This window comes from Brevundimonas sp. NPDC090276, from assembly GCF_044772165.1.
Taxonomy (GTDB): Bacteria; Pseudomonadota; Alphaproteobacteria; order Caulobacterales; family Caulobacteraceae; genus Brevundimonas.
Map to the genome: position 1 here is coordinate 506,915 of NZ_JBIVYK010000002.1, position 222,945 is coordinate 729,859.

Annotated in this window: 209 protein-coding genes, 9 tRNA genes, 1 other RNA gene and 1 pseudogene (2 of these 220 only partly in view); 109 read left to right on the forward strand and 111 right to left on the reverse strand. The window is 66.3% G+C overall.

Annotation, left to right across the window (positions count from 1 at the left end):
- Both ACIQTU_RS08265 and ACIQTU_RS08270 read right to left on the reverse strand, forming a co-directional pair.
- Nucleotides 1-228, reverse strand: the beginning of a protein-coding gene (locus tag ACIQTU_RS08265) for a DUF924 family protein (protein ID WP_400545111.1). The gene continues 321 nt to the left of window position 1, outside the view; 228 of the gene's 549 nt are visible here — the first part of the coding sequence; its start codon is at nucleotides 226-228; its stop codon lies beyond the left edge, outside the window.
- Nucleotides 229-301: 73 nt separating this feature from the next.
- Nucleotides 302-378 (reverse strand) — tRNA-Pro (locus ACIQTU_RS08270).
- Nucleotides 379-590: 212 nt separating this feature from the next.
- Between ACIQTU_RS08270 and ACIQTU_RS08275 the strand changes: the two genes are divergently transcribed.
- A tRNA-Gln gene (locus ACIQTU_RS08275) sits at nucleotides 591-664 on the forward strand.
- A gap of 165 nt (nucleotides 665-829) precedes the next feature.
- Here the strand turns inward: ACIQTU_RS08275 and ACIQTU_RS08280 are convergent.
- A complete protein-coding gene (locus ACIQTU_RS08280) occupies nucleotides 830-2,416 on the reverse strand; it encodes a GNAT family N-acetyltransferase (RefSeq protein WP_400545114.1) in 1,587 nt (528 codons plus the stop codon).
- A gap of 127 nt (nucleotides 2,417-2,543) precedes the next feature.
- A complete protein-coding gene (locus ACIQTU_RS08285; protein WP_400545117.1) occupies nucleotides 2,544-3,581 on the reverse strand; it encodes a CapA family protein in 1,038 nt (345 codons plus the stop codon).
- A gap of 247 nt (nucleotides 3,582-3,828) precedes the next feature.
- Here ACIQTU_RS08285 and ACIQTU_RS08290 point away from each other — a divergent pair, with 247 nt between their 5' ends.
- From ACIQTU_RS08290 to ACIQTU_RS08305, 4 genes are read left to right on the forward strand one after another with little or no spacing between them, the layout of a single operon-like run.
- Nucleotides 3,829-6,711, forward strand: a complete 2,883-nt coding sequence (locus ACIQTU_RS08290) for a TonB-dependent receptor (RefSeq protein WP_400545120.1) — start codon at nucleotides 3,829-3,831, stop codon at nucleotides 6,709-6,711.
- Nucleotides 6,712-6,725: 14 nt separating this feature from the next.
- Complete coding sequence (locus tag ACIQTU_RS08295; protein WP_400545123.1) at nucleotides 6,726-8,342, forward strand: AbgT family transporter; 1,617 nt, start codon at nucleotides 6,726-6,728, stop codon at nucleotides 8,340-8,342.
- Entirely contained in the window at nucleotides 8,339-10,195 is a 1,857-nt protein-coding gene (locus tag ACIQTU_RS08300) for a CocE/NonD family hydrolase (protein ID WP_400545126.1), read from the forward strand. Before ACIQTU_RS08295 ends, ACIQTU_RS08300 begins: the two co-directional genes overlap by 4 nt.
- A 3-nt stretch (nucleotides 10,196-10,198) precedes the next feature.
- Nucleotides 10,199-11,104: a LysR substrate-binding domain-containing protein gene (locus ACIQTU_RS08305; protein ID WP_400545129.1), complete on the forward strand. Its 906-nt coding sequence runs from the start codon at nucleotides 10,199-10,201 to the stop codon at nucleotides 11,102-11,104.
- Between the two features lie 54 nt (nucleotides 11,105-11,158).
- On the opposite strand, the gene ACIQTU_RS08310 is transcribed toward ACIQTU_RS08305, so the two are convergent.
- The 8 genes from ACIQTU_RS08310 to ACIQTU_RS08345 all read right to left on the reverse strand — a co-directional run bounded on the left by ACIQTU_RS08310 (nucleotide 11,159) and on the right by ACIQTU_RS08345 (nucleotide 23,467).
- Nucleotides 11,159-14,239 carry a TonB-dependent receptor domain-containing protein gene (locus ACIQTU_RS08310; RefSeq protein WP_400545132.1) on the reverse strand — a complete coding sequence of 1,027 codons (3,081 nt, stop codon included), beginning with the start codon at nucleotides 14,237-14,239 and terminating at the stop codon, nucleotides 11,159-11,161.
- Between the two features lie 71 nt (nucleotides 14,240-14,310).
- Nucleotides 14,311-15,276, reverse strand: a complete 966-nt coding sequence (locus ACIQTU_RS08315) for a FecR family protein (RefSeq protein ID WP_400545135.1) — start codon at nucleotides 15,274-15,276, stop codon at nucleotides 14,311-14,313.
- Nucleotides 15,273-15,893, reverse strand: coding sequence for an RNA polymerase sigma factor (locus tag ACIQTU_RS08320; protein WP_400545138.1), 621 nt, complete (start codon nucleotides 15,891-15,893; stop codon nucleotides 15,273-15,275). Before ACIQTU_RS08320 ends, ACIQTU_RS08315 begins: the two co-directional genes overlap by 4 nt.
- A gap of 65 nt (nucleotides 15,894-15,958) precedes the next feature.
- On the reverse strand, nucleotides 15,959-19,348 hold the full coding sequence (locus ACIQTU_RS08325; RefSeq protein ID WP_400545141.1) for an error-prone DNA polymerase: 3,390 nt from the start codon (nucleotides 19,346-19,348) through the stop codon (nucleotides 15,959-15,961).
- Nucleotides 19,349-19,355: 7 nt separating this feature from the next.
- A complete protein-coding gene (locus ACIQTU_RS08330) occupies nucleotides 19,356-20,915 on the reverse strand; it encodes a Y-family DNA polymerase (RefSeq protein WP_400545144.1) in 1,560 nt (519 codons plus the stop codon).
- Complete coding sequence (locus ACIQTU_RS08335) at nucleotides 20,806-21,450, reverse strand: ImuA family protein (protein WP_400545146.1); 645 nt, start codon at nucleotides 21,448-21,450, stop codon at nucleotides 20,806-20,808. The genes ACIQTU_RS08330 and ACIQTU_RS08335 overlap by 110 nt, the downstream gene beginning before the upstream one ends.
- A 287-nt stretch (nucleotides 21,451-21,737) precedes the next feature.
- The gene (locus ACIQTU_RS08340; RefSeq protein ID WP_400545149.1) at nucleotides 21,738-23,195 is read right to left on the reverse strand and encodes an alpha/beta hydrolase; all 1,458 of its coding nucleotides are present in this window, start codon (nucleotides 23,193-23,195) and stop codon (nucleotides 21,738-21,740) included.
- The gene (locus tag ACIQTU_RS08345; RefSeq protein ID WP_400545151.1) at nucleotides 23,192-23,467 is read right to left on the reverse strand and encodes a hypothetical protein; all 276 of its coding nucleotides are present in this window, start codon (nucleotides 23,465-23,467) and stop codon (nucleotides 23,192-23,194) included. Before ACIQTU_RS08345 ends, ACIQTU_RS08340 begins: the two co-directional genes overlap by 4 nt.
- Before the next feature lie 147 nt (nucleotides 23,468-23,614).
- Here ACIQTU_RS08345 and ACIQTU_RS08350 point away from each other — a divergent pair, with 147 nt between their 5' ends.
- Both ACIQTU_RS08350 and ACIQTU_RS08355 read left to right on the forward strand, forming a co-directional pair.
- Complete coding sequence (locus ACIQTU_RS08350) at nucleotides 23,615-24,724, forward strand: LytR/AlgR family response regulator transcription factor (protein ID WP_400545153.1); 1,110 nt, start codon at nucleotides 23,615-23,617, stop codon at nucleotides 24,722-24,724.
- Nucleotides 24,725-24,860: 136 nt separating this feature from the next.
- Entirely contained in the window at nucleotides 24,861-25,271 is a 411-nt protein-coding gene (locus ACIQTU_RS08355) for a DUF2177 family protein (protein ID WP_400545156.1), read from the forward strand.
- Here ACIQTU_RS08355 and ACIQTU_RS08360 read toward each other — a convergent pair.
- The 3 genes from ACIQTU_RS08360 to ACIQTU_RS08370 are packed head-to-tail and all read right to left on the reverse strand — an operon-like array spanning nucleotide 25,268 to nucleotide 27,281.
- Nucleotides 25,268-26,071, reverse strand: a complete 804-nt coding sequence (locus ACIQTU_RS08360) for a DUF1295 domain-containing protein (protein WP_400545159.1) — start codon at nucleotides 26,069-26,071, stop codon at nucleotides 25,268-25,270. The two genes, ACIQTU_RS08355 and ACIQTU_RS08360, sit on opposite strands and share 4 nt — an antisense overlap.
- Nucleotides 26,068-26,706 carry a ChrR family anti-sigma-E factor gene (locus tag ACIQTU_RS08365; RefSeq protein ID WP_400545162.1) on the reverse strand — a complete coding sequence of 213 codons (639 nt, stop codon included), beginning with the start codon at nucleotides 26,704-26,706 and terminating at the stop codon, nucleotides 26,068-26,070. The genes ACIQTU_RS08360 and ACIQTU_RS08365 overlap by 4 nt, the downstream gene beginning before the upstream one ends.
- On the reverse strand, nucleotides 26,703-27,281 hold the full coding sequence (locus tag ACIQTU_RS08370) for a sigma-70 family RNA polymerase sigma factor (protein WP_400545165.1): 579 nt from the start codon (nucleotides 27,279-27,281) through the stop codon (nucleotides 26,703-26,705). Before ACIQTU_RS08370 ends, ACIQTU_RS08365 begins: the two co-directional genes overlap by 4 nt.
- Before the next feature lie 124 nt (nucleotides 27,282-27,405).
- Between ACIQTU_RS08370 and ACIQTU_RS08375 the strand changes: the two genes are divergently transcribed.
- The 8 genes from ACIQTU_RS08375 (at nucleotide 27,406) to ACIQTU_RS08410 (ending at nucleotide 36,790) form a co-directional block, all read left to right on the forward strand.
- Nucleotides 27,406-28,731, forward strand: coding sequence for an NAD(P)/FAD-dependent oxidoreductase (locus ACIQTU_RS08375; protein ID WP_400545168.1), 1,326 nt, complete (start codon nucleotides 27,406-27,408; stop codon nucleotides 28,729-28,731).
- On the forward strand, nucleotides 28,728-29,531 hold the full coding sequence (locus ACIQTU_RS08380) for a DUF1365 domain-containing protein (RefSeq protein ID WP_400545171.1): 804 nt from the start codon (nucleotides 28,728-28,730) through the stop codon (nucleotides 29,529-29,531). The genes ACIQTU_RS08375 and ACIQTU_RS08380 overlap by 4 nt, the downstream gene beginning before the upstream one ends.
- Nucleotides 29,532-29,589: 58 nt before the next feature.
- A complete protein-coding gene (locus ACIQTU_RS08385) occupies nucleotides 29,590-30,813 on the forward strand; it encodes a class I SAM-dependent methyltransferase (protein ID WP_400545174.1) in 1,224 nt (407 codons plus the stop codon).
- A 169-nt stretch (nucleotides 30,814-30,982) separates the two neighbouring features.
- Nucleotides 30,983-31,834, forward strand: coding sequence for a hypothetical protein (locus ACIQTU_RS08390; protein ID WP_400545177.1), 852 nt, complete (start codon nucleotides 30,983-30,985; stop codon nucleotides 31,832-31,834).
- 23 nt (nucleotides 31,835-31,857) lie between these two features.
- Complete coding sequence (locus ACIQTU_RS08395) at nucleotides 31,858-32,925, forward strand: linear amide C-N hydrolase (protein WP_400547076.1); 1,068 nt, start codon at nucleotides 31,858-31,860, stop codon at nucleotides 32,923-32,925.
- A gap of 247 nt (nucleotides 32,926-33,172) precedes the next feature.
- The gene (locus ACIQTU_RS08400; protein ID WP_400545180.1) at nucleotides 33,173-34,039 is read left to right on the forward strand and encodes a GAF domain-containing protein; all 867 of its coding nucleotides are present in this window, start codon (nucleotides 33,173-33,175) and stop codon (nucleotides 34,037-34,039) included.
- 132 nt (nucleotides 34,040-34,171) lie between these two features.
- Nucleotides 34,172-35,689 (forward strand): aldehyde dehydrogenase family protein, encoded by a 1,518-nt coding sequence (locus tag ACIQTU_RS08405; protein WP_400545183.1) that lies wholly within the window; start codon nucleotides 34,172-34,174, stop codon nucleotides 35,687-35,689.
- 69 nt (nucleotides 35,690-35,758) lie between these two features.
- The gene (locus tag ACIQTU_RS08410) at nucleotides 35,759-36,790 is read left to right on the forward strand and encodes a zinc-dependent alcohol dehydrogenase (RefSeq protein ID WP_400545186.1); all 1,032 of its coding nucleotides are present in this window, start codon (nucleotides 35,759-35,761) and stop codon (nucleotides 36,788-36,790) included.
- Between the two features lie 48 nt (nucleotides 36,791-36,838).
- On the opposite strand, the gene arsH is transcribed toward ACIQTU_RS08410, so the two are convergent.
- The 5 genes and pseudogenes from arsH to ACIQTU_RS08435 form a co-directional block, all read right to left on the reverse strand.
- On the reverse strand, nucleotides 36,839-37,585 hold the full coding sequence (gene arsH, locus ACIQTU_RS08415; RefSeq protein ID WP_400545189.1) for an arsenical resistance protein ArsH: 747 nt from the start codon (nucleotides 37,583-37,585) through the stop codon (nucleotides 36,839-36,841).
- A complete protein-coding gene (arsN2, locus tag ACIQTU_RS08420) occupies nucleotides 37,582-38,022 on the reverse strand; it encodes an arsenic resistance N-acetyltransferase ArsN2 (protein ID WP_400545192.1) in 441 nt (146 codons plus the stop codon). The genes arsH and arsN2 overlap by 4 nt, the downstream gene beginning before the upstream one ends.
- Nucleotides 38,022-39,108, reverse strand: a pseudogene (gene arsB / locus ACIQTU_RS08425) (ACR3 family arsenite efflux transporter). Before arsB ends, arsN2 begins: the two are co-directional and overlap by 1 nt.
- The gene (gene arsC / locus ACIQTU_RS08430; protein ID WP_400545195.1) at nucleotides 39,108-39,530 is read right to left on the reverse strand and encodes an arsenate reductase (glutaredoxin); all 423 of its coding nucleotides are present in this window, start codon (nucleotides 39,528-39,530) and stop codon (nucleotides 39,108-39,110) included. Before arsC ends, arsB begins: the two are co-directional and overlap by 1 nt.
- 7 nt (nucleotides 39,531-39,537) lie before the next feature.
- Nucleotides 39,538-39,873 carry an ArsR/SmtB family transcription factor gene (locus ACIQTU_RS08435; RefSeq protein ID WP_400545198.1) on the reverse strand — a complete coding sequence of 112 codons (336 nt, stop codon included), beginning with the start codon at nucleotides 39,871-39,873 and terminating at the stop codon, nucleotides 39,538-39,540.
- 188 nt (nucleotides 39,874-40,061) lie between these two features.
- Between ACIQTU_RS08435 and ACIQTU_RS08440 the strand changes: the two genes are divergently transcribed.
- The 4 genes from ACIQTU_RS08440 (at nucleotide 40,062) to ACIQTU_RS08455 (ending at nucleotide 46,830) form a co-directional block, all read left to right on the forward strand.
- Complete coding sequence (locus ACIQTU_RS08440; RefSeq protein WP_400545201.1) at nucleotides 40,062-41,261, forward strand: hypothetical protein; 1,200 nt, start codon at nucleotides 40,062-40,064, stop codon at nucleotides 41,259-41,261.
- 100 nt (nucleotides 41,262-41,361) lie between these two features.
- Nucleotides 41,362-44,415 (forward strand): TonB-dependent receptor, encoded by a 3,054-nt coding sequence (locus ACIQTU_RS08445; protein ID WP_400545204.1) that lies wholly within the window; start codon nucleotides 41,362-41,364, stop codon nucleotides 44,413-44,415.
- 113 nt (nucleotides 44,416-44,528) lie between these two features.
- Nucleotides 44,529-46,163 carry an alkaline phosphatase D family protein gene (locus ACIQTU_RS08450; RefSeq protein ID WP_400545206.1) on the forward strand — a complete coding sequence of 545 codons (1,635 nt, stop codon included), beginning with the start codon at nucleotides 44,529-44,531 and terminating at the stop codon, nucleotides 46,161-46,163.
- A 97-nt stretch (nucleotides 46,164-46,260) separates the two neighbouring features.
- Nucleotides 46,261-46,830: a cytochrome b gene (locus ACIQTU_RS08455; protein ID WP_400545209.1), complete on the forward strand. Its 570-nt coding sequence runs from the start codon at nucleotides 46,261-46,263 to the stop codon at nucleotides 46,828-46,830.
- 72 nt (nucleotides 46,831-46,902) lie between these two features.
- On the opposite strand, the gene ACIQTU_RS08460 is transcribed toward ACIQTU_RS08455, so the two are convergent.
- Nucleotides 46,903-47,592: a VIT family protein gene (locus tag ACIQTU_RS08460; protein WP_400545212.1), complete on the reverse strand. Its 690-nt coding sequence runs from the start codon at nucleotides 47,590-47,592 to the stop codon at nucleotides 46,903-46,905.
- 189 nt (nucleotides 47,593-47,781) lie between these two features.
- Here ACIQTU_RS08460 and ACIQTU_RS08465 point away from each other — a divergent pair, with 189 nt between their 5' ends.
- Together ACIQTU_RS08465 and ACIQTU_RS08470 are read left to right on the forward strand one after the other, a co-directional pair.
- Nucleotides 47,782-49,377: an MBL fold metallo-hydrolase RNA specificity domain-containing protein gene (locus ACIQTU_RS08465; protein ID WP_400545215.1), complete on the forward strand. Its 1,596-nt coding sequence runs from the start codon at nucleotides 47,782-47,784 to the stop codon at nucleotides 49,375-49,377.
- A 57-nt stretch (nucleotides 49,378-49,434) separates the two neighbouring features.
- Nucleotides 49,435-50,034, forward strand: a complete 600-nt coding sequence (locus ACIQTU_RS08470) for an NAD(P)H-dependent oxidoreductase (RefSeq protein WP_400545218.1) — start codon at nucleotides 49,435-49,437, stop codon at nucleotides 50,032-50,034.
- A gap of 280 nt (nucleotides 50,035-50,314) precedes the next feature.
- Here ACIQTU_RS08470 and ACIQTU_RS08475 read toward each other — a convergent pair whose 3' ends face one another.
- Nucleotides 50,315-51,256: a DMT family transporter gene (locus ACIQTU_RS08475; RefSeq protein WP_400545221.1), complete on the reverse strand. Its 942-nt coding sequence runs from the start codon at nucleotides 51,254-51,256 to the stop codon at nucleotides 50,315-50,317.
- A complete protein-coding gene (locus tag ACIQTU_RS08480) occupies nucleotides 51,253-52,395 on the reverse strand; it encodes an anhydro-N-acetylmuramic acid kinase (protein ID WP_400545224.1) in 1,143 nt (380 codons plus the stop codon). The genes ACIQTU_RS08475 and ACIQTU_RS08480 overlap by 4 nt, the downstream gene beginning before the upstream one ends.
- 183 nt (nucleotides 52,396-52,578) lie before the next feature.
- Between ACIQTU_RS08480 and tyrS the strand changes: the two genes are divergently transcribed.
- The 3 genes from tyrS to ACIQTU_RS08495 all read left to right on the forward strand — a co-directional run bounded on the left by tyrS (nucleotide 52,579) and on the right by ACIQTU_RS08495 (nucleotide 55,000).
- Nucleotides 52,579-53,835 (forward strand): tyrosine--tRNA ligase, encoded by a 1,257-nt coding sequence (gene tyrS / locus ACIQTU_RS08485; RefSeq protein ID WP_400545227.1) that lies wholly within the window; start codon nucleotides 52,579-52,581, stop codon nucleotides 53,833-53,835.
- A 14-nt stretch (nucleotides 53,836-53,849) separates the two neighbouring features.
- Nucleotides 53,850-54,317, forward strand: a complete 468-nt coding sequence (locus ACIQTU_RS08490; RefSeq protein WP_400545230.1) for a peroxiredoxin — start codon at nucleotides 53,850-53,852, stop codon at nucleotides 54,315-54,317.
- 125 nt (nucleotides 54,318-54,442) lie between these two features.
- Nucleotides 54,443-55,000, forward strand: a complete 558-nt coding sequence (locus ACIQTU_RS08495; RefSeq protein WP_400545232.1) for a polymer-forming cytoskeletal protein — start codon at nucleotides 54,443-54,445, stop codon at nucleotides 54,998-55,000.
- A gap of 47 nt (nucleotides 55,001-55,047) precedes the next feature.
- Here the strand turns inward: ACIQTU_RS08495 and prfB are convergent.
- The 4 genes from prfB to dapA form a co-directional block, all read right to left on the reverse strand.
- Nucleotides 55,048-56,164 (reverse strand): peptide chain release factor 2 gene (gene prfB / locus ACIQTU_RS08500; protein WP_400545235.1). Its coding sequence is split into 2 segments (ribosomal slippage): nucleotides 55,048-56,094 and nucleotides 56,096-56,164, totalling 1,116 coding nucleotides; the frame shifts between segments, so codons are not numbered across the junction.
- 128 nt (nucleotides 56,165-56,292) lie between these two features.
- On the reverse strand, nucleotides 56,293-58,707 hold the full coding sequence (locus ACIQTU_RS08505) for a penicillin-binding protein 1A (protein WP_400545238.1): 2,415 nt from the start codon (nucleotides 58,705-58,707) through the stop codon (nucleotides 56,293-56,295).
- A 73-nt stretch (nucleotides 58,708-58,780) separates the two neighbouring features.
- Entirely contained in the window at nucleotides 58,781-59,248 is a 468-nt protein-coding gene (smpB, locus tag ACIQTU_RS08510; protein ID WP_105563368.1) for an SsrA-binding protein SmpB, read from the reverse strand.
- Nucleotides 59,248-60,132 carry a 4-hydroxy-tetrahydrodipicolinate synthase gene (gene dapA / locus ACIQTU_RS08515; protein ID WP_400545242.1) on the reverse strand — a complete coding sequence of 295 codons (885 nt, stop codon included), beginning with the start codon at nucleotides 60,130-60,132 and terminating at the stop codon, nucleotides 59,248-59,250. The genes smpB and dapA overlap by 1 nt, the downstream gene beginning before the upstream one ends.
- A gap of 118 nt (nucleotides 60,133-60,250) precedes the next feature.
- Between dapA and ACIQTU_RS08520 the strand changes: the two genes are divergently transcribed.
- Nucleotides 60,251-62,281, forward strand: a complete 2,031-nt coding sequence (locus tag ACIQTU_RS08520) for a transglycosylase SLT domain-containing protein (RefSeq protein ID WP_400545245.1) — start codon at nucleotides 60,251-60,253, stop codon at nucleotides 62,279-62,281.
- Here ACIQTU_RS08520 and ACIQTU_RS08525 read toward each other — a convergent pair.
- The 4 genes from ACIQTU_RS08525 to ACIQTU_RS08540 form a co-directional block, all read right to left on the reverse strand.
- Entirely contained in the window at nucleotides 62,278-63,036 is a 759-nt protein-coding gene (locus ACIQTU_RS08525) for an ABC transporter ATP-binding protein (protein WP_400545248.1), read from the reverse strand. The genes ACIQTU_RS08520 and ACIQTU_RS08525 overlap by 4 nt on opposite strands.
- Complete coding sequence (locus ACIQTU_RS08530) at nucleotides 63,033-64,022, reverse strand: FecCD family ABC transporter permease (protein ID WP_400545251.1); 990 nt, start codon at nucleotides 64,020-64,022, stop codon at nucleotides 63,033-63,035. The genes ACIQTU_RS08525 and ACIQTU_RS08530 overlap by 4 nt, the downstream gene beginning before the upstream one ends.
- Nucleotides 64,019-64,639: an ABC transporter substrate-binding protein gene (locus tag ACIQTU_RS08535; protein WP_400545254.1), complete on the reverse strand. Its 621-nt coding sequence runs from the start codon at nucleotides 64,637-64,639 to the stop codon at nucleotides 64,019-64,021. The genes ACIQTU_RS08530 and ACIQTU_RS08535 overlap by 4 nt, the downstream gene beginning before the upstream one ends.
- 170 nt (nucleotides 64,640-64,809) lie before the next feature.
- On the reverse strand, nucleotides 64,810-65,442 hold the full coding sequence (locus tag ACIQTU_RS08540) for a TetR/AcrR family transcriptional regulator (protein ID WP_400545257.1): 633 nt from the start codon (nucleotides 65,440-65,442) through the stop codon (nucleotides 64,810-64,812).
- Between the two features lie 141 nt (nucleotides 65,443-65,583).
- Between ACIQTU_RS08540 and ACIQTU_RS08545 the strand changes: the two genes are divergently transcribed.
- From ACIQTU_RS08545 to ACIQTU_RS08555, 3 genes are read left to right on the forward strand one after another with little or no spacing between them, the layout of a single operon-like run.
- On the forward strand, nucleotides 65,584-67,017 hold the full coding sequence (locus ACIQTU_RS08545; protein WP_400545259.1) for a glycosyltransferase: 1,434 nt from the start codon (nucleotides 65,584-65,586) through the stop codon (nucleotides 67,015-67,017).
- A gap of 17 nt (nucleotides 67,018-67,034) precedes the next feature.
- Nucleotides 67,035-67,931 carry a class I SAM-dependent methyltransferase gene (locus ACIQTU_RS08550; protein WP_400545262.1) on the forward strand — a complete coding sequence of 299 codons (897 nt, stop codon included), beginning with the start codon at nucleotides 67,035-67,037 and terminating at the stop codon, nucleotides 67,929-67,931.
- Between the two features lies 1 nt (nucleotide 67,932).
- Nucleotides 67,933-68,745: a TrmH family RNA methyltransferase gene (locus ACIQTU_RS08555; protein WP_400545265.1), complete on the forward strand. Its 813-nt coding sequence runs from the start codon at nucleotides 67,933-67,935 to the stop codon at nucleotides 68,743-68,745.
- 3 nt (nucleotides 68,746-68,748) lie between these two features.
- Here ACIQTU_RS08555 and ACIQTU_RS08560 read toward each other — a convergent pair whose 3' ends face one another.
- Together ACIQTU_RS08560 and hrpB are read right to left on the reverse strand one after the other, a co-directional pair.
- Nucleotides 68,749-70,038, reverse strand: coding sequence for an MFS transporter (locus tag ACIQTU_RS08560; protein ID WP_400545268.1), 1,290 nt, complete (start codon nucleotides 70,036-70,038; stop codon nucleotides 68,749-68,751).
- A gap of 63 nt (nucleotides 70,039-70,101) precedes the next feature.
- The gene (hrpB, locus tag ACIQTU_RS08565; protein WP_400545271.1) at nucleotides 70,102-72,537 is read right to left on the reverse strand and encodes an ATP-dependent helicase HrpB; all 2,436 of its coding nucleotides are present in this window, start codon (nucleotides 72,535-72,537) and stop codon (nucleotides 70,102-70,104) included.
- Nucleotides 72,538-72,697: 160 nt separating this feature from the next.
- On the opposite strand from hrpB, the gene ACIQTU_RS08570 reads away from it, so the two are divergent.
- Together ACIQTU_RS08570 and ACIQTU_RS08575 are read left to right on the forward strand one after the other, a co-directional pair.
- Nucleotides 72,698-74,356: an amino acid permease gene (locus ACIQTU_RS08570; protein ID WP_400545274.1), complete on the forward strand. Its 1,659-nt coding sequence runs from the start codon at nucleotides 72,698-72,700 to the stop codon at nucleotides 74,354-74,356.
- A 125-nt stretch (nucleotides 74,357-74,481) separates the two neighbouring features.
- Nucleotides 74,482-74,566: transfer RNA gene (locus tag ACIQTU_RS08575), tRNA-Leu, on the forward strand.
- Here ACIQTU_RS08575 and ACIQTU_RS08580 read toward each other — a convergent pair.
- The 3 genes from ACIQTU_RS08580 to ACIQTU_RS08590 form a co-directional block, all read right to left on the reverse strand.
- Nucleotides 74,555-75,529, reverse strand: a complete 975-nt coding sequence (locus ACIQTU_RS08580; RefSeq protein ID WP_400547079.1) for a recombinase family protein — start codon at nucleotides 75,527-75,529, stop codon at nucleotides 74,555-74,557. The genes ACIQTU_RS08575 and ACIQTU_RS08580 overlap by 12 nt on opposite strands.
- Before the next feature lie 316 nt (nucleotides 75,530-75,845).
- Entirely contained in the window at nucleotides 75,846-76,178 is a 333-nt protein-coding gene (locus tag ACIQTU_RS08585) for a recombinase family protein (protein ID WP_400545277.1), read from the reverse strand.
- Entirely contained in the window at nucleotides 76,178-76,453 is a 276-nt protein-coding gene (locus ACIQTU_RS08590; RefSeq protein WP_400545280.1) for a hypothetical protein, read from the reverse strand. Before ACIQTU_RS08590 ends, ACIQTU_RS08585 begins: the two co-directional genes overlap by 1 nt.
- Between ACIQTU_RS08590 and ACIQTU_RS08595 the strand changes: the two genes are divergently transcribed.
- A complete protein-coding gene (locus tag ACIQTU_RS08595) occupies nucleotides 76,452-76,697 on the forward strand; it encodes a hypothetical protein (protein ID WP_400545283.1) in 246 nt (81 codons plus the stop codon). The two genes, ACIQTU_RS08590 and ACIQTU_RS08595, sit on opposite strands and share 2 nt — an antisense overlap.
- Nucleotides 76,698-76,965: 268 nt before the next feature.
- A complete protein-coding gene (locus ACIQTU_RS08600) occupies nucleotides 76,966-77,337 on the forward strand; it encodes a hypothetical protein (RefSeq protein WP_400545286.1) in 372 nt (123 codons plus the stop codon).
- A gap of 215 nt (nucleotides 77,338-77,552) precedes the next feature.
- On the opposite strand, the gene ACIQTU_RS08605 is transcribed toward ACIQTU_RS08600, so the two are convergent.
- Nucleotides 77,553-77,774, reverse strand: coding sequence for a hypothetical protein (locus ACIQTU_RS08605; RefSeq protein ID WP_400545289.1), 222 nt, complete (start codon nucleotides 77,772-77,774; stop codon nucleotides 77,553-77,555).
- An 86-nt stretch (nucleotides 77,775-77,860) separates the two neighbouring features.
- Here ACIQTU_RS08605 and ACIQTU_RS08610 point away from each other — a divergent pair, with 86 nt between their 5' ends.
- Together ACIQTU_RS08610 and ACIQTU_RS08615 are read left to right on the forward strand one after the other, a co-directional pair.
- The gene (locus ACIQTU_RS08610; RefSeq protein WP_400545292.1) at nucleotides 77,861-78,553 is read left to right on the forward strand and encodes a hypothetical protein; all 693 of its coding nucleotides are present in this window, start codon (nucleotides 77,861-77,863) and stop codon (nucleotides 78,551-78,553) included.
- Between the two features lie 136 nt (nucleotides 78,554-78,689).
- On the forward strand, nucleotides 78,690-79,382 hold the full coding sequence (locus ACIQTU_RS08615; protein WP_400545295.1) for a hypothetical protein: 693 nt from the start codon (nucleotides 78,690-78,692) through the stop codon (nucleotides 79,380-79,382).
- 189 nt (nucleotides 79,383-79,571) lie between these two features.
- Here the strand turns inward: ACIQTU_RS08615 and ACIQTU_RS08620 are convergent, their stop codons facing one another.
- Nucleotides 79,572-80,360 (reverse strand): phage minor head protein, encoded by a 789-nt coding sequence (locus ACIQTU_RS08620; RefSeq protein ID WP_400545298.1) that lies wholly within the window; start codon nucleotides 80,358-80,360, stop codon nucleotides 79,572-79,574.
- A 46-nt stretch (nucleotides 80,361-80,406) separates the two neighbouring features.
- Between ACIQTU_RS08620 and ACIQTU_RS08625 the strand changes: the two genes are divergently transcribed.
- Entirely contained in the window at nucleotides 80,407-80,997 is a 591-nt protein-coding gene (locus ACIQTU_RS08625) for a hypothetical protein (protein ID WP_400545301.1), read from the forward strand.
- A 1-nt stretch (nucleotide 80,998) separates the two neighbouring features.
- On the opposite strand, the gene ACIQTU_RS08630 is transcribed toward ACIQTU_RS08625, so the two are convergent.
- From ACIQTU_RS08630 to ACIQTU_RS08640, 3 genes are read right to left on the reverse strand one after another with little or no spacing between them, the layout of a single operon-like run.
- A complete protein-coding gene (locus tag ACIQTU_RS08630) occupies nucleotides 80,999-81,250 on the reverse strand; it encodes a hypothetical protein (protein ID WP_400545304.1) in 252 nt (83 codons plus the stop codon).
- A complete protein-coding gene (locus ACIQTU_RS08635) occupies nucleotides 81,237-81,719 on the reverse strand; it encodes a transposase (RefSeq protein ID WP_400545307.1) in 483 nt (160 codons plus the stop codon). Before ACIQTU_RS08635 ends, ACIQTU_RS08630 begins: the two co-directional genes overlap by 14 nt.
- A gap of 54 nt (nucleotides 81,720-81,773) precedes the next feature.
- Nucleotides 81,774-82,598 carry an NAD(P)H-hydrate dehydratase gene (locus tag ACIQTU_RS08640; protein ID WP_400545310.1) on the reverse strand — a complete coding sequence of 275 codons (825 nt, stop codon included), beginning with the start codon at nucleotides 82,596-82,598 and terminating at the stop codon, nucleotides 81,774-81,776.
- 119 nt (nucleotides 82,599-82,717) lie between these two features.
- Between ACIQTU_RS08640 and ACIQTU_RS08645 the strand changes: the two genes are divergently transcribed.
- The 5 genes from ACIQTU_RS08645 to ACIQTU_RS08665 all read left to right on the forward strand — a co-directional run bounded on the left by ACIQTU_RS08645 (nucleotide 82,718) and on the right by ACIQTU_RS08665 (nucleotide 85,951).
- Nucleotides 82,718-83,056, forward strand: coding sequence for a P-II family nitrogen regulator (locus ACIQTU_RS08645; protein ID WP_400545313.1), 339 nt, complete (start codon nucleotides 82,718-82,720; stop codon nucleotides 83,054-83,056).
- Between the two features lie 74 nt (nucleotides 83,057-83,130).
- A complete protein-coding gene (glnA, locus tag ACIQTU_RS08650) occupies nucleotides 83,131-84,540 on the forward strand; it encodes a type I glutamate--ammonia ligase (protein ID WP_400545316.1) in 1,410 nt (469 codons plus the stop codon).
- Nucleotides 84,541-84,672: 132 nt separating this feature from the next.
- Nucleotides 84,673-84,948 (forward strand): hypothetical protein, encoded by a 276-nt coding sequence (locus ACIQTU_RS08655; protein ID WP_400545319.1) that lies wholly within the window; start codon nucleotides 84,673-84,675, stop codon nucleotides 84,946-84,948.
- Nucleotides 84,945-85,385, forward strand: coding sequence for a Spy/CpxP family protein refolding chaperone (locus tag ACIQTU_RS08660; protein WP_400545322.1), 441 nt, complete (start codon nucleotides 84,945-84,947; stop codon nucleotides 85,383-85,385). Before ACIQTU_RS08655 ends, ACIQTU_RS08660 begins: the two co-directional genes overlap by 4 nt.
- 8 nt (nucleotides 85,386-85,393) lie before the next feature.
- Nucleotides 85,394-85,951: an RNA polymerase sigma factor gene (locus ACIQTU_RS08665; RefSeq protein WP_400545325.1), complete on the forward strand. Its 558-nt coding sequence runs from the start codon at nucleotides 85,394-85,396 to the stop codon at nucleotides 85,949-85,951.
- Nucleotides 85,952-85,960: 9 nt separating this feature from the next.
- Here the strand turns inward: ACIQTU_RS08665 and ACIQTU_RS08670 are convergent, their stop codons facing one another.
- From ACIQTU_RS08670 to tpiA, 3 genes are all read right to left on the reverse strand, one after another.
- Complete coding sequence (locus ACIQTU_RS08670; protein ID WP_400545328.1) at nucleotides 85,961-87,613, reverse strand: CTP synthase; 1,653 nt, start codon at nucleotides 87,611-87,613, stop codon at nucleotides 85,961-85,963.
- Between the two features lie 121 nt (nucleotides 87,614-87,734).
- On the reverse strand, nucleotides 87,735-88,148 hold the full coding sequence (gene secG / locus ACIQTU_RS08675; RefSeq protein ID WP_400545331.1) for a preprotein translocase subunit SecG: 414 nt from the start codon (nucleotides 88,146-88,148) through the stop codon (nucleotides 87,735-87,737).
- 107 nt (nucleotides 88,149-88,255) lie between these two features.
- Nucleotides 88,256-89,005, reverse strand: coding sequence for a triose-phosphate isomerase (gene tpiA, locus ACIQTU_RS08680; RefSeq protein WP_400545334.1), 750 nt, complete (start codon nucleotides 89,003-89,005; stop codon nucleotides 88,256-88,258).
- A gap of 132 nt (nucleotides 89,006-89,137) precedes the next feature.
- Here tpiA and ACIQTU_RS08685 point away from each other — a divergent pair, with 132 nt between their 5' ends.
- Both ACIQTU_RS08685 and trpE read left to right on the forward strand, forming a co-directional pair.
- Nucleotides 89,138-91,066 (forward strand): peptidyl-prolyl cis-trans isomerase, encoded by a 1,929-nt coding sequence (locus ACIQTU_RS08685; protein ID WP_400545337.1) that lies wholly within the window; start codon nucleotides 89,138-89,140, stop codon nucleotides 91,064-91,066.
- Nucleotides 91,063-92,604 carry an anthranilate synthase component I gene (gene trpE / locus ACIQTU_RS08690; RefSeq protein ID WP_400545340.1) on the forward strand — a complete coding sequence of 514 codons (1,542 nt, stop codon included), beginning with the start codon at nucleotides 91,063-91,065 and terminating at the stop codon, nucleotides 92,602-92,604. Before ACIQTU_RS08685 ends, trpE begins: the two co-directional genes overlap by 4 nt.
- Here trpE and ACIQTU_RS08695 read toward each other — a convergent pair.
- On the reverse strand, nucleotides 92,601-92,789 hold the full coding sequence (locus tag ACIQTU_RS08695; RefSeq protein WP_314428975.1) for a hypothetical protein: 189 nt from the start codon (nucleotides 92,787-92,789) through the stop codon (nucleotides 92,601-92,603). The two genes, trpE and ACIQTU_RS08695, sit on opposite strands and share 4 nt — an antisense overlap.
- A gap of 109 nt (nucleotides 92,790-92,898) precedes the next feature.
- Between ACIQTU_RS08695 and ACIQTU_RS08700 the strand changes: the two genes are divergently transcribed.
- The 5 genes from ACIQTU_RS08700 (at nucleotide 92,899) to lexA (ending at nucleotide 96,418) form a co-directional block, all read left to right on the forward strand.
- Complete coding sequence (locus tag ACIQTU_RS08700; protein WP_400545343.1) at nucleotides 92,899-93,489, forward strand: anthranilate synthase component II; 591 nt, start codon at nucleotides 92,899-92,901, stop codon at nucleotides 93,487-93,489.
- Nucleotides 93,490-93,493: 4 nt separating this feature from the next.
- Nucleotides 93,494-94,528 carry an anthranilate phosphoribosyltransferase gene (gene trpD, locus ACIQTU_RS08705; protein WP_400545346.1) on the forward strand — a complete coding sequence of 345 codons (1,035 nt, stop codon included), beginning with the start codon at nucleotides 93,494-93,496 and terminating at the stop codon, nucleotides 94,526-94,528.
- A complete protein-coding gene (gene trpC / locus ACIQTU_RS08710) occupies nucleotides 94,525-95,316 on the forward strand; it encodes an indole-3-glycerol phosphate synthase TrpC (RefSeq protein WP_400545349.1) in 792 nt (263 codons plus the stop codon). Before trpD ends, trpC begins: the two co-directional genes overlap by 4 nt.
- Before the next feature lie 6 nt (nucleotides 95,317-95,322).
- A complete protein-coding gene (locus ACIQTU_RS08715; protein ID WP_400545352.1) occupies nucleotides 95,323-95,640 on the forward strand; it encodes a hypothetical protein in 318 nt (105 codons plus the stop codon).
- Nucleotides 95,641-95,725: 85 nt separating this feature from the next.
- A complete protein-coding gene (gene lexA / locus ACIQTU_RS08720; protein WP_300202514.1) occupies nucleotides 95,726-96,418 on the forward strand; it encodes a transcriptional repressor LexA in 693 nt (230 codons plus the stop codon).
- On the opposite strand, the gene ACIQTU_RS08725 is transcribed toward lexA, so the two are convergent.
- A complete protein-coding gene (locus tag ACIQTU_RS08725; protein WP_400545356.1) occupies nucleotides 96,399-98,276 on the reverse strand; it encodes a ComEC/Rec2 family competence protein in 1,878 nt (625 codons plus the stop codon). The two genes, lexA and ACIQTU_RS08725, sit on opposite strands and share 20 nt — an antisense overlap.
- 79 nt (nucleotides 98,277-98,355) lie before the next feature.
- On the opposite strand from ACIQTU_RS08725, the gene gltX reads away from it, so the two are divergent.
- Both gltX and gltA read left to right on the forward strand, forming a co-directional pair.
- Nucleotides 98,356-99,771: a glutamate--tRNA ligase gene (gene gltX / locus ACIQTU_RS08730; protein ID WP_400545359.1), complete on the forward strand. Its 1,416-nt coding sequence runs from the start codon at nucleotides 98,356-98,358 to the stop codon at nucleotides 99,769-99,771.
- A 65-nt stretch (nucleotides 99,772-99,836) separates the two neighbouring features.
- Nucleotides 99,837-101,138 carry a citrate synthase gene (gene gltA, locus ACIQTU_RS08735; protein WP_400545362.1) on the forward strand — a complete coding sequence of 434 codons (1,302 nt, stop codon included), beginning with the start codon at nucleotides 99,837-99,839 and terminating at the stop codon, nucleotides 101,136-101,138.
- Nucleotides 101,139-101,310: 172 nt separating this feature from the next.
- On the opposite strand, the gene ACIQTU_RS08740 is transcribed toward gltA, so the two are convergent.
- A complete protein-coding gene (locus ACIQTU_RS08740; protein ID WP_400545365.1) occupies nucleotides 101,311-101,658 on the reverse strand; it encodes an acetamidase/formamidase family protein in 348 nt (115 codons plus the stop codon).
- Nucleotides 101,659-102,603: 945 nt separating this feature from the next.
- Complete coding sequence (locus tag ACIQTU_RS08745) at nucleotides 102,604-102,954, reverse strand: RusA family crossover junction endodeoxyribonuclease (RefSeq protein WP_400545368.1); 351 nt, start codon at nucleotides 102,952-102,954, stop codon at nucleotides 102,604-102,606.
- Nucleotides 102,955-103,057: 103 nt separating this feature from the next.
- Between ACIQTU_RS08745 and fumC the strand changes: the two genes are divergently transcribed.
- Nucleotides 103,058-104,449, forward strand: coding sequence for a class II fumarate hydratase (gene fumC / locus ACIQTU_RS08750; RefSeq protein WP_400545371.1), 1,392 nt, complete (start codon nucleotides 103,058-103,060; stop codon nucleotides 104,447-104,449).
- A 62-nt stretch (nucleotides 104,450-104,511) separates the two neighbouring features.
- On the opposite strand, the gene ACIQTU_RS08755 is transcribed toward fumC, so the two are convergent.
- Nucleotides 104,512-104,904, reverse strand: a complete 393-nt coding sequence (locus tag ACIQTU_RS08755) for a YccF domain-containing protein (RefSeq protein WP_400545374.1) — start codon at nucleotides 104,902-104,904, stop codon at nucleotides 104,512-104,514.
- Nucleotides 104,905-105,002: 98 nt separating this feature from the next.
- A complete protein-coding gene (locus ACIQTU_RS08760) occupies nucleotides 105,003-105,236 on the reverse strand; it encodes a DUF2171 domain-containing protein (RefSeq protein ID WP_400545377.1) in 234 nt (77 codons plus the stop codon).
- 97 nt (nucleotides 105,237-105,333) lie between these two features.
- On the opposite strand from ACIQTU_RS08760, the gene ACIQTU_RS08765 reads away from it, so the two are divergent.
- Together ACIQTU_RS08765 and ACIQTU_RS08770 are read left to right on the forward strand one after the other, a co-directional pair.
- Nucleotides 105,334-105,927, forward strand: a complete 594-nt coding sequence (locus ACIQTU_RS08765) for a glutathione S-transferase family protein (protein WP_400545380.1) — start codon at nucleotides 105,334-105,336, stop codon at nucleotides 105,925-105,927.
- A complete protein-coding gene (locus ACIQTU_RS08770) occupies nucleotides 105,927-106,115 on the forward strand; it encodes a DUF4169 family protein (RefSeq protein ID WP_400545383.1) in 189 nt (62 codons plus the stop codon). Before ACIQTU_RS08765 ends, ACIQTU_RS08770 begins: the two co-directional genes overlap by 1 nt.
- On the opposite strand, the gene ACIQTU_RS08775 is transcribed toward ACIQTU_RS08770, so the two are convergent.
- From ACIQTU_RS08775 to ACIQTU_RS08810, 8 genes are all read right to left on the reverse strand, one after another.
- On the reverse strand, nucleotides 106,112-106,609 hold the full coding sequence (locus tag ACIQTU_RS08775) for an isoprenylcysteine carboxyl methyltransferase family protein (protein ID WP_400545386.1): 498 nt from the start codon (nucleotides 106,607-106,609) through the stop codon (nucleotides 106,112-106,114). The genes ACIQTU_RS08770 and ACIQTU_RS08775 overlap by 4 nt on opposite strands.
- Nucleotides 106,606-107,655, reverse strand: a complete 1,050-nt coding sequence (locus tag ACIQTU_RS08780; RefSeq protein WP_400545389.1) for a type III polyketide synthase — start codon at nucleotides 107,653-107,655, stop codon at nucleotides 106,606-106,608. Before ACIQTU_RS08780 ends, ACIQTU_RS08775 begins: the two co-directional genes overlap by 4 nt.
- Nucleotides 107,655-108,050, reverse strand: a complete 396-nt coding sequence (locus ACIQTU_RS08785) for a cupredoxin domain-containing protein (protein ID WP_400545392.1) — start codon at nucleotides 108,048-108,050, stop codon at nucleotides 107,655-107,657. The genes ACIQTU_RS08780 and ACIQTU_RS08785 overlap by 1 nt, the downstream gene beginning before the upstream one ends.
- Before the next feature lie 76 nt (nucleotides 108,051-108,126).
- Entirely contained in the window at nucleotides 108,127-108,936 is an 810-nt protein-coding gene (locus ACIQTU_RS08790) for an MBL fold metallo-hydrolase (RefSeq protein WP_400545395.1), read from the reverse strand.
- Nucleotides 108,933-109,718 (reverse strand): TatD family hydrolase, encoded by a 786-nt coding sequence (locus tag ACIQTU_RS08795; RefSeq protein ID WP_400545398.1) that lies wholly within the window; start codon nucleotides 109,716-109,718, stop codon nucleotides 108,933-108,935. Before ACIQTU_RS08795 ends, ACIQTU_RS08790 begins: the two co-directional genes overlap by 4 nt.
- Nucleotides 109,715-110,695, reverse strand: coding sequence for a DNA polymerase III subunit delta' (locus tag ACIQTU_RS08800; protein ID WP_400545401.1), 981 nt, complete (start codon nucleotides 110,693-110,695; stop codon nucleotides 109,715-109,717). The genes ACIQTU_RS08795 and ACIQTU_RS08800 overlap by 4 nt, the downstream gene beginning before the upstream one ends.
- Complete coding sequence (gene tmk / locus ACIQTU_RS08805) at nucleotides 110,692-111,318, reverse strand: dTMP kinase (protein ID WP_400545404.1); 627 nt, start codon at nucleotides 111,316-111,318, stop codon at nucleotides 110,692-110,694. The genes ACIQTU_RS08800 and tmk overlap by 4 nt, the downstream gene beginning before the upstream one ends.
- Nucleotides 111,319-111,355: 37 nt before the next feature.
- Entirely contained in the window at nucleotides 111,356-112,177 is an 822-nt protein-coding gene (locus tag ACIQTU_RS08810) for a septal ring lytic transglycosylase RlpA family protein (RefSeq protein WP_400545407.1), read from the reverse strand.
- Between the two features lie 137 nt (nucleotides 112,178-112,314).
- On the opposite strand from ACIQTU_RS08810, the gene ACIQTU_RS08815 reads away from it, so the two are divergent.
- Together ACIQTU_RS08815 and ACIQTU_RS08820 are read left to right on the forward strand one after the other, a co-directional pair.
- Nucleotides 112,315-113,244: a DMT family transporter gene (locus ACIQTU_RS08815; protein ID WP_400545410.1), complete on the forward strand. Its 930-nt coding sequence runs from the start codon at nucleotides 112,315-112,317 to the stop codon at nucleotides 113,242-113,244.
- A 124-nt stretch (nucleotides 113,245-113,368) separates the two neighbouring features.
- Nucleotides 113,369-113,458 (forward strand) — tRNA-Ser (locus ACIQTU_RS08820).
- Between the two features lie 13 nt (nucleotides 113,459-113,471).
- Here ACIQTU_RS08820 and ACIQTU_RS08825 read toward each other — a convergent pair.
- Nucleotides 113,472-114,359 carry a DMT family transporter gene (locus ACIQTU_RS08825; protein WP_400545413.1) on the reverse strand — a complete coding sequence of 296 codons (888 nt, stop codon included), beginning with the start codon at nucleotides 114,357-114,359 and terminating at the stop codon, nucleotides 113,472-113,474.
- Between the two features lie 168 nt (nucleotides 114,360-114,527).
- On the opposite strand from ACIQTU_RS08825, the gene ACIQTU_RS08830 reads away from it, so the two are divergent.
- From ACIQTU_RS08830 to ACIQTU_RS08840, 3 genes are read left to right on the forward strand one after another with little or no spacing between them, the layout of a single operon-like run.
- The gene (locus tag ACIQTU_RS08830; protein ID WP_400545416.1) at nucleotides 114,528-114,938 is read left to right on the forward strand and encodes a YbaY family lipoprotein; all 411 of its coding nucleotides are present in this window, start codon (nucleotides 114,528-114,530) and stop codon (nucleotides 114,936-114,938) included.
- Nucleotides 114,939-114,941: 3 nt separating this feature from the next.
- Nucleotides 114,942-115,178, forward strand: a complete 237-nt coding sequence (locus tag ACIQTU_RS08835; RefSeq protein ID WP_400545419.1) for a ribbon-helix-helix domain-containing protein — start codon at nucleotides 114,942-114,944, stop codon at nucleotides 115,176-115,178.
- Nucleotides 115,175-115,894 carry an SIMPL domain-containing protein gene (locus tag ACIQTU_RS08840; protein WP_400545422.1) on the forward strand — a complete coding sequence of 240 codons (720 nt, stop codon included), beginning with the start codon at nucleotides 115,175-115,177 and terminating at the stop codon, nucleotides 115,892-115,894. The genes ACIQTU_RS08835 and ACIQTU_RS08840 overlap by 4 nt, the downstream gene beginning before the upstream one ends.
- Here ACIQTU_RS08840 and ACIQTU_RS08845 read toward each other — a convergent pair.
- The 3 genes from ACIQTU_RS08845 to ACIQTU_RS08855 are packed head-to-tail and all read right to left on the reverse strand — an operon-like array spanning nucleotide 115,875 to nucleotide 116,772.
- Complete coding sequence (locus ACIQTU_RS08845; RefSeq protein ID WP_400545425.1) at nucleotides 115,875-116,243, reverse strand: DUF488 domain-containing protein; 369 nt, start codon at nucleotides 116,241-116,243, stop codon at nucleotides 115,875-115,877. The genes ACIQTU_RS08840 and ACIQTU_RS08845 overlap by 20 nt on opposite strands.
- Before the next feature lie 4 nt (nucleotides 116,244-116,247).
- Nucleotides 116,248-116,574: a hypothetical protein gene (locus ACIQTU_RS08850; protein ID WP_400545428.1), complete on the reverse strand. Its 327-nt coding sequence runs from the start codon at nucleotides 116,572-116,574 to the stop codon at nucleotides 116,248-116,250.
- 12 nt (nucleotides 116,575-116,586) lie between these two features.
- Entirely contained in the window at nucleotides 116,587-116,772 is a 186-nt protein-coding gene (locus ACIQTU_RS08855) for a hypothetical protein (protein WP_400545431.1), read from the reverse strand.
- Between the two features lie 149 nt (nucleotides 116,773-116,921).
- Here ACIQTU_RS08855 and ACIQTU_RS08860 point away from each other — a divergent pair, with 149 nt between their 5' ends.
- A complete protein-coding gene (locus tag ACIQTU_RS08860; RefSeq protein WP_400545434.1) occupies nucleotides 116,922-119,273 on the forward strand; it encodes an ATP-dependent helicase in 2,352 nt (783 codons plus the stop codon).
- Here ACIQTU_RS08860 and ACIQTU_RS08865 read toward each other — a convergent pair.
- Nucleotides 119,270-120,427 (reverse strand): low temperature requirement protein A, encoded by a 1,158-nt coding sequence (locus ACIQTU_RS08865; protein ID WP_400545437.1) that lies wholly within the window; start codon nucleotides 120,425-120,427, stop codon nucleotides 119,270-119,272. The genes ACIQTU_RS08860 and ACIQTU_RS08865 overlap by 4 nt on opposite strands.
- Before the next feature lie 124 nt (nucleotides 120,428-120,551).
- On the opposite strand from ACIQTU_RS08865, the gene ACIQTU_RS08870 reads away from it, so the two are divergent.
- Both ACIQTU_RS08870 and parE read left to right on the forward strand, forming a co-directional pair.
- Nucleotides 120,552-121,814, forward strand: coding sequence for an O-antigen ligase family protein (locus tag ACIQTU_RS08870; protein ID WP_400545440.1), 1,263 nt, complete (start codon nucleotides 120,552-120,554; stop codon nucleotides 121,812-121,814).
- Nucleotides 121,780-123,873, forward strand: coding sequence for a DNA topoisomerase IV subunit B (gene parE, locus ACIQTU_RS08875; RefSeq protein ID WP_400545443.1), 2,094 nt, complete (start codon nucleotides 121,780-121,782; stop codon nucleotides 123,871-123,873). Before ACIQTU_RS08870 ends, parE begins: the two co-directional genes overlap by 35 nt.
- Before the next feature lie 15 nt (nucleotides 123,874-123,888).
- Here the strand turns inward: parE and ACIQTU_RS08880 are convergent, their stop codons facing one another.
- On the reverse strand, nucleotides 123,889-124,959 hold the full coding sequence (locus ACIQTU_RS08880) for an Mrp/NBP35 family ATP-binding protein (protein WP_400545446.1): 1,071 nt from the start codon (nucleotides 124,957-124,959) through the stop codon (nucleotides 123,889-123,891).
- 77 nt (nucleotides 124,960-125,036) lie between these two features.
- Here ACIQTU_RS08880 and miaA point away from each other — a divergent pair, with 77 nt between their 5' ends.
- From miaA to ACIQTU_RS08895, 3 genes are all read left to right on the forward strand, one after another.
- Nucleotides 125,037-125,921: a tRNA (adenosine(37)-N6)-dimethylallyltransferase MiaA gene (miaA, locus tag ACIQTU_RS08885; RefSeq protein WP_400545449.1), complete on the forward strand. Its 885-nt coding sequence runs from the start codon at nucleotides 125,037-125,039 to the stop codon at nucleotides 125,919-125,921.
- 16 nt (nucleotides 125,922-125,937) lie between these two features.
- Nucleotides 125,938-126,303, forward strand: a transfer-messenger RNA (tmRNA) gene (ssrA, locus tag ACIQTU_RS08890).
- Nucleotides 126,304-126,376: 73 nt separating this feature from the next.
- The gene (locus tag ACIQTU_RS08895; RefSeq protein ID WP_400545452.1) at nucleotides 126,377-126,877 is read left to right on the forward strand and encodes an SspB family protein; all 501 of its coding nucleotides are present in this window, start codon (nucleotides 126,377-126,379) and stop codon (nucleotides 126,875-126,877) included.
- A gap of 77 nt (nucleotides 126,878-126,954) precedes the next feature.
- Here the strand turns inward: ACIQTU_RS08895 and ACIQTU_RS08900 are convergent.
- Nucleotides 126,955-127,031 (reverse strand) — tRNA-Arg (locus ACIQTU_RS08900).
- A 127-nt stretch (nucleotides 127,032-127,158) separates the two neighbouring features.
- On the opposite strand from ACIQTU_RS08900, the gene ACIQTU_RS08905 reads away from it, so the two are divergent.
- The gene (locus ACIQTU_RS08905) at nucleotides 127,159-128,163 is read left to right on the forward strand and encodes an NADP-dependent oxidoreductase (protein ID WP_400545455.1); all 1,005 of its coding nucleotides are present in this window, start codon (nucleotides 127,159-127,161) and stop codon (nucleotides 128,161-128,163) included.
- A gap of 61 nt (nucleotides 128,164-128,224) precedes the next feature.
- Here the strand turns inward: ACIQTU_RS08905 and ACIQTU_RS08910 are convergent, their stop codons facing one another.
- The 3 genes from ACIQTU_RS08910 to ACIQTU_RS08920 all read right to left on the reverse strand — a co-directional run bounded on the left by ACIQTU_RS08910 (nucleotide 128,225) and on the right by ACIQTU_RS08920 (nucleotide 129,708).
- Nucleotides 128,225-128,530, reverse strand: a complete 306-nt coding sequence (locus ACIQTU_RS08910; RefSeq protein ID WP_400545458.1) for an ETC complex I subunit — start codon at nucleotides 128,528-128,530, stop codon at nucleotides 128,225-128,227.
- A 78-nt stretch (nucleotides 128,531-128,608) separates the two neighbouring features.
- On the reverse strand, nucleotides 128,609-128,911 hold the full coding sequence (locus ACIQTU_RS08915) for a sel1 repeat family protein (RefSeq protein WP_400545461.1): 303 nt from the start codon (nucleotides 128,909-128,911) through the stop codon (nucleotides 128,609-128,611).
- Nucleotides 128,912-128,988: 77 nt separating this feature from the next.
- The gene (locus ACIQTU_RS08920) at nucleotides 128,989-129,708 is read right to left on the reverse strand and encodes a glutathione S-transferase N-terminal domain-containing protein (RefSeq protein WP_400545464.1); all 720 of its coding nucleotides are present in this window, start codon (nucleotides 129,706-129,708) and stop codon (nucleotides 128,989-128,991) included.
- 179 nt (nucleotides 129,709-129,887) lie between these two features.
- Between ACIQTU_RS08920 and ACIQTU_RS08925 the strand changes: the two genes are divergently transcribed.
- Nucleotides 129,888-130,439, forward strand: a complete 552-nt coding sequence (locus tag ACIQTU_RS08925) for an RcnB family protein (RefSeq protein WP_400545468.1) — start codon at nucleotides 129,888-129,890, stop codon at nucleotides 130,437-130,439.
- 873 nt (nucleotides 130,440-131,312) lie between these two features.
- Nucleotides 131,313-131,567, forward strand: a complete 255-nt coding sequence (locus ACIQTU_RS08930; protein ID WP_400545471.1) for an RcnB family protein — start codon at nucleotides 131,313-131,315, stop codon at nucleotides 131,565-131,567.
- A 79-nt stretch (nucleotides 131,568-131,646) separates the two neighbouring features.
- Here the strand turns inward: ACIQTU_RS08930 and gatB are convergent, their stop codons facing one another.
- Genes gatB through ACIQTU_RS08950 form a run of 4 tightly spaced genes read right to left on the reverse strand, consistent with a single transcriptional unit; the run spans nucleotide 131,647 to nucleotide 135,014 of the window.
- Entirely contained in the window at nucleotides 131,647-133,140 is a 1,494-nt protein-coding gene (gene gatB, locus ACIQTU_RS08935) for an Asp-tRNA(Asn)/Glu-tRNA(Gln) amidotransferase subunit GatB (RefSeq protein WP_400545474.1), read from the reverse strand.
- A 2-nt stretch (nucleotides 133,141-133,142) separates the two neighbouring features.
- A complete protein-coding gene (gene gatA, locus ACIQTU_RS08940) occupies nucleotides 133,143-134,621 on the reverse strand; it encodes an Asp-tRNA(Asn)/Glu-tRNA(Gln) amidotransferase subunit GatA (RefSeq protein ID WP_400545477.1) in 1,479 nt (492 codons plus the stop codon).
- 3 nt (nucleotides 134,622-134,624) lie between these two features.
- Nucleotides 134,625-134,912 (reverse strand): Asp-tRNA(Asn)/Glu-tRNA(Gln) amidotransferase subunit GatC, encoded by a 288-nt coding sequence (gene gatC, locus ACIQTU_RS08945; RefSeq protein WP_207827071.1) that lies wholly within the window; start codon nucleotides 134,910-134,912, stop codon nucleotides 134,625-134,627.
- Between the two features lie 15 nt (nucleotides 134,913-134,927).
- Nucleotides 134,928-135,014 (reverse strand): hypothetical protein, encoded by an 87-nt coding sequence (locus tag ACIQTU_RS08950; RefSeq protein ID WP_400547082.1) that lies wholly within the window; start codon nucleotides 135,012-135,014, stop codon nucleotides 134,928-134,930.
- A 17-nt stretch (nucleotides 135,015-135,031) separates the two neighbouring features.
- On the opposite strand from ACIQTU_RS08950, the gene ruvX reads away from it, so the two are divergent.
- The 5 genes from ruvX to dprA are packed head-to-tail and all read left to right on the forward strand — an operon-like array spanning nucleotide 135,032 to nucleotide 139,549.
- Nucleotides 135,032-135,496: a Holliday junction resolvase RuvX gene (gene ruvX, locus ACIQTU_RS08955; protein ID WP_400545481.1), complete on the forward strand. Its 465-nt coding sequence runs from the start codon at nucleotides 135,032-135,034 to the stop codon at nucleotides 135,494-135,496.
- A 40-nt stretch (nucleotides 135,497-135,536) separates the two neighbouring features.
- Nucleotides 135,537-136,520 (forward strand): aspartate carbamoyltransferase catalytic subunit, encoded by a 984-nt coding sequence (locus tag ACIQTU_RS08960; RefSeq protein ID WP_400545484.1) that lies wholly within the window; start codon nucleotides 135,537-135,539, stop codon nucleotides 136,518-136,520.
- Nucleotides 136,517-137,815 carry a dihydroorotase gene (pyrC, locus tag ACIQTU_RS08965; RefSeq protein ID WP_400545487.1) on the forward strand — a complete coding sequence of 433 codons (1,299 nt, stop codon included), beginning with the start codon at nucleotides 136,517-136,519 and terminating at the stop codon, nucleotides 137,813-137,815. The genes ACIQTU_RS08960 and pyrC overlap by 4 nt, the downstream gene beginning before the upstream one ends.
- Nucleotides 137,816-137,831: 16 nt before the next feature.
- A complete protein-coding gene (gene plsY / locus ACIQTU_RS08970) occupies nucleotides 137,832-138,467 on the forward strand; it encodes a glycerol-3-phosphate 1-O-acyltransferase PlsY (RefSeq protein ID WP_400545490.1) in 636 nt (211 codons plus the stop codon).
- A complete protein-coding gene (gene dprA / locus ACIQTU_RS08975) occupies nucleotides 138,464-139,549 on the forward strand; it encodes a DNA-processing protein DprA (RefSeq protein ID WP_400545493.1) in 1,086 nt (361 codons plus the stop codon). The genes plsY and dprA overlap by 4 nt, the downstream gene beginning before the upstream one ends.
- Nucleotides 139,550-139,552: 3 nt before the next feature.
- Here dprA and ACIQTU_RS08980 read toward each other — a convergent pair whose 3' ends face one another.
- Nucleotides 139,553-139,741, reverse strand: a complete 189-nt coding sequence (locus ACIQTU_RS08980; protein WP_400545496.1) for a hypothetical protein — start codon at nucleotides 139,739-139,741, stop codon at nucleotides 139,553-139,555.
- 152 nt (nucleotides 139,742-139,893) lie between these two features.
- On the opposite strand from ACIQTU_RS08980, the gene topA reads away from it, so the two are divergent.
- Nucleotides 139,894-142,554 (forward strand): type I DNA topoisomerase, encoded by a 2,661-nt coding sequence (topA, locus tag ACIQTU_RS08985; protein ID WP_400545499.1) that lies wholly within the window; start codon nucleotides 139,894-139,896, stop codon nucleotides 142,552-142,554.
- Between the two features lie 43 nt (nucleotides 142,555-142,597).
- Here the strand turns inward: topA and ACIQTU_RS08990 are convergent, their stop codons facing one another.
- Nucleotides 142,598-142,954, reverse strand: coding sequence for a hypothetical protein (locus ACIQTU_RS08990; RefSeq protein WP_400545502.1), 357 nt, complete (start codon nucleotides 142,952-142,954; stop codon nucleotides 142,598-142,600).
- A 217-nt stretch (nucleotides 142,955-143,171) separates the two neighbouring features.
- On the opposite strand from ACIQTU_RS08990, the gene ACIQTU_RS08995 reads away from it, so the two are divergent.
- The 4 genes from ACIQTU_RS08995 to ACIQTU_RS09010 all read left to right on the forward strand — a co-directional run bounded on the left by ACIQTU_RS08995 (nucleotide 143,172) and on the right by ACIQTU_RS09010 (nucleotide 147,871).
- Complete coding sequence (locus tag ACIQTU_RS08995; protein WP_400545505.1) at nucleotides 143,172-144,749, forward strand: DEAD/DEAH box helicase; 1,578 nt, start codon at nucleotides 143,172-143,174, stop codon at nucleotides 144,747-144,749.
- Nucleotides 144,750-144,837: 88 nt separating this feature from the next.
- Nucleotides 144,838-145,896, forward strand: a complete 1,059-nt coding sequence (locus ACIQTU_RS09000; RefSeq protein WP_400545508.1) for a diguanylate cyclase — start codon at nucleotides 144,838-144,840, stop codon at nucleotides 145,894-145,896.
- A gap of 41 nt (nucleotides 145,897-145,937) precedes the next feature.
- The gene (locus ACIQTU_RS09005) at nucleotides 145,938-146,714 is read left to right on the forward strand and encodes a lysophospholipid acyltransferase family protein (RefSeq protein WP_400545511.1); all 777 of its coding nucleotides are present in this window, start codon (nucleotides 145,938-145,940) and stop codon (nucleotides 146,712-146,714) included.
- Between the two features lie 80 nt (nucleotides 146,715-146,794).
- Nucleotides 146,795-147,871, forward strand: coding sequence for a PA0069 family radical SAM protein (locus ACIQTU_RS09010; protein ID WP_400545514.1), 1,077 nt, complete (start codon nucleotides 146,795-146,797; stop codon nucleotides 147,869-147,871).
- Nucleotides 147,872-147,875: 4 nt separating this feature from the next.
- Here the strand turns inward: ACIQTU_RS09010 and ACIQTU_RS09015 are convergent, their stop codons facing one another.
- Nucleotides 147,876-149,120, reverse strand: coding sequence for a class I SAM-dependent RNA methyltransferase (locus ACIQTU_RS09015; RefSeq protein WP_400545517.1), 1,245 nt, complete (start codon nucleotides 149,118-149,120; stop codon nucleotides 147,876-147,878).
- Between the two features lie 157 nt (nucleotides 149,121-149,277).
- On the opposite strand from ACIQTU_RS09015, the gene ACIQTU_RS09020 reads away from it, so the two are divergent.
- Entirely contained in the window at nucleotides 149,278-149,901 is a 624-nt protein-coding gene (locus ACIQTU_RS09020) for a glycine zipper 2TM domain-containing protein (RefSeq protein WP_400545520.1), read from the forward strand.
- A gap of 67 nt (nucleotides 149,902-149,968) precedes the next feature.
- Here ACIQTU_RS09020 and ACIQTU_RS09025 read toward each other — a convergent pair whose 3' ends face one another.
- The 5 genes from ACIQTU_RS09025 to ACIQTU_RS09045 form a co-directional block, all read right to left on the reverse strand.
- Nucleotides 149,969-150,709, reverse strand: a complete 741-nt coding sequence (locus ACIQTU_RS09025; protein WP_400545523.1) for a TlyA family RNA methyltransferase — start codon at nucleotides 150,707-150,709, stop codon at nucleotides 149,969-149,971.
- The gene (locus ACIQTU_RS09030) at nucleotides 150,706-153,438 is read right to left on the reverse strand and encodes a valine--tRNA ligase (protein ID WP_400545526.1); all 2,733 of its coding nucleotides are present in this window, start codon (nucleotides 153,436-153,438) and stop codon (nucleotides 150,706-150,708) included. Before ACIQTU_RS09030 ends, ACIQTU_RS09025 begins: the two co-directional genes overlap by 4 nt.
- 128 nt (nucleotides 153,439-153,566) lie before the next feature.
- Nucleotides 153,567-154,121 carry a DUF2497 domain-containing protein gene (locus ACIQTU_RS09035; protein ID WP_400545529.1) on the reverse strand — a complete coding sequence of 185 codons (555 nt, stop codon included), beginning with the start codon at nucleotides 154,119-154,121 and terminating at the stop codon, nucleotides 153,567-153,569.
- Nucleotides 154,122-154,291: 170 nt separating this feature from the next.
- Nucleotides 154,292-155,773: a TolC family outer membrane protein gene (locus tag ACIQTU_RS09040; RefSeq protein ID WP_400545532.1), complete on the reverse strand. Its 1,482-nt coding sequence runs from the start codon at nucleotides 155,771-155,773 to the stop codon at nucleotides 154,292-154,294.
- Nucleotides 155,774-155,910: 137 nt separating this feature from the next.
- Nucleotides 155,911-156,540 (reverse strand): protein-L-isoaspartate O-methyltransferase, encoded by a 630-nt coding sequence (locus ACIQTU_RS09045; protein ID WP_400545535.1) that lies wholly within the window; start codon nucleotides 156,538-156,540, stop codon nucleotides 155,911-155,913.
- 133 nt (nucleotides 156,541-156,673) lie between these two features.
- Between ACIQTU_RS09045 and ACIQTU_RS09050 the strand changes: the two genes are divergently transcribed.
- Nucleotides 156,674-156,747, forward strand: a tRNA-Cys gene (locus tag ACIQTU_RS09050).
- A 56-nt stretch (nucleotides 156,748-156,803) separates the two neighbouring features.
- On the opposite strand, the gene ACIQTU_RS09055 is transcribed toward ACIQTU_RS09050, so the two are convergent.
- Entirely contained in the window at nucleotides 156,804-157,628 is an 825-nt protein-coding gene (locus ACIQTU_RS09055; protein ID WP_400547085.1) for a TrmH family RNA methyltransferase, read from the reverse strand.
- A gap of 111 nt (nucleotides 157,629-157,739) precedes the next feature.
- Between ACIQTU_RS09055 and ACIQTU_RS09060 the strand changes: the two genes are divergently transcribed.
- Nucleotides 157,740-157,814 (forward strand) — tRNA-Asn (locus tag ACIQTU_RS09060).
- Between the two features lie 168 nt (nucleotides 157,815-157,982).
- Here ACIQTU_RS09060 and fdxA read toward each other — a convergent pair.
- The 5 genes from fdxA to gcvA (ACIQTU_RS09085) all read right to left on the reverse strand — a co-directional run bounded on the left by fdxA (nucleotide 157,983) and on the right by gcvA (ACIQTU_RS09085) (nucleotide 163,110).
- The gene (gene fdxA / locus ACIQTU_RS09065) at nucleotides 157,983-158,321 is read right to left on the reverse strand and encodes a ferredoxin FdxA (protein WP_400545538.1); all 339 of its coding nucleotides are present in this window, start codon (nucleotides 158,319-158,321) and stop codon (nucleotides 157,983-157,985) included.
- A 31-nt stretch (nucleotides 158,322-158,352) separates the two neighbouring features.
- Nucleotides 158,353-160,203: an adenylyl-sulfate kinase gene (gene cysC / locus ACIQTU_RS09070; RefSeq protein WP_400545541.1), complete on the reverse strand. Its 1,851-nt coding sequence runs from the start codon at nucleotides 160,201-160,203 to the stop codon at nucleotides 158,353-158,355.
- On the reverse strand, nucleotides 160,203-161,147 hold the full coding sequence (gene cysD / locus ACIQTU_RS09075; RefSeq protein ID WP_400545544.1) for a sulfate adenylyltransferase subunit CysD: 945 nt from the start codon (nucleotides 161,145-161,147) through the stop codon (nucleotides 160,203-160,205). Before cysD ends, cysC begins: the two co-directional genes overlap by 1 nt.
- Nucleotides 161,148-161,255: 108 nt before the next feature.
- Complete coding sequence (locus tag ACIQTU_RS09080) at nucleotides 161,256-162,062, reverse strand: ferredoxin--NADP reductase (protein WP_400547088.1); 807 nt, start codon at nucleotides 162,060-162,062, stop codon at nucleotides 161,256-161,258.
- A 118-nt stretch (nucleotides 162,063-162,180) separates the two neighbouring features.
- Entirely contained in the window at nucleotides 162,181-163,110 is a 930-nt protein-coding gene (gcvA, locus tag ACIQTU_RS09085) for a transcriptional regulator GcvA (RefSeq protein WP_400545547.1), read from the reverse strand.
- A 130-nt stretch (nucleotides 163,111-163,240) separates the two neighbouring features.
- On the opposite strand from gcvA (ACIQTU_RS09085), the gene cysG reads away from it, so the two are divergent.
- The 14 genes from cysG (at nucleotide 163,241) to ACIQTU_RS09155 (ending at nucleotide 178,582) form a co-directional block, all read left to right on the forward strand.
- Complete coding sequence (cysG, locus tag ACIQTU_RS09090) at nucleotides 163,241-164,644, forward strand: siroheme synthase CysG (protein WP_400545550.1); 1,404 nt, start codon at nucleotides 163,241-163,243, stop codon at nucleotides 164,642-164,644.
- Complete coding sequence (locus ACIQTU_RS09095; protein WP_400545553.1) at nucleotides 164,641-164,925, forward strand: DUF2849 domain-containing protein; 285 nt, start codon at nucleotides 164,641-164,643, stop codon at nucleotides 164,923-164,925. Before cysG ends, ACIQTU_RS09095 begins: the two co-directional genes overlap by 4 nt.
- Nucleotides 164,925-166,592, forward strand: coding sequence for a nitrite/sulfite reductase (locus ACIQTU_RS09100; RefSeq protein ID WP_400545556.1), 1,668 nt, complete (start codon nucleotides 164,925-164,927; stop codon nucleotides 166,590-166,592). The genes ACIQTU_RS09095 and ACIQTU_RS09100 overlap by 1 nt, the downstream gene beginning before the upstream one ends.
- Nucleotides 166,579-167,655, forward strand: a complete 1,077-nt coding sequence (locus tag ACIQTU_RS09105; RefSeq protein ID WP_400545559.1) for a phosphoadenylyl-sulfate reductase — start codon at nucleotides 166,579-166,581, stop codon at nucleotides 167,653-167,655. Before ACIQTU_RS09100 ends, ACIQTU_RS09105 begins: the two co-directional genes overlap by 14 nt.
- A 58-nt stretch (nucleotides 167,656-167,713) precedes the next feature.
- Nucleotides 167,714-168,733, forward strand: coding sequence for a cysteine synthase A (locus ACIQTU_RS09110; RefSeq protein WP_400545562.1), 1,020 nt, complete (start codon nucleotides 167,714-167,716; stop codon nucleotides 168,731-168,733).
- Nucleotides 168,733-169,758, forward strand: coding sequence for a sulfate ABC transporter substrate-binding protein (locus ACIQTU_RS09115; RefSeq protein ID WP_400545565.1), 1,026 nt, complete (start codon nucleotides 168,733-168,735; stop codon nucleotides 169,756-169,758). The genes ACIQTU_RS09110 and ACIQTU_RS09115 overlap by 1 nt, the downstream gene beginning before the upstream one ends.
- On the forward strand, nucleotides 169,755-170,600 hold the full coding sequence (gene cysT / locus ACIQTU_RS09120) for a sulfate ABC transporter permease subunit CysT (RefSeq protein WP_400545568.1): 846 nt from the start codon (nucleotides 169,755-169,757) through the stop codon (nucleotides 170,598-170,600). The genes ACIQTU_RS09115 and cysT overlap by 4 nt, the downstream gene beginning before the upstream one ends.
- On the forward strand, nucleotides 170,597-171,463 hold the full coding sequence (gene cysW, locus ACIQTU_RS09125; RefSeq protein WP_400545570.1) for a sulfate ABC transporter permease subunit CysW: 867 nt from the start codon (nucleotides 170,597-170,599) through the stop codon (nucleotides 171,461-171,463). The genes cysT and cysW overlap by 4 nt, the downstream gene beginning before the upstream one ends.
- A gap of 1 nt (nucleotide 171,464) precedes the next feature.
- On the forward strand, nucleotides 171,465-172,493 hold the full coding sequence (locus tag ACIQTU_RS09130) for a sulfate/molybdate ABC transporter ATP-binding protein (protein WP_400545572.1): 1,029 nt from the start codon (nucleotides 171,465-171,467) through the stop codon (nucleotides 172,491-172,493).
- Nucleotides 172,490-173,887 carry an FAD/NAD(P)-binding protein gene (locus ACIQTU_RS09135; protein WP_400545575.1) on the forward strand — a complete coding sequence of 466 codons (1,398 nt, stop codon included), beginning with the start codon at nucleotides 172,490-172,492 and terminating at the stop codon, nucleotides 173,885-173,887. The genes ACIQTU_RS09130 and ACIQTU_RS09135 overlap by 4 nt, the downstream gene beginning before the upstream one ends.
- A 167-nt stretch (nucleotides 173,888-174,054) precedes the next feature.
- Complete coding sequence (locus ACIQTU_RS09140) at nucleotides 174,055-175,515, forward strand: efflux transporter outer membrane subunit (protein ID WP_400545578.1); 1,461 nt, start codon at nucleotides 174,055-174,057, stop codon at nucleotides 175,513-175,515.
- Nucleotides 175,516-175,590: 75 nt separating this feature from the next.
- On the forward strand, nucleotides 175,591-176,529 hold the full coding sequence (locus tag ACIQTU_RS09145; protein WP_400547091.1) for an HlyD family secretion protein: 939 nt from the start codon (nucleotides 175,591-175,593) through the stop codon (nucleotides 176,527-176,529).
- Nucleotides 176,526-177,449 carry an ABC transporter ATP-binding protein gene (locus tag ACIQTU_RS09150; protein WP_400545581.1) on the forward strand — a complete coding sequence of 308 codons (924 nt, stop codon included), beginning with the start codon at nucleotides 176,526-176,528 and terminating at the stop codon, nucleotides 177,447-177,449. Before ACIQTU_RS09145 ends, ACIQTU_RS09150 begins: the two co-directional genes overlap by 4 nt.
- The gene (locus tag ACIQTU_RS09155) at nucleotides 177,446-178,582 is read left to right on the forward strand and encodes an ABC transporter permease (protein WP_400545584.1); all 1,137 of its coding nucleotides are present in this window, start codon (nucleotides 177,446-177,448) and stop codon (nucleotides 178,580-178,582) included. Before ACIQTU_RS09150 ends, ACIQTU_RS09155 begins: the two co-directional genes overlap by 4 nt.
- A 16-nt stretch (nucleotides 178,583-178,598) precedes the next feature.
- On the opposite strand, the gene ACIQTU_RS09160 is transcribed toward ACIQTU_RS09155, so the two are convergent.
- Nucleotides 178,599-179,903, reverse strand: a complete 1,305-nt coding sequence (locus tag ACIQTU_RS09160) for a diguanylate cyclase domain-containing protein (protein WP_400545587.1) — start codon at nucleotides 179,901-179,903, stop codon at nucleotides 178,599-178,601.
- A gap of 195 nt (nucleotides 179,904-180,098) precedes the next feature.
- On the opposite strand from ACIQTU_RS09160, the gene ACIQTU_RS09165 reads away from it, so the two are divergent.
- Nucleotides 180,099-181,019 (forward strand): YihY/virulence factor BrkB family protein, encoded by a 921-nt coding sequence (locus ACIQTU_RS09165; protein WP_400545590.1) that lies wholly within the window; start codon nucleotides 180,099-180,101, stop codon nucleotides 181,017-181,019.
- On the opposite strand, the gene ACIQTU_RS09170 is transcribed toward ACIQTU_RS09165, so the two are convergent.
- Together ACIQTU_RS09170 and ACIQTU_RS09175 are read right to left on the reverse strand one after the other, a co-directional pair.
- Nucleotides 180,985-181,227: a sulfurtransferase TusA family protein gene (locus ACIQTU_RS09170; protein ID WP_400545593.1), complete on the reverse strand. Its 243-nt coding sequence runs from the start codon at nucleotides 181,225-181,227 to the stop codon at nucleotides 180,985-180,987. The genes ACIQTU_RS09165 and ACIQTU_RS09170 overlap by 35 nt on opposite strands.
- A complete protein-coding gene (locus tag ACIQTU_RS09175; RefSeq protein ID WP_400545596.1) occupies nucleotides 181,224-181,718 on the reverse strand; it encodes a CinA family protein in 495 nt (164 codons plus the stop codon). The genes ACIQTU_RS09170 and ACIQTU_RS09175 overlap by 4 nt, the downstream gene beginning before the upstream one ends.
- 83 nt (nucleotides 181,719-181,801) lie before the next feature.
- On the opposite strand from ACIQTU_RS09175, the gene ACIQTU_RS09180 reads away from it, so the two are divergent.
- A complete protein-coding gene (locus ACIQTU_RS09180; RefSeq protein WP_400545599.1) occupies nucleotides 181,802-184,078 on the forward strand; it encodes a spermidine synthase in 2,277 nt (758 codons plus the stop codon).
- Here the strand turns inward: ACIQTU_RS09180 and mfd are convergent.
- Nucleotides 184,075-187,512 carry a transcription-repair coupling factor gene (gene mfd, locus ACIQTU_RS09185; protein ID WP_400545602.1) on the reverse strand — a complete coding sequence of 1,146 codons (3,438 nt, stop codon included), beginning with the start codon at nucleotides 187,510-187,512 and terminating at the stop codon, nucleotides 184,075-184,077. The genes ACIQTU_RS09180 and mfd overlap by 4 nt on opposite strands.
- An 11-nt stretch (nucleotides 187,513-187,523) precedes the next feature.
- A complete protein-coding gene (locus tag ACIQTU_RS09190) occupies nucleotides 187,524-187,841 on the reverse strand; it encodes a succinate dehydrogenase assembly factor 2 (protein ID WP_400545605.1) in 318 nt (105 codons plus the stop codon).
- A gap of 83 nt (nucleotides 187,842-187,924) precedes the next feature.
- On the opposite strand from ACIQTU_RS09190, the gene recG reads away from it, so the two are divergent.
- Nucleotides 187,925-190,015 (forward strand): ATP-dependent DNA helicase RecG, encoded by a 2,091-nt coding sequence (gene recG / locus ACIQTU_RS09195; RefSeq protein ID WP_400545608.1) that lies wholly within the window; start codon nucleotides 187,925-187,927, stop codon nucleotides 190,013-190,015.
- Here recG and ACIQTU_RS09200 read toward each other — a convergent pair.
- From ACIQTU_RS09200 to kdsA, 4 genes are read right to left on the reverse strand one after another with little or no spacing between them, the layout of a single operon-like run.
- Nucleotides 190,012-191,121: a DUF3089 domain-containing protein gene (locus ACIQTU_RS09200; protein ID WP_400545611.1), complete on the reverse strand. Its 1,110-nt coding sequence runs from the start codon at nucleotides 191,119-191,121 to the stop codon at nucleotides 190,012-190,014. The two genes, recG and ACIQTU_RS09200, sit on opposite strands and share 4 nt — an antisense overlap.
- Nucleotides 191,118-192,119 (reverse strand): ADP-glyceromanno-heptose 6-epimerase, encoded by a 1,002-nt coding sequence (gene rfaD / locus ACIQTU_RS09205; RefSeq protein ID WP_400545614.1) that lies wholly within the window; start codon nucleotides 192,117-192,119, stop codon nucleotides 191,118-191,120. Before rfaD ends, ACIQTU_RS09200 begins: the two co-directional genes overlap by 4 nt.
- A complete protein-coding gene (gene rfaE2 / locus ACIQTU_RS09210) occupies nucleotides 192,116-193,579 on the reverse strand; it encodes a D-glycero-beta-D-manno-heptose 1-phosphate adenylyltransferase (RefSeq protein ID WP_400545617.1) in 1,464 nt (487 codons plus the stop codon). The genes rfaD and rfaE2 overlap by 4 nt, the downstream gene beginning before the upstream one ends.
- Nucleotides 193,580-193,597: 18 nt before the next feature.
- Nucleotides 193,598-194,476: a 3-deoxy-8-phosphooctulonate synthase gene (gene kdsA, locus ACIQTU_RS09215; protein WP_400545620.1), complete on the reverse strand. Its 879-nt coding sequence runs from the start codon at nucleotides 194,474-194,476 to the stop codon at nucleotides 193,598-193,600.
- A 120-nt stretch (nucleotides 194,477-194,596) separates the two neighbouring features.
- Here kdsA and sseA point away from each other — a divergent pair, with 120 nt between their 5' ends.
- Nucleotides 194,597-195,469: a 3-mercaptopyruvate sulfurtransferase gene (gene sseA, locus ACIQTU_RS09220; RefSeq protein ID WP_400545623.1), complete on the forward strand. Its 873-nt coding sequence runs from the start codon at nucleotides 194,597-194,599 to the stop codon at nucleotides 195,467-195,469.
- A 3-nt stretch (nucleotides 195,470-195,472) separates the two neighbouring features.
- On the opposite strand, the gene ACIQTU_RS09225 is transcribed toward sseA, so the two are convergent.
- Nucleotides 195,473-196,777 (reverse strand): dicarboxylate/amino acid:cation symporter, encoded by a 1,305-nt coding sequence (locus ACIQTU_RS09225; RefSeq protein ID WP_400545625.1) that lies wholly within the window; start codon nucleotides 196,775-196,777, stop codon nucleotides 195,473-195,475.
- Nucleotides 196,778-196,808: 31 nt separating this feature from the next.
- Complete coding sequence (locus tag ACIQTU_RS09230) at nucleotides 196,809-197,894, reverse strand: amino acid ABC transporter substrate-binding protein (protein ID WP_400545628.1); 1,086 nt, start codon at nucleotides 197,892-197,894, stop codon at nucleotides 196,809-196,811.
- Nucleotides 197,895-197,990: 96 nt separating this feature from the next.
- Between ACIQTU_RS09230 and metC the strand changes: the two genes are divergently transcribed.
- Entirely contained in the window at nucleotides 197,991-199,157 is a 1,167-nt protein-coding gene (gene metC / locus ACIQTU_RS09235; RefSeq protein ID WP_400545631.1) for a cystathionine beta-lyase, read from the forward strand.
- On the opposite strand, the gene tatC is transcribed toward metC, so the two are convergent.
- The 3 genes from tatC to ACIQTU_RS09250 are packed head-to-tail and all read right to left on the reverse strand — an operon-like array spanning nucleotide 199,154 to nucleotide 200,846.
- On the reverse strand, nucleotides 199,154-200,041 hold the full coding sequence (tatC, locus tag ACIQTU_RS09240) for a twin-arginine translocase subunit TatC (RefSeq protein WP_400545634.1): 888 nt from the start codon (nucleotides 200,039-200,041) through the stop codon (nucleotides 199,154-199,156). The two genes, metC and tatC, sit on opposite strands and share 4 nt — an antisense overlap.
- On the reverse strand, nucleotides 200,038-200,601 hold the full coding sequence (gene tatB / locus ACIQTU_RS09245) for a Sec-independent protein translocase protein TatB (protein ID WP_400545636.1): 564 nt from the start codon (nucleotides 200,599-200,601) through the stop codon (nucleotides 200,038-200,040). The genes tatC and tatB overlap by 4 nt, the downstream gene beginning before the upstream one ends.
- Nucleotides 200,602-200,627: 26 nt before the next feature.
- A complete protein-coding gene (locus ACIQTU_RS09250) occupies nucleotides 200,628-200,846 on the reverse strand; it encodes a twin-arginine translocase TatA/TatE family subunit (protein WP_400545638.1) in 219 nt (72 codons plus the stop codon).
- Nucleotides 200,847-200,956: 110 nt separating this feature from the next.
- On the opposite strand from ACIQTU_RS09250, the gene rnhA reads away from it, so the two are divergent.
- Nucleotides 200,957-201,409 (forward strand): ribonuclease HI, encoded by a 453-nt coding sequence (gene rnhA / locus ACIQTU_RS09255; RefSeq protein ID WP_400545641.1) that lies wholly within the window; start codon nucleotides 200,957-200,959, stop codon nucleotides 201,407-201,409.
- 4 nt (nucleotides 201,410-201,413) lie between these two features.
- Here the strand turns inward: rnhA and ACIQTU_RS09260 are convergent, their stop codons facing one another.
- Genes ACIQTU_RS09260 through ACIQTU_RS09270 form a run of 3 tightly spaced genes read right to left on the reverse strand, consistent with a single transcriptional unit; the run spans nucleotide 201,414 to nucleotide 203,400 of the window.
- Nucleotides 201,414-201,872: an NfeD family protein gene (locus ACIQTU_RS09260; RefSeq protein WP_400545644.1), complete on the reverse strand. Its 459-nt coding sequence runs from the start codon at nucleotides 201,870-201,872 to the stop codon at nucleotides 201,414-201,416.
- A 3-nt stretch (nucleotides 201,873-201,875) separates the two neighbouring features.
- Nucleotides 201,876-202,907, reverse strand: coding sequence for an SPFH domain-containing protein (locus tag ACIQTU_RS09265; RefSeq protein ID WP_400545647.1), 1,032 nt, complete (start codon nucleotides 202,905-202,907; stop codon nucleotides 201,876-201,878).
- Nucleotides 202,908-202,932: 25 nt separating this feature from the next.
- Entirely contained in the window at nucleotides 202,933-203,400 is a 468-nt protein-coding gene (locus tag ACIQTU_RS09270; RefSeq protein ID WP_400545650.1) for an NUDIX hydrolase, read from the reverse strand.
- A gap of 77 nt (nucleotides 203,401-203,477) precedes the next feature.
- Between ACIQTU_RS09270 and ACIQTU_RS09275 the strand changes: the two genes are divergently transcribed.
- The 4 genes from ACIQTU_RS09275 (at nucleotide 203,478) to ACIQTU_RS09290 (ending at nucleotide 207,673) form a co-directional block, all read left to right on the forward strand.
- Complete coding sequence (locus ACIQTU_RS09275) at nucleotides 203,478-204,881, forward strand: FAD-binding oxidoreductase (protein ID WP_400545653.1); 1,404 nt, start codon at nucleotides 203,478-203,480, stop codon at nucleotides 204,879-204,881.
- A 94-nt stretch (nucleotides 204,882-204,975) separates the two neighbouring features.
- The gene (gene yaaA, locus ACIQTU_RS09280; RefSeq protein WP_400545656.1) at nucleotides 204,976-205,749 is read left to right on the forward strand and encodes a peroxide stress protein YaaA; all 774 of its coding nucleotides are present in this window, start codon (nucleotides 204,976-204,978) and stop codon (nucleotides 205,747-205,749) included.
- A 64-nt stretch (nucleotides 205,750-205,813) separates the two neighbouring features.
- Entirely contained in the window at nucleotides 205,814-206,611 is a 798-nt protein-coding gene (locus ACIQTU_RS09285; protein WP_400545659.1) for a 3-hydroxybutyrate dehydrogenase, read from the forward strand.
- 21 nt (nucleotides 206,612-206,632) lie between these two features.
- Nucleotides 206,633-207,673 (forward strand): patatin-like phospholipase family protein, encoded by a 1,041-nt coding sequence (locus ACIQTU_RS09290; protein ID WP_400545662.1) that lies wholly within the window; start codon nucleotides 206,633-206,635, stop codon nucleotides 207,671-207,673.
- On the opposite strand, the gene ACIQTU_RS09295 is transcribed toward ACIQTU_RS09290, so the two are convergent.
- Complete coding sequence (locus tag ACIQTU_RS09295) at nucleotides 207,670-208,593, reverse strand: L-threonylcarbamoyladenylate synthase (RefSeq protein WP_400545665.1); 924 nt, start codon at nucleotides 208,591-208,593, stop codon at nucleotides 207,670-207,672. The genes ACIQTU_RS09290 and ACIQTU_RS09295 overlap by 4 nt on opposite strands.
- Complete coding sequence (locus ACIQTU_RS09300) at nucleotides 208,590-209,141, reverse strand: cytochrome b (RefSeq protein ID WP_400545668.1); 552 nt, start codon at nucleotides 209,139-209,141, stop codon at nucleotides 208,590-208,592. The genes ACIQTU_RS09295 and ACIQTU_RS09300 overlap by 4 nt, the downstream gene beginning before the upstream one ends.
- Nucleotides 209,142-209,264: 123 nt before the next feature.
- On the opposite strand from ACIQTU_RS09300, the gene ACIQTU_RS09305 reads away from it, so the two are divergent.
- Nucleotides 209,265-211,049, forward strand: coding sequence for an acyl-CoA dehydrogenase (locus ACIQTU_RS09305; RefSeq protein WP_400547094.1), 1,785 nt, complete (start codon nucleotides 209,265-209,267; stop codon nucleotides 211,047-211,049).
- A 43-nt stretch (nucleotides 211,050-211,092) separates the two neighbouring features.
- A complete protein-coding gene (locus tag ACIQTU_RS09310; protein WP_400545671.1) occupies nucleotides 211,093-211,830 on the forward strand; it encodes an energy transducer TonB in 738 nt (245 codons plus the stop codon).
- On the opposite strand, the gene ACIQTU_RS09315 is transcribed toward ACIQTU_RS09310, so the two are convergent.
- Nucleotides 211,827-212,624 carry a trypsin-like serine peptidase gene (locus ACIQTU_RS09315; RefSeq protein ID WP_400545674.1) on the reverse strand — a complete coding sequence of 266 codons (798 nt, stop codon included), beginning with the start codon at nucleotides 212,622-212,624 and terminating at the stop codon, nucleotides 211,827-211,829. The genes ACIQTU_RS09310 and ACIQTU_RS09315 overlap by 4 nt on opposite strands.
- Before the next feature lie 64 nt (nucleotides 212,625-212,688).
- On the opposite strand from ACIQTU_RS09315, the gene ACIQTU_RS09320 reads away from it, so the two are divergent.
- The 4 genes from ACIQTU_RS09320 to ACIQTU_RS09335 all read left to right on the forward strand — a co-directional run bounded on the left by ACIQTU_RS09320 (nucleotide 212,689) and on the right by ACIQTU_RS09335 (nucleotide 215,873).
- Nucleotides 212,689-214,911 (forward strand): S9 family peptidase, encoded by a 2,223-nt coding sequence (locus ACIQTU_RS09320; protein WP_400545677.1) that lies wholly within the window; start codon nucleotides 212,689-212,691, stop codon nucleotides 214,909-214,911.
- A complete protein-coding gene (locus tag ACIQTU_RS09325) occupies nucleotides 214,908-215,450 on the forward strand; it encodes a GNAT family N-acetyltransferase (RefSeq protein ID WP_400545680.1) in 543 nt (180 codons plus the stop codon). The genes ACIQTU_RS09320 and ACIQTU_RS09325 overlap by 4 nt, the downstream gene beginning before the upstream one ends.
- Before the next feature lie 99 nt (nucleotides 215,451-215,549).
- A tRNA-Asp gene (locus ACIQTU_RS09330) sits at nucleotides 215,550-215,626 on the forward strand.
- 170 nt (nucleotides 215,627-215,796) lie between these two features.
- Nucleotides 215,797-215,873: transfer RNA gene (locus tag ACIQTU_RS09335), tRNA-Asp, on the forward strand.
- 166 nt (nucleotides 215,874-216,039) lie between these two features.
- On the opposite strand, the gene ACIQTU_RS09340 is transcribed toward ACIQTU_RS09335, so the two are convergent.
- From ACIQTU_RS09340 to lpdA, 5 genes are all read right to left on the reverse strand, one after another.
- Entirely contained in the window at nucleotides 216,040-219,615 is a 3,576-nt protein-coding gene (locus ACIQTU_RS09340) for a M1 family aminopeptidase (RefSeq protein ID WP_400545683.1), read from the reverse strand.
- A 10-nt stretch (nucleotides 219,616-219,625) separates the two neighbouring features.
- Complete coding sequence (locus ACIQTU_RS09345; protein ID WP_400545686.1) at nucleotides 219,626-220,519, reverse strand: ABC transporter ATP-binding protein; 894 nt, start codon at nucleotides 220,517-220,519, stop codon at nucleotides 219,626-219,628.
- Between the two features lie 91 nt (nucleotides 220,520-220,610).
- Nucleotides 220,611-221,561, reverse strand: coding sequence for a transcriptional regulator GcvA (gene gcvA, locus ACIQTU_RS09350; protein WP_400545689.1), 951 nt, complete (start codon nucleotides 221,559-221,561; stop codon nucleotides 220,611-220,613).
- The gene (locus ACIQTU_RS09355; protein ID WP_400545692.1) at nucleotides 221,558-222,562 is read right to left on the reverse strand and encodes a cysteine synthase A; all 1,005 of its coding nucleotides are present in this window, start codon (nucleotides 222,560-222,562) and stop codon (nucleotides 221,558-221,560) included. The genes gcvA (ACIQTU_RS09350) and ACIQTU_RS09355 overlap by 4 nt, the downstream gene beginning before the upstream one ends.
- Nucleotides 222,563-222,629: 67 nt before the next feature.
- Nucleotides 222,630-222,945: the 3' end of a dihydrolipoyl dehydrogenase gene (lpdA, locus tag ACIQTU_RS09360; protein ID WP_400545695.1), read on the reverse strand. It continues 1,091 nt past the right edge of the window; the window shows 316 of its 1,407 coding nt (coding positions 1,092-1,407); its start codon lies off the right edge, out of view; it ends in the stop codon at nucleotides 222,630-222,632.

The window sequence follows — 222,945 nt, forward strand, 5'->3', positions numbered from 1 at the left end:
GTCGCGAAAGGCGTTTCGCGGCAGTTGATCCAGCACGATGATGAGGGCCAGAGCGCCTTCGGCCGTCGCGGCCCAGGCGTCCAGTTCGCGCCGCGCGGCGGCGAAATGCGTGTCGCGGCAACGTTCGGTGAAGGCCGCGTCGAAGGCGGCGTCCTTGGCGAACCATTTTTCAGGTCCGGCTTCGATCCAGAAGGCGACGATTTCGGCGGGGGTCAGCAGTTGATTCATGCTGCGTAGACTAGCGCATATCCAAACGATCGCGCGGCCCCGCCAGGGGAAACATCTAACGATGTAAAGGAAATGGTCGGAGTGAGAGGATTCGAACCTCCGACCCCTGCGTCCCGAACGCAGTGCTCTACCAGACTGAGCCACACTCCGACATTTCGTCTCGACGCGGGCCAGAGGCCGTTGCTGCGCCGAGGAGGGGGCTTATAGCCACGTGTTTCGGACCTCGCAAGCGGGGATTTGCCGGTTTTTTAAAAGTCGCCGCTCGATGAAAATTCTTTTGTTTTCAGTGTTGCATCCCCGAAAAGCTTGGCGTATCTCACCGCTCCTCGCCGCAACGAACTGCGGCGACGCACTGGTCCTGCTGGGGAATGGTGTAATGGTAACACTACGGTTTTTGGTACCGTCATTCTAGGTTCGAGTCCTAGTTCCCCAGCCACCGGTTTCATTGAAGAAATCGCCCTTTAGGGCAGTCCCGAGCAGCGTGAGTTTACAGGCCGATCCATTGGCTTTGTTTCCGTTTAGCTTTCTGTTTCTTTCGAAACATGTTGCTGAACCCTTTGGGAGGAGATGTCGGGCCGCGGCCGACGCCTTGACCCAGGTCTTATGATCTTGCGGGCTCTCCGTTGGCTTCTGTTCGACGGAATTCCCATCCCGCCGGTCCGAGGCGCATCCAGTCGGGCGTCAGACCGTCTTGGTCGTCGAGCGCTGACTGGGTGTTTGGATCCGACCACAGCTTGATTTTCGTTGAGGGCTGTTGAACCGAAAGCGTGAGCTGCAGGACCAGGCGCTTGGCGTCTTCATTCGTCGGCTGCAAGCGGATAGCCTCTCGGCAAGCCCTGAGGGCGGCGACGTTGTCTGTGAGGGCTTGGAGCGAAAGCGCCAATTTAAGCCAGGCGTTGCCGCCCCCGGGCTCGGCCGCCACCGAAAGTGAGAGCAGCCGCGCGGCTTCGGCATGGTCGCCGTTCGCCGCCATCAGGCGGCCAAGGCGGTAGAGCGTCAGCGCGTCGTTGGGCTGCATCGTCAGAATCTGCCGATGGGCGTGTTCCGCAGCGATGATCTCGTTCTTGTTTTCGAGCTCGAGCGCCTTGTCGCGCATAGCCACCAGGCCCCTTGGATCCAGTGAATGGCCAAGGTTTCGTCCGTTCCTGGTCGACACGGAGCAGGCTCTCAGTCGTCGCTCCTGCGAAGTGAAAAGATACTTGTATGGTTCGTCGCCACGCAGGAAATCGTAGGAGATAAAGCTCTGTGCGATGGCGTGACGGATGCTGAAGGCGTGCAGCAGGTAGCCGGCGGGCGCTTCGTCATAGTGCTCGTCGCGGCCTGCAAGAAAGAACAGCATCGCCTTCTTGGTGGGGTCGACCAGAATCGCCAAGGCGGCCACGGGGCGCCCCTTGTGCCGGAACACGGGCAGGAACAGGTTTCCGTTTGCGGCGCAACGGGTCAGCATGGCGCGATTGTACTGGACGATGTCGTTGGTTCTGGCGCCCTTGCGTCGCGACCATTTGCTCGCCCAGAGACGAAGTAGGGCCTCGATGTCGCTGGCGTAGGTTGAAGCGTCAGACAAGGTGATTTCGTAGTTTTCTGAAGCATCGACCTTACGCAGCCAGCGTCGGATTTTTTGCCGGTTGTTGGCGCTGAGGCCCGTCAGGTAGGTGTCCCAGTCCGAGGGCAACGCGACGAAGGGGCAAATGCTGACGTTCGTATTCGTGATCTTGTCAATGTACTCGATGTCCTTGTGAACGAACCGAGACTCGTCGAAAGCTGACAGGAATAGCCTGCGGCGTCGGTCGGACATCCAGAGGTTGGACATGGTCAGCTTGGCCCATTTGAGCTTTCGCCGCAGGTAGTCGGTGAAAGCTGAAACCGCCGCAGTCTCGACGTCGGGACGGGTCAGAACGCCTGCATGGTCTGAAAATCCGCTGCCGGCGAGATATAGTTCGTTGAAGAAGCCTCGCTCCCGGTCGAAATGGACGCGCATTCGCAATGGCAGAAAGGCGACGTAGTGGTCGTCTGCTTGAGTCCGCTTGGCCGCCAGCACCAGCCAGACCGTCTGGCGCTCTGTCAGCCAGTCGACGATCCAACGCCATGACATGAAGAGACTCGCCTCCGGGTCGAGGGCATAGGCCGCGTCCCAGTCGCCACGGACGCGCTCAAGCGCACCGAAATCTTCGATGACATCGACGTACATCGCGCAACCCCTTGCCAGCTCAGCCGTGCGTCAAACGGGGGCATGATCGCTTGGTTCCAGCGAGCGCGGCAAAGCTCTTGCGCACCGCTCGGGACCTTCGATCGACAGAAGCCGATCCATAGGATCGTCAGAGCGCCAAGGATCCGCTTTGACGATCAAGACCGACGCCGAAGGCGCGGCTGCGTTGGGCGACACGATTCAGGATGCTTGAGGCAAGCGAGGCGACGGCCAGGGCAGGGAACCCGCGCGTGGCCATGTCGTCCGTCCCGCCGAGCCCGATCTCATTCAGTGTCAGCGGAACCAGGCGCACGCCTCGGCATCGGCCCTGTTCGAACGTGCACTCGGCGATGATTCCTTCCCAGGACTCGGGCGGGTAGGCGCCAATCGGCTTTTCCGTCTGGAAGACGAAATTGCCGAGGCCGTAGAAGATCGGCGCCCCCCTGTAGAGTTCGATCCCCTGCAGCAGGGGCGCGCCGTGGCCGGCGAAGACGGCGGCGCCGGCGTCTATGCAGCGTCGGGCCAGAGCGCGCTGCCAATCTGGAACATCGGTCATGTCGGGTTCCCAGTCGTGATTGTGCTGATAGGCGATGACGAGCTGGGCCTGGCGACGGGCCGTACGGATGGCGTTCAGGATGCGCTCGACGTCTTCGGCAACGGGCTGGCCAGCGGCGTCGCGGCGCAGCTCGTTGACGCCGGGACGGTCCGGCGTCGCCGCTCCTCCGGGCCTGACCTTGCCGGTGGCGAAGGCGACCAGTCCGACCGTTCCGGCGCTCGAGGCGGCATAGGCGGGAACCGAGGCCGCTGCCAGATTCGCGCCGCTGCCGGTCGAGGGCAGGCCTGCCACGCGCAGGGCGGCGACCGTGTCGAGGATGCCGCCAGAGCCGAGATCAAAGGCGTGGTTATTGGCGGTGGCGACCAGATTGACGTGGGCGGCCTTCAACCCCTCCAGCATTTCGGGGCCGGCGGCGTGCAAGGTCAGCAGTTCGCGGGTCGGCGCTCCTGCGTTCGGTCCCTGGATGACGGTCTCGAGGTTGGTGAAGACCACATGGCTTTGCGCCAGGCGGGCGGCGACGCCGTCGCGGCCGGGCCATTCGCCGGGGCCGGGCGCGTGTTCGATCAGGGCCTGACCCAACAGGCTAAGTTTGAGAACCGGGGTACGCGCCATGGCGGATCCCGCCAGAGCTGCTGCCCCCGTGGCCAGAAAACCGCGTCGATCCATAATGCCTCTCCCCATTTCAGCGGCACCATAAGATTGGCGGCGCGTCTGGGGGTAGCTCATGCCGAGAGCGCATGGTCCGATACAAAACTGCAATATTGTTGCATTCGATCTCGCGACCCGGCTCCTTCCGGCTCAATCGCACGTCTCGATCCAAACAGGGGCGGCGCTGGGCATCGGAAATCGGGGAGTGACTATGTCGGTATCGGGGAAGGGTCAGGCGCGACGCCTGCGGAACGGCGCGGCGTTGGCAGTGTTGGCCTGGGTGGGCGCGGGCGCGGCCTGGGCGCAGGAGCAGGCCGCGCCGCCGCAGCCGGAAGAGGCCACCTCGATTGACGAGATCGTCGTCACCGGCTCGCGCATCCAGCGCAAGGACGCGGATTCGGTTGGACCGGTGCTGACCCTGACCGCCGAGGACATCAAGAACTCGGGCGCCACCTCGATTGGCGACCTGCTGCAGAAACTGCCGTCGGCGGGCGTCAGCCTGAACAGTAACGGCACTCAGGGAACGTCCTACGGGGCTTCATCGATCAATTTGCGCTACCTTGGCGGGGCCGAGGGCAGCGGCAACCGCGTCCTGGTGCTGGTCGACGGTCACCGCTGGGTGGACGGCGTGGGCCAGCGCGGCTTCCGCGACTTCGTCGACCTGAACACCATGCCGCTGGGCATGATCGAGGGCATTGAGGTGTTGAAGGACGGCGCCTCGGCCATCTATGGCGCCGACGCCATCGCCGGGGTGGTCAACATCCAGACGATCCGCGACTTCGACGGCGTGCGTCTCAGCACCCGCTACGGTTCGACCGATCGCGGCGACGGCGAGCAGTTCCAGGCCATCGCCAACTTCGGCAAGCGCTTCGACAACGGCGCCCTGGTCTTCTCGGCCAGCTATGTGAAGGACAGCCCGATCCTGACGGCGGATCGCGATCTGACCCGCACCAGCCTGGTGCCGGTGACGACGCCGGGCACCAGCCCTTATGGCCTCTTCGTCCTGCCGGGCCTGTCGAACAACGCCTACTTCGGCACCGGCGCGGGCTTCGGCTCCTCGGCCTCGCCCATCGTCGCCAACGGTCTGGGCGGCTATGGCGCAGGTGCTGCAGCGGACAACAGCTTCCACACCGCCAGCCTGCCGGGCGACTACTACAACACCCAGGCTCAGGGCATTTATACGACCGGTCCCAGCGAGCGTTACGGCTTCTATGGTCGCTATCGCGGCGATCTGTCGGACAAGCTGTCCTTCCACGCCGAGGCCCTGTTCAACCGCCGGGTCTCGGATCAGATGTTCTCGCCGGTCCTGCTGGACATCGGCGGCACGTCGGGGACGATCCGCGGCTTCAGCCTGCCATCCAACCACGCCTTCAACCCGTTCGGGACCGCCAACGGCGTGCCGACGGCCAACGCCCTGGCCTTCGGCGCCAACCAGGCCTGGCGCGTGCGCAAGGTGATGACGGACGTGGGCAACCGCGACAATGTTCAGGACGTGAAGACCTATCGCTTCGGCGCGGGCTTTGACGGCGAACTGAGCCTGTTCGGACGCGACTTCAGCTGGGACGCCTACGGCAGCTACGCCCGCAACGAGATGAAGTCCTCGGCGCTGAACGGGATCAATTACGAGAACCTGTTCCTGGGCTTGGGCAATCCGGCGACCTGCGCCGCGACCGCGGGCTGCGTCCCGGTCAACCTGTTCGCGCCGATGACGGCCGAGGCGGCGGATTTCATCCGCTACACCACGCGCGAGACGAACAGCACCGAGATCTATGATCTGGCGTTCAACATCACCGGTGACGTCTATGAACTGCCGGCTGGTCCTCTGGCCGTGGCGGCGGGCTATGAGTATCGCCAGAACAAGGCGACCGACGCGCCGGACCCCTACGTCAACGCCACGCCGAAGTACCTGTCGAGCGCCTACACCACCACCACCTCGCAGACGCGCGTGCCGACGACGGGCCAGTACAGCCTGCACGAAGCCTATCTGGAAGTGGCCGCGCCCCTGCTGCGTGACCTGCCGATGGCCCAGAGTCTGGATCTGAGCCTGGCTGCTCGCTACTCGAACTACGACACGGTCGGCGACGCCACGACGATGAAGGTCGGCATGGGCTGGCGTCCGGTTCAGGACGTGCTGGTGCGCGGCACCTGGTCGCAAGGTTTCCGCGCCCCGTCGATCCTGGAGCTGTTCCAGGGCGGCCGCGAGGTCAGCCTTCAGGTCATTGACCCGTGCAACGGCGGCGCCTCGGCCAATCCCAACTTTCCGGGCTGCGTCGGCGTTCCGACCGGCTACAATCAGGCCAACTACAACCTGAACGGCCTGATCCCGGGCACGACCTCAGGCAATGTGGACCTGAAGCCGGAAACCGCCGACACCCTGAGCTTCGGCGTAGCGGTCAAGCCGCACTGGGTTCCCGGGTTGAGCCTGACAGTCGACTGGTACGACATCAAGATCACCGACGCGATCGCCTCCCAGTCGCCGGCCCAGATCATGGGCCTGTGCGCCGTGCGGGGCGGGGTCTATTGCGACCTGATTACGCGCGACGCCTCGACGGGCGCGGTGTTGAATCTGGTGCAGGGCGCGCAGAACCTGAACGAGATCCGCACCTCGGGCGTCGACGCCACGGCCCGCTATGAGTTCAACACCTCGATCGGCCGCTTCGCTGCCGTGATCGACGCCTCCTACCTCAGTGAGTTCTCGACCGTCAGTCCCGACCCGGCGGGCGGCCCGGTCATCGTCGACGACCGCGCAGGCAAGGGCGACCGTTCACGCTCGACCTATCCGCACTGGAAGGGCCAGACCTCGCTGCGCTGGAGCGACGGCCCTGCGAACCTCATGTGGCGCGGTCGCTATATCGGCGAGAGCACCGACGTCGTGAACCCGGTCAAGGACGCCAGGACCGACGCCGTCTTCTATCAGGATCTCGAGGCCGGCTATCGCTTCGACCGTTACGACACGACGCTGACGGTGGGGATCAACAACCTGTTCGACGTGATGCCGCCGGCGTCCTACGCCAATGCGCCGATCAACTTCGATATGTACACCTATGACGTGCGGGGCCGCAGCGCCTACGTTCGCCTCGGCTTCCAGTTCTAGGATCAGGCTTTCCCATGACGGACACCGAGGCTCCGCCGGCTGAAATCGGCCGGCGGAAACGGGGCTGGCTCGACCGGATCGAGGCGATGGGCAACGCCCTGCCGGATCCGGTCTTCATCCTGCTGTTTTGTATTGGCGTGCTGGTCGCCGCCTCGGTGCTCGCCGACTGGACCCAATGGAGCGCGGTCAACCCGGTGACGGGCGAACGCCTTCAGGCCCAGAGCCTGTTGTCCGAGGCCAATGTCGCCCGCCTGCTGGTCGATATGCCCAGGACCCTGACCAGCTTCCCGCCTCTGGGTCTGGTGCTGGTGATCATGATCGGGGCGGCGGTGGCTGAGCGGTCGGGCCTGTTCGCGGCCCTGCTGGGCGGCGGGGTCAGGCGGCTGCACACGCGTTTCCTGACGCCCGCCATCTTCATCATCGGCCTGTTCTCGCACCATGCCTCGGACGCGGCCTATGTGGTGCTGATCCCTCTGGCGGCTCTGGTTTACGCCAAGGCCGGTCGGCATCCGCTGGCGGGGATCGCCATCGCCTATGCCGGGATTTCCGGGGCCTTCGCAGGCAATATCATTCCGGGCCAGTTCGACCTGCTGATGCTGGGCATCACGGCGCCGGCGGCGCAGCTTCTGGACCCGAACTTCACCGTCAATCCCCTGGGCAACTGGTGGTTCACCCTGGCCATCGGCGTGGTCTTCACCCCCATCGCCTGGTTCCTGACCGACCGCGTGGTCGAGCCGCGTCTGGGGCCGTGGACTGGTGACAACACGGCGGGAGAGGCCGAGGCCGCAGGCCTGGGCGTACTGGGCCCGGATCAGAAGCGGGGCTTGCGTCGCGCGGCCGTCGCCGCCCTGGTGGTCGTTGGCCTGTTCGCGGCCCTGACCCTGTGGCCGGGCTATAGCCCCCTGATCGATCATGAGGCCGTGGGGCCGCGTCGTCTGGCGCCCTTCTACGGCGCCCTGATCGCCGCCTTCATGTTGCTGTTCGTCTCGACCGGTTGGGCCTATGGCGCGGCGGCAGGGACCATCCGCTCGCATCGCGAGCTGGTGAAGATGATGGCCGAGGGGTTGAAGGGGATGGCCCCCTACATCGTCCTGGCCTTCTTCGCCGCCCACTTCGTCGCCATGTTCAACTGGTCCAATCTCGGCCCTGTACTGGCGGTCAAGGGCGCCGAGGGTCTGAAGGATCTGGCCCTGCCGCTGCCTCTGCTGCTGGTTGGCCTGCTGATGATGTCGTCGGTTCTGGACCTGGTCATCGGCTCGGCTTCGGCCAAGTGGAGCGCCATGGCGCCGGTCGTGGTGCCCATGCTGATGCTGCTGGGCGTCTCGCCCGAGATGACCACGGCCTCGTACCGGATGGGCGATTCCATCTTCAACATCGTCACGCCGCTGGCCAGCAACTTCCCCCTGGTGCTTATCATGTGCCAGCAGTGGAAGCCGAAGTTCGGGGTCGGGTCGATGATCGCCCTGATGCTGCCCTACAGCGCCGCCTTCGGCGCGGCGGGGATGCTGCTGATCCTGGCCTGGGTCGGGTTCCAGTTGCCGGTCGGCCCAGGCGCGCCCGCCGCTTATCACCTTCCGACATCGCCTGTCGCCGCCAGCGCGCCCCTGCCAGCCGAGCCCGCCGCCCGATGACCGATCTGCCGCTCCTGTCCGGCGTGCGCGTCCTGCGCGACGTTATGATCCCGATGCGCGACGGCGTTCGTCTGGCCGCCGACGTCTATCTGCCTGAGGACGGGGAGGGGTGTCTGCCGGTCCTGCTGGAGCGCATCCCCTATGATCGGCGCGGGACCAACCACGCCGACCGCACCGCCGCCGACCCGACGCCGCGCTCCAAGCCCGAGATCGCGGCCGAGTTCGCGCGCGGCGGCTATGCCTATGTCCTGGTTGACTGCCGGGGGCGTTACGGCTCCGAGGGCGTCTTCACCAAGTACGCCAACGAGGCCGAGGACGGCTTCGACGTCATGGCCTGGCTGGTGCAGCAGGACTGGTGCGATGGTCGCATCGGCACGCTGGGCCTGTCCTACGGCGCCCATGTTCAGGCGGCGGCCGCCTGCCTGAACCCGCCCGGCTTGAAGGCCATGTTCATGGACTCCGGGGGCTTTTTCAGCGCCTTCCATAGCGGCGTGCGCCAGGGTGGGGCGTTCGAGCTGAAGCAACTGACCTGGGCCATGAAGCACGCCCGCCTGTCGCCGCTCAGTCAGGAGGATCCGGCGCGTCTGGCCGCCCTGAACGCCGAGGACGTGCGCGACTGGATGGCGGTCAATCCGTGGCGGCCGGGCCTGACGCCGCTGGCCGCCGCGCCCGAGTATGACGCCTTCATCCAGGACATGTGGCGGCGCGAGACCTTCGACGACTTTTGGCGCGCGCCCGACTTCTGCGCCGCCGCCCACGAGACCGAATTCACCGACGCGCCCATGGTCTTCATGAGCAGTTGGTACGATCCCTACGCCCTGTCGGCGACCGACAACTACGCCCACTTCAGCCGCAGCAAGATCGGGCCGGTCAAGCTGGTCATGGGGCCGTGGACGCACGGCCAGCGCTCGATCACCTTCGCCGGGGACGTGGACTTCGGCCACGCGGCGTCGCTGGACGGCCATCTGGCCCCCGACTACCTGGCCCTACGCTGCGCCTGGTTCGACCGCTGGCTGAAGGGCCAGGCCGCGCCCGACTATCTGGAAGCGCCGGTCAGCCTGTTCGTCATGGGCGGCGGCAGCGGGCGTCGCACGGCCGAGGGACGGCTGGATCACGGCGGCCATTGGCGGGCCGAGGCGGACTGGCCTCTGCCGGGTACGGCCTTCACCGATTTCCATTTGCACGCCGACGGGGGCCTGTCGATCGAGGCGGCCTCGCCCGGCGAGCGGGTCTGGCGTCACGACCCGGCCCATCCCGTGCCGACCATCGGCGGCGCCATGGCCTCGGGCGCGCCGGTCATGGAGGCCGGCGGCTTCGATCAGCGCGAGGCGCCTGGCCTGTTCGGCGCGAGCGTCATCGGCCGGGCCCTTGCCGACCGCGACGATGTCGTGGTCTTCCAGACCGAACCCTTGGAGCAGGCGCTCGAGGTGACGGGGCCGATCACGGCACGTCTGTCGGTGTCGTCCTCGGCGCTGGACACCGACCTGATGGTCAAGCTGGTCGACGTCTATCCGCCCGGCCCGGACTATCCCGAGGGCTATGCCCTGAACTTGACCCACGGCGTGCTGCGCCTACGGTTCCGGGACTCCTTCGAGGCGCCGCGCCCGTTGGTTCCGGGTGAGATCTATGACGTCGAAATCCAGCTGTTTCCGACCAGCAACCTCTTCGCGGCCGGACATCGCATCCGCTTCGACGTGGCCAGCAGCAACTTCCCCCACTTCGACGTCAATCCCGGCACGGGCGCGCCGGCGGGCGAGCCCGGCGAGGCCGTGGTCGCGCTCAACCGTATCCATGTCGGACCGGCCAATCCGTCGCGGCTGGTCCTGCCGGTCATTCCGCCGCGCGGGGGCTGACTGATGGCGCTGGTCTCGGCCGGCGCCCGGCGTCCCATCCGGCTGCGCGCCATGCGCGCCTTCCGCGCCATCCTGCAGCAGGGCTCGGTGACCGCCGCGGCGCGCACCCTGGGCCTGACTCAGCCCGCCGCCAGCCGGCTGCTGGCCCAATTGGAACAGGACCTCGGCTTCGAGCTGTTTCATCGCGACCGAGGACGTCTGGTCCCGACCGCCGACGGTCTGATGCTGTATGAAGAGGTCGAGCGCGCGCTGGACAATGTCGACCGGGTTCAGGACATGGCCCGCGACATCTCCGACTTCCGCGTCGGGCATTTGCGCCTCGTCGCGCCGCCCAGCTTCCTTGAGGCGATCCTGCCCGACGTGATCGCGGCCTTCCTCGATCAGTATCCTCGTGTCCACCTGTCGATTGATTCCCATGGGGTCGAGACAGCCAAGGGCATGATCGCAGCCCGGGCCGTGGACGCGGGTTTCGTCAAGCTGCCGTTGAACCGCGACGACCTGGACGCGCGTACGGTGCTGGTCAGCGAAACGGCTTGCGTCCTGCCGAGCGATCACCCCCTGGCCGCCTTGCCTGAGATCACCGCTCAAGATCTGAAGAACACGCCTCTGGTCCTGCTGGGGCAGGGGAGGCGGTTCCGCTCCCAGGTTGAGGCCGCCTTCGCCGAGGCCGGCGTCGCGCCGCGCGTTCGCGTTGAAACCCACACCGTCGCCTCGTCCTGCGCGCTCGCCGCACGCGGCGTCGGCATCGCTATCGTCAACGAACGCCTGGCTCAGGCCTATGTGCGGGACAGAACTGTATTGCGCCGCTTCAGTCCGGCCATTCTGCACGAATACGCCTTCGTGGTTTCCAACAGCGTTAAGCCCTCACGCCTCGCCGAAGCGTTCCTTGGCCTGTTGCCCGCGGGCTAGGCGGAACAGGGTAGACCGGCGACGCCCGTGAGCGCCGCCGGATCCGTTCGCTGCTTAGAACTCGACCTGGACGCCCAGGGTGAAGGCGCGGCCGGTGATGCCGTAGGCCGAGCTGTAGTTGTAGGCGTTTCCGCTGTCTGTGCCGTCCGGCAGGAACGGGCCGTAGTTGTTGAAGATGTTCTTGACGGTACCAAACACCTTCAGTTGCGGGTTGCTGCGATCGGGCTTGAAGCTGACGCTCAGGTCGTGGCGCCAGTAGGCGTCGACGTTGAGGAAGAGCGGGTCCGCCCAGCCGGCGGCGATAGCCTGTTGTTTGCGCTCCAGGCTGTCGACCACCTCGCCGATGAAGCGCGACGACCAGCGCACGCTCCAGACGTCATCGTACCAGCTCAGGCCGTAGCGGGCCTCGTGCTCGGCTGCACCGACTTCGCCGACCGAGTCGACCAGCTCGACCTTGTCGATGCTGTCGTACTCGGTGCTCAGTTCCAGACGACGACTGTAGTTCACGCTGGCGCGGAACTTCCCAGGCACGTTCCATTGCTCCAGATCGAAGCGATAGGACGCGGCCAGGTCCACGCCGCGGGCGCGGGTTTCGTTGAGGTTCTGCTCCTGATTCAGGATGCGCACCAACTGCCCGTTTTCGTCGCGGGTGATGGTGTCGCAGAAGACATTGTCGGCGCCGCTTGCGTCGGAGTAGCAGCCCAACAGCAGGGCGGAATTGCTCAGCGACGAGATCACGTCGGTGATCCGGATGTCGTAGTAGTCAAGGCTGGCCTCGAAGCCGGGCAGATAGCTCGGACGATAGACCAGACCCAGGGTCCAGGTGTCCGCCGTTTCCTCGAACAGGTCCGGGTTGCCTGCGTTCGGCGCCTTGATCTGGGTGGTGAGCTGGCGGAACGTGCCGTCGGGCGCGGCGGCGATGGCGGCGGCGATGCGGCTGTCGGCGCGGCAATTCTGGGCGACGATGCCGGCCGTGGTGGCCGTGACGCCGCTGCAGACGTCGGCGACATTGTCGGCGTCATCGCGCGGCGGCGAGAACAGTTCACTGGTGTCGGGCGCGCGCTGGGCGCGGGCGTACTCGGTGCGGATGCGCAGGTCGGAGATCGGTGACCATTGCAGACCGGCGCGATAGCTGACGGTCGTGCCGACAGCCTCCAGATTGTAGTCCGCGACCCGCACCGCGCCGTTGAACGTCAGGCGATGGGCGAAGGGCAGGTCAGCCAGCAGCGGCACGGAGGCTTCGGCGAAGACTTCGTTGGCCTTGATGGTCCCTTCGTATTCCGGAAGGAAGGAGGAACTGGCCACCCCGCTCTGGATCAGGGGATCGGTCCGCGTCTGGGTGTGGTCGCGGCGGCTCTCGAAACCAAAGGCGGTTTCGATCGGTCCGGCGGGAAGCTCGAAGAGCGTGCCGGACACATAGCCCTCGATCGTGTCCTGACGGTTCGTCGGACGGTAGAAGGTGTTGGCGCGGATGTAGTTCGCCATCTCGGGCGTGATCGAGCCAACACCGAAGAGGTTCAGCGGCACGCAACCGTCGGCGCGCGCAGCGGCGTCGCGGCATTGCACCACGCCGTTTACCCGCTCGGAATCCAGGGCCCACTTGACGCGTTGCAGGTTCAGGGTGTTGCCGCGGATCTGTTCGCCCGAGAACTTGCCGTAGCCGTAGGTCAGCTTCCAGTCCCAGTCGTTGGGCAGGGAGCCTTCGATGCCGACCCAGCTGCGGATGGTCTCGCGCTCGTTGTGGATCAGGTTGGGGCCGACCTCGGTCACGCGACGGCGGAAGTCGATGCCGGAGCTGGAGGCCGCGGCCTTGATCTCAGCGGGGGCGAAGGGGTTCAGGGTGCGCGACATGCGCCCGACCGTGAACTCGTCATTGACGCCGAACGTGGTCGTGTTGCTGAAGGTCGTGGGGGCGCGCGTCGAATCCGTCACGACGTTCGAGTAGAGCAACTGGCCCCAGAGCTTGATATTGTCGCTCACGGCGTAGTCGAACTTGGCGGCGCCGTTGAGGTTGTCGCGCGGGGTGATCAGCGTGCCGTCGGGGCGGTCTTCGTAGCCGTCAACGGCGGTGACCATGTTGGTGCGCAGGCCGCTGTCATCATAGAACCAGCGTCCGCTGATGAAGCGCCCGCCAGAGATGTAGGTCGAGCGATCCGGCGTGGTGACGGTGTTGCTGGCAGGTACGTAGAGAATGGATTGCAGGGCGCGCTCGCGATCCGTCGCCTTCAACTTGAACTGACGGTCATAGGTCGCGCCAGCCATCACATAGAGGCGGTCGTCCAGAAACCGGCCGCCGGCGCCGACCGAGTACTCGATCGAGTCACCACCGCCATCGTCGGTCGTGCCGCCGACGATGCGGGCGCGCAAGCCTTCCAGGTTGCGCTCGGTGATGATGTTGACCACCCCGGCGATGGCGTCGGAGCCATAGACGGCCGAGCCGCCGCCGGTCGTCACTTCGACGCGGTCGATGAAGAACTCGGGGATGGAGCTGAGGCTGACAGCGTTGCGGTTGCCCGCGTTGGAGACGGTGCGGTGACCGTCGATCAGCGTCAGGGTGCGGTTCTCGCCCAGATTACGCAGGCTGACGGTCGACAGGCCGTTGGCTTGGGTCGCGCTCTGGTTATTGGCTAGAGAACTGCCTTCCTCAACCCCGGGAATGTCCGTCAGGGCTTCGGCCAGGTCCATGTATCCGCCCTCGAGCAGGGCCTCGCGTTCCATGCTGACGACGGGAGTGGCGGCGTCGAAGACGTTCTTCAGGCGCGAACCGGTGACGACCACTTCCTCGACCGTTGAGGTCTGATCGTCGTTCCACATGGTTTTCTGAACCGGCTGGCGCACGATGGCCAGGGCGCCCGAGCTGTCCCGCTGAACGGTCAGGCCTGTGCCTTCCAGCACGCGACGAAGGGCGGTTTCAGCGTCGACAGCGTCCTGGACGCCGCGCGTTCGAACGCCGCGCACGTCCTCTGTCTTATAGACAAGTTGGACGCCGGCCTGACGCGCATAGGCGTCCAGGGCGATTTTCAACTCGCCGGACGGAACGTCGAAATTGCGGGTCTGCGCCGCTGCTGCTCCCGCCAGGATCAAGGCGCAAGCACTGCCCGTCAGCATGTGCCGCAAGAACGAAACCTTAGTCATAGAACCCCCTTGTCGTCCGGATTGGACGGCTCTGGGATTGTGACAAGACGAAGGCGGAAACCCTCTACATCCTATTCGGAAATTTCTATGTTCTCGCCATCGTGGTCGATTTCCAGCCCGTAGGCGCTCTGCAGCAGCCGCACGAAGGCCTCTACGTTCGTGGCTTCGAAGCTCCCGCCGATGCGGATGGCGGCGGTCTGAGGGTCGAGCACTTTCAGCTGGGTCTGGTTGTAGCGATTGAACTCGGCGGCGGCGTCCGACAGGGTGATCTGGTCGAACACCAGAAGGCCGCGGCGCCAGGCCAGTTGGTCGTCCACGCGCTGGTCCGAAGTTCGGCTTTGCAGGACGGAGGCGCCCATACCTGTCGCGACATCGCCGCGAACCAGAATAACCGGCTTGGCGGCAGGGCCGGCCTTCGAGCCGCTGAGACGGACGCGTCCCTGGGCAACGAGAACCTGCACCTTGTCGCCGTCGCGTCGAACGCTGAACCGCGTGCCCAGAACCCGCACGGATCGATCACCCATGTGAACAGTGAAGGGGCGCGATGCGTCGTGGGCGACGTCGAAATAGGCTTCGCCCTCGTCCAGCCAGGCTTCACGACTGTCTGACGACAGGGCGGTCCGCAGACGCGTTTCCGTGTTCAGCTCGATACGTGATCCGTCGGACAGGGCCACGAGGCGACGCTCTCCGGTTTCCGTTACATAGTGGGCCGGTCGGGGCCAGAGGAGGGCGGTGGACGCCAAGACCGCCACCGCAAGTGTGGCTGCCAGGCCAAGGGCCCAACGGGGCAGGGCGCGACGCGGGGGGGCGGGCGGCACGACTTCGGCGATGGCTTCAGCCAGTGTGTCGGGGCCTCGCAGAGCGCCCAGGCGGCCAGCCTGTTCCCAACTGTATTCAAGGCGCCAGAAGGCGGTGCGATGCTCGGCGGCGGCGTTCAGCCAGACGTCGAGCTGGGCCTGTTCATCACTTGAAAGCCCGTCCATCTGACGCACCAGCCAGTAGGCTGCCGTCTCTTCGATCTTGTTACGGGCGCTCATGATTGAGTCTCGCGCTTGATCGTAGCCGCCTTGGGCGGAGACCGTCGAATTCGTCCCTGGCCGCCCATCATGTAGTCGGTAAGCGCCCGAAGACCGTGAACCATCTGCTGCTCGACGGTGCTGATGCTGATGTTCAGATGAGCCGCTACCTCCTTGGTGGAGAGACCTTCGATGCGACGCAAGGTCATCACCTGGCGGCAACGCGACGGAAGCCGTTCCAGGCCCGCCTGAACACGTCTCAGTTCGTCTCGCGCGGTCAACTGCCTGTCGAGATCAGCCGAAGCCGCCTCGGGGAAGGAGGCTTCAAGATCGGCCACGAGGTCAAAGGACACGATCTTGGCGCGCTTGGCGGTGTTGATGAGATGGTTCCGCGCCGTGGTGAACAGGAAGGCGCGCGCATTCAGCGGCAGCTGTCGCTGCGCCGCCGTATAGACCTTGGCGTAGATGTCCTGCCTCAAGTCGGCCACGTCGCTCTCGTTGCGCCAGTTGCGACGGATAAAGCGAGTCAGGGCGGCTTCGAGAGGAAACACCTCCCGAAAGAACCAGGCCTTCACCTCTCCGTCCTCGACCATGCACGTTCCATTCCTCTGCGCCAGGCCGCACCTGGAACGATCCATAAAGACACTTCAGCTCGATAATCCCCCTACATGACAGGGTCCGAAAAATCCGCGAGGCCTTGGCGCTAATGGAAGTCACGCGAGCCCGGCAGAATACGCACGTCGCGCGGATGTCGATTTGGCGGATGGCGTGGCGGTTGCGGGTGGGCGATGATGTCGGCGCGGGCCAGTTGAATGTCGGTCTCGTGGTCTTCTGACATACGGGACAGTTCGGCACTGCGGTCTATGACGCGGCGGGCGACGACGTGGACGACGCCTTCGGGGCTTTTCTCGACCAGGCCTTCGACCTGCATCAGGCGGGCGCCCATGATCTCGCGCCGGAACTGCTCCAGCATCCGCGCCCACAGGACCACGTTGGTGATGCCGGTTTCGTCCTCCAAGGTGACGAAGACGGCGTTCCCCTTGCCAGGTCGCTGGCGTACCAGGACCACGCCGGCGACCTGCACCAGCGAGCCGCCGCGCCGGGCCTCAGTTTCAGCGCAGGTCAGCACCCCTTCGACGGCGAAGACGGGACGCAGGATGCCCATGGGATGAGCCTTTAGCGACAGGCGCGCGGTCTGGTAGTCGGCGGCGACGTGTTCGCCCAGCGGCATCAGAGGCAGGCGGGCGTCGGGTTCAGCCCCCAGTTCGCGGGCGCCACGCTCGCGCGCTTCGGCGGCGGCGAACAGGGGCAGGGGATCGTCGTCGGGCAGACGGCGCACCGCCCACAGGGCCTCGCGCCGGTCGTGCCCCAGAGAGCGGAAGGCGTCGGCATCGGCCAGCTTGCGCATGGCGGCGGCGGGCAGTTCGGCGCGACGGGCCAGGGTTTCGATATCGTGGAAGGGCGTCTCGACTCGCGTCGCCGACAGGGCCTTGGCCCAATCCTTCCTGAAGCCCTCGATCTGGCGCAGGCCCAGACGCAGGACCGGGGCGTTCGCAGGCCCCTCCAGGCTGTTGTCCCAGTCGCTGTGCGAGACGTCGATCGGGCGCACCTCGACCCCGCCGACCTCCTGCGCCTCGCGCACGATCTGGGCGGGCGCATAGAAGCCCATCGGCTGGCTGTTCAGCAGGGCGCAGGCGAAGGCCGCCGGGTGGCGGTGTTTGATCCAGGAAGAGACATAGACCAAGCGGGCGAAACTGGCGGCGTGGCTTTCAGGGAAGCCGTAGGAGCCGAAGCCCTTGATCTGCTCGAAGCAGCGCCTCGCGAAAGCAGGATCATAGCCGCGGGCGATCATCCGACCGACCATGCGGTCTTCGTAGGTGTGCAGGGTCCCGTCGCCCCGGAACGTGCCCATGGCCTTGCGCAGACCGTTGGCCTCGGCGTCGGAGAACCGGGCGGCGACCATGGCGACCTTCATGGCCTGTTCCTGGAACAGGGGGACGCCCAGGGTCCGGTGCAACACCTGCTGCAACTCGTCAGGCGGACCATAGAGACGGCCGGGCGGAGGATACTGAACCTCCTCCACGCCGTTGCGGCGACGCAGGTAGGGATGGACCATGTCGCCCTGGATCGGGCCGGGACGCACGATGGCGACCTGGATCACCAGATCGTAGAAGGTCCGCGGCTTCAGCCGCGGCAGCATGTTGATCTGGGCTCGGCTCTCGACCTGGAAGACGCCGATGGACTGGCCCCGGCACAACATGTCGTAGACTTTGGGCTCCTCCGGCGGGACGGAGGCGAGGTCATGCTCGACGCCTGAATGAGCTTTCATCAGGTCGAACGCCTTGCGGATGCAGGTCAGCATCCCCAGGGCCAGGACATCGACCTTCATCAGGCCCAGGGCGTCGATGTCGTCCTTGTCCCATTCGATGAAAGTGCGGTCCGGCATGGCGGCGTTGCCGATGGGCACGGTCTCGTCCAATCGCCCCTGGGTCAGGACGAAGCCGCCGACGTGCTGAGACAGATGGCGTGGAAAGCCCAGCAGACGCGTCGCCATGCGCACAGCGCGCTCGATCATCGTATTGGCCGCGTCCAGGCCTGCCTGTTCGACCTGGCGGTCGCTGATCTCGGAGCCCCAGTTGCCCCACTGGGTCGAGGCCAGGCGCGCGGTGACGTCCTCGGTCAGGCCCAGGACCTTGCCGACCTCGCGGATGGCGCTGCGGAGGCGATAGCGGATGACGGTGGCGGCGATGCCTGCGCGATGACGGCCATAGCGGTCGTAGATGTACTGGATGATCTCCTCGCGCCGCTCGTGCTCGAAATCGACGTCGATGTCGGGCGGCTCGTCGCGGTTGGAGGACAGGAAGCGCTCGAACAACAGGTCGTGGCAGGCGGGGTCGACGCTGGTGATCCCAAGGACGTAGCAGACGGCCGAATTGGCGGCCGACCCGCGACCCTGGCACAGGATGCCCTTGTCCTCGGCGGTGCGGACGATGTCGTGGATGGTCAGAAAATAGGGGGCCAGACTGCGCTCGGCGATGAAGGCCAGTTCCTTTTCAAGCAGGGCCGTGACCTTGGGGGATGCGCCATTCGGATAGCGGACCAGGGTGCGGCGGCGCACCAGTTCCTCCAGCCAGCCCTGAGGCGTTTCGCCAGGCGGCACGGGTTCCTCAGGGTATTCATACTTCAGATCGCTCAGATCGAAGGTCGCGCGCGACAGGAAGGCGGTCGTCTCGGCCACCGCCTCGGGCGAGTCCCGGAACAGCCTCGCCATTTTGTCCACGGGCTTCAGCCAGCGCTCGGCGTTGGCCTCCAATCGACGGCCGGCGGTCTCGATGGTCGCGCCTTCGCGGATACAGGTCAGGACGTCCTGCAGGTCGCGGTCTTCGGGGGCGGCGTAGAGGACGTCGTTGAGCGCCAGCAGGGGAACACGGGCCCTCTCCGCCATGGCTTTGAGCCGGGCTAGTCGGCGTCGGTCGTCGCCACGCCTGTGCATGGCGGCGCCCAGCCAGACCGCGCCCGGCGCCGCCTCGGTCATGCGGGTCAGCACCTCCTCCAGCCCCGTTAGCCTCTCCGCCGGGACGAGGATCAGTAACAGGTCTTCGGGATCGGCCAGCAGGTCGCGCAGGCCGAGCTCGCACTCGCCCTTCCTCGCGCGGCGATTGCCCAAGGTTAGCAGGCGCGTCAGCCGGCCCCAGCCCGCTCGCGTTTCCGGGTAGGCGATGACGTCCGGCGCGCCGTCGTTGAAGACCAGACGTGCCCCGGTCAGAAGGCGAAAATCCGCCGCGCGGCGCTTCACCTCGTCCGAGGTCGCCGGGTCGTTCAGCGGGTCCTCGATGAAGGCGATCTCGCCGGGACTGCCGCCTTCGCGCATCCGGTCCGGCGGGACCAGACCCTCGGCCCGCAGTTCCTTCAGTGCGCTCCACGCCCGCACGACCCCGGCGACGGTGTTTCGGTCCGCCAGCCCGATGCCTGCATGGCCGCGCAGGATCGCCGACAGCACGAGGTTCTTGGGATGCGAGGCTCCGCGCAGGAAGGAGAAGTTGCTGGCCGTCGCCAACTCGGCGTAGGCGCTGCAAGGGTTCAAGGTGTTCATGGCGCGCTCATGCGAACAGGCCGTGGATGAACCAGCGGGGCTCCGGCGTCTCGCCATAGAGGCCTTGGCGGAAGAGCCAGAAGCGGCGGCCGTTCCGGTCTTCGACCCGGTAATAGTCGCGGGTGCGCTGGTCCGGCGCGCGCCACCATTCGCCGCCGATCCGCTCGGGGCCTTCGGCGCGGATCACTTCGTGCAGGACGCGCCGCCAGCGGAATTTCAGGGGATAGCCGTCGGGGACTTCGGCCAGGGTTTCGACCGGCTGGGGCGGGTCGAATATCTGCACTGGCCGTAAGGGCGGGGCGTCGGGATCGAGATCGGGCCAGGTCTCGTCGCCATGACGGGCAGAAGCCGGGACCATCCGCGCGGCGCGTTCGGGAATGTGCGAGGCGTAGGGCTCGAAGCGCAGCACCGCCTCGGGGCCCAGACGCGCGGTCAGCCGATCGACCAGACGGCTGAAGGCCTCTTCGCCTTGCGTCTCATGATCCAGTCCCTGCTGGGTCGGCGCCAGGACCTGGGTCCAGGGTACGGACATTCGCATCTGATCGAAACCGAAGCCGGGTTCCAGCGGGTTGGACAGAGCTGCCATCCGCTCGCGGAACAGCCGTAGGGTCGCCGGGGCGTCGCGGGTCGGACGGCCTGTGCGGACGACGACGCGGCGCACCTTGCCGTCCACGCGATAGAAACCAGCCTCGAAGGTGCGGCCGCCAAGGCCGGTCTGATCCAGCTGGTCCATGGTCTCGACCAGCAGGTCGGACAGAACCCGCTCGATGTCCTCTGGCGCCGAGATCGGCTCAAAGAAGACACGATCGACGAACACGGGCGCGGGCGGGCGATGCGGGGTGATGCGCATGTCCTCGTCGCCCAGAACCCGCGCCAGTCGGGTCGGGAAGTCGGCGCCAAAGCGAGCGGCCAGAGGGGCGCGGGGCCGATCGTCCAGATCGCCCAGCCGCTTCAGGCCCAGGCGGCGCAGGGCCTCATCCTCCTTGTCCGATAGCTCCAGGGCGGCGACCGGCAGGCGACGCGCGGCGGCGCGGTCCTGGCCGGGCTGGAACCGGCCGCCGGGTCCGAAGCGGGCAAGGACGCGTGCAACCTGGGGCGTGCCGGCGAGCGCGCATCGCGTCTGAAGTCCCGCGCGTTCGGATCGCGCCTGAACCGTCCGCATCAGGCCTGTTTCTCCACCGAACAGGTGAGCGCAGCCGGTCACGTCCAGCATCAGGCCGTCCGGCGGGTCGAGCGCGATCATGGGAGTGAAGCGACCGAAATCCTCCAGCACCCGCGCCAGCAAGGCGTCGTCGAGGTCCGGCCGATGGACGACGACGCGCAAGGCGGGGGTTCGCGCCCGCGCATCGGCCAGAGCCAGGCCGGGGGTCAGGCCCGCTCGCGCCGCGGCCGGATCGACCGCCGCCAGCCTCTGCGCGCCCTTGATCTTCTCCGCCAGGACGACGGGCGGCGCATCATCAGGCGGCGCGTCGTCCAGCCGCTCCTGTCGCCGCAATCGATCGCTGGGCAGCCAGGGGAACCAGACCGCCAGATAGCGGCGCGGGCGGGCGGAAGGTTCGTTGTTCACGATCCCACTCCATGATCCATGTTCCGGTCGCCCCGCCGCCGCGCCGCCGCAGCAGGGTCGCCGAAAAAGACGGCCGCCCCGGCCCCCCGCCTTCCAGAGGTTCTGAAGCAGAAGACGCCACAGACCAGCGGGTCTCGGCTGCGCTGGGGCAGGGCATGGCGCCCGCCCGAGCCAGGAACAGGGTCGCGCCGCCCGTCTCGGCGGCCAGGGCCAGTCGGCGGCTGGCCGTCAGGCTGAAGGCCTTGGCCTCGCCCCAGGCGCTTAACAGCACGGCGCCCACGGCAGGGCTATGCAGGGCCTCCTCTCCCACGGCCAGCAGGGTCTGCACGTCGCGTGTCCGCACCAGCAGCAGTTCGCGGGGCGACAGCCCCATTTCATGCAGACCCGGCCCATGTGGTCGCCCCGCTTCATGAGCCATCATCTCATGCTGACCCCAGACGATCGGCCGTCCCGTCGCCGCCCGCAGCGCCAGAGCCAGTGCAAAGGCGTTGACCGCCACAGCGTCAGTCGGAGCTGCGGCATAGAGTTCGTGCACGACACCTGAAGCCAGAGGCGCAAAAACGCCGCCGTCTCCGACAGCGGCTTTAAGATCTCGACCGCTGGGTCGGTTCAGCGCCTCCAATCGAGCTTTGAGTGTCGCCAGAGCGTCAGGCTGCGAACTAATGTTCCTCATTTGTTCTATATGCTCCTCGTGCCCTAGGGGGAGTCAAGCGTTGCGTCAAAACTGGGATGGGACGCCGAGGAAAATGTCCGTCGCGAGCCAGACCGGCATACCCCACTGAGGCAGGCCGGTCTGTCGAACATGGCGCTAACTCATCGCCCTTATGCGACCGCGAAGGTTGGGGGCGGCAGGGTCAGCTTGGAGTCGTTGACGGCGTCCTCGCGGAAGAACTTGACCAGCAGGGGCTGGACCTCCGGGTGGGCCTCGAAGACGTTGTGGCCGGCGTTCTCGACCAGGATCTGAGACTTGTTCTGGAACTGGGCGATGACCTCGGCCTGTTCCTCCAGCGGGGTGCGGCCGTCGAGCGAGCCGGCGACCAGAAGAGCCGGGGTTTCGATGCGGATCGGCGCCCGGAAGTCTTCGCCCAGATCCACGCCGGGGATGGCGCCCAGCAGGTGCGGCATGGGCAGGTTGAAGGCGTCGCCCAGAACCGCTGTCTTCGCTTCCTTCTCGATCAGCGCCAGACGAGTGGGCGAAACGCCCGACGCAAGGTCCGTCGCCTCGGGCATTCCGGCGATGCCGAAGTAGCGGTGGGGCGGGGGAATGATCGACGTCAGCCCTTCGGTCTTACCGGCGTCGAGGGCCAGGTAGATTTTCGGCAGCATGGACAGTTGCGGCGGATTGGCGACCAAGGCGGAGGCCAGGAGCTGGATGCCGAAGCCGCCTACCTTGACGTCGACGGGACCGCTTTCGCCGGCGAAGGTGACGGTTACCGGATCAGCCTCGAGCCGCTCGTGCACCCGGCGCATCAGAGTGGGCATATTGGGGATTGCTGCGCGGACAGCGGGGTCGGCGCCCATGAGATGGTCGACGCGGTCAAGGAACATGTCGATGTGCGCGGGGCGCTTGATGGTCTGGTCCTGACCTTCAAGGCTGGCCAGGGCGACACGGCCGATCGAGTTCGGATGCCGTTTCAGCACTGACAGGGCCAGGTGGGTGCCGTAGCTGATGCCCCACAGATTGATTTTTTCCACGCCCAGGTGGCGGCGCAGGTCTTCGATGTCGTCGGCGTTCTGTTCGGTGTTGTAACCGGTCATGGCCACACCGGCGCGGCTCCAGTCGATCCAGGCCTTCTGCATCTCTTCGCGGTACCAGGCGGTGACGCCCGCGTGGGTCATGGCGGGATAGGGCGTGGTGGTGGCTCGGTCAGGAATACTGGACGACAGACCGGTGCCGCGCTGGTCGAAGGCGATGACGTCGGCCACTTCCCTCAGGGCCATGAAGATCGGGAAGCGCGGACCCATCGCAGTGCGCACGCCGGAACCGCCCGGACCGCCGGCCAGATAGACGATGGGCGGGCCGGGGTTTTTCGCGGTCGAGGCGAAACGCACATAGCCCAGGCGAATGCGACGCGAGCCGGGGATGCGCCGATCCTCGGGCACCTCGAGGAAGCCGCGCTCGGCGTCGACTTCCTGGCCGTCGCCGGACTTGTAGCGGAAGGGGCCGGCCTGGGGCTGAGCCTCCTGGGCGCGGACGGCGCCGGACAGGAGCGCCATGCCAGGAACGGCGAGGCCGGCGGCGGCGAGGATGGAGCGGCGGTTCAGGAATGTGTGGGTCATGACGACGCTTGAAGCAGGGTTTTCGGCGCTGTGGAGCGCGCTTCGGCGAACGGCGCCCCTGCGTCGGTGAACGGCAGCGCTTTTCGGCGAATGGCGATAGTGTCGCCGTCATGTGGCGGATTCTCTTCATCGCGTTTCTCTTGATCTCGCTCCCGAAGGCGTCGCGCGCGCAGGACCAGAGCCATGAATGGCAGGTCTGCCGCGCTGAAGCGGGCGGGGCGGCGCCTATGCTTCACGACTGCCGCCCGGTAGGCGATGTCATTGATCCGCAAGGGCGCGAGCTTTGGCTTCGCTCTGTCGTGCAGCGTCCGACCGACGAGGGCCCTGTCGCACTCTATATTGTCGGCGCCGCTTCGTCGGAGGCCTGGCTCAATGGTCAGAAGCTGGGCGCGAACGGACGCCCGGGGGGCTCGTCCGCGATGGAAACGCCTGGCCGTTACGAGGCGGCCTTCCCGATCCCGGAACGGATGTGGCGTGCGACGGACAATGTTGTGGTGGTCCGTATGTCGGCGTTCCACGGGGTAGTGCGTCTGGACGGTCCCGTGGCCGGGATCATGGTCGCCCCCTATCCCTGGCCGTCGCGCACGATCCTGGTGGCGATCGCCTTCGTCACGGCCGGCGCCCTGTTCGCAGCCGCCTTCGGCTTTGGCGTCATTCACAGCCTGCGCCGCACAGGTTCCAGTCTGGCGCTGGCGGGCCTGGCCGGTGTCGCGGGCTTGCAGGCTGTTCTGGAGAGCCTGCGGGCTCTGGTTCCCTATGTCTATCCTGTTCATGGTCTGCGACTGGTCGGCATCTGGGTTTTGACCGCGGTCTTTGCGGTTCTGCTCCTGGCCTATGTCGTGTCGCGCTTTTGGCCGCAGGCGCGGCGCCTGCTGATGGCCCTGGCCCTGGCTGCCGTGGCGATGACCTGGCTGGCGCCCGGTTTCGACCTGAAGACGGCGGCGGCCTTGATGGTCGGGCTGGCGCTGTCCACCGTGGCGGCCGCTGTCGGGGTGCGTCGTCGTCTGCGGGGGGCGCGGCTGACCCTGGCCTATCTGGCCGCCTTCATGGCGATCGGCCTGCTCTTCCCCAACTGGCTGGTCGACCTGTCCTACTTCCTGTTCGCGGCGGGGTTGGTGCTACCTCTGCTCATGGCCGAGGTCGTGCGGCTGGGACGCGACGATCAGGGCCGCGAGGTCGCCCTGACCCGCGCCGCCGCTCGTCCCAACTGTCTGACAGTGGCGTCGTCGCGCGGGGTCGAGCGGGTACCGCTGGACGACATCGTCGCCGTCGTGGGGGCGGACGACTATGTGGAGCTGCGACTGACCAGGGGGCGGAAAATGCTGCACGCCGCCCGCCTGGATCGGCTCGAAGGCGAACTGTCGGAAGGCTTCCTGCGGGTTCACCGCTCGGTCATCGCCAACCTTGCCCATGTTCGCGGCTTCGAGCGGGAGGGCGGCAGAGGCCGCTTGCTGATGAACGAAGGCGCGCCCCTGCCCATCAGCCGAAACCGCCTTCCCGCCGTTCGCGACGTGCTTGATGAACCGTAGTCGAGGTTCGCTGGAAGGTCCGCTTCCCGACCGAGAGGCGTGACCGCTTGTGGTGTATTTTCAGACGCACCAAAGCGGGCAACGATCCATTCGGCCGTGGCTGACGTATCAGCGAGAATGCCGACGGAACTGCGCCATGAACATAGCGATCGCTTACCTTCTGACCCTTATCGCTTTCTCCGTGATCGACACGGCCTGGCTGGGAAGCATGGGGGACCGGCTGTATCGACCCCTTATCGGGTCCATGCTGGCGGATAACTTCCGTCTGGCGCCCGCCATCGCCTTCTACGCTCTGTACGCTGCCGGCCTGACGATCTTCGCTGTCCTGCCAGGGCTTGCGGACGGCGGATGGAAGAAGGCGCTCATATGGGGCGGATTGTTCGGTCTTTTCGCCTACGGGACTTATGACCTGACCAATCTGGCCACTCTGAAGACCTGGAGCCTGAAGCTCTCGCTGATCGATATGGCCTGGGGCGTGGGTGTGAGCGCGGGGGCGTCCGGGATCAGTTGCGCCCTCGCCATGCGACTGCTGCGCGTCTCGGCCTAGCGGCGAGGCGGGCGCGGGAAGAAGGCGCTGGTCCTGGTGGCATAGGCGGCGAAAGCATCGGGTCGCGAGCGGCGCATATGGGCCTCCAGCAATGGAACGCCCGACACGCACGCCAACAACCAGTAGATGTAGGCCGGTCCGGTCAGCGCCAGCCAGCCCCAGGGCCACCCGCCGCTGAGGTCGATGGCGAACACCGGCCAGGCGCACCAGCCCAGCCATTCGAAGAAGTAGTTGGGGTGCCGCGACCAAGCCCACAGGCCAGTGTCGCAGACGCGGCCACGGTTGGCGGGATCAGCCTTGAAGGCGGCGAGCTCGCGGTCGGCGAGGCCTTCCCCGAGCAGGGCGGACACGAAGATCAGGCTGGCCGCACCGTCCTGCAGCGTCAGGCCGGGTATCGGATTACGCGCCGCCAGCAGGACGCTGAGCGCCAAAAACGCAGCGGCCCCCGCCTGGAGCATCAGAAAGCCGAACATCCTGGCCTGGAAGTCGGCGCCCCAGTCCTGTCGCAGACGGGCGTAGCGTGCGTCTTCGTTCTCATGGGCCGCGCGGGCCGCGATATGCAGACCCAACCGCAAGCCCCAGAGGCCGATCAGCACGGCGGTCAGCCACTGTCGGGGCGATGGCGCAATGCCCTCGATCGGGAACAGGGCGACGCCGACGCCCGCCGCGCCAAGGCCCAGCGACCAGAAGGCGTCGGCCCAGCCGCCTTGGCCAGTGCGACGCTGAACCAGCCAGGCGGCGGCCATCACGACCACCAGAAACAGCGCCGCCGCGCCCCAGAGCGGCAGCAGATGGATCACAGCTTCACGAAGGGCTGCATCAGGCGGCCCAGCCACCCATCGAGCTGGATCTGGCCGTCCAGGGCGACGACGCAGAGGCAGGGGCCGTCCGACACCACGCGTGGCTGGTGCAACACCTGAGGGTCGGCTTCTTCCAGATCGCCCACGTCGAACCGTTCGGTTTCTGTGGCGTAGGCGCCGGACAGGACGCAGGTCAGCTCGACCCCGCCATGGGTGTGGCGCGGCGTCTCTCGCCCCGGTCCGATCTCCAGCAGGATGACCCGGCAGTCGCCGTCGCGCGGCGCGTGGACGTCGCGCACCCGCATCCCCGGTCCGATCCAGCGCCAGGGACCCAGGGCGTAGCGGCGCAGCGGTTCGGGCAGTTCGGGCATGTCGTTGAGCGGCGGTTGCGGCTTTACTTCACCCGCGTCGGTTTCGATCCGCGCCATCGCGCGGGCCAGGGCGTCGTCGGCCATTGCGGCGGGCGCGGCCTCGCTCAGGAATTCGCCCCCCACGGCCTGCAAGCGGCGCACCCAGGCGTCATTGGCCGGACGCAGGGCCAGGTGCGCGGCGACGACCACGGCCTCGGGAGGGCTGAGGTTGCCGGCGGCGTAGGCCAGCAGACGGTTTTCGGAGGGGTTACGAAGAGCGTTCATCGGGCGGCCTCCTCGGACGGTTCGAGGATCAGGCGCAGTTTGATCATGGCGTTGCGGATACGGGATTTGACGGTGCCCAGCGGCAGATCGAGCTGACGGGCGATTTCGGAATGGGGGCTGTCCATGAAGAAGGCGAGCCGCAGCACCTCGACCTGATCCGGCTTGAGCTGTGTCAGGGCGTCGCGAACCCGTTCTGCGTCGTCGGACAGGACCAGCAGATCGTCAGGGCGCTCGACAGCCTGTTCCGCCAGTTCGATCTCGGGGACGGGCAGGGGGCGGGCGTCGCGCCGCAGCATGTCGAGGCGACGGTTGCGGGCGATGGTGAAGATCCAGGTTGCGGCTCGCGCCTTGCGGGCGTCGAACAGGTCGGCCTTGCGCCAGACCGTCAGCATGGCGTCCTGGGCGAAGTCTTCCGACGCGCCGGGCGTCGCGCCCGACTTGATCAGCCAAGCCTTCAGGCGAGGCGCGAAATAGCTGAACAGTTGGGCGAAGGCCTCGCGGTCGCGGCGCAGGGCTACAGCCTCGATCAGGCGATCATGCGCGAACGGGTCGGGTTGAGGCGCGTCCAGGCTCATGCCGGGCGACCGCCGTTCAGGGGATGTGAAAGTGGAGGCCTCGGCATGCATGGAGCCTAATACGCTTCGCCGAAATGTCTGGATCATTCGCAATCCGATCGCGGCGTCGGTGCGTAATCGGTCCATGCCTTATTCTGTCCCCGACCGTTTGAAGATCGCCGTCATCGGATCGGGCGTCGCCGCCCTGTCATCGGCCTGGCTGTTGTCGCAGCGCCATCAGGTGACGATCTATGAGAAGGCCGACCGGCTGGGCGGCCATTCCAACACGGTGACGGCGAGCGTGTCGACGGGGGCTGTGCCGGTCGATACCGGCTTCATCTGCTTCAATGACGCCACCTATCCCAACCTGATCGCTCTGTTCGCGCATCTGGGGGTCAAGACGCGCGCGACCGACATGTCCTTTGCCGTGTCGCTGGACGGCGGGCGCTTCGAGTACGCCGCGCCCGGCCTGTTCGCCCAGCGCCGCAACGTCCTGCGACCGCGTTTCTGGTCGATGCTGGGCGAGATCATGCGCTTTTATCGCGAGGCACCGATTGATCTGGGCGGGCTGACCGATCCCAATCTGACGCTGGGCGACTATCTGAAGCGCGAAGGTTTCAGCGAGGCCTTCCGCGATGACCATCTGCTGCCGATGGCGGCGGCGATCTGGTCGTCGCCGGCCCATACCCTCATGGACTATCCGGCCGAGGCCTTCATCCGTTTCTGCGGGAACCACGGCCTGTTGAAGTTGGTCGGCCGCCCGCTGTGGCGCACGGTCGAGGGCGGCAGTCGTGTCTATGTCGAACGGCTCGCGCATGAGATCGACGACGTGCGGCTTAACCACGGCGTGACGACGGTACGGCGCACGGATCAGGGCGTCGTGGTTCACGACAGCCAAGGCGGCGTCGAGCGGTTCGACCATGTCGTCATCGGCGCCCATGCCGATCAGGCCCTGGCCATGCTGGACGACCCAACCGCGCGGGAAAAGGAGGTGCTGGGCGCCTTCCGCTACAGCCGTAACCTGACCGTTCTGCACACCGACGCCGGTCTGATGCCGCAACGTCGCAGGGCTTGGGCCAGTTGGAACTATATCGGCGCCGAGGAGGGTCTGTGCGTGACCTACTGGATGAACAAGCTTCAGGGCCTGTCGGGTCAGGACCTGTTCGTCACCCTGAACCCGCCGCGTCCGCCCAAGCCTGACACCATCCTGCGCAGCGAACTGTACGAGCACCCCATTTTCAACCCCGCTGCCATCCAGGCGCAAAAGCAGCTGTGGAGCCTGCAAGGGCAGGGCGGCGTCTGGTTCTGCGGCGCCCATTTCGGCGCGGGCTTCCACGAAGACGGTCTGCAGGCGGGCCTGGCCGTGGCCGAGCAACTGGGTGGCGTGCGTCGCCCCTGGTCGGTCGAGAACGAGAGCGGTCGCATCCATCTGTCCGCCGCCCCCGTCGGCGCCATGGAGAAGGCCGCGTGACTCAGACCTCGGCCCTCTATCGCGGCGAGGTCATGCACCGGCGGCTGCGGCCCAAGGCGCACCGGTTGAACTATCGTGTCTTCTGGCTGCTGCTGGACCTGGCCGAGATCGAGGGGCTGGATCGACGCCTGCGCCTGTTCTCGCGCAATCGATTCAACCTGATCTCCTTTCACGATCGGGACCATGGCGACGGCTCCGGGACGATGCTGCGGCCGCAGATCGAGACCTGCCTCGGCCGCGCGGGGATCGACATCGGCGAGGGGCCGATCCGGCTGCTGACCATGCCGCGCGTGCTGGGCTACGTCTTTAACCCGATCAGCCTCTATTACTGCCATCATGCCGACGGCCGGCTGGCGGCCATGGTCTATGAGGTGACCAGTACCTTTGGCGTGCGCCATGCCTACGTCATTCCTGTGCTGGAGGAGGATCAGGCGGCGGGCCTGATCCGGCAGGGCGCGGCCAAGGCCCTCTATGTCTCGCCCTTCATGGGAATGGAGATGGACTATGTGTTTCGCGGCCACGCGCCGGGCCCGCGCCTGGATCTGACCATCGACGGCCTCGACGCCGAAGGCCTGTTGATCACGGCCGCCCTGTCGGCTGAGCGGCGTCCGCTGGAGGATCACGACCTGTGGTCGGCGACGGTCGCCCTGCCGCTGATGACCCTGAAGGTCATGGCCGCCATCCACTGGGAGGCGTTGAAGCTCTGGATCAAGGGCGTGCGCCTGACCAGGCAACCCCAACCCGCCCGCGAGCCTGTAACGATCCAGCACAAGGCGTGCGAAAGCCGTCTGACGCAGTGACCCCTGTAACCACTGGGCCTCGATAGCCCGCCTCCTATGCAAAGGGCGCCTGACGCTTATGACCACGACCTTCTACGGCGAGCGAAACGACAGCCGAAAGACGTCTCCGGTCTTCGCTCTGCTTTTGCGACTTCTTGCAGCGAAATGGACCTGGGGGCGGCTCACCATTGTCATGCCCGATGGCGCTCAACACCAGCTGACAGGCGAGGCCGCCGGCCATGCTGCCGTCCTGACCATCCGCGACACTCGCTTTGCCGCGCGGGTACTAAAGAGCGGGGATATCGGCTTTGCGGAAGGCTATATGGCGGGGGAGTGGGGCACGCCTGATCTGGCGATCCTGCTGGTGACCCTGGTCAACAACTACGACCACATCCGTCGCCTGTTCGACGGCAACCCGCTGATGAACTTGGTCAACGGGTTAGGCCACCGATTGAATCGCAACAGCCGTCGCGGGTCTCGCCGAAATATTCACGCCCACTACGACCTGGGCAACGCCTTCTACGGGGCCTGGCTGGACCCTTCGATGACCTATTCCTCGGCGCGGTTCGAACGGCCGGGACAGGGGCTGGAAGAGGCCCAGCGCGCCAAGTATGCCTCACTGGCGCGGTTGATGGACTTGCAGCCAGGCCATAGCCTGCTTGAGATTGGCTGTGGTTGGGGCGGCTTCGCCGAGTTCGCGGCGCGCGAGGTCGGCGTGACCGTCACCGGCGTCACCATCTCACGCGAACAGCATGACTATGCGCGTCGTCGCCTGTTCGAGGCGGGTCTGGCGGAACGCGCTGACATTCGCCTGATCGACTATCGCGACGTCGAGGGGAACTATGACCGCGTGGCCTCCATCGAGATGTTTGAAGCCGTGGGGCGCGAGTACTGGCCAACCTACTTCCAGAAGGTCCATGACGTCCTGAAGCCCGGCGGCCGCGCGGGCTTGCAGATCATCACCATTCAGGAGGCGCTGTTCGATGAATACGACGCACGCACCGACTTTATCCAGAAGTACGTCTTTCCCGGGGGCTCCCTGCCGTCCGAGGCGAAGATGGGGCCTATTCTTGCGCGAGCATGCCTGAGCCAGACGAACATCGAGCGTTTCGGCGGCGATTACGCCGACACCTTGGCCGAATGGGCGCGTCGCTTCGAAAGCGCCTGGGGTGAGATCGTCCGCACGGACGCAGGATTTGATGATCGCTTCCGTCGCCTCTGGCGCTTCTACCTCGCCTATTGCGAGGCCGGCTTCCGGTCAGGGCGCACCGATGTGATCCAGATGGCGCTGCAGCGCGTCTGATCCATCACCCCTGGCTCTCATTGCTAGCGGTGGAACGCCGATGAACCTGAACGCACCTTGATGTCGTCGTGGCGCTTCGCATGGACCGTATGACCGCTCCTGGCGCTCTGCTGACTTATGGAAAGATCTGGATGCGCTCAAGCTTGACAGCGTGGCAAAGGCGTTCGTCATGATCAAAGAACGCTGTGCATTAAAGTTCGGCTGTTGTAGTTTGGGCGCGCTGGGAGGACGCCAGATGAACTATACGGCATGGGTGGTTTCTGCAGTCGTCCTGTGCTTCGGGTCGGCGTCACAGGCTCAAAACTCGTCCGAACGCGGATGGGAGATCACGGTCAGTCCCTATGTCTGGGCCAAGTCCATGGAGGGCAAGATCCAGGGCGCAAGCCTGTCCTCGCCCGTCCATGTTCCCTTCTCTGAAGCCTTTGACAAGGTGGAGGGCGTCTTTATGGGCGAGATCTCCGTGGATGGCCCGCGTTGGGGCGGATATGTCGACTACCAGGGAACCGACAGCCGCGATGAGCGACGCGTCATGGGTTTGCCGCTGGAAGCCGATATTCGGCTGCGAAGCCTGACTGGCGCCATCTATTATGTGGCGCATCAGGAAGAACTCGGCGGTAAAACCGTCCACGATGAGCCCCGGATATTCCGCATACGCCCACTGGTCGGCGCTCGCTGGTCCAGAGCGCGGGCTGATATCGCCGTTCCCGGTCTGGTTGGAACTGGCAAGCAGGCCGAATGGACCGACGTCATCGCGGGTGTCCGAACGGACACCGACATTGACGCCCGCTGGAAGCTGACCGGGCACCTTGATCTGGGGGGCTTTGATCCGGGCGAACGGTTCAGCCTTAACGCTCACGCCTCGCTCGGCTATCGCACAAGCCTTCTGAGAAGACCTGCGCTTTTGCGCGTGGGCTACGCCGTGCTCTTCCAGGAGTACGAGCAAGTTGATTTCACCGGCGACCGTTTCGTCTGGAACATGACGGGACACGGACCGACGGCAGGGGTTTCCATCACGTTCTGAACTTCAACAGAGGGCTGGTCTTGATGAAGATGCGCGGCGCAAGGGCGATGGTAGGGGCTGCGGCCCTGATGGCGGCGACGGCGGGGGCGGGTTTGGCGGACGCCTGCACCCGACTGGTCTATCATGGGGCCTCCGACACGGTGATCACGGCGCGGTCGATGGACTGGCGTAGCGAAATCACCAGCAACCTCTGGACCTTCCCGCGCGGCATGCAGCGCAGCGGCGAAACCGGGCCCAACACCGTCCGCTGGACCTCGAAGTATGGCAGCGTCGTCACCTCGGGCTATGACATCTCGACGACCGACGGGGTCAATGAGGCGGGCCTGATGGCGAATCTGCTGTGGCTGGTCGAATCTGAATATCCGACGTTTGATCCGTCCAAACCCGGCCTTTCGATCGCGGCCTGGGCTCAGTATGCGCTGGATAATTTCGCCACCGTGTCTGAGGCTGTGGCGGCGTTGGAGCAGGAACCCTTCATTGTCGTCACCGACAATCTTCCGGGTGAGAACCGCCTGACCACGGTGCATCTGTCCTTGTCGGACGCGACGGGCGACAGCGCCATTTTCGAATACATCGACGGCAAGTTGAAGATTCACCACGGTCGCCAATACCAGGTCATGACCAATTCGCCGACCTATGACGAGCAACTGGCGCTGAACGCCTACTGGAGCCAGATCGGCGGTACGGTCATGTTGCCAGGCACCAACCGCGCGGCGGACCGGTTCGCCCGCGCGTCCTTCTACGTCAACGCCATTCCCAAGTTCGAGGACCCTAACATCGCGCTCGCCAGCGTGTTCAGCGTGCTTCGTAATACGTCGGTGCCGTTCGGCATTTCCACGGAAAGCGAGCCCAATCTGTCATCCACGCGCTGGCGCACGGTCTTTGACCACAAGCGCAAGCTTTACTTCTTCGAGTCCGCTTTGACGCCGAACACCTTCTGGGTGGATCTGAAGAAGATCGACTTCTCCCCGACGACGGGCAGGGTGAGGAAGCTGGATCTGGGAAAGGATCAGATTCATACTTTCTCGGGCGATGCCACCGGCGACTTCGTTGAGACGCGGCCCTTCACCTTCCTGGGACTTCAACTCTGAGGCGTCGTCGCGGCGCGTGGCGCACAGGAGCCTTTCGCGTTGCAAATGGAATTGACTGGGTGAAGTTGACTCGTCGTGGGCGCCCATTGACGTTCGGTGAGGAGAGGCTTCATCTCGAGTTGAGATGACTCCTTGGAGACTGATCATGGGCGAGCGGGAGCGTAGGGATCACGGCAGTCTGATCCGACAGGCGTTGGATGAAGGGGCCGGTGCGCGTTCGGCCCTGGCCGCTTCGTGGCGGCGGTCTATGTCCCTCTATGGTCTGGACCCCGTCGAGCATGGTCGGGTCGAGACCGTCACCGAGCAGCAGCTTCACGAGGCGCGTCAGGCGATGGAGCCGCTGACGCGCGCCGCCGAAGGGGTGCTGGATCGCCTGTTCCTGGCGGTCGGCGGCGTGGGGTGCTGCGTCCTGCTGACCAATGCCGAGGGGGTGCCGGTTGAGCGGCGCGGGGCGGTCGCGGACGACGAGACCTTCCACCGCTGGGGGCTGTGGCCCGGCGCCGTCTGGTCCGAGGCGGTAGAGGGGACCAACGGCATCGGCACGGCCCTGGCCGAGCACCGGGCCGTGACCATCCACCGCGAACAGCATTTCCACGCCCGCAACACTGGCCTGAGCTGCATCACCCATCCCATTCACGACCACATGGGGAGGCTGGCCGGGGCGCTGGACGTGTCCTCCTGCCGCGCTGACGCGACCGAGGCCATCCTGGGGCTAATCTCGGCGGCCGTTTCGGATGCGGCCCGTGCTATCGAGGCCCAGACCTTCCGCCAGGCCTTTGCCGATGCACGTATTGTGCTGGCGGGCGGGGCCAGCGAGCGCAATGCGGCGGCCCTCCTGGCCGTCGACCGGCACGATCTGGTGATTGGCGCCACGCGGGCGGCGCGGCTGTCGCTGTCCATCACCGACGAGCGTATCGCGGCCCAACTTCCAGCCTCGGATCTGCTGACGCCGGGCGGGGCCGAGATTGACCTGCTGGAGGCCGAGCGGGGCGCCGTGCGTCGCGCCCTGGCGCGCAGCGGGGGCAATGTCTCGGCGGCGGCGCGGGCTCTGGGCGTCAGCCGCGCCACCCTGCACCGCAAGCTGCATCGCCTGGGTCTGATCGACCTGCACTGACCTGTCGCAATCCTGCGACAGGTTTGCGGCGCACCATTTCGCCGCCGTCTGGCGTTCGGCCCTCTGCCGACCAAACTGGTCTCAAACGACGCCGGACAATCGGCGCCTCAGGAAACCAGCAGGAGGCCTTTCGTGACCAAGCCCGAATTCATCCGCGCCGTGACGCCCAGGTACAAGGCGCGCTACGACAACTTCATCGGCGGCCAGTGGGTGGCCCCCGTCAATGGCCGCTATTTCGAGAACACCTCCCCGGTGAACGGCCGCGTCCTGTGCGAGGTAGCTCGCTCGGACGCGGCCGACGTCGAGCTGGCGCTGGACGCCGCTCACGCCGCCAGGGACAGCTGGGGCAAGACCAGTGTCGCCCAGCGCGCCCTGATCCTGAACCGCATCGCCGACCGTATGGAGCAGAATCTGCAGGCCATCGCCGAGGCCGAGACCTGGGACAACGGCAAGCCGGTTCGTGAAACCCTGGCCGCCGACATCCCGCTGGCCATCGACCACTTCCGTTATTTCGCCGGCTGCATCCGTGCGCAGGAAGGCGGCATCTCCGAGCTGGACAACGACACGGTCGCCTATCACTTCCACGAGCCGCTGGGCGTGGTCGGTCAGATCATTCCGTGGAACTTCCCGATCCTGATGGCGGCGTGGAAGATCGCCCCGGCCCTGGCGGCGGGCAACTGCATCGTGCTGAAGCCGGCCGAGCAGACCCCGGCCTCCATCCTGCTGCTGACCGAACTGATCCAGGACATCCTGCCGCCGGGCGTGCTCAACATCGTCTCGGGCACGGGGATCGAGGTCGGCGAGCCGCTGGCGACCAATTCGCGCATCGCCAAGATCGCCTTCACCGGCTCGACCGCCGTCGGTCAGAAGATCATGGAGTACGCCACCCAGAACATCATTCCGGTGACGCTGGAGCTGGGCGGCAAGTCGCCCAACATCTTCTTCAAGGACGTGATGGACGCCGACGACGCCTTCCTCGACAAGGCGCTGGAAGGCTTCGCCATGTTCGCGCTCAATCAAGGCGAAGTCTGCACCTGCCCCAGCCGGGCCCTGATCCACGAAGACATCTATGAGGCCTTCATCGAGAGGGCGATCGCCCGCGTCGAGGCCATCAAGCAGGGCGATCCGCTGGACCCGACCACCCAGGTCGGCGCCCAGGCCTCGGACCAGCAGTTGAAGAAGATCCTGTCCTATCTGCAGATCGGCAAAGACGAGGGCGCCGAGGTCCTGACCGGCGGCGATCAGGCAGTGCTGAAGGACGATCTGGCCGGCGGCTATTACGTCAAGCCTACGGTGTTCAAGGGCACCAACGACATGCGTGTCTTCCAGGAGGAAATCTTCGGTCCCGTTCTGGCCGTGACCACCTTCAAGACGCTGGAGGAAGCCATCGCCATCGCCAACGACACCGAATACGGCCTGGGCGCAGGCGTCTGGTCGCGCGACATGAACACGGCCTACCGCGCGGGTCGGGCCATCCAGGCGGGCCGCGTCTGGACCAACTGTTACCACCAGTACCCGGCCCACGCGGCCTTCGGCGGCTACAAGAAGTCGGGCATCGGGCGAGAAAATCACCGCATGATGTTGGATCACTACCAGCAGACCAAGAACCTGCTGGTCAGCTACAGCCCCGACAAGCTGGGCTTCTTCTGATCCATTTGAGGGCGCGGGCGTTTAGCCCGCGCCCTTTGTTTTTGACCAGACAGGCGAGGAGACGTGAACATGGCCACAACCATGAAGGCCGCCGTCGTGCGTGAGTTCGGCAAGCCCCTGGTGATAGAGGACGCGCCTATCCCGACGCCGGGTCCGGGCATGATTCAGGTGAAGATCGAGGCCACGGGCGTCTGCCACACCGACCTGCACGCGGCCGAAGGCGACTGGCCGGTCAAGCCGAACCCGCCCTTCATTCCAGGCCATGAGGGTGTCGGCTACGTCTCGGGCGTCGGCGCCGGCGTCAAGCACGTCAAGGAAGGCGACCGCGTCGGCGTGCCCTGGCTCTACACCGCATGCGGCCATTGTCGGCACTGCCTCGGCGGCTGGGAAACCCTGTGCCACGAGCAGCAGAACACCGGCTACTCGGTCAACGGTAGCTTCGCCGAATATGTGGTCGCTGATCCGAACTTTGTCGGCCACCTGCCGGCCAATATCGGCTTTGAGGAGATCGCACCGATCCTGTGCGCGGGGGTGACGGTCTACAAGGGCCTGAAGGTCACGGACACCAAGCCCGGCGACTGGATGGTTATCTCGGGCGTCGGCGGCCTGGGCCATCTGGCGGTGCAGTACGCCAAGGCGATGGGACTGAACGTGGCGGCGGTCGATGTCGACGACGCCAAGCTGGATCTGGCCCGGCGGTTGGGCGCGACGGTGACGGTCAACGCCAGAACCTCCAGCGATCCAGCCGCCGACATCAAGCGCCAGACCGACGGGGGCGCCCAGGGCGTGCTGGTCACAGCGGTGTCGCCCAAGGCGTTCGAGCAGGCGCTGGGCATGACGGCGCGCGGGGCGACCGTGGCCCTGAACGGCCTGCCGCCCGGCGATTTTCCGCTGTCGATTTTCGACATGGTGCTTAACGGGACGACGGTGCGCGGCTCTATCGTAGGCACGCGGCTGGACCTTCAGGAAGCGCTGGACTTCGCCGCCGACGGCAAGGTGAAGTCGATCAATACGGTCGAGCCGCTGGACAACATCAACGATATCTTCGCGCGGATGCACCGAGGGCAGATCGAAGGACGAGTGGTCATGTCGCTCGGTTGACGGGGTATTGGCGTGTTTTGAGAGGGATCGTGTGGTCTGCGCGTGGCGCTACGCAGACCTGATCGCGATCGCGGACAGGTCGTTGGCCGCATCGAGCGGCGCGCCTGACGCCTTCCGTTCGGAATAGCGGTCCACCAACTGGCCGGCATGGGCGCGGGTCAGGACGGTGAAGCGCACCAGTTCTTCCATCACGTCGACGATGCGATCATAGTAGCTGGACGGCTTCATGCGGCCGTCGTCGTCGAATTCCATGAAGGCCTTGGCCACGCTGGACTGGTTGGGGATGGTGATCATCCGCAACCAGCGGCCGAGCAGGCGCAGGGTGTTCACTGCATTGAAGCTCTGCGAGCCGCCGGAGACCTGCATGACGGCCAGGGTGCGGCCCTGGGTCGGACGCATGCCGCCCATGTTCAGCGGCAGGTGGTCGATCTGAAGCTTCATGATCCCCGAAATCTGGCCGTGGCGTTCTGGGCTGCTCCAGACCATGCCCTCCGACCACAGGGCGTGCTCGCGCAGTTCGTGGACGGCGGGATGGTCGTCGCAGTCGACCTGATCGGTCAGCGGCAGGTCGGACGGATCGAAGATGCGCGTCTCGCAGCCCATGAAGCGCAGAAGGCGGGCGGCCTCCTCGACAGCCAGACGGGAAAAGGACCGATCCCGCAGCGAGCCATACAGCAGCAGGATGCGCGGCGGGTGATCATTCGGGCCGAGGCCAAGCGCAGGACGGCTGGACAGATAGGCCGGGTCGAGCGCCGGCATATGATCGGGATCGGGCAGGTCGCGAAGACGGTTCATCGGGGGCGCAGATCCTTGGACATGAAGGCCGCCGAGGCGGGGCACAGGCCGCTGAACTGCCGGGAGGCGGCTATGGCAGGCGGCGCGGCTGACCGAAGGGCGACCGAGTAGCCGCGCCGCTGGAAGAAGGCGGCGGCCGAGGTCGTGAGCAGATAGAGGCCGGCAGCTCCTTGATTGGCGGCTTCAGCTTCGAGCCAGGACAGGATCGCCCCGCCGTGACCGCCGCCGCGACGGCTTTCAGGGACGACGATGGAGCGGATCAGGACGTCGGGCCCGACCTGCTCCAGCCCGCCGAAACCAATCAGCCCCTCGCTATTCTCAAAGCGGAAGAAGCGCCGGCCGGGTTCGTGGAGGTCGTCCGTCGGCAGGCCCGCGGCCTCCAACGTGGTGATCAGGTCGGCGGTGGGCTCAGGTAACTCCACAGCGTTGAAGGCCATCAGCAGGCGTCCTTCTTCGGGGCGGTCGCAGGGAAGTAGCGGCGGCCCAGCCAGAGGGCGACCGACACCAGCAGGATCAGCACCGGCACCTCGACCAACGGGCCGATGACGGCGGCGAAAGCGACCGGCGAGGCTAGACCGAAGGCGGCGATGGCGACGGCGATCGCCAGCTCGAAATTATTGGAGGCGGCGGTGAAGGCCAGGGCCGTGGTGCGCGGATAGTCCGCCTCGATCAACCGCCCCATCAGGAAGCTGACCACGAACATGACGAGGAAGTAGATCGTCAGCGGGATGGCAATGCGCAGGGCGTCCAGCGGCAGGGCGACCACCTCGCCGCCCTTGAGGCTGAACATGGCGATGATGGTGAAGAGCAGGGCGATCAGGGTGGCCGGCGCTATGCGCGGCAGGAAGCGCGTCTCGTACCAGTCGTTTCCCTTGCGCGCGACCAGCGCCCGCCGCGTCAGGAAGCCGCCGAGGAAGGGCAGGCCTAGGTAGACCAGGACGGCGCCGGCGATAGTCCAGACGCTGACATCGACCACGCTGCCCTCCAGCCCGAACAGGGGCGGCAGCACGGTCAGGAACAGCCAGGCGTAGAGGCTGAAGAAGGCGATCTGGAAGAGCGAGTTGAAGGCGACCAGGCCCGCCACATACTGGTTGTCGCCGCGCGCCAGCTGGTTCCAGACCAGCACCATGGCGATGCAGCGGGCCAGTCCGATCAGGATGACGCCGGTCATGTATTCCGGCTGGTCGCGCAGGAAGATGACCGCCAAGGCGAACATCAGCACCGGCCCCAGCACCCAGTTCTGGAACAGGGACAGCAACAGCACGCGCTTGTCGGCAAAGACTGCGCGGCAGTTCCTCGTATTTCACCCGTGCCAGCGGCGGATACATCATCAGGATCAGGCCGATGGCGATGGGGATATTGGTCGTCCCGACCGACAGGCCGTCGATCCAGGCGGGCAGCCCCGGCACGACCGAGCCCAACAGCACGCCCAGCGCCATGGCGGCGAAGATCCATAATGTCAGCCAGCGGTCGAGGAAGGAGAGGCGGCGCTTCGGTTGTTCGGTGACGACGGCGTCGACCATCAGCGAAGCCTCCAGCCGTCGGCGTTGATAACGACTTCGCCGTCCTCCTTGGTGAAGGGTTTCAGGCCCTCAGGCGGAAGGAGGCCCAGAACCGCTTCGGACGGCCGGCACAGTTTCACGCCCAGCGGCGAGACGACGATCGGGCGGTTCAGCAGAACCGGATGGGCGTCGATGGCGTCCAGGATCTGGTCGTCGGTCAGGGCGGGATCGCCGAGGCCTAGTTCGGTGAAGGGCGTGCCCTTCTCGCGCAGGAGACTGAGCAGCGGAACGCCCATGCGCTTGGCCAGGTCCTGGATCATGGCGCGGCTTGGCGACGTCCTCATATATTCAATGACATGCGGCTCGATCCCGACGTGGCGGATCAGGGCCAGGGTGTTGCGCGACGTCCCGCAGGCGGGGTTGTGGTAGATGACGACGTCCATGAGGTCCTCAGGCGCGGCAGGGCGCGAGTTCGGCCAGCAGCGGCTCGCACAGTTCGGCGCGGCCCTGGCAGCAGTCCTTCAGCAGGAAGACGACAAGCGTCTGAAGACGGCTCAGATCGGCGCGGTAGATGATCGACCGGCTGCGACGCTCTGAACTGATCAGGCCCGCGCGAGACAGGACCCCAAGGTGGGCTGACATGGTGTTGGCGGGTACGGCGAGCGCATCGGCGATCTCGCCTGCGGGCAGGCCGTCGGCCTCATGCCGGACCAGGAGGCGGAAGGTCTCCAGCCGCGTGGGCTGGGCCAGGGCGGCTAGAGCGAGAATGGCGACTTCTGGTTCCATAATTCCAAGATAATGGAACAAATGGCGTCGTCAATCAAATGGGGTAGCCGATGACCGCTTCTCGCGCTTGTCCGTCTGCGTGCTAATCGCAAAGCTATCGTCATCCAAACTTGGCGCGAATGTTGCCGAAGCGTGAGCGAGTGATCATGAACCCACCCTAGACCCCGTGCCTGTCGCGGGGGGCAAGGATGAAGTTCAGTATTGCGTCGCTGAAGCGGACGGGCGTGACGTTCGCGGCGGCGGCTCTGGTCGCGTGGCTTCCCCATCAGGCTGAGGCCTCGACGGCCGAGCGACAGCCCTTGGCCCGCTTGCCTTTGAGTCACAACGGCGGGACGTGGGACGCGGGCCATGTGCAGGGCGTCGCCGTCGATCTCGAACGCGGCCATATCTATTATTCCTTCACCAACTTGCTCGCCAAATACGACTTCGAGGGTCGGCTGGTCGGGACGCTGGTGGGGTGGACCGGGCACCTGGGCGACCTGGCCTTCAATCCGGCCGATAGCAAGCTATACGGTTCGCTGGAGTACAAGGCGGATCAAGCCTTCTACATCGCGGTGATCGATGTTGCGGGACTGGATCGGGTCGGACTCGAAGCCAGCCGCAACGACCTGTTCAAGACCGTCCATCTAGCCGAGGTCGCGCGTGATTACGCTGCTGACATGGACGGCGACGGACGCTTCGACGGCGACGTCGCTGCGACGCTCGACCATCGCTACGGCGCCTCGGGCATAGACGGTGTGGCCTTCGGCCCGCGCTTCGGACGCACGGACGGGCCCTTGCTGCTGACCGTGGCCTACGGGGTCTATGGCGACGTCACCCGGACCGACAACGACCATCAGGTCCTGCTGCAATACGACACCGCCGACTGGGAGCGTCACGCCCGTCCGCTGTCCGAGGAAGCGCCGCATCGCGAGGGCCCCGCCGCCGTTGACGGCAAGTACTTCGTCCGCACCGGCAATACGACCTACGGGGTGCAGAACCTCGCCTATGACGCCGACGCCGGGCGCTGGTTCCTGGGTGTCTATCAGGGCCGCAAGCCGGAGTTTCCCAACTATCTGCTGTTCGCCGTTGACGCCGGGAGCCGGCCCTCGCGCGGCGATCTGATCGGCGTGACGGCGTCTTCCAGCGAAGGGTGGGAGCAGGGGATGCTTCTGCCCCTGGCGTCCGATGGTCTGGAAGATCCAGCCACCGACCTGCGCGGCTGGCGCTGGAAGGCGGATGTCGGCCTGGAGCCCTTGGGGCGCGGGCTCTTTTATCTGGCGGTGAACTCCGGCGGGAAGGGGAGCCAGGCCGCCGACCTGACCCTGATGCGCTGGACCGGGGACCCGCTGGCGCCGTTCGCGCCCGTCGACGCCGAAGAGCACCGGCGACGAACCTCCACGCCCTGAGCCGCGCCTGACGGCTGCGCCCGCCCTCTTGGCGCGCCGCTCGCGGTGAGCGGCGTCCCTTCGCTTTTCCTCTTCCTCCTAGTTGTTCGAGTAAACTCCCATGAAGGCCCGTTCCCGCCACCTCGCCAGCGTCAGCCCGCGAGCCCTGTTGCTGTATCCGCTGATGGCGGCCGCCTTTGCGTCCGTGACGCCTCAGGCGGCCGTGGCGCAAACGACCCGCCAGGCCGCGGCCCAGGCGTCCGCCGCCGCCGGCGCCCTGCGCGGCCGGGTGCTCGACACCGTCAGCGGCGAGTACCTGCGCAACGCCGAGGTTCGCGTCGAAGGCACAGGGATCGTCGCCTACACCGAGGACGGCGGCGCCTTCCGTCTCAGCGGCGTGCCGACGGGCGAGGTCACGCTTGTGGTCCGCTACGTCGGCCTGCAGGAGGCGCGGGCAACGGCCAGCGTTGTCGCAGGCCAGACGACGGTTCTCGACATCGAGCTGAAGGCGCCGCTCTACGCCGGCTCCGACGAGGCCTCTGCGGTGGAGGACATCGTGGTCACGGCCGCACGCGGGGGCCAGGCCAAGGCGCTGATGGAGCGCCGCGTGGCGATGAACGCCAAGAACGTGGTGCCGGCCGACAACTTCGGCGCCCTGACCATGGGCGACGTGGGCGAGTTCATGAAGTCCATGCCGGGCCTGTCGATCGACTACACCGAGGTGGACGCCACGGCGGTTCGCATCGGCGGTCTGCCGCCCAAGTACTCGACCTTCACCATGGACGGGGCCCGGATGGCCACGGCCACCTCGAACAACAACTCGGGGCGTCAGAACTCGTTTGAGCAGATGTCGATCACCGGCATCGAGACGATCGAGCTGAACCACACCCTGCTGGCCAGCATGGACGCCGACTCGCCGGGCGGCAGTATCAACCTGCGCAGCAAGTACGCCTTCCAGCTTCCCGGGCGGCAGCTGCGCTTCCAGCTGGGCGGGGTGGCGACCTCGGACTCGGCCCTGTCGCGCCACTACATGCCCGACGACAAGAAGCACGCCAGCCTCTATCCATCGGCCCAGTTCTCTTACGCCGACGTCTTCATGGACGGCCGTCTGGGTGTGGCGGTCAGCGCCAGCCACAACGCTAACTATGTGCAGCAGGATCGCATACAGACGGACTGGTCCTATCTGGCCGACGGCCGGGTGCTGCCCTATCAGGTCATGTGGCGTCCGGGGCCGAAGCTGACCAGCCGCACCGCCGCCAACCTGGCGGTGGACTACAAGTTCACCGATGACTTGATCTTCTCGCTGCGCAGCAACTACTCGTTCTACGATGTCGAGTATTTCAACCAGTACACCTATCTGACCTTCGGCACGACGACCCGATCCTACGCCGCGCCGGGTTCGACGGGCACGCATATCGTGGTCAATCCGGACGGCCGGAACACTCGACTGCACACCGGCTATTCGCACCGCTACGCCGGAACGCCGACCTATCTGATCGCGCCGAAGCTGGAATATAAGGGCGAGACGTGGGAAGCGGCGCTGCGCGCCAGCTATTCGTCGGCGGAGTTCAACTTCCGCGACACCAGCAAGGGCTTCTTCCAACGGACCGACAACCACCTGACGGGGATCGGCTTCGAGATGGAGCGCGATTCCACGGAGTCCAATGCCTGGTATCTGCGCCAGACGGCGGGTCGTTCGTGGAGCGATCCGATGAACTTCAACCGCGACATCGACATCGGCAACAATGTCCGCACGGCGGAATCGGACGCCGTCAACGACATGTACTCGTTGAACCTGGACGTGAAGAAGCGGCTCAGCCTGGGCGACGTCTACTTCACCCTGATGGGCGGCATGGGCGCGCGCAGCAATGACTGGCGCACCGATGAGGGCTCTTATCAGCAGTTCCAGTACGTCGGCTCGACCGGCGACCTGACCCAGACCGCCCCCGAAGCCGTGGTGCCGTGGACCCAGAAATACCGCTTCGAGATGATCGGCTTTGATGCGGGCAACATGAACGCCCAGGGTTGGCGCGCCGACAGCCACTACGGCATGTACGACATCTACCGCGACCATCCCGAGTATTTCGTGGCGGACGAGGTCGGCAACCTGAAGCGCCGTCTCGACAACGACAAGCGGGTCAAGGAGGACATCACCTCCGCCTATGTCGAGGCCCAGGCCGACGCCGGCCGCGCGCGCTTCGACCTGGGGCTGCGCTATGAGAAGACCGAGACGGCGTCCCGGATCGCCGTCGTTCGCCCGCTCAAGGAGGTCACGGACGCCGGCCTGTCGGTCAACACGGTCGAGGGGCTACTGTACCAGTACAACAACGGGACCTATCAGGATCGCAAGGGCGAGTACGACGACTGGTTCTGGAGCGGCGGCGTCAAATACGACTTCACCGACAAGCTGGTGGGCCAGCTATCCTTCAGCCAGGCGGTTCTGCGCCCCGATTACGGCAACCTGGGCGGGGTGGTGTCGGTCAACGACGACACCATGATCGTCACCGTGCCGAACCCCGAGCTGAAGCCGGAGCATTCGACGAAGTATTACGCCAGCCTGCAGTATTATCTGGCGCCGGCGGGCATCATCGGTCTGTCGGCCTACCAGCTCGACATGCAGGACATGCAGGTCACCGGCATGACGGTGAACCCTGAGGATGTCGGCTTCGATCCGGCTGAGTACGCGGGCTACACCTTCCGCAGCGCCCAGAACCTGCCGGGGACCAGCACCAACCGGGGCTATGTCGCGGAATACAGCCAGCAGTTGACCTTCCTGCCGGGCGCATGGCGCGGTCTGGGCCTGCATGGCTCGGTGACCTATCTGGATCCGGACGGCGAGCGTCAGGGCACGCCGAAACAGGCCGCCAACTGGGGCGTGCGCTACAACATCGGCCGCTTCGACTTCCAGCTGAACGGCAACTGGCAGTCGAAATATCGCGTCAGCGGGCTGAACAACACGCCGACCACGGCCAACAACGGCGTCCTCTACCACTCGCCGCGAGAGCTGTGGAACGTCAGCGTGAACTACAAGATCAACGACCGCTTCGACCTGATGCTGGCGGGGCGCAACATCTTCAACTCGCCGGACGTCATCTACTCCAACGAGCGTGATCGGGTGCAGCAGTACACCGTGTACGGCTCGATGTGGAACATCGGCGTCAAGGGCGTCTTCTGATCGCCCTGTCGACCTGAAGACCTGGTGGCCGCGCCTTCCTGCGACGGCGCGGCCACCGGGAGCTCGACTTGAGGGACGGCGTCCCTCGATCTGTACCTCCAAAGGATAATCTCATGCCTCTGCTGCTTGATCGACGCCGGCTGGTGCTGGGCGGCGGCCTGGGCCTGGCCGCTCTGGGGCTGCCGGGCGGCGCGGCCCTGGCGAAGGCGCTTCTCGGCGCCTCTGGCTTCACCCACGGCGTGGCCAGCGGTGAGCCGGGCCCGGACTCCCTGCTGCTGTGGAGCCGCTACGTCCCGGTGGGCGGGGCCGATGAGGTCCGGCTGGATGTCGAGATCGCCCTGGACCGCGAATTCCGCCAGATCGCGGCGCGTGGCGTGGCGCGCACCGGCGCCTATCGCGACTGGACGGCCAAGATCACCCTGGATGGCCTGCAACCGGGCACGACCTACTGGTATCGCTTCATCGGGCCGGACGGGAGCAGGTCGCAGACGGGCAGGGCGCGGACATTGCCGGTCGGCCGAACCGGTCGATTCCGCATCGGCCTGTTTTCCTGTTCCAACCTGCCTATGGGCTGGTTCAACGCCTATGCTCATGCGGCGGCGCGCGACGACGTCGACCTGTGGCTGCACGCCGGCGACTATGTCTATGAGTACGGCTTGGGCTCCTACGCCGTGGACGATCGCATCGCCGAGCGCGCGGTTCTGCCTGCCCACGATCATGAGATGGTCGCCTTGGCCGACTATCGCCTGCGCTTCGCCTGCTATCGCGCCGACCCCGACCTGCAGGCTGTGCACGCGGCGGCGCCCATGGTCTGCGTCTGGGACGATCATGAATCGACCAACGATAGCTGGGAAGGCGGGGCTCAGAACCATCAGGCGGCGACCGAGGGCGACTGGAGCACGCGCCGCGCCGCCGCCGCTCAGGCCTATCTGGAATGGATGCCGATCTCGGAAGAGCCCTGGAAGGCCTATCCGATCGGCGATCTGGCCACCCTCTACCGCACCGAGTCGCGTCTGATCGGCCGTACGCGACAGGCAGACATCGGCGCGGCCTATCGCGAGGGAACCGAGGCGGCCCTGGCCGCCTTCCGCGACGGCGTATGGCAGGACTCCTCAGCGTCCATGCTGGGCTCGACCCAGGAAGCCTGGCTGGCTCGCGAACTACGGGCGAATGCCCGCACCACGGCCTGGCAGGTGGTCGGCATGGGCACCATCATGGGCCGTACCGTCATGCCCCAGGACGCCGTCAGTTGGTTGCGTTCGGACCTCGGCGAAGGCGCCGTCCGCTCCTTCACCAACGCCGCGCGGGCGGGCCGGGCCGGTCTGCCGATGTGGATGGATCGTTGGGACGGCTATCCGGCGGCGCGCGCGCGCTTCCTCAAGGCGGCGCAGGCGGCCGACGCCGACCTGGTCATGCTGGCGGGCGACAGCCACAACGCCTGGGCCTATTCCCTGTCCGAGGACGGCCGCCCCGCCGGGGTGGAATTCGCCGGCCAGGCTGTGACCTCCAACGGCATCGAGCGGCAACTCGGCGTGCCGCCGTCGGTCGCCGCCCGCGCTTTCCTCGCCGCCAACCCCGAGATGGCCTGGGCCCGGACCAGCGGACGCGGCTACATGATGATCGACATCACGCCTGACCGCGTCGGCGGCGAATGGATATTCATGGAGACGATCAAGGCGCGCAGCACGGCCGTCGCCAGCGTACACCGGATGACGGTACAGAAGGGACGGCGACGTTTCCTCGCCTGAGGGCAGGTCTTTCGCGCATAGAGTTGGGGGGCGGAAAGCTTGACGGTGGCGCGCCCAAGACGGACACCATGACACTGGAGCATTCAGGAAGAGCGCCATGATCACCCGCTTCGCTGAGCAGGGCCGCTACGATATCGGGGCCGCCGGGCTGCATTGGCTGATCGCCGTCCTTCTCTTCGCGGAGATCTATGTCGGCTGGACCTTTGGCGACATGGATCGGGGGGCGGTGAGAGATCTCTGGTTCGACTGGCACAAGAGCGTGGGGATCACGATCCTCATCCTCAGCCTGGCGCGACTGGGCTGGCGCATCGTCAACCCGCCGCCGCCCCTTCCGGCACGGACGCCGCGCTGGGAACGGGTCGTGGCGGGCCTCAGCCACTTCGGCTTCTACATGATCATGATCGGCCTGCCGTTGACGGGCTGGGCGGCGGTCTCCACGGGGCGGGCGGCCCTGACCAGCGACATGATGAGCCTGGCCGGCGGCCTGTCATGGCCCTTGCTTCCCGGGCTGCCCCGCGGCCTGCATGAGCCGATGGAGGGCGTTCATGAGGTGCTGGTGAAGGTGACCTATGTCCTGGTCGTCCTGCACGTCTCGGCGGCCTTGAAGCATCAGTTTCTCGACCGGGGGCGGATGGCCGGTCGGATGTGGCCCTTCCCGCGGCGCTGAGGCGCTTCCGGTCCGCCGGGCGCCTTCAGGGGAGGTCCGCTACCGGGGCTGGCGGTCGGGGGACGTCTCTGATCAGGCGGCGACGCCGAACAGACGGCCGACCCCTGCGGTGATGGCCATGGCAAGAGCCCCCCAGAAGACCACCCGCGTCACGGATCGGCCGATGGGCGCGCCGCCGGCCCTGGCGCCCAGGGCGCCCAGCAAGGCGAGACCGATCAGCGCGGATCCGGCGACCCACAGGGCCAGCCCGGCCATGGGCGCGATCGCCGCGACGACCAGGGGCAGGGCGGCCCCGGCCGAGAAGGTCACGGCCGAGGTGATCGCCGCCTGGATGGGGCGGGCGGCGGTGATCTCGGATATGCTGAGTTCGTCGCGGGCGTGGGCGGCCAGGGCGTCGTGGGTCATCATCTGCCTGGCCACTTCCGACGCGAGATCGGGGGCGACCCCGCGAGCGGCGTAGATTCCGGCCAGCTCACGCACCTCGGCCTCATGGTCACCGGCCAGTTCAGAAGTCTCGCGCGCGAGATCGGCCTTCTCTGTGTCGGACTGCGAACTGACTGAAACATATTCGCCGGCGGCCATGGACATGGCCCCGGCGGCGAGGCCTGCGACGCCGGCGATCAGGACCGCGCCATGGCTGGACGCCGCGGCGGCCACGCCCACGACCAGACTCGCGGTGGAGACAAGGCCGTCATTGGCCCCGAGCACCGCCGCCCTGAGCCAGCCGATACGCTCGACTCGATGGGACTCGCTATGAAGCATCTCTCGTCTCTCCGACTGCCGCTGGAAGCTGACGCTCAAAGCGCTGCTGTGGCAAGTCCCGAGGGTTGAAGGTCCGCGGGCGCGAGTCGGGTCTTGGGACCTGGTTTAAGGCAGGTCGAGAACGTCGTTCCATGACGACGGAACGGATGTGTGTCATGATGGCACGTCTATACCGCACGGAAGCGGCCCATGAGCCTGTCTCTTGCTTTCCACGGCGCGGCGGAATGCGTCACCGGATCCTGCGCCCTGGTCGAAGCCGGCGGCGTGCGCTTTCTGGTGGATTGCGGGCTGTTTCAGGGATCGAAGTCGCTCAAGTCGCTGAACCACGATGCCTTTCCGTTCGACGTGACGTCCATTGACGCTGTCTTTCTGACCCATGCCCACATCGACCATTCCGGCCTGCTACCCAAGCTGGTGCGGGCGGGCTATCGGGGGCCCGTCTACACCACCCGGGCCACGCGCGATCTTTGCGAGGTCATGCTGGCGGACGCCGCCGAGATCCAGGAAGGCGACGTCGCCCATCTGAACCGCCGAAACCAGAGGCGCGGGATCGACCCGGTGGAGCCCATCTATACCGTGGCGGACGTGGCGCCGACCTTGCGACTGTTCCAGACGGTGAAGTTCGGCGAACTGATCGAGCCCCTGGCGGGGGTTCAGGCGCGGTGGTGGCCGGCGGGCCATCTTCTGGGCGCGGCCTCGATCGAAGTGGTGGTCATGGACGACGGCAAGCCGGTGCGGCTCCTGTTCTCGGGGGACCTGGGGTCTGGCCGCCAGCCCTTGCTGCCGACGCCGGACGGACCGGTCGGGGTCGATCACGTCATTCTGGAATCCACTTACGGCGACCGCTCACGCCAGGACCTGACGCCCGAGGCGCGCCGACAGGTCTTGGCGGAGGAAATGCGCCAGGCGAAGGCGGCCGGCGGGCCGTTGCTGATGCCGACCTTTGCGGTGGGACGGGCCCAGGAGCTGATCCTCGACCTGCTGGCGGTGATGCGCGACGAACCGGAGCTGGCGACCGAGATCTTCCTGGACTCGCCCCTGGCGATCGAGGCCACGGACGTCTTCCTGAGGCGGGGCTGGAACGTCGAGGCGGAAGAGAACCCCTATCTCGAGCTTCGTCACGCGCCGCGCCTCCACTATCTGATGCGGCCTCAGGAGAGCGACGGGCTGGAGCGGCTGCGCGACTGGCACGTCATTCTGGCGGGCAGCGGCATGTGCGACGCCGGACGCATCCGGCGGCATCTAAAGCGGCTGCTCTGGCGTCGCGAAACGACCGTTCTGATCACGGGCTTCCAGGCGGCGGGGACGCTGGGCCGGGTCTTGCTGGAAGGCCGACGCCTGGTCCGCATTCAGGGCGACGACGTGCGGGTCAATGCGCGCATTCGTGAGATCGACGCCTATTCCGCCCACGCTGACGCGGCCGGCCTGGTCGCCTGGCTGAAGGCGCGTCAGCCGGTGGGCGGCAAGATCTTTCTCGTACATGGCGAGCCCGACGCTCGCCTCGGTCTGGCGGCCCGGCTGGTTGAGGTGGGGATCGACGCCAAGGCGATCATGGCGCCGGTTCTGGATGAAGCCTTCGTACTGAGCGGGACCGAGGCGCTGGGGTCGGAGACGCCCCGACGGCTGACTTCCGGCTTGGCGGGAAGGCCCGACTGGCGCAATGGTCGTGCGGAGTTCCTCGGCGACCTCAACGAAGCGCTGCAGGACGCGCCGGACGACGCCACGCGCGAGGCCCTGATCGCGCGGCTGCTCGAAGCGCTCAAACCGCCCGGTCCAGGCGGCTGACCGCCGGCGCTATCGCGTCCGCTCTTCAGGACGTCTGATCTGACCGAGGAGGCTCGAATGAAACAGGCTCTGATCGTCGCACATCCAAGGATCCGCAGCTTCACCGTGGCCATGGCCGAGGCCTATGCCGAGGCGGCGCGCGGGGAGGGCGTCGAGGTCGTTCTTCGCGATCTCTATCGCCTGGGCTTCGACCCCATGCTGCACATGGAGGAGTTGCCGGATCACGAAGGCTTCCAGCCTCGCGCGGACGTGCTGGACGAGCGATCCGCCATCGGCGACGCGGATGTCTTCGCCTTCTTCTATCCCCTTTGGTTCAACGCGCCTCCAGCCATTCTGAAGGGCTATGTTGAGCGGGTCTTCGGCATGGGGTTCGGCTATTCCCGGTTCGGCCTCGAGGGCAATCAGCCGCTCCTTTCGGACAGGAAGCTGGTCAGCTTCACCAGTTCGGGCGCGCCCCAGGACTGGGTTGAGAACAGCGGCGCCTGGGACGCCATGCGCCGGCATTTCGACGATCATCTGGCGGCCGTCACCGGGCTGGGACTGATCGGCCACCACAATATCGGAGAGGTGGTTCCGGGCATGAGGGAGGATGTCGTCGCCAGTCATGCCCGGACCGTGGCCGGGACGGCCGCCAGAATCGCCCACGGCGGACGCTGACGCAGACCGTCTTCGGCGGGGCGACGCGAGCCTGCAGCGCGAAGAAGATCGTGCCTGCGTTTGGCGCATGAGGCGAGGCTCACGCGGGCCGATGGAACTCACCGCGCCGTATAGCCGCCGTCGATGACAAGTTTTGTTCGCGATCAAAAACGACGCTGTCCATATCAGCGTCAGTGTGCCGGTTTTGGCCGGAAGCTCAGGAATGAGGAACTCTGACAGCCAATGAAGCCTAACACTGAAATTTTTCGCATAATATATCTTAGACGATTTCAGGCAGTGTTTAGCCTCCTTCCACGTGGCGATGCGCGCGGACGCACCAGACGACGCTGACGACCATCAGGATCATGGCGACAATCTCGATCGCGGTCGGCCCGCGCTGCTCTAGAATGAAACCATAAAGGAAAGCGAACAGAGTTTCGGACACGATCATTTGGCCCAGCATCGTCAGTGGCAGCATGCGGCTGGCCTGGTTCCAGAATGCGTTGCCGATGATGGACGCAAAGATGGCGACGCCCAGGCTCACACCGAGAAAGCGCGCCCAGATCTCGCCGGACCAGGCGCCCATGGTCAGAACCGCGGGCACAGCCAGCAACAGTGCGAATGCGCCAGTCACCACCCCGGTCAGCAGCGACCAGTCGTGGGGCGACACTTGGGGCAGCCGCCCCATCCAGCGGCTGTTGCCGACAGCAAACGCCGACCAGGACAAAAGAGCCGCAAGGGCACAGACCAGACCAATCAGGGTTTGGACGCCATCATGTTGGGCGCCGTTGGACCGGCTCAGAGCTTCCCAGCCGATCAGGCCGACGGCGAAGGCCGCCAGAGCGATGGGCGGCGCCACGCGCGACAGCGGCGGCGAGTTCTTGTCCTTCAGCCCCCACAGCGCGACCACGATCGGCACCATGCCGACGATCAGGGCCGAGGCTCCGACGCCCGCGAAATGGACGCTGACCACCACGAAGACGAAGTATACGATGTTGCCCGCCAGGCTCAGCCAGGCCAGGGCCCGCCACGCTTTCCAGTCCATCGCTGCCGTCACCCGTCGCCAGCGCGGCGCGATCAACAGGGCCGCGATCAGGCCATAGGCGAGATAACGTCCCGCCGTCATCATCATCGGCGAGGCTTCGGGCGCAATCTTGGGCGCCAGGAAGACCAGTCCCCACAGGGCGCCCGCCGCCAGACCGCTGGCGACGCCCCAGAAGCGCTGTGATGCCGCTGTGGTCACTGTTCTCCAGGCTCCACAATGCGGCCGCCGGTCATCGGCTCGGGCACGCCCGTCGTGCCGGGGTAGCTGATCGGCAGGCCCAGCAGGCAACGCGCGGCCAGGAAGGCGAAGGCCTCGGCCTCGATGGAATCGCCGCGCCAGCCTTCGTCCTCTGCGGTCGTCACCGGCACGCCCGCGCGCTCGCGGATCGCCGCCAGCAGGACAGGATTATGCCGACCTCCGCCGCAGGCCACGACCTTGGTGGGCTTCTCGGCACAGCGCGCCACGCCCAGGGCCGCCGCCTCGGCCGCAAAGGCGGTCAGCGTCGCCGCCGCGTCCTCCAGCGACAGACCTGACACCGGATCCAGAGAAAAGTCGAACCGGTCCAGCGACTTCGGCCCCGCCGCCGCGAAATAGGGATGGGCCAGATAGGCGTCCAGCACGACCTGATCGACCGTCCCCGCCGCCGCCAGCTTGCCGCCCTCGTCCATCCGCTTCTTGCCGCGCGACTGCACCAGCAGATCGACCATGCCGTTGGCCGGACCGGTGTCGAAGGCTTCCAGCCCGCCGTCGGCGCGGACCAGGGTGATGTTCCCCACCCCGCCCAGGTTCAGCACGGCGACCGGCCCGCTCAGGCCCGCCTTTTTCACCAAAGCCGCGTGATAGACGGGGGCCAGCGGCGCCCCCTGCCCGCCCGCCGCCACGTCCGCGCTGCGGAAATCATAGGCGGTGCGCACGCCCAGCCCCTCGGCCACGCTCAGGGCGTCGATCAGTTGCACCGTGCGACCCGGCGATCCCGGCGTCGGCGCCTCGTGCAGCACCGTCTGGCCATGCACCCCGACCAGATCCAGTGAACTGGCCTTTACCCCGTTCACCGCCATGAAGCCGAGCGCCGCCGCCAGATGGGCGTCGGCCACCGCCATGCGGGCGTCTTCAAAGCTGTCGGGTTCTTCCTCGTCGCGCTCCCAGTCCAGGGCGTCCTCGATGGCGTCCTCGACGATGGCGCGGGTCTCGGCGTCCAGCTTCATCTCGCCGGCGGGGCCGAAGCTGATGATGTTTTCGCCGTCGGTTTCGATCACCGCCATGTCCACGGCGTCGAGCGAGGTGCCGGTCATGAAACCGAGCACGCGGAGGGTTTTTGTCGAGGAGGAGGTCGTCATGGCGGGTTGACTGCCACGTCGCGCACGCCGTAGCTAGCGCCCATGATCGCCGCCCGCGCCATTTCCGGCCTGTATTACCGTTCGCTGAGCTAGCGAGCGGCCGCGATCTCGTGCCGCCTTCGCTGGCGGTGCGACTTCCCGACAAGGAAGACGGCCGCCGGCATCCCTGCTACGGAGCCGTCCATGACCGACCAAGCCTTCAAGTCCGACTTCCTCAAGACCCTGCAATCGCGCGGATATATCCACCAGGTGACCCACCCGGTGGAGCTGGATGACGCCGCCTCGAACGGGATCGTGACGGCCTACATCGGCTTCGACGCCACGGCGCCGTCGCTGCACGTCGGCAGCCTGATCCAGATCATGATGCTGCGCCGCCTGCAGCAGGCCGGACACAAGCCCGTCGTCCTGATGGGCGGCGGCACGACCAAGGTCGGCGACCCGACCGGCAAGGACGCCTCGCGCCCGCAACTGACCGACGAGACGATCCAGGCCAACATCGCCTCGATCAAGACCGTGTTCGAGAAGTTCCTGACCTTTGGCGAAGGCCCGTCTGACGCCGTTATGGTCGACAACGACGAGTGGCTGTCGAAGTTCGGCTACGTCGAGTTCCTGCGCGACTACGGCACGCATTTCACCGTCAACCGGATGCTGAGCTTCGACTCGGTCAAGCTACGCCTCGAGCGCGAGCAGCCGATGACCTTCCTCGAGTTCAACTACATGCTGATGCAGTCGGTGGACTTCCTGGAGCTGAACCGCTCGCTGAACGTGACGCTGCAGATGGGCGGATCGGACCAGTGGGGCAACATCACCTCGGGCGTCGATCTGGTGCGCCGCGTGGACCAGAAGTCGTCCTTCGGCCTGACCACCCCCCTGCTGACCACGGCCTCAGGCGGCAAGATGGGCAAGACGGCCCAGGGTGCGGTCTGGCTGAACGCCGAACAGCTCAGCCCCTATGACTACTGGCAATTCTGGCGCAACGCCGAGGACGCCGACGTCGGCCGCTTCATGCGCCTGTTCACCGACCTGCCGCTGGACCAGATCGCGCTTTACGAAGCCATGGAAGGCGCCGGCATCAACGAAGCCAAGAAGGCCCTGGCCGACGCCGCGACCTCGATGCTGCACGGCTCGGAGGCGGCCCAGGCTGCTCGCGCCGCCGCCGAAGCCGCCTTCGAGAAGGGCCAGCTGTCGGCTGACCTGCCGACGGTCGAACTGCCGAAAGACGAGGTGATCGGCGCCATGATCGCCGCCGTCGTGACCAAGGCTGGTCTGACCACGTCCAACGGCGAGGCGCGCCGCCTGGCCCAGGGGGGCGGCCTGCGTCTGAACGATGAGGCCATCGCCGACGGCGCGCGCTTGATCGAAGACGCCGACGTCAACGCCGACGGCGTGCTGAAGCTGGCCGCCGGCAAGAAGAAGATCGTGCTGGTCAAGCCGGTCTAAGGAAGGAAACAAGGATGACCGACATCACCGAAGGCCAGGCCGCCCCTGGGTTCGATCTCGCCACCGATGGCGACGGCCGCATCACGCTGGACGACCTGAAGGGCAAGTCGGTCGTCCTCTACTTCTATCCCAAGGCCGACACGCCTGGCTGCACGACCGAGGGGCTGGACTTCTCGGCCCTGGCCGACCAGTTCGCCGCCGCGAATACCGTCGTCATCGGCGTCTCGCGCGACGCGGTGAAGAAGCTGGACCGCTTCAAGGCCAAGCACGATCTCAAGGTAGTTCTAGGTTCGGATGAGGACGGCGTGGTCTGCGAGGCCTACGGCACATGGATCATGAAGAAGCTCTATGGCCGGGAATACATGGGTGTCGAACGCGCCACCTTCCTGATCGACGGCGCGGGCGCGGTTCGGCGCATTTGGCGCAACGTCAAGGTCAAGTGCCACGCCGAGCAGGTGCTGGAAGCCGCCCAATCTCTCTGACGGGCGCTTTGATCCAAGCAATGCGCTGAGGCCAAGCTTGCCTCCGTCGCCGACCTGATCCTAACTGCCGCCAAGGGGCTACAGTAGGATTAGGCCGGCCTTGCTGGCGAGATGCGGAGCGCACCATGTTCAACAAGAGCAAACCCTTCGACAACGGCCCCTCCAGCGGGTTGGGAATCCCGCCCGCGCCGGAGCCGACTCCGGCCGCCACGTCGACGCCAGCCGCCGCGCCGCGCGCGTCTGAGCCTTCGCGCCCGGCGGCCTCGCGCTCTTCCAGCCTGTCGACCCTGTCGGCCGGCGTGAAATACGAAGGCAACATTTCGGGCGCCGGCGAGCTTCAGGTCGACGGCTCGCTAAAGGGAGATATCCGCGTCGTCCGCGTCACCATCGGTGAGGGCGGCTCGGTTGAGGGCACGGTCCACGCCGACGTTCTCGAGGTGCGCGGCCGCGTCTCAGGCGCCATTGTCGCAAAGCAGGTCAAGTTGTTCGCCACGGCCCGCATCGAGGGCGACATCACTCAGGAGCAACTGTCGATCGAACAGGGCGCCTGGTTCCAGGGGCGCTGCACCCAGGCCAAGCGCGACACGCCGGGCGCCAACATGCTGGATGCTCCGACGCCGGCTGAAAAGCCCGTCGCGGCCAACGCCAAGGCCGACAAGGTCGAGGCCAAGCCCGCCGCCTGACCGGCGATCGGACAAAGGAAAAGGGGCGGCCTGCAGGCCGCCCCTTTTTAGTTCGCGTCTCGGGTCTCGCCGACCCGGGCCGCTAGGGCTGCGCCCATGAACTGATCCAGATCGCCGTCCAGGACCCCTTGCGTGTCCGAGGTCTCGACCTCGGTGCGCAGGTCCTTGACCATCTGATAGGGCTGCAAGACGTAGGATCGGATCTGGTGACCCCAGCCGATGTCGGTCTTGGCGTCAGCCAGGGCTTGCGCCGCCGCCTCACGCTTTTGCAGTTCCAGTTCGTACAGACGGGCGCGCAGCATCTTCCACGCCTGATCGCGGTTCTGGTGCTGAGAGCGACCGGTCTGACAGGCCACCACGGTATTGGTCGGAATGTGCGTCAGGCGCACGGCCGAGTCCGTCTTGTTGATGTGCTGGCCGCCGGCGCCGGACGCGCGATAGGTGTCGGTGCGCACGTCGGACGGGTTGATGTCGATCTCGATCGTGTCATCCACGACCGGCGACACCCCGATGGAAGCGAAGCTGGTGTGGCGCTTGGCCGCCGCGTCATAAGGGCTGATGCGGACCAGGCGGTGCACGCCCGATTCCGACTTCAGCCAGCCATAGGCGTTGGGACCGGTGATCAGCACCGTGGCCGACTTCACGCCCGCCTGTTCACCCTCTTCGAGGGCCTCGATCGTGGTCTCATAGCCATGGGCCTTGGCCCAGCGCGTGTACATGCGCAGCAGCATGCCGGCCCAGTCGTTGGACTCGGTGCCGCCGGCCCCGGAGTTCACTTCCAGATAGGCGTCGTTGCCGTCCGCCTCGCCGGACAGCAGGGCTTCCAGTTCAGCGCGGGCGGCGCGATCCTTGACGCCGCGAAGCTGTTCGCGCGCTTCCTCGAGGGTGGCTTCATCGCCCTCCTCGTCCGCCATCTCGGCCAGCATGACGCCGTCTTCGAGGGCGTTTTCCAACTCGCGGACGCTGTTGACCTGGGCTTCCAGACGCGAACGATCGCGGCTGACGGCCTGGGCCTGTTCCGGGTTGTCCCACAGGGTTGGATCCTCGACCCGCGCGTTCAGCTCATCGAGCTTTCTTAGAGCGACATCCCAGTCAAAGTCGCCTCCTGAGCAGAGCGACGCTCTGCTCGATGTCGGCCTTCATGGCCTCGACATCCGGTCTCATCGCAAACTCCTGCGAAACAACGCCCTCCCTGTAGCGGCGCCACACCGCGTGCGGCCCGATAGGGAAAGCAAGATGAAAAACGGCGCGCCTGCGGACAGGCGCGCCGGTTGGTGGGTCTAACTAGAGCCTCAGTAGAGTCCGCTCAAGTCCTCTGCCGGCTGCTTCTTTGGCGGCGGAGGGGCGACGGCGGCCGGCGCGGCGGCTGCCGGAGCTTGCGCGGCCTCCTGCTCGCGACGGATCACGTCGTTGTAGTTCTGCGGTCCTTCCGGCTGAAGGGGGCGCGGCGCTTCCTCGCGGATCTGACGCTCGGTGCCCGGACGGAAGGCTTCCTCGATGCCGTTGACGGTGCGGAAGACGGCGTTCTTGGGTCGGACGAAGGGCCGCGCGGGGCGTTCCTTCAGGGCCACCTGCATGAAGTCGGTGAAGATCGGCACGGCGGTCGCCGCTCCGGCTTCGCCGCCGCCCAGCGAGCGATTGTCGTCGAAGCCGACGAAGACGCCGACCACGATGTCGCTGGAGAAGCCGACGAACCAGGCCGAACGGTACTCGTTGGTGGTGCCGGTCTTACCGCCGACCCAGGGGCCAAGGCCGCGAGCGCTGGCGCCCGTGCCGCGCTGGATCACGCCCTCCAGCATGGAGCTGACCTGATAAGCTGTGATCGGGTCGATAACCTGCGTGCCGCGGTCGGGCAGACGCGGGGATTCCTGGCCACTGAAGCCGCGGTTACAATCGCGGCATTGCCGACGGTCGGCGCGGTGAATGGTCTGGCCGTTCCGGTCTTGCACCATCTCGATCAGATAGGGATCGACCCGGCGACCGCCGTTGACGAAGGCGGCGTAGGCGGCGGTGATGCGATAAGGCGTCGTCTCCCCTGCCCCCAGCGACATGGCCAGGTTCGGCGACATGTCGTCGACCACGCCCATGCGCTTGGACAGGTCGACGATGTTCTTCATTCCAACGGCCTGGGCCAGGCGGACGGTCATGACGTTGCGCGACAGCTCCAGACCGCGACGCAGGGTTTGCGGGCCGTAGTACTGACGGCTGTAGTTCTCGGGTGTCCAGGCGCGGCCGCCCGGACCGCCAGGGAAGCTGATCGGCGCATCCAGAACGATCGAGGCCGGGGTGAAGTCACCCTCCAGCGCCGCCGCATAGACGAAGGGCTTGTAGGCCGAGCCCGGTTGGCGATGCGCCTGGGTCGCGCGGTTGAAGCTGGACAGGGCGTAGGAATAGCCCCCGACCATCGCCAGAACGCGACCCGACTGGGGCTCGATGGCCACGAGGGCGCCGTTCACCGCCGGCACCTGCTTCAGGGCGAACTGACCGCCGCGCGGTTCGACGAAGATCAGGTCGCCGCGCTTCAGCGGTCGATTGGCGTTGGCCCAGGCGGCGTCGGAGACGATCAGGGATCCCGTCCGGTCGTCCTTGGCCGAACGGACCCGCACGTTGTTGCCGCTGACGCTTTCGACGGCGGCGGCCTGCCAGGTGCGACGTTCAGGCGGTGTGTTCTTCTTCAGAGCCTCTGCCTGCCAGCCTTCGGCGAAGTCGGTCGTGCCCCAGGCGCCGCGCCAGCCGTGGCGACGGTCGTAGTTCTCGAGCCCGTTCATCAGGGCTTCACGCGCGGCGGACTGCAACTGCGGGTCCAGCGTGGTGCGCATGTAGTAGCCGCCGCGGTTGACCTCTTCCTGACCGAACAGGCCGATGGCTCGACGGCGGGCTTCCTCCACGAAGAAGTCGGCGTCGGCGTACTCGGCGCGCCGCGGGGCTGCGCGTGTGTTCAGCGGCCGGGCCAGGGCCGCCGCCAGATCTTCTTTCGATAGCCACTTGTTGTCGGCCATCTCGCCCAGAACCCAGTCGCGGCGGCCCTTGGCGGCCTCGGGGTGGCGCTTGGGGTTGTAGTTGTTCGGGCCCTTGGGCAGGGCCGCCAGGAAGGCCGCCTCGTCCGGCGTCAGCTGATTCAGCGACTTGCCGAAATAGTTGTAGGCAGCCGATGCCACGCCATAGGAGCGATAACCCAGGTAGATCTCGTTCAGATACAGTTCGAGAATCTGTTCCTTGGTCAGGGTCGCTTCCAGACGGCTGGAAAGGATGGCTTCCTTCAACTTGCGGTTCAGGCTGGATTCGTTGGTCAGCAGGACGTTCTTGGCCACCTGCTGGGTGATGGTCGAACCGCCTTCGAGGCGACGACCCGACAAGACGTTGAAGACGTTCTTGAACATGGCCCGTCCGATGCCGGACACGTCGATGCCGCCATGCTGGAAGAAGTGGCTGTCTTCCGCCGCCAGGAAAGCGTGGATCACCTGCTCCGGGACCTGGTCATAGGTGACGTAGATGCGCCGCTCGTCCGAGAATTCGCCGATCAGGGTGCCGTCGCCGGCAAAGACGCGCGTGGCCGTCGCCGGGCGATAGTCCGCCAGCTCCGACGCATCCGGCATGTCGTGCAGGACCCAGGCCGCATAGATGGCCACGACCAGCCCGGCCACGGCGATGCCGCCCAGCAAGGCGACGCCCGCCATCACGAACCAGCGTTCGGCTATCTTCACCATGAACTCCGCAAGACGCGCCCCAAGAATTGTCGTTTATCGCGCGTCGGTCCCGCCGCAAAGCGGAACCGCAAACTCAGCCCTTGTCGCGCAATAGCCGGGCCTTGTCGCGTTGCCAGTCGCGTTCGGCCGAGGCCTCGCGCTTGTCGTGCAGCTTCTTGCCCTTGGCCAGAGCGATCTCGAGCTTGGCCTTGCCTTTTTCGTTCAGGTACAGGCGCACCGGAATGATGGTCCGCCCGTCGCGCTGGACGGCGCCGATCAGCTTGTCGATCTGCTTGCGGTGCAGCAGCAGCTTCCGGTGGCGGCGCGGTTCATGGTTGAACCGGTTGGCCTGCTTGTAGGGCGGGATGTCCGAGTTGATCAGGACGATCTCGCGTCCCTCCACCGCCGCATAGCTTTCAGCGATATTGGCCCGACCGTCGCGCAGCGCCTTGATCTCGGTGCCCAGCAACTGGATCCCGGCCTCGATGTAATCCTCGAGGAAGTAGTCGAAGCGCGCGCGCCGGTTCTCGGCGATCACCTTCTTGGGCGCGTCGGCGGCCATCAGATGACCCCGGCTTCCGCCATGGCTTTGTCGATGGCGGGCTTCACGGCGTCGCGGGTCAGGGACAGCGGCAGGCGGACCTCCTCGCTGCACAGGCCCAGCTTGGCCAGGGCGTACTTGGCCGGTGACGGCGAGTTGTCGAGGAACAGTCCCTTGTGCAGATCGATCAGGCGGTCCTGCCAGGCCCGCGCCGTGGCGTAGTCGCCAGCGGCGACCGCGTCGTACATGGCGACCATGGCTTCCGGCGCGACATTGGAGGTGACAGAAATCACGCCCACGCCGCCGCTGGCGGCATAACCCAGCCAGGTGGCGTCATCGCCGCTGATCAGGTCGAACGGGCCGTTGATATGGCTGCGCATCCAGCTGACCCGCGAGATATCGCTGGTGGCGTCCTTGATGCCGACGATGTTCGGATTGTTCGCCAGGTGCGCGACGGCTTCGTTCGACAGGTCGACCCCACAACGGCTCGGCACATTGTAGAGGATCATGGGAATCTGCACGGCGTCAGAGATCGCCTCGAAGTGGGCGATCATGCCCTCCTGCGACGGCTTGTTGTAATAGGGCGTCACCACAAGGGTCGCATCTGCGCCGACTTCCTTGGCGAAGGCCGACAGCTCGATGGCTTCATGCGTGGCGTTCGATCCGGCGCCGGCGATCACCCGTACGCGACCCGCTGCGACCTGAACGCACTGTTCGATGACGCGCTTGTGCTCATCCATCTTGAGGGTAGCGCTCTCCCCCGTAGTACCGACCGGCACCACGCCATGGACGCCTGCGGCGATCTGGCGTTCCAGGAGTTTTTCAAAAGCCCCTTCGTCCACGTTTCCGTCACGAAGAGGTGTGATCAAGGCGGTGATCACGCCCTTGAACAAGGGGGCGGTCATTGAAACAAGTTACCTGCGCGGTGTTTCGGGCGGCGTGTGCCGCCCTTTTGAAGAGGCAGGGAGCGTAGGTTGCTCGCCGCTCGGCCGCAACCAGTGATGAATGAGGATCGGACATCTGATGATCGCGACGACCGTGGCCGCCGCCCTGGCGATTCTGACTCCGCCGACCCAGGACGTGCTGAACAGCACGCCTGCGCCCTATTCCTCCAGCCAGAATGGCGTCATCAGCGGCCAGGACATGGAGCTGTTCCAGCAAGGTCTGGCTGCAGCCCGCGCGCGCGACGTGATCGGCACGCAGTCGATCATGGCGCGGATTTCCGACCCCACAGCGAAGAAACTGGTCGAATGGGCTCTGGTCGACACCTCGGACAAACAGCTTTCCTACGCAGATCTGGCGCGCGCCCAGACCGACCTCGCCAACTGGCCGCGAGGTGATTCGCGTCGGGCCGCGGGTGAGCGTGCCTTGGGCATGGCCAATGCCTCTCCTGATGCCGTCATTGCCTTCTTCAACGGCACGGCGCCGACAACCGCCGAAGGCGCCATCGCCCTGGCCGGGGCAATGGAACAGAAGGGCCAGCGCCGCGAGGCGCAGGCCCTGATCCGCGACTGGTGGCGCACCCGTTCGTTCGAGGAAGCCCAGCAGTCCACGATCGCCAACCGCTGGGGCGGATGGCTCAACGCCGACGACCATGTCGCGCGCCTGAACATGCTGCTGCTCGGCCCGCACGGCCCGGCGACCCGCGCCATGGTCTATATGGTCCCCGCCGACCGTCAGGCCGCCGCCAGCGCCGCCATGGCCCTGCGCACCGCCTATTCGCCCGACGCCCTCGTCGCCGGCATGTCGCCCGCCGTCGCCAACGACCCGGCCGTGGTGCTGGAGCGCGTGCGCCTGTTGCGCTCGGCTGGTCGCCAGTCCGAGGCCTTCCCGCTCCTGTCCGCCCTGCCCGCCGCGCCCTCGCACAAGGAGGGCCAGGACACCCTGTGGAGCGAGCGCCGCAACTATTTCCTGGACGCCCTGCAGCAGGGCAATCCCCGCGCCGCTTACGCCGCCATGAATGGCCACGGCTTCCCCTCGGGCGAGCGCAAGGTGGACGCCGAATTCTTCGCCGGCTGGGTCGCGCTGACCAAGCTGAATGATCCCGCCACAGCCGCCCAGCATTTCGAGGTCCTGCGCAACAGCTCCTCGACCCCGATCACGCAGGGGCGCGCCCTCTACTGGCTGGGTCGCGCCGCGGAGGCGCGCGGCGATCGCGCGGGCGCGCAAGCCTGGTACAAGGCGGGCGCCGAACACTGGCAGACCTTCTACGGCCAGCTCGCCGCCGAGAAGGCCGGGATCACCACTCTGACCCTGCCAGGCGAACCGGCCCCGACGCCTGAGGACATCAATCGCTTCGAGGGCAATGAGGTCGTCCGCGCCACCCGCATCCTGGGCGCGGCGGGCGAAAAGACCCTGATGCGGGTCTTCGCGTATCACCTCGACGACACCCTGCCCTCGCCCTACGACCTGACCCAGCTGTTCGACCTGATACAGGGCTATGGCGACCAGTTTGGCTCCATGATGGTCGGCCGCGCCGCCAGCCAGCGCGGCTTCGTCATGCCTGAACGCATGTATCCGCTGCGCATGCCGCCTGCAGTCTCGGGCGCGGCGCCGCCGGAGTTCAGCCTGGCCATCGCGCGTCAGGAATCCAGCTTCGATCCCCTCGCCCGCTCCGGCGCCGACGCGCGCGGCATGATGCAGCTTCTGCCCGCAACAGGTCAGGGCGTCGCCCGCCGCATGGGCATGAGCTTCTCGGCGGAACAGCTGTGGGATCCCGACGTCAACATGAAGCTGGGCAGCTATCACCTGGGCGAGCTGATCAACAATTTCGGCGGTTCGCCTCTGCTGGCGACGGTCGGCTACAACGCCGGTCCCGCCCGCCCGCCCCAATGGGTGGCCCGCTGCGGCGACCCGCGCAGCAACCAGGTCGACCCCATCGACTTCATCGAGTGCGCCCCCTTCACCGAGACGCGCAACTACATGATGCGGGTGATGGAAAACATGCAGGTCTATCGCGCCCGCCTGAACGGCGGCTCTGCCCCGCTGACGCCCTCGGCTGACCTCGCGCGCGGCACCCCGCCCAACAGCGGCCCTCGCGCCTACCAGCCTTAAGCCAGGCGACGGGCCGCGAGCAGCGGCCCGTCAGGCGCCTCGACCCAGACTCCGTCCAGGTGGAAGGCCGAGCGCAGCACGGCGGAAGACAGGGCCTCGATCGGCGGGCCGTCGGCGACCACCCGCCCGGCGTCGAGAACGACCACACGGTCGGCGATCCGCGCCGCCAACGTCAGGTCGTGCAGGCTGACCAGCACACCGCCGCCCGCATTGGCTCGCGCTCGCAGACGCTCCAGCACCAACAACTGAGCATCAGGGTCCAGCCCGGCGATCGGCTCGTCCGCGAGCAGCAACGGCGCCTGAACCACCAAAGCCCGCGCCAGCAGCACCCTCGCCCGCTCGCCGCCCGACATCTCGGCCACGCCGCGCTCGGCCAGGTGCGCCGCCCCCACTTCGTCCAGCGCCGCCTTCGCTCGGCCTAGCGCGGCAGCCCCTGACAGGAAGGGCGCGCCCAGGGCCGCCACCTCGACGGCCGGCAGGTTCCAGGCGATGTGCCGCTCCTGCGGCAGATAGGCGGCCCGCGTCCCGCGCTCGCGCTCGGACAGACGCCGCACATTCTCGCCGCCCAGCCTGGCCATGCCGCTTTGCAGAGCCGTCAGCCCCAGCCCCGCCCGAATGGCGCTGGACTTGCCCGCCCCGTTCGGCCCGCACAGGGCGACCAACTCGCCCGCGCCGACCGACAGGCTGACCCCGTCCAGCACAGTGGCTGCGCCCATGCGGGCGACGACGCCGTCCAGTTCCAGCAGTGCTCTCACAGCCGCCACTCCCGCGCCGCTCGCCAGGCGATCAGGGCGAACAGAGGCGCTCCGACCAGGGCCGTGAAAACGCCCAGCTTCAACTCCTGATCGGTCGGCATCAGACGCGCCGCCAGATCGGCCAGCACCAGCATCAGTCCGCCCGCCAACGCCGAGGGCAGCAGCAGCCGCCCCGGATCACCCCGCACGGCCGCCCGCACCAGATGCGGCGCGGCCAGACCGACAAAGCCGATCACTCCCGCCACAGCGACCGCCGCCCCCGCCGCGACCGCCGAGGCGACCAGGGCCAGAACCCGCATCCGGCCCATCGACAGGCCCGACGTTCGCGCCGCCTCCTCACCGAGCGTCAGCATCCGCAGGCCCGGCGACGCGCCGGCCGCAAAGACAGCGGCCAACGCCAGCGCCGGCGTGACCCAGGCCACGTCGATCCAGCTACGATTCTGCACCGAACCCAGCAGCCAGTTCATCACCTCGGCCGAGGCGATCGGCGACGGTGACAGGTTGAAGATCAGGGCCGTTAGCGCCCCGGCGAAACTGGACAGCGCCACCCCGAACAGGATCAGCGCCTCGGGCGCCCGCACCCTGGCCGCGATCGCGACCAGCAACAGTCCGGCCAGCGCCGCCCCAACCAGAGCCGCGCTTTCGACCAGTCCGGGAATGGCCGCAGCCCCCAGCACGATGGCTCCCGCCGCCCCCAGCGCCGCTGTCGCCGACACCCCCAGCACGCCCGGATCGGCCAACGGGTTCCGCAGCAAACCTTGCAGCACCGCCCCCGCCAGCCCCAGCCCCGCCCCGACCATCAGGGCGCAGACCGCGCGCGGCGCCCGCACCTGCCACAGCACTTCACCCGGCCCCGAGGCGGGATCGGCCAGCGCCTGTCCATACTGGGCCGTCGACAGGGCCGTCTCGCCCAACAGCACCGCCCCGACCAGGGCCAGAAGGATGGCAGCCGCCAGTCCGAGGTTCAGGCTCAGATGTCTGTTCATCGCGCGGCCTCCGCCAAAATGACCGCTGCGTCAGCCGCGAACCAGGCGGGGCAACTCAGCGTCGAGGCCGGCAGGTCCGCGACCGTCCGTCCCTTGGCGGCACGCGCCACCACCGGATGTCGCCCCGGCCCGCGCCAGTCCGACCGCCATTGCTGGAAGAAGCCCCGCACGAACAGGGCCGGCGGGCTCATCGCGATCTTCTCGATCCCGAGCGGCTGATAGCCCGGCCCGGTCACGCCGTTGCGGAAACCCGCTGCCTTCAGAATGGAATCGATCAGCGATCCTGTTCCGGTCGTATAGCCGCCGGGCGTGACATAGACGGCTTCCCGCCCGCGCCCGCCGCCCGCCGCCTGGGCCAGCCGCCGGTCCATATGAGCGATCAGCGCCTGGCCGAGCGCCTCCTGCCCCAGGCCCTGCGCCACCGACCTCAGGTTCTCGCGGACCCCGTTCATATCGGTTGCGTCGTTGACGGTCAGCACCCGCGTGCCTCGCTTCTCCAGCGCCGCCAGCAGGCGCGGCTCACCGCCCCAGTAGCGGACCACGATGTCGGGCTGGAACCCGATGGCCGCCTCCAGCGTCGGTCGAACCCGAGGCCGACCGCGTGCCATCTGGCGCATCCATGAGTCCGGATCATCCGCTCGAGACGAGAGGGCGAGTTCAGCGTCCGGCGCCAAGGCCAGGACGTATTGATCTGCACACTGGTCCAGCGACAGCACCCGTAGGGGGCGAGCCTCAACCATAGTGGGCGCGAAGACGAGAAGAGCCAGCAAGGCCCCGCGTGCAAGCTTCACGGTCGGAGCAGCCCCGAGAACAGGGCGTCCAGCATGGTTCGGGTCAGTTCGTCACGATCCGCCCATTCAAAATAGGGCTTGGTGATGCGCAGTGAGACGATGCCGTGGCCGCAGGCCCAGATGGTCTGAGCAATCGTGGCGGGGTCGCCTCGCATCTTGCCGGCTGTCACGGCCTGCTCGACCACTTCGACAAACGCCCGGAACAGCTCAAACCCGGTTTCCTGAGCCACTGTCTGGGCCCCCTCACGTGCTTCGACGGGGCGGGTCAGATAGGTCAGCCGATAGGCGTTGGGGTTTTCAAAGCCGAACTCGATATAGGCCTCGATCATTCGGCGTAGACGCACTTCGGCAGGCTGGTCCTCAACCAGTAGCTTCTGGTGTGACGCAATCAGGCTCTCGAAGGCGCCACGGCAGATTTCGTGCAGCATTTCGCTCTTGTCGGCGAAATGCATGTAGAGCGCCGTCGACGACAGGCCGACCTCGTCGGCGATCTTGCGGATCGTCGCCCCTTCATAGCCATGCTCGACGAAGATGCGCTCGGCAGCGGCCAATATCTCTGCGCGCCGGACATGGCCTTCACCCTTGGGCTTGCGGGCCGAGCGTGGCGTTGGGGTCAAGTCGCCGGGCAATCCAGAACTCCATGACGGGATGGCTACTGCATAGCCGCAACCGTCCCGAATCGCCAATCACTTGCCATTCAAAGAACGAAGGTATTAATAACGTCAATCTTAATAAGCGTTAACTTTTTACGCCTGAGGGGGAAGGTCTGGATGCAGGGACGTTTGCCTGGGGCGGCGATCGCCACAGCGGCGGCTGAAGCCGCGAAGGTCACGGCAACACCCGTGCAATTGCTGGCAGCGGCTTCGGTCAGCGTCACTTTGGCGGCTTCCATAATGGTCTGGCCGCTCGTCGGGACCATTCTGCTGCTGTTGGTGGAAGTTGGGTTTCTGGCCATTGTAGCATGGCGGCTTCTGACGGTGATCGTCAGTCTGCGTCATCGTGCGGAGCCCGTTTCGGCGCCGCCCTCGCCCTCCCCTCTGCCGCGTTATTCGATTGTGGTGGCTCTCTATGACGAAGCCGCCATCTTGCCGCACTTGGTCGAGCGATTAGCGAACCTCGACTATCCGTCAGAGCTTATGGACGGCTATCTGGCGCTGGAGGCTCACGATCAGGAGACCATCGACGCTGCACGTGCGCTGACCTTGCCGGACTGGCTTCATGTGCTTGTTGTCCCGCCCGGGGCGCCAACGACCAAACCGCGGGCATTGAACCACGCTCTGAGCGTTGCTCGTGGGGAATTCCTGACGGTTTATGACGCCGAAGACGATCCTGATCCGCTTCAACTTCGGGAGGCCGCTGCTCGTTTCGCCGCTGAAGACGGCGAACTGGTCTGTCTGCAAGCCCCGCTGCGCATCCGCCGACTGCACAAGGGGCGCGACACCTCGCCCTTCCTGGATCGCCAGTTCGCCGCTGAATACGCAGCCCTGTTCGAAATCACTTTGCCAGCCATGGCGCGGATGGGGCTGCCCTTTCCCCTCGGCGGCACCAGCAATCATTTTCGGGTTTCCGCCCTGCGCGCCATGGGGGGCTGGGACGCCTGGAACGTGACCGAGGACGCAGATCTGGGCTTTCGCATCTGGCGTCGCGGCTGGCGGTTGGGCGTCCTCAGCCGCCCGACCTATGAGACACCGCCCGGCGACCTGGTCCACTGGCTGCCGCAGCGGACCCGCTGGCTGAAAGGCTACATGCAGACCCTCTTGGTTCACACCCGCTCGACCTCCGGCATGGGCTGGAAAGGATGGTGTGCGATAGCCTTGACACTGGGTGCGGGTTTGGCGTCAGCCGGTCTGCACGCCCTGTCCGTCGCCTGGTTTGGCGCATTCCTGCTGATGACGCTGATGACCCGCCATCTGCTCGCGACGCCTTGGCTAGGTATGGGCGTTTTGCTGTGCGGCGCTGCGGCGGCGATCCTGACAACCGCCATCGGAGCGCGGCGGGCTGGGACGACGTTCAGGCCCTGGGATATGCTGACCGCGCCCCTCTATTGGTCCCTGCTCAGCCTCGCCTTCGCCCACGCCTTCGTCCGATTGATCGCTGAGCCGCATCGCTGGGACAAGACGGCCCATCGCCCGGATGTGGCCCGCGAAGAAACCGCACAGTTCCTTGAGCCTTTGGTCGTCGACGCTGGACGAGCAGCCGCCTGAGCGCCTATCAGCCCCAGATGGCCCCTGTTCTTTCCTCCACGCCCGAAACCCTCGTCACGCGAGGCTGGTCGGACTACGCCCTGCTGGACAGCGGGGATGGTCGCAAGCTGGAGCGCTACGGCCGCTACACCGTGGTCCGGCCCGAACCCCAGTGTTTCTGGAAAGCCCATGACAAAGGGGCCTTCGAGCGCGCCAACGCCATGTTCGATCCGCAGCAGGAGGAAGAGGACGCCGGTCGCTGGCGCTTCGACGCCCACGGGCCGATCGACGCATTCCCGCTGCAATGGCGCGACGTGCGTTTCATGGGGCGCTTCACCCCCTTTCGCCACCTCGCCTTCTTCCCTGAGCAAGCGGCCAACTGGGAATGGCTGGACGCGCGTGTTCGTACCCTGCAGCAACCCAAGATCCTGAACCTGTTCGGCTATACTGGCGTGGCCAGCCTGGCCTGCTCGGCGGCAGGCGCCCACGTGACCCACGTCGACGCCTCCAAGAAGTCGGTCGCCTACGCCCGTGAGAACGCCGAGCTGTCCGGCCTGTCCGACCGTCCGATCCGCTGGCTGGTCGAGGACGCCCGCAAGTTCGTGGCGCGCGAAGTGCGTCGCGGTTCGAAGTACGACGGCATCATTCTGGACCCGCCGAAATACGGGCGCGGCGCCAATGGCGAGGTCTGGCGCCTGTTCGAGGACATGCCGGGGCTGCTGAAAGACTGCGCCGCCCTTTTGTCCGACGACGCCTCCTTCCTCCTGCTGAACGCCTATGCGGCGCGGATTTCCGGTCTGTCGCTGGCGCACATGATGGCCGAGGCGACGTATGATCGCGGCGGACGCATCGACTGGGGTGAACTGGCCCTGTCTGAGGACGGCAAGGACGCCCGCGCCATCGGCCTGTCCTTCTTCGCCCGTTGGAGCGCCTGACATGGTTGAGCGCGTCATCACCTCCCTGACCAACGACACCATCAAGTCTGTCCGCGCCTTGCACATGCGCAAGGAACGCGACCTGACCGGACGTTTCCTGGCTGAAGGCCTGAAGTTCATCGGCGAGGCTCTGGATCAGGGCCGCGCCCCGGTCATGCTGCTGGTCGGCGACGAGGCCCGGCCTCACCCCTTGCTGGACCGCGCCAAGGCCGAGACGATCAAGGCGGGCGGCCAGATCATCGTCGTCACCCACGCCATCCTCGAAAAGATCAGCCGTCGCGACAACCCGCAGACGGTGCTGGGCGTGTTCGAGCAGGTCTATACCCCGCTGGACGCCATCCAGCCCGACGCCAAGCCTTGCTGGGTGGCGCTGGAGCAGGTGCGTGATCCGGGCAATCTGGGGACGATCATCCGCACGGCGGATTCCGCCGGTTGCGGCGGGGTCATCCTGATCGGCGACTGCGTCGATCCCTTCTCGGTCGAGGCGGTGCGCGCCACCATGGGCTCGGTCTTCGCCGTGACCATCAGCAAGGCGTCACGCGAGGAGTTCCTGGCCTGGCGCGCCAAATGGCCGGGCAGCGTGATCGGCACGCGTCTGGACGCCGGGCACGGCTATCGTGACAGTCCGGTGCGCCATCCGGCCCTGATCATGATGGGCAATGAACAGGCCGGACTGACCGACGAACTGGCCGCCGCATGCGACCTGAACGTCAAGATTCCCATGCGCGGCCGGGCCGACAGCCTGAACCTGGCCATCGCCACCGGCATCATGGTCTATGCCGTGACCGACGCGGCCTACGGCACGGACATCTAAGCCCTATGCCTCACCGTCTGTCCTGATCCGGTTCATGCCCAGCAGGGCCAGAATGGTCAGGACGGCGGCGACGGCCAGGTAGGCGCCGACCGCCTGCAAGCCGTAAAGCCCGGCCAGCCAGGTCGCCGCGAACGGCGCCAACGACGCCCCCAGAATGCCCGCCAGATTGAAGGTCATCGACGCCCCGGTGTAGCGCACCGCCGTCGGGAAGGGCCGCGCCAGTGCCGCCCCCAGCGGCCCATAGGTGCAGCCCATCAGGCTGAAGCCGATGATGAAGAAGGCCACCACGCCCGCCAGCCCGCCGCTGCCGAACAGCGGCGCCAGCGCCAGGCCGAACAGCGCGATGGCGATGGACGTGACCAGCAGCGTCCGCCCCTGCCCCCAGCGATCGGCAGCCAGCGCCGCCAACGGGATGAACAGGCCAAAGAAGCAGACGCCCAGAAGTTGGATCGGCAGGAACTGCTCGCGCGTGTACCCCATCGCCGTCGTGCCCCAGCCCAGGGCGAAGACCGTCATCAGGTAGAAGAGAACAAAGGTCGCCATCCCGGCCAGCGTCCCGGTCAGCAGGGCGAACTTGTGCCGCGCCAGCAGGGTCAGGATGGGCGTCTCGACGCGCTCGGCCTTGTCGATGGTCTTTTTGAACTCGGGCGTCTCGGTGATGCGCAGCCGCACCCACAAGCCGACGAAGACCAGCAGCGAACTCGCGATGAAGGGAATGCGCCAGCCCCAGGCCAGGAACTGTTCGTTCGACAGGGTCGCCGTCAGGATGATGAAGGACAGTGTCGACAGGATGAAGCCGATCGGCGCGCCCAACTGCGGGAACATGCCGTACCAGGCCTTCTTGCCCGGAGGCGCGTTCTCGGTCGCCAGCAGCACCGCGCCGCCCCACTCGCCGCCCAGACCCAGGCCTTGCCCGAACCGGCACAACGCCAGCAGCAGGGGCGCGATCAGCCCAACCGAATGCCAGGTCGGCAGCAGGCCGATCGCCACCGTCGACAGGCCCATGGTCATCAGAGCGGCGACCAGCGTCGCCTTACGGCCCACCTTGTCGCCGAAGTGACCGAAGACGACCGCCCCCACGGGCCGCGCGAAGAAGGCGATTGAGAAGGTGGCGAAGGACGACAGCATGGCCGTCGTCGCGTCTTCACCTGGGAAGAACAGGGCCGGAAACACCAGCACCGCCGCCGTGGCGTAGATATAGAAGTCGAAGAACTCGATCGTGGTACCGATCAGGCTGGCGAACAGAATCCTCCGCTTTGAGGCGGAGGGAGGTGAGAGTGCAGCGTCGGCCACGCGAAATCCTTGCATTGCTGCACGGTCATTGCGGCGCGTCGCCATCTCCCGTCAAGCTGAGCTTCAGGTTCCGCGCGGCTTGGCCCGGCTGGTGGCCTCGGCGTTGGCGGGGTCTTCCGGCCAAGGATGGCGCGGATAGCGACCGCGCATCTCGCTGCGCACCGCCGCCCATGATCCGGCCCAGAAACCCGGCAGGTCCTTGGTCACCTGCACCGGCCGCCTTGCGGGCGACAGCAGGCTGAGCGTCAACGGCACACGTCCGCCGCCCACCGTCGGATGGGCCTTGACCCCGAACAGCTCCTGCACCCGGATCTCCACGCGCGGTCCGCCCTCGGCGGCATAGTCGATGGAGGCCGATCCCAGCGGCGTGGTCAGACGCGGCGGGGCCAGGTCGTCCAGCTTGCGCTGCAGATCCCACGGGATCAGACCGCGCAGGGCCTCGGCCAGCTTGCCGTCGCCGATGTCGCCCAGCGACCGCGCCCCGTCCAGCAGCGGCCACAGCCAATCCTCGCGCAGGGCCAGCAGGCCTTCATCCGACACATCGGGCCAGGCGGCGTCCAGCCCGTGCAGGAAGGCCAGCCGCGCCCGCAGCGCTCCCGCCTGCTCGCCCCAGTTCAGCGCCGACAGCCCGCCCGCCTCGACTTCCGACTTCAGGGCCCCCGTCATGGTCGCCCGATCCGGCGCGCCCACGACCTTCTCGTCCAGAACCAGAGCGCCGATGCGGCGGATGCGGCGGATCACCGGCTTGCCGGACGGCTCGCGCGTCAGCCGATCCTCGACCTCGATCCGGTGCGCCAGATCGGCCTCCAGGGTCGCGGCGTCCAGCGCCGCCGCCAGCCGGATACGGTCGCGCGCATCGCCGCCGCCCAGCTCCGCCACCGCCAGCCAGGGTTCCCGCGCCATGTGTTCGGTCGGATCGAGGAAGGCTCCACGCCCGGAGGCCAGTAACACCTCTCCCGGTTTGCCGCGCGCACGCGCGATCCGCTCGGGAAAGGCCTCGGCCAGCAGCAGGCCTGCATCCGCCTCGCCGCCGCTCCCGCCCCCAGCAGCCCGCGCCCAGCGTTCGGCCAACTTCATCGCGTCGCGCGCCCTCGGCGAGCGGTCGCGCTCCAGCCCCTTCAACCGGTCGTGCAGGTCCACGGCGTTGCCGCCCAGACCTGGCTCGCTCAGCACCGCTGCGATCTTTGCGCCGCTGAGGGCGTCGTCCTGATCCGAGGCGACCGCCGCCATGTGGGCCAGTCTCGGCGGCAGTGGGATTCGCGTCAGCCGTCGTCCATGCGCCGTCAGGTCGCCCTTCACATCCAGCGCCCCAAGCCGGGTCAGCACCTTCCTCGCCTCAGCTAGCGCCCCGGCGGGCGGCGGGTCCAGCAGCGCCAGCCCCTCTAACGACTTCGCCCCCCACCGCGCCAGATCCAGCGCAAAGGCGGTCAGGTCGGCTTCCTGAATCTCGGGCCGCTGATGCGGGATCAACCCCCGCGTCTGTTCCTCGTCCCACAGGCGGTAGCAGACGCCCGGCTCGACACGCCCCGCGCGACCCCGCCTCTGTTCCGCCGACGAGCGGCTGACCTTGACCGTGGCCAGCCGGGTCAGGCCGCTGGACGGCTCGAAACGAGGCACGCGCGACAGTCCGCCGTCGATCACCACCCGCACGCCCTCAATGGTCAAGCTGGTCTCGGCCACCGAGGTCGCCAGCACCACCTTGCGCCGACCAGGCGGCGCCGGTTCGATGGCCCGGTCCTGCTCGCCCTTGTCCAGCGCCCCATAGAGCGCAACCACATCGACGGAGGGATCGCGTAGCCGCTCGTTCAGGCGTTGAACCGTCCGATGGATTTCGCCCTGCCCCGGCAGGAAGACCAGCACCGAACCCGTTTGCTCGCCCAGGGCCTGCATGATGGCCCGCGCCACGGCGTCCTCGAATCGCTCCGCGATGTTGCGACCCAGATAGAGGGTCTCGACCGGGAACATCCGGCCTTCGGCCTCGATCACCGGCGCGCCGTCCAGAAGTTTCGACACGCCCGCGATATCCAGCGTCGCCGACATGACCAGCAGGCGGAGGTCGTCGCGGAGTACCGACTGGCTCTCGCGCGCCAACGCCAGCCCCAGGTCGGCATCCAGACTGCGTTCGTGGAATTCGTCAAACAGGACGGCGCCGACGCCCTCCAGCCCCGGGTCTTCGAGAATCATCCGGGTGAAGACGCCTTCGGTGATGACTTCGATACGCGTTTCCGGACCAATGCGGCTCTGAAGCCGGGTGCGATAACCGACCGTGCCACCCGCCTTCTCGCCCAGCGTCGCCGACATACGATCAGCAGCCGCCCGTGCGGCCAACCGACGGGGCTCCAGCATCAGAACCTTTTGGTCGCCCAGCCACGGCTGATCCAGGAGGGCCAGAGGCACGACTGTGGTCTTGCCCGCCCCCGGCGGGGCGGCCAGAACGACCGCATTGGTCATGGCCAAGGCCGCTTTCAGCGGCTCCAGTACGATGTGAATCGGCAGCATCAGATGGGCTCTAGCCGCAACGTCCCGGTTCACGAAAGCGTCGTCATGGCTTCATCCAATCGAAACCGCGTTGCGTCCGGCCCTTCGGATGGTTAGCGTCCGCCCCCAAGAAGGCAGCCCGGGGAGGGCCTGCCGTGTATCTCGATGGGGGCGCGACTACATGTCCGCAGACGGCGTAAAGCCAGCCGGCAACCGGCTACTACTTAAAAAGTCCATTGCTCAGATCCAGAAAGAGGCCGCCAAGAGCGAGCTGAAGCGGACCCTCGGTCCGCTGAACCTGATGAGCCTGGGAATCGGGGCCATCATCGGCGCCGGCATCTTCGTTCTGACCGGCCAGGTGGCCTCGGCCAACGCCGGCCCGGCCATCATGCTGTCGTTTGTCATCGCTGGCATCGCCTGCGCCCTGGCGGGCCTGTGCTATGCAGAGCTGGCTTCGACCATGCCCGTGTCAGGCTCGGCCTATACCTACGCCTACGGCACCCTGGGCGAAGTCTTCGCCTGGATCATGGGCTGGCTGCTGGTGTTGGAATACGGCGTCGCGGCCTCGACTGTCGCAGTCGGCTGGTCCGGCTATGTCGTGTCGATCATGAACGACTTCGGCCTCAGCGCCAGTCTATTCCCGACAATAAGTTATGCGGGCGGCGAAGGTCCCCAGTGGGCGACACCGCTCGTTCAACTGGTTCAGTCGAGCGCAGGCGCTTCGTTCCCAATGACCGGCACCTTTAACCTCGTCGCGGCTGTAGGCATCGCCGCCGTCTGCGGCCTGCTGGTGCTGGGCGTGTCGGAATCGGCGAACATCAACAACGCCATCGTCGTCATTAAGATCATCGTCCTGCTGACCTTCATCGCGGTCGGCATCCAGTACATCAACCCGGACAACTGGCACCCCTTCATCCCTGAGCCGACGGGCCAGGCCGGTCAGTTCGGCGTGGGCGGCATCTTCCGCGGCGCAGCCATTATCTTCTTCGCCTACGTCGGCTTTGAAGCGGTTTCGACCGCCGCCGCCGAAGCCAAGAACCCGTCCAAGGACGTGCCGATCGGCATCCTGGGCGCCCTGTTCGTCTGCACCCTGATCTACATGGCCGTGGCCGCAGTCATGACCGGTGTCGTTCCCTATCTGGAGCTGGCCTCGCCGGCTCCGATCGCCGTCGCCATCGACCGCATGGGTCTGGAATGGGCCAATGTGCCGCTGGCGGCATCGCCCAGCGGCCAGCTGAACCTGATCGCCTTCCTGATCAAGATCGGTGCCATCACCGGCCTGTCCTCGGTCATGCTGGTGCTCTGCTACGGCCAGACGCGCGTCTTCTACACCATGGCCCGCGACGGCCTGCTGCCGAAGTCCTTCGCCAAGGTGCACCCGAAGTTCCGCACCCCCTGGATCGGCACCATCGTGCTGGGCATCCTGATCGCCATCGCGGCGGCCTTCCTGCCCATCTCGATCCTGGGCGACCTGGTGTCGCTGGGCACCGCGACCGCTTTCGCCATCGTCTGCCTGTCGGTCATCGTCCTGCGCGTGAAGCACCCTGAGATGGAGCGTCCGTTCAAGGTGCCGGGCGGCATCGTGACCGCAGTTCTGGGCATCTGCGCCTGCCTGTTCCTGGCCAGCCAGAACCTGATTCCGATGTTCCAGCACGCCGCCGAAGACAACCCCCTGCCGCTGATGCTGCTGGGCGGTTACGCGGTCATCGGCGCGATCATCTACGCCGCCTACGGCTTCTGGCACTCCAAGCTGGCCAAGGGCATCGACATCACCGAGGACACCACGCTGGAAACGGCCGTGGAGGCTCTCGGCCACGGCGTCGACAACAAGAAGGACTGATCCCCGGATCATTCTTTCGACGAATGAGAAAGGCCCCGGAGCGATCCGGGGCCTTTTTCTGTTGTGAACCAACCTTGTCGGTTGCCTGTTTCTCCGCCCTCGCCTACAGCCTCGCATGAACCTATGCGGATGTGGCGGAACTGGTAGACGCACTGGATTTAGGTTCCAGCGCCGAGAGGCGTGGAGGTTCGAGTCCTCTCATCCGCACCAACCTAGTACCGAACCGCGAACCTGCGGATACGAGGCCTGTGCGGCTTCTGCCGGCGGCGTATTCGACGCGACCTCAGCGAGCGCACTTTGCGGCCCAATGACGGTCGCCATGTTCGGACCCACAACCACTTCACCGACTAGCGCCCGCACGAACCGGCGCTGAAGTTTTGGTGCCGCCGCAAGCAACATCTCTTTCAGGCGCCCCGCTGCCTTAGTCGCCTGGACATCCGTCAAAGGCTCCAGACTGCGGGCAAGGTTGCGCTCATGCATGGCGATCAGCCGCTGCGCCTCCTTCCGTTCCTCTTGGAGCGCCCCATACTTTTGTCGAAAGATGTCGTCGTCGCCGATCAGTCCACCGGTAATAGCGTCCATCATGGCGCGTAGGGCCTTCTCGACGCGAGTGAGTTCAGTCTTCAAACGGTCAACGCTTCCAATCGCATTGGCCTTGCCTCGCGCCCGGCCATCAACGACACGTTTCACGACAGTCTGCACGAAGGCTGGCACAAACACATTCTCGGTAAGGACCTTCAGTACGGCGGCTTCAAGCTTGGAAGCCGGCACACGGACCGGCGCATTGCCCTTGCATGCCCCTGACTTGAGGTGAGCCGAGCATGTGTAATACCGATGAATCGCCCCGGTGTGGCTCTTGCCGGTCTGAAGCCCCATCGTCGCTCCACACGCTTTACAGCGGGCAATGCCACCCAAAACCAAGGCGCTGTTGGTTAGGCGGGGTGCCGTCACGTCCGGCCTACGTTCCCAGAGCAGTCGCTGAACGCGAGCATATTGCTCCTTGCTGATCAGGGGAGGGATTGAGATCGAAATCCATTCGCTTTCAGGTAGCTCGCGGCGGCTCGCGGTGTCGAAACGACCGTAAAGGAATGTGCCGGTGTACGCCTCGGTGTGCAGCATCCTGTGGACCTTGCCGACGGTGAACCTTCGCCCTTCGTCAGTCCGGTGACCCAGCGTTCAGCCACAGAACGATCGCCTTGATACCCATCGGTCCCGAGGCCCCATCGCCTTCGATTGCCAAGCGGAACACGGTTCTGGCGATTTCCGCTCTTGGCTCATCCACCTCCAGGTGCTTTTTGATCTTAACGCCACGCTTCTCTGCATCCTTGACGCTGTAGCCGAGCGGCGGCCGGCTTCCACACCAGAAGCCCTGTCGCGCATTCTCGCGAAGGCCCCGACGCACATGCTTGGCGGTTTCCTCGCTGGCGGCTTCGTCTAAGAGAGCCGAGATTCGTCGGACGAGGCTCGCGGTCGAGCCGGACCCAAAATCCTAGGTGGCCGATTTCAACTCGACACCGTTCCGCGCAAGCTTCCGTATCAGGACCTCGGATTCGGCCTCGTCCCGATAGAAGCGAGAACTAGTATACACTAGGATGACCTCAGCTTCGGGCGGAGATACCAGGCAGGCGGCAATCATCCTCTGGAACTCCGGACGATTACCACTGCGAGCGGAGCGTCCCCGATCGGCAAATTCCTCCTCGACGTCTAGGTCATTGTCGGCTGCGAATTGGCGCAAGGAGTTCAACTGATCCGGGATCGAGATGCCCCCGTCAGCCTGCTTCGACGTCGAAACACGCACGTAGATGAAGCATTTCCGTCCCATCACCAGCTCCCCTCGTCGGCGATGCCAGCCATCGGATCGATAGCCTCGACCTGATCATGCCCTACGTTGTCATTTGCGGCGACGAGGGCCGCGAAGGGGTCTTGCCCGCCGATCAACTGATCGATGATTTCAACGAGGACGTCGTCGTCGCTGGCGGTCCCGGGCACAAAATTAACCAGTATCTTGCCGGAGGCACAGTCGTTGGCCGCGTTGAACTGCTCTCCGCCCTGAACCCGAGCGCGCCCGACCTTATGAAGAACCTCAAGCGGCTGCATGACCGCCCCTCCCGCCGACCCGGCCCGACGCAACGGAGCGCGCAAGAAAACAACGGTCGACATCATTCCGATGATACAGGGCACAGGCGTAATTGCTGATCCACGGAGGCGGAAGCGCGAGAAATCGACGGAACGACAGCTCCTCTCGGGTCGTGTAGAAGCCACGCTCAACTTCGCGTGGCTTTATATATTCATCATGATCTTTTTTCATATTTTCGGTTCCTTTCGAACGCGTCGCCAATGAACGACCGCCGGCTCGCAGAACGCAAGAGAAATAATCTAACTGTACTGCCGCATTACTTGGCACAAGTGACGTTTATACTGACAATCACGGTAGAAGGATGAAATCTATACAAAAATTTGCCGCCCTGCCGACTGCTTCGGCGACTGCGTTCTCTAAAATTAGACGATCACCATTACGTGAGATGGGGCCTGCGCCTCCAAATGGCTAGTTATCGGCGCTCTGCGCCAACGCCCACCCCGACCGATCCGCTCGGGCCGTAAGCGCCACATTGAGCAGCCAGGCGATCGTTGGCACCATCGGGTTTGGCCCGGCGGACGGGTCGCGACTGATCGGGTTCGTAAACTTCGGCCTGACCAAGACAAGCTACCCCGTGGCGGGGGCGACCTTTTCGACCGGGAACTGCACCGTCTTGGGTGCAGATAGCTTCCGACGCGAACTGATCTACTCGGGCGTCACACAGGGAACCGTCTCGATCGAATATCGCGAGTTCATCAACGACATGGCCCGCCCGGCCTTCTCGCAAACGCTTCGGTATGATCTCGCACAAAGTGACGTGATCGGCTTTCGAGGCGCGCGCTTCCAAATCCTCGACGCGACGAATATCGACATAAGGTACAAGGTCACCCGGCCGCTGGATTAAGCCACGCCCCGACCTACTATGATGCCTCTGACGGCCTACGACGTACCCGACAAGGCCGCGCTTTCCGCATACCGCGACCTGCGAGACCGCGCCCTCCCCCTGATACGGGGTGACCGCCATTCAGATTGATCGGTCACCTAGATGCACCTGCATCGCAACAAGGTCGTGACCCACGCCGCCGACGCGTCGCGGCACCGATACTCGCTGGCGATGTCCTAGTTGGCGGCGCGGGGCGTCCAGTTGGGCTTGCCCCAAATCGAGCCGCCCTCACGGACTTCCAGTTCTTCGATCCAGGCGCGGCCGTCGCGGCCGATGACATCGACGCCGGCAGGGATCAATTCGACCGATTCCGGCGGGCTCTCGCCCTCGACGTTCAGGACGATGGCGACCGCCGAGGCGACGGCGTTAGGTTGGGGGCTGGACGAAGACTTCGACATGGCCCCATGATCGGGGCGTCGCGCGGTTCACCACACTCCGAAGTCCTTCGGAGACAAGGCGACAATCCCCTGAAATCGGAGAGGTCATGACGGTCGAAGCCGTAACTACAGCCGCAGCGCAGGCGGGCGCAATCGACTGGAACGCCCTGCTGGTCGCCGGGATTGGCCTGGGCGGTGTGTTGGTCGGTGCTGCTGGGCAGCACATTGGCAATGAACTGGCCTGGCGACGCCAACGAGAAATCGCGCGGCAGAACGAAGCGCGAGATTGCAGCTTGGCGGCTTTGGCTCTGGCAGAGCACCTTGAAGCCTTCATGGAGCACTGCATGGACGTGGTCACTTCGTACGGGAATGTGCTTTGGAAAGGCCCCTACAGTTGGGACGAGGACACAGGAGGCGCGCCAAAATGGCTAGACGCGCTGACGGAATGGCCGGCCCTCGTCGATTGGAAGCTGTTGGGTGTGGACCTCGCCGTCCGGTCGGCGAATTTTCAGCGCCGGGTCCGGCTCGAAAAGAAAAGCCAGGGCGCTAACGACAACGCCTCCATGGAGGAGAACCACCCTGAAGTGGCGGACTTGGCCGCTTCACTGGGCCTGGAGGCGTGGGACCTCGCTTGCTCCGTCAGGAAAATGAACAAGCTCGGTGCATATGAATGGCCGGCGAGTTGGTCGGGAGTAGCCGATTTGCGAGAGCACATCCGGCGGCGGGCCGAGCTCAAGGCTGAGCGACAAGCGCGCTATGAGGCTTGGCGCGCCAGCCAGGACGCCAACCCTCCCGTCTAGGGACACCTAATGGCTCTGATGACGGACAGGGTTCGCGGCAGTTGAAGTTGCAGTCTTAGAACGACCGCGTCAGGCCCGCCCGTTGACAGAACAGTGCGGGCCTTTCTCTTGGGCGTATCGGTTCGGGGAGACGGTGATGGATTCGGTCCAAATCAGTATTGGCGCGGCAAAGGCAGCTTCTCGTTGGTGGGACTTGATCATCCCCGGCCTGTTTGCGCTGGGCGGGGTTGCGCTCACGAACTGGGTTGTGATCAGGCATCGCAAAGCAGATGCCGCTGAAAAGAAGGCAGATCGCGACGCCGCCACGACAGAGCGAAAGGCCGGGGAAGCCCGCGATGGCGCCCTGTCGGCCACCGCCTTCGTAGCGCACCTGGAAAACTATGCGCTCGGTCTCGCCAAGACGGTGGAGGAAGCCAACCGACATGACTGGGACGACAACACCTTCGCCCCCCAATGGCCCCCCTTCAGCGAATGGCCTCTGGAAATCGACTGGCGCTTGATCGGCCCTGCAGACGCAGCATGGGCTCGCGACCTGTCCATGCGGATTTCTCTGATCCAGTCACACCTTTCGTCGGTTTGGGAATTCCATGAACCTGATGACTACCTGGACGAGATGGGAGAAGCGGCTGCACTCCTGGGCATGGACGCCTGGACTAAGGCTGTCGAAGTTCGCCAGCGATACGAGCGAGAGCCGCTTACGTTCGACAAGCGGGTGTGGAACTTCCCGGCCTACCTGTCGGAGCGAGTGGCTCTCATCACGTTAGAACGGGAGAAAACCGAAAAGGCCCTGGCTGATGTCGTGGCCGCCTACGCGCCAAAGGACGTTTAAGGGCTCTAATGACGCCCTCAAGGCGGGTTCGGGGGCCAGTGAACCGCCCCGGCCCTTCCTGACGCTCCACGGCCCGCCTTTCAGGGGACTGGCGAAAGCGGCGCTGAAACGCTAGATTGAAGGCTGATCGGGCGAGCCATACCGTTTCCGGGCGTCCGCGCCGCGAGGATGTAACGACCCTCCGTCCGATCATTTCCCCCTAAGCCGCCGCAGCTTCATCGTCATGTTGGTCATGAGGGTGCTGGCGCGGTTCAGGCCGGGGTTGCTGGCCCAACCCGGATCAATCCCGACCGGCACGGTGACGCGCTCGGTCGAGCCGTCGTCGCGGGTGCGGCTGAAGGTGGTGGTTGGCACGTCGAAAGCCGGGGTCACGCCGCGCCGCTCGGCCTCGGCCTTGGTGATCTGACGCAGCCAGCATTTGCAGCCCCAGCCGTTCGGCGGGAACCACGTCGCCCAGAGCGGATCATCAACCGGGCGGACAACGCCTTCCTTGCCGATGTGTTCGGGCCGGTGCCGTTCACTGGGGCCGAGTTGGTAGAGGTAGAATGGCAGCACAGCCTTGGTGCGCTGGCCCCGTTCCCACTGGCCAGCGGCGCGGGCGCTACGCAGGTTGGCGCTGTAGATGGTCCGCAGCCGGCGCGGCGTTCCCAGCTCGCGCGGCTTGACCTCGCCCGTGGCCGGGTCAGCCATTTCAACGGCGTCACCCCACCATCCCAGGCGCTTCAGCTCGGGCTTCAGGTTTCGCGCCCAGGCCTCATAGGGAACGCCCTTGTCGATGGCGGTCTGAAGGCTGTCGTGGATGGCGGTCAGAACGTCGGCCTGGACGGCCTTGGCCACGGTGAAGGCGTAGGCGTGTTCCTCGCCCCAGACCTCGGTGTGGCGGAAGGCCGGGCGCATCTGCTTCTGACGCAGATAGGCGCTGATCTCGGGCGAGGGATCGGAACCGAAGGTGAAGCGGGATTCAGGACTCGACGCCATCTCGATCACCGTTAGAAGCTTGGCTGGAGAATCGAGGGGGCAACCGATGAAGATCAACGTCTCGCGCGTCGAGGTGCAGGGCTGGCTGAACCTTATCGTCGCTGTAGCTGGTCTTTATTTCACCGCCACCAGCGGAACGGACACGCTCGACGCCATAGCGCGGTTCAGCACCGCTGGAAGTCTGCCCCCGGAATTTGCAGGAAGCCAGGGGATTATCCGCGTTTTCCTCTTCCTGCTTATGCTCATGATCTTTGGGTCCATGCTCTTCATTGGACTGGCCATCATGCTGGGCCAATTGTTCCGCAGCATGGGCTCTCCGCGTCCCAATCACACAGCCTTCACGCTGATCGCGGGGCTCCTTGCGGCGACTATCGCACTCACATTCGGCATTTTCGGCGAACCCCTCTGGATGTTGGCCGGCATGATCAGCCTTCTGCTGTTGGTATGCACAGGGATCGCTGGGTCTGAAGGCGTCGAAGGACCTGAAGGAGGGATCGCCTACTGGTTTATCCTTGTGATAGGCGGCGTCGCCGTGATGTTGTTCGGCACCTTCGTTGTCGGCCTCGCCTCTCAAGACGTGGCTGCAAGCGCAGCGACTGCTGTCAGCCAGACCGCCAACCCAAGCGACGCCAGTTAGATCAGGCCTCATCCCGAACATCACCAATCGCGCGGGCTTTGAAGAGGGCGGCGCCCAGGCTGCGCGCTAGCAGGGCCGCGTCGCCGGCAGCGGCGGCGTCGTTCAGGGCGGCCTCGAACTCGGCATAGCTGCCCGCGCTGGCGGCCAGGCGCTCATAAGGTTCGATCAGCGGGTTCAGGTTTCGGTCCAGCCGTCCATGGCCTCGACCGTCATTTCGTCGACGAGGTCGGGGCGCATGGCTAGTAAAGGGCAATCAACCTGAGCCGACGCTCAAATTCGGCTGACGTCGAAATCATGTCGCCTCCTGAGCCGAGCGGTTCCAAACCTTGATCGCTCATTGCCCGACTCACACGATCAAACAGCCGCTGAGTGGCACCAGGCGAAGTCCCCATCACACGCTCCAATCGCGCAATATAGACTGGCCCTTCTCCGAAGTTCATGAACCAGATCGCCGAGATCGCCTTGCCCAGCGGCATCGTGTCTCCCGCGAACATCGTCCCCGCGCGCAAGGAGAACCGTTTGCGACAATGCCCGCAGTAGCGCCAATGCTTGCGCGAATCCGGCTCTGAAAGGCCAGCCCGCCCGCAGACGCGGCAGCGGAACCCATCTTGCCAGACGACCCGTTCAAGATAGGCGAAGGCTGCATCGTCATCGGCGGTCCACGGCCCGTCCGGCAGAGAATTCGGCTCAGACCTGTCGCTGATAAAGGCGCTGCGCCCCAAAGGCGCTGAAAACTCCCAGTTCGCGTTTTCATCCCGACTGGTGCACCATGACTGCTAGCCGCGATACAGGCTGGCCAGCACCGCTGGGATCAGGCTCGGCAAATCCTCAGCAATCAGTCCCGGCCCGAAACGATGCGCCGCGTCCGCGTGCATCCAGACCGCCGCGCAGGCTGCGTCAAAGCTGTCCATATGCTGGGCCAGCAAACCCCCGATCATCCCCGCCAGCACGTCGCCGCTGCCGGCCGTCGCCAGCCAGGGCGAGCCGTTGCCATTGATGACGCAGCGGCCTCCAGGAGCCGCGATGACGGTGGCGCTGCCCTTCAGCACCACGACCGCCCCCCCCCTCTCAGCGGCCTCTACAGCCGCGGCCTCGCGCCCCTTGGTCAGCAGCCCGGGAAACAGCCGCTCGAACTCGCCCTCATGCGGCGTCAGCACGTCGTCCCGGTCCAGGCAGGCGAACAGGTGTCCCGGCCGATCCCGAAACAGGGTCAGGGCGTCCGCGTCGATCACCAGGGCTGCGCCCGTGCGTCCCAAGGCCGCGACATGGGCCGCCGTCGCCTCGGTCAGGCCCGCTGCGGGGCCAATGATAACGGCGTCCATCGGTTGAGCCAGTGCCGCCAACTGATCGGCATTGGTGAAGCTGGCCAGCATTACCGCCTCCAATGTCGGCGCCAGCACGGGCGCCGCGTCGGGCGGGCAGACCACCTTCACCAGCCCGGCCCCGACCCTCAGTCCGGCCCGCGCGGCCAGCCGCGCCGCGCCGGTCGACAGGGCGCCGCCTGCCACCACGCCGAGGCGTCCACGAGCGTGCTTGTGCGCCTCGGCGCCGGGCCAGGGCAACAGGCTCTGCCATGTCATCGGGTCGTTGATCGGGTTCATGATCGAATTCCGTTCACGGATGGCCTCTGAGCACGAAAATTGCTTGCCTTATTGTGCAATGCAATGTCCCTTTACGCCCCGAGCGTCGGACCAACCAAGGAGCCGGCTCGGGACTCGCCATGAAGAAGATTGAAGCCGTCATCAAGCCTTTCAAGCTGGATGAAGTGAAAGACGCTCTCCAGGATATCGGGGTGCAGGGCATGACCGTCTTGGAAGCCAAGGGATACGGCCGCCAGAAGGGCCATTCCGAGCTTTATCGCGGCGCCGAGTACGTCATCGACTTCCTGCCCAAGATCAAGATCGAGGTCGTCGTGGCCGATGATCTGGCTCCCGCCGTGGTTGACGCCATTCAGACCGCAGCCCGCACTGGCAAGATCGGCGACGGCAAGATCTTCGTCTCCACCCTTGAAGACGTCATCCGCATCCGCACCGGCGAAACCGGCGCCCAGGCTATCTGACCACCATACGGCCGTCCCCAGGGGCGGCCGCTTTTCGTTCCTCCTCTCCTCCCCGAACCAACAGGACTTCGAGCATGAGCGCCGCCCAAAAGATCCTTCAAGAGATCAAGGACAAGGACGTCCAGTACGTCGACGTTCGCTTCACCGACACGCGTGGTCGGCTGCAGCACGTCACCTTCGACATCGACCTGGTTGACGAAGAATTCCTTGAAGAAGGCACCATGTTCGACGGCTCGTCGATCGCGGGCTGGAAGGCCATCAACGAGTCCGACATGCTGCTGAAGCCGGACCTGGAACGCGCCTACATCGACCCCTTCTACCAGCAGACGACGCTCTTCCTGTTCTGCGACGTTCTCAGCCCCGACACGGGCGAGCCCTACAACCGCGACAGCCGCTCGATGGCCAAGAAGGCCCTGGCCTATGTCCAGTCGTCGGGCGTGGGCGATGTGGTCTATTTCGGCCCAGAAGCCGAGTTCTTCATCTTCGACGACGTGCGCTGGAACACCGCTCCGCATAACACCGGCTACAGCTTCGATTCGACCGAACTGCCGGCCAACACCGGCGCCGAATACGCCGAAGGCAACCTGGGCCACCGTCCGGGCCACAAGGGCGGCTATTTCCCCGTGAACCCGGTCGACTCAGCCCAGGATCTGCGCGGTGAGATGCTAGGTGTGATGAAGGACCTCGGCATGCAGCCCGAGAAGCATCACCACGAGGTCGCCCCGGCGCAGCACGAACTGGGCCTGAAATTCAGCGACCTGCTGACCATGGCTGACCGTCTGCAGCTCTACAAATACGTGATCCACAACGTTGCCGCGGCCTACGGCAAGTCGGCGACCTTCATGGCCAAGCCCATGTTCGCCGACAACGGCTCGGGCATGCACGTCCACATGTCGATCTGGAAGGACGGCAAGCCCCAGTTCGCCGGCGACAAGTACGCCGGCCTGTCGCAGGAATGTCTGTGGTACATCGGCGGCGTCATCAAGCACGCCAAGGCCATCAACGCCTTCGCCAACTCGACCACCAACTCCTACAAGCGTCTGGTGCCCGGCTATGAAGCCCCGGTGAAGCTGGCCTATTCGGCCAGCAACCGTTCGGCCTCGATCCGCATCCCGCATGTGTCGTCGCCCAAGGCCAAGCGTCTGGAAGCCCGCTTCCCCGACCCGATGGGTAACCCCTACCTGACCTTCGTCGCCCTCCTGATGGCGGGCCTGGACGGGATTGAGAACCGCATCGATCCGGGCGCGCCTGCCGACAAGAACCTCTACGACCTGCCGCCGGAAGAGCGCGGCTCGATCCCCGAGGTCGCGGGTTCGCTGAAGGAAGCCCTGGATGCGCTCGACGCCGACCGCGCCTTCCTCAAGAAGGGCGGCGTCATGGATGACGACTTCATCGACAGCTACATTGCGCTGAAGATGGAAGAAGTCGCCCGTCTGCAACTGCACCCGCACCCGGTCGAGTTCGACATGTACTACAGCTGCTGATCCTCGGATCAGTCTGATGACCAAGGCGCCGGGCGGAAACGTCCGGCGCCTTTTTCATGGTCGGTAGCGGCGGGTAGAGGGAACGGCCTGAAAGCTGCGTATAGAGAGACAGGGCAAGGCGAAGGCGAAGCGATGACGGACGATATCGACAGACTGATCGGCGCCGCGCCGTGCGACGATTTCCGGCTGAATGATCTCCATGCCGACGTATGGCGCCGGATCGAGCAGCAACAGACCGAGCGACGCCTGGGTCAGGTCCGCATGGCGGCCCTAGCGATGGCGTTGGTCGTCGGCGCGGCCAACGGCGGCCTGTTCGCCCTCACTCGCCCCGCGGCGCCTTCCGAAATACAGGTCTTCAGCCTGGCCAGCGCTTCCTCGCCCCTGCTACGCGTAGAGGCTGGCCAATGATCGCCGGTTGGAAGTCCATCGCCGTGACGGCCCTGCTGGCGGCTCTGGTCAGCGGCGCCGGCGTCTGGATCGGCGCCGGGTGGGTGTCGCAGCAACGCGCCTCCCCCAGCCTGCACGACATCGTCCACCACGACCTCGACTTGACGTCCGATCAGGCAGCCCGCCTCAAGGTCATCGAAGACCGCTTCGCCAAGACGCGCCCGGCTCTGGAAGAGGACGTCCGCGCCGCCAACCGCGAGCTGGCAGCCGCCATCGCCGCCAATCAGGGCGATAGCCCTCAGGTTCAGGCTGCCGTCGATCATTTCCATGACGCCATGGGGGCGCTGCAAAAGGCGACCATCGCCCATGTCTTCGAGATGAGGGCCGTGCTGACGCCGGAACAGACCCGCGCCTTTGACAAGGGCGTCGCCGACGCCCTGCTGCAAGACCCTCGGTAAGACCCAGGGTGGAAGACGAGGCTTCCCTGCCGTCGCGCGCCGCGCGCGGCGACCGCGCGGCCTTCGCTGCGTTGATGGATGCCACCAAGGCGGACCTGCATCGCTTCGTCCGCCGCTATGTGGGCGAGGACGACGACGCCTACGATCTGGTTCAGGAATCCTATGTCGCGGCCTGGCTGGCGATCCGTCGCTACGACCCCGCGCGGCCCTTCCCCGTCTGGCTGAGGACCATCGCCATCAACAAATGTCGCGACTGGAGCCGCAAGCGCGCAGTCAGGCGCGTAGTGCGGGGCGTCATGGGGCTGGATGCGCCGGAAGCCTTGGCGGTCGGCGACGACGCCCCTGCAGGTGAAGCGCACCTGGATGACCGGCGGCGCATGGTCGCGCTGGACCACGCCCTGGCGACGCTGCCCGACACTCTGAAGACGCCCCTGCTGCTAGCCGCGCTGGAGGGCCGCTCGCACGCCGAGGTCGCCCGCCTGATCGGCGCGACGCCCAAGGCGGTCGAGACCCGGATCGCTCGGGCGCGTCGGGCGCTGGCGGCGGCGCTGGGCCGCGCGCCCTAGCCCCTCGCCTTAGACCAGGCGGCTCTGCACCACGGCGGCGCCAATGAAGCTGGCGAACAGCGGGTGCGGCGCGAACGGACGGCTCTTCAGTTCCGGGTGGTACTGGACGCCGATGAACCACGGGTGGTCAGCACGCTCGACCGTTTCCGGCAGGACGCCGTCAGGCGACAGGCCGGCGAAGATCAGGCCCGCCTTCTGCTCGATCGCCTCGCGATAGTTGATGTTCACCTCGTAACGGTGACGGTGGCGCTCGCTGATCTCGGTGGAGCCGTAGATCTCGGCGATCTTGGAACCCGGGATCAGGGTCGAATCATAGGCGCCCAGACGCATGGTCCCGCCCAGATCGCCGCCCTGCTCGCGCTGAACGCGCTGGTTGCCCTGCTTCCACTCGGTCATCAGACCGACAACGGGTTCTTCGGCGGGGCCGAACTCGGTCGAGGTCGCCTTGGGGAAGCCGGCCAGGTTCCGCGCCGCCTCGATCACCGCCATCTGCATCCCGAAGCAGATGCCGAAATAGGGAATCTTGCGCTCACGAGCGAAGCGCGCCGCCTCGATCTTGCCCTCGGCCCCACGTTCGCCGAAGCCGCCGGGAACCAGAACCGCATGGGCGCCCTGTAGGCGCTCCTGGCAGGCCTCGGGATCGCCCTCGAAGGTGTCGGCTTCGACCCAGTCGATGTTGACCTTGACGTTGTTGGCCACCCCGCCGTGCTGCAGGGCCTCGATCAGGGACTTATAGGCGTCCTTCAGGACCGTATACTTGCCGACCACAGCGATAGTGACTTCACCGTCCGGGTGCAGGCGACGGCGCACGATTTCTTCCCAGCCGGTCAGGTCGGGCTTGGGCGCATCAGTGATGCCGAAGTGCGCCAGAACTTCGCTGTCCAGACCTTCGTTATGATAGTCCAGCGGCACGGCGTAGATATCAGCCGAGTCCATCGCCTGGATCACGCCGCTTTCGCGCACGTTGCAGAACTGGCCGATCTTGCGCTTTTCCTCAGCCGGGATCGGCTGCTCGCAGCGGCACAGCAGGATGTCCGGCTGGATACCGATGGAGCGCAGCTCCTTGACCGAGTGCTGCGTCGGCTTGGTCTTCATCTCGCCGGCCGTCTTGATGAAGGGCAGCAGGGTCAGGTGGACAAAGCAGGACTGACCGCGCGGCAGGTCCTGGCCCAGTTGGCGGATGGCCTCGAAGAAGGGCAGGCCCTCGATGTCTCCGACGGTGCCGCCGATCTCGACCAGGACGAAATCCACGTCCTCGCCAGCATCGGTCTTGGCCGGGCTGAGGCAGAACTGCTTGATCTGATCGGTGACGTGCGGAATCACCTGGACGGTCGCGCCCAGATAGTCGCCGCGACGCTCCTTCTCCAGGATGGTCGAATAGATGCGCCCGGTCGTGACGTTGTCCGACTTGGCGGCGGAGACGCCCGTGAAGCGCTCATAGTGGCCTAGATCGAGGTCGGTCTCGGCGCCGTCGTCGGTCACGAAGACCTCGCCGTGCTGATAGGGGCTCATCGTCCCCGGATCGACGTTCAGATAGGGGTCCAGCTTGCGCAGACGGACCTTGTAACCTCGTGCCTGCAAAAGAGCGCCGAGAGCGGCGGAGGCGAGGCCTTTTCCTAGCGAGGAAACCACGCCGCCGGTGATGAACACATAGCGAGCCATGGGCGGACACCTTACTCCATGATTCGCGGCGGGAGCATGGCCCGACGCAAAACAACTGTTGAACATAATAAGAAAGCGCGCCCTGCGGCGCGCTTTCGGGGGTTTCGTGGCTGTCGGCGGCTTACTGCGCCGGAGCGGGCGCCGGGGCCGGAGCGGATGCGGCCGGGAGGCTGGCCTCCAGATCGTCCAGCGACGGCGCGGCCGGGGCCGCCGGCGTCGGGGCCGGTTGCTCGGCGGGCGCGGTTTGCTGCTCTGAACCCACAGCGAGAGCGCCCACGGCGTCAGCGTCGATGACCGAACGCGAACCACGCGCGAAGTTGCCGGCGATAGTCAGGCTGATCGCGCACACGAAGAACAGCACCGCCAGGATCGAGGTCGCCCGCGTCAGCAGGTTGCCCGCGCCTCGTGCGGTCATGAAGCCCGAAGGCCCGCCGCCCATGCCCAGGGCGCCGCCCTCGGAACGTTGCAGCAGGATCACGGCCGTCAAGGCGACCGAGATCAGGATCATGGCGACGAGCAAAATGGTCTGGAGCATGGTGTCAATCATGTGGGCGCGAAGATGCGCCGATCAAGCGGCGGCGTCTAACACCGATGCGGGACCGGAGCAAACGCCGAACGAATAGAGGCCCGAAATCCGTACCGTCAGGCGGCGCGGATAATGCCCAGGAAGTCCTCGGCCTTCAGCGAAGCGCCGCCGACCAGAGCCCCGCCGACTTCGGCCACGGCCAGGATTTCCGCCGCGTTCGACGGCTTGACCGAGCCGCCGTACAGGATCGGGGCGACACGACCGCCCTCGCCCAACTTGGCGACCATGGCCGCGCGCACGGCGGCATGGACTTCCTCGATCTGCTCAAGCGTCGGCGTCAGGCCGGTGCCGATGGCCCAGACCGGCTCATAGGCCACGGCGAAGGCCTTGCCGGACAGAGACAACGGCAGTGAACCGGCCACCTGACGGCTGACGACCTCGACCGCCTGCCCGGCTTCGCGCTCGGCCAGGGTCTCGCCGATGCAGATGATGGGTTCCAGGCCGGCAGCCAGAGCCGCCTCGACCTTGGCGGCGACATCGGCGTCGGTCTCGCCGAAACCGGCGCGACGTTCGGAGTGGCCGAGAATCACCAGAGCGGCGCCAGCGTCGACCAGCATGGCGGCCGACACCGAACCGGTGAAAGCGCCGGAGGCTTCGGCATGGCAGTCCTGCCCCCCCAGTTCAACCGATCCACCGGCCAGCACGCGCGCCATGCGCTCGGTCAGCGTGGCAGGCGGGCACAGAGCCACGCGGCAGGCTGCGGCCTGCTCCTGCAAGGCTTTTGCCAGAGCCTCAGCCTCGCCCAGGCTCGCGCCCAGACCGTTCATTTTCCAGTTGCCGGCGACCAGCTTCGCAGATTGTTTCATCGGGACTGTTTAGGTCCCGTTGTCGCGGAAGCCAAGATGTTGGGGTGCGTCCGCTTGCGGCGCCCTAGGGACTGCCCCTATACGCGAGCGTGGCGCCCTTTATGACGCCGGCCCTCGTCAGGTTCTTTTTCGATGATCACGCTGTTCCGCAACTTCTCCAAGTCGAAATGGGCTGCGGGCCTGTTCGCCTTGATCATCCTCAGCTTCCTGATTGTCGGCGCCCAGTCCGACGTCTTCTCCAATCTGGGGCCCAAGCACGTCATCGATGCTGGTGACCGCAGCATCGGCGCCCAGCAGTTCCGGGGCGACTTCGAGCGCGTGCGGGCCAACTTGCAAGAGCAGGCCGGCCGCCCCGTGTCCTTTGAGGACATGGTGAAGGAGAACATCCACACCCAGTATCTGGAAAGCCAGACGCAGCGCCTCGGCTTCCTCGCCTGGGCCTGGAACGCCGGCATCCGTCCCGGCAAGGAACTGGTGCTGAAGGAAATCCGTCAGATCCCGGCCTTCTTCAACCAGGTTTCGGGCCAGTTCGACCAGGATCGCTATGAGCAGGCTCTGGCCGCCCAGGGTCTGACCTCGGAAATGCTGGAACAGGATCTGCGCGATCAGTATGTCGCCAGCCAGTTCGGCGCAGGCGTCTTCGCCGGCGCCCGCGTGCCGCGCATCTACGGCGCTCTGCTGGCCGGTCAGGCGCTGGAAACGCGCGACGGCCGCTGGTTTGACGTGACCCAGGCCATGGCTGGCACGACGCCGGCCCCGACCGACGCCCAGTTGACCGCCTTCATCAATGAGAACGCCGCCCGTCTGCGTCGCCCCGAGTTCCGCATGATCTCGATCGTGCTGTTCAACCCGGGACCCAACAGCCAACCGACACCGATCACCGAAGAGCGCATCCGCGAACGCTTCGAGTTCCGCAAGGCCGCCCTGTCGAACGCCGAGAAGCGTTCGTTCGTGACGCTGACCGTCCCGACCAAGGACGCCGCCGACCGCGTCGCCGCTGAACTGCGCGCCGGCAAGTCGCCGACTGAAGTGGCCGCCGCCAACAAGATCGAAGCTGCTGCCTATAACGACACGCCGCAAAGCGCCTTGGGTGACCCGGCTGTCGGCGCGGCGGTCTTCGCCCTGCCCGCCAATCAGGTTTCGAACCCGATCCAGAGCCGCGTCGGCTTCACGGTCGCCAAGGTGACTGGCGTCACCGCCGCCGCTCCCGCCACCCTGGAAAGCGTCCGCAGCGCCCTGATCGAGGAACTGCGCGCCGAAGACATCAAGGGCGCGACCTATGCCAAGGTTGAGCAGTACGAAAAGGCCCGTCAGGAAGGCAAGAACCTGACTGATGCGGCCCAAGCCGTTGGCGCCCGCCTGGTTCAACTGCCGCCCTTCACCGCCGATGGCCGCCTGCCGGACGGTCAGCCGCTGAACGCGCCGCGTCAGATCTTCGAGTCGGCCTACGCCCTGTCCAAGGGCGGCGAGAGCGACATCATCGACGCCGGCGAAGGTCAGTACTTCGCCGTGCGCGTGGACGACATCCGTCCGGCTTCGCTGCCGACGCTGGAAGAAGTCCGCGCACCGCTGGCCCAGCAATGGACCCTGCGTGAAAACGCTCGCCGCCTGTCGGCCAAGGCCGAGGAACTGGCGCAACGGGTTCGTGGCGGCGAAGACATCGCCAAGGTCGCCGCCTCGGTCAACGCGCCTCTGGTGACCCGCGCGGGCGTCCAGCAAAGCCGTGAAAGCCAGGCTCAGTTCGGCGAAGGCGTCCTGCGTGGCCTGTTCGGTCAGGGCAAGGATCAGGTCTTCACCGGCCAGACCCAAGGCGGCTTTATCGTCGGTCGTGTCGACGCCATTCATGGCGCCAGCCCGGCTCTGGCCGCACCCTTGGTCGAGCAGGTCCGCCCGCGTCTGACCCAGGAACTGGCCAACGCCATGGTCGAAGCCAGCTTCAACGCCGCCGCCGCGCGGGTGAAGGCCAAGAACGACCCCGCCGCCGCCATTGCCGCCCTGGGCATCGAAGCTCCCGCAGCCGCTCCGGCGGCTCCGGCCGCCCCTGCGCCCGCCAAGAAATGAGCGCAGGCGTCGGACAGGAAGCTGAACGCGCCGCGTTTGTCTCTGGCCTGAATACAGGCCGCCCCCAGGTCGTCGTTCGCCGCTTGATCGACGACCTGGAGACGCCCGTCTCGGCCTTCCTCAAGGTCGGTCACGGGCGTCCCTACGCCAGCCTGCTGGAGTCGGTCGAAGGCGGGGCGGTCAACGGCCGCTACTCGATCGTCACCCTGGCCCCCGACGTCGTCTGGCGCTGCCGTGACGGTCAGGCCGAGATGGCGCGCGGCGAGGCGGTTCTGGCCGACCGCTTCACGGCCGACGATCGCCCCGCGCTGGAGTCCCTGCGTGCCCTGATTGCGGCGACACGCTTCGACCTGCCCGACGATCTGCCGCCCATGGCCGCCGGCCTGTTTGGCGTCTTCGGCTACGACATGGTGCGTCTGCTGGAGCCGCTGGGCCCCGCCAATCCCGATCCGCTGAACCTGCCCGACGCGGTCATGGCGCGCCCGTCGCTGGTGGCCATTTTCGATTCGGTGAAGCACGAGATCGTCCTGATCGCCGCTGCCTACCCCGACAGCGGCATCGATCCCGATACGGCATTCTCGGCGGCTATCGGTCGCCTCGGCGACTTCGAGGACCGCCTGCGCGGCCCACTGCCGATACAGCGTGAAGCCGAACCGGTTCCAGCCCCAGATTTCCGCTCGCCCGTCGACGCCGCCGGCTTCGACGCCATGGTCGCCAAGGCCAAGGACTACATCACCGCCGGCGACATCTTCCAGGTCGTGCTGGCCCACCGCTTCTCGGCCCCGTGGAGCCAGGACCCGTTCGCCTTCTATCGGTCGCTGCGCCGCGGCAACCCGTCGCCCTATCTCTTCTTCCTCGACTACGTCGACTTCCAACTGGCCGGCTCCAGCCCGGAAATCCTAGTCCGGTTGAAGGATGGTCGCGTCACCATCCGTCCGCTCGCCGGCACCCGTCCGCGCGGCGCCACGCCCGAGGCTGACAAGGCCCTGGAAGCCGAACTCCTGGCCGATCCCAAGGAACGCGCCGAGCACCTGATGCTGCTGGACCTGGGGCGCAACGACGTGGGCCGCGTCTCGTCGCCCGGATCGGTCGAGGTGACGGAGAGCTTCGTCGTCGAGCGTTACAGCCAGGTCATGCACATCGTCTCGAACGTGCACGGCGCTGCTGATCCCAAACTGGACGCTGTGGACACGCTTCTGGCCGCCCTGCCCGCCGGCACCCTGTCCGGTGCGCCCAAGGTGCGGGCCATGGAGATCATCGACGAGTTAGAAGCCGAGAAGCGCGGCGTCGGCTACGGCGGCGGCGTGGGCTATATCTCGGCCAATGGCGAGGCGGACATCTGCATCGTCCTGCGCACCGCCATGTTCGCGGACAACCAGATCTTCGTTCAGGCCGGCGCCGGCGTCGTCGCCGACAGCGATCCTGCCGCCGAGTACGCCGAAACCCTGGCCAAGGCCCGCGCCCCGATGAAGGCGGCCGAGGACGCGTGGCGATTCACCGCAACCCCTCGCGGCCAGGGCGCCGACGGCAAGATCTAAGGATTGGAAACCGTGGAACCCTGGTCGAACGACACGCCGGGGCCCACGACCATGGTCCCCGCCAGCAGCACCGCCGCCGTCGCGGCGAAGGCCGCCGCCGCCAGCAGGCGCAGCGGCTTGGGTTGCTCTGTGGCCGGCTCATTGAGCAGGGCCTGGGCGTCGCGGATGGCTTCTAAGCGGGTCAAGACGGATTTCTTCCGATGGCGATGCTCCTGTATCGCGCGGACAGCTTAACGTCCGCTTTCAGTCCGCCTTCGCTTGGCGCGTCCTCCCTCCCGTCCTAAGAACCCTGCCATGATCCTCGTCGTCGACAACTACGACAGCTTTACCTACAACCTCGTCCACTACCTCGCGGAGTTGGGCACCCAGACGCATGTCGTCCGCAACGACGACCTGACGGTGGAAGAAGCCTGGGCGTTGAAGCCCGAGGCCGTGCTGCTGTCACCCGGTCCCTGCGCGCCCGATCAGGCCGGCATCTGCCTGCCCCTGATCACGACCGCGCCCCTGAATATGCCCATCTTCGGCGTCTGCCTCGGCCATCAGGCCATCGGTCAGGCCTTTGGCGGCGACGTCATTCGCGCCAAGACCCTGATGCACGGCAAGACTTCGCCGATCCAGCATGAGGGCCGCAGCCTGTTCAAGGGCCTGCCGTCACCCTTCACGGCCACCCGCTATCACTCCCTGGCCGTGCGTCGCGAGACCCTGCCGGCCGAGCTGGAAGTCACCGCCTGGACCGCCGACGGCGAGATCATGGGCCTGGCCCACCGCACCCGGCCGATCCACGGCGTGCAGTTCCACCCGGAATCCATCGCCACCGAGCACGGCCACGACATGATCGCCAACTTCCTCGATCTGGCGGGCGTCAAGCGTCTGAGTACGGTCTGACGCCATGGACGGTTTCAAGCCTCTGCTGGGCAAGCTGGTGGACGGGCGCGTCCTGACGTCGGAAGAAGCCCACGCCTTCTTCTCCGCCTGTCTGCGCGGCGAACCGACCCCCTCACAGGTCGCCGCCGCCGTCACCGCCCTGCGCATCCGCGGCGAGACGGTGGACGAGATCGTCGCCTTCGCCACCGCCATGCGCGACGCGGCCCTGTCGCTGGACCACCCCTTCGACGAGGTGATCGACACCTGCGGCACCGGCGGCGACGGCCAGCACACCTATAATGTCTCGACAGCCGCCGCCTTCGTCCTGGCGGGCGCGGGGCTCAAGGTCGCCAAGCACGGCAACCGCGCCATCAGCTCAAAATCCGGCTCGTCCGACGTCCTGGCGGCGTTGGGCGTCAACCTCGACGCCACCATCCCGCAACAGGCTCGCGCCCTGGATCAGGCCGGCATCGCCTTCCTGTTCGCCCCCACCTACCACGGGGCCATGCGCCACGTCGGCCCGGTGCGGTCCGAGATCGGTTTCCGCACGGTTTTCAACCTTCTGGGGCCGCTTTGTAATCCGGCGCACGCGAACCGTCAGGTCATGGGCGTCTATGATCCCGCCCTGCTAGGGCCTCTGGCCGAGGTTCTGGGCCGTCTCGGCGCCCGCCGCGCCTGGACCGTTCACGGTCAGGGTCTGGACGAGCTGACCACGACCGGCCCGACCGAGGTGGCCGAATGGAAGGACGGCGTCGTCCGCCGCTTTACCGTCACCCCAGCCGACGCCGGTCTGCCTCTGGCGACGCTGGACGACCTGCGCGGCGGCGACGCCGAGTATAATGCGGCGGCCCTGAAGGCCCTGCTGGCGGGTGAACCCGGCCCCTATCGCGACATCGTCGTGCTGAACGCCGCCGCCGCCCTGGTCGTGGCCGACCGCGCCGCCGACCTGCGCGAAGGCGCCAAACTGGCCGCCGCCGTCATCGACGACGGTCGCGCCGCCCGCGCGCTGGAAACCCTGGTGCGCGTCACCAACACCCCCATCGACCCTGAGGCCGCATGACCGACGTTCTGGCGAAGATCGCCGCCTACAAGCGCGACGACGTAGCCGCCCGCAAGCTTGCGACCTCTCAGGACGCCATCGAGGCACTCGCCGCCCAGGCCTCGGCCCCGCGCGGCTTCCGCGCCGCTCTGGAACGGGTCGCCGAAGAAACCGGCCGCCCCGCCCTGATCGCCGAGATCAAGAAGGCCAGCCCGTCCAAGGGCCTGATCCGCGCCGACTTCGACCCGCCCGCGCTGGCCAAGGCCTATGAGCGCGGCGGCGCGACCTGCCTGTCGGTGCTGACCGACGGCCCCAGCTTCCAGGGCGACGACGCCTTCCTGGCCGCCGCCCGCGACGCGGTCGCCCTGCCCTGCCTGCGCAAGGACTTCCTGGTCGATCCCTGGCAGGTGGCCGAAAGCCGCGCCCTGGGCGCCGACTGCATCCTGATCATCCTGGCCATGGTCGATAACGCCCTGGCCGCCGACCTGCTGGCCGAGGCCGAGCGCTTCGGCATGGACGCCCTGATCGAGACCCACGACGAGGCCGAAATGGCCCGCGCCTGCGCGCTCGGCGGCGACCTCGTCGGCGTCAACAACCGCAGCCTTCGCACCTTCGAGGTTGACCTCGACGCCACCGAGCGCCTGTCCATGCTGAGCCCGGTGAAAGCCCTGCTGGTGGCCGAAAGCGGCATCTTCACCCCTGACGACGTCCAGCGCGTCGCCGACGCCCACGCCCAGGCCATCCTCGTCGGTGAAAGCCTGATGCGTCAGGACGATGTGGAAGCGGCTACGCGGGCGCTACTGAGCTGAGCGATCATGCAGAATGCCGTCCACGATCTTCTAGCGCTTACGCCGACGCTACATGACGGGGTGGATTTCTCTGTTATCGAACGGGCGACGCCGATTCTCGATCGTTTAGCCGCCCCTCTGTCGGCGGCAGACATCGAGGCCCTCATGTCCCTACTGCCAGCCAATGGCGACACGGCGTTTGGACTCAACTGGACCATTCTCCACGCGATCGAATCGTCACCTGCCTGGCCCTGCTGGGACTTGCTCGCAGAATCCCTCGACCACGAGTGGCATGAGCTTCTTTTGGCCCGCCTAAAAAACGGCGGCTACGCCCCACCTGCGTAGGTCGACGCTGTTAAGTTGACATTCAGCAAGAACACTTACAGAACATCGACAACGGTTCACGCCTTGTTCTGGAAGCCTTGCGCCCATGCTCACCAAGAAGCAGCACGAACTCCTGATGTTCATCCACGAACGGATTCAGGAAACGGGCGTCTCGCCCTCCTTCGATGAGATGAAGGAGGCGCTGGATCTGGCGTCCAAGTCGGGCATCCACCGGCTGATCACGGCGCTGGAGGAACGCGGCTTCATCCGCCGTCTGGCCCACCGCGCCCGCGCGCTGGAAGTGACCAAGCTGCCGGAACAGGCCACGGCAGGCGCGCCGCGCGGCCATGCCGGCTTCAAGCCCGGCGTGATCGAGGGCGGCGGTCGACCCAAAGCGGCTGAACCGGCTAACGACAGCCGCGAACTGGCCCTGATGGGCAAGATCGCGGCGGGCACCCCCATCGACGCCATCGAGCATGAAACCGCCCGCTATCCGGTGCCGGAAGCCATGCTGGGCGCGGGCGAACACTATCTGCTCGAGATCGAGGGCGACTCGATGATCGAGGCGGGCATCCTCAACGGCGACATGGTCATCATCAAATCGACCGCAGACGCCTCGTCCGGCGAGATCGTCGTGGCCTTGGTCGAAGGCGAGCAGGCGACGCTGAAGCGCCTGCGCAAGAAGGGCGCCTCCATCGCCCTGGAGCCCGCCAACCGCAACTACGAGACCAAGATCTACGGCTCGGATCAGGTTGCGGTTCAGGGCAAGCTGGTCGGCCTTATCCGCCGCTATCACTGAAGTCGGGATCGGCCTGACGCGTCCAGGGCCTCTGTCCCCTCACGTCAGCCGCCCACACCGCCTTCCAGCCCGCGCCGACGCGCCACAGCTCCACCGAGCCCCCGCGCGCATAGTCCACGCCGTCCAGCACCAGCCTTCCGGCGCATGAGGCTGGCAATGACGCCAACTCGGCGCGGCTGCTGACAACCGACGCCGACCGGCACATCAGGTCCAATTGCTCCGCCGACGGCGGCTTCTTGCCCCACCACAGGGCGATCGGTCCCGACCCGGCCGTTTCCGGCGCGCAGAAGGACCGCTTGCAGGTCCAGCCCGCCTCCGGCCTTGGTGTCAGTTTCAGTCCACGCCGCCTTGACCACAGGTCCGCCGCGAACTGTCGCACGCCGGGCCGCACCACGACCGCCGCCTCCGCCTGACGCCAGGCCGCATTGGTCCCCCCGTCGCCGATCCACAGATCGGGCGCCGCCGGGCGCGGCCAGATCAGCACCGCCGCCGCCAGCGGCAGGCCCAGCCAGCGCAGCCGCCCCCGCCAAAGGCAGATGAACAGGATACCCAGAAAGGCGACCGGCAGAGCCGCCGCCGGGGCGATGGCAATGGTCTGAACCGCCCCCGGCAGGCCTGCCGTCCAGTGGCCGATGGCCAACATCAGATCGACGCCCTTGCCCGCCAGCCACAGGAATGGCGCGCCCAGCCCCAACGGCTCCAGCACCGCCCCCAGAGCCAGCGCCGGCATCAGGATGAAGTCCGCGATCGGCGCTGTGCCGAGGTTGGCGATCAGGCCATAGACGGCGGTGCGGTTGAAATGCTGCATGGCGAAGGCCGCGACCGCCAGGGCGTGCATGGTCACAGCCTGCCGATCCAGCAGGATGGCGACAAAGGCGATGGAGGCCGTGATCGCCGCGCGCTCGGCCGGCGGCGGCGCGCCTGACACCATCAGATAGGTCCCGACCGCGATCAGCCCCGCGACCGCCGCCACCTTCTTCCCCGACACCCGCAGCGCCAGCCACGGCCAGGCCGCCATGCCCAGCCGAACCCCGAAGAAGACAAAGCCCCCGACGATGGCCATGTGCAGGCCCGAGATCGACAGGATATGCGCCAGTCCGGAATCGCGCATGGCGTCCAGATCCTCGCGCCCGATCCAGGTCTCGTGCCCCGTGGTCATGGCGGCGGCGATCCCGCCGGTCCGCTCGCCCAGCCGCGCCACGATCCGCTGCGCCAAGGCGTAGCGCGCCGCATTGATCTTCATCGCCAGCCGCACCCGCCACGGCGGCTCGGGCAGAACCGTCGGTCGTGTCTGGCCCAAGGCGAACAGCGTACCGCCCATCCCCTGAAAATAGGCGTTGCGGCCGAAGTCATAGGCCCCCGGGCTGGCTGGCGCGGGCGGCGGATTCAGGATGCCGTAGAGCCGCACGGGCACCCCCGGCGCCGGCGGCTCGCCCGGCACCGTGGCCCGCAGCCGCACCGGCGTCGCCTCGGGCGCCAGCCCTCTGATCCGCACCGGTGCCACGACGATTCGCGCGCCGCGCTCGCCGGGACTGTCGACATCGATGACCCAGGCCTCGAGCACAGTCGGTTCGGCCAAGGCTGGCGCAATCGGCCCGCTGACCGCCTCGGTCCGTAGCTTGGCCACCGCCGCCCCGCCGCACAGGCAGGCCAGCATGAGCAAGGCCAAGGTCCAACGGCGCGCCAACCCGAACCGCCGGCCCGCCAGCCAGGCCCCGCCGGTCAGCACCGCCGCTACCATCAGCGGCCACGCCGCCGGCTCGCTTCTCAGCGCGAAATAGGCCGCGCATCCGCCGCCGAAGAAGATCGGGGCCCACAACCGCCACCGATCCGTCTGGTCCGCGACCTCGGCGCGCATCCCGTCAAGAACCCTTAAGGCAAGGCTTCGCTTTGGCGCGCGCGGGCGTATAAGGGCCTCCGCAACGGACCCCTTGTTTATGACCTCCCCCTCCTCGACTGTCGTCACCCGCTTCGCCCCCTCGCCCACAGGCTACCTGCATATCGGCGGGGCGAGAACCGCGTTATTCAACTGGCTGTACGCCAAGAGCCGCGGCGGGAAGTTCCTGATCCGCGTCGAGGACACGGACCGCGAGCGTTCGACCGACGACGCCGTGAAGGCCATCTTCGACGGCCTGTCCTGGTTGGAGTTGTTCGGCGACGAGGAACCGGTCTTCCAGTTCGCCCGAGCCAACCGCCACCGCGAAGTCGCCGAGCAACTTCTGGCCTCGGGCCACGCCTATCGCGACTTCCTGACCGCCGAAGAAACCAACGCCCTGCGCGATCAGGCCAAGGCCGAGGGGCGCGACTTCGTCTCGCCCTGGCGCGATCGTGAACCCAGCGTCGACGACCTGGCCAAGCCCTCCACCATCCGATTCCGCCGGCCGCTGGATCAGGCCGTCGTGGTCGATGACGCGGTGCAAGGCAGCGTGCGCTGGGAATCCTCGTCGCTGGACGATCTGGTCATCGTCCGCTCGGACGGCGCCCCGACCTATAACCTGGCCGTGGTGGTGGACGACCACGACATGGGCGTGACCCATGTCATTCGCGGCGACGATCACCTGAACAACGCCGCCCGCCAGAGCCTCATCTATGACGCGCTTGGCTGGACCCGGCCGACCTTCGCCCACATCCCGCTGATCCACGGCCCCGACGGCGCCAAGCTGTCCAAGCGCCACGGCGCCCAGGCGGTGCACGAGTACGCCGAGATGGGCTATCTGCCCGAGGCCATGCGCAACTATCTGGCGCGTCTGGGCTGGGCCCACGGCGACCACGAGTTGTTCAGCGACGAACAGGCGATCGAGTGGTTCGACCTGCCGGGTATCGGCAAGGCGCCCGCCCGCCTCGACTTCGACAAGCTGACCCATGTCAACGCCCACTGGATCCGTCTGGCCGAGGATGACCGCTTGGCCAAGCTGACGCTGGACGCGCACCTGTCCAAGGGTCGCGCCCTGCAGCCCGACGATGAGGCTCGCCTGCTGCGCGCCATGCCCTTCGTCAAGGACCGCGCCAAGACCATCGTGGAACTGGCCGCTCAGACGGAGTTCGTGCTGAAGGCCCGCCCCCTCGCTCTGGACGAGAAAACCCGGGGGCTGCTGACCGGCGAAGGTGGTGAACGAATTTCACGACTCCGTGAACGACTCCGTCTTTTCCAGAGCTGGGACGTTTTCGCCCTCGAAGCCGAGCTTAAGGCCTTTGCCGAGGAAGAAGGCGTAGGCTTCGGAAAAATTGGGCCTTCCATGCGCGGCGCTCTGACCGGCGGGTCGGTGTCGCCGGACATTGCGAAAATTCTTGCCGCCCTCGGACGCGACGAAGGTCTGGGGCGCTTGGATGATGCGCTGCAACAGACTAAGTGATCACCCATAACCATGCAGGCTGGACGCCTCCCCGCGCCCGGCCGGAAGAAAAATAAGGGGCCTAGATGACTGAACAAGCGAAACCCGCCGGTACGGCGACCTTCACCTACGGCGACAAGAACGTCGAACTTCCCGTTCTCGCGGGTTCGACCGGACCGGACGTCATCGACATCCGCAAGCTGTACGGCGCGACCGGCGCCTTCACCTTTGACCCCGGCTTCACCTCGACGGCGGCTTGCGAAAGCGCCCTGACCTTCATCGACGGCGACGAAGGCGTTCTGCTGCACCGCGGCTATCCGATCGACCAACTGGCCTCGAAGTCCAACTTCCTCGAAGTCTGCCATCTGCTGCTGCACGGTGAACTGCCGACCGCCGCCCAGTATGAGAAGTTCGAGCAGAGCGTCACGCGGCACACCATGCTGCACGCCCAGTTCGACCGCTTCTTCGAAGGCTTCCGTCGCGACGCCCACCCCATGTCCATCATGGTGGGCACCGTCGGCGCCCTGTCGGCCTTCTATCACGACAGCCTGGACATCCATGATCCGGTGCAGCGCGACATCTCGGCCATCCGCCTGATCGCCAAGATGCCGACGATCGCCGCCCGCGCCTACAAGTACCACGTCGGCCAGCCCTTCATCTCGCCGCGCAACGACCTGTCGTACGCCGAAAACTTCCTGCGTATGTGCTTCGCCGTTCCGGCCGAGGACTATGTGGTCGACCCGGCCCTGGTTCGCGCCATGGACCGCATCTTCACCCTGCACGCCGACCACGAGCAGAACGCCTCGACCTCGACCGTCCGTCTGGCCGGTTCGTCGGGCGCCAACCCGTTCGCCTGTATCGCCGCCGGCATCGCCTGCCTGTGGGGCCCGTCGCACGGCGGCGCCAACGAAGAAGCGCTGAACATGCTCAAGGAAATTGGTACGCCGGACCGTATTCCTGAGTTCATTCAAGGCGTTAAAGACAAGCGCTACAAGCTGATGGGCTTCGGCCACCGCGTGTACAAGAACTACGATCCGCGCGCCAAGGTCATGCAGCAGTCGGCCTATGAAGTTCTGGCCGCCACGGGCCGCGAGAACGATCCGCTGTTCCAGGTCGCCAAGGAACTGGAGAAGGTCGCCCTGTCGGACGAGTACTTCACCTCGCGCAAGCTGTTCCCGAACGTCGATTTCTATTCGGGCATCACCCTGTCGGCGATGGGCTTCCCGACCACCATGTTCACCGTCCTGTTCGCCTTGGCCCGTACTGTCGGCTGGATCTCGCAGTGGCAGGAAATGATGTCGGACCCGACCCAGAAGATCGGTCGCCCGCGTCAACTCTACACCGGCCCGACGCAACGCGACTACGTGCCGATCGAACAGCGCGGCTGATCGACGGCCAAAGGCTGAAATGGACAAGGCCGGGGTTCACGCCCCGGCCTTTTTGTTTGCGCATGTTCATGAGAGCAGCGGGGGCTCAAGGCTTTTTGGGCAGGTCCCGCAGACGCGCCTTGTCGAGGCTTAGCGCCATCCCCGCATTGCGCCCGGCCAGGGTCGCGACCCGTTATTCCGCGGCTGTACCCAGGATGAGGGACGCCTCCGAAACGCTGAGGCCGTAGTCCTGCTCCAGCCACTGGACCATGGAGCCAGTCGCGGCGCGCACAGCCTCATCCAGCGAACTGGACTGGCCAATGACCGTGATGGCCTCGGGGGTTTCGACACGCGGGCCGGAAAGCGGTCGGGCCGGCAGAACCTCCACGCTGAACTCCACGTCCAGCGAGGTTTCGAGCGCCCATTGAGTCGTCTCGCCGTCCCCCTGAAGCGCGTGCCCGTCTCCCAGGAACAGCAAGGCACCCGGCTGATAGACCGGGAGGTACAGGGTCGCCCCCTGCCCGATCTGGTTGAAGTCCATATTGCCGCCAAGCGCCCCGTGTCGCCGGCTGAGAAAGGCGCGAAACCGAAGTCTGGCGCCACCCCGACGCCGCCCAGCATCGGCCGCGCCGGAACCACATAGTCCTTCAACCCGGCGGGCGGATTTTCCAGCCGAGCCGTCCCGGCGGTGCGGTCCAGTCGCCACCGCACCCGCTGGCCCAGCTCTGTGGACCGCGCGGCCAGCCTCAACGGCATCGCGCTGCTGGTGAAGCCGTCTAGGCTGTAGGCATAGTCCCGGTTCAGCGCCAGTTTCCTGATGTGGATAGCCAGGACGTCGCCGGGATTGGCCCCGGCGATGAAGAAGGGTCCCGTCTGGGGATTGCCGTAGAGGGCCACCGTGCGGCCATGCTCGTCCACTCCGCCGGAATCGATCGTGCGGGTGGCGATGACATCGCCGGGCCGGATCACCATGACCGGCGACCGCTCCGCCGTGAAGGCGTTGGAGAAGGTGTCGGGGTCATAGGTGCGGCTTTGCGGACCGGCGGTAAGCTCCAGCCGTTGCGCGGTGAAAGCGTGCCTGGCCCGCGCGTCGGGCGTGTTGGTGTCCGGGTAGTCGGCCCAGCCGGACAGCACCTTGCCCGCCTGCGAGGCCTCGAAGCGATGGTGATCGCCTTCAGCGCCGGTAGCGGTGAAGACAAGCCTGTCCCCCTCTCGCCGCCCCTCGACCGGCAGGTCGTTCAACCGACCCGATAGCGCGGCGCCTTCCCCGTCGAGCGTCAGGGTGCTGCGTTCAGCATTGCCCCACCGATCGACGGAGAGAACCCAGGTCTGTGACTCGGCCCGGGCGGGCGACGCGGACAGCAACAGCAGGACAGCGGCAAGGCTACGCATCGGCCATCTCCCTTGAAAGGATCTCGACGGGAGCGGCGGCGAGCGGCCCTACAAGTTAAGCTTCGGCAACCCTGCAGCCGACGCGGACCGAGGCCTACTTCCTCGGGAACACCCGGATCGTGATCCGTTCGCGTTCGCCTTCGTTTCGTTCGACCAGTAGACGCGCAACCTGGCTATCATCGTGGAACAGATAACCCTTGATGGCGTCCAGCAAGGCCTTGGCCAGGTTGTCGAGGTCCATCCACGGGGCGTCGCCGACGTGCTCCATCAGGATCTCGACCGTGTAGTCGCCCCAAGCCGGACGTGCGCTCCATTCCTTGCGGAAGAACTCATAGGCCAGCGGCTTGTAGTATTTGGCCTGGGTGGTCAGGCCGTCGATGGTGATTTCCACCGTGTCGCCGACCTCGCGTCCACGCACCTTTCCCGTGCCAATCCAGCCTTCCACCCGCGCCTTGCTCCCTTAGCTAATGGTCGGGCCGCCTTGCCCCGCCGTGTCTGCGTGCTACACCGCCCGGCATCTTCCCGCCACGTCTGAGAACGAGCCTGCGATGAGCAACGTCCGCATTGAAACCGACACCTTCGGCCCGATCGAGGTCGCGGCCGACCGATACTGGGGGGCGCAGGCGCAGCGCTCGCTCGGCAACTTCAAGATCGGCTGGGAAAAGATGCCGCTGCCGGTCGTGCGCGCCCTGGGCATCGTCAAGCGCGCCGCCGCCGAGACCAACCGCGATCTGGGCAAGCTGGACGCCAAACTGGCCGACGCCATCATCGCCGCCGCCAATGAAGTGATCGAAGGCAAGCTGAACGACCACTTCCCGCTGGTCGTCTGGCAGACGGGTTCTGGCACCCAGTCGAACATGAACGCCAACGAGGTGATCTCGAACCGCGCCATCGAGATGTTGGGCGGCGAAATGGGCTCCAAGAAGCCGGTCCACCCCAACGACCACGTCAACATGAGCCAGTCGTCGAACGACACCTATCCGACGGCCATGCACGTCGCCTGCGCCGAGCAGGTGGTCAACGACCTGCTGCCCGCGCTGAAGCACCTGCACGCCGCCCTGGACGCCAAGTCCAAGGCCTGGGCGCACATCATCAAGATCGGCCGCACCCACACCCAGGACGCCACGCCTTTGACGCTGGGTCAGGAGTTCGGCGGCTATGCGCAACAGGTCGCCAATGGCATCGAGCGCATCGAGCAGACCCTGCCCAAGCTGATGGAACTGGCCCAGGGCGGCACCGCCGTCGGCACGGGCCTGAACGCGCCCGTCGGCTTCGCTGAAAAGGTCGCTGAACAGATCGCCGGCATCACCGGCCTGGCTTTCACGACCGCCCCGAACAAGTTCGAGGCCCTGGCCGCCCACGACGCCATGGTCTTCAGCCACGGCGCGATCAACACGGTCGCCGCCTCGCTGTTCAAGATCGCCAACGACATCCGCTTCCTGGGCTCCGGCCCGCGTTCAGGTCTGGGCGAACTGGCCCTGCCGGAAAACGAGCCCGGTTCGTCGATCATGCCGGGCAAGGTCAACCCGACCCAGTGCGAAGCCCTGACCCAGGTCTGCGCCCAGGTGTTCGGCAACAACGCCGCCCTGTCGTTCGCCGGCTCGCAAGGCCACTTCGAGCTGAACGTCTACAACCCGGTCATGGCCTACAACTTCCTGCAGTCGGTCCGTCTGGTCGCCGACGCGGCCATCAGCTTCACCGACAACTGCGTCGTCGGCATCGAAGCGCGTGAGGACAATATCGAGCGCGGTCTGAACAACTCGCTGATGCTGGTCACCGCCCTGAACGGCAAGCTGGGCTACGACACGTGCGCCAAGATCGCCAAGACCGCCCACAAGAACGGCACCACCCTGCGTCAGGAAACCGTCGGCGGCGGCTACCTGACCGACGCCGAGTTCGACGAAGCCGTCCGCCCCGAGAAGATGATCTCGCCGGGCTGATCGCCTCGACAATCAGAATAGCGACGGTGGCGAGAGCGATCTCGCCGCCGTTTCTGTTTGGCCTATCGGTTGCGGATCGCCCGCCCCACCGGCGCCAGCGACAGCTTGGCCAGTTCGACATTCTTCAGCGCAAACGGGATGCCGATCAGGCTGACGAACTGCGGCACAGCGATCAGGATATGGGCCAGGGCGATGTACCATCCCGCCAGCACCAGCCAGATGACGTTCAGCCCGACGCCCAGGCAGCCGACGCCCAGATCGGCGGGATTCGGCTCGCGCCAGACGATCTCACGTCCGAACGGCCAGAAGGAATAGCTGGCGATCCGCCAGGCCGAGAAGGCCCACGGCAGGCCCACGACCGTCAGGGCCAGCAACAGCCCGCCGAACAGCCAGGCCAGGCCCGAGGCGAAGCCGCCCAGGAAGAACCACAGCAGGTTCAGGATCAGTCGGATCAAGGTCGTCTCTCCGTGCGCGAAGCTGCGCGACTTCCCTGATATGGCGAAAGGCCCCGCCTATGACAGCAGGGCCCGGGTGAATTCGCGGTAAGGCGGCGCTAGTGTTTTACGACCCAGCGCGCCTTGGCTTCATCCTTGGTCATGCTCAGGTGAACGTGTTCATCGACGTGATCGACCCAACTGACAGGGATCATGTGGTGCTTCAGGCCAGAACCGAGATCCATCTTGGCCAGCTCGATCTGGTCGCCCATCACATGGTCTACACGACCGACGTGCCCGCCGTCCGAGCCAACGACTTCGAGATGTTCCTTGATTGTCGAGGCGTCTATCATGGTCTTCTCCATTGTTGTTGGGGTTATGGAAGAACGGCCCGCATCGCGAACGGGTCCATCACAATGACCGCCCGAGAGTCGCCAAAGGGAGTTCACGATGTCGCTGACCATCCATCACGCCCCTCAATCCCGTTCTACCCGCCTGCTCTGGCTGCTGGAGGAATTGGGCGCGGACTATGAGATCCACTACGTCGAGATTGAGCGGCAGAATGGTCAGGGACACGCTGACCCAAGCAATCCACACCCGCTGAAACAGGCGCCGTCCATCAGCGTCGACGGGCAGTTGCTGATTGAGTCGGTGTTGATCTTTCTCTTCCTTACCGATCGCTATCCCGAGACCAAGATGGCGCCGGGGCCGAACGATCCGCGCCGCGCCGAGTACCTGTCGTGGCTGGGCCTCTACAACAATGTGCTGGAAAGCGTCCTGACCTCGGGGCCGCCCGATAGCTGGAACGACCTGAGGAAGGCTGGCTACGCCGCCCTGGACCAGCGCTGGCGCGTGGCGATCAAGGATGGCGGTTACATCCTGGGCGAGTTCTCGGCGCTCGACATCCTGTTCGGCAGTCTGCTGCAGTGGTTCCGCGGCGCCATGCCGCCGGGCGAGCCCTACGATTCCTACGCCCAGCGCATCGGCGGCCGTCCGGCCCTCAAGCGTGCATGGGCCAAGGATAGCCCCGAGGGACACGTCTGATGGGCGAAGTCGTCAATCTGAACAAGGCGCGCAAGGCCCGCGACAAGGCCGAGGCTAAACGCACCGCCGACGCCAATCGCCTGACCTTCGGTCGCACCAAGGTCGAGCGCCTGACCACGCAGAAGAAACGCGACCGCGACGCCGCCCATCTGGCCGGCCACAAACTGGATGAGCCCAAGGATGACTAGGTGCTTTGGCGACCCAAGAGGCCCTGGCTCTCTGAGCGAACCCGCACCCACATCATGGCGGCGTTGAGCGCCGCGAAAGCCAATGCGAACCCGGCCAGACCGAACGCCAGCGGCAGGATCAGAATTTCCGCGGCGACCACCACATAGTTCGGGTGGGACAGGAAGCGATAGGGACCGCAGCGGATCAGCGGCTCGCCCGGCAGGATGATGATCCGAGTCGTCCAACGATCGCCCAGGGTCGCGATCACCCAGACCCGTGCCGCCTGCAGGCAGACGAAGACTGCGAGCAGCCACAGGTTCAGGGGCCGATCCCACGCCAGCAGCCATAGGCCGATCAACCAGGCGGCGTGTAATGCGACAATAAACGGATAGTGCCCTGCTCCGATCTCCACCGCCCCGCGTGCGAAAAGCCGCCGGGTGTTGCGTCCGGCCAGTAGCAGCTCGCCAATCCGCTGCGCTGTGACGAGGCTCAGAACGACGACAGACAGGATCACGGCGCGCCCAGGGTCACGCTGCTGGCGGTAAAGCCCGGACCGAGAGCGATCAGGACGGATGTTGTCGGCAATCCTTCACGCCGCACGCGATCCAGCACATAGAGAACGGTCGGCGCCGACATATTGCCGTGCTCGGCCAGAACGGCCCGCTCATGATCGAGGTCGCCGACCTTCAACGCCAGCGCACCTTCCAGCGCATCGATCACCTTCACGCCGCCCGGATGGCAAACGAAACGATCGACATCACCAACCTCCAGCCCCTGAGCCGTCAACATGGCGTCCACGGCGGGGCGCAGATGGGTACGAGCGAAAGGCGGGATCGCGCGGTCAAAGATGACGCCGAACCCCGAGCCGCCGACCCGCCAGCCCATGATGTTCAGTGTGTCCGGCCAGGTGTGTTCCGCCGCCCCCTCGATCCGGGCGAAACCGCCTTCGCCCGCCCTCAGCACACAGGCCGCCGCGCCGTCGCCGAACAGGGCCGTGGCCACGATGTCTGCCTTGCTCAGATTGTCCATGCGAAACGACAGGGTGCAGAGCTCGACCACGACCAGCAGGACAACCTGGCCCGGGGTCGCCCGCGCCAGCTTGCCGGCCAGGCCCAGCCCCGTCGTTCCGCCCGCGCAGCCGAGACCGAAGACCGGAACCCGCGCCGCGTCAGGTCGAAATCCCAGTCGCTCCATGGCCCGCGCTTCAAGGCTGGGAGTGGCGATTCCGGTCGAGGATACGGTGACGATAGTATCGACCTCGGCCCCGGTCAGCCCGGCCTCGGCCAGCGCCTTGTCCGCCGCCTTGACGAACAGATCGACAGCGACCTGAAGATAGACCTCCGTCCGTTCGGGCCAGCCGCGCGGCTCGAAGAACCACGCGATCGGCATGGCGGACTGGCGGGTGTTAATGCCAGCTGTGCTGAAAACCGGGGCCATTCGGTCAAAGCCGGGGAAACGGTCCTGCAGCAGTGAGCGAGCGGCGACGGCGACCTCGTCCTGATGCAGGATGTTAGGCGGCGACGCCGTCGACAGCGCCAACAGAGCGACCGGCGGCGGCACTACTCCACGACCGCTGTTCCCTTCATGCCAAACGAAGTGTGCATGAAGTGAGTGCAGTGGAAGGGATAGGTTCCGGCTGTATTCGGTGTCAGGCGCAGCTCGACGCCGCCCTCTCCCACTTCGACCTTGCCGTTATGAACCAGTTGCGCGGTTGCGGGGTCCAGCGTCGAGGCGGCGAACAGCTCGGGCGCCGCGAAGCTGTGGGAACCGGCGGTTTCGACCAGTCGCAACACGACGGGCACCCCTCTTTGCAGGCGCAGCGTCGATGGAACGAACTCATAGTTCTTGAGCTGCAACTCGATGATCGTGGGGCTTGCCTGCGGAGGCGGCGCAAAGGCTGCGCCGAGGGTCATGACGGCGGCAGCGGCGGCGATGGTGAGGCCGGTGCGAAGCATGGCGTCGATCCTTCATCCGAAACCGGTACAACGTTGTCGCCGCTTCTCGGTTCAGAACGCGCCCGAAGAGGTCTGGCTATAGATCCGACCGCCAGCTCCAGCCATCGAAGGCGACTTCGACATGATCCGGAAGAGACGCTGTCAAGCGATTGTAATCCAGATCAATATGCAAATTTGTCAGGACTGCTCTTCCGACCTCCGCCAGCGCGATCCACTCCAACGCCTTGTCGACATGGGCATGGGTCGGATGCGGCGTGTAGCGCAGGGCGTCGATGATCCAGAGATCGGCGCCGCGCACCGCCTCCAGCGCCGCCTCGTCCAGATCGGACACGTCACTGGAATAGGCGACCGGTCCCAGGCGGTAGCCCACCGAGCGGATCGGTCCATGGGCCTGGTCGAAGGTGACGAGCGGGATTTCTCCCCCTGCGCCGTCGACACTCCACCCCTCGCCATGGGGCGGAATGCGGTGCGCCTCCAGGATGGCCGGATAGCCGTGCTGGCTCTCGAAGATGTAGTCGAACCGCTTGGTCAGAGCGTGGTGGGTGGCGGGGTCCATCCAGGCCTGAATACGTCGCCGCGCGTGAATGGCGAAGACGCGCAGGTCGTCGATGCCGTGCGTCTGATCTGCATGGTCGTGGGTGTAGAGGACCGCGTCGACATGGCTGATCCCCGCAGCCAGCGCCTGACTACGCAAATCCGGCGAGGTGTCTATCAGGACGCTGGTGGTGCCTTTGAGGCCATGGCGCCGGGCCAGCATGGAGCAACGGGTGCGCCGGTTCCTGGGCTCGTTGGGATCGCAGTCGCCCCAGTCGCCGTCGCCGCGCGGCACGCCGCCGGACGAACCGCAGCCGAGAATGACGATCTCCAGTTCGCCCGCTTCGGTCATTCGGCGGGCCGAGGGATGCGGTCGAACAGGGCGAAGAAGGCGTCGGTCGTGCGGCGGTCGGCCTCCTCGGGCGTCCAGCCCCGGATCTCGGCCAGCTTCTGCAGCACCAGACCGACATAAGCCGGCTCGTTGCGCCGCCCGCGATGCGGGATGGGCGCCAGATAGGGGCAGTCGGTTTCGACGATGATCCGGTCCTCGGGCATCCGGCGAATGACCTCGCGCACGTCTTCCGCCGCCTTGAAGGTGGCGATGCCGGAAACGGAGAACCAGGCGCCGAGTTCCGCTGCGATTTCAGCCAGTTCGATGCCGCTGGTGTAGCAGTGCATCAGCAGCTTGAACGGACCCTTGGCGTGCTCCTCGCGCAGAATTTCGGCCATAACGTCGTCGGCTTCGCGAGTATGCACCACCAGCGGCAGGCCCGTCCGGCGGGCGGCGTCGATATGCTGGCGGAAGACCGCCGCCTGCTCGTTGCGCGGGCTCAGATCGTAGTGGAAATCCAGCCCGCACTCGCCGATGCCGATGACACGCGGGCGCTTGGCCAGGGCAACCAGTTCGTCGGCGGTCAGTTCGACATGGTCCTTGGCTTCGTGCGGGTGAGCCCCGACCGTGCACCAGATGTCGTCGTGCGCCATGGCCAGGCCGTGTGTGGCCTCGAAGGTCGACAGCCTGTCCGAAATCTCGACCATCAGACGCACCCCGGCCTCACGAGCACGAGCGATGACCTCGTCGCGGTCCTCGTCGAACTGGGGGGCGTGCAGATTGACGTGACTGTCGATGATCATCTCAGGGCCTTGGTGCGGGCGATGTCGGCCAGAGCGCCGGCGAGAACGTCGGCCCGGTCCAGGTTGATGGCCGCCGTGCGGTCGGGCAACTCGGCCAGACGGGTCCAAAGCTCGGCCCATCGCGCGCCCTGCCCCGCCGGTGCTTCCAGCGCCCGGGTCTTCACCGCCGCGATCAAACGGTCCATCAGGGCCTCGAACCGTGCCTGACCTTCAGCGCCGCGAAACCCGTCCGCGACCGCCAGTTGTTCGGTTCGGTCCACGGCGTCGCCCAGCACCCAACTCCGCGCCAAGGCATCGACCTCCTGCATGGCGCCCGAAGATAGAGCCAGGGCCGCGCCCGGCGATCCTCCGGCCATGTCGGCGGCGAGACGAGCGTCATCGGGATCCGCGCCCGTGCGGTTGCGCACCAGGGTTTCCAACTGGTCCGGGGTCCAGATCGGGAAGCTGAGACGGCGGCAGCGTGAGCGGATCGTAGCGAGAAGCCGGCCCGGCGCATGGGTCACCAACAGTAGCACACCGCGCTCAGGCGGTTCTTCAAGAATTTTCAGCAAGGCATTGGCGGCGTTGATGTTCAGGTCATCAGCGGCGTCGATGATGGCCACCCGATAGTCGGCCTGGGACGGGCTCTTGGCGAAGAAGCCCGGCAGGTCGCGCGCTTGATCGACGGAGATGGTCTTCTTCTGCTTGCCGCCCTCGACCAGTCGCTCCATCACCAGCAGATCGGGATGGGACTGAGCCGAGACAAGTTGGCTGACCGAGTCATAGGGCGCGGCGCCCAGAGGTCCGCGCGACGGATCGGGGGCCGCCCCCAGCAGGCGCCGCGCGGCGCGATAGGCGAAGGTGGCCTTGCCGCTTCCTTCGACCCCACACAGCAGCCAGGCGTGATGCAGCCGCCCGCGGCTCAGGGCGTCCAGAAAGGCTTCCTCGGCGGCGACATCCGGGACCAGATCAAACCGGTCGCGCGGGTGTTCGCTCACAGCAGTCGCTCGGACACGGCATTCCAAAGGCGTTCGGAAACGGCCTCAAGCTCGCCTGTGGCGTCGATCACGACGCAGCGCTCCGGATGACGGCGCGCCACGCCCAGGAAGCCCTCACGGAGCTTCTGGTGGAAGGCCAGGCCCTTGGACTCGAACCGGGTCTCGAACAGGCCGCGACCGAAGGCACGCTCCAGCCCGACCTCGACCGGCAGATCAAATACCAGGGTCAGATCCGGCTGATCCTCGGCCACGATGGCGGCGTCCAGCGCCTCGATAAGACTTTCGGGCGCGCCGCCGCCCGCGCCTTGGTAGACGCGGCTGGAATCGGCGAAGCGATCGCAGACGACCCATTTACCGGCGTCCAGCGCCGGACGAATGGTGCGCTCCAGGTGATCAGAGCGCGCGGCGTACATCAGCAGGGTTTCGGTGCGCGGCGACCAGCGCTCGGCATCCCCGGCCACGACGATGTTGCGAATGACTTCGGCGCCCGGCGAACCGCCCGGCTCGCGCGTCTGAATGACGTCGATTCCGCGCGAACGCAAATGCTCGACCAGCAGGCGCGCCTGCGTGGTCTTGCCGGCTCCCTCGCCGCCTTCGAATGTAATGAACTTACCGCGTTGCACCCGCGCACAATGGCGAGCCCGGCGCGACAGGCAAGCCTTAACCGCCTGATATCAACAGGGCGTCGCCAAACCCGCGTGCGATGACCGCCTGACGGGCCTGTTCAGCGGCGTTAGCGTCGGGCCACGGACCGACGATCACCCGAAACTGGGATTGTCCGTTACTGGCGATGTCCTGAACCGAGGCCCGATCACCTAGTCGGTCAGCGATTCGCTTTGCCGCCCGACGATCGGAGAAGGCGCCAGCCTGCACCCAATAAGTCGATGCCCGTGTAGCCACAGGCGCTGCCGGCGCTGTCGGTTGATATGGTCTCGGTTGGGGCGCAGGCGCAGTTTCCGCGCGCTGCATCGGCATTCCGCCGCCTGTCCTCGGCGCCCGCCCGACATAGCGCACCCGAACCTCGCCCACGCCCTGCGACAACAGGCCCAGTTCTTCGGCCGCCGCTCGCGACAGATCAATGATCCTGCTGTCGACAAAGGGGCCACGATCATTGACGCGCAGGATGACCCGGCGCCCATTGGTGCGATTGGTCACCTCGACCAGACTGGGCAGAGGCAGTGTCTTATGCGCCGCGGTCAGAGCGTTCATGTCGAACCGCTCGCCGGTCGAGGTGGGGCGACCATGGTGCTGCGCCCCGTACCAGGAGGCCTGTCCGACTTCGTCATAGTCGGGCTGTTCAACTGGGCGATACCAACGCCCCCTGATCTGGTAGGGCCGCATGGTGCCCGATACGATCGGCGCGGGATCGGTCACGACCGGCGGCCTCAACGGAGCATCCCGCCCCCCGCCGAAACTGGCGCAGGCCGCCAGGGTGGAAAAGGCGGCGGCTGCCGCCGCGCCCTTCAGCATTCTCGCCATCATGGCCGCACGCACTCCGGTTCACTCGAAGTGATCATCGCCGAGGAGGTTTCCGGTTTGGTTAACGAGGTGTTTGAGCTATGCCTCCACCCGTCGCGGCGACGCCCTAGCGCCCGCGCCCAGTTCTTGAAGCGAGCGCCTTGAAACCCTCCCTGTACCAAACCCGTTCGGGCGTCTTCGCCCTGGCGACCCTGTGCTGCATCCTGTGGGGCAGCGCCTATCCGGCCATCAAGAACGGCTATGCCTTGCTGCATATCGCGCCAGCCGACATCGCCAGCCAGATGCTGTTCGCCGGCTGGCGCTTCGCCTTGGCCGGGTTGATCCTGCTGGTTGTCGCGGCCGCGATGAAGAAGTCGATCCTGGGCCTGAGCGGCCGACAGGTCGGCCAGGTGGCTCTTCTGGGTCTGACCCAGACGGCGATACAGTACGTCTTCTTCTACATCGGCCTGGCTCACGCCAGCGGGGTCAAGTCCTCGATCATGAACGCGACCGGCGTCTTCTTCAGCGTGGTTCTGGCGCACTTCATCTACGCCAACGACCGCCTCAACGGTCGCAAGGCGCTAGGGTGCCTGATCGGTTTCCTGGGCGTGGTAGTGGTTAATCTGGGCGGCGGCCCTCTGGGCTTTGACTTCAGTCTGCTGGGCGAAGGCTTCGTCATCATCGCCGCCTTCGTTCTGGCGGCGGCCTCCATATACGGTAAGCGGTTGTCGGCCGACATGGATCCCATGGTCATGACCGGATGGCAGCTCTTTGTCGGCGGTGCGATTCTGGTCTTGATCGGCATGGTCGGCGGCGGACAGCTAGAGGGGATCGACCTGCAGTCCGGCGGCCTGCTGCTCTACATGGCCCTGCTCTCCTCGGTGGCTTTCGCCGTCTGGAGCCTGCTGTTGAAGCACAACCCTGTCGGCATGATCGCGGCCTTCAACTTCCTGATCCCGGTCTTCGGCGTCTCGCTTTCGGCGATCTTCCTGGGCGAGTCCCTCCTGCGGTGGAGCTATCTGGCAGCCTTGATCCTCGTCTGCGCCGGAATCTGGCTGGTGACCCGCCCGTCCACGCCGGCCAAGGCGTAGACTGAGCCGACATGAGGGCTGCGCTTTAGGGCTTGGGCGGCGGCGAACTTGACGCTATGCACGCCTCCGCGCGCTGTCCCGACTCGCGCTGAGCGACCGACGTCCTGATGGACCGGATCGATGTGGAAGTGTGGCCGAGTGGTTTAAGGCACTGGTCTTGAAAACCAGCGACGGTGAGAGCCGTCCGTGGGTTCGAATCCCACCGCTTCCGCCATTCCCGGAGACGCCTACCGTTTCGGCGCGCGGATCAGGAACAACTGACCCGCCAGCACCAGCGCCAGCCCGACAAAGGCGATCACGCCGAACCGCGCGCCCTCGAACATCACCGATACCAGCATGGCGATCGGTGGCGTCAGGGCTGAGACATAGCTGGCCAGGGCAAAGCCGCGCATGCGGGCGATGGTGAAATACAGGCCGAAGGCGATCACCGAGCCGAACAGCGACAGATACAGTAGCGAGATGACATAGGCCGGGCTCCACGCCACCGACCACGACACTCCGGTCGCCAGCGCATAGAGCGCCAGTGCCCCCGTTCCATAGGCCATGGCCCAGGCCGTGCCGGGCAGGACCTGTGCCCCCGCCTGCTGTCCCCTCCAGGCGAACCAGTTGCCAAAGGCCGAGGCCACAACGGCGATAACGGCGAAGGTCACGCCCTCGACCGCGTGCAGACCAAGGCCCGCGCCCATCACCTCCCCGCCCGACAGGACCGCAACGCCGATTACGCCCATGCCCGCGCCCAGCCAGGCCGCCGGCGCCGACTTCTGCTTCGAGACCACCCGGAACAGGATCAGATTGAGGAAGGCCAGGGCCGCAAAGATCACCGCCACCACGGCCGAAGCGATCTTCTCCTCCGAGGCGTAGACGAAGGCGTAGCTGATGGCGAAAGCGAACAGCCCCTGCCCCATGGCGGCCAGGTGCTGCGGCCGGGTCATGGCCAGCTTCCCGCCCGTTATCTTGACCATCACGGCCAGAACCACGGCGGCGATGGCGAAGCGCATGACGACCGACACCACGGCGTCGACCGCGCCCAGCTGGAAGGTGATCGCATACCAGGTCGTGCCCCAGATCAGGGCGCAGACGCCGATCCCGCCGATGGCCAGGGCGGCCGGAGACAAAGGGATTTTTGCAGACTGGGTCACTGGCGGGGCCTCAAGGCGACTCAACGGAAACGAAACCGGAACCTCCGTTATCACCGGTTTTCAAACGGCGCCGCCATGATCTTGCAGCCTTATGCCTTCATTGGGCGTTCTGCTAAGCTACCCCCTCAGACAGGACTTTTCGCCATGCGCTTCCTTCCGCTGATCGCCCCGCTCGCCCTTGTGGTCGCCGCCTGCTCCAGTATGCCGGGCGAGGAGAGCGCCTCGACCCAGGTCGATGTCACCGCCGCCTATCGCGAGCGCATCATGCTGACGCCGGGCCACGTGCTGACGGTCAAGGTCGAGGATGTCAGCCTGATGGACGCCCCGGCCCGCGTCATGGCCGAGAGCACTCAGCAGCTGGATGGCCGCGCCCCGCCCTACGCCGTCACCCTGTCGGTGCCGAACGCCCGGATCGACCCGCGGCACACCTATGCCGTGCGCGCCGAGATCCGCGACCCGGCTGGCGCCCTGCGCTTCACCACGGACACCCGCCATTCGGTGCTGACCAAGGGCGCGCCCAATACGGCGAACATCATGATGGTCGGCGTCCGCTAAACCGTGAGCAGCCTCGCCAAGCGTTCCGTTCTGCTATCTGGGCACGCCACCTCGGTCGCGCTGGAGCCGGAGTTCTGGGCGGTGCTGGACGTCATCGGGGCTGAACTTAACCTCGGCCGCGCCGCCCTGTTGATCCGCATCGACGCCTGGCGCGGCCGTCGCCCCCTGGCATCGGCCTGCCGCGTTCTGGCCCTGCAATGGGCCGGCGGCGACCGCAGCTTCGCAGGAGAACAAGCATGACCACGGACAGCCGCCTGATCCCCGCCGCGCTTATCGGCGGTCTGCTGGCCATCGGCCTGATCGGCGCAGGCGCCCTGATTGGTCAGGGCGTGGTCAACGCGCGCGCCGGCGACCGCTCCGTCACCGTGCGGGGCCTGGCGGAAAAGGACGTGAAGGCCGACCTCGCCGTCCTGCCGATCCGCTTCACAGCCTCTGGCGAGGTTCTGTCCGAGGTTCAGGCCCGCATCGACGGCGACCTGGCCATCGTGCGCCAGTTCCTGAAAGCCCAGGGCTATCCCGACAGTTCGGTCGATCTGGGCCAACTCGGCGTCGCCGACACCCGCTCGCGCGAATACGCCAGTCAGACCGGCGGACCGCGCTTCATCCTGACACAGACCGTCATCGTGCGGACCAACGACGTGGACCGGGTCCAGACCACCACCCGCAACCTGAATGACCTGGTGCGTCAGGGCGTGGTGCTGCAGGACTTCCAGGGTCCGTCCTACATCTTCACTAAGCTGAACGACGTGCGCCCGGCAATGATCGCCGAGGCTACCGCCGCCGCCCGCACCGGTGCCGTCCAGTTCGCCAAAGACTCCGGCGCCCCGCTGGGGCCGATCAAGTCGGCGGGTCAGGGTTCGTTCGAAATCCTGCCCCGCGATGGCTTCGGCGATGAGGCCACCTCGCTGAACAAGAAGGTCCGGGTGGTGACGACCATCAGCTACCGGTTGAAATAGCCTCGGCCATGTAGCCGGCCAAGACCACGGCGTCGTTGTGCGCCTCGTCCTTCGCGCCGTAGATCAGCGTCGTCTTGCCCGCGCGGATCACGTCCCTCAACTGTGCGACCACCTCGCCATTGACCTCCAGTTCGGTGCGATAGCGCTGCTGGAACTCGTCCCACCGCGCGGGATCATGACCGAACCACTGGCGCAGGGCCGTGCTGGGCGCGATCGCCTTCAGCCACAGATCGATCGCCGCATTCTCCTTGCTCAAACCACGCGGCCACAGCCGATCGACCAGAACGCGTTGGCCGTCCTCAGGCGCAGGCGGGTCATAGGCCCGCTTCACAGCCACCCGGTCCGCCATGATGTCAGGGTCGAGGCTCGGCCGTAGGCGTGGTCACGGTCGGTGGCTCGGCCGGGCTCGGCACGTCCGGCAAGGTGGGGCGATCCGGCAGGCGCGGCGCTTCCGGCAGCTTGGGCGCCGGGACGTTGATGTCGAGGTTGACCTCGGGCCGTTCCGGCGCGGCGGGCCTGCCGCCCGAATAAAGGAACCAGCCGATCACGGCGACGGCGACAATCAGGCCGCCAACCAGGAAGGCCAGCATGCCGCCCCCGTTCTTCCGTTCGGGGCTGGCGGTATTGATCGTCGTCTGATGCACGACGCGTTCGGCCGGCGGGATGTTGGGATCCGTCATTCATGCGCTCCCTTACTGGCCGCTCGGCACGGCTGGCGCCGACACCTCGGGCAGCTTCACATCGACGTCGACCTTCTTGGTCTCGGGCGCGACGCCGCGTCCCAACAGGAACCAGGCCAGCACCGCCACCACGACCACCAGGCCGCCGACGATGAAAGCCAGTCCGGCGTTACCACCGCCGCTTGAACTCTCGGCCATTGTCTTCCCTTCCATCGCGTCCCCTGAGGTCGAGAGAACGAAGGTCAGGCTTGGCGGTTCCCCGCAGCCTTTTTCCGACGGGGCCTGACTTTGGTCTCTGTGCTGCTTATGTTCTCCTCCGAATCCGCCTTGCGTGAGCCGTTTATCCAGTGACCGACCTGCCCGCCCCCCGCATCTCCGACCTCGCGCGCGGCCACTCGCCGCAAGGCGCGGCCGACTATCTGTCCGGTCTGAACCCCGAACAGCGCATGGCGGTCGAGACGACCGAGGGACCGGTTCTGGTTTTGGCGGGCGCCGGCACCGGCAAGACCCGCGTCCTGACCACTCGCCTGGCCCACATCCTGGCGACGGGCCGGGCCAAGCCGTGGGAACTGCTGGTCGTCACCTTCACCAACAAGGCCGCGCGCGAGATGCGCGAGCGGATCGGCCATTTGATCGGCCCTTCATCCGAGGGCTTGCGCTGGCTCGGCACCTTCCACTCGGTCGCCGCCCAGATCCTGCGCCGCCACGCAGAGCTTGTCGGACTGAAATCCAGCTTCACCATCCTGGACACCGACGATCAGGAGCGGCTGCTGAAACAGCTGCTCGAAGCGGCCAACATCGACACCAAGAAGCACACGCCCAAGTCGCTGGCCCATCTGATCGACCACTGGAAGAACCGCGGCTGGACGCCCGAGAAACTGCCGCCGGGCGAGGACTTTGCCAATGGCAAGGGTCACACCCTCTACGCCGCCTACCAGAAGCGGCTAGCCACGCTGAACGCCTGCGACTTCGGCGACCTGCTGCTGCATAACCTCACCATCCTGTCGCAGCACGCTGATCTGGCGGAGGAATATCGCCGTCGCTTCCGCTATATCCTGGTGGACGAGTATCAGGACACCAACGTCGCCCAGTATCTGTGGCTGCGCCTGCTGACCTCCTCGACCGGCAATGTCTGCTGCGTCGGCGACGACGATCAGTCGATCTACGGCTGGCGCGGGGCCGAGGTGGACAACATCCTGCGCTTCGAGCGGGACTTCCCGGGCGCCAAGATCGTCAAACTGGAGCGGAACTACCGCTCGACCAAGCATATTCTCGGCGCCGCCTCGGCCCTGATCGCGGCCAATCAGGACCGCCTGGGCAAGACCCTGTGGACCGAAGACGACAGCGGCGACAAAGTCCGCGTGCGCGGCGTCTGGGACGGCGAGGCCGAGGCCCGTCTGATCGCTGACGAGATCGAGACCGCCCGCAAACAGGGCATGAACTACAAGGACATGGCCGTTCTGGTCCGCGCCTCCTTCCAGATGCGGGCTTTCGAAGAGCGCTTCCTGATGCTGGCCATCCCTTATCAGGTCATCGGCGGCCCCCGCTTCTTCGAACGCGCCGAAGTCCGTGACGCCCACGCCTACCTTCGCCTGATCCAGTCCGAGGACGACGACCTGGCCTTCGAGCGCATCGTCAACGTGCCCAAACGCGGCATCGGCGACACCAGCGTCCAGAAAATCCTGCATATAGCGCGTGAGAACGGCGTCTCGGCCATGCAGGCGGTCCGCCACCTGCTGACCACGAACGAGCTTCAGGCCCGCACCCGCACGCCTCTGGCCAACTTCGTGCGCGACCTCGACCGCTGGCGCCAGATGGCCGCCGACATGCCGCACTGGGAAGTGACCGAGACCTTGCTGGACGAGAGCGGTTACACCGCCATGCAGAAGGCCGACCGCACCAGCGGCCAGACGCGTCTGGACAACCTCAAGGAGCTGACCCAGGCCATGCAGGCGTTCGATACGCTGCAGGCTTACCTGGAGCACGTCTCCTTGGTTATGGATCTGGAGCGCAACGCCGGTCAGGATTCCGAGACAGGCTCGGTGCAGATCATGACCCTGCACGGCGCCAAGGGGCTGGAGTTCCCGCTGGTCTTCCTGCCCGGCTGGGAGGAAGGCGTCTTCCCCAGCCAGCGCAGCATCGACGAAAAGGGGATGAAGGGCCTCGAGGAAGAACGACGCCTCGCCTACGTCGGCGTTACGCGCGCCAAGCGTGACGCGCGCATCAGCTTCGCCGCCAACCGTATGGTGTATGGCCGCTGGACCTCGCAACTGCCCAGCCGCTTCGTCGACGAACTGCCCCTCGCCCACGTCGATCCACAGTCGGACACCGGCTACTACAATGGCGGCGGCGCGCCCGGCATGCAGCAGCCCAAGAGCCGCTGGGACGACGCGCCGTCGTTCGGCGCCGGCTATTCCAGCCCCGGCTGGAAGCGCGCCCAGAGCTTCTCGTCGGGTCAGGCTTCACGCTCCAACTTGAGCTCAGGCTCGACGCCCGCTCGCAAGGCCGTCATCCAGGGTCAAGCTCGACCAATCGCCCCGCCCAAGCCCAGCGGCGACTGGTCGCGCGGCGACCGCGTCTTCCACCAGAAGTTCGGCTACGGCGCCGTTCGCGCGATCGAGGGCAACAAGCTGGTCGTGGACTTTGACAAGGCCGGCGAGAAGAAGGTCATCGACAGCTTCGTGGAGAAGGCCTCCTAAGCCTTCGTTTCGCGACCTGCGACAGACTCCCAGATCGCTGTCAGCACCAGAACAGCCGTCGACATCAGCGTCACGGCCAGGGGCGGGAGCAGCGGCGAAGCCAGAGCCCCCAGCACCAGCAAGCCTATGCCTGTCACGCGCGGCCAGGCGACCTTGCCCCAGATGGCCAGGATCGACAGGCTGGTTCCCAGCAGGAACAGCAGCGGCCCGCCGAGCAGCACAGCCGCCGTCGCCACGGTCGTCGCTCCCATCGGGTGCGCCAGCGCCAGTTCGTCGCCGACCGCCGTCACCACGATTCCGGCCACTACGATGATCGGGCAATAGGTATAGACGCGCCGCGCGATCGCGCCCGGATCAGCGGCGTGAACAAAGGTATCGGCCGCCGCCTCGTGCGCCTCGTTGAAGAACAGCCACCACATGGTGATCGCCGTGGTCAGGGCCGAAGCGAAGGCGACGACGACCGGCGGCGTCCAGGTCAGGTCCGCGAATGTCGCCCCGGTGACGACGATCGACTCTCCGAGACAGATGATGACGAACAGTCCGACCCGCTCGGCCAGATGCGCGCCCTCGACATCCCACTCCGTCGTGTTGGAGCGCCCCAGTCCCGGCACGACATAGCCGACCGCCGGCGCGGTGAACTCCAACAACAGGGCGACCAGCCAGATCAGCAGCCGTGCCTGCCCCTCGGCAAGCCCCCCACTGATCCAGAACGCCGCCCCTAGCAGCGACCAGGCTGAAATTCGCAGGAAATTCGCCTTCTGCACCGGCGAACCGCGCACTGCCCATAGGGTAAACAGGCTGCGGCCCACCTGAATGGCCGCAAAGGCGCACGCGAAGACCAGCCCCTTGTCACCAAACGCCTCAGGCAGTGATGTCGACATGATCAGGCCCGCCGCCATCAGGGCGAACAGCATCAGCCGCACCTGACCGCGCTCGGGGTCCAGCCAGTTGGTGATCCAGCTGGTGTCGATCCACACCCACCACACCGCCGCCAGCAGGATCGCCGCCTCCAGCGCCCCCAGTGGCGTCAGATGGGCCAGCAGCAGATGGCTGACCTGGGTGATGGCGAAGACGAAGACCAGATCGAAGAACAGCTCGACGAAGCCGACCTTGGCGTGCTCGCCATCCCGGCGAATGCGCATCAGACTGGTCATGCCCTACCCTTCCTTAACCCTGTTCGGCGACCGTGCCGCCGTGCGCGCCGTCCGTCCAGAGCTCGAAGCTATCCGTCCCGGCCCGCCTGTATGGGAGCAGGTCGCGGCGGGCTTTGTCCTCTGTATGCTGACCGGCGCCCTGATCGGACCAGTACTGGCGCCGCATCAGGGCGAGGCGCCGTTGCTCCGTCTGTTCTGGCTGCCAGTCTACGCCGTCGTCGCCGGATTAGTCCTGCTGCGGTTCAAGACCATCGCGAGGTCCTGGCCCGCCGTGCTCGCCTGGGCTTGCATTGTAACCCTGGCCTTCGCTTCCAAGTACTGGTCGATCGACCCGTCCCTGACCAGTCGCCGGGTCATCGCCATGATCTTCAGCGGCTCATTCGCCATGTATCTCGGCGCGACCTTCCATGGCCCTCACCTGCCACGTCTGCTGGCGCGTTGCGTTTTCATTCTCGGGCTGATGAGCATCGCTATGGTCGTTGCGGTCCCTTCGATCGGGATTCACAGTGACGTCAACGCCGGGATGTGGCGCGGCGTCTGGTACGAGAAAAACCAGATGGGCATGGTGATGACGGCGGGAGCAACCGCCGCCGCCGCCTGGGCTGCATCGGAGGACCGGCTGTGGAAGATGCCGCTGCTGACGATCTTGCTTTGCGTTTTGTTGGTGCTGGCGACCCGCTCCAAGACCTCCTTGCTCTGCATCATTTTGGGCGTCGGCATGGTCGGCGCCCTTTGGACGCTCAAGCGTGGCGGTCCTGCCCTAGGGGTCGCTGCGGTCTGGATGGGCGTCGTCGCGGGCGCGGTCGGTTGGTGGCTGTGGACGTATGAATCGGCTGAAATTCTCGCCGCCCTTGGCAAAGACCCGTCGCTGACGGGACGCACCGGAATCTGGGACGCTGTGTTCGCCAAGATCGCCGAACGCCCCTGGAGCGGTTACGGCTACAACGCCTTCTGGGGCGCCGAGTCCACACCGGCGCTTTGGGTTCGTTATCAGACCGGCTGGCTGGTGCCGTCGGCCCACAACGGCTGGATCGATTTGCTGGTGCAGTTGGGGTGGATAGGCGTCATCTTGGTCGGAACAATCGTAGGCCTGACCTATGTCCTGACCCTTCTGCGTCTGCCGACGGCGGGTCTGCGCGAGGGGTTCTGGGGCATTGCCTATCTCAGCGTCTATATCCTGCTGACCTTTTCCGAGAGCGTATTGGTCAGCGCTCAAAGCCTGCCCTGGACCCTGTGCCTGACCATCCTGGCCCGCGCTGCCTATCGCGAGCCGGCGTTCGATCGGGTCGCGCTTGCCCCGAGGCGGCGCGGGGCCTACCAGTCCGGTCCCCGAATCACCGCAGACTGCGTAGATGGCCGACCTATTCTCCACGCTCGACGACGCTGAACCGACCCGCCCCGAGACGGCGGCGCCCCAACCTGTTGCTGCACCGGCTGTTGTCGCGACTCCCGCGCCCGTCATGCATGAGCCCAAGGTCGAACTGGCCACCCACGCCAGCACTGCAACGGCTGCCGCCACCGGCTATTCGGCCTCCTCGATTGAAGTGCTGGAAGGGCTGGAGCCCGTCCGCAAGCGCCCCGGCATGTATATTGGCGGCACCGACGAGCGCGCCCTGCACCACCTCTTCGCCGAAGTCCTCGACAACGCGATGGACGAAGCCGTCGCCAAGCACGCCAAACTGATCACCGTAGATCTGGACGCCGAGGGCTTCCTGTCGGTCCGCGACGACGGCCGCGGCATCCCAGTCGACCCCCACCCCAAGCACCCGGGCAAGTCGGCGCTGGAAGTGGTCATGACCGTGCTGCACTCGGGCGGCAAGTTCTCGGGCAAGGCCTATGAGACCTCGGGCGGCCTGCATGGCGTCGGTGTCTCGGTCGTCAACGCCCTGGCCGAACAGTTGGACGTCACCGTCTGGCGCGACGGCTTCGAATGGCGTCAATCGTTCAGCCGCGGCCACGTCCTCGGCCCTATCCAGCAGGTCGGCCCGTCGAAGAAGAAGGGCACGCTGATCCGATTCAAACCGGACGAGCAAATCTTCGGCGTCGGCGCGGCCTTCAAGCCCGCGCGCCTGTTCCGCATGGCACGCGCCAAGGCCTATCTGTTCCGCGGCGTCGAGATCAAATGGACCTGCGCGGCGGATCGGATCACCGACGCCACGCCGACCGAGGCCCTGCTCCACTTCCCCGGCGGTCTGGCTGACGCCCTAGCCGAGCGCGTGGGCGAACTGGAGACCGTCACTCCCGTCTTCGCCGGCCGCGCCGAGCGCAAGGGCGAGGCGGGCGCGCTGGAATGGGCCGTCACCTGGTCGCCCATCGGCTTCGGCGACGCCGACAGCTTCATCGGCTCCTACTGCAACACCGTCTCGACCCCGGACGGCGGCACGCACGAGGCCGGCTTCCGCGCCGCCCTGGTCAAGGGCCTCAAGGCCTACGGCGAGCTAACCAACGAGAAGCGCGCCGCCCAGATCACCGCCGAGGACGTCATCGCCAACGCCGGCGCCCTGATCTCCATCTTCATCCGCAACCCGGAATTCCAGGGCCAGACCAAGGACCGCCTGTCCTCGCCCGAGGGTCAGAAGCTGGCCGAACAGCTGCTACGCGACCCCTTCGACCACTGGCTGACCGAAAGCCCCAAGCAAGCCAACGCCCTGCTCGGCTTCGTCATCGACCGCGCCGAGGACCGTCTGCGCCGCCGCAAGGACAAGGAAGTCCAGCGCGCCGCCGCCACCCGCAAGCTACGCCTGCCGGGCAAGCTGTCGGACTGCTCACGCCAGGCCGCCGAGGGCACCGAACTGTTCATCGTCGAGGGCGATTCGGCCGGCGGCTCGGCCAAGCAGGCGCGCGACCGCACAACCCAGGCCATCCTGCCGCTGCGCGGCAAGATCCTGAACGTCGCCTCGGCCACGGCCGACAAGCTGCGCGCCAACGTCGAACTGTCGGACCTGGCCCTGGCCCTGGGCGTTCAGCCCGGCAGCCGCTTCAACATCGAAGACCTGCGCTACGAGCGCATCGTCATCATGACTGACGCTGACGTCGACGGCGCCCACATCGCGGCCCTGCTGATCACCTTCTTCTATCGCTCCATGCCCGAGACCATCCGTCAAGGTCGCCTCTTCATGGCCTTGCCGCCGCTCTATCGCATCAGCGCCGGTCCCCTGTCGGAATACGCCCGCGACGACGCCCACCGCGACGAACTACTGGCCACCGTCTTCAAGGGCAAGAAGGTCGAGATCGGGCGCTTCAAGGGTCTGGGCGAGATGATGGCTTCCCAGTTGAAGGAGACCACCATGGATCCGAAGAAACGGACCCTGGCGCGCGTCTCCCTGCCCGACAGCGAGGAAGAGATCGAGGATCTGGTTGAACGCCTGATGGGCCGCAAGGCGGAGGCCCGCTACCAGTTCATCCAGGAAAACGCCCGCTTCGCCATGGCGGATCTGGACGTCTGAGGAAATGCCTCGGCCTTACAGGCCGAGGCTCTCCGCCACCCGCGCCGCCACTGCGGCGAAGCGCTGCGCGACTTCGCCATCCGGTTGAGCCGAAACCAACGGTTGCCCTGCGTCGCCCGCCTGACGCAGGGCCGCGTCCAGCGGCAGATCGCCGAGGAAGACCACGCCCAGCCGCTCAGCCTCGGCCTCGGCCCCGCCCTGACCAAAGACCGGGCCGCTCATGTTTTCGATCAGGCCCAGCGTCGGCACATTGACGCGTTGGAACAGGGTGTGGGCCCGGCGCGCATCGGCCAGGGCCACCTCCTGCGGGGTCGAGACGATGACCGCTCCGTCCAGCGGCGTCTTCTGGATCAGGGTCAGTTGCACGTCGCCGGTGCCGGGCGGCAGGTCCACTACCAGAAGGTCCAGCGGCGCTTCCTCGGTCCCCCAGCGCGTCTGGCTCAGCATCTGGGTGATGGCCTGCGACGCCATCGGCCCGCGCCAGATCATGGCGTCATCGGCCTTGGTCAACAGGCCGACCGACATGGCCTTCAGACCATGCGCGACGTGCGGCACGATGGCGCCGTCCACATAGCCCGGCTGGCCCGACAGCCCCAGCATGGTCGGCAGGGACGGGCCATAGACGTCGGCGTCCAGCACCCCGACCGCCAGGCCCCGAGCCGCCAGAGCCGCCGCCAGATTGACCGCCACCGTCGACTTGCCGACCCCGCCCTTGCCGCTGGCCACGGCCAGAACCCGCTTCACATGGGCTGGGCGTTCGGTCGGCACCGGCGCCTTGGCCCGCCCCTGATCGGTCGCCGCCTTCGACAGGCCCGCCGTGCGCCGCGGCGCGGCGGCAGGCGCCGTCTCGGCGGTCAAGACGACGGAGACCCGCGCCATGCCCGGCACGGCCTTCAGCGCCGCGTCGGCCGCGTCGCGGACGGGGGCGTAGATGGCCGTCTCGCCTGCCGGGACCTCCATGACGAAGCCCGCGCGATCTTCGGCCACCATCAGCCCCTGAACCAGACCGGCGGCGACCAGCCCCTGTCCCGATTTCGGGTCGATGACGGCGTCGAGGGCGGCGATTACAGCGGTGCGGTCGATCAAGGCTCTGCTCCTTGGCCCTTGCCGGGCCGGTCGCGGGCGTTCTATCGCCCTCTGGTCCTGTTCGCGAGCCTGTTCCTTTGTCCAAAACGCCCCGCCTCACCCTGATCGCCGGCCCGACCGCCTCGGGCAAGTCGCGTCTGGCGCTGGACATGGCCGAACGTACCGGCGCGGTCATCATCAACGCCGACAGTCAGCAGCTCTACGCCGACCTGCGCATCCTCACCGCCCGCCCGTCGGTCGAGGATGAAGCTCGCGCCGAACACCGCCTCTATGGCGTCGCCGACGCCGCCGAATCCTGGTCCGTCGGGCGCTGGACCCGCGCCGTCATGCCGCTGCTGGAAGAGCTGGCGGCGCAAGATCGTCCGGCCCTTCTGGTCGGCGGCACCGGCCTCTATTTCAACGCCCTGACGCGCGGCCTGGCCGATATTCCCGCCGTCCCCGACGCCGTCCGCGACACGGTTCAGGCCGCCTATGACCGCGAGGGCGAGGCCGCCTTCCGCCGCCGTCTGGCCGAGGTCGATCCCATCGCCGCCTCCGCCATCACTCCAGGCGACCGCCAGCGCCTGATCCGCGCTCTGGCCGTGGCCCAGGCCACCGGCCGCGCGCTCAGCGACTGGAAGGCCGACACCCGGCCCCTGCTGGCGCCCGGCTCCTACGACGCCCTAGTGGTCGAGCCGCCGCGCGACCGCCTCTACACCAACTGCGACGTTCGGGTCCGCCTGATGATCGACCACGGCGCCGTGGACGAGGTCCGCGCCCTCCTCGCCCGCGATCTCGACCCCGCCCTACCCGCCATGAAGGCCGTCGGCGTGCCGGAACTGGTCGCCCACCTGTCGGGCCAGGCCACGCCAGACAAGGCGATCGCCGCCATTCGCCTGTCCACCCGTCACTACGCCAAGCGCCAGCTGACCTGGTTCCGCAACCAGACCCGCGACTGGCCGCGCCATCCTGGCTTCTCCTGACGGATTTCAACAGCTTCCCCTTGGAAGCCGGCCCGCGAGCGCCTATATTCGACCTGTTCGGGTTCGCCCGGACTATGGCGATAAACGCGCCTGTAATAAGCGGACCGGACCCGGGTGCGATTCCCGGCGGCTCCACCAAATCTCTCACCGCGTTATCGGCGGGAGCTGCGGGGCCGACTAGCATCGACGGACGTGTAAAGAGGATGCTTTTGCCCGTCTTGGCCCACCGTATCGGGCCATTTTATAACTGCGAACGATAACTTCGCTGGAGAAGTCCGCCTCGCCGCGTAATGCGGTTCGGTTGATTTCGAACACTTAAGTCCTGGGGGTTCAGATCCTCAGGCGGGGCCTGTCGGGAGCCTGGCAACAGAATCCCGGCGCTTTCCTAAATCGCCATCTTCCGTCGCTCGCCTGTCGCGGGTAACAGTCGCGCGTACCCAGTTTCGAGGCTCCCGATGACGGATCAATCTCCCCCGGTCGACGAGATGCACTATGAGCAGCTCGCCCAGGACGCCCTTCGCGGTGTGATCCGCTCTGCGCTTGAACGTGCGGCCCAGCCCGACGGCATCCCCGGCGCGCACCATTTCTACATCACGTTCAAGACCCGGGCGCCCGGCGTCTCGGTGCCACCCGACGTTCTGGCCAAGTACCCTGACGAGATGACCATCGTCCTGCAGCACCAGTATTGGGACCTGGACGTCCAGCACGACCGCTTCTCGATCATGCTGAAGTTCGGCGGCATGCCCAAGGTCCTGGCCATGCCCTATACGGCCGTGACCCGCTTCTATGACCCCAGCGTCCAGTTCATGCTGCAGTTCGAGGAGCCCGAGATCGTTGAGGCCGAGATCGCGCCCCTGACGCCCCCGGCCCGCGACCCGAACGCCGCTCCACCTCCGCCCACGGGCGACGACGACGGCCCGAAGGTCGTCTCCCTGGACGAGTTTCGCAAGAAATAGGCAGGTCGTGAGGCGCGGATAGCCCTTCGAGGTGGCCGCGTCGTGCTGCGATGATTAAGCGGTGCTTTTCCGATCCATGGCGCGCCCTGCAGGACTCGAACCTGCAACATCCCGCTTAGAAGGCGGGTGCTCTATCCGGTTGAGCTAAGGGCGCTCTCAGGAGGGCCCTGCCTATGGGGGTTCGGGCGCGGCGGCAAGGGGCCTCGTCGAGTGCGCCCCACACCCTTGCTGCAGATCGTCAAATTATTTAACGATAATTCTCATCGCACGGGAGTTACGTCATGTCCGCGCTGCCCACTCGCCTGATACAGTTGAAATCTCGTCCAGAGGGCGACCTGGCCGCGTCGGATCTGGAGATTGTCGACGGGATCGCTGCCTCCCCCGCCGAGGCTGAGGTGCAGGTGCGGAACATATGGATGTCCGTCGATCCCTATATGCTGAACCGGCTATACGACCGGCCGAACTATGTGCCGCCGTTCAAGCTGGGCAGGCCGCTGGACGGCGGGGCGGTGGGCGAGGTCATCGCATCGGCCCACCCTGACTTCCAGCCCGGTGACTTGGTGCTGAACACCTACGGCTGGCGCGAGGCCTTCACAGCGCCCGGCAAGCGTCTGACACGGATTGAGCCCAGCGCCATCACTCCGCAGGACCACTTGGGCGTGGCGGGCCTGACGGGAATGACGGCCTATGTCGGCCTGCTGCGCATCGCCGGTCTGAAGGCAGGCGACACGGTCTTCGTCTCCGCCGCCGCCGGCGCCGTCGGCACGGTCGCCTGTCAGATCGCCAAACTGATAGGATGCCGCGTGATCGGCTCGGCGGGGGGCGCGGCCAAGGCCGCCTTCCTGCGAAACAAGGTCGGCGTCGACCACGCCATTGACTATCGGGCCGAAAACGACCTCTCCGCCGCCCTGGCCGACGCAGCGCCCAACGGGATCGACGTCTATTTCGAGAATGTCGGCGGCGACCATTTCAACGCCGCTCTCGACAACGCCGCCGTCGGCGCCCGGTTCGCCCTGTGCGGCATGATCGCCCAGTACGGCGACGGCCAGCCGCCGCTGCAGGCGCGTATGTTCCACGCGATCAGCAAGCGCATCCGCATGGAAGGCTTCCTGCTGGGTGATCACGACGATCTGAAGCCCGCCTTCGAGCGCGACATCGCCGCCTGGCTGGCGGACGGGTCGGTCAGGTCGTTCACGACCGTCAGCGAGGGGCTGGAGTCCGCGCCCGAAGCCTTCCGCAGCCTGCTGACCGGCGGCAACACCGGCAAGATGCTGGTGCGCCTGTAAGCATGAAAAAGCCGCCCGGAGCGATCCGGACGGCGCTTTCTTCAAGCAGAAGCGAGACCCCCTAGTGGGTCCAGGACTGCTTGCGGTTGGTGGCGAAGTTGTCGGCGTAGGCCTTGATGATGACCGGCGCTTCCTGCGGTTCGTGCAGACGGAAGGCGATGCCGTGACGCTCGGCGTAATCGACCGCTTCTTCCTTGGTTTCAAAGCTGAGACGCACCTGACCATTCATGTCGGTCGTGCTGGTCCAGCCCGTCAACGGATCCTGGGTGCGCGCAGAAGCCGGTTCGAACTCCAGACGCCAGTCCTGGGTCTTGGCCTTGCCCGACTGCATCGCGGTCTTGGCCGGGCGATAGATGCGAGCGAGCATGGGCGGAATCCTTCGGCGACTGGTCTTGGCCGGGTGCATACCCCGCCCTCGCCGCCTGGTCCAGCCGTCGCCGTGACTTCAGGCGGCCAGGGTGGTCGAACCGGCGTCGATCCAGCGACGCGCGGCTCGCTGGGCCTCGGCGATCTCATCGTGCTCCATCTCCTGGCTCAGGTCGCGGCGGTATTCGCGCGCCTCGAGCGAGCCCTTCATGGCGGCCAGGTTGAAGATCATGTGGGCCGAAACCCGGTCGATCGGACAGCCGTCCAGTCCGGCCGAATAGGCCAGCCCCAACCGGAACAGGGCGTCGCCGTCCATTTCGACGGTCGGCAGCGGCAGGGCCGCGGTTTCGATAGCCTCAGGCGCGGTTTCGTGCGCGGTCATAGCCAGTCCTCCGGGCGTCGGTCATTCTGACCCTGCCGTTCGACCTGCATTCAAATACCGCCGGTTTGAAATTAGAGTTAACGCGCCCTCTGACCGAAAAGAACCGCGCGCGCCGCCTCGGCCGCCTTGCCCGAAGCGGCCAGATCAGCGCGCCATTCCGCGCCGACCGCCCTGCCCGTCTGAACCGCTGGTCGCGCGCCGACCCGTTGCAACCACGCGGCCAGATGCGGGAACTCGGCAAGATCCTGCCCCTGATGCTTCGGCAGTATCCACGGCCAGATGGCCATGTCGGCGATGGAATAGTCGCCTGCGACATAGTCCCGATCCACCAGCCGGCGGTTCAGCACGCCGTACAGACGGTGGGTCTCGTTGGTGTAGCGCTGGACGCCATAAGCGATCTGGCGCTGATCCCTGATCATGGTCGGGGCGTATTGGCGAAAATGATGCGTCTGGCCCGCCATCGGCCCCAGACCGCCGACCTGCCAGAACAGCCACTGATCGATCTCGACCCGCGCGCGCAGATCGGTCGGATAGAAGCGGCCCGACTTGGCGCCCAGATATTGCAGGATGGCGCCGGACTCGAAGATCGACAGAGGCAGGCAGTCGGGCCCCTCAGGATCGACAATGGCGGGCATTCGGCCATTGGGGCTGATGGCTTGAAAGGCTGGCGCGAACTGCTCGCCCGCGCCGATGTTCACCGGCTTGACCACATAGGGTAGCCCCATCTCCTCCAGGGCGATGGAGATTTTCCAGCCGTTGGGCGTGGGCCAGTACCAGAGCTCGATCGGCTGGGTCATCGCGGTCGCCTTCACTCGTGTCGGAGCGCCCAGAGATGGCGCGCACTCAATGAACAGACAAGGCCGAAACCTGACGGGGCCGTTCAGGACGAGTTCATGCGCCGGGACCGACCTTGGCCTTCTGTTTCAACGGGCCGACCGCAGCTTATCTTCGGCGCCCAGACCACGGAGACGAACAGATGAACCGCCTCACCAAGGCCGCCATCGTCGCCCTGGCGCTGACCACCACGGCCGCGCCGTTGGCGGCCCAGGCCCAGAACCGCGATCACCGCGAGTATCGCCAGGATCGCCGCGAGGACCGTCACGACCGTCGAGAAGATCGCCGTGAATGGCGAGAAGATCGCCGCGAGGAGCGTCGCGAGTGGCGTGAAGATCGTCGGGACGACCGTCGCGACTATCGCCAGAGCCGTCACCATGACCGCTGGGACCGCAACAACCGCGACTGGTGGCGTGGTCGCCCCGAGTTCCGCGACTATCGCGGCGCTCGCAACGGCTACTGGTATGCGCCGGGCCGTGGCTACTATCGCGTCGACCCGCGCTACTACGGCTATCGCTGGCGCCAGGGCGGCTACCTGCCGTCGGCCTATCGCGGCTATTACGTGGATGATCCCTATTATTATGGTCTGCGTCCCGCGCCGCGCGGTTATCGCTACGTCCACGCCAATAACGACATCCTGCTGATCGCAGTCGCCACCGGCCTGATCGCCAGCGTGCTGCACGACGTCTACTAGGCCTCGCGTAGAACTTTCAGATAGCCCCGCAGAGCTTGGCTTTGCGGGGCTTTTTTGTGCCCGGCTTCCTGCAGATTCCCATCGACCGACGTTCAGCCGCGGTTCATGGCATCGGGGCCAGATTGTCGTTCATGCCGAACCTATCGGCGTGCGAGGAAGAAGACCATGAAACGTTCCCTGATGGTGTTCACGGCCATCGCCAGCTTCGCCCTGCCCGCGCTCGCTCCCGTGGCTCCGCTGGCGCAGGATCGACAGGCTCAGGCAGAAGATTCGCCGCGCGCCCAACGCCGGGCCCAGCGCGGCGATCAGATGGCGTCGCCACAGCAGCGCCGGGACGAACCCCGTACAGTTCGTCCCGAGCGCCCAGACAGTCCGCGCCCTGACCGCCCCCAGCGGCCCGTTGGCGAAGCTCGCCCCGAAGGCGGACAGACCCGTCCCGACAGACCCAATCGCCCGGATCGCCCAAACGATCAGGGACGACCTGACACGCGCCCTGACCGCCCCAACGGCCAAAGGCCAAACCGTCCCGATCAAGGCCGCCCTGATCAGCCTGGAACACCGGATCGCCCAAGCCGTCCGGACCGTCCTGGCCGTCCCGAGCAGCCCAACCGCCCAGACCGGCCGGATTGGAATCGACCAGACCGCCCCGGATCGCAACAGCCGGGCCGTCCGAGCCGCCCGGATTGGAACCGGCCAAACCGTCCCGATCAGCCTGGCCGACCCAATCGTCCTGACCGGCCGAACTGGAACAATGACCGGGACTATCGCGACTTCCACAATCGCTGGAATCGCGACCAGTGGCGGCGCGACTGGGATCGTCGCCATCGCGGCGACTGGTGGCGCCATGACAACCGCTTCCGAGGTTGGAACGGCGTGCGGCTCGGCTTCTATTTCGCGCCGGGCTACGGCTACTACAGCGTGCCGCGCTCCTACTGGAACCGGCAGTATTACGTCGGCCAGTACCTGCCGGATATCTTCTGGCGCTATCAGGTCAACGACTGGCGGACCTACGGCCTCGGCTACCCGCCTCCGGGGACCCGCTGGGTCTATGTCGACAACTCGATCTACCTGATCGACGAATACGACGGCTACATCATCGAAGTCGTTCGCGACGCCTGGAACTGGTAGTCCACGCCGAAACAAAGAGGCCCCGGAGAGCGATCTCCGGGGCCTTTTCTTAGAGCATCTGACTTTTAATCAGAGGGTCTTACAGACCCAGCTTGGCCTTCAGGATGTCGTTGACCGCGGCCGGGTTGGCCTTGCCGCCCGTGGCCTTCATGACCTGACCGACAAACCAGCCGAGGGCTTGCGGCTTCTCGGCCACGGCCGCGGCCTTGTCCGGGTTGGCGGCGATGATGTCGTCGACGGCCTTCTCGATGGCGCCCGTATCCGTCACCTGCTTCAGGCCGCGCTTCTCGACCACCTCGGCGGGGCTGCCCTCGCCATTCCAGACGTAGTCGAAGACCTCCTTGGCGATCTTGGACGAGATGACGTTGGTCTCGATCAGTTCGACCAATTGGGCGACGTGCGCGGCCGGCAGCGGGTTTTCGCTGAAGTCCTTGCCGTCCGCGGCCAGACGCGCCGAGACCTCGTTGGTGACCCAGTTGGACACCAGCTTGGCGTCGCGGCCCTTGGCTGCGGCTTCGAAATAGTCGGCCTTGGCCTGTTCCGAGATCAGCACCACGGCGTCGTATTGCGACAGGCCGTAGTCAGCCATCAGGCGACGACGCTTCTCATCCGGAAGTTCCGGCAGGTTGGCCTTGATCTCGTCGATCCAGGCCTGCTCGATCTCCAGCGGCAGCAGGTCGGGATCGGGGAAGTAGCGATAGTCCATCGCCTCTTCCTTCGAGCGCATCGAGCGCGTCTCGCCCGCCGTCGGGTCATACAGACGAGTTTCCTGAACGATCGAACCGCCGTCCTCGAGGATCTCGATCTGGCGACGCGCTTCGTAGTTGATGGCCTGAGAAATGAAGCGGAACGAGTTGACGTTCTTGATCTCGCAGCGCGTGCCCAGGAAGCCGAAGTCGCCGGTTTCCTTGAACTTGTCGTAGTTGCCGACGCGGCAGACCGAGACGTTGACGTCGGCGCGCAGGTTACCCTTCTCCATGTCGCCGTCGCAGGTGCCCAGATAGATCAGGATGGTCCGGATCTTCTTGACGTAGGCGACCGCCTGTTCCGGCGAACGGATGTCGGGGCGCGAGACGATCTCCATCAGCGCCGTGCCGGCCCGGTTCAGGTCGACGTAGGATTCCGTCGGCGACAGGTCGTGGATCAGCTTGCCCGCGTCCTGCTCCAGGTGCAGGCGTTCGATGCCGACGTTGAAGAAGCTGCCGTCCTCGGCCTCCACCTCGACCACGCCCTCGCCCACGATCGGGTGATACAGCTGGCTGATCTGATAGCCGGACGGCAGGTCGGGATAGAAGTAGTTCTTGCGGTCGAACTGGCTCTTCAGATTGATCTGCGCCTTCAGGCCCAGACCCGACTTCACCGCCTGCTCGACGCAGTGCTTGTTCAGGGTCGGCAGCATGCCGGGGAAGCCGGCGTCGATCAGAGACACCTGCTCGTTCGGACCGGCGCCAAAGCCCACGGCCGCGCCCGAGAACAGCTTGGCGTTCGACGCCACCTGGGCGTGGATTTCCAGGCCCATGACGATTTCCCAGTCGCCAGTACGACCTTTGATCACTGTTTTGTTCTCAGACATGCTCACCACCACTTGGCCGGTTTGGCGACGAAACCGGCGGAGTCTTCCAGTGCGGCCGCGACCTGGAAGACGGTCGCCTCATCAAGGGCCTTGCCGATGACCTGAAGTCCCAGCGGCAGACCGTCGCTGCTCAGACCGGCGGGCACCGAGATGCCCGGCAGACCGGCCAGGTTGGTCGTCACCGTGAAGACGTCGTTCAGGTACATGGTCAGCGGGTCGATCTGCTTGTCGCCCAGCTTGAACGCGGCCGTCGGGGTCGACGGAGTCAGGATGGCGTCCACCTTGCCCCAGACGTTGTCGAAGTCCTCGGCGATGCGGCGACGCACCTTCAGGGCCTTGACGTAGTAGGCGTCATAGAAGCCCGCCGACAGCACATAGGTGCCGATGGTCAGGCGGCGCTGAACCTCCTTGCCGAAGCCCTCGGCGCGCGAGGCGGCGTAGAGGTCGTCCAGCGACGAGAATTCCTCGGCGCGGTGGCCGAAGCGCATGCCGTCATAGCGGGCCAGGTTCGAGGAGGCCTCGGCCGGCGCCACGATGTAGTAGGCCGGCAGGGCGTATTTGGTGTGCGGCAGGCTGATCTCGACGATCTCGCAGCCAGCGGCCTTCAGCCAGGCCACGCCCTGTTCCCACAGCGCCTTGATCTCTTCGGACATGCCGTCGATCAGGTATTCCGCCGGGACGCCGATACGCAGGCCCTTGACCGACTGGCCGACCGACTGGGTCCAGTCCGGCGTTGGGATGTCGAGGCTGGTGGAGTCCTTGGCGTCGAACGAGCACATGGACTTCAGCAGGATGGCGGCGTCCGTCACCGTCTTGGTGATCGGGCCGGCTTGATCCAGCGACGAGGCGAAGGCCACCATGCCGAAACGGCTGGCGCGGCCATAAGTGGGCTTGATGCCGACCGTGCCGGTGAAGGCGGCGGGCTGGCGGATCGAACCGCCGGTGTCGGAGGCCGTCGCGGCCAGACACAGATCAGAGGCCACAGCCGAGGCCGAACCGCCCGACGAACCGCCCGGCGTCAGCTCGGCGTCCGAACCCTTGGCCTTCCAGGGGTTCTTTACCGGACCGAAGGCCGACGTCTCGTTGGCTGAGCCCATGGCGAACTCGTCCATGTTGAGCTTGCCCAACATGACCGCGCCTTCACGCCACAGATTGGCGGTGACGGTGGATTCATAGGGCGGCACAAAGCCGCGCAGCATGTTGGAGCCCGCCGTCGTCTGCACGCCCTCGGTGCAGAACAGGTCCTTGATGCCCAACGGCGCGCCTTCCAGATCGCCGCCCTCGCCCTTGGCCAGCTTGGCGTCGGAGGCGCGCGCCTGTTCCAGCGCCTTGTCTGCGGTCACTTCGACATAGGCGTTCAGGCTCGGGTTCGAGGCCTCGATATTGGTCAGGAAGGCCTTGGTCAGTTCCTCGGACGAGAAGGTCTTGGCCTTCAGGCCGTCGACGGCGTCTTTGAGCGTAAGCTTGGTCAGATCGGTCATGGCTTAATCGACCACCTTGGGCACGACGAAGAAGCCGTCAGCCGACTTCGGAGCGTTCGACAGAACCGCATCCACCTTGGCGCCGTCCGTGACGACGTCTTCGCGCAGGCGCAGGGGCTGGGCGACGTTGGAGGTCATCGGCTCGACACCCTGCACATCGACCTCGTTCAGCTGCTCGATCCAGTTCAGGATGCCGTTCAGCTCCTGGGCCAGCGGCTCCAGGCGGTCCTCGGGGGTCTTGATGCGGGCGAGGTGGGCGACACGCCTCACCGTCGCGGCGTCGATAGCCATGGAAATCTCCGAAATTCATCCAGTCGGGGCGCAAGGGAGTCGCCCAGACTGACTCCTGTCGTGGGTTAACCGCCTGATGCGGCTTCGACAAGCGTTCCGCATTGCAATATGGGGAGGCCGTGCCCGTATTCGACCTCACCGACCTGCCCGCCGCCTGCCCGCCCGACACCGCCTGGATGGGGCTGGATCTGGGCGAGAACACCATTGGCGTGGCGGTGTCCGACACCAGCCGCATGATCGCCAGCCCATTGCAGCTGATCCGCAAGGTGAAATTCAATCAGGACGCCGCGCAGCTGATCAAGCTGATGAACGCTCGCAACGTCTCGGCCCTGGTCATCGGCCTGCCGCTGAACATGGACGGCTCCGAGGGCCCGCGCGCCCAGTCCTGCCGCGCCTTCGCCCGCAATCTGGAACGCCTGCGCCCCGTCAACGTCGCCTTCCAGGACGAGCGCCTGTCGACCACGGCGGTCGAGCGCTTCCTGATCGACGAACTGGACCTGAGCCGCAAACGCCGCGCCGACGTCGTGGATCGCACCGCCGCCGCCTGGATTTTGCAGGGCGCGCTGGATCGACTGCGCGCCTGATCTTCCCCTCACGCAGACTCGGGCTTATAGCGGCGTCTCGATGACCCATGCCGCTTCCGTCACCGAAACCATCGAGGAGCGACTGACGTCGTTCCCCCGCGACCACTTCCTCGCCGCCGGCGATCTGAACCCGCCCGCCGCACTGGCGCTGCTGGATCTCGCCGACGCCTTCGTCGATTTCAATCGACAGTCGGCCAAGGGCATCGATCTGATGCGCGGCCAGACGGTCGTGAACCTCTTCTTCGAGAACTCGACCCGCACCAGCTCCTCGTTTGAGATCGCCGCCAAGCGTCTGGGCGCTGACGTGGTGACCATGCCGGTCTCGGCCTCCTCGGTCGCCAAGGGCGAGACCCTGATCGATACGGCGGTGACGCTTAACGCGATGAAGCCCGAGATTCTGGTCGTCCGCCATTCGTCGTCGGGCGCCGTGGACCTGCTATCGCAAAAGGTCGGCTGCGCCGTCGTCAACGCCGGCGACGGCCGCCACGAACACCCGACGCAAGCCCTGCTGGACCTGCTGAGCCTGCGCCGTGCATTCGGAGACGTCGGCGGTCTGACCGTCGCCATCTGCGGCGACATCGCCCACAGCCGCGTGGCCCGCTCGAACGTGGCCCTACTGTCGATGATGGGCGCGCGCGTGCGCCTGATCGGCCCGCCGACCCTGGTGCCCGGCGACGCCGACCGCTGGGGCTGCGAGGTCTTCCACGACATGAAGGAAGGCTTGGCCGGCTGTGATGTGGTCATGATGCTGCGCCTGCAACTGGAACGCATGACCGGCGCCCTGATCCCTTCGACCCGTGAATATTTCCGCTTCTGGGGTCTGGACCGCGAGAAACTGGCCTGGGCCGCGCCCAACGCCAAGGTCATGCACCCCGGACCGATGAACCGGGGCGTCGAGATCGACTCCGACGTGGCCGATGATCTGTCTGTCTCCCTGATCCAGGATCAGGTCGAGATGGGCGTCGCCGCCCGCATGGCCGTTCTGGCCGCCCTCGCCCACCGCCGCGCGGGAGCCGCCGCATGACAGCCGCTCCAAACACGCTGGCCATCGTCAACGCTCGCCTGCTGGACCCAGCCAGCGACTACGACGGTCCCGGCGCGATCCTGATCCAGGACGGCCGCATCGTCGAGGTCGTCCACGGCCAGGCGACCCAGCGCCCCGAAGGCGTGACCGTCATCGACGCGCAGGGCCGCTGCCTGGCGCCCGGCCTGATCGACATCCGCGTCAAAACCGGCGAGCCGGGCAATGAGCCCAAGGAAACGCTGAAGTCGGCCAGCCTGTCGGCGTCGGCGGGCGGCGTTACCACCATCGTTGTCCAGCCTGACACTGACCCGGCGATCGACGACCCCGCCCTGATCGACCACATCCAGCGGCGCGGAGCGGCGCTCAATCTCGTCAACGTCCGCGCGGCGGGCGCGGCTACGCAGGGCCGCGACGGCCAGCGCATGGCCGAAATCGGCCTGATGCACGAAGCCGGTGCCCTCTACTTCACCGACGGCGACCGGGTCATCGTCAACACCCGCACCCTGCAACGGGTGATGAGCTACGCCGCCGCCTTCAACGCCCTGATCGCCTGCCGTCCGGCCGAGCCCTGGCTGTCGGAAGGCGCTGTCGCCACCTCCGGCGAACTGGCGACACGCCTCGGCTTGTCCGGCGCCCCCGCCATCGCCGAGCGCATCCAGCTGGAGCGCGATCTGGCCCTGGTCGAACAGACTGGCGCCCGCTTCCTGGTCGATCAGATCTCGACCGAAGGGGCGCTGCAGACCTTGGCCCGTGCTCGCGCTCGTGGCCTTGAGGTTTCGGCCTCGGTGTCGATCAACCATCTCTGCTTCAACGAGATCGACATCGGCGACTACCGGACCTTCTATCGGCTGGACCCGCCGCTGCGCGCCGAGAGCGACCGCCAGGCCATGGTCGAGGCCGTCCGTGACGGCCTGATCGACGCCATCACCTCGGCCCATGCGCCCGAGCCCGCAGAGAACAAGCGCCGTCCCTTCGCTGAGGCCGCGCCTGGAGCCGTGGGTCTGGAGACCCTGCTGCCCGCCGCCCTGACGCTGCACCACGAGCATGGTCTGGACCTACTGGACGTGCTTCGTCCGCTGACGCAGGGCCCCGCCGGTCTGCTGGGTCTGGACGCCGGAAATCTGGCTCAGGGTGCGCCTGCCGACCTGGTCCTGTTCGACGCGGGCGCTCCGGTTGTGGTCAATGCGGCCACACTGCGTTCCAAATCGAAGAATTCGCCCTTCGACGGGCGTCGCCTGCAAGGGAAGGTCTTGCTCACGGTTGTCGGTGGACGCATCGTCCACGACGCACGCTAAACGGGAGCGAATCACTTTGCAGGATCTGGCCGCACCGGCGCTTCTGACGCTTGGGCTTGTCGCGATTGGCGGATACCTGCTCGGTTCGATTCCGTTCGGGGTCATCCTGACCCGCGCCGCGGGTGCCGGGGACGTGCGCAATATCGGCTCGGGCAATATCGGCGCGACCAATGTCCTGCGCACCGGCCGCAAGGACCTGGCCATCGCCACCCTGATCCTGGACGCCGGCAAGGGCGCGGTCGCCCTGCTGATCGCCCGCTATCTGTTCGGTGAAGTCGCCGGCGCCATCGCGGGCGGCGCGGCCTTCATGGGTCATCTGTTTCCCGTCTGGCTGGGCTTCAAGGGCGGCAAGGGGGTCGCGACCTTCTTCGGCCTGATCCTGGCCGCCTGCTGGCCTCTGGGCCTGATGGCGGCGGCGACCTGGCTGATCGTGGCCTTCGCTCTGCGCTATTCCTCGCTGGCGGCCCTGGTCGCGGCGGCGTTGACGCCGCTCTACGCCCTGCTGCCCCTGCCCGCGCTGGGCCTGCCCGCCCCCGCGTCCATCCTGATCCTTGCCGTCGTCACCGCCGTGCTCATCTATATCCGCCACCATGAGAACATCGCCCGGCTGCTGAAGGGCGTCGAGCCCAAGATTGGGGCCAAGAAGGCTTGACCGCCCTGTCCGACGCCGAGCGTTTCGCCCGGCTTCGGCTGGCCCGCACCGACCGCGTCGGTCCCGTGGCCTTTTCCCAACTGCTGCAGAGGTTCGGCTCGGCCGTCCGTGCGGTCGAGGCCCTGCCGGATCTGGTGCGCCGCAGCGGCCGCGACGGCTACGCCCTGCCCGCCGTCGATCGCGTCGAGGCCGAACTGGCGGCGGGCCAGCGCGTCGGCGCGCGACTGATCCTGCTGGGCGACGCCGACTATCCCGACCTGCTGGCCGCCGTTGATCCCCCGCCGCCCCTGCTTTGGACGCGCGGTGACGCCGCCCTGCTGTCGCGCCCCTGCGTCGGCGTCGTCGGAGCCCGCATCGCCTCAGCGGGCGGCCAGCGCATCGCGCGCGGCCTGTCCCAGCAATTAGGCGAGGCCGGCCATGTTGTCGTCTCCGGTCTGGCGCGCGGCATCGACGCTGCGGCCCACCAAGGCGCCCTGCCGACCGGCACGGTGGCGGTTCTCGGCGGCGGAGTGGACGACATCTATCCCTCCGACAACGCCGACCTTTATCGCCAGATAGCCGAACAGGGCTGCATCGTCTCCGAGAGCCCCGTCGGCGCCCGTGCTCAGGCCCGAGACTTCCCCCGCCGCAACCGCATCATCTCGGGGCTGTCGCGCGGCGTCATCGTGGTCGAGGCGGAAATCCGTTCGGGCTCCCTGATCACCGCCCGTCTGGCCAACGAGCAGGGCCGCGACGTCTTCGCCGTGCCCGGTTCGCCGCTGGACCCCCGCTCGAAAGGTCCTAATGAGCTGCTGCGTCAGGGCGCCATCCTGTGCGAGGGGCTGGAGGACGTCGAACGCGCCTTCAGCACCCTGCGGACCTTGCGCGAGCCGCCCGGCGCCTCACCCTTCGACGGTGCGCCCGATGATCTGGACGAGGCCCTGATCGAGCAGGTCGCAGCCCTGCTGTCACCGACGCCCACGCCGCGCGACGAACTGGCCCGGGCGCTAGATCTGCCGATCGGCGTGGTCGCGGCCGCTCTGCTGGAGCTCAGCCTGACCGGTCGGGCGAATCTGCTGCCGGGCGGTCTGGTCACGACCTAGCCCCTAGCCGGCAGGCGCTTCGCGGCGGGCCATGTCGGCGGCGACCTCCAGCGCGTAGGCCAGTTTCTCATCGCCATCCCAGCGCGCCATGCTGGCCAGTTCCCCCGCCATGGCGGCGACATACTCCCGGACCGGATAATCGGCCGCATAACCGCCAGAGCCCGGTTTGGGTGGTCCTTCTAAATCCGGCACGCTCAAGCCTCCTGACAATGCAGGTAGTAGGCACAACTTTTAGTCGAGCCGCAAGCACAACTATCGCGTTTAAGGTGTCCCCCTCAACGTCCCGATTGACTTCCCACGCGACGCCAACCACGTTCGCGCCCCGATTTCCCGAATAGAGCGCCATGAATCTCGTCATCGTCGAGAGCCCCGCCAAGGCCAAGACCATCAATAAATACCTGGGTTCGGACTATGAGGTTCTGGCCTCCTACGGCCATATCCGCGACCTGCCGTCCAAGGACGGCTCCGTCCTGCCCGATGAAGACTTCGCCATGCAGTGGGAGGTCGACGCCAAGGCCTCCAAGCGCCTGTCCGAGATTGCGGAGGCGGCCAAGCGCGCCGACCGCGTCATCCTGGCGACCGACCCCGACCGTGAGGGTGAGGCGATCAGCTGGCACGTTCTGGAAGTCCTGAACAAGAAGAAGGCGCTGAAGGACACTGAGGTCCAGCGCGTCACCTTCAACGCCATCACCAAGACCGCCGTGCTGGAGGCCATGGCCAATCCGCGTCAGCTGGATATGGAACTGGTCGAGGCCTATCTGGCCCGCCGCGCCCTGGACTATCTGGTGGGCTTCAACCTGTCGCCCGTCCTGTGGCGCAAACTGCCCGGCGCCCGTTCGGCGGGCCGGGTGCAATCGGTCGCCCTGCGCATCGTCGTCGATCGCGAGATGGAAATCGAGAAGTTCAAGGCCCAGGAATACTGGTCGGTTGAGGCCGATCTGGTCGCCGACAGCCCGCCCTTCACCACTCGTCTGGTCAAGCACGCCGGCAAGCGCGTCCAGCGCCTGGACATCCCGACCGAGGAGATGGCCTTCGCCGCGCGCGACGCCATCAAGGCCGGCGACTTCACGATCAAGTCGGTCGAGAAGAAGCCCGCCAAGCGTTCGCCCGCCCCGCCCTTCACCACCTCGACCCTGCAGCAGGAAGCCTCGCGCAAGCTGGGCTTCACCGCCCAGCGCACCATGCAGGCGGCGCAGAAGCTGTATGAGGGCGTCGACGACACCGGCGGCCTGATCACCTACATGCGTACCGACGGCCTGTTCGTCAGCCCCGAAGGCATCGCCCAGGCGCGCGAGGTCATCGCCGACCGCTTCGGCCCAGCCTATGTCCCGGCCGAGCCGCGCTATTACAAGACCAAGGCCAAGAACGCTCAGGAAGCGCACGAAGCCATCCGCCCAACCAATATCGCGCGTCACCCAGAGTCCCTGCGCCTCGAAGGTGACCTGCAGCGCCTCTATGAGCTGATCTGGAAGCGCATGGTCGCCTCGCAGATGGAGAGCGCGCGCCTGGATCGCACCACGGTCGAGATCGAGACGCCCGACGGCCAGACCGGCCTGCGCGCCACGGGTCAGGTCGTCGCCTTCGACGGCTTCATCGCCGCTTATGAAGAAGGCCGAGACGAAAAGCAGAAGGGCGCTGACGACGAAGAGGACGACGGCGGCCGCCTGCCCGCGCTGAAGGAAGGCGCCAAGGCCAAGGTCGAAGCCGTCCGCACAGACCAGCACTTCACCGAGCCGCCGCCGCGCTTCTCGGAGGCCACCCTGGTCAAGAAGCTGGAAGAGCTGGGCATCGGTCGTCCTTCGACCTACGCCTCGATCCTGACGACCCTGCGCGACCGCGAATACGTCCGCATGGACAAGAACCGCTTCTATCCCGAAGACAAGGGGCGGCTCGTCACGGCCTTCCTGGAACAGTTCTTCACGCGTTGGGTCGAATACGACTTCACCGCCGCGCTGGAGACCCAGCTGGACGAGGTGTCGGCAGGCGAACTCGACTGGAAGGCGCTGCTGCGCAGCTTCTGGACCGACTTCCACGCCGCCACGCAGGCCGCAGGCGAACTGCGCACCACGGCCATCCTGGATCGCCTGAACGACGCCCTGGGCGCCCACATCTTCCCGGACAAGGGCGACGGCTCGGACCCGCGCGAATGCCCGCTCTGCCATCAGGGCCAACTCAGCCTGAAGACCAGCCGTTTCGGCGCCTTCATCGGCTGCTCGCGCTATCCGGACTGCAAATACACCCGCCCCGTGGCCTCGCCTGACGGCGCCGAAGGCGGCGCGGACGGCGGCGACCGCGAATTGGGCGTCGACCCGGCGACCGGCCAGCCGGTGCAACTGAAGATCGGTCGCTTCGGCCCCTATGTCGAAACCACGCCGCCCGGCGAAGAGAAGCCCAAGCGCTCGTCCCTGCCCAAGGGCTGGAGCCCCGCGTCGCTGACGCTGGAACAGGCCTTACGCCTGCTGGCCCTGCCGCGCGAAGTCGGCCCTCACCCCGAGGACGGTAAGATGATCACGGCGGGCCTGGGTCGTTATGGCCCGTTCGTCCTGCACGCCGGGACCTACGCCAACGTCTCGGACATCGACGAGGTGTTCGAGGTCGGCATCAATCGCGCCGTCGCCCTGCTGGCTGAAAAGCGCGCCGGTCGCCCCGGCCGCGGCTCGGCCACGGCCCCGCTCAAGGAACTGGGCGCGCACCCGGAAGACGAGGCGCCCGTTCAGGTCATGGCCGGTCGCTTCGGCCCTTACGTCAAATGGGGCAAGGTCAACGCCACCCTGCCCAAGGGCATGACGCCGGAAGACATCACGCTGGAAGCCGCCCTGCCCCTGCTAGCCGCCAAGGCTGGCGCGGCGCCGAAGAAAAAGGCCGCTGCGGCCAAGAAACCTGCAGCGAAAAAGGCTACGGCCAAGACTGCTGCCGAGAAGAAGCCTGCTGCGGCGAAAAAGACCGCCGCCAAGAAGCCGGCTGCAAAGAAGGCCGCTCCCAAGAAGACGGCTGACGCCGAGTAAGATCGCTGGAAGTCCTCCCGGTTCGCCCAGCGGACCGGGGGGCCTAACGCCCGGCCACCAGTTCGTTGCGAACCCGCCGCCCCAAAGGATCGCGCCCAGGCCAGCTCTGGCCCACCGACGCCTCGACCAAGGCCGTACAGAACCGCGACAGGAGCATCCGCGGCCTGATCCCGTTCAGGCACACGCGCTCGCCCTCTATGGCCCAACGCGCCGTCAATCGACGTCCATCCGAGAATACAGCCCGATAACTGCCGTCGCGGTCGAACCAGTGTTTGACCCATGCGCCATCAGGATAGTGAGAGATGACAGTGTTTCCGAACGCCGATTCCATCTCTGCCTGGGCCGGCAGCGCGGTCGCGCAGCAAGCAGCCAAGGCGAACGCAAGCGTTTTCAACCGCATACGACAACCCTTCCCTACCCCAAAGGCGACATTACAGGCGAGTAAGGTTTTGCCAACCGTCTGGTTCCCGAACGGAAATACTTGACTGAGGTGTAGGGCTTTCCATATACCGCCGCAGGCTCGGGATAGGACTGGCGATGCGCGCCGCCCACTCGCCCACGAGGGGCGGTTCCGTAAGCTGAAGACGTTACGACGTTTCCTCCGTCCTCAAGGTTACATGACAGAATTCACCAAGCTGGGCCTTTCGGCCACGACCCTGAAAGCGGTCGCCGATACGGGCTACACCGAAGCCACCCCCATTCAGGCCTCCGCCATCCCTGTGGCCCTCGCCGGCCGCGACGTCCTGGGCATCGCCCAGACCGGCACCGGCAAGACCGCCGCCTTCACCCTGCCGATGATCGATCGCCTCGGCTCCGGTCGCGCTCGTGCGCGTATGCCACGGGCGCTTGTTCTGGCACCGACCCGCGAACTGGCCGACCAGGTCGCCGAGAACTTCGCCAAATACGCCAAGGGCACCAAGCTGAGCTGGGCCCTTTTGATCGGCGGCGTGTCGATGGGCGACCAGGTGGCCCTGTTAAACAAGGGCGTCGACGTCCTGATCGCCACGCCGGGCCGCCTTCTGGACCTTTTTGAACGCGGCAAGATCCTGCTGACCGGCGTCGAGATGATGGTCATCGACGAAGCCGACCGCATGCTCGACATGGGCTTCATCCCCGACATCGAACGCATCTTCAAGCTGACGCCGCCGCGCCGTCAGACCCTCTTCTTCTCGGCCACCATGCCGCCCGAGATCACGCGCCTGACCACGCAGTTCCTCAAGGATCCGACCCGGATCGAGGCTTCGCGTCCGGCCATGACCGCCGACACCATCACCCAGTATCTGGTCCGCATCCCGACCAGCGATCCCAAGGCCAAGCGCACCGCCCTGCGCGCCCTGATCGAACGGTCGGAAGTCAAGAACGGCATCGTCTTCTGCAACCGCAAGTCTGAAGTCGATATCGTCGCCAAGTCACTGAAGACGCACGGTTTCGACGCTGCACCGATCCATGGCGACCTGGACCAGTCGCTGCGCATGAAGACCTTGGCCGACTTCCGCTCCGGCGACCTGAAAATCCTGGTGGCCTCGGACGTCGCCGCCCGCGGTCTGGACATCCCTGACGTCAGCCACGTCTTCAACTACGACGTCTCGCACCACGCCGACGACTATGTGCATCGCATCGGCCGTACGGGCCGCGCGGGTCGCAAGGGCGAAGCCTTCATGATCGTCACCCCCTCCGACGACAAGTCGCTGGATAAGGTGCTGAAGCTGATCAAGATGGAGCCCCAGGAGCTGACGCTGGAAGGCATCGACTTCGCCTCCATCAAGGACCGCCCCCGTTCCGATGATTCGAAGGGCCGTGGCCGCAGCCGCAGCGATCGCCCGCGCCCCATCCCCAAGAGTGACAATGTCGCCTCGATGGAGCCCATCGCCCGCGCCGCGCCCAAGGCCGAAGATACCGCCGAGGAGGCCCCGCGCCGTTCGCGTAGCCGCCGTTCGACCAAGCCGTACGCCGCACCGGAAAGCGCGGACGCCGTCGTCGCCTCGACATCGGACGCCGCTCCGGAAGTCACGGTCGAGCCCGTTAAATCCGAGCCTCAACGTCGCGATCGTAACCGTGGGCGCGACCGGGCCCAGGAACCGCGCGATGCCAGGAAGCCCGAGCTGGCCAAGGATCAGCCGCTGCGCGCCGCCAGCGGCGGTTTCGGCGACGACATCCCCGCCTTCCTGCGTCGCCCCGTCGTCTTCGCGGATTAGGCGAAGCTTCCGCCGGTCCGTTTAACCGGTCATTACGGATCGATGTTCTAGTGTCCCCCAACTAAGAATTAGGGGCGCGAGAATCAGAATGACGGCGCAGGTCGAAACCGCCCTTCGGGGTCCGGAGGCTTATGCACTGGCGCACCGCATCGTGGACGCCATGCAACAGGCCTCCGTCTGGCCGACCCCCCTGAATTTCGAGCTGTGGCTGCACTACGTCAGCGATCCTGAAGGCCCGCTAGGCCGGGAGCTTCAGCGCCTTCTGGCCGGCGACGTCCCTTTCACCGACGCCACAGCCGAAATGCTGGCGGCCGAATTCCTGCCACGCGGCCGTCTGTCCGAGGAAATTCGCGACGTCGGTGCCGTGTTGAACCGCGAACTGGCCGCTGTGGCCGAGGCTATCGACAACGCTCGCAAGACCCAGACCGCCTATGGCGAGACCCTGAGCACCGCCTCGGCAAAGATGCAGGACGCCGATGGCCCGACAGACCTGACGGCCATCGTCAGCACCCTGTCCACCGCCACCCGCAAGGTCCAGCGCCATACCTCCGCTCTGGAAAAGCGACTGGAATCCTCGAACCGCGAAGTCGTCCGTCTGCGCGAGCATCTGGAACAGGTGCGCCGCGACGCCATGACGGACGCCCTGACGAATCTGGCTAACCGCAAGACCTTCGACGAGCAGCTGGCGCGTCTCTGCGAAGAAGCCGAGACCGAGGGCAAGGGCCTGACCCTGGCCATCGTCGACATCGACCACTTCAAGCGCTTCAACGACACCTGGGGTCACCAGACCGGCGATCAGGTGCTGCGTTACGTCGCCAGCGTCCTGGGCCGAATCGCGCGCAACCCGCGCATCGCTGCGCGCTATGGCGGCGAAGAGTTCGCGGTCATCTTCCCCGGCGAGACGCCCGGAACGGTCGAGGCGGCGCTAAACGCCATCCGCGAAGAGATCGGCTCGCGTTCGTTGCGTCGCCGCTCGACCAATGACGACCTCGGCGCCGTGACCATCTCGGTCGGGTTCGCCGAGCGCCGCGCCGGCGAGACCGCACTATCCGTGCTGGAGCGCGCCGACGAGGCCCTCTACGCGTCCAAGCGCGGCGGCCGAAACTGCGTCACCAACGCAGAGTTGCTGACCCAAGCCGCCGCATAATCCCTTGCTCAGCGGCCCCCGCCTCGTGTCATAACGGCGGGATGAGAAGCTTCGCGTTCAATGTCGCCTACTGGGCCCTGTCCATCGTCTATTGCCTCGCTGCGGCCTTCGCCGCCCTGGCTCCCGGTCGACGCGCCACCAGCTGGATCATCCGCCGTTATGTGCGCCGCATGGTGCAGGCCATGGCCCTGTTCGCCGGCATCCGGCTGCAAGTGCGTGGCAAGGAACGGCTGCCGCAAGGCGCTTTCATCCTCGCCTCCAAACACCAGAGCTGGGGCGACGGCTTCGCCACCTACGACCAGTTCAACGACCTAGCCTTCGTCACCGGTGACCACTTAGAGAAGTTTCCGCTGCTCGGCACGGTGCTGACCAAGCTGGGGGCCATCGTGGTCAACAGCTGCGGCGGCCACACCGCCCGCGCCGCGCTCAAGGAACGCGCCGCCGACGCCCACAAGGAAGGCCGCAAGATCCTCATCTACCCCGAGGGTCATCTGGCCAAGGTCGGCGAGAAGTTCCGTTACCGCTCGGGCGTCTGGCACATGTATCGCGACTTCGACATGCCGGTCGTGCCCCTGGCCACCAACCTGGGTCTGTTCTGGCCGCAGGAGGAGGCTCGCAAGACGCCCGGCACCGCCACGCTCGAGTTCCTCGAGCCGATCCCCACGGGCCTGCCGAAGGACGAATTCCTGGCCCGCCTCGAGGCGGCTATCGAAGGCAAGACCGCTGAACTGATCGCCGAGGCTACAGGTCGCCCCCTGAGCCCCGCCATCCAAGTCCCTACGCCGCACGAAGTCGCCCTCGCCACAGCCGCAGCCTGAGCCGCGAGGCCTTTTCTGATCGAAATCGCCGCCGCTCAATTTGTTCTTGATTTGTTCCAGCATCATGCCATTCTCTCCTCATGAAGACGGCGATGAAAGGGCGCGGCGCACGCTCCAACGACTCGGGCCGGTATGAAGCCGACCTGCGCGAGGAATTCGACGACGGCTGGACGGATCAGGACGAAGCGGCCGCGCCGCTGCGCACCACCCTCTCGCCGGAACACGCGCGCACTATCATCGCCAAAAATACGAGTCCCGACGTCGGCTTCGATCGCTCCATCAACCCTTACAAGGGCTGCGAACATGGCTGCATCTACTGCTACGCCCGTCCGTCCCATGCCTGGATGGGCCTATCCCCGGGTCTGGATTTCGAGAGCCGGATCTTCTTCAAGCCCCACGCGGCGAGTCTGCTGGAACAGGAACTCGCCAGGCCCCGATACGTCTGTAAGCGCATCCACATAGGCGGCAACACCGACCCCTATCAGCCGGTCGAACGCGAGACCCTTTCCACACGCTCCATCCTGCAGGTCATGCAGCGGTTCAGACAGCCGTTCAGCATCATCACCAAGTCGGTGATGATCGCTCGCGACGCCGACATTCTGGGGCCCATGGGGCGCGACGGCCTGGCCTCGGCCATGATCTCGATCACCACCCTGGATCGCGGTCTGGCCCGTGCGATGGAGCCGCGCGCCTCGACCCCCGCCAAGCGGCTTGAGGCCATAAGTCGCCTGGCCGACGCGGGTTGTCCTGTCGGCGTCGGCTTCGCCCCCGTCATCCCCGGCCTGAACGATCATGAGATGGAATCCATCCTCGAGGCGGCGCAAAAGGCCGGCGCGACCTCGGCCATGTATGTGACCCTGCGCCTGCCGCTGGAGATCAAGGACCTGTTTCGCGAGTGGCTGGCCGACGCCCGGCCCGAGCGCGCGGCCCGCGTCATGTCCCTGATCCGCCAGACGCGCGGCGGCAAGGACTACGACCCCGACTGGGCCCAGCGCATGAAGGGCACCGGCCCCGTCGCCGAACTGATCGCCACCCGCTTCAAGGCGGCGATCAAACGCTATGGCCTGGACGCGCCGCGCACGCCGCTGGACGTGACCCAGTTCCGCGTCCCGCCCGACATGCGGCCCCAGATGGACCTGTTCGACCTGGCGTCCTGACGCCTTAGCGCCGGAAGATTCCGACCAGTTCGACGTGAGTCGACCACAGGAACTGGTCGATGGGCGTGACCTTCTCCAGCCGGAAGCCCCCGTCGATCAGGACGCGGGCGTCGCGCGCGAAAGTCTGGGGGTTGCACGATACGCCCACGACCAGACCGGCCTTGGTCCCAGGCAACTGCTGCGTCTGTTCCAGAGCGCCCGCCCGCGGCGGGTCGATGACGATGGCCTCGCAGCCCTTCAGATCATAGGGCGACAGCGGGCGGCGGAACAGGTCGCGCGCCTGGGCCTCGATGGTCTTCAGGCCCTGGGCCGTGGATACGCCCGCCTTCAGCGCCGCAATCGACGCCGCCGACGAATCCGCCGCCACGACGCTGGCCACTTCGGCCAGGGGGAAGGTGAAGGTGCCGGCGCCGCAGAACAGGTCGGCGACCTTCCTAGCCCCCCTCACCGCTTCCACCGCCCGGCTGACCATGGCCGCCTCGGCTGCGGGGGCCGCCTGCAGGAAGGCGCCGGGCGGCAGGGGAACGGTGGCCCGCCCAAAGGTGATGCGCGGCTGGCGCACCATGACCAGGGTGTCGCCGTCCAGACTCAGCCGCGCCAGCCCGGCCTCGGCCGCCGCCGCGATCGCCCGCGCCGTCACGTCCGCAGTCAGCCCGCCCGACTTCTTCTCGACCCCCGTGACGTCCACATCCAATCCGGTGTCGGTCAGGGTGGCATGCAGGGTCGGCGCCGATTTCGGATGCCCCAGGAAGGGCGCCGCCACCTTGGCCAGCCCCGGCAGGGCCGCGATCAGCGCCGGGTCCGACACCGGACAGTCCGTTAGCTCCACCAGCCGCCACGAGCGCCGCGCCTTGAAGCCCAGCAGGACGCGCCCGCCCGGCCCGCTGCGCGCGTGCAGCGCCAACCGGCGGCGGCTGGCCTGCGGCACGGCGACGGTCGCCTCGACCTCGGTCTCAATGCCCTCGCGCGCCAGGGTCTGGATCACCACTTCGCGCTTCCACGCCAGATAGGGTTCGTCCGCCCAGTGCTGCAGGGGCGCGACGCCGCATTCGGCGTAGGTTTCGGAATGGATCGGACGGCGGTCGGGGCTGGCTTCGATCAGGTCGAACGCCTCGACGCGGCCATCCTTGACCTCGCCGGAAATCACTTCGCCCGGCAGGGCGCCCGGCACGAAGACGAATCCCTTGGGCGTTTCGGCGATCCCGTCGCCCTGGTGGCCCATGCGGGCGATGGTCAGCGTTTGCGTCATGGCGCGGCTTCTACCCGGTCCTGCGCCGAATCTGAAACCTGAACGAAGATGAACGGACCAATCAAAAGCCGTTCAGCTTCGCCCACCTATTTCTGGGTGCAACAGACAGCGCGCCGAAGCCGTTCAGCTTCAGGCTCTGTCACAGGAAACGGGTACGATGATCGGTCATCTCTCCAAAAAAGCTTCCGCTGTCGCCGCCCTCGCGGTCGCCGGCTCGTTGGTGGCTCCGGGCGTCGTCAGCGCCCAGACCTATGGCTACGGCTATCCTCCGGCCTACAACAGCTACGGCGCGCAGGGCCGTTACTATGATCCCTGCGTCGGCGATCAGCGGAACCGCGCCACCACCGGCGGCGTGCTCGGCGCCACCATCGGCGCCGTAGCCGGCTCGCAGTTGGCCGCGCGCGGTCGTCGCACCGAAGGCAGCGTCCTGGGCGGCGTGCTCGGCGCGGCCATCGGCGCCGGCGTCGGCAACAGCTCGGCCAACTGCGACAGCCGCTATCGCTCGTCCGGCTACAGCCAGCCCTATGGCGGAACCTATGTCCCGCCGGCCTACGGCTATGACAACCGTGGCTACGACCGTCGTTACGACGACGGCTATGGCCGGGACTATCGCGAGTACAATCAGGGCTACACCCAGCCCGCCCCGGACTACCGCTATCAGAACAACAACGACGATTGCCGCCTCGCCGAGAGCGTCATTCGCCTGCCCGACGGTCGCAGCGAGACGCGCTACGTGCGCACTTGCCCCGACCAGAACGGCCGCTATCGCGTCGTGGATTAAGTTTCAGCCCCCCTGTCGATCCACGACGTGAAGAGGGCCGCCGGTTATCCGGCGGCCCTCTGCATTTTTAGGCTGTGGTTCGCTTCGCCCACATCAGGAACTCGACGTTGCCGTCGCCTCCGGTGATCGGGCTTTCCGCCGTTTCGCGAACCGTCCAGCCGACGCTTTCCAGCCAGGCGCGCACGCCCTCAACCGCCGCCGCGTGGGCCTCGGGGTCCTTGACCACGCCCTTCTTGCCCGCGTCCTTGGGCCCCGCCCCCTCGAACTGCGGCTTCACCAGGGTGATCAGATCCGCGTCAGGCGCCGCCAGATCCAGCGCCGCCGGCAGCACCTTCGACAGACCGATGAAACTGGCGTCGCAGACAATCAGCGACGGCGCATCGGGGATGATCTCCGGCGTCAGTTCGCGCGCGTCCGTCCGTTCCAGATTGATCACGCGCGGATCGCCCGCGACCTTGGTGTGCATCTGGCCGAAGCCGACATCCACGGCAAAGACCTTGGCCGCGCCGCGATCCAGACAGACCTCGGTAAAGCCGCCGGTCGAAGCGCCGACGTCCAGAACGATCCGCCCCTCGACCGCCACCGGCCACAGGTCCAGCGCCCGTTCCAGCTTCAGCGCGCCGCGCCCGACCCAGCGGTGGGCCGCGGCGTAGCCGATCTCGGCGTCCTCATTGACCGCCTGCGAGGCCGCCTTGGCGGGCGCGCCGTTCACGGTGACGCCGCCCGCCTCGATCGCCGCCTTGGCCTTGGCCCGGCTCTCAGCCAGTCCTCGCGTGACCAGAAGCTGGTCCAGACGGACCGTCCTCACGCCCCGGCCATCGCGTCCAGACGCACCAACGCGGCCTGCAGCTTGGCCTTGCCCTCTTCGGCCTCGGCCAGCTTGGCGCGCTGCTCATCGACGACTTCCGGCGCGGCGCGCGACACGAAGTTGGGATTGCCCAGCTTCTTGTTCACGTGGCCGATGTCGCTTTCGAAGACAGCGATCTCCTTCTCCAGACGCGCGCGTTCGGCGGTCAGGTCGATGATCCCGGCCAGCGACAGGGCCGCCGTGGTTCCGCCCGAGACGAAGGTCACGGCCCCGGCGGGCGCGGCCTCGGCCACAGTGATCTCGGACACGCGGCCCAGGGTCAGCAGCAGGTCGCGGTGACGCGCGATGCGCTCGGCGGTCACGGCGTCGGGCGCGACGAAGGCCAGCGGCGGCTTGGCCGACGGCGGCACGTTCATCTCGGCCCGCAGGGCGCGGATTTCGCCGACCAGATCGACCAGCCAGCCGATCTCGGCCTCGGCCGAGGCGTCGACGAAGGCGTCCGGCAGCACCGGCCATTCGGTGCCGATCAACAGGCCGTCGCGGGCCGGGCCTTCCTTGCCCAGTTCGGCCCACAGCTCTTCGGTGATGAAGGGCATGACCGGGTGCAGCAGCTTCAGCGTCTGGTCGATGGTCCAGGCGGTCATGGCCCGCGTCTCGGCCTTGGCGGCTTCGTCCGCGCCATTGAACACCGGCTTGGCCAGTTCCAGATACCAGTCGCAGAAGACGTTCCAGACGAAGCGATACAGAGCCCCCGCCGCGTCGTCGAAACGACCGCCCTCGATGGCGTCGGACACTTGGCGCTCGGCCTTGGTCAGTTCGCCGCGGATCCAGCGATTGATGGTCTGCTCGACCGTCGCGGGATCAAAGCCCTCGACGCGCTTGGCGTCATTCATCTGGCTGAAGCGGGCGGCGTTCCACAGCTTGGTGCCGAAATTGCGATAACCTTCAATGCGCTGCTTCGACAACTTGATGTCACGCGTGCCCGACAGGATGGCCATGGTGAAGCGCAGAGGGTCGGCGCCCAGCTCGTCGATGATGCCCAGCGGGTCGATGACGTTGCCCTTGGACTTCGACATCTTCTGGCCCTTCTCGTCGCGGACCAGACCATTGATGATGACGCGCTTGAACGGGACCTCGCCCATGAAGTGCTGGCCCATCATCATCATCCGGGCGACCCAGAAGAAGATGATGTCGGCGGCCGTGACCAGATCACTGGTCGGATAGAAGCGCTGCAGATCCTCGGTCTTTTCGGGCCAACCCATGGTCGAGAAGGGCCACAGGGCTGAGCTGAACCAGGTGTCGAGGACGTCCTCGTCCTGCGTCAGAGTCTTGCCGCCCGCTTGGGCGATCGCCTCTTCCTCAGTTTCGGCGACGTAGATCTTGCCGTCGGCGTCGTACCAGGCCGGAATGCGGTGACCCCACCAGAGCTGGCGCGAGATGCACCAGGGCTCGATGTTGCGCAGCCATTCGAAATAGATCTTCTCATAGCTCTTGGGCTCGAAGACCGTGTCGCCGTCCTCGACCGCCTTCAGCGCCGGCTGGGCCAGGGTGTGGGCGTCAACGTACCACTGGTCCGTCAGCCACGGCTCGATGACCACACCCGAGCGGTCGCCGTGCGGGACGACGTGCTTGGTCTTCTCGATCTCGCGCAACCAGTTCTCTTCCTCGGCGCGGGCGACGATGGCCTTGCGCGCGGCGAAGCGGTCCAGACCGACCAGATCGGCCGGGATTTCCGGCACGTCCTCATTGGTGATGCGCGCGAAGGCGTCCATCACGTTCAGCGCGGCCAGACCGGCGCGCTTGCCGACCCCAAAGTCGTTGAAGTCGTGCGCCGGGGTGATCTTCACCGCGCCCGAACCCTTGGTCGGATCGGCGTAGTCGTCAGCGACGATCGGAATGCGACGACCGGTGATCGGCAGGATCACGTCCTTGCCGACCAGACCCGCGTAACGCTCGTCCTCAGGGTGAACGGCCACGCCGGTATCGCCCAGCATGGTTTCGGGGCGCGTCGTGGCCACGACGATGAAGCCGCGCGTCTCGAACTCGGTGGCCTTGCCGTCCTCGTCGAAGGCGATCGGGTGCTCATAGGTGACGCCGTCGGCCAGCGGATAGGCGAAGTGCCAATAGTGGCCCTCCTGCTCGCGCTGTTCGACCTCAAGGTCCGAAATGGCGGTCTGGAAATGCGGGTCCCAGTTCACCAGACGCTTGTCGCGATAGATCAGGCCGTCCTGATGCAGCTTGACGAAGACCTTGCGGACGGCGGCGTTCAGCCCCTCATCCAGCGTAAAGCGCTCACGCGACCAGTCGCACGACGCACCCAGACGGCGCAGTTGGCGCACGATGGTGCCGCCCGATTCCGCCTTCCACTCCCAGATTTTGTCGACAAAGGCGTCGCGGCCCATGTCGCGGCGCCCGGGCGCGCCGGCGGCGGCCAGTTGGCGTTCGACCACCATCTGGGTAGCGATGCCTGCGTGGTCGGTGCCGGGCAGCCACAGCACGGCCTTGCCCTTCATCCGGTGATAGCGGGCCAAAATGTCCTGCAGCGTATTGTTCAGCGCGTGGCCGATGTGCAGCGAGCCCGTCACGTTCGGCGGCGGGATGACGATCGAATAGGCGTCGGCGGCGCCGTCCGTCGGCTTGGCGGCGCGCGGTGCGAACAGGCCGCTCTCTTCCCACTGGGCGTAAAGGCGCGGTTCGGCGGCCTGGGGTTCGAAAGTCTTCTCGAGCATTGTCTTCTCTTTGGTCCCTACCGCTCCGCACGCGGTGCGTCGCTGCATGAGGGTGGGTTTCTGAAAAAGCGAAAGGGCGGCCCCGCCGGAGCCGCCCTCAGTGACTTAGTGTCTGGTGAAGCGAAGGGCTAGCCGGCGTTGCGGGCGATGCGTTCTACTTCCTTGCGTACCTGGGCCTCGACGATGCCCGGCAGGTTGGCGTCCAGCCAGTCCTTCAGCATCGGGCGCAGCATGGCCTGGACCATGGCCTCGACCGTATTGCCGCTGACGAAGGGCATGTCCTGCGGCGCGGCCGCAACAGGCTCCGGCTTCTGGAAGCTGGCCGCCAGACCGGCAAAAGCCGAGGCGGCGCTGGCGGCGGCGCTTTCTCCGACCAGAGCATCATAGACCGGCGCCGGCTCGGGCTGGGCCGCCGGGAACGGCGCGGCGTCGGCGACATCCAGATCGCCGATCGATTCAGCCGAGGGCACCTCGTAAGGCTCGGTCAGTTCCAGCACCTCGTCTTCGACGGCAGGGGCTTCCGCCGCGACCTCAAATACGGGTTCCGGCTCCGGCGCGGGCTCGACGACCGGCTCTGGCGCTGCGGCGGCGGTTTCGGCCGGCGCGTCGTCTTCAGAGATGATCCGGCGAATCGACGCCAGAATCTCTTCCATCGTCGGTTCCTGGGCGGTCTGGTCGGTCATGGCAGAACCTTGGGCGAGCGGGGCTGAACCTGGTGGGACCGCCGACAGGCGCCGGGCGGCGCGCGACGATCAGGGCCGGACAAACAGACTCGCCCTCCCCTTCCTTCTGTCGTCGCACCAACGCCCGTCGGAATCAACGGACGTTTTTCGCCTGTCAGGCTAATCCCGGCTCAATTGCTGGGGGCGGTGCGGACGACTTGGCTCTTCAGTTGGGCGTCGATCGGCGCATCCTCGGCGTCCGCGGCGGGAGCAATGCCCGGCGAGGCGACGCGATCCAGCCCCTCGACCACGCCGTCCCACGGCAGGCCGCCGCGGTTCCGCACCGTCGAATAATTGGCCTCAGCGTCATAGACGGCGATCGTCGGATCCAGGTTCGGCCCGCCCAGACGGCCCATGGCGGCCAGAAGCTGAGCCTGGGCCACGTACTGATTGCGATGGGCGCTGGCCAGGGTCACCTGGGCCGAGCGCAGTTCCAGCTCCTGGTTCAGCACATCCAGGGTGGTACGCAGGCCGACCTGGGCCTCCTGACGTACGCCCTCGGCGGCGACCGAGGCTGCACGCACGGCTTCCTGACCGGCTTGCAGGGTCGATTTGGCGGCCACCGTCTGAGCATAGGCCGAGCTGACGGCCTGCAACACGCCGCGACGCTCGCCTTCGACGCTGATCTGGGCCGCATTGGCGCGCTCCAGAGCCTGAGCCACACGCGAACGGTTCAGACCACCGGTGAACAGCGGCACCGACACTGTTGCCCCAGCCGTGAAGCTGGTGCGGTCCGTCAGGTCAAAGCCCGACAGATCATTGGAGGTCCCGCCGTAAGAGGCCTGAAGACGCGCCGACGGCAGATATTCCGCGCGAGCTGCGGCGACATTGGCTTCGGCCGCTTGAAGAGCGTAGGCCGCCGCAAGGACACCCGGATTTTCGATCAGAGCGACGTCCAGAGCGCCGTCGAAATCGGCCGGCAGGCCCGGCAGAACCGGCAGGGCTTCCATATTGGCCGGCGCTTGGCCGACCACAGCAGCATAAGCCGCCCGAGATACAGACAACTGCGCCTGGGCGTTGGCCAGGTCTGCGTCCGACTGGGCCAGACGCGCTTCCGATTGCGCCACGTCGGTACGGGTGATCTCGCCAACTTCGAAGCGGGCGTTGGATTCGTCGAGTTGGCGACGCAGGACGGTGAGATTCTCCTGGCGGATGCGCAGGATTTCCATGTCCCGCACCACGTCGGCATAGGCTTGGATGACCGAAGTCATCACCTGCTGTTCGACTTCGCGTAGATTTTCACGCCCGGCGCGGACATTGGCCTCGGCGGCGTCAATCCCGCGCGCGGTGCGGCCGGCGGTCCAGATATTCTGCGACAGGCTGACGCTGGCGCTGGCGCCGTCGGTCTCCACAACGCCCAGGCCGTCGGTGTCGGTGCGGCTGTAGCTGACGCCGCCCGAAGCGCTGATGGTCGGGCGCAGACCGGAGCGAGCCTGCACAATGGTCTCGTCCAGGGCCCGCTGGTTGGCGCGCTGCGCCAGCAGCGTCGGGTTGGTGCGATAGGCCAGGCCGATCGCGTCCTGCAGGGTCTCCGCCCACGCGGGGGCCGCCCCGGCTCCCATGGCGAGAGTGACCAGAGCGACCGAAGCGAGCGCGCGCGAGCGTTTCAACATGAACCTGTTCCTGCCTGACGCCCCCGACGGTGCGCCTGTGGTGCCTTCAACGGCGTAGTTGGAGGCAAGCCTCACCTTACGCCAGTTAAGTTTTTTTCACGCTAACGACACTGAAGTCCGTCGCTCGCCCCAGGCGCTTAAAGCGCGAAGGCCGGCGCGGGAATCAACTCAGCCAGCACAGGCGGCGCACAGTCGAACAATTCGCGACGCGAAACGCCCTCGCGACCACGGACATATAGCACAGCCTTGCCAGTCGGTCCTGAGCGCTCGACCACGGCCAAACGACCGCCTGGACGCAGGGCCGCAATCCATGATTCGGGACGCACCGGCACTGCGGCCTCGCTGACGATCAGGTCATAACCTTCACCCTGCGGCTGGCTCAGGGGAGCCACCACGGTCGAAACGCCTTCGTCGGCCAGGGCCGCGCCCGTCACCTCGAACACGGCGGCGTCCGAATCCTGCACCGTCACCGTCAGGCCCATGCGCGCCAGAACGGCGGCGGCGTAGGGACCGGCCAGAACGAGGGCCTTTTCACCTGCGCGGGCGTCCAGCGCCTGCATCAGCTTGCCCAGATCGCGCGGCAGCATCAGGCGACGCTCGCCCGCCACTTCCGGTTCAATGTCGGCGTAGGCGGCGAAGGCGCGGTCCGCAGCGCAGAATCGCTCGCGCTCAACGGCCCCGAAGGCGGCCTGCAGGTCGCGGTCCGTGACGTCGTTCACACGGACTTGCGAGTCCAGCATGACCTTGCGTGCAGCGGCAAAATCCATGGTTCCGAGGTCCTTCAGGTCGGCGTAAGCAAATAAATCTGCGGCGCTTATAGGTCCGTGCGTTGCAGCCGACAATCCGATCTGATAGCTGACGCCCCTCGCGATGGTTCGGGGCTCGATTTCGAGACTCAATGGCCTGATGGCGGAGTGGTGACGCAGAGGACTGCAAATCCTTGCACCCGGGTTCGATTCCCGGTCAGGCCTCCATCGCGACAAACAGTCAGCCGCCCTTCGGGGCGGCTTTCTTGTTTCTGGGCCGCAAATCAGTTTGCCGCCACCCAGCCCGCCCCCATGGTCGTAAGATGGTGCAGAGCCACGGCGCTGGTTGCCGCGACATTCAGGGAATCAAACCCACCCGACATGCGGATCGCCAGCGGCCGGCAACGACCGATGACCTCTGGCGACAGACCCGGCCCCTCCGATCCCAGTAATATCGCCGTCCGTGGCGCAGGCTTCAGCTCAGACAAGGTCTCCGCCGCCGACGGCGTCAGGGCCAGGACCTCGAATCCGCGTGCCTCCAGCGCCTCGACCATCGTCGTCGCTGTCACACCCGCGATAAAAGGCGTCCGCAGGGCCGCCCCGACCGAAACGCGGATCGCCTTGCGGTAGAACGGATCGCAGCAGGTCTTGTCCAGCAGCAGCCCCGCCGCCCCGAACGCCGCCGCATTGCGGAACAGGCCGCCCATATTGTCGTGATTGCCAATGCCGCAGGCGCCGACCACCACAGCCCGCTCCGGCAGGCCGTCCAGGAAGACGCCGAGCGCTGGCGCTTCCGGCTTGCGGCCCAAGGCCAGGATTCCTCTGTGCAGATGGAAGCCTGCGATCCCGTCCAGCACGTCCTGCGGTGCGATATGAACCGGAACGTCGTCAGGCAGTCGCTCAAGAATCTCGCGCAACGCCTCCAGCCGCTTCTCGGCGATCAGAACCGCTACGGGCGCACAGCGCGACGCCGACGAGGCCAGCACGCGCAGCACCACCTCCCCTTCCGCTACAAACAGACCCTTACGCCCCGTCAGGTCCCGCTCCTTCACGTCGCGAAAGGCGGAAATGCGAAGATCGTCGATATCGAAAACAGGGATCAAATTCATGCTGCGGCTTCTATCGCACCCCTCATGAAATATTTCGGCGTTTTTCTGCAATTTGCCCGTTGCATGAATCAAAAAGGCGTTGCTATACAGCGGCCTCCCCCGAGGGGACGTTCCGCGGTAGCTCAGTGGTAGAGCAGCCGACTGTTAATCGGCTGGTCGTAGGTTCGAATCCTACCCGCGGAGCCACTCGGGGGAATAAACTCTGCCATTGCAGAGTTTGACTGCTCCTCCTCCTCATTCATGCCAGACATCTGTCTGGACCGAACACGACCTTGGCGGGTGTTTTGAGGCATTGCGCCATATCGTCTCGCCCGTGCCGCTGTTCGTCGACAGATGCATCCTGTGCCGACAGCCTCAACTGCCGCCAGGTTTGGGACTGAAGTATTTCTCGAACTTGCCGGTCTCGCACGCATACTGTTCGCAGTCCGCGGGCGGCTCGCCCTTGATTGTGATGTTGGGCCATAGCTTGGCGTAGCCGCTGTTGATGGTCAGCCACTTGCCGTCGGGCTCGTCCTCGGCGTCGGGTTTGATCGCGTCCACCGGGCATTCCGGCTCGCAGACGCCGCAGTCGATGCAGTCGTCGGGCGAGATGACCAGGAAATTCTCGCCCTCATAGAAGCAGTCCACGGGACAGACTTCGACGCAGTCCATGAACTTGCATTTCACACAGGCGTCGGTGACGAGATAGGTCACAAATAGGGTCCAGTCGTTGTGAGCGGGTGGCCTATAGCCAGCCGCGCTCTTCCAGCAGGCGGCGCACCGCATCGGCCGCCCGCGATGGCGACAACTGCTCGGTCGCGACCATCAGATCAGGGGCCGTCGGCGTCTCATAGGGCGCAGCGATACCGGTGAAGTCAGTGATCACGCCAGCTGACGCGCGGGCATAAAGGCCCTTGGGGTCACGCGCGCGGCAGCTTTCCAGCGAGGCCTCGACAAAGACCTCGACGAAGCCGTCGCCGTCAAACAGCGCCCTCACCGCGTCGCGGTCCGCCTGACGCGGCGAGATCAGGGCGCAGATGGCGATGACCCCGGCCTCGGCAAACAGCCGCGCCGCCTCGCCCGTCCGTCGCACGTTCTCGGCCCGGTCCGCATCCGAGAAACCGAGGTCGCGGTTGAGACCGTGGCGCAGGTTGTCGCCGTCCAGCAGCACCGTCCGGCAGCCGCGCCCATGCAGGCTCTGTTGCAGCGCCTGAGCCACGGTGGACTTGCCCGCGCCCGACAGGCCGGTCAGCCAGACCACGCCGCCGCGATGACCATTCAGCAGCTCATGCGCCTCACGCGATACAGCCGTCGGGCTTTGATGGATGTTCGCCGCCTGACTCGACACGCCCGTCACCACCCCGGCGGCGACCGTAACGCCCGAAGCCCGGTCGATCAGCACGAAGGCGCCTTGTGCCGGGTCCCGATGGAAGGCGTCCACCGCCACAGGAGACGGCAGGGTCAAGCACCCATCGGCCACCTCGTTGGGGGTCAGCGTGACCGTCGCGTCGGACAGGGTCAGGCGCGCGGGCAAGGTCCGGGTGCCCAGCTTCACCTGATAGCGACTGCTCGGCTCGAACGCCTGATCCCCCATCCATAACAAGCGGACGTCCAACTGATCAGATGCGGCGGGACGATCATCGACCGGCGCAAGGACGTCGCCCCGCGCCACATCGACATCCTCGGCCAGCACCAGCGTCACGGCGTCGCCAGCCCGAGCGACCGCGACCTCGACGTCGCCCGACAGGATACGCGCCAGCGTCGCTGTCTGGCCGCCAGGGCAGACCGCCAAGGCATCACCCACCCTCACCTCGCCCGAGGCGATGGTCCCGGCATAGCCGCGGAAGTCGGCATGAGGCCGGTTCACATACTGCACCGACAGACGGAACGGTCGTGAGGCGCCGGTTTCGGCGACAGGCAGGTCCTCCAGCGCCTGAATCAGACTGGGGCCGTCGTACCAGGGCGTGGCCGCCGACAGCGTCGTCAGGTTGTCGCCCCGGCGTGCGCTGACCGGGATGGCGGTGACCGAACGGAAGCCCAGATCGCTCACCAACTCGGCATAGGCCTCGCGGATATGTCCAAACGCCGACGGCTCTTCCGCCACCAGATCGATCTTGTTGACCGCCACAATGACGTGGCGAATGCCGAACAGGGCGACGATGCGGCTGTGGCGCGCAGTTTGGGCCGTGACGCCCTTGACCGCATCGACCAGGACGACCGCGGCGTCGCAGGTCGAGGCGCCGGTGGCCATGTTGCGGGTGTATTGCTCGTGCCCCGGCGTGTCGGCGACGATGAAACTGCGGCGCGCCGTCGACATGTAGCGATAGGCCACGTCTATGGTGATGCCCTGCTCGCGCTCGGCCTCCAGCCCGTCCAGCAAAAGGGCGTAGTCGAGGTTGGCTCCGTCGGTGCCGAACCGGAGCGAGTCACGTTCCAGCGTCGCCAGCTGGTCCTCGGGCACCTGTCCCGTCTCGAACAGCAGCCGCCCGATCAGAGTGGACTTGCCGTCGTCCACCGAGCCGCAGGTCAGGAATCGCAACAGGCCGCGTTCCGCCCGTTGGGTTTGCAGCGGGAAGGCCGTCACGGCGCCGTCCATCAGAAGTAACCCTCGCGCTTCTTGCGCTCCATCGAGGCGGTCTCGTCGGCGTCGATCAGGCGGCCCTGACGCTCCGACTGACGGCTGACGCCCAGTTCGCGGATGACGGCGTCCAGATCATCGGCCTCGGACTCCACGGCGGCGCTCAAGGGATAGCAGCCCAAGGAGCGGAACCGGACGCGGCGCAGTTCGGGCGCCTCGCCCTCCCGCAACGGCAACCGTTCGTCGTCGCGCACGATCAGGGCGCCGTCGCGCACCACAACGGGGCGCAGGGCCGAGAAGTAGAGCGGCACGACCGGGATGCCCTCAGCCCGCGTGTATTCCCAGACGTCCAGCTCGGTCCAGTTCGACAGGGGGAAGACGCGCAGGCTCTCGCCCGGCCCCAGGGTGGAGTTCCACAGCCGCCACAACTCGGGCCGCTGACGACGCGGGTCCCAGCTGTGGTCCGCGCCCCGGAACGAGAAGATGCGCTCCTTGGCCCGCGACTTCTCCTCGTCGCGCCGGGCGCCGCCGATGGCGACGTCAAAGTCGTGCAGGTCCAGCGCCTGCTTCAGGGCGTCGGTCTTCATCGCCTGGGTGTGGGCCGAGGAACCCGAGGCGATCGGGCTGATCCCGCGCGCCAGGGCCTCGTGATTGGTGTGGACCAGCAGCCGCGCGCCATAGAGGCCCGTCACATGGTCGCGGTGAGTGATCATGTCCCGGAACTTCCACGTCGTGTCGACATGCAGCAGAGGGAAAGGCGGCCGCCCCGGATAGAAGGCCTTGGCCGCCAGATGCAGCAGGACGCCGGAGTCCTTGCCGATCGAATACATCATGACCGGGTTGCGGGCGGTCGCCGCCACCTCACGCAGGATCTCGATCGCCTCGGCCTCAAGCTGGCGCAGATGCGGGGGCAGGACGCGACGCGCGGCGGCGTCTCTCTGCTTTTCGACGGTCGCCTGCATAGGCTGAGGTCCTCACTGGTCGTCTTGAACGTGGGATATATGAAGCTTGGAGGGCCGGTCCGCGTCGAACGATATGATCTCGCGCCGACCGATAGAAAATATGCGAGATCAGCCGACGAAGGCGCGCTCCAGCACGTAGTCGCCGGGTTCGGCGTTCGAGCCTTCGCTCAGGCCGTGGCTTTCCAGCAGGGCCGCCGTCTCGCGAATCATGGCGGTCGAACCGCACAGCATGACCCGGTCGAGGGCCGGATCGAACCGGCCTTCCAGCCCCAGGTCGCGGAAGAAGTCGCCGCTGAGGATACGGTCAGTGATCCGCCCCGTCCGCTCGAACACCTCGCGCGTCACCGTGGGGTAATAGGTCAGTCGTCCTTGCGCCTGCTCGCCCACCAACGGGTCCTCGAACAACTCGCTCTGCAGGAAGTCGCGATAGGCCAGGTCCGCGACCTGCCGCACCGTGTGGGTGACGACGACCTGACCGAACCGCTCATAGGTTTCAGGATCGCGCGCCACGCTGAGCCAGGGGGCCAGGCCGGTGCCGGTGCCGATCAGGAACAGACGACGCCCCGGCTTCAGGGCATCCAACACCAGAGTCCCGGTGGGCTTCTTGCTCAACAGGACCTCGTCGCCCGGCTGGATTTCGACCAGACGTGACGTCAGAGGCCCATCCTCGACGCGAATGGAGAAGAACTCCAGTTCATCGGACCACGACGGACTGGCGATAGAATAGGCCCGCAACGTCGGCTTGCCCGCGCCGTCCAGCGACGGCAGACCGATCATGACGAACTCGCCCGAGCGGAAGCGGAAGTTCTCGGGCCGGTCGATGGCGAAGCTGAACAGATGATCGGTCCAGCGCCGCACCCAGCGCACCCGCTGCTGGGTCCAGGGCGCGGGCGCCGCCACACGGGAACGTTCCAGAACTGCGACTTCGCTCACGACCGACCTCCTGTTTGAAGGCCTTCGACATAGGGCGGGACGCGCTCGCTGAGGAAACGATCAATCCTGTTTCGAGCCTGCAGAAAATCTGCTGGTCGACTTAAAGCTGGTCCAGATTGTTGTCGTAGTCGATGGCCTGCCGCTTCAGCCAGGCCACGAAGGCCTTGGTTCCCGGCGAGGCCGGACGGTCCCGCGGCATGACCACGAAATAGGCGAAGCCCAGCACCTGACTGCCGTCCGCGAAGGGCGCGACCAGACGGCCGGTGGCCAGGTCCGCCTGAGCCAAAGTGCGCTTGGCCAGAGCCACACCCCGCCCCGCCGCCGCCGCCTCGATCAGCAGGCTGGACTGGTCAAAACGCGAGCCGCGTCGAGCGTCGGCATGGCTGGCGTGCCGCGCCTTCAGCCACATGGCCCAGTCGGGCCGGGAGGCGTCGCCGTCCTCGGACATATCGTGCAGCAGAGTGTGCCGGGTCAGGTCCTCGGCGGTGCGGATCGGGTGCGGCGCGGCCATCAGGGCGGGAGAGCAGACGGGGATCACGGTCTCGGTCAGCAGGCGCTCGACCACATGGCCGGGATAGTCGCCGGGGCCATAACGGATGGCCAGATCGACCTTGCCCTTGCCCACTGTGACCGGCTCCATGTCGGCCGAAATCCACACCTCGATGTCTGGGTGGGCGGCATGGAAGTCGTCCATGCGCGGCATCAGCCATTTGGACGCAAAGGACGGCGCCACGCTGATCGCCACCGTCCGGTTCAGCGGCGGTTCGCGAAGAATGGCCGAGGCGTCCATCAGCCGCTCGAACCCTTCGCGCAGCAACGGCATGGCCGCCCGGCCCAGTTCCGTCAGTTGCAAACCGCGCGCTTCTCGCGTGAACAACGGCCCGCCGATGATCTCCTCCAGCAGGCGGATCTGCTGGCTGACAGCCCCCGGCGTCACCGACAGCTCGTCCGCCGTCCGCGAGAAGTTGAGATGTCGCGACGCGCTTTCAAAAGCACGCAGGGCGTTGAGGGGCAAAAGCGGTCGAACCATGCGCTTGTAGAAAACCTATCAGGGCGGCGAAGACAATCTGGTTTGTGGAAGGATCGTGCACGACGGATGCTGAATGTCGAGCCGCCACGCAACAGCGAAGGCGGAAGGCAGCAGATCATGGAATCGTCCGATGCGCGTCTTTCTGGCATCCATCCCCCTAGAACGGACGAAAGTCGTCGTCGTCGGCACCGGCGAACCGGCCCTGGCGAAGCTGCGACTGTTCCTGAGCAGCCCGGCTGAACTGGTCTGGTTCACCCCTGACGGCGCGCCCGCTGCGCTGGAAACGCCGCAGGGCGCTCCGACGCCGGCGACGCGTATTCCCGACGCGGCAGACCTGACCGGCGCCCGGCTGGTCTTCATCGCCCTTCATGATCTCACCCTCGCCCGCGACATCGCCGAGGCCGCCCGCAGCGCCGGCGCTCAGGCGAACATCGTGGATCAACCCGCCTCCAGCGACTTCCACACCCCGGCCCTGATCGACCGCGATGACGTGGTCGTGGGCGTGGCCACCGGCGGGAACGCCCCTATCCTCGCCCGCGATCTGCGCTCACGGATCGAAGCCGTCCTGCCGCAGGGCGTGGCCTCGGTCGCCAAGCTGGCGGGCGAACTGCGCGGCGCGGTGAAGGAATCCATCCCCGACTTCCTCGCGCGCCGCCGCTTCTGGGAAAAGGCCTTCCGCAGTCCCGCCGCCGACCTGGCCGCCGACGGCCGCATGGCCGAGGCCCGCCGTGAAGTGGTGCGCCTGTTGAACGTCGCCGCCTCGCCGCATGACGAGGCCGCCCAAGGCATGGTCCACATCGTCGGCGCCGGGCCGGGCGATCCCGAACTGCTGACGCTGAAAGCCCTGCGGGCGCTTCAGGATGCCGACGTCATCATCCACGACAAGCTGGTCTCGGCCGCGGTGCTGGACCGCGCACGCCGCGACGCCAGGCGCATCTATGTCGGCAAGTCGCGCGGCGACCATTCGGTGCCGCAAGATCAGATCGAACAACTGATTATCGAAGAGGCCCGCGCCGGCCACCGCGTCGTTCGCCTGAAGGGCGGCGATCCCTTCGTCTTCGGACGCGGAGGCGAAGAACTGGAGGCCGTCCGCGCCGCCGGGATCGAGGCCATCGTAGTGCCGGGCATCACCGCCGCCCTCGCCTGCGCCGCCTCCACCGGCCTGCCCCTGACCCATCGCGACCATGCCCAGGCCGTGACCTTCGTGACCGGCCAGCCCAAGCCGGGCGGTCAGGGCGCGGACTGGACCCGTCTGGCGGCGCCGAACCACACCCTCGCCGTTTATATGGGCTCGGGACAGGCCGAGGACATCGCCTCCAGCCTGATCGCCGCCGGTCGCGACGGCGCCACTCCCGTCGCCGTGGTCGAGAACGGCAGCCGCCCTGAACAGCGCACGTTCAAGGGTCGCCTCGACGGCCTCGCCGCCCTGGTCGCCCGCATGGACCTAACCGGCCCCGCCCTGCTGTTCATCGGCGAAACCGCCGCCCTGGCTATCGCCAGCGATGAGCGCGCCCTGATCGAGGCCGCGGCATGAAACTGCTGACCGCCAACCGCCTCAACGACGGCCGCGTCATCTATCTGGGCGAGGCCGACGCCGTGGTCGAGACCATCGACGCCGCCCGCCCCCTGGACGCCGAAGCCGCCGACGCCGCCCTGGCCCTGGCCCAGTCGCGCCCGGCCGTCTTCGTCAATCCCTACCTGATCGAGGTCGAGGGCTGCGCCCCCTCGGGCCGGGACCGGCTGAAGGAGCGCATCCGCTCTGTCGGCCCCAGCGTTGGCCACAGCCTCGATCACGCTCGAAACGAGACCGCCTGATGTACCGTTATGACGAGTTCGACGCCGCCCTGGTCCGCGAGCGGATCGCGGAATTCAGCGATCAGGTCGATCGCCGCAGCAGCGGCGCGCTGACCGAGGACGAGTTCAAGCCCCTGCGCCTGATGAACGGGGTCTATCTGCAACTGCACGCCTATATGGCGCGGATCGCCGTCCCCTACGGCGTGATGAACAGCCGCCAGATGCGTCAACTCGCCCATGTCGCCCGCACCTATGACAAGGGCTACGGCCACTTCACCACCCGGACCAATATCCAGTTCAACTGGCCCGCGCTGCAGGACCTGCCGGCCATCCTCAGCGACCTGGCCGAGGTCGAGATGCACGCCATCCAGACCTCGGGCAACTGCATCCGCAACGTCACGACCGACGTCTTCGCCGGCGTCGCCGCCGACGAGATCGAGGACCCGCGTCCCTGGTGCGAGATCATCCGTCAGTGGTCGACCATCCACCCGGAATTCTCCTTCCTGCCGCGCAAGTTCAAGATCGCCATCGTCGGCGCGGCCAAGGATCGTGCGGCGATCCGCACCCACGACGTCGGCCTGCAGATCGTGCGCGGCGAGGACGGTCAGACGGCGTTTCGCGTCTTCGTCGGCGGCGGTCAGGGGCGCCTGCCCCACATCGCGCAAGAGATCGCCCCGGCGGTGCCGGGTCAGTCGCTTCTGGCCTATCTGACGGCCATCCTGCGCGCCTACAACCTGCTGGGGCGGCGCGACAACATCCACAAGGCGCGGATCAAGATCCTGGTCGCCGCCATCGGCATCGACGCCTTCCGCGACGAGGTCGAGCGCCAGTTCGCCATCCTGCGCCTCGAAGACCTGCGCATCCCCGACGAAGAACTGGCCCGCATTCAGACCTATTTCACCCCGCCGCCGTTCGAGGCCCTGCCCGCCGTCAGCCCCGCCTATGACGCCGCGCGCCGCCTGAACCCCGAGTTCGCCCGCTTCACCCGCTCGAACCTGCGCGCTCACAAGCAGGCGGGATATGGCGCGATCATCGTCTCGCTGAAGCCGGTCGACGGCGTGCCGGGCGACGTCACGGCGGAGCAGATGGAGGTCGTCGCCGAACTGGCCGCGCACTTCTCGTTCGACGAGGTCCGCGCCTCCTACGAGCAGAACCTGGTCCTGCCCCACGTCCGACTGGAAGACGCCCATGCGGTCTGGAGCCGCCTGCGCGAAGCCGGTCTGGCCACGGCCAACGCCGATCTGGCCACCGACATCATCGCCTGCCCCGGCCTGGACTATTGCAGCCTGGCCAACGCCCGCTCCATCCCGGTGGCGCAAGCCCTGTCGCGCCAGTTGGCCGACGCCGACCTGCAGGAAAAACTCGGCCCGGTCCGTATCAACATCAGCGGCTGCATCAACGCCTGCGGTCACCACCACGTCGGGCACATCGGCGTCCTGGGCGTCGATCGGAAGGGTGAGGAATACTACCAGATCACCGTCGGCGGCTCGCCCGACGAGCAGGCGGCGCTGGGCGAGATCGTCGGCCGCAGCCTGCCTGCAGACGAAGTCGCACCCGCCATCGCTCGCGCCCTGGACCGCTACCTGGAAATCCGTACCGATGACGAACTGTTCATCGACACGGTCCGCCGCCTCGGCGCCGATCTCTTCCGCGCCGCCATCTATGAGCCAATCGATGCAACTGCTTGAGCAAGCCCAGGACGGCGTCCGCCTGAGCGTTTCAACGCCCGAGGAAGACATCCGCGCGGCGGCGGCGGCCAACGACAGCCTGATCCTCGAGTTCGAGGCCTTTCGTGACGGGCGCGGCTTCTCTCTGGCCGCCATCCTGCGCGGTCAGGGCTATCAGGGACGCCTGATCGCGGCGGGCAAGGTCCTGCCCGATCAGGTCCGCCACCTGCGCCGCTGCGGCTTTGACGCGGTCGAACTGGCGCCCGGCGCCGACCCCGCGCCGTGGCGGCGCATGGATCAGGTCTTCAGCGCCGCCTATCAGCCCGCGTCCGGCGACGACCGACTGGTCTGGCGCCAGCGCCACGCCGCCCCCGCCAATGACGACGCCGTCGCCCTGGCCGCGCGCCTGAACGATCAATGGGCCGACGCAGACGCCGAGGACCTGCTGAGGGCGGTGCTGGACCCGGCGCTGGGCCGAAAGGCCGCCGCCATCTCTTCCTTCGGGGCGGAGGCGGCGGTGCTGCTGCACCTGATCTCGCGCGTGCGGCCCGACCTCCCGGTCGTCTTCCTTGAGACCGGTCAGCACTTCTTCCAGACCCTGGCCTATCGTCGCGAACTGGCGGACCGCCTCGGCCTCACCGACGTGCGCGACATCACGCCCGATCCCGCCGCCCTGTCCAAGACGGACCCGCGCGGCGACCTGTGGCGCAGCGCCCCCGACGCCTGCTGCGACGTCCGCAAGGTTCAGCCTCTGGCCCAGGCCGTGGCCGGGTTCGATACTCGCATCACCGGCCGCAAACGCTATCAGAACAGCCACCGCGCCGCGCTCGCCCCCTTCGAGGCCGCCGACGGGGTCCTGACCGTCAATCCGCTGGCCGCCTGGTCCGCCGAGCAGATCGAGGACTGGCTGCGCGATCATCAACTGCCGCGTCATTCTTTGGTCGCGCAGGGCTACCCCTCTATCGGCTGCTGGCCCTGCACCCGCGCCGTCGAGGCCTGTGAAGATGCCCGCGACGGCCGCTGGTCCGGTCAGGAAAAGACCGAGTGCGGCATCCACGCGCGGGTGCTGGCTCCGGCCTGTTGATGCTCGTTCGTCGCCCCGTCGTCCGATCCCATTCCAAGACCTGATCCAGAGACATACCGTGTCCATCGCCAGCATCGTCAACCTCATCGGCGACACGCCGTTGATCCGCCTGAACCGCCTGTCCGACGCCACCGACTGCGAGATTCTGGGCAAGGCCGAGTTCCTCAACCCCGGCCAGTCCATCAAGGACCGCGCCGCCCTGTCCATCGTGCAGAAGGCCAAGGCCTCGGGCGCCCTGCGGCCCGGCGGCGTGATCGTCGAGGGCACGGCGGGCAATACGGGCATCGGCCTGGCCCTGGTCGGGGCGGCGCTCGGCCACCGCGTGGTCATCGTCATGCCGCGCACCCAGTCGGAAGAGAAGAAGCTGGCCATCAGGGCCTTGGGCGCGCGGCTGATCGAGGTGGACGCCGCCCCCTTTTCCAGCCCCAACCACTTCGTCCACTATTCCCAAGAGGTGGCGCGCAAGCTGAACCTCAGCGAGCCCAATGGCGCCTTCTGGGCCAATCAATTCGACAACACCGCCAACCGCGCCGCCCACTATGAAGGCACCGCGGCCGAGATCTGGGAACAGACGAGGGGCAAGATCGACGCCTTCATCAGCGCGGTCGGCAGCGGCGGCACATTGTCGGGCGTCGCCACCTTCCTGCGCGAGCGCAATCCGGCGGTGAAGATCGGTCTGGCCGACCCGGCGGGCGCGGCGCTCTACAACTGGTTCACCCAGGGCCAGATGACCGGCGAAGGCAGTTCGATCACCGAGGGCATCGGCGTGGCCCGCATCACTGGCAATCTGGAAGGCTTCACGCCCGACTTCTCTTATCGCGTGGAAGACGCTGAATTTTTGCCCATTCTGTTCGACCTCGTAACCCACGAAGGCCTGTCCCTGGGCGGGTCATCGGGGGTCAATCTGGCCGGCGCCGTGCGGCTGGCTCGCGACCTGGGGCCGGGCAAGACCATCGTCACCGTCCTGTGCGATCCCGGCACGCGTTACGCCTCGCGCCTGTTCAATCCGGCCTTCCTGCGCAGCAAGGGTCTGCCGACCCCCCAATGGGTTTCTGAAGACGTGCGGGAGCCGGCGTGATGACGGTGTTTTCACTGGACCGTCGTGGTCTTCTGCTGAGCGCGGGGGCGCTGGCTCTCAGCGGGTGCGCCCAGTCCAAGGGGACCGAGGCCGCCCTGCTGAACGTCTCCTACGACCCCACGCGCGAGTTCTATCGCGCCTATAACGAGGCCTTCCTGGCCCGTTGGCGCGAGGGCGGCGGCGCGCCTTTCGCCGTCGAGCAATCACACGGCGGATCGGGCAAGCAGGCCCGCGCCGTCATCGACGGCCTGCCCGGCGACGTAGTCACCCTGGCGCTGGCGTCGGACATCGACGAGATCGCCGCGCGCGGCCTGATCAAGCCCGACTGGCAGACCCGCCTGCCCGACAACGCCTCGCCCTACACCTCGACCATCGTGTTTCTGGTTCGCAAAGGAAATCCGAAAGCCATCCACGACTGGCCCGACCTGCTGAAGCCGGGCGTCGAGGTCATCACCCCCAATCCCAAGACCTCGGGCGGAGCGCGCTGGAACTATCTGGCGGCCTGGGCCGACGCCCTGCGGCGTCCGGGCGGCACCGAGCCATCGGCTCAGGCCTTCGTCAGCGAACTGTTCCGCCGTGTGCCGGTTCTCGATACGGGCGCGCGCGGCTCGACCACCACCTTTGTCCAACGCGGCATCGGCGATGTCCTGCTGACCTGGGAGAACGAGGCCTTCCTCGCCGCCAAGGAACTGGGCCCAGACAAGGTCGATATCGTCGCCCCGCCCTTCTCCATCCTGGCCGAGCCGCCGGTGGCCGTGGTCGACAGCGTCGTGGACCGCAAGGGCACGCGCGACTGGGCACAAACCTATCTCGCCCAACTTTACGACGAGCCCGCTCAGGTTCTCGCCGCCGAGCACTTCTATCGCCCGCGCAACCCGGCCGTGGCGGCGCGCTTCGCCAACCGTTTCCCGCACCTGACCTTGGCCGACATCTCCGACTTCGGCGGCTGGAGCGCCGCGCAGAAGCGCCACTTCGCCGACGGCGGCGTCTTCGATCAGATCTATCAACCCGGCCGAGGATCATGACCCGACAGGTCGGCTCCTCAGTCTGGAAGGCCCACAGCCCACTGCCCGGCTTCTCTCTCTCGCTCGGGTTCACCCTGGCCTATCTGTCGTTGTTCGTCCTCATCCCCCTGGCCGCCCTGGCGATCAGGCCGTGGGAGAACGGGCTGGACGGTGTCGTCGCGGCCATCACCTCGCCGCGCGCCCAGGCGGCCCTCAGGCTCAGCTTCGTCGCCGCCGCTGTCGCCGCAGTCGTCAACGCCGTGATGGGCGGCCTGCTGGCCTGGGTGCTGACCCGCTATGAGTTTCCGGGCAAGCGGCTGGCCGACGCCGTGATCGACGTGCCCTTCGCCCTGCCGACGGCGGTCGCGGGCATCGCCCTGACCGCCCTCTATGCCCAGAATGGTCCCATCGGCGGCCTGCTGGCGCCGCTGGGCGTCAAGATCGCCTACACGCCCGTCGGCGTGGTCGTGGCCATGATCTTCGTCGGCCTGCCTTTCGTCGTCCGCTCCATCCAGCCCGTGCTTCAGGATCTGGATCTGGAGGTGGAGGCGGCGGCCGAGACCCTGGGCGCCTCGCCGCTTCAAACCGCCACGCGGATCATCCTGCCCGCCATCCTGCCCGCCCTGCTGTCCGGCGTCGGCCTGGCCTTCGCGCGGGGCGTGGGGGAATACGGCTCGGTCATCTTCATCGCCGGCAACATGCCGCTGCGGTCAGAGATCGCCCCCCTGCTGATCGTCACCCAGCTGGAACAGTTCGACTACGCCGGAGCCGCCGCCATCGGCCTGGCCATGCTGTGCCTGTCCTTCCTCATCCTGCTGAGCTTCAACGGCCTGCAGACAGCCTTGGCGAGGCGGGGCGCATGACGGCTGTCGCCCTTTCTTCCGCCCCCGCCTCAGCCACGCGCAAGCGAGGTCTCGGCCGTGGTCTGCTGATCGGCCTGGCCGTGCTGTGGTTGGTCCTGATCGTCCTGGCCCCGCTGGGCGTCATCCTGGTCGAGGCCCTGCGAAAAGGTGCGGGCGCCGCCGTCGCCAGCCTGTCCCAGCCCGACGTCTGGGCCGCCGCCCGGCTGACCCTCGTGACTACGGCGATCGCCACGCCTCTGAACGCCGTCTTCGGCCTGGCCGCCGCCTGGTGCGTCACCCGGTTCGACTTCGTCGGCAAGACCCTGCTGATGGCCCTGATCGATCTGCCGCTGTCAGTGTCACCAGTCATTTCCGGTCTGGTCTGGGTCCTGCTGTTCGGCGCCTCGGGCTGGTTCGCGCCCTGGCTGAACGCGGCCGGGCTGCAGATCATGTTCACGCCCGTCGCCATCATTCTCGCGACCATCCTCGTGACCCTGCCCTATGTGGCGCGCGAGTTGATCCCCCTGATGCAGCAACAGGGTTCGGACGAGGAACTGGCCGCCCTGACGCTGGGCGCCCGCCCCTCCGCCATCTTCTTCTTCATCACCCTGCCCAACGTGCGCTGGGCCCTGCTTTACGGCGTGCTGCTGGCCAACGCCCGCGCCATGGGCGAGTTCGGGGCCGTCTCGGTGGTGTCCGGCCATATACGCGGCCTGACCAACACCCTGCCGCTGCACGTCGAGATTTTGTATAATGAGTACGACTTCGTCGGCGCCTTCGCGACCGCCGCCCTGCTGGCGGTTCTGGCGCTTGTGACACTGGTGCTGAAGTCCTTCCTCGAGCACCGCCACGCCGACGACCTCGCCGCGAGGGGGCGGCGCTGACATGACCCTCGACATCCAATCCATCACCCGTGCCTATGACGGTCTGCCCGCCCTCGACGACGTCAGCCTGACGGTCCGCGACGGCGAGTTCCTGGCCCTGCTCGGACCGTCGGGCTCCGGCAAGACCACCCTGCTGCGTATTATGGCCGGGCTGGACCGCCCGTCAGCCGGACAGGTACGCTTCAACGGCGAGGACTTCCTGACCCTCAGCCCGCGCGAGCGCCGCGTCGGCATGGTGTTCCAGAGCTACGCTCTGTTCCGCCACATGACCGTGGCCGACAACATCGCCTTTGGCCTGAAGGTGCGCCCGCGTGGATCGCGCCCCGGCCGCGCCGATATCGCCGAACGGGTTCGGGACCTTTTGTGCCTGATCCAGCTTGAGGGCTTCGGCGGCCGCTATCCCAGCCAGTTGTCCGGCGGTCAGCGCCAGCGCGTCGCCCTGGCCCGCGCCCTGGCCATCGAGCCGCGCCTGCTGCTGCTGGACGAGCCCTTCGGCGCCCTGGACGCCCGCGTCCGTCGCGACCTGCGGCGCTGGCTGCGTCAGGTTCACGAACAGACCGGCGTGACGACGGTCCTGGTCACACACGATCAGGAGGAGGCGCTGGAACTGGCCGACCGCGTCGCCATCCTGAAACAGGGGCGCATCGAACAGGTCGATACGCCGCAAGCCCTCTACGACCGCCCCGCCTCGGCCTTCGTCCACGACTTCCTAGGCGAGGGGCTGCAGCTTCAGGCCACAGTGGCGCGTGGCGAGGTCGTGTCGAACGACTGGCGCGCGCCGTCCGACGCCCCGACCGGCGACGCCTTCCTCTGCATTCGCCCCGAGGATCTGGAGGCCGGCGACACCGGCCTGGTCGGGGTGGTCATGTCCAGCCTGAGGCGCGGCGACCGCGCCCGCGTGGCCGTGTCCCTGCATGGCCGCCGCCTGGAGCTGGAACGCCCCGTCGGCGACCCACTCACGACCCTGGTGCCCGGCGCGTCGGTCCGCCTGCGTCCCCGTCGCTTCCATGTCCTGGCGAAGAGCGCATGAGCGGGCCCACCGTCGCCGTCATCGGAGCGGGCTTCAGCGGCCTGCTGACCACGCTGAACCTGCTGCGGATGTCGCCCGACGTGTCCGTGCAGTTGATCGAACGGCGCGGCGTCTTCGGCCTCGGCCCCGCCTACGCGACCGGCAACCCCAAGCACCTGCTCAATGTCCGCCTGTCGAACATGAGCGCCTTTCCCGACCGGCCGCGTCATCTGGCCGACTGGATGGCCGAGCAGCCCGCCTGGTTCGCCCGCGACGACTTCATCACGCGCGGCGACTATGGCCGCTATCTGGCCCACCTGCTGGATCAGGCGTTGCGCCCTGACCGCGACGGCGAACGCCTGACCCTGATCCGTGGCGAGGTCAGCGCCATCCGCCCCCAAGGCCACGGCTGGAAGATCATGCTGGACGGCCGCAGTTCTACGTTCGCCGACGCCGTGGTCCTGGCCCAGGGCAACCTTAGCCCCGACGCCCCCGCCGGTCTGGACCCCGGCCTGATCGGTTCAGGGCGATATCTGAGCAATCCGTGGAGCGCGCTGGACGCCCTGCCCGCCGACGCCCACGACATCCTGCTGATCGGTGCCGGTCTGACCATGGTGGATGTCGCCATCGCCCTGCGCCGTTCGGGACGGCGCTTCACCGCCGTCTCGCGCCATGGCCTGCTGCCGCGCAGCCACGGATCGACAACCATGCCGCCTCGCAAACGCACCTATGTCGGCGGCCCGGCCGAGGTCTTCCGTCAGGCCCGTGGGGCCGCAACCGAAGAGGACTGGCGTGCAGTGGTCGATGACGTGCGCCAATCCGCTCGCGACCTCTGGTCATCGTGGTCCCTGCCACAACGCAGTCGCTTTTTGCGCCATTTACGGGCGCTTTGGGACAATCATCGCCACCGCCTCGCACCCGGCGTCGCACGCGAAGTCACCGCCATGCTGGCGTCAGAAGAACTGGAGGTGACTGCGGCCCGCATTATCGGCTTGGCGCTACGCAGTGACAGGGTGGCGACGACCCTGACCGCCCGAGGCGATCCGCAGTTGCTTACACGTCGCTTCGACGTTGCTATCAATTGCTCCGGACCGACCGGCGATGTGGCCCAAAGCACCGAACCCCTGCTCTGCGACCTTCTGAAACAGGGGCTGGCCGCCCCCGCCGCGCTCGGCCTGGGCTTGTCCGTTGATCTAGCAGGTCGATTGATCGATGGACGAATGCTGACCCACGCTCATCTCTTCGCCATCGGCCCTTTGACCCGCAGCCTGTTCTGGGAAGCCACCGCTGTGCCTGACCTCCGCGAACAGGCCGTCTCCATCGCTCGAAACGTTCTGAGTGCTCTTCAACTAGAGGATAGCTTCATGGCCCCAATCGTTGCCAAGCAGAGCATCAACGCCGGCGCTCTGACTTGAGCACGCTGCAGGCGCTTCACATGAAGTAGCTGATCCTCGAGACAGGCCGATGCGACCAACCAAGGCTGAACGGCGTTAGGTCGTGACGAGCTTGAGGGTGAGCGCCACAGATGACGCAGACGCAGGACAGGCGACCGCCTCATCCGAAGAGGCCAAACGGTCTCTTCATGCTCCTGCCCTCCCTGATCGCTGCACAGGTCGCAGCCTGCTCCGGCGGACCGGCCGATCAGCAGCCATCCATCGCTATTCCAGCCGCGTTTTCACAGTCCTCGCCCGTCGGCGAACCTGAAGCCTTGTGGTGGCGAGCTTTCGGCGATCCCTTGCTGGATCGGTTGATCGCCGAGGCCCTGAACTCCAATCTGGATGTGCGTCAGGCCGTGCTGAGGGTCGACGCGGCCCGTCATCAGGCACGGATCGTCGACGCCGCCAGGCAGCCGACCATCGTGGCGACGGCGCAGGCCAGCGATACCCGACTGAGCAAGACCACCTCCTTTGCCTCGCTGCTGGGTGGTTCCAGTGCGCCTGGCTCAAGCCCTGTCGGCGAGCCCGGGACCACGGTCGACACCTATCAGGTCGGTTTCGACGCCTCGTGGGAGTTGGACCTGTTCGGCGGCAACCGGCGCGCGGTCGAGGCGGCGCAGGCCCGTACCGAGGCGGCGACCTGGAACCGACGCGACGCCGAGATCATCCTGACCGCCGAAGTCGCGCGCGGGTATCTGAACTATCGTGCGCTGGAGCAACGGATCGCCATCGCGGATCAGTTGCTGGCGGTCCGGGACGAGGCTCTGGATTACAGCCAGGTCCGCCGCCGCCACGGCCTGACCACCACCCTGGACGAACGACGAGCTGAACGCGACATCGCCGCCGACATCGCCGCGCGTCAGGATTGGATCGCCCAGAAAGGCGCCCAGGCCCACGCCCTGGCCATCCTGCTGGCTCGGCCACCGCTGGGACTGACCGCTGAACTGGCGGCCATGTCAGCCCGGACCAGCACGCCACGCGACATCCCGGTCGGCCTGCCATCCGAACTGCTTCTACGGCGGCCAGACCTTCGGGCGGCCGAACGCGATCTGGCCGCCGCCACCGCCGACATCGGCGTCGCCGCCGCCGACCTCTATCCGTCCTTCAGCCTGACGGGCGCGGTCGAACTGGTCTCTGGCTCGCTCAGCAGGCTGATTTCTGGCGACAGCTTTCAGCCCACCATCGCCGCGGGACTGGTCGCCCCCCTGCTGGACGGCGGCCGGCGGCGCGCGACAGTGGATCTGAAGCAAACGCGGGCGCAGCAGGCTCTTCTGACCTATCAGGGTGCGGTCCTGACTGCCCTCAAGGACGTCGAAGACGCCCTCAGTCGCTTGTCAGCCGACCGCAGCCGCGAGGATCAGTTCCGCGTGTCCGAAGCCGCCGCTCGCGACGCTCTGGCCACCACCCAGGCCCAAAGCAAAGCCGGATTGGCGACGGGACTCGACGTTCTGGCGGCCCAAGCTCTGCTGCTGAGCGCCTCTGACAGACTCGCGCAGGCGCGGGCGGCGACGGATCAGGATGTGGTCGCGCTCTACAAGGCTCTGGGCGGCGGCTGGCCCCCGGACAATGGGAACGACCGACCCGCCGCCGATGCAGGAGGAAATTAGGTGGCCGAAGCTCCCCTACCCGCTGCCAGACCCGGACGACGCCCGCCCAAACGCCCCCTGATAATCGCCTTGATCGTGGGGGCGGCGGTCTGCGCCCTGATCGTCTGGGGCGTGATAGGCCGCCAGCATCGAGGCCCCCCTGTCTTCACCGGCTATGTCGTCGCCCGCAATCTCTATATGGCCGCGCCAACGGCGGGGACCATCGACGCCCTGAGCGTCCAGCGCGGTCAGCGGGTCGAGGCCGGCGCCCCCCTGTTCCGCATTGATCCGACCTCTCTGGGGGCCCGCGCCGATCAGGCCGCTGCTCAGGTCGATCAGAGCCAGGCGTCGCTGGCCGCCGACAACGCCGCGCTGAACAGGTCCCGCGCTGCCCTCGCCGCCGCCCAGGTCGAGGTCGATCGCACCGTCGCTGACCTCAACCGCTACCTCGCCGCCGAACGCGAGAAGGCCGGGTCGGTCGCCGGCCAGCAGATCGATCAGGCCCGCGCGGCGGCGGTCAGCGCCCGGCGCCAGCGCGACGCCGCCGCCACCGACGTCTCCGCCGCCTCAGCCCGCATCGCCGCCGGTCGCGCCCGGATTCAAGGCGGGCGCGCCGGCGTGATCGACGCCCGACGCCAACTCAGCCAACTGGCGCCCGCGGCGCCGGTTGCGGCGCGGGTCGAGGACGTCATGTATCAGGTCGGGGAATGGGCCGCCGCCAATGCCCCGGTCGTCAGCCTGCTCCCCGATGGCCAGGTCAAGGTGCGCTTCTATGTGCCCGAGGGCATGGTGAACGCCTATCCGCCGGGGACGGCGGTTGCGGTCGCCTGCGACGGCTGCCCAACCGGCATGACGGCGCGCGTGGACTATGTGGCCAGCCGCCCCGAATACACGCCGCCGATCATCTACAGCCTGGCCACCCGCGACAAACTGGTCTTCATGATCGAGGCGATCCCGTCCGCCCCGCGCAGCCTGACGCCCGGCCAGCCCATCGACGTCAGACCTGTGCACCCGTCCGGCTCCGACAACCGATGACCCGCGCCATCGACGTTCGCGGCCTGAACAAGTCGTTCGGCGACAAACACGTGGTGCGCGACGTCTCCATCGCTGTGGATGAGGGACGGATCACCGGCTTCCTCGGCCCCAACGGCTCGGGCAAGACGACGACCCTGCGGCTGCTGTGCGGTTTGCTGACACCCGACAGCGGCGAAGGCGAGGTGCTAGGCCTGAACTTCCGCACCGAGAGCAGCCAGATCAAGCTGCAGACCGGCTACATGACCCAGAGGTTCTCGCTCTACGACGACATGACGATCAGCGAGAACCTGACCTTCGTGGCCCGGGTCTATGGACTGGACGACCGAGCCGATCGCGTCGATCGCGCGCTGGAACGGCTGGGGCTGGCGGACCGCCGCAACCAGCTGGCCGGCGCACTTTCCGGCGGCTGGAAGCAGCGCCTGGCCTTGGCGGCGGCGACGCTGCACGAGCCGCGCCTGCTGCTGCTGGACGAGCCGACCGCCGGAGTCGATCCCAAGGCCCGGCGCGAGTTCTGGGACGAGATCCACGCCCTGGCCGCAGAAGGGCTGACGGTTCTGGTCTCCACCCACTACATGGACGAGGCCGAGCGGTGCCATGATATCGGCTACATCCTGCATGGCGAACTGATCGCGCGCGGTACGGGCGAAGAGATCATCGGCGGATCGCACCTGATCACCTTCAATGGTGAAGGCCCTGACATTGACAAGCTGGCGCACCGGCTGGCGGATCAGCCTGGCGTGCTGAGCGCCTCGGCCTTCGGCGCCGCCGTCCATGTCAGCGGCGTTGATCGCGCCGCGCTGGAACAGGCCCTCGCCCCCTATCGCCAGTCGCCCTATCAATGGGAGGAGGTCAGGCCAACGCTGGAAGACGTCTTCATCCAGTTGATGGGCGACAAGCGTGACGCGCGGTACAGAGCATGAGCGGCCCACTGCTCCGCATCTACGCCGTCCTGTCCAAGGAGTTCACCCAGCTCAGTCGGGACCGGATCACCTACGCCATGATCCTGCTGATGCCGCTCGTGCAGCTGCTGTTGTTCGGATACGCCATCAACACGGACCCGCGGCATCTTCCAGCGGCGGTCTTCTCCGGCGACCACAGCACGACCGCCAACGCCGTCGTCGCGGCCATGGAGCGGACCAGCTATGTCGATGTCCGCTACCTGCCGCGATCCGAAGGCGAGATGGACGACCTGCTGCGGCGCGGTGAGGTGATGCTGGGGCTGACCATTCCGCCTGACTTCACCGAGCGCGTGCTGAAGGGAGACAAGGCCCAGGTTCTGGCCGAGGTCGACGCCTCGGACCCCGTATCCGCCGCCGGCGCGATCGGCGCCGTCGCCGCCCTGCCCGACAGCGCGCTGGATCGGCAACTTATCGGCGCGGCGGCCAAGCCGTCGCCTTCGCCGCCGTTCGAGGTGGTGATCCACCGCCTCTACAACCCCGACAACATCACGGCTTACAACATCGTACCCGGCCTGCTGGGCACCATCCTGTCCATGACCCTGGTAATGATGACCGCCATGGCCGTGACCCGTGAGCGCGAGCGCGGCACGATGGAGGCCCTGCTCTCAACCCCCGCCACGCCGATCGAGATCATGATCGGTAAGCTGGTTCCCTATGTCCTGGTCGGGGTCGTCCAGACCCTCGTCATCCTGACGGTGGCGCGTTTCCTGTTTAGCGTTCCCATGGCCCAGACCATGGCTGGATGGTTCGCCCTGACGTGCGGGGTGGCCCTGTTCATCCTCGGCAACCTCGCGTTGGGCTATCTGATCTCGACCCTGGCCAAGAGCCAGCTTCAGGCCATGCAGATGTCCTTCTTCTACATGATGCCGTCGATATTCCTGTCGGGCTTCGCCTTCCCCTTCTATGGCCTGCCGCAATGGGCCCAGCACATCGGCAACCTCCTACCCGTCACCCATTTCCTGAGAGTGGTTCGCGGCGCCCTGCTGAAACAACAGACTCTAACCGATATGGGACCCAGCCTGCTGGCGCTCGCCCTGTTCGTCCTGATCATCTCGGGCCTGGCCCTTGCGCGATCCCGAACCACGCTGGACTGAGATTTCAGTCCTGGCTTCAGCCTTTGGACAGGTCAGTCGAGGCGCGCTCCAGAACGGCAGCAGGCGTTTCGCCGTCTTGCATCTCGGCCACGCCGACGTCGAACTCGACCACGAAGGGCGAGCGGTCCTTGCCTGCGTCAAAGGCGGTGCAGGCGATGACCGCCGAAATCCGCTCTGCGGCTTGCCGCGCCGCCGCAGCCCCCGTCGCCGGCAGCACCAGGGCGAAAAGTTCAGGCCCCAGACGCGCCGCCGTGTCCTCGACGCGCACCAGACGCGACACCATGGCGCCGATCTGCGGCATCGCCCGGTCCAGCCAGCCGCCAGCGCGCGCCTGACTGATCGGCTCACGCTCCGCCACCCGCAAGACGCAGACCGACAGATCGCGATTGCGCGACCGCGCACCGTCCGCCAATCGAGCCAGATGCGAAGCAAACAGGTCGCGGGTGAACAGTCCCGTAGCGCTGTCCATCAGATCCGAACCACGCACGGAATCGAGCGCGCGTCGAATGGCCTGACGACGGCGATGATTCTGCGCCAGGGCCAGAACCCTATCGGCGGTTTCATCTTCAGGCGTCTCAGCTGCGGCCACGTCGGCAAAGCCGCGACGGAAAAGGTCTTCCAGTTCGACCTCGACCGCCCCGCGAAGATAGAGAACCAGCGGGATATGATAGAGGCGGGTGTTTCGCTTCATGCCCGAGGCGATTGACAGAGCCGGCGCGTGATCCTGCCCACCCCACAGGACGGCGGCGTCAAAGGCCCGCTCATGCAGATAGTCGAAGGCGGTATAGGGCGTCGGCGCCGCGACGACCTCGGCGCCCGCCGCCACGAGCGCATTGGACATGGCCAGGAAGCGCCGGTCAGCCGCCCCGGCGGTCAGGATCTGCAGCGGCGTTTCGCCCAGATCGGGCGCCGTCAGCGCCACGCCGTGGGCCGCGAAAGTGGCCTGTCTCAGCCGGAATTCTTCTTCAGCAATGCCTGCGCGGGTCAGTTGCTCCAGGCGCAGGGCGGCCTGTGACGGATGCGGCGGTGACGACATCATCAGATCCGCATCGCCGCCATCGGCCGCTCTGCTTCCTATCACCAGAATGGGCAGATAGCGCGGTGCTGCGGCCTCACGCAGAAAAGCAATAACGCCCTGCTCCTCCAGTCCACGCGCATCCACGACAGCGGCGTCGACGATCATATCCTTCAGCACCAGTTCGGCGGCGTTCAACGATCGCGCCGTCATGGTGGGCCATCCCAGGTGATCCAATCCCTCGCACAGGGGACCGATCAAGACGTCATCAACAGCGACGACCAATAGACGTGGATCGGAATCCAAACACTTCTCTCCCATGGCCTGGACGGCTCGCCCCCGACGCCGATGCTCCAGGCCGGTTTCATGATACCGATCACGCCCCCGATCTAGCAATGGGGACGCAAGAGACCGCCGTGCAAAATCATCGCCGCCTCGATGGGTTTCCCCATAGGCCAAATGAGGTTAATCGGTCGCTTTGACGATGATCGAGGCGAAAGCTTGAATCAGCCCACCTCCCTATTGGCCCAGCCCCTGTTCTGGGGTCGCCTGGCGGTGCGCGCCTTCGCTCGCAGCTGGGGGCGTGACGTCATGCTCTACACCGGCGGCGTATCCTTTTTCGCCCTGCTGGCCCTGTTCCCGGCCATCGCCATCCTGATCGGCTTTTACAAGGCGGTCCTGTCGATCGGTCAGGTCAGCGAACAGGCGACCGCCCTGGCCGATGTTCTGCCTCACGCGGCGCGCGCCATCTTCATCAATGAGATCGACCGCCTGGCTCATACTTCGGCGCGCACCGTTTCGGCGCAAAGCGCCCTGGCCCTGGTGATCGGCGGGTATGCCGCTCATCGTGGTTTCAAGGCCCTGTTGGCTGGTCTTAATCTGATCCATGATGAATCCGAGCCTCACGGCTTCTTCCGGTTCAATCTGCTGGCCGTGTTCGTCGCCTTGTTCGCCTTCGCCCTGTTCACCGTGGTGTCGGGTGCGGTCGTGACCTCCCGGCTACTGGAGCACACCCAGGATTCTCGTGTCCTGGCCTGGTTGACCCTGCCGCTGGACGGCCTTTGGCCTTCGCTGGGGCTTTGGCTGGGGCTGACCATGCTCTATCGTTATGCCATGTCCCACAAGACGCGCGTAGCCTGGGCGCCGGCCCTGCTGGGCGGACTGACGGCGACCGTCATGTCGTCGGTCTTCTCGTGGCTTTGCGCCATCTACGTCGAACAAATCGCTCAGTTGGGCGCCACCTACGGGTCCGTCGGCGCGGTGGTGGTGCTGCTGATCTGGCTGTCGTGGAACGTCAACGCCATCTTCTACGGCGGCGCCTTCGCCACGGAGCTGGAGATCGCCTGGAAGCCGGAAGAGCCGGAGATTGAAACCGGCGGTTCGGTCGTCAATCTGTCGGAGCGACGCCAATCTCGACAGTAATACGCAGGACGCCGTCCCGCTCCTCGACGCCGCAGACCGTCCCGCCCAGATCACCCATTAGATAAGGCACGTCGATCCGCGCCATCGGATCCGTCGCCAGCAGCGTCAGACGAGCGCCCGACGCCATCCCCTCCATCGCCTTGCGCAGCCGAAGGCTCGGCACCGGACAGCGGTGACCCCGCGCATCGACCAGAACCACTTCGCTCATGTCGACACCGCATCCAGCAGAAGCGCCAGGGCGACGCGCACACTTTCCAGCCGCACCGCCTCGCGCCCGATGTCTCCGAACCGGCGCTCGACATGAACCACGGCGCCGTTGGGTCCGACAGCGGCGAAATGCACCAAGCCGACCGGCTTATCCTCTGACCCGCCGCCAGGACCGGCCACCCCAGTAATGGACACGGACGCCGAGGCCCGAGACCGCTCGATCGCGCCCAAGGCCATAGCCCGCGCCACTGGTTCCGACACCGCGCCGAACTGCGCGAGCAGGTCGTCAGGAACGCCCAGAAGCTCGGCCTTCGCCTCATTGCTGTAGGTGACGAAGCCACGGTCCAGAGCCGCCGACGAGCCGGCAATCGCTGTCAGCGCGCCCGACACCAACCCGCCGGTGCAGCTTTCGGCCGTAGCGACCATGACGCCAGCCTTCAACGCCTCCTGGATGACGGCAATGGCCGAGGCCTGAATATCGTCCGGGAACATGGCAGTGGCTCCGTCTGCGAGTCGGTCTAACCTGCTGAACAGGGGGCGGGTCTCTCAACCATGCCGATGCCAGCGGATCGCGAATGACCGATTCCACCATGACGACGGCCGTTCGCAAGGCCGATGCGATAACACCCGCCTTGTTCGCCGTCGCCATTTTCACGTCGGCGTCGCTCGTTTTTATCGTCCAGCCCATGGCAGCCAAGCTGATCCTGCCGATGCTGGGCGGATCGCCGTCGGTCTGGAACACCTCAATGGTCTTCTTCCAGACCGCGCTGCTTGCCGGATACGGCTACGCCCACCTGCTGCAACGGGTCCGATCGCTGAAATGGCAGGCGGTCATTCACCTGGGCCTGCTGCTGGCCGCGTCATCCTTTCTGCCCTTGCAGATCAGCGGCCTGCTGGGCGAGCCCGATCCGGCCGCGCCTTCCGCATGGCTCCTGGCGACACTGGCCTTATCAGTCGGCGCGCCCTTCGCCGTTCTATCGGCCACGGCGCCGCTGTTGCAGGCCTGGTATGCGAGGGTTCGCGCCGGTCACGCCGACGGCCAGAACCCCTACGTGCTCTACGCCGCCTCCAACCTCGGCAGCTTCCTGGCCCTGCTCGCCTACCCTGCCGTGGTCGAGCCGCTGATGTCCCTGTCGAGCCAAAGGTCGGGTTGGACTGGCGGCTACGGCCTGTTCGTGGTTCTGGTGCTCGGGCTGACCGCTGCGGTCTGGCGCCGCCGAATTCAGGACGCGCCCGAGCCTGCCCCTCTCGCCCTCAGCACGCCCATACCCTGGCGCGAGAAGGGCATTCTGGTCCTGCTGGCCGCCACCCCGTCCAGCCTGATGCTGGGCGTCACCGCCCACCTGTCGACCGACGTGGCCTCGGCCCCCTTTCTCTGGGTCGCGCCTCTGGCCCTCTATCTGCTGACCTTCGTGATCGCCTTCCAGACCCGGCCGTTGATCAGCCTGCCGACCACCCTGGTGATTCAGGCCGCGCTGGCCGCCGTCGTGGTCAGTCTAGTGGGCATGAGCACTGGCCAGTGGCTTCTGCTGCTGCTGGGGCATCTCGCGGCCTTCTTCTTCACCGCCCTGATGTGTCACCAAAGGCTGGCCGCGCGGCGACCGGCGCCGGATCGCCTGACCGAGTTCTACCTGCTGCTGTCGCTGGGCGGCGTGGTGGGCGGAGCCTTCAACGCCTTGATCGCCCCCGTTATCTTCAACGGTGTCTGGGAGTATCCGTTGGTCATGGTGCTGGTCGGGCTGGCGCGCCCCTGGGGTGACGGCCCCCTGTCGCGTCGCGACGTGGTGCTCCTGCTGATCGGCGTCGGCGCCGCCATCGCGCCCCCGGTCATCCTTGAGTTCATGCGCTACAATCCCGAATTTCGTGCCCTGCTCAGCGACCAGGCGCGATTGCAGATGGTGCAGTTCATTCTGGGCGGCGCTGCGATCTGCGCCTTTCTTGTGCGTGACCGCGCGGTCCTGTTCACACTCATCGTCGCCACCATCACCCTGTCGGCCCACCACGTCGGCCGCGGCTATGACTGGAACCTGACCGAGCGGAGCTTCTTCGGCGTCATGCGAGTGGCCGTCACGCGCGACGACGGCATGGGCGGGGAACTCCATGTCCTGATGCACGGCACGACCCTGCACGGGGCTCAGGCACGCGCGCCCGGCTTCGCCTGCAGCCCGACCATGTATTACGCCACGGCTACGCCTCTCGGTCAGGCCGCTCAGCGCATTCAGGCTCGTACGTCCGCCGCCAAGATCGGCGTGGTCGGTCAGGGCTCGGGCGCCATGGCCGCCTACAAGCGCGCCGAAGACGAAATGACCTTCTTCGAGATCGACCCCATGGTGGACCGCGTCTCGCGCGATCCGTCCTGGTTCACCTACATCTCGAACTGCGCCGACGGCCCGATCCGCACGGTTCTGGGCGACGCCCGCCTGACCATGGCGAAAGAGGCGCCCGGCACCTATGACCTGCTGGTCATCGACGCCTTCTCGTCAGACGCTGTGCCGACCCATCTGCTGACGGTCGAGGCCATTCAAGGCTATCTGAAACTGCTGAAGCCCGACGGCGTGGTGGTGTTGCACCTGTCGAACCGCAACCTCGAGATCACCATGCCGGCCGTCGCCGCCGCGCGTCAGCTGGGCGCCGCCGATCTGCATCAGATTTACATCGAGCAACCCAACGCGCCTGAAATGGCCGAGGCCTCGACCGAGGCGCTGGCCCTCTCGCCGACACCTGAGGGTCTGGCCGACTTCAAGGCCGACGCACGCTGGCGCAAGCTGGCGCCGACTGGGGTCCGCCCCTGGACCGACGACTACGTCAACCTATTCGGCGCCCTGATCCGCCAGATGAAGGGTCGCGGTTAAGCGGCCCCCGCCACCCGCGCCAGATCGGCGGTGATCCGCTCGGCGACCTTGAGGCGGTCGTCGGGCGTGGGCCATTCGCCCTTCACCACGATCTTCTGATCCGGGCGGATCTTCCAGAAGGCTTGGTTCTTCTGGATCAGGCCCACCAGCCCCATGGGATTGGGGAAGCTGTTGTTGCGCAGGGTCAGAACCGCACCCTTGGGCCCGATGTCGATCTTCTCGATGCTGGCCGTGCGGCAGTTGGCCTTGATGCCGACGATCCGCAGAAGCTGCTGCGCCTCGTCCGGCAGCGGACCGAAGCGGTCGATCAACTCAGCCGCCATGGCCTCGCGGTCCTCCATCTTCTCGGCGTCCGACAGGCGACGATAGAGACTGAGTCGAACGTTCAAATCAGGCACGTAAGTTTCTGGAATCAGGACCGCAGCCCCGACATTGATCGACGGAGACCAACCCCGGTCCGCGACTTCCTCGCCCGCTTCTCGCAGTTCGGCGACGGCGTCTTCCAGCATCTGCTGATACAGCTCGACCCCGACCTCGCGGATATGGCCCGACTGTTCGTCACCCAGCAGATTGCCGCCGCCACGCTGATCCAGATCGTGGCTGGCCAATTGGAAGCCGGCGCCCAGGTTGTCCAGCGACTGCAGAACCTGCAGACGCCGCTCGGCCGACAGGCTCAGCGGACGCTTGGGATCGGTCGTCAGATAGGCGAAGGCCCGCGCCTTGGACCGGCCGATGCGGCCACGGATCTGGTGCAACTGCGCCAGGCCGAACATATCCGCACGGTGGACGATCAGAGTGTTGGCCGTCGGAATGTCGATGCCGCTCTCGACGATCGTGGTCGAGACCAGAACATCGTACTGACCGTCGTAGAAGGCGCTCATCACCTCCTCCAGCTGGGTCGGGCTCATCTGGCCGTGGCCGACGACGAACTTCACTTCGGGCACCTGCTCGCGCAGGAACTTCTCGATGTCCGGCAGTTCCTTCAGACGCGGCGCGACGTAATAGGCCTGACCGCCGCGGTACTTCTCGCGCAGCAGGGCCTCGCGCACCAGCACCGGGTCCCACGGCGTGACATAGGTCCGCACCGCCAGACGATCGACCGGCGGCGTGGCGATGATCGACATCTCGCGGATGCCCGATAGCGCCATCTGCAAGGTGCGCGGGATCGGCGTCGCGGTCAGGGTCAGCAGGTGAACATCGGCCCGTAGGGACTTCAGCTTCTCCTTGTGCTTGACGCCGAAGTGCTGCTCCTCGTCGACGATCACCAGGCCCAGGTCCTTGAAGCCGACTTGTTCGGCCAGCACCGCATGGGTGCCGACGACGATCTCGAACGTGCCGTCCTTCAGGCCAGCACGCGTCTCGTTGGCGTCCTTGGCCGTAACCATGCGTGACAGGTGCCGCACGGTGATAGGCCAACCGGCGAAGCGTTCGCTGAAGGTCTTGAAGTGCTGGCGCGCCAGCAGGGTCGTGGGGCAGACGATGGCCACCTGCTGACCGCTCATGGCCACGACGAAGGCCGCGCGCAGGGCCACTTCCGTCTTGCCGAAGCCGACATCGCCGCAGATCAGACGGTCCATCGGCGTACCCTTGCCCAGATCTTCCAGCACATCGCCGATGGCGTTCAACTGGTCGTCGGTCTCCTCATAGGGGAAGCGGGCGCAGAATTCGTCGAACAGTCCCGAAGGCGGCGTGATGGCGTCGGACACGCGCAGCGCCCGTTTGGCCGCCAAGGCGATCAGCCCCTCGGCCATGGCGCGCAGGCGCTCCTTGGCCTTGGCCTTGCGCGCCTGCCAGCCCGCGCCGCCCAGACGGTCCAGCTGAACACCGTCAGCGTCCGTGCCGTAGCGTGTCAGAAGGTCAATGTTTTCAACTGGCAAATAGAGCTTGCTGTCACCGGCGTAGAGCAGCTCTAGGCAGTCGTGTGGCGCCTCCTGAATCTCCAGCGTCTTCAGACCCTCATAGCGCCCGATGCCGTGATCCAGGTGCACGACCAGATCGCCCGCCGTCAGCGCCGACGCCTCGGCCAGGAAGTTGGAGGCCCGGCGCTTGCGCTTCGGTCGCGCCAGACGGTCGCCCAGGATGTCCGTCTCGGAAATGACCGCGACCTCGTCGGTGACGAAGCCATGCTCGACCGGCAGGACGGCCCGTAGATAGATGTCCTTCGGGGCCGCCAGGACATCGTCCCAGTCGCGCACCGGCAGGACGTGGGTCAGGCCGTGATCGCCCAGCATGGCCGCCAGACGCTCGGCCGAGCCCTCGGTCCAAGACGCGAACAGGACGCGCTTGCCCTGCCCTTTCAACGTCTCGGCATGCTGCGCCACGGCGGCGAACAGGTTGACGCTATCTTGCGACCGTTCAGCGGCGAAGCTGCGGCCCAGCCGGCCGCCGGCGTCCTCGCCCGATCCCGCCGCCAGCGGCGACAGACGGCGAACGGCCCGTCCGGCCAGAGCGCTGTTCCAATCGCCTTCGTCCAGATAGAGGCTCTGCGGCGTCGGCGCGCGATAGGCCGCGCCGCCCTTGCCCTTGGCGGCTTCCTTGCGCGCCTCATAGGCGTCGGTCGTCAGGCTCCACCGCTCGGCGCGCGCCTGTTCCACCTGGCTGTCGAGGAAGACTGGGGCGCTGTCGGGCAGGAAGTCGAACAGGATGTCGAGCCGGTCGTAGAAGAGCGGCAGCCAGTGCTCCAGCCCCTGACGGCGCGCACCCTCGCTGACGGCGGCGTACATGGGCTCGTCGCCCGCCGCGCCGAACAGGTTCAGATAACCGCTACGGAAGCGAGAGATGGATTCCGCGTCCAGCAGCACCTCAGACACGGGCAACAGGGCGACTTGCTTCAGTTGCCTGGTCGAGCGCTGGGTCTCGGGATCAAAGGCGCGGATGGATTCCAGTTCGCTGCCGAACAGGTCCAGACGCACCGGCTCATCGAAGCCCGGCGGGAAGACGTCGATGACGCCGCCGCGAATGGCGTACTCGCCGCGTTCCGACACGGTCGAGGCGCGCACATAGCCGTTGGCCGAGACGTAACGTTCCAGCGCTCCCGTATCCAGATCACGCCCGACCTTGGCCTCGAAACCGGCGCCGGTGACGGCCTGACGGGGCGGCGTACGCTGGGTAACGGCGGCTATGGTGGCGACCACCAGCAGGGGTTTGGCGTCCGACGGATCGCGCTGGGCCAGCCGGGTCAGGGTCGCCATGCGTTGCGCCGCGACCGAAGCCGTCGGGCTCAGTCGATCGTAGGGCAGGCAGTCCCAGGCGGGATATTCAAGAATTTCAATGTCCTTGGCGAAGAAGCCGAGCGTCTGGGTGAAATTGCCCGCGCGCTGATAGTCCCGCGCGACCAGCAGCCCGACGCCGCCTTGGGCCTTCAGCCGTTCGGCGACGACCAGCGCGTCCAGCCCCTCGGGCGCGCCGCCCAGTTCGACGTCACGCCGCGCCATCGCCTCACTCATCAACCGATACCCTTGGCCACTTCCGCCGCGACGTGTTCCCGCATGAAGGCCCGGATGCGCGCCAGCATCGGCCCGTCGAACTCCGGCGGGGTCGGCTCCTTCTCGATGATCCAGGCGTAGAGGTACTGATCCTCTTCATCCAGCAGGGTCTCGAGCTGATCCAACTCCTCGTCGCTCAGCGTCGGGCCGACCTGATCGGTGAAGGGCCCCAGCACCATGTCAGCTTCGCGGAAGCCGCGTCGCCAGGCGCGATACGAGATCCGGCCCAGGCGCTGGTGCTTCAGATTGTCCTCAGGACGTGCGTCAATATCGGCCACGCGGTTCCTTGCCCGGTCCGTTCATGTGAAGAGTTGGATCAGATAGCGTTCCCGTTCCGTTTTCGCCAGCTATGCTGAGGCTAATGCGGCCCGAGATTCTCTTTCCCCTGTTTGCGGACGTCTCCACCCTGAAGGGGGTGGGGCCTCGAAGCGCGCCTCTGGTGCACAAGCTGGCGGGCCCGCTGGTGCGCGACGTGCTCTTCCTGTCGCCGTCCGGCATCATCCAGCGTCGCCTTACGACCGCCGCCGCCGCCGTCGAGGGCGAGATCGGCGTTTTCGATGTCCTGATCGATCGTCTGATTCCGCCCCACAAGATCGGCGCCCCGCTGAAGATGCGGACGTCGGATGACACCGGCTTCGTCCACCTGATCTGGTTCGCCGGTTCGCCCCGCCATATCGAGAGCCTGGCCCCGCGCGGCGAGCGGCGGCTGGTGACAGGCAAGGTCGAGCGCTTCAACAACGAGGTGCAGGTCGCGCACCCCGACTACATCCTGCCGCTGGAAAAGGCAGACGAGATTCCCCTGTCCGAACCCGTCTATCCGGCGACGCAGGGCCTGACCTCGCGCGTGGTGCGCAAGTTGGTGCAGGGCGCGCTGGCGACGGCCCCGGAACTGGCCGAGTGGCAGGACCCCTCCTGGCTGTCGGCGCGCCGCTGGCCCGGCTGGCGCGCGGCGCTGGAGACCCTGCACGCCCCGACCTCGGAAACGGACCTGACGCCCGAGTCCCCGGCCCGTCAGCGCCTGGCCTATGACGAGTTGTTCGCCCACCAACTGGCCCTGGCCCGCCGCCGCCGCACGCGAAAGATCACGCCGGCGGCGCGCATCGCGGCGGGCGAGGCCTCGAGGCGCCTGCTGGCCGCCCTGCCCTTCACCCTGACCGGCGCACAGGCGCGCGCCATCGAGGAAATTCGCACCGACCTGTCATCCGGCGAGCAGATGGGCCGGCTGCTGCAGGGCGACGTGGGATCAGGCAAGACCGCCGTGGCCGCCCTGGCCCTGGCCGACGCCGCCTCCAGCGGCTTCCAGTCCGCCCTCATGGCCCCGACCGAAATCCTGGCCCGCCAGCATTATCAGCGGCTGGCCCCCATGCTGGAGGAAGCCGGCGTCTCGACCGTCCTGCTGACCGGCCGCGACACACAGGGAGAACGGCGCAAACGACTGGCGGCGCTGGCCTCCGGCGAAGCTCAGGTCGCCATCGGCACCCACGCCCTGTTCCAGGACGCGGTCCAGTTCAACCGACTGGCCCTGACCGTCATCGACGAGCAGCACCGCTTCGGCGTCAACGAGCGCCAGCGACTCCAGGCCAAGGGCGATCCGGCCATCGGCGGCGTCCACCTGCTGACCATGTCGGCCACGCCCATCCCGCGCACCCTGGAGCTGACCCAGTACGGCGAGCTGGAAGTCAGCCGTCTGATGGAGAAGCCGCCCGGTCGCACCCCTGTCGCCACCGCCGTCCTGCCTCTGGTCCGCATCGGCGAAGTGGCCAAGAGACTGAAGGCGGCGATCGACAGCGGGGCGCAGGCCTACTGGATCTGTCCTCTGGTGGCCGAATCCGAGGCCATCGACCTGGCCGCCGCCGAGGAACGCGCAAACGATCTGCGCCGCATCCTTCAGGTAGAGGTCGGCCTGGCCCACGGCCAGATGCCCGGCGCCGAGCGCGAAGCCGTCATGGCCGAGTTCGCGGAAGGGCGTATCCCGCTTCTGGTCGCCACCACGGTCGTCGAGGTGGGCGTGGACGTGCCCAACGCCTCCATCATGGTCATCGAACACGCCGACCGTTTCGGTCTGGCCCAGTTGCACCAACTGCGCGGCCGCGTCGGTCGCGGGGCCAAGTCCAGTTCCTGCATCCTGCTTTACGGCGGTCAGGACGGCGCCTTGGGAGAGACCGCGCGTGAGCGGCTGGAGACCCTGCGTCGCACCGAGGACGGTTTCGAGATCGCAGAGGAAGACTTCCGCCTGCGCGGCGGCGGCGATCCTCTGGGCCTGAAGCAGAGCGGCTTCCCCGCCTATCGCTTCGCCGATCCGATCAAGCACCGCTCGCTGATGCTGGCGGCGTCCGACGACGCCCGCCTGATCCTGGGTCGCGATCCCGACCTGACCAGTCCGCGCGGCGAGGCCGTTCGGGTGCTGGAGGCCCTGTTCGACTGGCGCAACGAGCGTCCGGGAATCGACTAGACGGCAGGCGTCTGCCTGGCCTTCCAGGCCGCCAGCCGCGTCAGTGCATCAGCCTCGATGTCGGCGTAGAAGAGGTTGAAAGGCGGGATTTTGCGTCGGTCAGCCCATGAGCCTCGCGGGCGGAAGGATTCGGAGTTCAACGGGGATCGCCATAGAATCCCGTCACGACATTCCGCCGCCACGATGCGGCTCTGAAAGGCTGGCCTGACGCCCCACTCCAGATTGGTCGCATTGGTGGCCCCGCGGCTGTCACGCATAGCCGAGACCGGGTGGTTCACTGACCCCGTCACCGGATTGACGCAGGCCGTCGGCGCGCCCTCGGCGCTGATCAGCGCCCCGCGCTCGTCCCAGACCAGGGCGCGCCGCAACACACGCTTGGCGTCGGTTTCATCGCCCTGCTCGACCGATCTCCAAGCCAGGGCGCAACCGACCTCGTTGCGGCTCTGGCAAAGCGGAACGTCGCCAAAGCGGGCCTCCGGGATCACGCCCTCCATGAGATATGCCGCTACAAGCCGTTGTTTTAGTGCGTGGTCATGCGCCAAACGATCATGCAGCAACCGATCGACCAGATCCGCCCCCTGTTCCGCGCCAACCAGGACGATCGGCCCGGTGGGATGGCTCTGCAACCAGATGCTGAAGGCTGCATCGACGTCCCTGTAGGCAAAGGCCCGGGCTTCCCGTGCGTCCTCGCGCATCGTCAGGCGCGTATAGAGACTAGCCTGGCGGTAACGCGGCGCGCTGACGTCGCCCGTGCGGGCGAACGGCCCTGCGTAATTGGGAAGGACGCCACGCCGAAGGTCGTCGGCGGCGCTACGGTCGTCGATAGGACCGTTCCAGTGCTTGCCGCCTTCATAGGTCGTCGAATGAACGAAGAAGACATGAGCGCCCCCAGCGCCTGGCGCCCGCGCATCCCGTAGCACCCAGGCTGACGCCTGCTCGTAATTGGGCACGGGCGGCGGATCATAGGTCTGGAACGGCACCTGAGGGTCCAGACCCGCCTTGAGGATATCGCCACGCCAGACCGCCACGGCGGCTACCAGGATAAAGACGAGCACAAAGCCCGTGATGCCGACCCACTGGCGCAAGGTCAGGCCGGGCTTCTTCATCGATAGGGATCCGGCTGGGACAGGAAGTCCTGTACGTAACGACGCACGCCTTCTTCCAGCGGCGTCGACTGACCGCCGTAGCCGAGAGCTCGGATGCGATCCATGCTGGCCTCGGTGAAGTACTGATAACGGTCGCGAATCGCCTCAGGCATGTCGATATAGGCGATGGACGGTGCCCTGCCCGCCGCTGTGAAGGTCGCTCGCGCCAGGTCAGCAAACGACCGCGCCTGGCCCGAGCCGGCGTTGAACACGCCCGAAATATCCTCGCGCTCCAACAGCCAGAGAATGATGTTCACCACATCGTCGACATAGACGAAGTCGCGCAATTGGCCCCCATCGGGATAGTTGGGGTTGTGCGACTTAAATAGGCTGACGGTCTCGCCCGCCTGAACCTTGGGCCAGATCTGGGCCACAACCGACTTCATCCCGCCCTTGTGGCCCTCGTTGGGGCCATAGACGTTGAAGAATTTCAGGCCAGCCCACTGACGCGGCGCCTGATGGCGATCCGCTTGCCGTACAGCATATTGGTCGAAAAGGTATTTTGAATACCCATAGGCGTTTAGAGGACGAAGTGCATTCAGGTTCTCAGGATCGTCACGATCCTCGAAGCCGGTTTCGCCGTCGCCATAGGTGGCCGCCGACGAGGCGTAGATCATCCGCACGTCGCGCAGGGCGCACCAGTCCCAGATATCGCGCGACAGGCTGAAGTTGGTGCGCAGGATCAGGTCCGCGTCCGGCTCGGTCGTCGAAGAGATGGCGCCCATGTGCACGACGGCCTCGATGCGCTCGGCGTGACGCTCCAGTTGCTCGAACAGCTCTTCCGGCGCCCAAAGGTCAGCGATCGGGTGCTTGGCGATATTCTTCCACTTGGCCAGATCGGCGGTTTCCAGCCGATCGCAGACGACCACGTCCCAGACGCCGGCTTCGCACAGACGCGCCACAATGTTGGAGCCGATAAAGCCGGCGCCGCCCGTCACCACGATCATGCGAGGGGTCATTCAGCAACTCCGGTCGTCATCTTCTCGATGGTCTTGGTCGTCGAATAGCCGTCGGCGAACTCAGCCAGACGGACCTCGCCGCCCCAGCTTTCGACCTCGGCGGCGCCGACGACCTTGTCCTTGGTGTAATCCGCGCCCTTGATCAGCACGTCAGGCCGCAGCCGCTCGATCAGGGCGATGGGTGTCGGGTCGTCAAAGGCGGTGACGCGATCCACGCTGGCCAGTCCGCCGATCACGGCGGCGCGGCTGTCCAGATCGTTGACCGGCCGTCCCTCGCCCTTCAGACGGCGCACCGAGGCGTCGGTGTTCAGCGCCACCACCAGCCGATCGCACCAGCCGCGCGCCTGGGCCAGATAGGCGACGTGACCACGGTGCAGGATGTCGAAGCAACCGTTGGTGAAGCCGACCTTCAGGCCCTGACGCTTCCACGCCTCGACCTGATCCGACAGCTCGTCCAGCGGCGTGACCTTGGACTGGGCTAGAGCCGCGTGCTGGCTCATCTCGGCCTCGACGAGCTCGGCGGGGGTCACGACAGCGGTGCCGCTCTTACCCACGACAACGCCCGAGGCAAGGATGGCGAACTGCACTGCCTGCTCCAGCGTCGCGCCAGCGCCCAGCGCCAGACCCAGCGCGGCAAGGCAGGTGTCGCCTGCGCCCGAGACGTCGAAGACTTCGCGCGCCCGACCGGGGAAATGCGTCACCCCGTCGCCGCGCCGCGCCAGGGTCATGCCCTTCCCTGCGCGGGTGACGATGACGGCTTTAGCGGTCGTCGCGTCCAGCAAGGCGGCCAGCGCAGCCTCGACCTGTTCGTCGGTCTCGGTCGGCAGGCCGGTGGCGCCCGCCAGTTCGCTGGCGTTTGGCTTGATGACGTCGACCGCGCCATAGCGGGCGAAGTCCCGGCCCTTGGGATCGACGATGACCGGCGCCCCGTACTCGGCCCCTGCCCACAGCGCCGCCTGAATGGCGCCGTCGTCCACCACGCCCTTGGCGTAGTCGGACAGCAGGATGGCCTCAGCGCCCTGGAACGCGGCCCTGTCCGCATAGCCCGAATGGGGCGCGGCTTCGTCGTCGAGGCGCAGCAGTTGCTGACCAGCGGCGACAAAGCGCGTCTTGACGATGGTAGCGGCGGCTTCGGGACGGATCACGGCATCCTCGATCCGATCTTCGGCGGCGATCAACTCGGCAAGCTCAGCGCCCGCCGCATCCTGTCCCGCAACGGCGCCCAGCCGGGCCTGACCGCCCAGGGCGGCGACGTTGCGCGCCACATTACCCACGCCGCCGAGCATGGCCACGGTCCGGCGCGCGCGCAGGACCGGGATCGGCGCCTCGGGCGAGATGCGGCTGACCTCGCCATAGACATAGCGATCCAGCATCAGGTCGCCTACGCAGGCGACCTTCAGCTCATGCACCTGCGCCAGCAAACCTTGCAGCGCGCCCAAATCAAGTGATCGTTCAGCCATGACGCCGAACTACCGGATTCAGGCCGGGTTCGCCATCGGCGCCTTGGCGCCGACCTTGATGGCCAGATCATCGAAGGCGATCAGTTCGGCAGCCAGAGCCTCGAACTGGTCCAGCGGCACCATGTTGGGGCCGTCCGACGGGGCGTTGTCGGGGTCTTCGTGCGTTTCCAGGAAGACGGCGTCCACGCCGACAGCCACGGCGGCGCGCGCCAGCACCGGCACGAACTCGCGCTGGCCGCCGGAGGACGTACCCTGCCCGCCCGGCTGCTGCACGCTGTGGGTCGCGTCAAAGACGACGGGGCAGCCGATCTCGCGCATGATCGGCAGGGACCGCATGTCGCTGACCAGGGTGTTGTAGCCGAAGCTGGCGCCGCGCTCGCAGGCCATGACGTTCGGATTGCCCGCGCCGACCACCTTGGCGATGACGTTCTTCATGTCCCAGGGGGCCAGGAACTGACCCTTCTTGATGTTGATCGCCTTGCCGGTGGCGGCGGCGGCCAGCAGCAGATCGGTCTGACGCGACAGGAAGGCCGGGATCTGCAGCACGTCCACAGCCTCGGCCACGCCTTCGCACTGGGCCTCGGAGTGGACGTCGGTCAGGGTCGGCAGGCCGGTGACTTCACGGATTTCGGCGAAGATCGGCAGGGCGTCCTTCAGGCCGATGCCGCGCGCGGCGGTGGCGCTGGTGCGGTTCGCCTTGTCGAAGCTGGTCTTGTAGATGATGCCGACGTCCAGACGGTCGCCGATTTCCTTCAGCCGATGCGCCGTCTCCAGCGCATGCTGGCGGCTTTCCATCTGGCACGGGCCGGCGATGAAGACGATACGGCGGCAGCCGCCGATCACGACGGGCTTTTTGAGGCCTTCGGACAGTTCGATGACGGCGTTGGGACGGTTCACGGCGGCGCTTTCGGCTATTTGAATCGATCAGGTCGCGGCTCCATGCCGCAACTTTGCGTCCGACAGGTGGCGTCAGACCCTTGGTTTCGCAACCTACAGGGCGACTCAGGGCCTGACCACATGGCTGAGCTGCCGTGTTATCGTGCCGCCATGCATGCGCCCTCAGTCAGCCCCCTGATCTCGACACAAGACCTGGCGGATCGCCTCGACGCGCCGGACCTGCGGATCATCGACGCCAGTTGGTGGCTGGACGAACGGGACGCCCGCAGCGATTTCGAGCAGGAGCACCTGCCCGGCGCCGTGTTCTTTGATCTGGAGGCGATCTCCGATCGCGACAGCCCCTATCCGCACATGCTTCCATCGCCCCAAGCCTTCGCCGAGGCCATGGGCGGGCTAGGCGTCAGCGAAGCGGATGACATCATCGTCTACGACGCCCAGAGCCTTTTTTCGGCGGCGCGGGTCTGGTGGACGCTGCGGATCATGGGCGCGACGCGGGTTCGCGTGCTGGACGGCGGCTTGCCGAAATGGCGGGCCGAAGGACGGCCTATGGAGCATGGCTCAGTGCTTACCAGAAACGCCTCGGCCTTCCGGACCGCCTTCGCCGCCAAGAATGTCGTCGATCTGGAACAGGTCCGTCAGGCATTGGGCAGCGAGGTTCAGGTGGTAGACGCGAGAGGCGCGCCGCGTTTCCGTGGCGAAGCAGCCGAGCCGCGCGCAGGTGTGCGCTCAGGCCATATGCCCGGCGCACTGAACCTGCCATTCAGCCAACTGCTGAACGCGGACGGCACATTGAAACGCGGCGCTGCGCTGGAAGCCGCCTTCCGCGACGCAGCCGTCGATCTGGAACGCCCCGTCATCACCAGTTGCGGGTCGGGCGTGACCGCCGCCATTCTGACCCTCGGACTGGCCGAACTCGGCAGCCCCTCGCGCCTCTATGACGGATCGTGGGCCGAATGGGGTGCGCGCGCCGACGTCCCTGTCGAGGTCGGCTGACCCTCAGGCCGCAGCCGGAACCGTAGCGTCGGTATCCTCCTCGCCGCGCGACACCACGGTGGCGACGACCAGATCGCCGGTCACGTTCAATGTGGTCCGGCACATGTCCAGGAAGCGGTCCACGCCCAAGATCAGGCCGATCCCTTCCGGCGGCACGCCCACCATGGCCAGGATCATGGCGATGACCGGCAGCGACCCTGCCGGCACCCCCGCCGTGCCGACCCCGCCCAGGATGCACACCAGCATGACGATGAACTGCTGGCCCAGACTCAGGTCAACGCTGAAGAACTGGGCCAGGAACAACACCGTCACCCCCTCGAAAAGAGCCGTGCCGTTCTGATTGGCGGTGGCCCCGACCGTCAGGACAAAGCGGGCGATCTTACGCGGCAGGCCCAGGTTCTGTTCCGCCACCCGCAGCGACACCGGCAGGCTGGCGTTGGACGAGGCTGTCGAGAACGACACCACCATGGCCTCGCGGATGCCCCGGAAGAACTTCAGCGGCGACATACCGCCCAAGGTCGCGATACAGATCGGATAGACAACGAACATGTGGATCGCCATGGCGCCCACCGCGACAGCGACAAAGGCGGCCAGCCGCACCAGAAGATCCCATCCAAACAAGGCCGCCAGATTGAACATCAGGCAGGCGATGGCCATCGGCGCCAGACGGATGACAAGGTTGATGAGCTTCATCATCACCTCGAACACGCCCTCGATGGTCTTCTGCAGGGTCTCCGTCACCGGACCTTTTGTCAGGACCAGCCCGATGCCGAACAGCAGGGCGAAGACCATGACCGGCAGGATTTCGTTCTGCGCCGCCGCCGTGAAGACATTGGACGGCACCAGGTTGAGGAAGAAATCGCCCGCGTGAACCGAATCCGGCGCACTGCCCACGATAGAGGCCGCGCCGCTACGTCCCTGCTCCAGCAGTTGCTGGGCCAGGGCGGGGTCTACCCCGTCGCCGGGCCGGAAGACGTTGACCATGACCAGGCCGATAAGCACGGCGACAGCCGAGATGAAAACGGTGAACACCAGGCTCTTGGTCCCGGCCCGCCCCAGCGTCTTCAAATCCCCCATCTCGGCCACGCCGATCACCAGGGCCGAAAACAACAGGGGCAACACCATCATGAACAGCAGCCGCAGGAAAATCTGTCCCGCCGGCCCGGTGATGTTCGAGGTCAGCCACTGAACCCAGGGCGTGTCGCCGCCGATGGTCAGATTGACCAGCAAGCCCCCTGACAAGCCGACCAGAAAGCCAATCAGCATCAGGACATGCAGCGGAACCTTCTGTCTGGTCGTGCCGGTCATGCGTCCCCCATTCGGGCGGCCGCCTGACGCCCTACCGGATCGGCAGGGCGTAGATCAAGCCGCTGGGCCGCGCGCTCCATTGCGCGTTCAGTCCCCTGGCCAGATTCAGCGCCGATTGCTGGCCAAGGTTCCGCTCGAAGATCTCGCCATAGTTTCCGCCCGCCGCGATGGCGTCCCGCGCCCAGGTCCGCGGCAGTCCCACCGAGGGCCCGAACTCGCCCTCGTCGCCCAACAGACGACGGATACGCGGTTCCTGACTGTCACGCGCCATAGCGGCCACATTGGCCTTGGTCACGCCCAGCTCTTCACCGAGCATCAGGGCGTTCAGGGTCCAGCGGATCACCGCCGTCCACTGATCGTCGCCCCGGCGCACGACCGGGCCCAGCGGTTCCTTGGAGATGACATCCGGCAGGATGGCGTGCTGCTGTGGATTGGCCAGGGTCGTCCTCGCTGCGGCCAGGGCCGAGATGTCGGCAGTAAAGGCGTCGCACTCTTCACGCGCATAGGCCTGACGCGCCTCCTCCTCCGTCTTGACCATGACTGGACGGAACTCGATTCCGCGCGTGCGGAAATAGTCCTCGACGTTCAGTTCAGTCGTCGATCCAGTCTGAACGCAAATGCGGGCGCCGTTCAGTTCGGACGCGCTGTTCAAGTTCAGGGCGCGGCGCACCAGGAAACCCTGACCGTCGTAATAGTTGATGCCGGCGAAGCTCAGCTCGCCGCCGGTGTCGCGGCTCATGGTCCAGGACGTGTTCCGCCACAGGACATCCACCCGACCGTCGCGCAGCGCCTCGAATCTCAGTTCGGCGGTCAGCGGCACGAATCGCACCGCATCGGGATCGCCAAAGATCGCCGCCGCCGTCGCCCGGCAGAAGTCGACGTCAAAGCCCCGCCAGGCGCCGCGATTGTCTGTATAGGCGAAGCCCACCAGCCCCTGATTGACGCCGCAGTTCAGATGCCCCCGCTGCTTGATGGCCGCCAGCGTCGGGCTGACCACATCCGCCGGCATGGTCGTCGCCGTGGGCCGCGCGGTCGGCGTCGTCTCGGCGTGATCGGTCGTGGCCTGACGCTCGCAAGCGGCCGTCGCCAGCAGCAGCGCCAGCGATATTCCGATCACGATCTTCGACGCCCGCATTCCGGCACCCTCTCCAGCTTGCGCCCCCGTCTTCTTTAGAGCCCTCTAGGCCCCGAACCGCAACCCGCCGGAGTCGTCATGCCTCGCCTTTCCGACCGCACCCGCCTGATCGTCTCCGCCACGCGGCGGGGTCAGGGCCGACGGCCGGTCAATCCGCCGGTCGAGCGCGCCTCCACCATGCTCAGCGACGACCCAGCCTCAATGCAGGATTCTACGCCAGGTCCGGTTTATGGTCTGGACGGCACCAGCGCCGCACGCGAACTGCGCGCCGCGCTTGCCGATCTGGAGGGGGCCAGCGACGCCTTTCTGGTCCCGTCGGGTTTAGCCGCCGTCACCGTCCCACTGCTGGCCCTGCTGCGTCCCGGCGACGAGGTGGTGGCCAGCGACGCCGTCTATGGCCCCACACGACGCTTCCTGACCCGCCACCTGGCTGCGCGCGGCATCACGACGCGCTTCCATCCGGCGGACGCCTCGACGGTGGACATCCTGGCGCTGTGCAATGAGCGAACCCGCCTGCTGCTGATCGAGTCGCCCTCGTCCCTGACGTTCGAGATTGTGGACGTTCCGGCTATAGCGGCGGCCTGCAAGGCGCGCGGCGTGCTGACGGTGATGGACAACACCTGGGCCGCTGGGCTGGCGTTGCCCCCCCTGGCGCACGGCGTCGACGTCAGCGTCCAGGCGGTGACAAAGTACGCCGCTGGCCATTCCGACCTGCTGATGGGGGCCATCGCAGTTCAGGATGCGGGCATCAGCCGCACAATTCTGCACACGATCGAGGACATGGGCTGGCACGTGTCGCCCGACGACGCCTGGCTGGCGCTACGCGGCTTGCGTACCCTGCCGCTGCGCTACAATGAGGCCCTCAAGTCGGCGCTTCAGGTCGCCGAATGGCTGCAAGCCCGATCCGAAGTCGAGCGCGTCCTCTTCCCGCCCCTGCCCGGTTCGGTCGGGCACGACCTGTGGCGGCGCGACTATTCGGGCGGCGCCGCCCTGATGGGCGTGGTCATGAAGGGCGGCGACAAGGCCTCGGCCCACGCGCTGATGCGAGCGCTCAGCCTGTTCGGCATGGGCTATTCCTGGGGCGGCTTCGAAAGCCTGATCACCCACGAGACCCCGCAATTGGCGCATCGCCTGCATAGGCCTGAGCTGCACGGCCAGCTCCTGCGCCTGCACGTCGGACTGGAAGACCCGGCTGACCTGATCGCGGATCTGCAAATCGGCCTTGAGGCCTGGTCTGCGCTCTAGGCGGGCGCCTCGTCGGCCGCGTCTGCCTTTTTGCGGCGCAGTTCGATGATGCGGACGCACCAGATCGAGACCTCGTAGAGCAGCACCATGGGCACGGCGAGCATCAGTTGGCTGATCGGATCCGGCGGTGTCACGACTGCGGCGACCACGACCACGGCCACGATGGCGTAGCGACGCCCCTTGGCCATGACTTGAGAGCTGATCAATCCAGCCAGTCCCAGCAGGGTCATGACGACCGGCAGCTGGAAACACAGCCCGAAGGCCAGGATCAGGGCCGTCACCAGATTCAGGTAGTCCGACACCTTGGGCAGCAGTTCCGCCGCCACGCCCTCGCCGATGATCTGCTGGCTCAGCGAGAACCACATGACGAAGGGCAGCATGACGAAATAGACCAGCGCCGCCCCCAGCAGGAACAGCACCGGCGCCGCGATCAGGAAGGGCAAGAAGGCGCCCTTCTCATTGCGGTACAGACCCGGCGCGACGAAGCGGTACAGCTGCCAGGCCAGCACCGGGAAGGCCACGATGACGGCGCCCAGGCCGGCCAACTTCATCTTGGTGAAAAGGATCTCCAGCGGCGCGGTGTAGATCAACTTGACGCTCTGGTGGTCCACGTCCGGCACCGGAACCAGTCCTGCGGTGCCCAGGATCAGGTCGAACGGCGACACATGGCCGTGCGCCCCTACCGTCTGGTGGAAGGCGGCTGACACCACATAGGGCTGGACCAGGAAGAGGTAGAGCTTCTCGGAGAATGCGAAGCAGCCAATGAAGGCCACGACGAAGGCGACGACGCAGATCAGCAGCCGCCCGCGCAGCTCGATCAGGTGATCCATCAGGGGCGCGCGCGAGGCCTCGATATCGGCCTCGTCCCGGTCGAGCGACGTCATTGATCGACCTTCTTCTTGCGCACGGCCTTGGACTTGGGCGCCACAGCCTCAGCCGCGACCGGCCTGGCCTTTGCAGTCTTGGAGGCGGTCTTGGCCGGGGCGCGCTCCGCCTTCGGCTTTGCAGCCGCCTTTACCTTGGGTTCAGCGACGATGGTCTCCGCAACCGGCTCAACCGCAGGCTGGAACTCGTCCGGCCACTCATCCACGCCGGTGGCAACAGGCGTCGTCAAAGCGGGCGCCGCCAGAACCGGCGCATCAAGCGGGGCCTCAAGATCCTTGCGGATGTCCTTGAAGGCCGCTTCGGCCTCGGCGCCGAGCGGGTGCATGCCCTGCCCCGTGCGCAGCGCCTCGACCTCCTTGCGAAGGTCGTCCAGCTCGGACTGACGAGCCATTTCGTCGAAGCTGGCGCGGAATTCGTTGGCCATGCCGCGCGCCTTGGCGACGAACTGACCGACCTTGCGCATCAGCATCGGCAAATCCTTGGGCCCTACGACAAGCAGGGCCACCAGACCGATGACAAGGATTTCGAACCCGCCGACTCCGGGGCCAAGACCACCCATGATTCAGCGTCTTTCCGCGAAGGCGATCAGCGGTTCAGGTCTTCTTTTTCGGCCTCGGTGCGCGGCAGCGAGCTGACGCCGTCCTTCGAGCCCTTGGAATCCGTCTCATCCTTCAGGCCGTCCTTGAAGGCGCGGATGCCCTTGGCGGCGTCGCCCATGATGCCGGACAGCTTGCCGCGACCGCCGAACAGCAGGGCGACGACGACGATGACGATGGCCCAGTGCCAGATGCTCATGGAGCCCATGGCGTTACCTCCTCAAAGGGACCACGAAAGCGGCCCCGTCCGACTGATTGTTGTGCGTCATATAGGCTGACTGATGGCGGCGCGCCAAGGGACGCTGTAGGCATCGCGCCATGAGTCTCGTTGATCACGTCATCATCCACACCGACGGCGCCTGCAAGGGCAATCCCGGCCCTGGCGGCTGGGGCGCCATTCTGCAGAGCGGAGCCGGTCACGAAAAGGAATTGTGGGGCGGCGAGCCCAACACGACCAACAACCGCATGGAGCTGATGGCCGCCATCGCCGCGCTGGAGGCCCTCAAACGCCCCTGCCGCGTCGACCTGCACACCGACAGCAAATACGTCATGCAGGGCATCACAGAGTGGATCCGGGGCTGGAAGGCCCGCGGCTGGAAAACCGCCGACAAGAAGCCGGTGAAGAATGATGACCTGTGGCGGCGCCTGGACGAGGCCCGCAGCCGCCACGAGGTCAAATGGCATTGGGTCAAGGGCCACGCCGGCCACGTCCTGAACGAACGGGCCGACGGCCTGGCGAATCGCGGCGTCGAAGAGATGCGACGCCGCTAGAACCTTAGGCCAGACGCACCCGCAGGCGCGGGCCGTCGACCGATTCGACCACCACGCTTTCGCCGGCCAGCGGCGCCGCCCCCTCGATCTCGGCCGGCCACTCGGCGCCCGAAACGAAGACCCGGCCGCGACCGTCGACGAAGGCCTCGACCACCCTCGCCCGCTCGCCGACCAGGCGCAGGTCGCGGTCGTTGATGTCCGGCTCGTCCTTGGGGTTCACCCGTTTGATCAGACGACGCGACAGGATGGTCGATGCCACCGTCAAGGCGGCGAAGACGCCGATCTCGACCGGCAAGCCGAGGTTGGGCGCCAGGGCTGAAATCAGCGCCACGATCCCGGCCGAGACGGCGGGCCACAACAGCCACTCGGTCGAGGCGGCAGCCTCGATGGCCAGCAGGACCACGCCCACCGCCAGCCACAGCCAGAAGGGCTGGGCGGCGTAGAGGTTCAGCATCCAGTCCATGCCCTACTCCGTGGTCGGCACGGCGCCGCCAGGGCGACGCGGCGTAGCCGGACGGGCGGGCGCAGCGGGCGCCGCCGTCGGAGCCGGACGCGCCACAGCGCGCGTCTCGGTACGGGCATGCTGCTGCTCCTTGGCCAGGCCGACCAGTTCGCCCAGACCCGCTATGGTGCCGACCAGACCGCCCATTTCGGCCGGCACGATGACCGTCTTCTGTTGCGGACTGCGGGCCAGTTCGGCGAAGGCCTCGACGTATTTCTGGGCCACGAAGTAGTTGATGGCGTTGACGTCGCCGCGGGCGATGGCTTCCGACACCATGGCGGTCGCCTTGGCCTCGGCCTCGGCTTCACGCTCACGAGCCTCGGCGTCGCGGAAGGCGGCTTCGCGGCGGCCCTCGGCCTCCAGGATCGCGGCCTGCTTGGCGCCCTCGGCGCGGGCGATGGCGGCCTGCTTCTCGCCGTCCGCCTCGGTGATGACCGCACGACGCTCGCGCTCGGCCTTCATCTGGCGAGCCATGGCGTTGGTGATGTCGCTGGGCGGCGTCAGGTCCTTGATCTCGATGCGGTTGGCCTTGACGCCCCACGGCTCGGTTGCGGCGTCGATGACGTGCAGCAGGCGGGTGTTGATGGCGTCGCGCTGCGACAGCACCTCGTCCAGTTCCATCGAGCCGACCACGGTCCGCAGGTTGGTCATGCAGAGCTGGGCGATGGCGTAGGGCAGATTGTCAACGCGATAGGCGGCGCGGGCGGCGTCCATCACCTGGATGAAGACGATGCCATCCACCTTCACCATGGCGTTGTCCTTGGTGATGACCTCCTGGGTCGGGACGTCCAGCACCTGCTCCATCATGTTCATGCGCCGACCGATCCGCTCGACGAACGGGGTCAGGATGCTGATGCCGGGCTTCAGCGTCTTGGTGTATTTGCCGAACCGTTCCACCGTGAATTCGCGGCCTTGCGGCACGATCTTGATAACGCTGAACAGGAAGATGATCGCGAAGGCTGCGAACATCACTACGAAGACAATCGAGAAATCCATAAGCCCCTCCGGTTGAGGGCGTAGCTTAACGGTCGGCCTTCCCCGACGCCACAGATTCCGGTTCGACCACGATGACAAGGCCGTCAGCGCGACGATCCGTCGCCATGCCGTGGGCCTGACGAATGATCCGCCGTGTCTCGGACCAGTCGACCCGACGCAGCGCCTCCTCCAGCGGGAAGAAGACCGCCTCAGCCGCATCGTCGCCCGCCACGGGCTCGCCGCTGCTCCAGAGCGCGGCGTAGTCGATCAGGACGTAGTGCCGCCCAGCCTCGGGGAACAGGCCGTCGACCACGTCGATCAAACCGATCAGTTCGGCCTCGACGCCCGTCTCCTCGCGCAGTTCACGCAGGGCCGCGTCGGCGAGACGCTCGCCCGATTCGATTCGGCCGCCGGGCAGGCTCCATTCGCCCTGGCGCGGCGGCGTGCCGCGCCGGATCAGCAGGACCTCGTCGCCTTTCAGGCAGACCACGCCCACGGCCGGGGTCGGAATCATGTTTTCTCCGCAAATTGACCGCCTGGAGGCAGGGTTTTGCGCTTCCACCACGCCACGCCTTTTGCCACAAGGCGGATATGACCCTCCCCACGCCCGCCGCCATCGAAGAGCTGAAATCCGCCCTGCCCAGCGCCTGGACCCAGGACGCCGACGACATGGCGCCCTGGCTGACCGAATGGCGCGGGCGCTGGACGGGCGAAACCCCGATCCTGTTGCAGCCCCGTACGACCGAGGAAGTCGCCAAGGCTGTCCAGATCTGCGCCCGCCACGGCGTCGCCATCGTCCCCCAGGGCGGCGGCACGGGCCTGGTCGGCGGCCAGATTCCCTTCGGCGAAGTCCTTTTGTCCACGCGCAAGCTGCGGACCGTGCGCGACGTGACGCCGTTGGACGACGCCATGACGCTGGAAGCCGGGGTCACCCTGCTGGAGGCCCAGCAACTGGCGAAAGAGAAAGACCGCTTCTTCCCGCTCAGCCTGGCGGCAGAAGGCTCGGCCACCATCGGCGGCGTCATCTCGACCAACGCCGGCGGCACGGCGGTGCTGCGCTACGGCATGATGCGCGATCTGGTGCTGGGCATCGAAGCCGTCATGCCTGACGGTCAGGTGTTCAACGGTCTGAAGCGCCTGCGCAAGGACAACACCGGCTATGACCTGAAGCAGCTGTTCATCGGCGCCGAGGGCACGCTGGGCGTCGTGACGGCGGCGACGCTGAAGCTCTTCCCCATCATGCGCAGCCGCGCCACGGCCATTGTCGGCCTGGACAGCCACCACGCCGCCGTCGCCCTGCTGGCCCGCGCCAAGGCCGAGACCGGCGGCGGGGTCGAGGCCTTTGAGCTGATGAAGCGCCTCGGCATGGCGCTGGTGCTCAAGAACATTCCTGACACGCGCGAACCGCTGGAATCGACCCCGCCCTGGTATGTCCTGATCGAGCTGACCTCGGGCGAGCCCGGCGGCGCCGATTCGGCCATGGAGCGCCTGCTGACCGGCGCCTTCGAGGAAGGCCTGATCGTCGACGCCGCCATAGCCCAGAACGACGCCCAGAAGGCCGCCTTCTGGCGTCTGCGCGAAGAACACTCGGCGGGCCTCAAACCTGAGGGCGGCGGCTGGAAGCACGACGTCTCGGTGCCCGTGTCGCGCATCGCCGACTTCATCGACGAGGCCACGGCGGCGGTCGAGAAGTTTCATCCGGGCTGCCGCGTCTCGGTCTTCGGCCACGTCGGTGACGGCAACCTTCACTATGACGTGATCCCCGGCGTCGGCGAGGACGTGCCCGCCTTCATCGCCCGCTGGATGGAAGGCTCCGAAATCGTCCACGACGTAGTGGCCCGCTACAACGGCTCCATCTCGGCCGAACACGGCCTGGGACGGCTGAAAACGGACGAGGCCCGCCGCTACAAGTCACCGCTGGAGATCGCCACCATGCAGGCGATCCGTCAGGCCATCGACCCGCAGCGGATTATGAATCCGGCCGTCCTCTTCTAGGCGTCACGACCGCATGTGACGCCGCCGACGGTTCAAATCGTCACGGAAGCGGCCTATGAGGCCCGCTTCCCGATGCTTCGGAGCCTGTGTCGCCTTGCTGATCGTCCTGTCCCCGGCCAAACGGCTGGACTTCACGCCCCCCGCCGTCGACGTGCCCGCGACCCCGCGTCGCTGCGCCGACGAAACCGCGGAACTGGCCAAGGTCACGAAAAAGCTGAGCCGCGCCGACCTGCGCCGCCTGATGTCGATCTCAGACGCCCTGGCCGACCTCAACTACGAACGCTTCCAGTCCTTCGACAACCAGACGACCGAGGGCGCGCTGCAGGCCGTCTTCGCCTTTGCCGGCGACGTCTATGACGGTCTGGACGCACGCTCGCTGGCCCCGGCCGATCTGGACTGGGCCCAGGATCACCTGCGCATCCTGTCGGGCTTCTACGGCCTGCTGCGCCCGCTGGACGCCATCCAGCCCTATCGGCTGGAGATGGGCACGCGCCTGAAGACCCCGCGCGGCGCCAACCTCTATGACTTCTGGGGCGAGCGCATCTCGCTGCGTCTGAACGAGGACGCCGCCCCCCTGCCCGACCGCACCCTGGTCAATCTGGCCAGTCAGGAATACTTCGGCGCCGTCGACGCCAAGGCCTTGAAGTTGCCGGTCATCACGCCCCACTTCAAGGAGCGCAAGGACGGCGAGGCCCGCATCATCTCCTTCTTCGCCAAGAAGGCGCGCGGGGCCATGGCCCGCTACGCTATCGAGAACCGCATTGAGAAGGCGGAGGATCTCAAGGCCTTCGACCGCGACGGCTACCGCTTCGACAAGGCGCTTTCGACCGACGCGGACTGGATATTCATCAGAGAAGGAAATTCCTGATCGCCAGATTGAACGACTGCGGTTAGGCTGCGTTGCAGCTTACTAATCCACAGGTTCTCTCTGCATGTTCGCCATGAACGATCTCAAGGGCCAGGTCGCCGTCGTCTCCGGCTCGACCTCCGGCATCGGCCTGGCTCTGGCCCGCGCCGTCGCGCAATGCGGCGGCGACGTGGTTCTGAACGGCCTGGGCGACCCCGCCGTCATCGAACAGACCCGCGCCGACCTGGCCGCCGAGACGGGCGTGCGCGTCCTCTACCACCCGGCCGACATGACCCAGCCGGATCAGATCGCCGACATGATCTCCACGGCGCATCGCGAACTGGGCCGCCTCGACATCCTGGTCAACAACGCTGGCATCCAGCACGTCGAAGCCGTCGAAAACTTCCCCGCCGACCAGTGGGAGAAGATCATCGCGATCAACCTGTCCTCGACCTTCTACGCCACCAAGGCCGCGATCCCGATCATGAAGGCGCAGGGACGCGGGCGCATCGTCAACATTGCCTCCGCTCACGGTCTGGTCGCCAGCCCGTTCAAGTCGGCCTATGTCGCCGCCAAGCACGGCGTGATCGGCTTCACCAAGACGGTGGCCCTAGAACTGGCGCAACAGAACATCACCTGCAACGCCATCTGCCCCGGCTTCGTCGAGACCCCCATCGTCGCCAAACAGATCGAGGATCAGGCCCGCACGCGCGGCATGACGCCCGAGGACGTGATGAAGAACGTCATCCTCGGCTCGCAACCGACCAAACGCTTCGTCACGACCGACGAACTGGCGGGCATCTTCCTCTATCTGGTGTCCGACCTCGGGGCTTCGGCCAACGGGTCCCATTATTCGGTCGACGGCGGCTGGACTGCTCAATAGCGATCTGAACCGGGGCGGATGATGGCCAAGTCGAAATCCCGCCCCGCCCATCGCCCCATCTGCCTCGCGCTACAAGGCGGCGGCTCGCACGGCGCCTTCCAGTGGGGCGTGCTGGATCGGCTGCTGGAAGCGGACTTCCTCGACATCCGCGCCGTCACGGCGGCCTCCGCAGGGGCGATGAACGCGGCCGCCCTGATCACTGGACTGAAACAAGGCGGCGCCGAGGGCGGGCGGGCCGCGCTGGACAGGCTGTGGCGCGAGGTCAATCAGTCCGGCGGCCGCAACGTCTTCGGCGACAGCGCCATCTGGTCCAAGGCTCTGACGCCCGGCTGGCTCAAGGACAGTCCGATGTGGAAGGCTGGCGAGACCCTGGCTATGTCGATGAGCCCCTATGCCTTCAACCCCTTCAACCTGAACCCGCTGAAGCGCGTGCTGGAAACCGCTGTCGATTTCGACGCCGTGCGGGGCTCGGACATCCAGTTGATCGTCTCGACCACGGCGGTCCGCGCCGGTCGGTCGCGCCTGTTCCGAACACCCGAGATCACGCCCGACGTGCTGCTCGCCTCGGCCTGCCTGCCCCACCTGTTCCAGGCGGTCGAAATCGAGGGCGAGCCCTATTGGGACGGCGGCTATCTGGCCAATCCGGCGCTATGGCCGCTATTTTACGCCGACACGCCCGACGACATCCTGCTGCTGCCGCTGAATCCCTTCGTGCGCGACGAGGCTCCGCGTGAGGCGGGCGAGATCATGGATCGCCTCAACGAAATCCTGTTCAACGCGCCGCTGGTGGCCGAACTGCGCGCCGTCGCTTTCGTTCAGGACCTGATCGCCGAGGGCAAGCTGAGCCGAAACGAGGACCGTCATCGCGCCGTCCGCATGCACGCCATCGAGGTCGACGACTGGCTGGGCAGCCTGTCGCTGTCGACCAAGTTCGACACCGAATGGAGCTTTCTCAACGACTTGAAGTCGCGCGGACGTCAGGCGGCGGAGCAATGGCTGGAAACCTGCGCACCTCAGGTTGGCCAGGCCTCCAGCGTCGATCTGAAGGCCCGCTTTCTCTAGCCGACAAACCCCGCCGCACGACGCAAGCGGTCGTTGATCGCCTCGCCCAGTCCCTTGTGCGGGATCGGCGACACGGCGATGCCGACGGGCTTGGTGCGGTCCGCCTCACGCAGCAGACGGAACAGATTGGCCGCCGCTTCGCGCAGATCGCCGGTCGCACTCAGGCTCCAGCGCGGTTCTCCGACACCGGGGCCAAAGCCCAGCAGAATTTCACCGTCGTTCGCCGCCTCAGCCTCGATCCGCACCGGGGCGTCGGGGGCGTAGTGCAGGGCCAGCCGACCGGGCGAGCGATGGCCCTGCCCGGCCTCTTCGGCCAGCGGCCCGACCACGGCCTCAATCTCCTCGCGTGTGACGGAGCCGGGGCGCAACAGGGCCACCCGTCCGTCCAGCACGGAAACGACCGTACTTTCCACCCCCACCGCGCACGGCCCGCCGTCCACGGCAGCGCCGACCGAGTGGCCAGTTTCCTCCATCGCGTCGTCAAAGGTCGTCGGGCTGGGTCGTCCCGAGCGGTTGGCCGAGGGCGCCACCACGGCCCCGCCGAAGGCCGCGATCACCGCCCGCGCACGCGGATGGCCCGGCACTCGCACAGCCACGCTGTCCAGTCCGGCGCGGGCCAGATCGCAGACCCGCTCACGGTCGCGAACCGGCGCCACGATGGTCAGCGGGCCAGGCCAGAAGGCTTCGGCCAAGGCCCGCGCGTGGTCGTCGAACACGGCGATGGTCTCGGCGTCCAGGGCGTTGGCGACGTGCGTGATCAAGGGGTTGAAGCGCGGTCTTCCCTTGGCCTCGAAGATGCGCGCCACTGCCTGCGGGTTCGCGGCGTCAGCGGCCAGCCCATAGACCGTCTCGGTCGGCAGCATGACCAGCCGTCCGGTCTTCAGCGCCTCAGCGGCGATTTCGGGGGTGTCGCCCTTCATGGTCGACGGGGGATCAGCGGGATCATGCGGTGCAGTATGTTGTCCCGATTTATGAACTGGTGCTTCAGCGCGCCGACGACGTGCAGAAGGATCAGCAGATACAATAGCTTCGCCACAGCGCCGTGAACATCCATGAACTGCCCCGCCGCCTCGCGTCCGCCGCCGACCGGCAGCAGAGGCCACTGTAACAGGCCGAACCAACTGATCTCGCGCCCGCCTGCCGACGACGCCAACCATCCGGTCAGCGGCATGACCAGCAGCACGACGTAGAAGGCGATCTGCGTCGTCCGCGCCAGAATCCGCTCCCACCTCGGCATCTCGACCGGCAGAGCGATCAGCGGATTAGTCAGCCGCCATCCGATTCGTCCCAGGGTCAGGACCAGAATGGTCAGACCGACCGCCTTGTGCACCTGCACGAACTCCCGCGACAGCGGCCCCTCTGTCGCATCATGCGCCATGATCAGAAGCACCTGGACGACGACGGCCAGGGCGATGACCCAGTGAAGAATCAACGACACGCCAGAGTAACGATTGCGAGGTTCGGCCAAGGGCTCTTTCCTTCCGTCACGGCACTAGGTCACAGAGTGGCGGAACCTCGACCAAAGTCCAAGCGCCCTTGCATCATCGACGGCTCGGGCGTCAGAAGCATGTTGAAGATTCTGGAGACCGCCATGAGCTACCGCGCCCCCGTCCGTGACCTCGCCTTCGCCCTGGAAGCCGTCGCCGGCATTGATCAGGTCGCCGCCACGGGCGCCTATCCTGACTATGACGCCGACGTCATGGGCGCGGTGCTGGACGCCGCCGGCCAGTTCTCGGAACAGGTCCTGGCTCCGCTGAACCGTCCCGGCGACCTGGCCGGCGCCAAATACGCCAATGGCGCCGTCACCGCCGCCCCCGGCTTCGTCGACGCTTACAAGCAGTTCGCAGAAGGCGGCTGGACCAGCCTGACCGCCTCGGTCGAGGCTGGTGGCCAGGCCCTGCCCAAGGCGCTGGAACTGGCGGCCTATGAGACCGTCCACGCCGCCAACATGGCCTTCGGTCTCTGCCCCATGCTGTCGCTGGCCTCGATTGAGGCGCTGGAACAGGTCGGCAACGAGCATCAGAAGGCGACCTATCTGCCCAAGCTGGTCTCGGGCGAATGGACCGGCGCCATGGTGCTGACCGAGCCGCACGCCGGGTCCGACCTGGGCGCCCTGACCACCACGGCCACGCCGAACGGCGACGGCACCTATGCCCTGAACGGCCAGAAGATCTTCATCACCTGGGGCGACCACGACGCCACGGACAACATTGTCCACCTGGTGCTGGCCCGCTTGCCCGACGCGCCCGCGGGCCCCAAGGGCATCAGCCTCTTCCTGACGCCCAAGTTCGCGGTCAACGCCGATGGCTCGCTGGGCGAGCGCAACGCCTTCCACCCGGTCGGCGTCGAGCACAAGCTGGGCATCCACGCCTCGCCCACCTGCGTCATGGCCTATGAAGGCGCCCGCGCTGAACTGGTCGGTCGTCCGAACGAGGGCCTGGCCCACATGTTCGTGATGATGAACGCCGCCCGTCTCGCTGTCGGCGTCGAGGGCGTCGGCATCGCCGAGCGCGCCTATCAGCACGCCCTGGCCTATGCTCTGGAACGCCGTCAGGGCCGCAGCATCTGGACCGGCGAGAAGAACGCCCCGATCTTCGACCACCCGGACGTGCGCCGCACGCTCGGCGTCATGAAGGCCAAGATCGCCGCCGCCCGCGCCATCTGCCTGTCAACCGGCGTCGCCGCCGACCTGGCCAAGCACGCCGCCACCGAGGCCGAACGCAAGGCGTGGAAGGGCCGCGAGGACCTGTTCACCCCCATCGCCAAGGCATGGTCCACAGACGTCGGCTGCGAGGTCGCCTCGCTGGGCGTTCAGGTCCACGGCGGCATGGGCTTCATCGAGGAGACCGGCGCGGCCCAATACTATCGCGACGCACGCATCACCCCGATCTACGAAGGCACCAACGGTATTCAGGCCATGGACCTGGTCGGCCGCAAGCTGTCGATGGACGGCGGCGACTCGGCCAAGGCCCTGATTGCCGAGATGAAGCTGACCCTGATCGAGATCGACCGTCTCTATGTCGGCAAGCCTGTCGAGCGTTTCGCCACCGCCATCGAGGCCGTCGAGGACGCCACCCTGTGGCTGCTGGACCGCAAGGCCGCCGCTGACGGCGCCGCCGACGTTCTGGCCGGTGCCGACGCCTATCTGAAGCTGATGGGCGACGTGGTCGGCGGCTGGATGCTGGCCAAGGGCGCCCTGGCGGCCAAGGCGCGCCTCAACGCCGGCAACGGCGACCCCGCCTGGCTGCAAGGCAAGCTGGACCTCTACGAACTCTACGCCGCCAACGTCCTGGGCCATGTCTCCAGCCGACTGGCCGCTGTGGGTCAGGGCGGAGACCTGCTGCAGGGCCTCAGCGTCGAAGCTCTGGCGGGTTGACGATTGTCGGCGGCATGCGACGCTTCAGCTAGAAGGAGCCTCCATGCCGTCGATCACCGCCTTGCTGATGACCTTCGCCGTGTCAGGCGTGGATCCGGAAATGGCGAACGCCACCTGGCTCAATGCGCCCGTCGCACGTCCAACGGACTATCCGAGGTTTGCAAGCATCGTCAGGGCTGAAGGCCATGTCGTTGTGCAATGCGAGTCCTTGCCGACAGGCGCCCTGTCAGCCTGCACAGCCATGTCGGAGAAGCCGGCAGGCCTGGGTTTCGGAGACGAGGCCGTGCGCGTGGTCGAGCGCGGTCGCACGGTCCCTCGTACAGTGGATGGAACCCCCGCTGCGAGCCGCATCCAGACACGCATTCCATTTCGTATTTCCTCTGAGCCGCCGCCGAAACCCGGCCCATGGATCGGTCCAGAGCCAACTGCTGGGCAAAGGGAATCTGCGCGGCGCTGGGCCATCCAGGCGGCCTCGCGAATGCCTCGCTTCGCACGCTTTGGGCTGGAGGAACTTCCGGCTGATCGTCGGGCCGTCGTGACGGAATGGATCACCGAGCTGTATCCTGATCGCCAAAAGGCCCAGGAGATATTCACAGTCGCCGCCGCGCGCCTTCTGGCCGAGATCGGCCTTGCCGAGATGCCCCCGACCCGTCCGCTGGACGAGGGAACCTGGAACCGGCGGTTTGCTGCCGCGAGCGCGGATCAATTCGATGGAGCCGCCGCCGACGCGGAGCTTCGTCGTCGCTACTGCGCCCGCTATGAGTGCGCGCCTTCGCGCTAGGGACGCGGCGCGTCCAGCAGCGCAATCGCCTCACGGACATACTGGGCGTGGGCGACGACGCCCAGTTCCAGCCCCTCGCCGCCGCCCTGAACTTCCTGCACCAGCACCCCGGCGATATAGGGATGATCCGGCGTCGGCGCGCCCGGCAAGCGGTCGACAGCGGGGGTCCAGAAGACTGGCCCGCCCGAGTTGCCTTGCGACACCGCAAAATCCAGCAGGAAGATGGGGAAGTGCCGGATCGGCGTCAGCGGCCAGGAGCTGATCCGGCCCAGACGCAGGATGGGGAAGCCCGCCTTGTTCGCCGACAGGCCGTGCGGATAGCCCAAGGCCATGAGTTCGTCGCCCGGTCCCACGCGCCAGCGGTCAAAGGTCGTGTCGTCCGCCAGCCAGCCGAGCGGGATCGCGGCCTGAGCGAAGGCCGCGGGCGCGGCGACTTCCATGACGGCCACGTCGCGTTCGGGGTGTTGGGTCCATATCGGAGCGCCCGACGCATCACGAATGGTCAGATCGCCGGGCGTGAACTTCCACGCCCCGTCTGCCTCTGGTGTGCGCCAGCCGATGCGTGCCTCGCTACGTGGCATCACATTAAGAACGTGGGCCGCCGTGACCAGAACCACGCGTGGCGAGCCGTCAGGCTTCGGCGCTGAAATCAGGAAACCTGTGCCGACCTTGCGCGTGCTCTCATCCAACGGCTGGTCCAATTGCACCGTCGCGTTGATCAGGCCGACAGTCAGGTCCCACGGGGCGGGCGCGACGGCGACGGGCGGAGCGGGCGGAACATCCTGAGTGATCATCCTGCCATTTGACGCCGCCCGCGCGCGGGCACAAGGTCCGCCCGAACCATTGGGGAGCCTACTGATGAATCGCCGCGAACTGATCGCCTCGACCGCCGCCGTCGGCCTCGCCGCCGCCTCCCCCGCTTTCGCCCGTTCGACTACCGGAGCCTCGATGTCCCTGCCCCAACCGCCCGTCGCCAAGAAGGTCCCCGTCAGCATCGAGCAGTTGGGCCGCGTCCGCACCGACGACTATCAGTGGATGAAGGACGACAACTGGCAGGCCGTGCTGCGCGACCCGTCGCTGATCAAGGCCGACGTCAAGGAACACCTGACCGCCGAAAACGCCTATCGCGAAGCCATGATGGCCTCGACCCTGCCGCTGCAGGCCGCGATGTTCGAAGAGATGAAGGGCCGCATCAAGGAGGACGACAGCTCCGTCCCCGCCGCCGACGGCGCGTGGGAGTATTTCACGGAATACCGCACCGGCGAGCAGCACCCGCGCTATATGCGGGTCGAGCGTCAGGGGACCTGGATGGTTGACGGCCAGCCCGTGACCAGGAACTTCATCAAGGCCCCGACGCCTCAACTCCTGCTGGACTGCAACGCACTCGCCGAGGGCAAGGCCTATTCCGAGGTCTCGGCTGTCGAGCACAGCCCCGACCACGCCCTGTTCGCCTATGCCGAGGACGCCCAAGGCTCGGAGGTCTTCAAGATTTACGTCAAGGACCTGGCCACCGGCGAGGTGCTTCCCAACCCCATTGAGTCGGCGACCGAGAACTTCACCTTCTCGCCGGACAGCCAGTGGATCTTCTGGACCAACCGCGACGACAACGGCCGTCCGGACAAGATCTTCCGTCGCCCAGCGCGCGGTGGCGAGACCACCCTGGTCTATGAGGAAACCGACGACGGCATGTTCCAGAGCGTCAGCCGCACATCCGACGACGCCTTCATCGTCATCGGCATCGGCAATCAGGAAACCTCGGAAGGGCGCATCATTCCGGGCGCATCCCCGACGGCGACGCCCGTGGTGGTCGAACCCCGCCACGTCGGCCGCCTCTACGACCTGGACCACTGGGGCGACCGCTGGGTGATCCGCACGAACGCCGACGACGCCATCGACTTCAAGGTGGTCGAGGCCCCGACCGCGACGCCCGCCAAGGCGAACTGGAAGGACCTGATCCCGCACACGCCGGGCCGCTTCATCGAGGGCGTGGCCCTGGTGCAGGACTATCTGGGTCGTCAGGAGCGCGCCGACGCCAACACCAGGATCGTCATCCGCGACCGCGCCGGCGCCGAGCATGAGATCGCCGTGGACGAGCCCGCCTACGCCCTGTCGCTGGGCGGCGCGTCGGAGTTCGACACCACGGTCATGCGCTATGGCTACAACTCGCCGTCCACGCCGACGTCGACCTATGACTATGACCTGAAGACCCGCGAACGCACCCTGCGCAAGGTTCAGGAGGTTCCATCCGGCCACAACCCCGCCGACTATGTGGTCGAGCGTCTGAACGCCCCGGCCTCGGACGGCGAACTGGTGCCGGTAACGGTGCTGCGCCGCAAGGACACGCCGGTCGACGGCTCGGCGCCGTTATTGCTCTACGGCTATGGCTCCTACGGCATCCCGATGGCGGCCGGTTTCTCAACCAACCGCCTGTCACTGGTGGACCGCGGCTTCATCTACGCCATCGCCCATATCCGCGGCGGTTCGGATAAGGGCTGGAACTGGTTCCTGACGGCGCGGCGCTTCACCAAGAAGAACACCTTCACCGACTTCATCGCCGCCGCCGACCACCTGATCGCGCGGAACTACACCCGGGCCGGTAATATCGTGGCCGAGGGGCGCTCGGCGGGCGGTCTGCTGATGGGCGCCGTGACCAACATGCGGCCTGAGCTGTGGGCGGGCGTCATCGGCGGCGTGCCCTTCGTCGATGTCATCAACACCATGAGCGACACCTCCCTGCCGCTGACCCCGCCGGAGTGGCCCGAGTGGGGCAACCCGCTCGAGGACGCCGCCGCTTACGACTACATGCTGAGCTACAGCCCCTATGATCAGATCGAGGCCAAGCCCTATCCGGCCCTGCTGGCGACCGGCGGCCTGTCCGATCCGCGCGTCACCTACTGGGAGCCCGAGAAGTGGGTGGCCAAGCTGCGTCCGGCCTCGACCTCGGGCAAGCCGGTGCTGCTGAAGATCAACATGGAGGCGGGCCACTTCGCCTCGTCGGGCCGCTTCGACTATCTGAAGGACATCGCCCACGACTACGCCTTCGCCGTCTGGGCCGTCGAAAAGGGCTGGGAGAAGGCGTGATCATCCGGCCGTTCACGGACGCCGATCTGGCCGCCGTCACGGCCATCTACGCCGACAGCGTGCTGAGCGGTACGGGGACGTTCGAACTGGATGTCCCCACCGCCGACCAGATGGACGCTCGGCTGGCTGTTCCCGCCTCCCTGGGTCTGCCGGTTCTGATCGCCGAGATCGACGGTCAGGTGGCGGGCTACGCCTATGCCGGCCCCTACCGCCTGCGCGCCGCCTATCGCTTCCTGGTCGAGGATTCGATCTATGTGGCCGAGGCGTTTCGCGGACGGGGCGTCGGCAAGGCTCTGCTAGAGGCCCTGCTGAGCGCCTGTGAGGCGCTGGGCATGCGTCAGATGGTGGCGGTGATCGGCGACAGCGCCAATGCTGGCTCCATCGCCCTGCACGCCGCCGCCGGGTTCGAGCACGTCGGTATCTTCCATGCTGCCGGATGGAAGTTCGACGCCTGGCGCGACGTGGTCTTCATGCAGAAGGCGTTGGGCCTTGGTGCGACCGCCGCGCCGGACTCTCCCGGCTTGGATTGCGGTCGCTAGAGGCTGAATTCGCAGCTAATTCCGTCGCTTTCCTACATTGCGCTTGACCGGATCGTGAGTCGCCCTTAATCGGCCCTTCTCCTCCTCGCGGAGGGGAACGCGGGTGTAGCTCAGTTGGTTAGAGTGCCGGCCTGTCACGCCGGAGGTCGCGGGTTCGAGCCCCGTCACTCGCGCCATTCTCTTCAGCGAAGGGAATGGCGCACACCGCCCCTGATACCTTTCATTCAGTTCGATCGCCCTGCTTCGCCAGGTCTCTGCACGCGCTTTTTCGACGTGTCGCATGCTCCTCGCTTGACCGCGGCGTGAGTCGCCCTTATTCGCCCTTACTCCTCCTCGCGGAGGAAACGCGGGTGTAGCTCAGTTGGTTAGAGTGCCGGCCTGTCACGCCGGAGGTCGCGGGTTCGAGCCCCGTCACTCGCGCCATTCCTTTCAGCGAAGGGAATGGCGCACACCGCCCTCTTCAATCTTGGAAATCTGGAACGAACCCGACTTCGGGTAGTCGTATCCATGCGCGCGTTTTTCATGTCGCCGTCATGAAAAAGGGGGAAGGCCACGCCCTCCCCCTCATCCTTTTTGACTTGCCCGCCGATCAGCCGACCGGCTTGACGTTGTCGTCCGAGTTGCGGTCGATCCAGCGATTGTAGGGATCGATCCCCGCAAACGTCGGCTTCTGGTCCGTGACAAAACGGAAGACCTGGGTTCCGCTGCGCAGCGGACGGCGCTCCATCAGCATGACCGACTTCTGGTCGAACGCCCCCTTGCCCGGCTCGGCCGAGAACAGGCCGACGTCGAAGGTTTCGTTCAACGGGGCCTCGGTCTCCTCGCCCTTGCCGTCGGCGTACAGCTTGCGAGCCTCGACCGTCAGGGCGACGTCCCACTTGCCGTCGGCGCGCTTGGTCGCCGTGACCGACTTGGTCTTCACGTCATACAGGGTGATCTTCTCGAACAGGTCGGTGATAAGGCCCTGCTTGTCCGCCGGGGCCTCGGCGCGGAGAGCCGCGACCAGATCCAGCGAACGCGGATAGGGCGCGGACTTGAAGGCGTACTGCGCCAGCAGCCGACGCAGGGCGCGGTTCACCGCCTCCTCGCCGATCTGATCACGCAGCAGGTACATGACCAGGCCGCCCTTCTGATAGTGGATGTACTGCTGGTTCTCGATGCGCAGCAGGGGCATCTCCTCCAGACGCTCCATGCCGCGTGAACGCAGGTAACGGTCCAACTCGTACTTGAGGAAGCGACGGATCTTGTCGGGTCCGTACAGCTTCTCCATCACCATCAGCGCCGAGTATTGCGCCAGGGATTCCGACAGCAGGGTCGAGCCTTGCTGGTCCGAACCCACCACCTGGTGCGCCCACCACTGGTGGCCGACTTCGTGGGCGGTGACGTAGGTGACGTAGTCGATCTTCTCCTCGTCGGTCAGGTCGGCGATGAAGCCGAGGCCTTCCGAATAGGGCATGGTGTTGGCGAAGGCCTGGGCGAAGCTGGCGTAGGCCGGGAACTCGATGATCCGGGCCTGACGGAACTGATACGGGCTGAAGGCCGTGCCGTAGTAGTCCAGCGCCGACTTCATGCCGTTCAGCATGCGCTCGACGTTCCGTTCGTGACCCTTGTGGTAGTAGACGGCCAGTTCGATGGGGCCGTGCTGTTCCTTGGCCACCTGATAATCAGCCGACTGCACCGAGAAGAAGTTCAGCACCGGCGCCTCGGTGACGAAGCGGGCCGTGCGGCGGCCGTCCTTCGTCACGTCCGACACCTTGTAGCCTGGCGCGATCGGCGTCTGATCGGCGACCGTGGTCACGGTGATGTCGGCGTTGACCCAATCGGCGCCGATGTAGTTGTGGCCCCGCGCGCTCTCGTCCTCGAGCTTGGCCATGCGCAGCTCGGCCGGCAGGCCGTGCTTGCGACGCTTCGAACGATCCGACAGCAGGCCGTCGCGGCCCATACCGATGGTCAGGCCGAACTCGCCGTTGTTGACGAAGGTGCCGTTGTCGACGATCCGCGTGGTGTCGCCGCTGTTCTTGAAGCCGCGCTGCTCCAGCACGGTTTCAAAGGCGATGGTACGCTTCTCGCCCGGCTGCATGGGTGTGGCGAAGCGATAGATGCGGTACTCGAACTGCGGCCACTCCTTGGCCACCGTCGCGCCCTGAACATCCAGCCTGGCGATCTTCAGGTCGTCGTTCCAGCGCAGGTGCACCTCGTTGAGCGGCGCACCGGTGCGGTTCTCGATCACATAGCTGCCCTTGGTCGCCAGACGCGGCTGGTGCGGATAGAGGTCCAGGTCCAGCTTGACGTCGGTGATCGAGGGCTGAGGCGTCTTCTCGTACTTCAGCAGGGTCTTCTCATAGTCCGCCATCAGTTGCTCGCGCTGATCGCGGCTGCGGTACTCGTTCCAGACGTTGGTGTTGACGTAGGTGAAGACGCCCAGGGCCACGAAGGCGGTCAGGGCGACGCCGCCGATGACGCCCGCCGGTCCCATCAGGCGACGCGGCAGACGCTTCAGGCGCGGCATGAAGCGCGTCTCCGCGCCTCGACGCCACAGGCCATAGGCGATGACCAGCAGGACGATGGCGAAGGCCGACCAGTAGGCCTGCATCCAGGCGGCGTAACCGGCGAACTTGCCCAGGCCGTTCATGTCCGACAGCGGCATGCCCGTCCCCGAACCATAGCGGTAGAGGATGTGATCGAAGCCCATGTTGGACAGGACGATGGTCGAGATCAGATAGACGACCATGACGGCCCAGCCGACGAACTTGTTCGGCGATAGCGACTGAACAAAGATGGCCAGCACCGCCATCAATGCAAAGCTGATCGACTGGGGCACGACGAACCAGAACAGGTACTTGCCGATCTCGAAGTTGGTGTAGCCCTTGACCGTCTGCACGATCATCCCTGCCAGCGACGCCGCCAGAAGCGTGGAGACCAGCACCAGGATCAGGGCCAGCGTCTTGGGCAGCAGGAAGGTCCAGTCCGGCGTCGCAGTGGAATCGATGATCTCGTGCGTGCGCCGCTCACGGTCGCGCCAGACCAATTCGCCCGAGTAGTAGATGGCGATGATAATGACGACGAGGCCGAACGCGCCGCCCAGGGTCTCGATCACCACGCGCGTCACCAGCAGGATCGGCGCGCCGTAGATCTCGCCCGCGAACAGCAGGGTCGCGATGCTGAAGGCGAAGCCCAGCGCCAGCATGACGAAGTAGGCCGGGCTCTTGAACACCGTCTTCATCTCGAAAACGGTGCGCGAGACCAGTTGCGTCCAGCCGGCCTTGAAGCCGTAGGACGGCGTCGCCAGAGGGGCCACAGGGGCGCTGGCGTCGGGCGAGGCCTCGGCCATGGCCTTCAGCTTCTCCTGCTTGCGCAACTTCGATCCGCGCGGCGACGGGCGATACAGGGGATAGGCGGCGGCCAGGAAGGCCAGGCTGATCCCCAACCACAACAGCTTGTTGCCCAGCAGCAGGCCGGTCAGCGGCGCGTTGATGGTGTTCCGCTCGGCCGCCGTCCAGTATTTGGTCGCCAGACCATAGGCGCCCGCACCGAACGGCTCCAGCCAGGCCACCAGGGTCTCCAGCTCCGGCTTGGAGCCGAACACCGTGGTCGTGGTCATGTAGAGAATGAAGACGCCGACGACGCCGACATAGGTCGCCATCATCGAGCGCGTGACGGTCGCCAGGGTGAAGAAGACCGCCGAGCTGAACAGCAGCCCCGGCAGCCCCATGACAACGAAGCTGTAGAGGTAGTCCAGCGGACGGAGCGGACCGACCGTCTCCTTGTCCACCCAGGGCATCAGCGTGCCGATCAGAATGCCCAGCGCCACGCTCAGGAAGGCCAGGGCCACGACGGCGAAGGCGCCGAGGAAACGGCCGTAGAGGTAGTCGAACTTCGACAACCGGCTGGACTGGATCATGGGACCGAAGCCCGTCGTGGCGTCACGCACCACGACGTTGGCGACGATGGCCGTCGTCGCCAGCATGAAGAAGAGGTTGAAGGCCAGATGCGCCTGCGCGATCGCATAGGGCGCGTTCTTCAGGACGTTGCCGCCCGTGCCCAGGCTGACGTTCGGACTGGCGACCAGGCCGAAACTCAGCAGGAAAAAGAGGATGGAAATGACCCAGAAGGCGGGCTGGCGAAGCTGATAGCGGAACTCGAAGGCCGCGACTTTCCCGAACATGATCCGGGCCTCAGGCGGCTTGAGCGACGGCCGGGCGACGCGAAGCGGCCAGGGTCGAGAAATAGACGTCCTCCAGACCGCCCGAAGCCGGCTCGAAGCCTTCGCCCGGCCTGGCGTCGGCCAGGACATGGATCACGGTTTGGCCGGCGAACAGACGCGTCGAGATGACCTCGAAACGAGCGCGATGTTCCGGCAGCGCCTCCTTGGCGATGGCCTTCTTCCATACGCGACCAGCCATCTGCTTCATCAACTCCAGCGGCGCGCCCTCCAGTTGGATCTTGCCGCCCGCCAGCACCGCCATGCGCGGGCACAGGTCGGCCACGTCCTCGACGATGTGGGTCGACAGGATGACCACCACGTTCTCGCCGATCTCGGCCAGCAGGTTGAGGAAGCGATTGCGTTCTTCCGGGTCCAGACCGGCGGTGGGCTCATCGACGATGATCAGGCGCGGGTTGCCGATCAGGGCCTGGGCGATGCCGAAGCGCTGGCGCATCCCGCCCGAGAAGCCGGCCAGGGCCTTCTTGCGGACGCTCCACAGATTGACCTGGTTCAGCAGGGCCTCGACCGTCTGCTTGCGCTCCTTGCCGTCGGCGATGCCCTTCAGCACCGCCATATGGTCCAGCATGTCGTAGGCCGAGACGCGCGGATAGACGCCGAAGTCCTGGGGCAGATAACCCAGGGTGCGACGCAGCAGCTCTGGCTGTCGGATCACGTCGATGTCGCCGAAGCGGATCTCGCCCGAGGTCGGACTCTGCAGGGTGGCGATCGTCCGCATCAGCGTCGACTTGCCCGCCCCGTTCGGTCCCAACAGGCCGAACATCCCTGTCGGGATCGTCAGACTGACGTCGTCCAGAGCCCGTGTCCCGTTGCCGTAGACATGGACCAGATTGTTGATGGTCAGCATGAGCGCCCCCGCGTGTAAAAGGTGCTTTACGCTGACGGATTCAACGCCTGCTCTTCAAGTTACAAATCGGACAGAAAACGTCTCTCAACGATCAGAGATCGTCCACGCGCTGTTCCGCGGCCTGCACCTCTTCCTTCATCCAGCGGACGAAGGCACGGGCTGGTTCTGACGCGCCGCTGCGGCGCGTCAGGACGTGATAGGCCAACTCGGTGGCCAGGGCGCCGTCGGCGAAGGGCGAGACCAGACGCCCCGACGCCAGATCGTCAGCCACGAAGGCATAGGGCGCCAGGGCCACGCCTTGACCGTGGGCGGCGGCTTCAATGGCCAGCGCCGTCTGATCGAAGCGCGGCCCGGCCGCGGCGTCGACTGCATCCACACCCCTCGCCTTCAGCCAGGCGGCCCAGTCGGGGCGCGGCTCTTCCAGTTCACCGGCACGGAGATGGATGAGGACGTGGTGCGCCAGATCGGCAGGACGTTTCAGCGCCTTGGGTCCTGTCAGCAGAGCCGGGCTGCACACCGGGGTTACATCCGCCGACAGGAGGCGTTCGGAGCGGACGCCGGCATAGTCGCCGCGACCGTAGCGAACCGCCACATCCACCCGTCCGCCGCCGACATCGGCCAGCCGCATGTCCGCCGACATCCAGACTTCGACCTCCGGGTGGGCCGCCGCGAACCGGGCGATGCGCGGGGCCAGCCATTTGGCGGCGAAGGACGGCGGCACGCTGACTGCGAGCGCATGGCGACGGTCCGGGCGGTACAACAGATCCCCTGCCCGCTTCAGATAGTCGAAGCCGTCGTGCAGCAGCGGATAGAGCTCGGCGCCCAGATCGGTCAGGGCGATCTGACGCCCCTCGCGATGGAAAAGGGGCGCGCCCGCGTGCTCCTCCAGAGTACGGATCTGCTGGCTGATGGCGCCAGGCGTGACCGACAGTTCCTCTGCGGCGCGGGTGATGTTCAGACGACGCGCCGCGGCCTCGAACGCCTTCAGCGCGTTCAGGGGCGGGATGCGGCTGTCGACCGAGGCCTCCCTCTTGCGGCTCATCGGTTCAGCCACGCGGGCGTCGGCAGGCCGCGCGCAGTCAGGAAGGCCGGATCATAGACCTTGCTGGCGTAGCGCTGACCGGAATCGCACAGGACGGAGACGATGGTCTTGCCTGGACCCAGGTCGCGGGCCATGCGGATGGCGCCGGCGATATTGACCCCGCTGGACGGCCCCAGCGACAGGCCCTCGTGCTGCACCAGGTCGAACAGGATGGGCAGGAACTCCGCGTCCTCAATCCGATAGGGATGATCGACCGACAGACCGTCCAGATTGCCGGTGATGCGATTTACCCCGATGCCCTCGGTGATCGAGCTGCCCTCGCCTTTCAGCACGCCCTCGGTGAACCAGCTGTAGAGGGCGGCGCCTGGCACGTCGGCCAACCCTATCGCGATCTCGGGCTTCTGCTCCCGCAGATAGGCTGCACATCCGGCCAGCGTCCCGCCCGATCCGACGGCGCAGATGAAGCCGTCGATATTCCCGTCCGTCTGCTTCCAGATTTCCGGCGCCGTGCCTTCGTAGTGAGCCTCGCGGTTGGCCGGATTGTCGAACTGATCGGCGTAGAAGGCGCCGTTCGGCTCGCTCTCGTTTAGTTCCTCGGCCAGGCGGCGCGAGAAGTGCACGAAGTGATTGGGGCTGGCGAAGGGGGCCGGATCGACCTCGATCAGACGCGCGCCGTGCAGGCGGACCGCCCGCTTCTTCTCGTCCGTCTGGCTGCGCGGCATGACGATGACGACCGGGTGGCCCAGAGCCGCCCCGACCAGGGCCAGGCCGATGCCGGTATTGCCCGCCGTGCCCTCGACGATGACGCCGCCGGGCTTCAGTGCGCCGGACGCCCGCGCCTTGCGAATGATGCTGAGCGCCGCGCGGTCCTTGATCGAACCGCCGACGTTCATGAACTCGGCCTTGCCCAGGATTTCACAGCCCGTCAGCTCCGACGCGCGCTTGAGGCGCACCAAGGGCGTATTGCCGATCAGGCCAAGAACATCAGGCACGACGATCATGGAAAATCCGAACCGTGGAGAAGGGAGTGATCCTCTTAGCCACAGTTCAGATTTTCTAACAACCGGATCAGATGTGGATGACGCGTCCGTAGGCGTCCAGAGCCGCCTCGTGCATGGCTTCCGACATGGTCGGGTGCGGATAGACGATGCCGTGGATGTCTTCCTCGGTCGCTTCCATGGTGATGGCGGTGACGTAGCCCTGGATCATTTCCGTGACTTCGTGGCCGATCATGTGAGCGCCGATCAGGGCGCCGGTCTTGGCGTCGAAGATGACCTTGACGAAACCGTCGACCTCGCCCGCCGCCACGGCCTTGCCGTTCACGCGGAACGGGAAGCGGCCGATCTTGACCTCGCGCTTTTCGGCGCGCGCGCCCTGCTCGGTG

Excerpts from the sequence above, each read along its gene's own strand:
- ACIQTU_RS09315 (WP_400545674.1), bottom strand. The coding sequence starts at position 212,624 with ATGATCACTCAGGATGTTCCGCCCGCTCCGCCCGTCGCCGTCGCGCCC.
- ACIQTU_RS09055 (WP_400547085.1), bottom strand. The coding sequence starts at position 157,628 with ATGAATTTGATCCCTGTTTTCGATATCGACGATCTTCGCATTTCCGCC.
- ACIQTU_RS09260 (WP_400545644.1), bottom strand. The coding sequence starts at position 201,872 with ATGGACTGGATGCTGAACCTCTACGCCGCCCAGCCCTTCTGGCTGTGG.
- ACIQTU_RS08840 (WP_400545422.1), top strand. The coding sequence starts at position 115,175 with ATGACCACGGACAGCCGCCTGATCCCCGCCGCGCTTATCGGCGGTCTG.
- cysC (WP_400545541.1), bottom strand. The coding sequence starts at position 160,203 with ATGGACGGCGCCGTGACGGCCTTCCCGCTGCAAACCCAACGGGCGGAA.
- ACIQTU_RS08850 (WP_400545428.1), bottom strand. The coding sequence starts at position 116,574 with ATGACGGATCCCAACATCCCGCCGGCCGAACGCGTCGTGCATCAGACG.
- ACIQTU_RS08440 (WP_400545201.1), top strand. The coding sequence starts at position 40,062 with ATGAAGTTCAGTATTGCGTCGCTGAAGCGGACGGGCGTGACGTTCGCG.
- ACIQTU_RS09045 (WP_400545535.1), bottom strand. The coding sequence starts at position 156,540 with ATGGATTTTGCCGCTGCACGCAAGGTCATGCTGGACTCGCAAGTCCGT.
- gatC (WP_207827071.1), bottom strand. The coding sequence starts at position 134,912 with ATGGCTATCGACGCCGCGACGGTGAGGCGTGTCGCCCACCTCGCCCGC.
- fumC (WP_400545371.1), top strand. The coding sequence starts at position 103,058 with ATGAGCAACGTCCGCATTGAAACCGACACCTTCGGCCCGATCGAGGTC.
- ACIQTU_RS08490 (WP_400545230.1), top strand. The coding sequence starts at position 53,850 with ATGACCGACATCACCGAAGGCCAGGCCGCCCCTGGGTTCGATCTCGCC.
- ACIQTU_RS09340 (WP_400545683.1), bottom strand. The coding sequence starts at position 219,615 with ATGTTCGGGAAAGTCGCGGCCTTCGAGTTCCGCTATCAGCTTCGCCAG.
- ACIQTU_RS08325 (WP_400545141.1), bottom strand. The coding sequence starts at position 19,348 with ATGAACACCTTGAACCCTTGCAGCGCCTACGCCGAGTTGGCGACGGCC.
- ACIQTU_RS08610 (WP_400545292.1), top strand. The coding sequence starts at position 77,861 with ATGACGGTCGAAGCCGTAACTACAGCCGCAGCGCAGGCGGGCGCAATC.
- ACIQTU_RS08725 (WP_400545356.1), bottom strand. The coding sequence starts at position 98,276 with ATGCGCGCCGAGGTCGCGGACCAGACGGATCGGTGGCGGTTGTGGGCC.
- ACIQTU_RS08660 (WP_400545322.1), top strand. The coding sequence starts at position 84,945 with ATGATCGCCGGTTGGAAGTCCATCGCCGTGACGGCCCTGCTGGCGGCT.
- ACIQTU_RS08910 (WP_400545458.1), bottom strand. The coding sequence starts at position 128,530 with ATGCTCGCTCGCATCTATCGCCCGGCCAAGACCGCGATGCAGTCGGGC.
- ACIQTU_RS09265 (WP_400545647.1), bottom strand. The coding sequence starts at position 202,907 with ATGGATTTCTCGATTGTCTTCGTAGTGATGTTCGCAGCCTTCGCGATC.
- ACIQTU_RS08340 (WP_400545149.1), bottom strand. The coding sequence starts at position 23,195 with ATGACCCACACATTCCTGAACCGCCGCTCCATCCTCGCCGCCGCCGGC.
- ACIQTU_RS08925 (WP_400545468.1), top strand. The coding sequence starts at position 129,888 with ATGAACCGCCTCACCAAGGCCGCCATCGTCGCCCTGGCGCTGACCACC.
- ACIQTU_RS08830 (WP_400545416.1), top strand. The coding sequence starts at position 114,528 with ATGCGCTTCCTTCCGCTGATCGCCCCGCTCGCCCTTGTGGTCGCCGCC.
- trpD (WP_400545346.1), top strand. The coding sequence starts at position 93,494 with ATGGACGGTTTCAAGCCTCTGCTGGGCAAGCTGGTGGACGGGCGCGTC.
- ACIQTU_RS08960 (WP_400545484.1), top strand. The coding sequence starts at position 135,537 with ATGACCCATGCCGCTTCCGTCACCGAAACCATCGAGGAGCGACTGACG.
- gltX (WP_400545359.1), top strand. The coding sequence starts at position 98,356 with ATGACCTCCCCCTCCTCGACTGTCGTCACCCGCTTCGCCCCCTCGCCC.
- ACIQTU_RS08375 (WP_400545168.1), top strand. The coding sequence starts at position 27,406 with ATGCCTTATTCTGTCCCCGACCGTTTGAAGATCGCCGTCATCGGATCG.
- ACIQTU_RS08445 (WP_400545204.1), top strand. The coding sequence starts at position 41,362 with ATGAAGGCCCGTTCCCGCCACCTCGCCAGCGTCAGCCCGCGAGCCCTG.
- ACIQTU_RS08685 (WP_400545337.1), top strand. The coding sequence starts at position 89,138 with ATGATCACGCTGTTCCGCAACTTCTCCAAGTCGAAATGGGCTGCGGGC.
- ACIQTU_RS08470 (WP_400545218.1), top strand. The coding sequence starts at position 49,435 with ATGAAACAGGCTCTGATCGTCGCACATCCAAGGATCCGCAGCTTCACC.
- ACIQTU_RS08400 (WP_400545180.1), top strand. The coding sequence starts at position 33,173 with ATGTCCCTCTATGGTCTGGACCCCGTCGAGCATGGTCGGGTCGAGACC.
- ACIQTU_RS08845 (WP_400545425.1), bottom strand. The coding sequence starts at position 116,243 with ATGGCGGACCGGGTGGCTGTGAAGCGGGCCTATGACCCGCCTGCGCCT.
- ACIQTU_RS08640 (WP_400545310.1), bottom strand. The coding sequence starts at position 82,598 with ATGAACCCGATCAACGACCCGATGACATGGCAGAGCCTGTTGCCCTGG.
- ACIQTU_RS08310 (WP_400545132.1), bottom strand. The coding sequence starts at position 14,239 with ATGACTAAGGTTTCGTTCTTGCGGCACATGCTGACGGGCAGTGCTTGC.
- ACIQTU_RS08480 (WP_400545224.1), bottom strand. The coding sequence starts at position 52,395 with ATGACGACCTCCTCCTCGACAAAAACCCTCCGCGTGCTCGGTTTCATG.
- ACIQTU_RS09285 (WP_400545659.1), top strand. The coding sequence starts at position 205,814 with ATGTTCGCCATGAACGATCTCAAGGGCCAGGTCGCCGTCGTCTCCGGC.
- ACIQTU_RS09095 (WP_400545553.1), top strand. The coding sequence starts at position 164,641 with ATGAAACTGCTGACCGCCAACCGCCTCAACGACGGCCGCGTCATCTAT.
- ACIQTU_RS09320 (WP_400545677.1), top strand. The coding sequence starts at position 212,689 with ATGAATCGCCGCGAACTGATCGCCTCGACCGCCGCCGTCGGCCTCGCC.
- hrpB (WP_400545271.1), bottom strand. The coding sequence starts at position 72,537 with ATGCTGCCGATTCACATCGTACTGGAGCCGCTGAAAGCGGCCTTGGCC.
- ACIQTU_RS08655 (WP_400545319.1), top strand. The coding sequence starts at position 84,673 with ATGACGGACGATATCGACAGACTGATCGGCGCCGCGCCGTGCGACGAT.
- ACIQTU_RS09040 (WP_400545532.1), bottom strand. The coding sequence starts at position 155,773 with ATGTTGAAACGCTCGCGCGCGCTCGCTTCGGTCGCTCTGGTCACTCTC.
- ACIQTU_RS08760 (WP_400545377.1), bottom strand. The coding sequence starts at position 105,236 with ATGATAGACGCCTCGACAATCAAGGAACATCTCGAAGTCGTTGGCTCG.
- tpiA (WP_400545334.1), bottom strand. The coding sequence starts at position 89,005 with ATGAAACAATCTGCGAAGCTGGTCGCCGGCAACTGGAAAATGAACGGT.
- ACIQTU_RS09015 (WP_400545517.1), bottom strand. The coding sequence starts at position 149,120 with ATGACGCAAACGCTGACCATCGCCCGCATGGGCCACCAGGGCGACGGG.
- dapA (WP_400545242.1), bottom strand. The coding sequence starts at position 60,132 with ATGACCGCCCCCTTGTTCAAGGGCGTGATCACCGCCTTGATCACACCT.
- ACIQTU_RS08495 (WP_400545232.1), top strand. The coding sequence starts at position 54,443 with ATGTTCAACAAGAGCAAACCCTTCGACAACGGCCCCTCCAGCGGGTTG.
- ACIQTU_RS08410 (WP_400545186.1), top strand. The coding sequence starts at position 35,759 with ATGGCCACAACCATGAAGGCCGCCGTCGTGCGTGAGTTCGGCAAGCCC.
- ACIQTU_RS09225 (WP_400545625.1), bottom strand. The coding sequence starts at position 196,777 with ATGACCGGCACGACCAGACAGAAGGTTCCGCTGCATGTCCTGATGCTG.
- secG (WP_400545331.1), bottom strand. The coding sequence starts at position 88,148 with ATGCTCCAGACCATTTTGCTCGTCGCCATGATCCTGATCTCGGTCGCC.
- gltA (WP_400545362.1), top strand. The coding sequence starts at position 99,837 with ATGACTGAACAAGCGAAACCCGCCGGTACGGCGACCTTCACCTACGGC.
- ACIQTU_RS09345 (WP_400545686.1), bottom strand. The coding sequence starts at position 220,519 with ATGCTGACCATCAACAATCTGGTCCATGTCTACGGCAACGGGACACGG.
- ACIQTU_RS08715 (WP_400545352.1), top strand. The coding sequence starts at position 95,323 with ATGCAGAATGCCGTCCACGATCTTCTAGCGCTTACGCCGACGCTACAT.
- ACIQTU_RS08870 (WP_400545440.1), top strand. The coding sequence starts at position 120,552 with ATGCTGACCGGCGCCCTGATCGGACCAGTACTGGCGCCGCATCAGGGC.
- ACIQTU_RS09000 (WP_400545508.1), top strand. The coding sequence starts at position 144,838 with ATGACGGCGCAGGTCGAAACCGCCCTTCGGGGTCCGGAGGCTTATGCA.
- ACIQTU_RS08455 (WP_400545209.1), top strand. The coding sequence starts at position 46,261 with ATGATCACCCGCTTCGCTGAGCAGGGCCGCTACGATATCGGGGCCGCC.
- rnhA (WP_400545641.1), top strand. The coding sequence starts at position 200,957 with ATGAGTCTCGTTGATCACGTCATCATCCACACCGACGGCGCCTGCAAG.
- ACIQTU_RS08740 (WP_400545365.1), bottom strand. The coding sequence starts at position 101,658 with ATGGACTTCAACCAGATCGGGCAGGGGGCGACCCTGTACCTCCCGGTC.
- ACIQTU_RS09290 (WP_400545662.1), top strand. The coding sequence starts at position 206,633 with ATGGCCAAGTCGAAATCCCGCCCCGCCCATCGCCCCATCTGCCTCGCG.
- ACIQTU_RS08520 (WP_400545245.1), top strand. The coding sequence starts at position 60,251 with ATGATCGCGACGACCGTGGCCGCCGCCCTGGCGATTCTGACTCCGCCG.
- ACIQTU_RS08595 (WP_400545283.1), top strand. The coding sequence starts at position 76,452 with ATGACCGCCCCTCCCGCCGACCCGGCCCGACGCAACGGAGCGCGCAAG.
- ACIQTU_RS08530 (WP_400545251.1), bottom strand. The coding sequence starts at position 64,022 with ATGAACAGACATCTGAGCCTGAACCTCGGACTGGCGGCTGCCATCCTT.
- ACIQTU_RS08570 (WP_400545274.1), top strand. The coding sequence starts at position 72,698 with ATGTCCGCAGACGGCGTAAAGCCAGCCGGCAACCGGCTACTACTTAAA.
- ACIQTU_RS08645 (WP_400545313.1), top strand. The coding sequence starts at position 82,718 with ATGAAGAAGATTGAAGCCGTCATCAAGCCTTTCAAGCTGGATGAAGTG.
- ACIQTU_RS08865 (WP_400545437.1), bottom strand. The coding sequence starts at position 120,427 with ATGACCAGTCTGATGCGCATTCGCCGGGATGGCGAGCACGCCAAGGTC.
- mfd (WP_400545602.1), bottom strand. The coding sequence starts at position 187,512 with ATGGCGCGGCGTGACGTCGAACTGGGCGGCGCGCCCGAGGGGCTGGAC.
- ACIQTU_RS09130 (WP_400545572.1), top strand. The coding sequence starts at position 171,465 with ATGACCCTCGACATCCAATCCATCACCCGTGCCTATGACGGTCTGCCC.
- cysG (WP_400545550.1), top strand. The coding sequence starts at position 163,241 with ATGCGCGTCTTTCTGGCATCCATCCCCCTAGAACGGACGAAAGTCGTC.
- gatA (WP_400545477.1), bottom strand. The coding sequence starts at position 134,621 with ATGACCGATCTGACCAAGCTTACGCTCAAAGACGCCGTCGACGGCCTG.
- ACIQTU_RS08460 (WP_400545212.1), bottom strand. The coding sequence starts at position 47,592 with ATGCTTCATAGCGAGTCCCATCGAGTCGAGCGTATCGGCTGGCTCAGG.
- ACIQTU_RS09175 (WP_400545596.1), bottom strand. The coding sequence starts at position 181,718 with ATGTTCCCGGACGATATTCAGGCCTCGGCCATTGCCGTCATCCAGGAG.
- ACIQTU_RS08505 (WP_400545238.1), bottom strand. The coding sequence starts at position 58,707 with ATGGTGAAGATAGCCGAACGCTGGTTCGTGATGGCGGGCGTCGCCTTG.
- rfaD (WP_400545614.1), bottom strand. The coding sequence starts at position 192,119 with ATGACCCCTCGCATGATCGTGGTGACGGGCGGCGCCGGCTTTATCGGC.
- ACIQTU_RS08535 (WP_400545254.1), bottom strand. The coding sequence starts at position 64,639 with ATGCGCCAGATGGCACGCGGTCGGCCTCGGGTTCGACCGACGCTGGAG.
- ACIQTU_RS08395 (WP_400547076.1), top strand. The coding sequence starts at position 31,858 with ATGAAGATGCGCGGCGCAAGGGCGATGGTAGGGGCTGCGGCCCTGATG.
- ACIQTU_RS08620 (WP_400545298.1), bottom strand. The coding sequence starts at position 80,360 with ATGGCGTCGAGTCCTGAATCCCGCTTCACCTTCGGTTCCGATCCCTCG.
- ACIQTU_RS08305 (WP_400545129.1), top strand. The coding sequence starts at position 10,199 with ATGGCGCTGGTCTCGGCCGGCGCCCGGCGTCCCATCCGGCTGCGCGCC.
- ACIQTU_RS09295 (WP_400545665.1), bottom strand. The coding sequence starts at position 208,593 with ATGAAGGGCGACACCCCCGAAATCGCCGCTGAGGCGCTGAAGACCGGA.
- ACIQTU_RS09010 (WP_400545514.1), top strand. The coding sequence starts at position 146,795 with ATGAAGACGGCGATGAAAGGGCGCGGCGCACGCTCCAACGACTCGGGC.
- ACIQTU_RS08450 (WP_400545206.1), top strand. The coding sequence starts at position 44,529 with ATGCCTCTGCTGCTTGATCGACGCCGGCTGGTGCTGGGCGGCGGCCTG.
- rfaE2 (WP_400545617.1), bottom strand. The coding sequence starts at position 193,579 with ATGGCTGAACGATCACTTGATTTGGGCGCGCTGCAAGGTTTGCTGGCG.
- ACIQTU_RS08790 (WP_400545395.1), bottom strand. The coding sequence starts at position 108,936 with ATGACCGAAGCGGGCGAACTGGAGATCGTCATTCTCGGCTGCGGTTCG.
- ACIQTU_RS08465 (WP_400545215.1), top strand. The coding sequence starts at position 47,782 with ATGAGCCTGTCTCTTGCTTTCCACGGCGCGGCGGAATGCGTCACCGGA.
- tatB (WP_400545636.1), bottom strand. The coding sequence starts at position 200,601 with ATGGGTGGTCTTGGCCCCGGAGTCGGCGGGTTCGAAATCCTTGTCATC.
- ACIQTU_RS09250 (WP_400545638.1), bottom strand. The coding sequence starts at position 200,846 with ATGGGCTCCATGAGCATCTGGCACTGGGCCATCGTCATCGTCGTCGTC.
- ACIQTU_RS08795 (WP_400545398.1), bottom strand. The coding sequence starts at position 109,718 with ATGATCATCGACAGTCACGTCAATCTGCACGCCCCCCAGTTCGACGAG.
- recG (WP_400545608.1), top strand. The coding sequence starts at position 187,925 with ATGCGGCCCGAGATTCTCTTTCCCCTGTTTGCGGACGTCTCCACCCTG.
- arsC (WP_400545195.1), bottom strand. The coding sequence starts at position 39,530 with ATGGACGTCGTCATCTACCACAACCCCGCCTGCGGGACGTCGCGCAAC.
- glnA (WP_400545316.1), top strand. The coding sequence starts at position 83,131 with ATGAGCGCCGCCCAAAAGATCCTTCAAGAGATCAAGGACAAGGACGTC.
- ACIQTU_RS09180 (WP_400545599.1), top strand. The coding sequence starts at position 181,802 with ATGACCGATTCCACCATGACGACGGCCGTTCGCAAGGCCGATGCGATA.
- ACIQTU_RS08300 (WP_400545126.1), top strand. The coding sequence starts at position 8,339 with ATGACCGATCTGCCGCTCCTGTCCGGCGTGCGCGTCCTGCGCGACGTT.
- ACIQTU_RS08350 (WP_400545153.1), top strand. The coding sequence starts at position 23,615 with ATGGAAACGCCTGGCCGTTACGAGGCGGCCTTCCCGATCCCGGAACGG.
- cysT (WP_400545568.1), top strand. The coding sequence starts at position 169,755 with ATGACCCGACAGGTCGGCTCCTCAGTCTGGAAGGCCCACAGCCCACTG.
- gatB (WP_400545474.1), bottom strand. The coding sequence starts at position 133,140 with ATGTCTGAGAACAAAACAGTGATCAAAGGTCGTACTGGCGACTGGGAA.
- ACIQTU_RS09200 (WP_400545611.1), bottom strand. The coding sequence starts at position 191,121 with ATGAAGAAGCCCGGCCTGACCTTGCGCCAGTGGGTCGGCATCACGGGC.
- ACIQTU_RS09005 (WP_400545511.1), top strand. The coding sequence starts at position 145,938 with ATGAGAAGCTTCGCGTTCAATGTCGCCTACTGGGCCCTGTCCATCGTC.
- cysD (WP_400545544.1), bottom strand. The coding sequence starts at position 161,147 with ATGCAGGCGACCGTCGAAAAGCAGAGAGACGCCGCCGCGCGTCGCGTC.
- trpE (WP_400545340.1), top strand. The coding sequence starts at position 91,063 with ATGAGCGCAGGCGTCGGACAGGAAGCTGAACGCGCCGCGTTTGTCTCT.
- ACIQTU_RS08895 (WP_400545452.1), top strand. The coding sequence starts at position 126,377 with ATGACGGATCAATCTCCCCCGGTCGACGAGATGCACTATGAGCAGCTC.
- ACIQTU_RS09305 (WP_400547094.1), top strand. The coding sequence starts at position 209,265 with ATGAGCTACCGCGCCCCCGTCCGTGACCTCGCCTTCGCCCTGGAAGCC.
- ACIQTU_RS09170 (WP_400545593.1), bottom strand. The coding sequence starts at position 181,227 with ATGAGCGAAGTGGTTCTGGTCGATGCGCGGGGTCACCGCTGTCCGGTG.
- ACIQTU_RS09310 (WP_400545671.1), top strand. The coding sequence starts at position 211,093 with ATGCCGTCGATCACCGCCTTGCTGATGACCTTCGCCGTGTCAGGCGTG.
- ACIQTU_RS08285 (WP_400545117.1), bottom strand. The coding sequence starts at position 3,581 with ATGGCGCGTACCCCGGTTCTCAAACTTAGCCTGTTGGGTCAGGCCCTG.
- gcvA (WP_400545689.1), bottom strand. The coding sequence starts at position 221,561 with ATGAGCCGCAAGAGGGAGGCCTCGGTCGACAGCCGCATCCCGCCCCTG.
- topA (WP_400545499.1), top strand. The coding sequence starts at position 139,894 with ATGAATCTCGTCATCGTCGAGAGCCCCGCCAAGGCCAAGACCATCAAT.
- ACIQTU_RS09150 (WP_400545581.1), top strand. The coding sequence starts at position 176,526 with ATGACCCGCGCCATCGACGTTCGCGGCCTGAACAAGTCGTTCGGCGAC.
- ACIQTU_RS08625 (WP_400545301.1), top strand. The coding sequence starts at position 80,407 with ATGAAGATCAACGTCTCGCGCGTCGAGGTGCAGGGCTGGCTGAACCTT.
- ACIQTU_RS08915 (WP_400545461.1), bottom strand. The coding sequence starts at position 128,911 with ATGACCGCGCACGAAACCGCGCCTGAGGCTATCGAAACCGCGGCCCTG.
- ACIQTU_RS08370 (WP_400545165.1), bottom strand. The coding sequence starts at position 27,281 with ATGAGCCTGGACGCGCCTCAACCCGACCCGTTCGCGCATGATCGCCTG.
- parE (WP_400545443.1), top strand. The coding sequence starts at position 121,780 with ATGGCCGACCTATTCTCCACGCTCGACGACGCTGAACCGACCCGCCCC.
- ACIQTU_RS08290 (WP_400545120.1), top strand. The coding sequence starts at position 3,829 with ATGTCGGTATCGGGGAAGGGTCAGGCGCGACGCCTGCGGAACGGCGCG.
- ACIQTU_RS08385 (WP_400545174.1), top strand. The coding sequence starts at position 29,590 with ATGACCACGACCTTCTACGGCGAGCGAAACGACAGCCGAAAGACGTCT.
- gcvA (WP_400545547.1), bottom strand. The coding sequence starts at position 163,110 with ATGGTTCGACCGCTTTTGCCCCTCAACGCCCTGCGTGCTTTTGAAAGC.
- ACIQTU_RS09105 (WP_400545559.1), top strand. The coding sequence starts at position 166,579 with ATGCAACTGCTTGAGCAAGCCCAGGACGGCGTCCGCCTGAGCGTTTCA.
- ACIQTU_RS09140 (WP_400545578.1), top strand. The coding sequence starts at position 174,055 with ATGCTCCTGCCCTCCCTGATCGCTGCACAGGTCGCAGCCTGCTCCGGC.
- ACIQTU_RS09030 (WP_400545526.1), bottom strand. The coding sequence starts at position 153,438 with ATGCTCGAGAAGACTTTCGAACCCCAGGCCGCCGAACCGCGCCTTTAC.
- ACIQTU_RS08435 (WP_400545198.1), bottom strand. The coding sequence starts at position 39,873 with ATGGAACCAGAAGTCGCCATTCTCGCTCTAGCCGCCCTGGCCCAGCCC.
- ACIQTU_RS08990 (WP_400545502.1), bottom strand. The coding sequence starts at position 142,954 with ATGCGGTTGAAAACGCTTGCGTTCGCCTTGGCTGCTTGCTGCGCGACC.
- ACIQTU_RS09275 (WP_400545653.1), top strand. The coding sequence starts at position 203,478 with ATGACCCTCCCCACGCCCGCCGCCATCGAAGAGCTGAAATCCGCCCTG.
- ACIQTU_RS08670 (WP_400545328.1), bottom strand. The coding sequence starts at position 87,613 with ATGGCTCGCTATGTGTTCATCACCGGCGGCGTGGTTTCCTCGCTAGGA.
- ACIQTU_RS09115 (WP_400545565.1), top strand. The coding sequence starts at position 168,733 with ATGACGGTGTTTTCACTGGACCGTCGTGGTCTTCTGCTGAGCGCGGGG.
- ACIQTU_RS08545 (WP_400545259.1), top strand. The coding sequence starts at position 65,584 with ATGCAGGGACGTTTGCCTGGGGCGGCGATCGCCACAGCGGCGGCTGAA.
- ACIQTU_RS08585 (WP_400545277.1), bottom strand. The coding sequence starts at position 76,178 with ATGGGACGGAAATGCTTCATCTACGTGCGTGTTTCGACGTCGAAGCAG.
- ACIQTU_RS08590 (WP_400545280.1), bottom strand. The coding sequence starts at position 76,453 with ATGCAGCCGCTTGAGGTTCTTCATAAGGTCGGGCGCGCTCGGGTTCAG.
- ACIQTU_RS08355 (WP_400545156.1), top strand. The coding sequence starts at position 24,861 with ATGAACATAGCGATCGCTTACCTTCTGACCCTTATCGCTTTCTCCGTG.
- lexA (WP_300202514.1), top strand. The coding sequence starts at position 95,726 with ATGCTCACCAAGAAGCAGCACGAACTCCTGATGTTCATCCACGAACGG.
- ACIQTU_RS09100 (WP_400545556.1), top strand. The coding sequence starts at position 164,925 with ATGTACCGTTATGACGAGTTCGACGCCGCCCTGGTCCGCGAGCGGATC.
- ACIQTU_RS09020 (WP_400545520.1), top strand. The coding sequence starts at position 149,278 with ATGATCGGTCATCTCTCCAAAAAAGCTTCCGCTGTCGCCGCCCTCGCG.
- tyrS (WP_400545227.1), top strand. The coding sequence starts at position 52,579 with ATGACCGACCAAGCCTTCAAGTCCGACTTCCTCAAGACCCTGCAATCG.
- ACIQTU_RS08320 (WP_400545138.1), bottom strand. The coding sequence starts at position 15,893 with ATGGATCGTTCCAGGTGCGGCCTGGCGCAGAGGAATGGAACGTGCATG.
- ACIQTU_RS09035 (WP_400545529.1), bottom strand. The coding sequence starts at position 154,121 with ATGACCGACCAGACCGCCCAGGAACCGACGATGGAAGAGATTCTGGCG.
- ACIQTU_RS08920 (WP_400545464.1), bottom strand. The coding sequence starts at position 129,708 with ATGACCCAGCCGATCGAGCTCTGGTACTGGCCCACGCCCAACGGCTGG.
- ACIQTU_RS08700 (WP_400545343.1), top strand. The coding sequence starts at position 92,899 with ATGATCCTCGTCGTCGACAACTACGACAGCTTTACCTACAACCTCGTC.
- ACIQTU_RS08550 (WP_400545262.1), top strand. The coding sequence starts at position 67,035 with ATGGCCCCTGTTCTTTCCTCCACGCCCGAAACCCTCGTCACGCGAGGC.
- metC (WP_400545631.1), top strand. The coding sequence starts at position 197,991 with ATGCCTCGCCTTTCCGACCGCACCCGCCTGATCGTCTCCGCCACGCGG.
- ACIQTU_RS08995 (WP_400545505.1), top strand. The coding sequence starts at position 143,172 with ATGACAGAATTCACCAAGCTGGGCCTTTCGGCCACGACCCTGAAAGCG.
- pyrC (WP_400545487.1), top strand. The coding sequence starts at position 136,517 with ATGACAGCCGCTCCAAACACGCTGGCCATCGTCAACGCTCGCCTGCTG.
- ACIQTU_RS08785 (WP_400545392.1), bottom strand. The coding sequence starts at position 108,050 with ATGCTTCGCACCGGCCTCACCATCGCCGCCGCTGCCGCCGTCATGACC.
- ACIQTU_RS08315 (WP_400545135.1), bottom strand. The coding sequence starts at position 15,276 with ATGAGCGCCCGTAACAAGATCGAAGAGACGGCAGCCTACTGGCTGGTG.
- cysW (WP_400545570.1), top strand. The coding sequence starts at position 170,597 with ATGACGGCTGTCGCCCTTTCTTCCGCCCCCGCCTCAGCCACGCGCAAG.
- ACIQTU_RS08280 (WP_400545114.1), bottom strand. The coding sequence starts at position 2,416 with ATGTACGTCGATGTCATCGAAGATTTCGGTGCGCTTGAGCGCGTCCGT.
- ACIQTU_RS09270 (WP_400545650.1), bottom strand. The coding sequence starts at position 203,400 with ATGATTCCGACCCCGGCCGTGGGCGTGGTCTGCCTGAAAGGCGACGAG.
- arsN2 (WP_400545192.1), bottom strand. The coding sequence starts at position 38,022 with ATGGCCTTCAACGCTGTGGAGTTACCTGAGCCCACCGCCGACCTGATC.
- ACIQTU_RS08365 (WP_400545162.1), bottom strand. The coding sequence starts at position 26,706 with ATGAACGCTCTTCGTAACCCCTCCGAAAACCGTCTGCTGGCCTACGCC.
- ACIQTU_RS09355 (WP_400545692.1), bottom strand. The coding sequence starts at position 222,562 with ATGATCGTCGTGCCTGATGTTCTTGGCCTGATCGGCAATACGCCCTTG.
- smpB (WP_105563368.1), bottom strand. The coding sequence starts at position 59,248 with ATGGCCGCCGACGCGCCCAAGAAGGTGATCGCCGAGAACCGGCGCGCG.
- ACIQTU_RS08855 (WP_400545431.1), bottom strand. The coding sequence starts at position 116,772 with ATGGCCGAGAGTTCAAGCGGCGGTGGTAACGCCGGACTGGCTTTCATC.
- ACIQTU_RS08810 (WP_400545407.1), bottom strand. The coding sequence starts at position 112,177 with ATGATGGCGAGAATGCTGAAGGGCGCGGCGGCAGCCGCCGCCTTTTCC.
- ACIQTU_RS08605 (WP_400545289.1), bottom strand. The coding sequence starts at position 77,774 with ATGTCGAAGTCTTCGTCCAGCCCCCAACCTAACGCCGTCGCCTCGGCG.
- ACIQTU_RS08390 (WP_400545177.1), top strand. The coding sequence starts at position 30,983 with ATGATCAAAGAACGCTGTGCATTAAAGTTCGGCTGTTGTAGTTTGGGC.
- ACIQTU_RS08765 (WP_400545380.1), top strand. The coding sequence starts at position 105,334 with ATGTCGCTGACCATCCATCACGCCCCTCAATCCCGTTCTACCCGCCTG.
- trpC (WP_400545349.1), top strand. The coding sequence starts at position 94,525 with ATGACCGACGTTCTGGCGAAGATCGCCGCCTACAAGCGCGACGACGTA.
- ACIQTU_RS09155 (WP_400545584.1), top strand. The coding sequence starts at position 177,446 with ATGAGCGGCCCACTGCTCCGCATCTACGCCGTCCTGTCCAAGGAGTTC.
- ACIQTU_RS08770 (WP_400545383.1), top strand. The coding sequence starts at position 105,927 with ATGGGCGAAGTCGTCAATCTGAACAAGGCGCGCAAGGCCCGCGACAAG.
- arsH (WP_400545189.1), bottom strand. The coding sequence starts at position 37,585 with ATGAACCGTCTTCGCGACCTGCCCGATCCCGATCATATGCCGGCGCTC.
- sseA (WP_400545623.1), top strand. The coding sequence starts at position 194,597 with ATGGCTGAGCTGCCGTGTTATCGTGCCGCCATGCATGCGCCCTCAGTC.
- ACIQTU_RS09135 (WP_400545575.1), top strand. The coding sequence starts at position 172,490 with ATGAGCGGGCCCACCGTCGCCGTCATCGGAGCGGGCTTCAGCGGCCTG.
- tatC (WP_400545634.1), bottom strand. The coding sequence starts at position 200,041 with ATGACGTCGCTCGACCGGGACGAGGCCGATATCGAGGCCTCGCGCGCG.
- ACIQTU_RS08615 (WP_400545295.1), top strand. The coding sequence starts at position 78,690 with ATGGATTCGGTCCAAATCAGTATTGGCGCGGCAAAGGCAGCTTCTCGT.
- ACIQTU_RS08295 (WP_400545123.1), top strand. The coding sequence starts at position 6,726 with ATGACGGACACCGAGGCTCCGCCGGCTGAAATCGGCCGGCGGAAACGG.
- ACIQTU_RS08555 (WP_400545265.1), top strand. The coding sequence starts at position 67,933 with ATGGTTGAGCGCGTCATCACCTCCCTGACCAACGACACCATCAAGTCT.
- ACIQTU_RS08905 (WP_400545455.1), top strand. The coding sequence starts at position 127,159 with ATGTCCGCGCTGCCCACTCGCCTGATACAGTTGAAATCTCGTCCAGAG.
- ACIQTU_RS08950 (WP_400547082.1), bottom strand. The coding sequence starts at position 135,014 with ATGCGGAACGCTTGTCGAAGCCGCATCAGGCGGTTAACCCACGACAGG.